The sequence below is a fragment of the Photobacterium minamisatsumaniensis genome (assembly GCF_050336695.1).
In the GTDB taxonomy this organism is placed as follows: domain Bacteria; phylum Pseudomonadota; class Gammaproteobacteria; order Enterobacterales; family Vibrionaceae; genus Photobacterium; species Photobacterium minamisatsumaniensis.
Map to the genome: position 1 here is coordinate 1 of NZ_JAKJSI010000012.1, position 230,686 is coordinate 230,686.

Below are 230,686 nucleotides of genomic sequence, written 5' to 3' on the forward strand. Positions count from 1 at the left end.
ACATAAGGGAATAGTATGAAAAAAACCACAATAGCCCTGCTTGCGGCAATGACTATGGCTAGCTCTGCGTTTGCAGCAACTGAAACGGGCGCAACTGCGGGTACTGCGGGTAGTACTGGTACGGCAACGACCACAGCAACAACAACGGCAGCAACCTCAACAGGCGCAGCCGCAGGTACTGCAGGTGCAACAGCTGCTGCAGCTGGCGGTATTACGGCAACAGCCGTTGCGGCTGGCGTTGCTGTCGCTGTTGCTGCTGTCGCGGTTGCTGACTCATCAGGTAACAACAATAACAACACCACGACGATTACCTCACAAGGTTAATAACGTGTGCTGTATAGACAGCAGAATATCGTATTCTGCTGTCTATTATTCTTTACCTTTTACTTATTTATTTAAATATTGCTTCAGAATGAACAAAAAATCACAAGCCCGCTTAAGGTATCAGAGCTGGCTTTCGCTTTTTTTAGCAACTTGGATGCTATGTAATGTCTCGAGTTAACCATGCCTTTATGCTTTTCATGCATTCGCCGTTTATATCACGGTCTATCCAATACGCTTTTATTGCGCTTTATACCACGTTATTATTGGGCTGCAGTCAGAAGTTCAATGATGTGAATGACACAATGAAGCTCGCGCTCTTCGGCGAACCCGATGCAATAATGACTGGTGACGACATTCAGAACCTGCCCTATGCTAGCATTTATGCTCAAATTGATGACGGTCCTCAAGCTTTTATGGTGTTAGCTTTAGCCGAAAATAAGCCTCGTTTCGGCTCTGAAGCAGCAAATGACAATGCCGTGATCACGCCACCTTTACAGTTAAAATGGCTTTCTGCAGATAAAGGTATGTTAACTACCGAGTATGGACGCTTGGTAAAAACCCTGAATATTCCGCAGGGAAACCTTATTGCAAGTACCAGTGAACAAATAGATCCAATTCGGTTGGGCTTACATAAGACGTCGACCCCACTTGTTTGGCAACGTACCATTGATTGGCAGCCCAATTACCATTTTGGCTATGAATTGAATTCACAATTCACTTTGCAAGGCGAGCAAGTCATTCTAATTAGTGAACGTCCTGTCACTGCATTACATTTTGTTGAATCAGTTTTTGTTTCAAAAACAGATATTCGCTACGACAATGATTTTTGGATCGACCCACAAAACGGTAACGTGCTTAAAAGTCGTCAGAAAATTGCGCCCAATTTACCCTACATCGATATCACGTTATTAAAACCTTTTTCATGAGGATAAATACGGAATGTTTTCTTCATTTCCCACAAGATACATAGTACTGCTGCCGCGATTACTCTTTAGCAGTTTGGCTATTGGCTTAGTTTATAGCCAAAGCGTTTATGCTGACACGGTCTCTCATCAGCCAAATATCGCGGTTACCGCAAGTAACGACGTTAATATTTATGTTGCCCATGCACTTTCAGCACCGAAGCAATTACAGCTGCACTACTCCAGCTCGGTAAGGGTTAACCAAATACTCGCCGATACTATTGTGAATATTGAACAGATCCCGACAGATAAAATAGCTGTTAATGCCTCACTCTATTGGCCTGCCTCTGCGCTTTATACACAAAAAAATGCCGATGAAATTGAACAACTACAATATTCGGTATTAAAACAACTTGACCTTATAAAGCAAACGAATAGTAACGAGGCTGAACGCAAAGCACTTGATAACCTCGCGCTATGGATTGAATCTTTGCCCGCCAAAAAGAAATTACTTTCGGGGCTTGATTATGATGCCGTTCGAGTAAATTCGAATATGAATCCGTTAATTAACCAAAACATGCTATTGGTTTTACCCACCAGACCAAAACACGTCACTGTTGTCGGGGCAGTTGTCGGCGAGTTTTTTTCAAATACTAACGACACACGAATATGGTCAATACAGCCTTGGACGAGCCGTTATAGCGCCCGGGATTACCTTGCCAATATTCGTGTTTTTGATGACTCAGAAAATAGCTTCTCTTGGGTTATTCAACCCGATGGTAACATTGAAAAACACCCCATTGCTTATTGGAATTTCAAACACATGGATTTAGCCGCTGGTGCCCTTATTTATATGCCGTTTACTTCGCTACCAAAGGGAGCAAAATCATTGAATGAAGACATGCTGGCCTTACTAAGGAATAGTGCGCTGTAATGAAGAAGTCTACTCCCTCGCTTGCCGTTGCCAGCCGCCTTTCTGCTATTAGTTTGGCGCTACTGCCCATTTGGCATGCTCAAGCAAATAACCTCAGTTACCCAACTCTACAGCCTTCCATGTCTGATTTTGGTGGTGTTGGCTTAATGCAAATGCCGACAGGCCGGATGGCACCTGAAGGTGAATTCAATGTACAGGCCACGGTGAATGAAAACTACCATCATTACACTGCAACCTTACAACTTTTCCCTTGGCTGGAAGCCAATATTCGATACACCCAACTACAAGACCTTCTGTATTGTAACGACCCCAGCTTTTGTGGCACCAGCACTTTAACGGACAAAGGCATGGATTTTAAAATTCGCCTTTGGCAAGAAAGCTATTGGCTGCCAGAAACCTCAGTCGGTGTGCGTGATTTTGCCGGAACAGGCTTGTTCGATGGTGAATATGTTGCCGCAACGAAGCGCTTTGGCCCGGTTGATGCAACTTTAGGTGTCGCTTGGGGCTACATGGGTAACAGTGGCAATATCACTAACCCTTTTTGTAAAGCGTCAGATAAATTCTGTGAACGCCCTACTGGTACATCAGGCAGCGGTGGTATGACCGAGTTTGATAGTTTCTTTAAAGGCCCTGCCGCTGTTTATGGTGGGCTAGAATATCAAACACCTTGGATGCCCCTACGCTTCAAACTAGAATACGACGGTAATGACTATAAAGGCGATAGACCTGTCACCTCAGGCTCTACCGACATGCCACAAGACAGTAAGTTTAACTATGGTGCTCTATACCGCTTGGGCAACTGGGGGGATATTCGAGCCAGTTATGAACGCGGTAATACCTGGACCTTTGGTTTCACGCTACGCACAAACTTCAACGATTTAAAAGCCAGTTGGCACGATGAACCGGTACCCGCTTATCAACCGAAACAAAATGACGATGAAATTAGCGATGCGGAATATCTAGTACTAGCCGATGAGCTAGAAAAAATCGCGGGCTACGATGATCTGTCAATATATAAAGGTGATGATCAACTAACGATTGTTGCTAACCAGAAAAAATACCGAGATCGCAGTGAAGCACATTTGCGTGCAGCGACTGTATTGGCCAACCACAGTGAGCCGGTTGCCGAATATCGTATTATTGAGACAACCAATCATCAACCCGTGACTGAAACCCGCATTGATACCGCTAAATTTGCGGATGTTGCACAAGTTAGCTACATAGGAGCGAACATTGGTGACAGTACAGTGGTTTACTCACCAAATGAACCAGAAGGCCAACGCATAGCCGAACCAAGTAAAAACTGGGATGTGAGTATTTCCCCGACGTTACAGCAATCGATTGGTAGTTCAGAAGACTTCTACTTATTTAATATTGGTGTGAACGCCGGTGCCAGTTATTGGTTCGGTAACAATGTTGAGTTAGGCGGATCGGTCTACGTCAATATTTACGATAACTATGATAAATTTCTGTACGAGGTACCACCAGATGGGACAAATAACCTACGGGTTCGTACCTTAGTGCGCCAGTACATTAACGAAAACCCCGTTCGTATGGATAATTTACAGCTAACCTGGATGGATAAATTTGGCGACAACTGGTATACCCAAGCTTATGGCGGTTATTTAGAAACCATGTTCGGCGGGGCTGGTGGTGAACTACTTTATCGCCCATTAGGTTCGAACTGGGCGTTTGGTATAGACGCTAACTATGCGATTCAGCGTGATCCTGAATCACAATTTGGCTTCTTCACCGAAGAAGTACAGTTCGACTCTTTCACTGGCCGTGATTACCGCGTGCAAACAGGTACGCTTACCGGTCAAGCGACAGCCTATTATCAACCGCAGTGGGAATGGTTACCCAATACATTATTTAAAGTCAGTGCCGGTAAATACCTTGCAGAAGATGTCGGCGTAACTATCGACTTCTCGAAGCAGTTTGATAGTGGGGTTATCGCAGGGGCATTTGCTACTTTTACTGATATGTCGAGTGAAGAGTATGGCGAAGGTAGCTATAGCAAAGGCTTCTATATCTCGATACCGTTTGACATTATGACGGTGAAACCAAGTAATAATCGGGCAACAATATCTTGGATGCCACTTACCCGCGACGGTGGGCAAATGCTCAATCGCAAACACCAGCTTTACAGTGTGACCGATGCTCGTTCACCGTGGTATGGGCGTAAAGCAGTAGACTAACTAGCGGCTATCAGCCGTCGATATGTAGAAAACAAATAAATGGTTAAATGCTGACGTCGGCATTTAACCATTTTTATTATTGAGAGCTAAAATTGATATTGCCTAACCATTCACTTTTAGCCTAATAATTCACTTCAAGCCCAACAATCAATGCACAGATGCTATATAAACTTGGCACTAGAATAATATATATGCATGTAATAGCAACCTATACTAACAGATATAAACCTGCATGCTTATGATTATATTTATCCGCAACAAGACTAAGTGAGCTTTGTTTCATTGTGTGGGCGTATTTTCTAACCAAGAAGTATAAACTTAATTAATTCAATGACTAACTATAAAACCACTAAAATATTCAGTTAAAAACAAAAGCAAGAGATTAACTTTAATCATGGCTATTAATTTAATAATTAAAATTGAAAATAAAAACCTTAAATAAAAAGTGTGACATTTTGCTAAATAAACATTTTTTTATTATCAAGCATGTCAATAATAGATTATATTATATGTATAACTACGACGCCAATCAATTGGCGCGACTATCTTATACGACAAACCATTACGTCAATTAAATGGCGATATAAATAGAAGAGGCGAAATGCATGTTCAGGGTATATGCTAATTTCTCTGTTAATCATCCACTCATTCATATATTTAATATGTTGCTAACATTGAGTGTGTTTATGGTTAGCTGCTACCAACTGTTAGCAAATGAGAACCTTATTTTTGCTTTAGGTATCATTTTCGTTATTATTCCTACCTTTATTTTCGCACGGTCATCAGACTATAAACGAAAATACCTAAGTGCAAATAACTAAGTGCAAACAAAGAGGTACAAATAGTTAGGCAATGTGGCTAAATAGCAATAGAAAAAAAGCACCCATAGGTGCTTTTTTGTCAAAATAATATCATATTCTTCGTATTAAGCTTGTTTTAACTGCTGCCACATATCTTTGACAATCAGTTGATCGGCTGGCGTTAACTCAGATTGTGCAGCAGACAAGCTTGAATCAACGGCTTCATTCATCATGTTAATGTCCGCTTTACCCGCTAACTCGCAGCTCGCAGCTGATAACGAAATATGACCTCGAAGGTAACCACCAGCAAATAGCTCATCGTCTGATGCTGTCTCAACCATTTGGTCGATCTGGGTTAACAGCTGTTCTTCATATTGCTGAATCATGCTTCTCTCTCAAAGTCTGTCGGTTGTAATGCTTCAACCTGATAAAATTTACGCAACGCATTCGATAAGGTTAATGCGCGTACTGGAATGCCTTGTTCAAGGTATGCCAATACTTGCTCGCGTACTTTGTTGGTGAAGCCGATTCTATCTGGCTCACAATTGCCGCTCAGATTATCACAACTCACTCTAAAGCGAAAACCGCAGCTAGCCGCCAGAATCCATTCAATGGCTTGGGGCTTAATTTCTACCTTTTCAAACTCTGCTTGCACCGCTGCTGTACGGCCATCAGGTTCATACCAATAGCCATAATCTTCCAATAATCGGCGCTTCTCGCCTGCAATGCACCAATGTGCTATTTCATGCAACGCCGATGCGAAATAGCCGCGCGCAAAGATGATTCGATGATGAAGGTTGGCATCGTCAGCTGGTAGATAAATAGGTTCATCACCACCGAGTACAAGCTCAGTGTTATATGAGTGGAGGAATGTCTGGTTGAAAATAGAAATTAAGTCGTTGTTGAGAAAAAGCATATTCTGGGTTCTGGGTTCTGGGTTCTGGGTTCTGGGTTCTGGGGAGAATATTAATTCAAGATATCATAAGTGCCATGCTCTTCCCTGACATTTCCACTCCTGTATTTAATTAAGCCTGCAATCATTTTACTCACTCTTATGGCACTTGATAGTAAAGATTCAACTTTTTGTGGCTCAATATAACCAAACTCTTTTGCTAACATTAATTGTGTCACTAATTCACCGCAAGAACCTTTGGCATAATATAAAAAGCGTACAGATTCTTTTATCGTTTCACGTTCTTCACCTTCCGCAATATTTGAAGGTACCGATACAGCAGAACGCCTTATTTGATCTTTAAAGCCAAAATCACGGCAGTGATTAATCGCTTGATGTACATTAACGGCAAGATCAAAGCTTTGTTGCCATACATTTAACTTTTTATATTCCACTTAATTTATACCAACCTGAAAAATATGACCAAAGTTAAACGAAATAAAGTATCTTGCTCTTCCTAGATACTTTATTTCCTAGCAACCCATTTTAGTATTCCTCTATTTCATCCAAGAAATCATCCAAATACTCTTCATCAACAGGCTCTTCATCTAGGATTTTACTGCCTTGTGCACGGAAGTTCTTATTTTGAATGTAGGCATCTCGGGTAAAGATATACGGATCAGGAGAGTCACTCAATAAGGCTTCTTGCTGTACCAGTGCGGCGCGATCTTCCATGCCTTCGAAAGCCCATTTGCCTAGGCCTTGCCAGAAGTTAAGCAGGGTAAGCGGAAAATATAAGCCGTCGACGGTATCGCCAACGCCTTCACGTAGTGTGACAGGGCCATACAATGGAACCATAAAGTATGGGCCGTTACCTACACCGTAGTAACCCATTGAATCACCAAAGGCACGTTCTGAAGGTTTACGGATATCGGCAGCAGAAGCAATATCAATTAAGCCAGCGATACCAAAGGTAGTATTGATCCAGAAGCGGTTAAAATGCGTAACGGCTTGCTCACCTTCTAACATGATGATGCTATTCACCATGCTGGCGGGTTCATCCAGATTAGCGAGGAAGTTTTTTATCCCCGTTCGTAACGCCGACGGGGTATAGTCGACATACGCCAGTGAAACTGGACGGGCTAGATATGGGTCTAGGTAGTTGTAATTAAGATCCCACATCGCGCGGTTAAAGCCTTCTAAGGGATCATAAACGCCCGAGACATTGTATTCGCCACCGCTGGCTTCAAGCTCTTCATAAATTTCCGCTTCAAGCTCTGCATCGGTTTCTTCATCAAACGCGTCACTTTCGACTGCTGTCGTATTGATAACGACAGTCTCTTCCTGAGGCTGCACGATTACCTGCACCTGCGGTTCTGTGGTGGCGGGCTCTACGTTTGACTCATGCGATTCCTCACGCGATGAGCCGGCACACGCTGTTAAAGCGAATACGCTAAAGAGTACGATATGATGTTTTCTGCTCAATGCCTTATCCATAGCGATGTGATTGTCTCAACCCTTTGATTACACACATATATATAGCACCTTATTCATAGCATCTATGCTAACCATCATACAACCTTCCCCGCGATATATTATGACGAGTACCGTAAATATAAAACAGGCTGAATACTACAATAGTATTCAGCCTGTTAACAATTTACCAGTTTATGGTTTGGGGCGCAGCACTAATTTGTTATATCAATACTGTTTATCAATGGTTACGTTAGTAGAGTCGCCTAACACAACGACTTCACTCTGGCCGTACCAATCGCCCTCTTTGCTCATTAAGCTACCATCAGCATCGATACGTGCTTTGATAATATACTCAGGCAATGATGTCATTGGACGCTCAGGGATCATGCTATCGTTATCATCCAGCGTTAAGGTTAGCGGGAATGCCGATAACGGTAGACGCTTCGCTGCAATCGGCATTGGTGAGCCGTCTGAGGAGTGGACAGAGACAAACACCAATCCTTGTGGCGGTAGTGTAACATTCGGAGCTAATTCGACGGTTACAGATACCGAGGTTGCGGTGTTCTCACCTTGACTCTGCTGCGCCTGTGCACGTTCAATACTGCGATTCAGCATTTCAGCACGCGAATCGTCTTCACCGACCAGCTTTTTCATCATGGTCCAATAAGCAACAGCTTGTTCGTAATCGCCTTTTTCAAACGAATCAAACGCTAGCAGAGACATTGCTCGTAGGTTGGTATGATCTTGCTGAATAACCGTACGTAATAACAGACGAGCACGCTCGCTCTGCGCTGGGTCGCCAATCATCATTAGCGTTTGCGCGTAACTTAACTGTACTTCTGCATTATTTGGGTCTAAACGGAAAGCACGCTCAAGCGCTTCCTGTGACGTGTTGGCATCGCGGTTCGCCATGCCGATACGGCCCAATAGCAACCAGCCAGTGGCATCATCAGGGTTGTCATGTAAACGCGTACGTAGTGCGAGCGTAATATCGTCCATTTCTTGATCGCTAAGCGGGTCTGCACCCTGCTCATCCATCAAACGTTGAGACAATTCAGGCAAACGTGAAACGGTTTCTTTCCATGCAATAACTTTATCAAGGCTACCCGTTTGCATGTACATGCCATAACAAACAAACACCAGTACTAACAAACCAGGGATCAGCATTACCGGACTAACCGTGCTTTTAGCCTGCGCTGCTTGTGCGGGTACATCGTCTAATAACGATTGCTGAAGCTCGGCAACTAGCTCATCTTGGTTTACCACCAAGCCTTCGCTGTTTTCTTCTTTCAGTTCATCCATGCGGTCTTTAAAGAACGCTTTATTTAGCTCATCTCGGCTTTCGTCGTCATTTTGTTCTTTACCCTTATACATGGGTACAACAAACAACACGCCAGCAATCAATACCAAGAAAGCTGTGATCATCCAAAACAAAGTCATTACTTCACCTTCCCATCTTCGCGGGTTACTGTTTCTTGCTGTTCCATTTCTTTCATCAAGGCTTTAAGACGCTCTTGCTCGTCATCTTCCAGCGGTGATGCTTCAACGCGCACATCGGTTGTTTTACGCGAGCGAACAACGAGTACAGTAAAACCAATCACAATAAACAAGAGAGGGCCGGCCCACAGGATAATGGTCGACGCCATGATTGGCGGGTTATAGGTAACAAAGTTACCGTAACGCGCAATCATATAATCGACAACATCTTGCTTGCTCTTACCTTCATTCAGCAAATCAAAGGCTTTTGCACGCATATCTTGCGATAGCTCCGCGTTTGAGTCTGCAATATTGTTGTTTTGACACTTCGGGCAACGAAGTGTCATGGTCAACTCACGAAAGTCTTTTTCTTGTTGTGCGTCTTTAAACTCAAAAATATCAATGGCTGCTACCGCTGGCGTGGCGGATGTAGCCATCACACCAACGCCAACACTTAGCGCTAAAATCGGCCCAAGCAGTAGCTGAGCATAACGTCGAGAAAGTTTAATCATCCCTTCGCCTCCTCAATCATCGCATCGTACATTGGCTTGAGTTTGTCATTCCAATTGCGGTCATTTACATCACCAACATGGCGATAGCGAATAATGCCATCCGCATCAATCAGGAACGTTTCAGGTGCGCCGTATACGCCTAAATCCATACCCAGCATGCCGTTGCCGTCAAACAAGCTATGAATATACGGGTTACCCAATTCATTTAGCCAACGTACGGCTTTTAAACGTTCGTCTTTGTAGTTCAGGCCAATAATCTTTACGCCTTCACTGGCCAACTGGTTCAAGTAAGTATGCTCGGCATAACAGGTCGGACACCATGTCGCCCATACGTTTAATAGTAAAGGCTCACCAATAAAGATATCTTGCTCATACAGCTTGCCAGCCTCAACCAAGTCTTCTAGCTTGAATTCTGGTACCGGCTTACCAACTAAGACCGACTCCAACTTCGTTGGATCATCGCCACCGGCATTACGGCTTAGCTGATTCATGAACATCACAACCAGACCCAAAAAGGCGATCAGCGGAATAAAAAGTAATTTTTTCATCAATTCACCTCTGCCTCTTGTTCTGCCGATGACGACTTATTCTTCGATTTAGCAGTTTTGCGGAAACGGTAGCGCTTATCACTTATCGCAAATGCACCGCCCAACGCCATCATTGCTGAACCAAACCAAATCCAGTTAACAAATGGCTTGAAGTAAATACGTACTGCCCATGATTTGCCATCACCCAGCTTTTCGCCCATAGCAATGTACAGGTCACGAGTAACACCGCTATCAATCGCGGCCTCTGTCATCATTGAGCCCGCTACCGTATAGAAACGCTTCTCAGCATGCAGAGTAGTGACTGCCTTGCCGTCACGAGTAATGTCGAAATCGGCAATGTAACCGTCATAGTTAGGACCATCGGCATCACGCAGACCGGCAAAGTAGAAGTCATAACCTTGAACATTCACTGATTCACCTGGTGCCAAACGAACATCACGTTCGATGTCATAGTTTGACACTAGGGTGATACCGATAACGCTGACGGCTAAACCGATATGGCCCAGTACCATCGCCCAGTGGCTACGGCCTAATTTACCCAAACCTTTTACGAAGGTATGACGGTGCGTGGCGCGCTCATAAAGCTCAAAGCCATGCATTACAACAATCCACGTTGCCATTGCCATGCCTAGTACAGCCATTGGCTCAAGGCGCTGAGTAAACAGTTTGATCGAGAGGAAAGCAAAAGGCAGTGTTACTGCACCTGAAATCATCATCTGCTTGCTGATGCTAGAAATACTGTCACGTTTCCAACGTACCAGTGGACCGATACCCAAAATAAAGGCAAATGGGATCATCAACCAAGTAAACAAGGTATTGAAGAATGGCACACCAATCGACACTGAACCTAAGCCAATTTGTTTATGTACTAGTGGTAGCAATGTACCAATCAGCACAACCAATAGCGCGGCAACCAATAATAGGTTATTGGCTAATAATAAATTTTCACGAGAAAACAGGCTGTAGTTACCACGAGAGCGAATCTGCCCACCACGCAGTGCGTACAGTAATAGCGAGCCACCGATCACAACAACCAGGAAGCCAAGAATAAACATGCCACGCGCCGGATCAGAAGCGAATGCGTGAACCGATACTAAGACACCAGAACGAACCAGGAACGTACCCAATAGGCTCAATGAGAAAGCTGAAATCGCAAGTAGTACCGTCCACGCTTTGAACGAACCACGTTTTTCTGTCACGGCTAATGAGTGCATTAATGCCGTACCCGCAAGCCAAGGCATGAAAGAAGCGTTTTCTACTGGATCCCAGAACCACCAGCCACCCCAGCCAAGTTCATAGTAAGCCCACCATGAACCTAGCGCGATGCCTAGTGTTAGGAATGACCATGCAGCAATTGTCCACGGACGTGACCAACGTGCCCAAGCCGTATCAAGACGACCTGTCATTAACGATGCAATAGCAAAAGAGAATGCAACAGAGAAGCCAACATAACCCATGTAAAGCAATGGCGGGTGAATGATCAGACCCGGATCTTGCAGTAATGGATTCAAATCTCGCCCGTCAACCGGGAAGAATGGCAACGTGCGGTCAAACGGGTTTGACGTCACGATGATGAACAGGAAGAAGCCGATGGCGATCATACCCATCACTGACAGTACACGCGCCAGTGATTCAAGCGGCATACCGCGGCTATAAATTGCCACTGCAACCGCCCAGCCCGCTTGGATCAGAGCCCAAAGCAGTAATGACCCTTCGTGGCCACCCCATACTGCAGAGATACGATAGTACCAAGGCAACATGGAATTCGAGTTACTCGCCACGTAGGTGATCGTAAAGTCGTTGGTGTAAAAGCTCCAGCACAGAATAACGAATGACACTAATGTCATTGCAAAGATACCGTGTGTTAACGGGCGAGCCATGCGCATTAGCGCTTGATTACCCACCGTTGCGCCGTATAAAGGATAGACAGCGACGAGGATCGACAGACCCAACGCCACTATCAAACTAAAATGGCCTATTTCAGCAATCATTATTGTGTACTGCCTTGTAGTTGTTTATCTGTATATTGCAGCGGTTCATGTGTTCTTTCCATGGCCTCTGCAACTTCTCTTGGCATGTATTCTTCATCATGCTTTGCGAGCACTTCATGAGCGACAATCGTCGTTGGATCAACCAACTCACCCTGCGCGACAATGCCCTGACCTTCACGGAATAGATCCGGTAAAATACCGTTGTAGCGAACCGTCACTGAAGGACCCACATCAGCAACATCAAAGCTCACTTCAAGTGATTTAGGATCACGATTTACCGTGCCTTCAACCACCATACCGCCGATACGTAAGCGTTGACCAACATAAGGTTTTGAACCATCAGCTTTACCGTTTACGAGTTCCGTCGGGGTATAGAACAAATCCATATTTTGATTAAGTGCATACAGCAATAGACCGATTGTTGCACCGAGGCCAACGACTAGCGCCAGTACCAACGTCAGGCGCTTTTTACGTCTCGGGTTCATAGTGTGTTCTCCAGTTTTTCCGCTTCTTTAATGCGCAGCTCGCGCGCAATTTTATTCTTAATTTCCGCTGATAAACGACGCTTGGTCGTCAGGCTAGCAATGGTCAACCACAGCAGCATACCAAATGAAATGCCATAGGCAGCCCAAACGTAGGAGGCATACCCCCCCATTGCTAAAAAGTCACTAAAAGAATCAAAATGCATAGGGGCCTCACTTCATCAATTCACGCACCCAAGGGCGGTGGCTTTCACGGGCAATAATTTCGTTTCGTAGGCGAACCAAAGTCAGTGCACCAAAGAAACAAGCAAAACCAACGATGTTTAACAACAGCGGCCAAAGCATGCTGGTGTCCATCGATGGTTTATCAAATTTAGTAATCGTTGCACCTTGGTGCAGGGTATTCCACCACTCGACTGAAAAGTGAATAATCGGCAGGTTGATCACACCAACCATCGCCAAAATACCCGCAGCTTTTGCTGCCGTTTTTTGATCGTCAAAGGCGTTATATAGCGCGATAACCCCAAGGTAGAGGAATAATAAAATTAATTCTGATGTTAGGCGAGCATCCCATACCCACCATGCGCCCCACATAGGCTTACCCCAAATCGCACCCGTTAATAGCGCGATCACGGTAAACACAGCACCTATAGGCGCCATTGCCAGTGCCGCTAATTCAGACAGGCGTATTTGCCAAACGATGCCAATAAATGCAGCAATCGCCATCGACATATAAGCCCCCATCGACCAAATGGCTGCAGGCACATGCAAATAGATGATTCGGAAACTGTCACCTTGCTGATAATCTGTCGGGGCAAACATTAGCCCCCAAACCGACCCAATCAAGATGCAAACTAAGGCTATGATTGAAAACCAAGGCAACAAGGTACCGCACAGGCGATAGCAATTTTCTGCTTTTGCGTAGGGATGTAACCACTTCCACATAATTCTGCTCTACTCATGTAATAGTTATAAGTACGCTTGCTTAACGGTGTTTGGTATCTCCAAACAAGATAAAACTTCACCGTTAGCAACGTTAATCATCATTATTTTTTGCTGACCCATCAGATTGAGGCAGGGAATAAGCCCCTACTTATCCAGATCGGCCAAGCAAGTTAAATACTCCTTAGGGGGTATTCAAAACAATAACGCCAGCTTCCTTGTTCTTGCTCAAATTGTCTCATGAGTTCCGGTCTCATGAGACAAAGCTAATTACACTTAATTGTAATCATATATTGCACATTGATGTCTTATTATTGAACACTTATACGTAATGACGCTGCCACAGCAAACGGAGATAAGGTCGCCGAACCGACTAACATCGCACCCATCAGTGCCAATTGCCCATTGTAAGGCATACCTAAACTGGCTGCATCGATGGCAGAGGTTGCGAATATAAGCACAGGAATGTACAACGGCAATATGAGCAAACTCAATAAAACACCACCTTTTCGCAAACCGACAGTCAATGCGACACCAATAGCGCCTAGAAAACTTAACGTCGGTGTGCCGATAAGTAGGGTAAGCACAACGGCTTTCCACGTTGCCCAGTCTAATGACAGCAAAATCGCTAATAACGGGCTGATCAACAGTAATGGCACACCGGTTAATAACCAATGCGCGATCATTTTTGCAAAAGCCAGTACCGGTAACGGTGTTGGCATAAGCAGCATTTGCTCAAGCGAACCATCAACAAAATCATCACGAAACAAACGCTCCATCGACAATAATGCCGCTAATAGTGCTGCAACCCACACAATACCCGGAGCAATACGCGCTAAGAGATTCGGCTCTGGGCCTACTCCTAACGGAAACAACGTTATTACAATAATAAAGAACCACAATGGGTTAAAAACATCCGCCTGACGCCGGAATGCAATCAATAACTCTCGGCGAATTACTTGTGTTAAAGCGCTTAACATCATCCCTTCCCTACTGCCCCAATTTTATTTTTCTTAAATGATTGCTATCAGCAAACATGTCTTGGTGGGTGGTTAAAATCACAATGCCACCTCGCATCACATGGGAAAGGAAAAGTTGCTCAAGCACTTTTACCCCTTGCTTATCAATCGCAGTCAGCGGTTCGTCTAGAATCCACAGCTTATGGTTACTTAACCATAAGCGCGCCAATGCGACACGTCGTTGTTGCCCCGCAGACAACTGACCTGCTGGCACATCTTCACGCCCAGCTAAACCAACCTGCGCGAGTGCTTGCCACAAGCTCTTGTCACCACTGACTTTTGGCTCTCCGGCCAAGTCACTGCTTTCGTTACTCACGTGCATGGTTTCAAAAAAAGCCAAATTTTCAAAAGCCGTCAGCTCACGTTTAACCCCAGTTTGATGACCTAGAAATAATAAATCTTGGTGGTAGTCTTCACGTGCCGTTTCAATATTTTCATTGTGCCAACATACCTTTCCGCCATCTGCTCGCCCGAGCCCTGCAAGTATGCGCAGCAAGGTGGTTTTACCTGCGCCATTGTGGCCTTCAATCTGGACAAGTTCGCCAGTTGATACCGAAAAATGCAAATTCTCGAACAGTACCCTTTCGTCTCGGGTACAACTTAACTCTTCAACAGACAACATAAAAATGATGTATCCTAAGTGACACAATTAGGCTTGCATAATACCACAGCGGCCCTATCGATTGTTAGCGACAAGACCCTATTGACTGTTCCCTAAGGTTATTTATTGTGAACTCTATTCGTAGTGATCAGCCGTCCATTCAATTACAGACTAAAAATGGACAGGTCGATGTAAAAAAAGTGCCACAAGATGAATTAAAAACTTCTAAAAATGTTGCACCGCGCACAAATTCTTCCTTAAATGAGCAACAACCAACCTACAGCACCGCCACAAACACCCACCATTCCAAACAAAGTCAAATCGACCAGTTATTACAGCAAATGAATGTATTGCAACGACTATTTACAACTCTGCCTCTCGGTTTCACAGCAGAAAAGGGTTCACCCTCCTCGCCTATCAATCAACTTTTGTCGCAATTATTATTACCTGCCAACCAAGCACATCTTATTCGTTGGCTTCAACAAGGTGCTGGTAAAAGTACGCTTGCTGAACTACTGCTGCAGACGAAAAACTCACAAAGTCCACTGCGACAATGGCTCGGCCAATTGCCACTGAAGCAACAAGAAGAGGTTATCGCTCTGCTAAAACTGGCAGCTGAACAACGCCTGGCTCCACCACCAGCGACAAAAGATGCTGAAGCTGTACTGGTATATTGGCCGTTACTGCAACAGACAGGTAAAGAAGCGAAGTTGTGGATCCAGCGACAACCACAGTCAACGTCTCAGCCAGAGCAAGGGAAGCCAAACTGGACGGTAAGGCTAACGTTACCCATGGAGGAAAACAGTGATCTTGAGGCCATTGCAGAGTGGGGCGGCCACCAGCTCGGGCTTAAGTTTGAGTCACAGAGCCAAGCTTTACTTACTCGCACCGAGCAATTAAGCCCCTTTTTACTCACACGTCTAGAGCAACTTGGCCTTACTGCTAAATCGGTGCAATTTAATGTGGTTCCTAAAACCGGAACAGAGCCCACTCTAGCAGCAGGTATTTTGGTGAAAGTATGACTAAACGCGCGATCGCTTTACATTACAATGGCAAAAATACGCCTACCGTTGCGGCCAAAGGGTATGACGCATTAGCAGAGCACATAATTGAACAGGTGAAACAGCAAGGGGGACTCATTCACCAAGACGAAGCTTTATCAGCGTACCTCAACCAATTAGACGCTGGCGACAATATACCCGAGCCGCTATACCGTGTAATTGCCGAGCTCATTGCTTTCTCATGGCTATTAAACGGAAAAACCCCGCCCGGGTGGGAAGGGTTAACTGGTATTGATGAAGCTATTTAACCGGCGGTTTAGTTAGCGGCGACGAGGCTGAGCCATTTTTTGCTGTAAACGAAGCAGTAATTCGGCTTCCGCTTTTGGCAGATCGCACTCTTCCATTAGTTCGTTTACGTCAGCCCCTAGCTCAACCATTTTACTGGCACGGCTGTAAAGCTTGCCATCTGGATCTTGCATGGCCATTTCGCCTTGCCTGTCAGCAATCACTTCTAAATGCTGAGCCATATCCGCCAATTTCTGGCTCATGCCCATTGTACCAGCACGCAATTCATTAAATTGCTTCAGCAAACTTTCATGCTGGTGACGGGCATTTTTTAATACGGTTTCCGTCGCTGCAAATTTACCTTCAAGCGCCTGGCGTGCCAAACGCTCGCGTTTGACCATTAGCCATGCAATAAATACAGCCAATACAGATACCGCGAGCGGTAACCATTGCAACAACATTTCAAACATTATAGGTACGCCATGTCGTCCCATTCGTCATCAGAAAGCAACTTATTCAAGTCAACTAAGATCAGCAGCTCACCATCGCGGTTGCTCACCCCTTGAATAAATTTAGCACTTTCTTCAGTTCCCACACTTGGGGTGCTATCAATTTCTGAACTGCGCAGGTAAACAACTTCTGCCACACTGTCCACTAAAATGCCAATCACTTGCTTTTCAGCTTCGATGATCACAATGCGAGTATTATCAGAAATTTCACCCTGCATTAAGCCAAAACGTGAACGGGTATCAATAACCGTCACAACGTTACCACGTAGGTTGATAATACCCAGTACATAATCTGGCGCACCTGGTACAGGGGCAATTTCAGAGTAACGCAGTACTTCACGTACCTGCATGACATTGATACCGTATGTTTCATCTTCCAATTGGAAAGTAACCCATTGCAGTACCTGATCGTTACCGTCTTCTTTTTGTATTTCGGCGACACTCACCTGAGACATGCTGTTTCCTCATTTAACCTAATTTGCAGCTTGAATATTTACAGCCTTACATCTAATCCAGCATTAAGCATGGAAATTAGCTCGCTAACATGAATTAGTGCACACATTTTTTCTTTTACCATACCAGCAAGCCAAGGACGTTTCCCTGCCTTCTCTCGCCAGCGAACACTGTGTTCAGTTAGGTTTTCAGTACCTTGCAAGGTATTACACGCTAACCCCCACCGACTATCACCTAACATGACAAGATAACGATATTGTTCGCGATGCTCATCGTCGTTTAATTTTTCGGGCATCACCCAGCGCGCAGTATCGACTACATTAAGCTGGTGCTCTCTGTTGGTCATTAAGCCAAGATACCATGGTGGTCGTCCAAGTAAGTGATTTACATCACCCAACTGGTGAATTCCACCTAACTCGGCCAATGGTACAGCGAACATTACGCCATTAACATCAAAGAATAAGGCCTGAAATTCATTCCCCAACTGATGCTGTTGCTGCCAGTTATCGGGGGGAATATCATCGCCCGCCTGCGTATTCAACGTAATTTCAACAATTGGCGATTCATTATTGCCTACTTCAATGTCGTCTTTCTCAAGGCCCGATACGTCAGGAGCACTTGAAAGCGTAGTATTGTCGACACCTGCATCAATACCGCTTGTGCCATTGCGCTCTTGCGCGTCGTGCGCCATCACCTGTTGCCATTCATCACTCAATGTTTCAGTCTGGCTTTCTTGTGATATGACGGGCTCAACAATAGGTTCAGGTTCAACTACCGCAACACTACCCATTTGACTCAACAATCGCTGGACACCTTCCATCCCAGCGCTAGCGGGATCAGGCTCATACCAAGAGAGGCGTGCATGCTTCTCAGTCGTTTGTGGGTTAAAGGCATTTACGGCGAGAAGCGGTTCATCAAGCCGAGGGGCCTGATCAAGCGAATCAAAATCAAAGGGCGCTGCCGATTGAACATTCGTGCTATCGATGCTAACAGGCTTGATTATAGGCCCAGCATCTTGATATACCGCTCGGTTATCTGGCCTGGGCAAGTCCTGTTTATTGCTACTCTCTTCAGAAGCATTAATATTTTCAGAAGCAATAACCCCTTCAGAAGCATTAACCTCTTCACTTGTGCTAGCGTCGAATTCAAGGGTGCTGCTAAGCGCAGGGCTATCCTCAGGCTCCGGCTCGGCCAACAAGTCGAAAAAGTAGTCATCCAGCGCTTGTTCACTGGACAGCCGTGCATTATCGCTCATCCTGCTCCAAACGCTCCAAATAATTTAATAAGGTTTTGTAGGCAAAGACCCCACGGCAGTTACGGGCAAATAACGACGGTGGCATATGCTTGATACTGGCATCCCGAAACTTCGTATCGATTGGCACCGCCGATGCCCATACTTGTTCGGGAAAGCGCAATTTCAGCTCTTGCAGTGTCTGCAATGATGCACGTGTTCGCTTATCATACATCGTCGGTACAATTGTCACTTTAAAGCCTGCTGGCCGTGATTTTTGCATAATTTGCAGCGTACGCATCATACGCTCCAGCCCTTTCATGGCGAGGAATTCAGTCTGTACCGGGATCAATATACGATCGCTGGCAGCCAAGGCATTCACCATCATCACGCCAAGGATCGGGGGGCAATCAATTAAGACATAATCGTAATCATCGGTAAGGCTACTTAGGGCTTTCTTCAAAATCAGCCCCATGCCACCTCGGTTGCCCATCACCCTATCCAATGTCGCAAGCGACATATGTGCTGGAATAATATCAATGTTTTTGAACGACGTTTTAAGGATCGTTGGCTTAACCGTATCGCGGTTGATCTCGGTTAATTGAAATAAGTTAAATAGGCTCACAGGCAACGCGTCGGCATCAAAGTTGAGATATGTCGATAACGATGAGTGAGGGTCGGTATCCACTAGCAGTACACGCTTATTACGCTCACTTAATAACCCTGCTAATGTTACCGTGGTCGTGGTTTTCCCGACGCCACCTTTCTGGTTGGCAATACTCCAGACAATCACAGCAGACTCCTAAGCCATGCCAATTTCGACCAAAATGCGCTCTGCGATTCGGTCTAATGGGAGATCTTCTGTCGAAATACCCGCTTTTGCGACGGCTTGAGGCATGCCATAAACGACGCAGCTATCTTCATCTTGTGCCCAAATCGTTGAGCCGTTGCCCTTCAACATGCGAGCGCCTTCTCGACCGTCGGCACCCATACCAGTGAGTACCATTGATAACACTTTGTCCTGATATACCTTGGCTGCAGAGCCAAACGTTACATCTACACACGGTTTATAATTCATGCGGTCACCACCATCGAGAATTCGCAGTCGTGATGATCCCGCTCGACCGTCAACCATCATCTGCTTACCGCCTGGTGCTAGGTAAGCCATGCCCGGTTTTAAGATATCGCCGTCTTCTGCTTCTTTTACGTCAATCTGGCAAAGGTTATTCAACCGTGATGCAAAGGCTGCCGTGAAAGTCGCGGGCATGTGCTGCACCAGTACGATGGGATACGGGAAGTTGGCCGGTAATTTCGTCAGTATTTTCTGTAGTGCCACAGGTCCTCCGGTTGAGGTACCGATAGCGACTAGCTGGTACTTCTTGCCCGAGGCTTTAAATCGAGTAGCAGGTTTAACGGCTGGTGCACTGCGCACAGGTTGACGCGCTGTCGCTGTAGAAGAGCCAGCAGTCGTCAGTGAAGTTCGGCTACTTGCAAGCGAACGCGTTGCTGTTTCTCTCGAGGATTCTCGCGCTAATGCAGCCGTTGAGGCTTGTGCAGTGGCACGTACTGCGCGGCGCATAAATACACGCTTACGCGCTAATTCAGCGACACGCTTTTGCAATAGGCCAACAGCCTCGTCACGGTTACGCGCAATGTCTTCAAATTTTTTCGGCAGAAAATCTAACGCGCCTGCATCGAGGGCATCAAGTGTGGATTTGGCACCTTCATGAGTCAGTGAGGAGAACATCAAAATAGGGGTTGGCGTTGCCTGCATAATTTGACGCACAGCAGTAATTCCATCCATCACCGGCATTTCGATATCCATGGTGATGACGTCAGGGTTTAGCCGTTTGGTCATTTCAACCGCTTCTTTTCCGTTAACGGCGTTACCGACAACCTCCAGTCGTGGATCGGCATTAATAATTTCACTCACACGCCGGCGGAAAAAGCTTGAATCATCCACCACCAATACTTTTACAGCCATGTTAAATTTTTCATCCCGTTTATGAGTTCAATCAAACCAACTATGTTGCAGCTCTCAAATAAAGACTTAATGGCTTCACCGCGACGGTGAAGCCATTAATACCAACCTAAATCAGTCAGTGCTTTTTCGTTCTAATTATATTCATTAAGCCCCATCCCAGTGGCTTAAATGGGTCGTTAACGACCTGCGTAATGCTTCAGCAAGTTTGGTACATCCAAGATCAGTGCAATATGGCCATCGCTGGTGATTGTTGCACCCGCCATACCCGGCGTACCCTGCAACAGATCATCGAGTGGCTTGATGACGACTTCCTCTTGGCCAATCAAGGTATCAACAACAAAGCCGATACGCTGATGCCCAATTTGAACAATAACCACATGGCCGTGTTCGCGTTCACGCTTTGGAATACCAACGCCAGATAACCAATCTTGCAAGTAGAACAACGGAATGGCTTTATCACGAACAATGATCGTTAACTGGCCATCGACCGTGTTGGTCTTGCGCAGATCTAAATGGAAGATCTCATTCACACTTGGTAACGGTAAGGCAAATGGCTGCTCTGCCACGCCAACCATCAGTGTCGGCAAGATAGCTAACGTCAACGGCACTTTAATGTCGATGCGTGTCCCTTTGCCTAGCGCAGAATCAATGCTGATCGAGCCGTTTAACTGGCTGATCCCCGTTTTCACTACGTCCATTCCCACACCGCGACCAGAAATATCTGAAATTTCTTTTTTGGTCGAGAATCCTGGTGCAAAAATCAGATTATAACATTCGGTATCGGTTAAACGTGAGGCTGCATCAGCATCCATCACGCCACGGTCAACCGCAATGCCGCGTAGTTTATCGGGGCACATACCACCACCGTCATCTTCGATTGACAGTAAGATATGATCGCCTTCTTGTGATGCCGAGAGCATGACAGTACCGACACGGGGTTTACCGGCTTTTTCACGGATCGCTGGCATTTCAATACCATGGTCAACCGAGTTACGCACTAGGTGGACAAGTGGATCAGCCAACGCTTCAACTAAGTTTTTATCTAGATCCGTTTCTTCACCGCGCATTTCCAGCACAATGTCTTTATTTAGGTTACGTGCCAAATCACGTACAACACGTGGGAAGCGACCAAACACTTTCTTGATTGGCTGCATGCGCGTTTTCATTACCGCGCCCTGTAGATCCGCAGTGACAACATCAAGGTTGGCTACCGCTTTTGACATTTCTTCATCGTTACTGTTCAAGCCCAAGCTAACCAAACGGTTACGAACCAATACAAGCTCACCGACCATGTTCATGATGACATCAAGGGTTGATGTATCAACACGTACGGTCGTCTCTGTGGCTTTGCTTTTCTCTTTCACAGCAACAGGTTTAACTTTGCGCTCTTCAACTGGGGCAACGATTGCAGCAGGTTGAGCAACAGGTGCGACAGCCTTAGCTACTGATTCTGGTGCGGTAACTGCCGTCGCTTGTGATACAACTGCGTCAGCAAATGCATTTACATCATCAAGCATGCCTGCGACGGGCTGAGTGGCAAATTCAAGCTCATCGGCTGACGGACCTTTACCACTGCCGTGAAGCTCATCGAGCAAACGCTCAAATTCATCGTCAGTCATAACGTCATCATCACCGTTGGTTGTACCGGTGTCTGCAGGAACACTTGCTACAGGCGCAGCAACCGCAGGGGTTACCTCAGCCACAACGTCGCTATTACCCGGACCTTTACCACTGCCATGTAACTCATCGAGTAAGCGTTCGAATTCATCATCGGTGATATCGCCGCTTTCAGATTGGATCTGAGTCATAATGCCACTTGGTGAAGAGTGGCTTGGAGCCGTCTCGGTAACATTGCTCACGGGTTGCGCTACGCTGGATGGGCTGCCGCCGACACCATGAAGCTCATCGAGTAGACGGTCAAATTCATCTTGAGTGATATCATCAATACCATTACCAGAAATCGCCGCTCCTGAGATAGCTGACGTTGGTGTAACATCTGGTGCTGCTGGTAATGCGACAGTTTCAATAACGGGAGCTACTGGCTGTTCAATGACAGGCGCTTGAGGCTGAGTAGCCTGCAACAGCTCTTCTGCGGTTACGGGCTGGCTAAAGCGTTGGAGTGCATCCAGCAGGCTCTGCTCTGCTGGGTCGACAGGTTCACGTTCTTGCACCTGTGCAAACATCACGTTGATCGTGTCTAACGCTTCTAGGATCACATCCATTAATTCAGATGTTACCGAGCGCTTGCCCGTTCTTAGCAAGTCGAAAATATTTTCTGCACCATGGCAAGCATCGACCAGCTCAGCGAGAGAAAGAAAACCAGCGCCACCTTTTACGGTATGGAAACCACGGAAAATAGCATTAAGCAACTCTGAATCGTCAGGGCTACGCTCAAGCTCTACCAGCTGCTCAGAAAGCAGCTCAAGAATCTCTCCTGCTTCAATCAAAAAGTCTTGCAGGATATCTTCGTCTAAATCAAAGCTCATATAATTCCCCTAAAATCCAAGACTCGACAGCAAGTCGTCTACATCATCCTGGGTAGACATGACATCCTCACGTACCTCGCTGTTGACAATCGGCCCTTCTGGCGACAAAACACGTGCTTCTCGTAGCACTTCAGTTCTGTCTTCTTGTTCCATGCCAAATGCTTTTAGGATCTCAACTAATTGATCTTCTACTTCGTGCACTAACTCAATGACCCGGCGAATGATCTGCCCAGTCAAATCTTGAAAGTCTTGTGCCATCATAATTTCAGTCAACTGGCCACGTAATATCGTGCTGTCGCCTTCAACTTGGTTAAGTAGATGATCAATGCCGTGACAGAGCGACTTGAATTCAGCAAGGGCTATTTGCCCGCCCATCAAACGCTTCCACTGCGGATGTACCTGCTGTAATGTATCCCCCAATTTATCGGCTAACGGCTGAATACTATCGACAGCATCCATGGTTTTATTCGCCGCCGCTTCCGTTTTATCAATGACATAAGATAAACGGTCACGCGCATCGGGGATTTCAGTTTTCGCTAAATCATTAATACGGGGATCAAGACGGAAGTTAGCTAGCGAATCATGAAGCTGGCGCGTTAGCTTACCCACTTCAGCATAAACAGGGTCTCTGCTGTCGGTAACGAGGTTTTTGACTAACGTATCCGCCGCTTCCTGCTTACCATTTTCTAATAGGCTAACAAGCTCTTTTGCCTGATCAAGTGAAATCATTATTGTAATAATCCTTTTAGCGCCTAGCTGGCCGTTACTGCATACGCTCGAAAATCTTCTCTAACTTTTCTTTCAAGGTTGCAGCAGTAAATGGCTTAACGATATAGCCATTTACACCAGCTTGTGCCGCTTCAATGATCTGTTCACGTTTCGCTTCTGCTGTAATCATCAAGACAGGTAAGTGCTTCAACTCATCATCTGCACGGATGTGCTTTAGCAAGTCGATGCCCTGCATGCCAGGCATGTTCCAGTCTGTTACGACAAAATCAAAACCGCCTTTCTTCAACATCGGAAGGGCAGTCAATCCATCATCCGCCTCTTGGGTGTTATTAAAACCCAAGTCACGTAGCAAATTTTTGACGATACGGCGCATTGTTGAGAAGTCATCAACAATGAGGATTTTCATGTTTTTATTCAAAGTTGCCTCCACTGAGGTCACAGTGTTTTTATCTAATGGGTATTACGCAGCCCAAGCCTTTAGCTTTGACCGCAAACGTTGCATTGCCTGACTATGAATCTGGCTAATTCGGGATTCGCTCACCCCAATCACAGCACCAATCTCTTTGAGGTTGAGTTCCTCGTCGTAGTACAGAGACAGCACCAAAGCCTCTCTTTCAGGCAGCGTTTTGATTGCTTCCGTTAAAGAATGACGGAAATTATCATCCACAACCCCCTGAAATGGAAGATTTTCTTCAAGAGATTCTTCACTTGCGACCGCATCTTCAGACACACCGAGGTCTTCCATACCTATTAATCGACCACAATTAACATCATTTAAGGCGTGATGGTACTGTTCGAGTGTCATTTCGAGATATGCGGCTATTTCTTGGTCATTCGGATCACGGCCTAGCTCACTTTCAAGCACTGAAATGGCTTCGGTGATCCGACGGTTATTTTTATATACGGAGCGTGGCACCCAGTCGCCGCGACGAATATCGTCGAGCATGGCACCACGGATACGAATACCAGCAAAGGTTTCAAAGCTTGCCCCTTTGCTTGGGTCATAATTTTGCTGGGCTTCAAGCAAGCCAATCATGCCCGCTTGAATCAAGTCTTCGACAAGAATGTTCGGCGGAAGCCGTCCCAATAGATGATGGGCAATGCGCTTTACCAAAGATGAATATCGTTCAATAAAGGCCTGCGGACTTTCTTGGTATCGCCCGTATGTCAGAGCCTTATTCACCTAAGGGAACCTCTCTCGGTTCACGTTTAACCAGTAGCTTTTCAACAAAAAACTCTAAATGCCCACCCGCACTTGCCGGTACCGGCCAAGTTACTGCTTTATTCGCCAACGATGTTAGAGCTAGCGCAGCTGGGCTACGTGGAAACGCTTCAACTACAATTTTTTGGCGCTTAACCGATTGGCGTACGCGATCGTCCAGCGGGATACAAGCAACTAATTCAAGGTTGGCGTTAAGAAAGCGTTCTGTTACTCGTGTTAACTTGGTGAATAAATCCCGGCCTTCACGGTAACTACGTACCATATTCGCGACAATCTTAAAGCGCTGCACATCGTATTCACGACTTAAAATTTTAATTAACGCGTAGGCATCTGTAATGGATGTTGGCTCATCACACACGACAACCAACACGTCTTGAGCTGCGCGAGAGAAGCTAAGTACCATGTCAGAAATACCGGCTGCGGTATCGACCAACAACACATCAACATCTTCTTCTAGGCTACTGAATGCCCGGATAAGTCCCACATGCTGAGCTGGTGTCAGCTCTGCCATGTTTTGCGTACCCGAAGAGCCTGGAATAATTTTCACGCCGTATGGGCCTTCAACAATGATATCTTGAAGATCACACAACCCAGCCAATACGTGCGACAAGTTTCGACTTGCACGTAAACCGAGCATGACGTCGACATTTGCCAAACCAAGATCTGCGTCTAGCACCATGACCCGCTTACCTTGACGCGCCATCGAAATCGCCATATTCAAGGTAACGTTAGTTTTACCTACTCCGCCCTTACCACCTGTTACAGTGATAACTTTGGTAGAGCTTAGTCGTGTCATACGGCGCAAACCGCTAGCTTGATCGTACATGCTATTCTCAATCATAGAAGTCTGCCGCCTGATTCTCTGAGCTATCGCTACTCCAGAAATGGGATTGTTGGCTCAACTCTTTTTCTAATAATTCATTTGCCCGTGCAACTAAATAATTACCCGTGGCGACCTTTATATCTTCTGGTACACGCTGCCCGTCAGCCAAATAAGCGATTGGCAATGCATGCTGTATAGAAACACAAATCACTTCACCCAAGCTTAAAGACTCATCCAGCTTAGTCAGGACGCACCCAGATAATGGGATACGGCGGAAGTGCTCAATGGTTTCATGCAAGACGCGACGCTGCGCCGTTGCCGGTAAAACCAAAAAGCTGCGGATTTGTGCACCGCTATTTTGCATCAATGTATCAAGTTGTTCCGATAGTCGGATATCTCGCTGCCCCATGCCTGCAGTATCAAGCAAGACAAGGCGGCGGTGCCTTAACTGATGAAGTATATCGGCCAACTCTTCGGCATCTTTAGCGACACGTACCGGACACCCCATAATTCGGCCATAAGTGGCTAGCTGCTCATGGGCACCAATACGGAATGTATCGGTTGTGACTAGCGCTATTTGATCTGGACCAAAATCCATCGCGGCACGTGCTGCCAACTTCGCGATGGTGGTGGTTTTACCTACCCCCGTTGGTCCTAGTAAAGCGACAACACCGCCAGTTTCTAAAATACAATCTTCGGTAGTGATCAACTGATCTGAAAGCAAATCAAGCAAAGCTGGCCACGCTTCATTACTCGGCACGTCCTCTGGGATATAGCACGCCAGCTGATCGGCAAGTTCAGGAGAGAGGCCCATTTTTTCAAGGCGCTTAATCATCATCGCGCGCATCGGTTCACGGCGCTCGACTTCCTGCCACATAAGCCCAGATAACTGATGCTCCAGCAATTTACGGATCGAGGCCATTTCACTGCGCATCGCATCGATGTCATCACCATTTTGCTGGGTTGCTTTGGCATCATAACGACTTGGATCGAGTCGATTTCCCCCTCGCGAAGGCTCTGACTGACGGTGACCACCAAATAAATCTTTTTTTCGTTCATAGCCAAGCGGCTCAGGCTGCTTAGTAGCCGGGCGACGATAATCACCAATATCTAAGGCATGCTGTGGCTGACGCCCCATGCCTTGCTGGTTTCTCGATGGCTCTTGTCGTAAGTCGCGGCGCGGCTCATGGCGGGCAGGCTGGCTGCCCCTCATTCCACCGCCATGCATTGCATCACGCCCGTAACTGTTGTTACGCGTTGTAGGCTCACGCTGTTGACTGTGTATTGGCTCGCGATCAAAACCTTGATTATCACCCTGATGTTTTGACTGTCGTTTCAACAGTGCTGATAGCGAATCAACCTCAGTTTCAGGGGCATCTTTCGGTTCGTCATTGCCAGTATAATTTTGCAGCACGTTCGCGAAACGGCTTACCGCAGGCTTTTGTAACTGAACCCTATCGTCAGCTAGCTTTCGCTTTGCTTGACCTAAGCGCTCAGCAAGTGCATCTCGGGTTTGCGGGGCAGATTTCGGCGGCTCATTTGCCACATCGGTATCGACTGCAGCAACAATTTCAACACCGCCTGTCACCTTCTTGTTAGACATGATCACAGCATCTGCACCCAGTTCTTCCTTGACCTGACTTAGGGCTGCTCGCATATCTTTTGCAAAAAAACGTTTAATTTTCAATGCTATATTCTCGTTTTATTCGCTATTGCTTCGGCGTCAGCCCTGCAAAGCCACTGTCCATCATTGCTACTATTTGGTAGTTAGCGAAGATTATTCTTAGTTCCCCACCGCATTCACAATACGAATCTGTTTCTCATCAGGCACTTCCTGATACGACAGCACGCGTAATGACGGGATGGTATTTTTTACAAACTTGGCAAGGGTTGAGCGTAATACACCTGAAGTCAGTAATACGGCGGGTTCGCCTTTCAACTCTTGTTGCTGGGTTGCCTCAGTAAGTGAGCGCTGTAAGCGTTCTGCAAGCCCCGGTTCAATACCTGTCGATTCACCACCGGCTGATTGCATAGTTTTATGCAAGATTTGTTCCAATTCTGGAACTAATGTGATAACGGGCAACTCTGGCTCTATACCATTGATTTCTTGGCAAATAAGGCGTTTCAAACCAATACGTACCGCTGCGGTTAATATGTCAGGATCTTGACTCTTTGAAGAGTACTCAGACAGGGTTTGAACAATGGTACGTACATCCCTAATAGGAATACCTTCATGCAGTAAGTTTTGCAGCACTTTCACCACCACACCCAGAGAGAGTTGTTCCGGTACAAACCCTTCCACCAACTTAGGTGTGGTTTGGCCCAACATTTCAATGAGGTTTTGAACTTCTTCATGACCCAAGAGCTGAGAAGCGCAGTTGGTCAAAATTTGGCTTAGGTGGGTCGCAAGTACCGTCGCTGAATCAACCACGGTATAACCTAATGCTTGTGCGTGCTCACGCTGCGATTCCATGATCCAAACCGCTTCTAACCCAAACGCAGGATCGGTGGTTGCTTCGCCATCGATAGTACCAAATACCTGCCCCGGATTGATGGCAAGTTCCATGCTCGGGTGAATATTGGCTTCACCACACGCTACCCCCATCAAGCTAATACGGTAGGTGTTGGGCGGCAATTCCAAATTATCACGGATATGCACAGGCGGGATCAAGAAGCCAAAGTCTTGAGACAGTTTCTTTCGTACCCCTTTCACGCGGTCTAATAACTCACCACCCTGCTCTTTATCCACCATCGGGATTAATCGGTAACCGACCTCTAAACCAATCACATCGACTGGTTGAACATCGTCCCAAGAGAGCTCTTTCTGTGGTTGCTGAGTTGTCAGTTCTGTGGATGGCGTTTCCGCTTCTGCAATTGCCTCTGCTTGCATTTTTTTTATTCGCCAGTATGCAATAGCCCCGATCATCGCAGCAAGTAACAAGAAAGGAATATGTGGCATGCCCGGCACAATACCCATTACAAATAAAATCACACCTGTGATTATTAATGCTTGGGGGTTATTGAACATTTGGAAGGTCATTTGCTGACCCATGTCTTCGTCAGTATTTTGACGGGTCACCATCATTGCCGCGCCAATCGACAACAGGAGCGATGGTATTTGTGCTACCAAGCCATCACCGATGGTTAATAGGCTATAAATCTCAATCGCTTCACCAAAGCCAAGGCCATGCTGGGTCATACCAATGACCAAGCCACCGACAATATTGATGCAAAGGATCATGATACCGGCAATCGCATCACCTTTAACAAACTTCGACGCACCGTCCATTGAACCGTAAAAATCCGCTTCTTTGGTTACTTCAAAACGACGGGTCCGCGCTTGATCTTGATCGATAAGGCCAGCATTCAAGTCGGCATCAATCGCCATTTGCTTACCGGGCAAGGCATCAAGGGTAAATCGAGCACTTACCTCAGAAATACGGCCGGCACCCTTAGTCACAACCATGAAGTTGATGATCATCAAGATAAGGAATACCACTAAACCGACTGCGTAATTACCGCCAATAACAACCGAGCCGAAAGAATCAATGACTTGCCCTGCGGCATCTGGGCCTTCATGGCCATACAATAGAACAACACGCGTCGATGCCACATTAAGCGCAAGGCGCAGTAGCGTGGCAATCAGCAATACGGTTGGAAAAGCGGCAAAATCCAGTGGGCGGCGGGTATAAACCGTCACAAGCAATACAACCAACGCCAGCGCAATATTGAAAGAAAAAGCCATATCGAGCAATACGGGCGGGATTGGCAAAATCACCATCGCCAACGTTGCAAGTACCATAATCGGTGCCCCGATTGACGGCATAGACTTCAAACGCGCGAGTGGCACTTTTTCTAAGAAAGGTAAAGATAGCTTCATTAATTCTAATTATTGAGTAACGCTGCGCTGCTTTACTCATGTCATTTTCATTACGAGGTGTACTCGCAACACATGAAGATCAGCTGCAGAAATCAAAATAAACATACCAATCTACATATATATCAGCTCAGAGATCCCAAGTACCACACTCGTTAAAGTGGTAATTGTTAAGGTGATAGATATCCAGATTGGTACAGGAAACGGGTATTTTACCGTCATATCCAACAAATCGAAACTAGATTAGCAAGTTTCGTACCTATCAATAAGCAAGCTTCATGCCCAGCGAGCCGTCAATAAATTGGCGCTCAATTTGCCCATTTGATAATTGGTTGTTTTAAAATCGATTAGTAGTGGTAATCACTCGGTAAGTTAGACGCTTCTTTCGATAATACGGGCTTTTTACCCTGCCCTTTACGGTACTGCTTAAGTTGGAAGATATAAGCTAGTACCTGAGCAACTGCACTGAACAAACCATCTGGAATTTGTTGCTCAAGCTCTGCCGTGTGATAAAGCGCACGGGCAAGCGGTGGGGCTGGCACAATATCAATTTGATGTTCGTTGGCGATTTCACGAATTTTGAGGGCCAAAAAGTCTGTCCCTTTCGCGACAACAACCGGTGCTGAGTCTTTGTCAGGATCGTAGCGCAGCGCAACTGAGAAGTGCTCGGGGTTAGTGATTACCACATCGGCCTCCGGCACATCTGCCATCATTCGCCGCTGTGCCATTTCACGCTGCAGCATTCGGATCCGGCCTTTTACCTCAGGTTTACCTTCAGTGTCTTTGTACTCGTCTTTAATTTCTTGCTTGGTCATTTTTAATTGTTCGTTGTGTTGCCATATTTGATAAGGCACATCAATAGCAACAACCACCAGCAGTGAACTACAAATCAATAGAACGAAGCCTAACAAAATGTCTAAGGCATGAAATAAGTTCTGCGGGTAAACTTCAACGGTAAGTTTGAATAGGCTTTCGATGTTAGCGCGCATTAAGAAAAAGGCGACACCGGCAACGAGTGACACCTTCAGAATTGACTTGATCAGCTCAACCACACTCTGCTTACCCAGCATTTTTTTAAGGCCGCTAACAGGGTTAATTTTCGACAATTTCGGCATTGCTGCTTCCACGGAAAAACTCACGCCACCAAGTCCGGCAGCTCCCATTAACGCAGCACAAAATAGAAAGACCAAGACCAAAAATAATGGAAAGGCAATGTGCCATATCGACGCCCAAATCAACGCAAATAAACGGTTAAGATCAAAAATTTCTTCACGGCTGAGTGAAAACATTTGGCTCATGATTTCAGCAAGCCCTCTGCCTAAGTCTCCACCAAACCACATTAAACTAACGGCACCAGCCATTAACACAGCGACAGAAGCTAATTCTCTTGAACGCGGTACTTGCCCCTTTTCCCGCGCCTGCTCAAGTCTTCGGGGCGTGGCGTCTTCGGTACGTTCTTGACCGTCGGACTCTGCCATTAGCAATCCACCCTAATCAAACTGCAGATCTGACCAAACCCAAGTTCCCAACTGTACTCATAATGCGGCATGATGCCAGCCACCAAGAACCAACTGATCAAAAGACCAATCAACAACGCGAACGAGAAGCCCAACGAAAAGATGTTCAGCTGTGGTGCTGCCCGTGTCATCACACCGAAAGACAAATTGACCGTCAGCAACGCAATGATCCCAGCCAATGCCATATTTAGCCCCATTTTAAACATCAAACCGAACCACCCTGCTAGCTGGTAATAATCGGTGGGACGTAACATAGACTCGCCTATCGGCAAGGTAGTAAAGCTTAATACGACTAGATTCAACATCATGAGATGACCGTCGGTGGTCAAAAACAGCATTAACGCCAACATCATGTATAGCTGGCCAAGCACAGGGGTATTCTGGCCATTTGCAGGGTCAACCATCGAAGCAAAACCCAAGCTTGATTGCATACCCAAGATCTGCCCGAGTAACACAAAAACCTGCGTCACAAACTGCGTGACCAACCCCATTGCGACGCCGATAATCACTTGCTGTCCTGTGATTAAAAAGCCCTCAAACGAAAGTAACTCTATCTCTTTGGGAACGGCAGGTAACATTGGCATAACGGCAAATGTTACCGTCAGAGAAAGGTACAATCGTATTTTAGGAGAGACAAAACGCGCGCCAAAGAATGTCATGACCATCATCATTGAGGAGATGCGAGTCAGAGGCCAAAAGTAGTTAGCAATCCAATCGAGTAAGAGTGCTGAAGTGACATTCATTGATGGTTAACTCTCATCAATATAACAACTGTGGGATCTGTTCAATAATCCGGTGAAAGTAATCTATCAACATCTGAGTCATCATGTGGCCGAAAAACATCAATGCCAATAAGGTCACGATCAAACGCGGTAGGAAACTTAACGTCTGCTCATTTATCGAGGTTGCCGCCTGAAATACGGCCACGACTAAACCAATCAACAAGCCAGGGATCACGATGGCACACACCATCAGCAATACCATGAACAACGCATCTTGGAATATTTCGACAAACGCTTCAGGGGTCATGTGCCAAAACTCCCCGCTAAGGTTGATAGGATTAAGTTCCACCCATCAACAAGCACAAATAACATCAACTTGAAGGGCAGTGAAACAATCATTGGGGATAACATCATCATACCCATCGCCATCAATACTGAAGCCACAACCAAGTCGATAACCAAAAACGGTAGAAACAACATAAAGCCAATCTGGAAGGCTGTTTTTAACTCGGAGGTAATAAATGCAGGGATCAACACTGTCATGGCGACATCTTGTGGATCGGTTGCTGTCGAGCCTGACATGTTCACAAAGCTTTCAAGATCTTTCACCCGTGTTTGTTTAAGCATAAATTGGCGTAATGGTTCTTGTGCCTGCTCTAACGCCTCGGGCGCGGTGATCTGCTCATTGATATACGGCTGCACAGCGTGAGTGTTGATCTGATCAAGTACTGGCGACATGATGAAAAACGTCATGAACATCGCAATACCAATGATCACCTGATTTGACGGGGTTTGTTGTAAACCCATCGCTTGCCTGAGGATCGACATAACCACGACAATGCGGGTAAACGACGTCATCAAAATGACGATCGCAGGCAAGAAACCCAGTGCTGTCATCAGCGCAAGGATCTGTAAAGTTATCGAGTAATCTTCACTACCATCGGGATTAACCGTTACAGAAAAGGCAGGGATACCTCCCCCCGTGCCTTTTGCCGTCACCATTTGGGTGGCACCACCTTCACTTTGCATTTCACTGACGGTGACACTGCTGGCAGCCGCTGCGGTTTCAGCCATTGCGGGTAACGTTAGCAAGAGGCTAACTGCCGCTAATATGGCGGCAATAACACTATTTTTTATCATCTTTTTTCAGTAACTTGCCTAGTTGGTTCGCAAATTCTTGCCCACCAGACACCTCATCCATGGATAGCGGTTGATCCAATTTACCCAATAGTGAAATATTTTGTTGAGTCACCCCAACTAACATTTGCTCATCACCGACCTGTAGCAAAACAATACGTTCACGCTGACCAACCGGTAGTTGGCGTAAAACTCGAAGCGACGAGTCGTTTCCCTGTACACCTGGAAATTTCATTCGTTTCAGCAACCATGCCAAAAACAAAATAACGCCCACGACTAACACCAGCGACGCAACTGTTGAAGCGATACTGAGATTAGGTGCCGCTGATGCTGCTGACGATGCCGATGTCGCTGGAAATGACAACAAACCGAACAGCGGAACAAGCAACACCATAGGTTGCTTGATAAACGAAGACAGCTTAAAAAAAGAAGAAAAAATCATTAACGTTATTCACTTAAGGTATATCGCACTAGCGCAGTTTTTTAATACGTTCGGTTTGACTGATCACATCCGTTAAGCGAATACCAAACTTGTCATTCACCACTACCACTTCACCGTGTGCAATCAAGGTGCCATTTACCATCACATCCAGAGATTCACCTGCCACCCGATCGAGCTCAACCACCGAACCTTGGTTCAGTTGAAGTAAGTTACGGATACTAATTTGGGTACGGCCAACTTCCATTGAGATAGTGACCGGAATATCCATGATAGTATCAAGCTTACGACGCTCGTCCTCACTGAACGGAGTAGATTCATCAGTGAGCTCTTCCAATGGCGCAGGCTGTACACTTTCGTCAATCGCTTGCTCGGCAAGTGCTGCGGCCCAGTCATCAGCAATTTGTTGGTCATTCTGAGACATTTCTTTACCTACCTATCATCTTCATCACTGTGAATATTCAACAGTGCAGTACCTAATTCATCACGGTCTAGAAAAGCTAAATCACTTTTCACCATATCTGGTCGCTTCAGTTTTTCTGATATTTTCAAGGCAATATTATCGCCCGATTTACCCATCTTGGCGCGATATGTGGGTAAGTCTTCAACAAACACTGTCGCGGCTTCTGGCATATCAATTGGGATCACATCGCCAGGTTGTAGCTCCATTAAGTCACGCAATGACAATTCAACATCGAGTAACTTGGCGCGCATATTCACCGGCACATCCATGATTTCATCACGAAGTGCCTTGCTCCAACGTACATCGGTATCCATTTTGTCACTTTGAACACCCGCATCGAGTAACTCGCGGATCGGCTCGACCATGGAATATGGCATCACCACATGAAAATCACCGCCCCCACCATCGACTTCAATGTGGAATGAGCTAACGACAATCACTTCCGTTGGGCTAACAATGTTTGCCATGGTTGGGTTAACTTCTGAGTCGAGATATTCAAACTCAACGCCCATTACTGGCGACCACGCTTCACGGTAATCTTCAAAAACCAGCTTCAGCAGCATCTGAACAATGCGTCGCTCTGTCGGGGTGAATTCACGACCTTCAATCTTGGCATGAAAACGTCCGTCACCACCGAAGAAGTTCTCAACCAAGATAAACACTAACCGTGCTTCCATGGTGATCAACGCGGTACCTTTTAACGGCCGGAAGCGCACCATGTTCAAACTGGTTGGTACATACAAGGTATTTTGATACTCACCAAATTTGAGCATCTGTACCCCGTTGATAGAAACCTCTGCCGTTTTTCGCAGCATATTAAATAGGCTGATCCGCATATGACGCGCAAAGCGTTCATTGATCAGCTCAAGCGTGGGCATTCGCCCACGCACAATCCGGTCTTGAGATGAAAAATCAAATGATATGACGCCCGACTCATTTTGGCCGCCATCATCGTCATCTTCTACGTCATCAACACCATGTAAGAGGGCATCAATTTCGTCTTGGGTTAATAAGTCACTCACATTAAACCTATTGCATTACAAAACCAGTGAATAGCACCCGTTCAACAACCTGCTGACCCGATACTTTCATCATTGTACTCTGTACAGCTGACAATGCCTGCTGTCGTAGATCAATTCGCCCATTTGGGGTGCGTAGCTGTTCAACGGTTGCGGCACCAAACGTTTGAAGCAGCGTACTTTCAATCAACGGAATATGCTGATTAGCCGATGCTTCATTATTATCACCGCGTACCATCAGTTGCACTTTAACCTGAACCAATCGGTCTCGATGATCGCCAGTTACATTAAAGATAAATGGCTGAGGCAAAATGACATAATATGCAGGCGATTCAGCAACAGGTGCTGATGCGCCCTGCGCTTCGGCAGTTTCAATATTACTGCTGTCATCCCCCAGCATGAACCATGCCGCAACTCCCCCACCAGCAAGTAAAAGGACGGCCACAAGACTAATGATAATTAGCTTTTTTTTGCTTCCGCCGTTGTCTTCATCTGCCATTTGGGCTTATTCCTTTCGCTATTCTAATTTTTGACCTAACCAGTTTAACAGAGTTAAACACTAGGGCGTGTTGACGTTTCAACATTCAGCCTGCTGAGAGCGATTTTTTCAGATAACAAGGCAGAAATTACAGTGACTAGTGGTTCTAATCATAAGATTTCTAACAACGTTAGGTGGAAAAATAGCCTCAGCCCAAAGGGTAAAGTCTGAAAAAGCTTTATACAGCGTTACTCAATTTGCATTTAGGTGAACACGCCCTAGGCATAATAATCAACGCCATCTTTAGGTTGCGAGACCCACAATTCATTCGCTTCAACGCCTTGGAAATCATCATCACTTCCAATCTGGTTCGCTGAACGTTGGCCGTTACTATCATTACCAGTTTGCTGACCTTGTGGGTTCTGCTGTCCGGTAAACTGACGACTGCCGTCTTGTTGTACCGAACTTTGCGTAAGCTGCAGTCCTTGCTGGCTCAATAGTTCACGTAACCTTGGCATTGCTTGCTCTACCAAATCGCGTGTTTGCTGATTTCCAACGGTGAACTGAACCGTCGCTTGGTCGTTATTCATCGAGAGTTTAATTTGAAGCTTTCCCAACTCCGGCGGATCTAGGCGTATATCAACATGCTTCAAATTTTTAGATAGCATCATCTGCATCCGCTCAGCAAGCTGTTCACTGGCTTGCTCTTTGTTGAGCGGTAAAGGTGACTGTGGTGTCACTGCTGCTTGCTCTGTCACTCGCTGAAGCAATTGCTGAGTGGAAGTAGTACTTGTCGAAGCTGTTTGTTGAGCTGATTGTTCTTGGCCTGACTGATCTTGCTCAGCTAACGCTGCCGATGCCAGCGTTTTACCAACCAATTCATCGGCTGTCATTTGAGCGTTGGTAACGGCTTGTTCATTACCTGAGTTCTGTGTCTGTGCAGCAACGGCTGCTGTCATCGGTGTAGCCATCGCTTGAACATGGTTGGCTGACTGCTGCCCAGTCGCCACATCTGACGCTAGTGGAATAGCGCTCGTCGCTGATGTACCAGTCAATGTTTGCGTTTTTATGTCTCGCACGGTTTGCTCAGGGTGCTTTGCAAGCTCGCCACTGGCGACCACTTTATTTTCAATGGTTTTATCTATAGCGGCTGCATCTGTCAGTACTTTGTCACCATTAATGGCAACATCGCCACCGTAGTTCCCAGCATCAATACTATCGGTGTTGGTGCTTGCTTCAGAATCTTGGGGAATATTATCTGTAGAACGAATAGCCGTTCTATCCATTGGCTGCTGAGCAAATACTTGTGCCAACTGGTCGTCGGTTAAGCCTTGCTGCTCAGTCGTCATTTGTGGTGTGTGAGTCGCTTGAGAAACAGAAAACTCATGGGACTTTTCAGGCGGCAAAGAGTTGCCAGCCAATAGAGAAGCAACGTCCTCAGACTGGGCATACGTTTCAATCTCAGCCTTGTTATTGGCTGAGATTGGCTCTGAAGGAGAATGACCGTTCAATTGCTGATTCGCAGCCGTCAATCGGCTTAGCAGTTCTTCACCTTCGTTCATCGCTTGCGCTTTGCTCTCAGGCTTCGAGTTCACATCGCTTTGTGCTGTAATCGCTTGATCGCCATTTTTAATTTCATGTTCGGCTTTCACTGTCTTCGGCTCAGGCTGATAAGCGGTACGAGCAGCTTCAGTATTACCACTTGTACTATCTTGTTGATGCTTAGATGATTTTACATCGTCACCGCCAACAACTTTCGCACTTCCTTCGCCTATTGCGGTATCGGTTGAGCTGGCTATTTTTTCTGAAGGTAAGGGTTTCTCAGACGCTTGAGGTTTATCTGCCGCAGTGCCAACCGCTCCCTGTAATTTTTCCGAGAACTCAGCAGGCTTGCCTTCAACAGTATCATTTTTTGGTAACACTGTTTTACTGGTAGTCGCAGCCGAAGGGCTTACTGCCCCTTTCGATGGTATTGGTTCGGCTGTTAATAGACGGGATGAAAGCATACTGGCCCTTGTTGAAAAACACTGAAGTCATCGCTAGCAATGCAAGAATCACACCACTTACGTGCCTCATTGATAATGTTAATACTATTTCTAGCTGGCCTATCCTTACAACGACAGTTAGCGATTAATACTTGTATTCATTCGACGGGCAAACTGTAAGGTCGCAAATTCATCCATCATTTTCTGCTCTTGCCGGTCGAGGTGTTGCTGGCGTTCTGTTTTTTTCTTTTCTAATAGCCACTCGATCGAACGGCGTTTCTTGCGCACTTCATTCCAGTGTTCGCTGCATTGCTCAATCTGCTGTTCAAACTGAAGGCCCGCCGCCTTTTGCTTAACCAAGGTTTCATCCAGCTGGTTAAGAAATTTTTGCAAATGACCGTACGCACTGGCGGTTAAACCTTCCTGACCCCGCACTGAGAGTTGCTTACAGTAATCAAGACGGTATTGCTCAATCTGTTGCAACTGCTGCAGGTAGTTTTGGTGTTCAATACGTGCTTGGTTCAGCGCCAAAGACGCTTTATGCTCGTCATCCCGAGTACGCTCGAGGATCAATTCAAGGGCTTCATCAGCCATAAGTCACTTTCCTCCGATCACGTTTACGCTTGTTAACCACCGAGGATCGAGCGCAACATATTCACGCACATATCATAAGGCACTGTTTCTTTCATCGATTGCTGTAGGTAGCCATCTAACCTTGGTTTAAAGGTAAACGCCTGATCGATTCCCTGATCCGTACCTGGCTTATACGCACCAATCGACACTAAATCTTGGTTTTTTCGACAAATAGATAATATTTGACGCACCGCTTTTGACATCAACATGTGCTCTTCACTGACAATAGCAGGCATGACTCGACTTACAGAGCGCTCAACATCGATCGCAGGATAATGACCGGCATCCGCCATTTCCCGTGACAGCACAATGTGTCCATCGAGGATTGCTCGAGAGGCATCAGCTATCGGGTCTTGTAGATCATCACCTTCGGTTAACACCGTAAAAAACGCGGTTATTGATCCTTGGTGTTCTCCGCCATTACCCGCGCGCTCAACCAAGGCCGGTAATTTAGCAAACACCGACGGTGGATACCCCTTCGTTGCAGGCGGCTCACCAACAGATAGAGCGATTTCTCGCTGCGCTTGGGCAAAACGCGTTAACGAGTCCATCAGGAGTAGAACATCTAACCCTTTATCGCGAAAATACTCGGCGACGGTCAACGCCGTTTGACACCCTTTCAAACGCATCAACGGCGAGGCATCAGCCGGGGCTGCGATTACCACAGCACGCTGACGACCTTCAGCACCGAGGCTTTCATCAATAAATTCTTTTACTTCTCGTCCACGCTCACCAATCAAGCCTACCACCACAACTTGTGCCGTAGTGCCACGGGTCATCATACCCAGCGTGACCGATTTACCGACACCGGAACCGGCGAAGAGGCCAATTCGTTGCCCCTTACCCACGGTTAATAACCCGTTAATGGCTTTCAGGCCAACGTCTAAGGGTTCTTTGATGGGCTTCCTGGCTAAAGGATTGATCGGCTCGGCATTAAACGAAGCGCGGTCAGCAGTGTAGATGGGGCCTAGACCGTCAAGCGGGTTACCAACGCCATCAATGACCCGACCTAGGAGCTCCATGCCGACAGAAAGGCCACTGGCTTGTAAAACGGGGGTCACTTTTGCCCCAGGCATAACACCCGTAAGCTGTTCGCTGGGCATTAGAAATAGCGTTTCACCGGAAAAGCCAACGACTTCTGCTTCCATCTCGCCATTAAGCGTTTCAACCTTGCATGAGCTCCCCACAGGGGCTCGGCAACCAACGGCTTCAAGCGTGAGACCGACGACTCTGACCAAGCGGCCTGAAGCGACAGGACGACAAGCAGTATTTTGGGTTTGATAACGTGAAAGGCGTTGCGCCAAGGTGGCCATTACTGGCCTCCGGCTGGCAACTGGCTGTTGATACCGCTGAACTGTGCAAGTAAATGACGAATTCGGTCTTCGAGCTGATAGTCCACGCTGGAGTCACCAGACTGAACATGTAAATCGCCCCGGCTCATGGCTGGTTCAACCTGTAATGTCCATTGTCGCTCAGCGAGGTTCTCTTCACCGTATGCTTCTTTGACCAAGGTAAAGTCATCTGGGTGAAGGCTAATTTTGACTTGCTGGGTTGCAATCGGCAACGCGGCCACTACTTCACGTAGTGTATTCAAGATAACCTGAGGGTTAGTCTGAACTTCAACGCGAATAAGCTCACGGGCAAGCCCTGTGGCGAGCTGAATTAACTGCCCTTCAACCTCGTTATCCACTTGCTGTAATGGCGTCGCCATTTTTTCGACAAGTTGAGTAAGAACCCCCACTTGCTCATTAATTTGTTGCTGGCCTTGCTCAAGCCCTTGCGCTAAACCTTGCTCAAGCCCTTGCGCCAAACCTTGCTCAAGCCCTTGCGCTAAACCTTGTTCAAGCCCTTCTTGATGGCCTGTTGCACGCCCTTCGACCAGCCCTTCATCATAAGCCGATTGTCGAATTTCGTCTAAATCCGCCGCCGTTAAAGGCGGAGGACCTTGCTCTTCTTCCTCCTCAATCGGCTGGGCTTGCCATTGCGGATCATAGTTAAGTGCATTGTCGGCAACTTCGTTAAGGTCGTCACTATAATCAGGGTACGCCCACCGCTCAAGCTCTTCAGCTTGATGTTCTGCGACCCGCATAAAACCACGTCGGCGTTCAGTTGACATAACGCACCTGTGGCAAGATCTGCAGCGAGTTCACAGCCACAATGAGAGACTTATAAGAATTCATCGGCGCCGCCTCCCGTCAGCATTAGCTCACCAGAGTCTGACAAGCGACGTGCGATAGAGAGAATTTCTTTTTGCGCAGCTTCTACATCTGCCACTCGAATAGGCCCCATGGCTTCAAGATCGTCTTGCAGCATTTCAGCCGCACGCTTCGACATATTACGGAGGATTTTTTCACGCAGTAGATCGTCTGCACCTTTAAGGGCTTTCTGCAGCAGATCTTGTGGCACATCACGTAGCAGCGTTTGAATGCCGCGATCGTCCACTTCGGCAAGGTTATCGAAGACAAACATCAAATCTTCAATCTGGGTCGCCATGTCTTCGTCATTCTCGCGAATATTATCCATCAACAGCCCTTCGACGTTGTTGTCGAGGTAGTTCATGATTTCAGCTGCAGCCTTCAGGCCACCAATCTTCGCCGCTTGTGCACCTGCCTGACCAGCAAACTGTTTCTCCATGATATCGTTTAGCTCATGAAGTGCTGCTGGCTGAACTTCCTCTAGGTTCGCGATACGCATCATCAAGTCGAGGCGAACGCGTTCTGGGAATTGCGCAAGGATTTCAGCGGATTGTTCCGGCTCAAGGTAAGACAGAACAATGGTTTGAATTTGAGGGTGCTCGTTAAGGATGATACTGGCCACCTGACGAGGATCCATCCATTTCAATGAATCAAGACCACGAGAGCCACTTCCCATTAAGATCTGATCAACCAAGTTATTGGCTTTATCTTCACCCAGGGCTGCCACCAGCGTATTACGAACAAAGTCTTCACTGCCCATGCCAATACTGGTGTACTTTTGAATATCTTCGAGAAAGTGCCGATGAACACCTGACACTTTTTCTTGATTAAGATCGGCCATCGACGCCATAACACCACCGACTCGCTGAACCTGTTTAGGCTCTAAGTGACGAATGATGCTAGCGGCATCTTGTTCACTTAAGCTCAGCAGTAAAATAGCGGCTTTATCTGCACCTGTTAGGGTACTGATATCGAATTTTTTTTCTTCAGTGGTTGCAACTTCATTAGCCATCTTCGTTTACCCAACTTTTCACGACCTGAGCGGCCAGATCCGGCTCATTGGCCACAAGGGCACGAACGGCTTTCAGTAAATCTTCATCTTTATGTAAGTTCGGCAAATCCAAACTACTGCTACTTATCTCTAAACTATCGGCACCATCAAGTTCGGCACCAATAAGGTCAATATTATCACTGTCGCCCATTAGCATTGGTAAGCCATTTTCATCCAACGGCGTACCATCCGAAGACTGGTTCGGGTAAAGGAGTTTACGCATTGCTGGGCGAACCAATACAAGCATCACCACGATAATCACTAAGGTTGCAGCAAGCCAACGAACCCAAGTACTGAAATTAGGGTGTTCCCAGATAGGCAATTCAGCAATGAGTTGCTCTTCTGGTATCGCAAACGGTACTGAAATCACCTCTAGCATATCGCCTCGCACTTGCGAGAAGCCAACACCACCCATGAGCAACCGGGTAATTTTAGCGAGTTCAGCCTCACTAACAGGAACACGGGTCATTTCACCCGTTTCTGGGTTCATGACTTGCTTATAGTCAATCGCCACGGAAACGGTTTGTCGGTCAACCGTACCCGTTTGAGAGCGTCGGTGACGGATCGTAGTATCAAGCTCAAAGTTACGTGTTGCTTCTCGGTGAACCGACCCGTTATTCGAGCCCGTTCCGGCTTGTAAATCGGCAATATCTTGCGGTATTGAACTATCGGCTGGCGGCTGATTACTCAACGCACCAGGTATGCCCGCCACAACGTTACCGTTATTATAATCTTCTAGCGTGTATTCACTGCGCGTTGCCGGTGTATTAGGATCGTATTGTTTACGCGTTTCTTCTACCGCGCTAAAGTCCATTGATACGTCGACCTGCGACGTATAATTACCCAGCCCTAAAACCGGAATTAGGATTGCATCAATTTTCTCTCTTAGCGCCTGCTCTTGCTTACGCTCTAATTCATATTCTTTACGGCGGGCCGTTGCACTTGGATCTGCCGTGCCTGAACTTAATAATCGCCCATGTTGGTCGGTAACCGTGACGCGTGTTGGTTGTAGCGTTGGTACGGCTGTTGCAACCATATCAACAATGGAATCAACTTCTTGCTGCCCAAGCGCAGCGCCTGTACCCAAAGTAAGAAATACTGTCGCACTCGCTTCTTGGTTCTGACGTACAAACACACTTTGCTTTGGCATTGCTAACAAAACTTGCGCCTGCCTAACTTGGCGGATTTGCTCTATCGCCCGTGCAAGTTGACGTTCACGGCTGAGTTTCAAACGCTCACTTTCGAGTCGTTGCGACACCCCAAAACCCATGTCTTGTAAAAGGATGTCATCGCCATGCGACACACTACTGTTCAACCCTGCACGCGTCAGCTCTAACTTCACAGAAGAGAAGTTATCGGAAGGAACACGGATAGTATTGCCATCAAGGTTATAGGAGATTTTTTTCTGGTCAAAATGGTCAAGGATAGGAATTAACTCAGCCGTTTCAAACGTGCCAAGAGGACGCATTTCTGGCTCTTTAATCCAGGAAATGACAAGAACAATTAATGCCACACAGATTGCCACAGACAACACCAAAATGACTTGGCGTAATAAATCGAGATTGCCCAGCATGCTATCTACACGTGAGGCACTCTTCTCTTCTGCATCTGGATTATGTAGCTCAAGTTCACTGTCAGTGACTACGGGAGAAGGCGCGTTGCCTGCTACCGCTAGCTCATTGTTTGCTGATGGTTCCGACACTCAATAATTCCTGACTTAAACCGGCATATTCATTAGTTCTTTGTACGCATCAACCATTTTATTACGTACTTGGACAGTGGCTTCGAAAGCCACACTCGACTTGTTTCTGGCAATCATAACATCCGACAACGAAACACTGCGATCACCTTGGTCAAAGCGTGTTGCTATCTCACTTGACTGCGACTGTAGCCCGTTGACAGATTTAATCGCATCACCAAGTACAGCGCCAAAATCCGCACTTACTTGTTGCCCTGTCGCCGGACGAGAGGCATTTTGAGCCTCTAGCATCATTGCCTGTAGCTCACTTTGTAGTCCATTTACCTTCATCACATACTCCAGAGGGTCAAAAAAGTGTCAGTTAATTAATAACCAGCTTATTGATAAATAACAGTATGCCGTAAATAATGCGTTTTGTGGCGATCAAACTGGGATATCAATTCCAGCATCACGCATTTTCGCTAATTTGTAGCGCAGTGTTCTTGGACTAATACCCAATTTTTCAGCGACATCTTTACGCCGCCCTTCACAGACGCGAATAGTGTCTAGAATAATGGAAAACTCTTGTTCTCGCAGCTCATTTCCTAACCCTTCTGCCGCCGCAGGCTGTGCGGTCCCTTTTTCGGTTTCATAAACGGGGGCGATATGAGGTGTTACCGTAGTTTCAACAACACTTTGCAAACTACCAGCATCAAGCCAATCAAGCCCTTCAAGTAGGATATGATCAGTCCGGATCTGAGATGAATCACAAAGAATTAATGCGCGCTGGATAACATTATCAAGTTCACGAACATTGCCAGGCCAGCTATATTGCATCAACTTACTTAATGCGCCAGCCTCTAGTGCTGGGACGGGCAGCCCTTGCTTCATACAATGGCGTTCGATTAAGTATGTTGCTAACGGGGCAATATCGCCTGCTCGCTCTGCCAATGCTGGCCAAGTTAATGGAAAAACATTTAAACGGTAATACAGATCTTCGCGAAAGTGCCCTTCCGTTACGAATTGCTTCAAATCACGGTTACTGGTTGCCAATACGCGCACATCTAGTTTGATACTTTTCCTGCTGCCAAGACGCTCCACTTCGCGCTCTTGCAATACTCGAAGCAGTTTGGCTTGAAGGCTTAAATCCATCTCACTGATTTCATCAAGCAAGATAGTACCACCTTGCGCTTGCTCAAATTTCCCCGGGCAAGCCTGAACAGCCCCTGTAAACGCCCCCTTCTCGTAACCAAACAAGGTCGCTTCCAGCATATTATCAGGGATTGCAGCGCAATTAATCGCAACAAAAGGACCGTCATGGCGATTGGAATGGGTGTGAATATAACGTGACATCACCTCTTTACCAGAGCCACTAGGCCCAAGCACCATCACACTAGCATCTGTTTTCGCCACTTTTTCTGCCAATGCCAATAACTTCAACGATTTCGCATCGGCCGCAATAGCTTGCCCCGATTCCGTTTTCACAGGGGCATAGCGGCTAACCATATTTAACAGTACTTCTGGTGCGAAGGGTTTCGCCATATAGTCGATGGCCCCTTCTTTCATGGCAGAAACCGCATCTTCAATATTGGCATACGCTGTCATCAACAACACAGGCAGCTTGGGCCAGTGCTGTTTAATGCTGCGTAACAACCCTAAGCCGTCCATCCCTGCCATCTGGACATCAGAAACCACAATATCAACCGATTCAGATTTTAATATTAATAATGCTTGCTCAGCACTTTCGGCCTCTAACCACTGGTAACCCGCCAATGCAAGGGTATCAACCAATGCTTCGCGAAGCCCTTCATCATCCTCGACAACTAATACGCGGCTCTGATTCATTATTTACTCCAAATTTTGTTCTTATTATTTAACCGTTGTTAGGGACGTTAATCGTTGTTTGTTTTTTGCTCTGCCAATGGTAAAACCACGGTAAAGCATGCCCCTTTGCCAAGTTCTGACTCTAGCGTTAAACGCCCTTTGTGGGCGTTAACAACCGTTTGAACAACCGCAAGGCCAAGCCCAGTTCCTTGCTGGCGTGTTGTATAAAATGGTTCGAATATTTTTTGCTGCATATCAGCGGCAATACCAGGCCCATTATCGATGACAGTAATGTGCACCCAGCTATCTTGAATCGCGGCTTTTAACGCCACTTTGCTGTGCTTGCCTGACATTTGAATCGCGTTGCCAATTAGATTACTCAGCGCACTCGCCAGTGCATTCGCATTGCCTAATATTTCTTGCTGCTCGTCGTCACAGTCAATACTGAAATCAACTTGATTGGTCATCACTTGTGTTTCGACCATGGCTTCTAGTTCATTCAGCAGCATTTCAAGGTTAAATCGTTCCACCACTTTGTTGTCGCCACCTTTGGCAAACAACAGCATGTCATTCACTTGCTTTTCCAGATCATGGAGCCTGTCGACCAATTTAGTTTGAAAGCGCTCCCGAGTAACCGTATTCAGGTTTGGAGAGCCTAAATTTGCGGCGTACAGCATAGCACTCGATAAGGGTGTTCTAACTTGGTGGGCTAACGACGCAACCATTCGACCCAATGATGACAAGCGCTGCATTTCACTGATCCGTGATTGCAAAAGGCGCGTTTCTGTCATGTCTGTCATAAAAATCAGCTGACCACTTTCCGAAGCCGAAATCGCCAATTTGACCCGGCGTCCATTTCTCAGTGAAACTTCATGCCCATCATCTTCCCTTGGTGAAAATGCACGCTGAATAACCTGAAACCAACGCTCGCCATCCAACGGCTCACCCAGTAAACGGTAAGCTTCTGGGTTCGCTTCCCGCACAATGCCCGCTGAATCGAGGAATATCACCCCTGACGGCATAACATCGAAAGCTTGTTGGTAGCGACCAACTTGTTGCGCCAGTGTGCCTAGCGAGGATTGATTTTCACTCATGGAGTACCTGATTAACGCACTAAATAACGATTACCACAGATAGAGGTAAAGCATAATTCATGCCAAGAAAAAACTAATTTTATCAGGCTGTTGGACGTGGGGAAAGAAATTTGACAGCGTCATTGATTTGACGCTGTCGGTATTTACAGTTTAACGCGGCATTTCTTTGCTCAAACCGTATTTGCGCATCTTCTCTACCAATGTCGTGCGGCGCATGCCTAGCATATCAGCAGCTCGAGCAACAACGCCTGACTGGGCTTCCAATGCCTGACGGATCATTTCAATCTCTAATTCCGCCAACATCTCTTTCAGGTTCAACCCTTCCGGCGGTAAGCCATTCATATCGGCGAGTTCATTCGCATCAGCATTATTACTGGCAAACATATCAGCTAACGCTGCCCGCTCCTGATCTTCTACCGATAAGAAGTTATCTTCTGGTTGAAAGTCAGGTAGGTCACTATAGCGATATTTCATTGGTAAATGGCTGACATCGACCATCTCATTCGGATAAAGAATAATTAACCGTTCAACGAGGTTTGCCAGTTCACGGATATTACCCGGCCAGTCGTGATCCATTAATGAGGTTATGGCACGCGGCGTAAAGTGTACCGGTTTTGCGCCTTCAGCTTCCATCCGTGCGAGTAACTCTTGCAACAGCAATGGAATATCTTCAATGCGCTCACGCAATGCAGGCATTTCTATCGGGAAAACATTTAGCCGGTAGTACAAATCTTCACGGAACTGACCATCTTGAATCATGGACTCTAAGTCACAATGAGTGGCTGCGACAATACGCACATTGGTGCTTATTGTCTTGCTGCCACCGACACGTTCAAAGCAACGTTCTTGCAAGACACGCAGCAACTTCACCTGCATTGAGGTTGGCATATCGCCAATTTCATCAAGAAATAGAGTACCGCCTTCTGCAAGCTCAAAACGCCCTTTGCGCGCAGAGATTGCACCGGTAAATGCCCCTTTTTCATGACCAAACAACTCACTTTCAAGTAAGTCTGGCGGAATAGCACCACAATTAACAGGGACAAATGGCCCCTTACCGCGCGATGAATGGTAATGAATGTTACGCGCAACCACTTCTTTACCCGTACCAGATTCACCCAAGATCAACACACTAGCATCGGTTGCTGATACTTGTTCCATTAAATGGCGAATCTGACTGATCCCGTCACTGCGACCAACCATACTGCGAAATAATGTATTTTTACGCCCTAATTGCGGGATATGAAATGCGTGTTTACCAAGAAACTCTTGGCAGTGACGAAGCGCGTCAGTAAGTTGACCATAATGTAATGGTAATTCTAACGACCCCACATAGTTCGGTAGTTCGGCAAGCTCATCATCATGATTTGCCAACGCGATTACGGGAATATGGTTATGGATGCGAAGAAAGTCGAGGATACGACTTAGCAATTTACCGGAAGTGATATTACCCAGTAAACAGGCTCCCCACGCATTTTCCCACAGCGAATGATCGACCTCGTTTGACGACAATACTTCATGTTGTTCGCCAACAAAGTTCAGAATGACACTTAGATCGTGGCGATGTTGCTGATCATCATCAATAACAAGGGTTTTAGCTAAAGCTTGCATAGGAAAGATATTGCCTGCCTTTATAGGATTCTTCTTTTGTGGCTTCTATACCAAGCTGGGCATTCATTAACGGTCGACTTTGACCGAAAAAAGAATGTCGCAGAGAAACAGCAACCAAATAATAAAGACATTGTAATAAAAGCACAGGATAAGGCAACTGGGGACAGCCAAAAGCTGTGACCCCAGTACAAAGGAAAGTAAAAACCGAAACAGTTTGTCACTTTTTAACGCGAGGAGGGCATATAATGCTGCCCCTAGCGGCTTAACTCACTAACTGACTAGCCCAGCTGCGTCATATTGTGATATTCAGCAGGAATTTGATCCCACGCTGACTTGATTTCACGCAGCATTTCAATCACATCGTCAATGGGTTCTGAAATGTTTTCCTGATTCGCTTTATAGATCTGTTGGATCATAAAATCATACAAGGCATCAAGGTTTGTCGCGATATCTGCACCATCTTCCATCGATAGGCAGCTGCGCAAACTAATTACGATATCAAGCGCTTTGCCTAAACGCTCACCTTTGACAGCAACCGAACCTTGTTCCATCGCCGCTTTACCTTGGATCAAACGTTCGATCGCCCCGGCCATCAACATTGAAATTACGCGGTGTGGTGATGCCGACGTTAACTGACTATCTACCGAGACTCGTTTGTAAGCCTGTAGAGATCCTCTCATTGCCATTGTTCTAACCTACCGAAATTTATTATAAACCTGCATCGAGCGTTGCCCGTGCTGTAGCCGCTGTACTTGATTTGCCGACCGATCGCGATGATGGCGGATACGCTCAAGTAACACCGATGTACGTTCTATAGCTTGTTGCCACAGCCTTTTATCAAGGCTTTCTGGCTCAGCCATTAATTGTTGTAAAAGCAACTCACGCTGTGAAAGTAGTGCCTGAAGCTTATTGGAGTCAACCTCTTCTGGCACAGCTAACAGTAACTCAAGTTGCTGATCAATTTGGTCTAAGCGTTGCATCTCGACTCCTTTTGCTTAGTAAGATGCTTACGACGGCATCATACTCATCATCGAGCTAAACTGGCCTTTCATTTGTCCCATGGCTCTATCCATGGCGGTAAATTGATCGTGGGTGCGTTTCTGAACGCTTTCCATTCGTCGATCTAATTTAGTTTGTTCACTGTTCAACCGCATATTTTGATCACTAAGGCTATTTTGCCGCCCCTTGATGCTGCCGGTGATCCCGGTATGCGAGTGAATTAAATCTTCAATTTTTCGGGCAAAGCCATCACGGCTTCCGAAAAACTCCCCCACATCGGCAAAGTTTTTCTCTAGTTGGCGATCCAGTATGTCGTAGTCAACTTCAAGGCGCCCCTCAAGGGTTGTCATCACGCCAAGTTCACTCAAGGTGGTAATCGATTCTGGCGCACCTTCCAACGGCGAGGTAAACGCGCCTCTTAACTGGTTATCAACGGTACGAATGATACTGTCACCAACCAATGGGCCTTTATCTTGTGTTTCAGGATCAAACCTGCCGAGTTCACCTGCAACACTAAAGAATTGGTTATACGCATTCACAAATTGCTCAATCGCTCCGCCGACAGCATTTCGGTCGTAAGCGACATCCACTTTGATGTCTTTACCTGCGCTCCCTTCCTTACTCTCTGAAATGGCCAGTAAGTTCAAGTCGACACCCTTGATTGCATCTTCAATAGTGTTGGTATCACTGGTAACAACAGCAAGGCCGTCAATCAATACGCGGGCATCTTTAGCAGCCTGCATTTGCGTCATCGAGTTAAGGTCATTATTAGGGTTAAAACCAAATTTTTGCAAAGTACTAGCAAGGGGCGCATCGACCCTGACTTTAATTTGGTTCTGCTCGCCACTTTTATCCGCCGTCAGGACGAGTCGAGCACCAACGTCATCGTTGATCACAGATGCCATCACACCGGAATTGGAAGGATGGCGGTTAATTAACCGAACAACATCAAGAATTTTGCTTTCATCTTCGGGAATATCAATGTCAAACATACCGCCCCCTAAAGAGACAGTCATTTTACCGGCACCTAGCTTTTGATTTTCATCGAAAGTACCTGAAACAATTTTATGTGATTGAGCGAGTTGCTCAATGCTGACATTGTACTTACCCGGAATGGCTTCATGATTGGCCGAGGCCGTTAAGGCATCATTATTGTCACTGGTCACGGTACGAGCTGAAAGCGTATTATTGCGGCGAAAGTCGGCCATCATGTACTTCATTTCGTCTAACGAACCTTTCAGCTTACCGTAGGCACTGATGCTGACATCAATGCTCTCTCGCTGCTGATTTATTCGCGCTTCTTTCGGTGCTCGCTCTGCATCAACGATGGTGTTAACCATATTGTTGATATCAAGACCGGAAGCGGTGGCTGCTGCGCCTATGTTCATTGACTACCTCGAAATACTAGACTTTCGTTGTCACCAATCCCCCCGAGTTCGTGGCAAGCCGACGGGATAAAACAAGTAACTCTTCATCAGGAATTTGGCGAACAACATCACCAGTACGCTTGTCATAAATGGTGACAATGTTTTTGCCTGATTCTTCATCGATACGAAAAGCCAGCCCTTTATTTAAGGTTGATCCGACAAATTCTTCGATACGTTCGACCACCTTTTCCAACTCTTCACGTTGCAACTTATGCTGCTGATGTAGCTTTTCAACGTTGGCTGTTTGTTCGATACGGCGAACATCGCTTTGGCTGCTATCGCTACTCGACGTCAAAGCCGGTTGCTGATCAGAGGCGGCAAGGGGTGTCCCTTGAGAATGCCCTACAGGTTTACTAGCAATATTTGTGCCAGATGAAGATTGGGATGGGGAACCGGAAGAAAAGGAAGAGGGAGAAGTGCTAACGGGTTTGACGTCCATATTCTCTCACCTTTAAAGGAAGAACGGCAAGGTAGAAACCTTGCCGTTAATACGAGGGATTAACCTAGTAGGCTTAGTGCCGCTTGCGGCGCCTGTTTTGCTTGAGCCAAGATAGAGGTCGATGCCTGAGATAGGATCTGGTTCTTGGTCATTTCAGTGGTTTCTTTCGCAAAGTCAGTATCACGAATACGGCTGTTCGATGCCGATACGTTTTCGTTAACATTATTCAAGTTATTAATGGTGTGGTTCAAACGGTTCTGAGAAGCACCAAGCTCTGCACGGTTTGAATCAACATACTTCATCGCACCATCAAGTACAGCGACAGCCTGCTGTGAACCACCAACAGAGGTCACATCAATTTGTGCAACTGTGGTGTTTGCTGCAGTACCAGCAATTGATGCATCAACTGCGTTACCAGCTCCATCAGTCATCGCGATATTACCAGTAGTCACGCCAACTTCACCCTCTGAAGAAAATAGTTGTAGCTCACCATCTTCTGAAACTGATGCATTGATTTTATCGTTCTGACCATTGATACGTGTTGCGATTTCTTCGATGTTATCACCAGCAACTAGACCAACGTTTACAGCTGTTGCTGTACCCGCGCTGTCTGTAACACTTAGTTCAATCGCCGTGTCAGCATCAAGCGTAGAATCCGCAGTTGCCGCATTGGTTGAAACTAGTAGGTTACCACCCATTTTAGCTTCATCACCACGGATATTGTTGAAGCTCATCTGAACGGCTTCACCAGAATCAGCACCAACTTGGAATGAACGAGAACCAAACGTACCGTTAAGAAGCTTAGTACCACCAAAAGATGTGGTTTCTGCGATACGGTTAAGCTCTTGATTCAGCGCTGTAACTTCTTGCTGAATTGAATCACGGTCTTCTTGCGAGTTAGAGCCGTTAGAAGACTGTAGCGATAGATCACGCATACGTTGCAGGATGTTCGTGGTTTCTTGCATCGAACCTTCTGCAGTTTGTGCCATAGAGATACCGTCATTCGCGTTACGTACTGCAACGTCAAGACCACGGCTCTGTGTCATCAAACGGTTTGAAATCTGTAGACCTGCAGCATCATCTTTTGCGCTGTTGATCTGGCTACCAGTAGCAAGACGCTCCATCGATTTACCAGTAGCTTCGGTCGCTTGACCTAGGTAGCGCTGAGCGGTCATTGCAGAAACGTTAGTGTTTACTGTAACTGCCATAATGTATCTCCTTGTGTAATCAAAATGGCTTGACCAGCCCAGCCGGTAAAACCTTGTTATTCTTTGTACATGGTCTGTAACGGCATGACTTCAGAAACCTTTAAGCTTTTTTTCGATTTTTTTTATCAAGAAAATAAAATGTGATCTAAGTAGCGAAATCAAGTTACAGAAACACATCTCGCAGAGTCTTCATCAGCCAATATACAGACATAAAAAAACGGCAAAAGGTTGCCCCTTGCCGTTTTTAAAAACGTCACCACTGAATTATTGCAATAAGCTCATTGCAGCTTGTGGCACCTGCTTGGCTTGCGCAAGAATAGACGTACTTGCTTGCTGCAGAATTTGGTTTTTCGTCATTTCGGTGGTTTCTTTTGCGAAATCAGTATCACGGATACGACTGTTTGATGCCGATACATTTTCAGATACATTCGCTAGGTTATTGATGGTATGACCTAAACGGTTTTGCTTTGCGCCCAAATCAGCACGCTGGCTATCAATATATTTCAATGCCGCATCAATAATTGGCACTGCACTTTGTGCACCGCCAACACTCTCAACGTCAATAGATGCCACGGTCACATCTGTCGCCCCAGCAGAAAAATCCAGAGCGGTGGTTGTGCCGTCTTGATTATTCATAACGATATTACCCGTTGCTAAAGCAACTTCACCGTTACCAGAAAAGACTTGTAATTGGCCGTCTTCATTAACCGAGGCATTAAGTTGGTCATTTTGACCATTAATGCGTGTGGCAATTTCTTCGATGTCATCGCCCGCAACCAGCGTTACATCAACCGTACTGACATTACCCAGCGCATCTGTCACGCTAAATTGGACGGGAGAATCAGCACCAAGCTCTGCGCCTGGCTGAACGGTTGTTGCTGATTGCAGCAAGCTACCACCCATTTTGTCATGATCAGCACGGACACTGTCCATACCCATAATAATAGCTTCACCAGAATCGGCACCAATTTGGAATGCCGCTTCGCCAAATGTCCCATTCAGTAGTTTACGGCCACCAAATGCAGTCGTTTCTGCAATACGGTTAAGCTCATCTTGAAGGGCACCCACTTCTTGTTGAATCGCAACACGATCATCGTCGGAGTTCGCGCCATTTGCCGATTGAAGTGACAAATCACGCATACGTTGTAGAATGCTGGTTGATTCCTGCATTGCCCCTTCTGCGGTTTGAGCTATCGAAATACCATCGTTGGCATTTCGCATAGCGACGTTCAAACCACGCGTTTGCGCCACAAGGCGATTAGATATTTGCAGACCCGCAGCATCATCTTTAGCACTGTTAATCTTGCTACCTGTCGATAAACGTTCCATCGAGGTATTCAGATCATTTGTTGCTTTACCTAAGTAACGCTGCGCAGTCATCGCTGACACATTGGTGTTCACTGTTACAGCCATTTAGATCTCCTTTGACTTTCGCCCATTAAGCGAAACAGCCTAACCGCAACAGTCAATACTAAAGACAGTGAAGCGGGACCAGTTATAAAATAAATAAATCGGCAAAACGGTTGCCATAGCTCGTATAAAGCAAATTGTATGCCACAAATAAAACAACTTTATTTCAACAACTTATCGCATTTTCTATGGCTAAGTAGTGAAACATGGCAACTCGATGCCTATTGCCTTGCATAGTTTGCCGCTTACTATCAATCCTTTGCCTCATTTATTGGCAGAGAAATCACTGTTTAACCACCTCCAGTTAATTAGATGTAGTTAAACAGGTTTAAATCTTTTGTTTTGGCAAAAGCCTGCTGCGATGCTTGCAAGGCCATCATGTTCTCGTTGAGTTCAATCACTGCAGTCGCGTAGTCAAGATCTTCCAACGTACCGCGTGCTTGACTCATGACCATTTTAAAGTCTTGGTGCATGTCTTCTTGACGGTCGAGTGTTTGCAATCGCGTACCGATTTCTGAACGCGTACGGTTAATATGTTTGAACCCTTCTGATAATTCTGCCGCGGCTTGATGCAATTCTGCCGTTGCCGATGCATCTGATACATCGCTTTCAGACAACTCAATACTACGGCGGAAGGCGTCAAAGACATTGACGTTTTCTTGGCGTGATAAATCAATGCTATCACCATGTTTAATCTCACCTTCCAGTTCAATTTGTAACGTACCAAATTGAATACCAGCACCAGGTTCAAAGGGAGCGCTACTTACCATATTGCCATTTTGAAATAGCTGGTATGACGTACCGGCCTGTGAGGTTGAGAACTCAACACGGTATGCTGATTGGTCAGCATTATTACTATTACGTGCTTGTGAGAGCAGTAGTAATGAGCCACTTTGCAAGTCATAGTCTGGTTGATAATCACCATGGGGGTTTGGCACCTCCATAAACAATTTATCTCCCGCATCATTTACGGGGACTTCAACCGATGGCGCAATTTTCGCCATACGCTGGTAACTGTCACCCACGTAGCTAACATGGCCATTATTGTCACGGAAAAAAGGCTGTTTACTGAATTGGTTTCCGGCAAAGACAAAGTTTCCCGATTCGTCTTTTGCGTTAACTACATTCATGAACGAGTCAAACAGGCCTTGCATATCTTGCTTATGAGCAACACGGTCATCGCCAGAAAGTGAACCATTGATCATCATCATTGATTTTCGCTTGGCTTCATCAAGCAAGTTTTCGACTTCTGAAATCGCCGTTTCTTCATTATTCAAACGGTTTCTAGCTAACGTTATAGATCTAACCGACTGATCAATTTGCGTGTTTTGTTGGTCAAAGTTCTGAATGTAAATAGAAGATACGGGATCATCACCGGCAGTAAGCAGGCGCTTACCAGATGCCAGCTGCTGTTGGTTTTCTGCAACTTTAACCTGCTGGCGATTCATATCGTTAGCAACATTTTGGTAATTATGGAAGCTGGAAATACGGCTAATCATGGTCGGTCAGTCTCCTTAACGGGATGCATTCAGCAAGGTATCAAAGGTTTCATTCGCCACGGTCATTATTCGCGATGATGCCATATAAGCTTGTTGAAACTTCATCATGTTTGCGGCTTCTTCATCAAGGTTTACACCGCCAATTTCAGCGACTCGGCCCTCTGCAGCTTGTTTTTCGACAAGCCCGACTTCTTTTAATCGAGAGGCTGATGCTTTTTGCACACCCATTTCCGTATTTAAGCCCTGATAGACATCAATGACTGTTGAACGTCCTTCATTCATCATCTTGCTGGTTTGTAAGCCTTGCATTTTGATCAAATTACCATTGTCGCCGTCGGCTGCATTCAAGTTGACAGCAAAAACATCACCACCAACTGCACCGTTCGACAAGGTAAAGCCGGTACCGCCAACAATTACCTCACCAGCCGGTGGGTAAGCTTGCGGTTGCTGCAAGATATTACCTTTCATGTCTAATACCGCAAACTGGCTGGCATCAGGTGATACCGCCACCTGAAATTCATTTAATGCCCCTTTGCGAGTGATACCAAACTCCGCCTCACCTTGCGTCTTACTGGCAGAGCTTAAATAACTTTGAGCGGCAATTTTTGCCGGATCGGACATGGCCATACTGATATCACCAGCACCGGTTCGTGTAGGGCGAAGAATGATTTTTTCACCCGCGCGCATTGGCGCATCCATCTCGACACGAAAACCATCAATAGCAAAAGCCGCTGGATTACCGCTGGGAATCACTTTCTGATGAGTACCATCCGGCATGGTTAAGGTATGTTGGCTGCCATCAAATGCCAGATCGTATTCACCAATCTTTAACGCATTTAAATCTTCGACGTACACTTTTAAATCTGCCGTTGAGCCTGCAGGTAGCATTGCGCGAGAAGCGGCAAGCGCAGGATCATTTACGTCACGGAACATCTCGCTACCGACTTGACCGTTTAAGTCTAAGCCTTGTTGCTGTAACTCATTAACGGAGTGGGAAAAGCCGATGGCAATTCGGCCCATTTCATCCATCGCGTGGGAAAGGGTTTCATCACGATATTGAAATAAAGCGGCCATTTTGCCGCCAATGTCATCATTGTTGATCGTCTTCATCGACTGGCCTTCAACAATTGCAAGCTGGGTCTGCTGAGGATCAGGTTTGCCATTGACCATGCGTAATTCACTGGCTTCTATTCCTGAAACCAATGTGTGCCCACTGCCAATCATGACGTTAAAGCTTTCATCGTTCTTACGCGTCACGGTTACTTTTGTATATTCTGACAACTCATTAATTAGATTCTGATGGCGGTCAAGCAAGTCATTATCGTGTCCAGAAATTGGGGTTTTCACCAACCCTTTATGTACCTCAGCCAGCTCTTTCGCAATATCATTCACACGGTTAAGCGTACGAGAAAGCACTTGGCTGGTTTCAGATTGCTGGCGCGATAACACATCAAAATTATCATTTAGCCCAGCAGTGACCATTTTGGCTTTTTCTAACACGACCGTTCGTCCACCGATATCATTTGGTGTATCGGACATTGCCTTAATCGCGTCATACCAATTGTTCATGTCTTCGGGGATTTTCTTGGCACTGTTTGCAAGCATGTTATCCAAACGGCCTAATTGCCCTTCTCGCTCATTGGCATAGCTTAAATTGGTTGTCGTCAGGTTCAATTCATTGGTGGCAAACTGATCATACCCGCGGCGAACTTCTGCCGCATGTACACCAGTACCATACTGATTGCCCCCCCACCAAATAGGGTCGTTGGCTTGCTGCACAACAGACTGACGGCTATACCCTTCGGTATTGACGTTATTAATGTTATGGCTGGTCGTATTAAGCTGTCGTTGGGCAGTTAATAAACCTTGCGAGCCCATATTGAGCAAGTCAAACGCCATGAAGCCTCCAGTCGGTCAGAAACAAATTAAATAATCCAAACTGTTTAATGCAAAAATCATTCCAAAAAAATAAACGCCTTATCATGTTGAATTTAAACAATTTAGATAATTGTGAGGCAAGCTGTTGCCGACTCTTTATGAGTGGTAAAGAAAAGAGGAAGTAGACATCAAAATCAGATCGCAAGTACGCAATCAGTGCACATAAACAAAGCCAACATGTGAAATATGCATCATAAATTACAATTAATACATTAATTACATTCACATAGAGCAATAATAAGGTTAATAATAAGATTAATAATAAATCATCATAATCACATCAATAAAAAGCTGCAGCTGAGGCAATGGAATGCTAATTAGAGCGTATGCGAAATATTCACTAAAACACCCCTACACCCACAGACTGATATGTTTAATGATGCTCGGTAGCTTCGTCATCAGTACGTTAGGCGTACTCATCTTGGAGAATTACTCCTTTGGTCTCGGGTTCATCGTGACTTTCATGGCGATGCCATTACTCGTTATGTCATCGAGTTATAAACGAAAATACCTCAGTACTCGCAGCTAATAGAATAAAAGTGTTGAAACAGCTTTTAAATATCGGCAGAGATCAGGGGGGGTGTTGCTTTTATTGCATTAACCCTTTTACGGTATTCATGACATTGATAATTTTGTCAGAGTAATTTGGGTCAGTTGCATAACCAGCTTGATGCAAATTACGTATAAATTGAGACGGATCGGCAGGCTGCTCTAGCGCCTTGGAATAGCGCGGGTTGTTGTTTAGAAACTGCACATAGTCATTAAAGCTATCTTGGTATGAGTTATAAGATCGGAAAGCCGCCTTTTCTTGAACAGGAATACCGTCGTGAAACTCAAGGGTGTTGGTCGCTACTTTGTCACCAGACCAACGAGGATCTGCCTTAATATTAAATAAGTTATTACTTGAACCCGCAGCATTCTTAATCACTTTCTTGCCCCAGCCGGTTTCCAGTGCAGCCTGAGCAATCAACACTGAAGGATCGGTGCCCAGTGCATGTGCGGCTTTTTCGGCATAAGGCTGCATCCGAGAGACAAAATCTTTAGGGGTTTCAAAACCTACCTCTTGCTGACGAGGAGCGGCAACCGTTGTTGCCCCTATTGCCAATGCTTGTTGCCGCTGCTTTTGTTGAATTTCAGCAAACGCATCACTGGCAGCTTTCTCTACCGTAGCATGGTCAGGTTTATTGCCTTTTGCATCAACGGGTAAGCGCAATGGCGCATCGTTGAACACTTGACGAATTTCAAACTCATCATTGCTTTCTGCCACCGGAGCTGCAGACTCTTCATCACCAAGTTGTTGCACAATTAAATCGGCCAACCCGAGCGATCCCGTGGAGCTTAGCTCACTGGCCATCTGTTCATCATGCATTTGCTCAAAGAACTTTGAATTGCTACTGCTCATTAAGTCAGATTCAAAAGCTTCATTCGCTTGGCGCATGGATTTAAACAACATCTGGGTAAAAATCGCTTCAAATTGCTCTGCAGCAGCACGTAACGATTTATCATCATCTTCACCAATGCCGGCTCGTAAGCGGTCGAGGCTAGATATATCATGAATAAAACCGGGCGATGTTGTTTTCATATTATGACTCTCTAATCATCATTAGATAATGATCAATTGACCTTGAATTGCCCCAGCCTGTTTAAGTGCTTGGAGAATTGCCATTAAATCAGACGGCGCTGCACCGACCTGATTAACCGCCCGTACTAGCTCATCAAGCGAAACCCCTGGTTCAAACTTAAACATACGGGAATCTTCTTCTGTCACCTGAATATCTGAATTGGGTACAACAACCGTTTCACCACCAGAAAAAGCATTAGGCTGACTAACCGAGTAGTTTTCTTTAATTGAAACCGTCATGCCGCCGTGAGTGATTGCAGCGGGCTTAAGCTTCACATGCTGACCAATAACAATGGTACCCGTTCGAGAGTTAACAATGATTTTTGCCGCGCCGTCTGCAGGGTCAAACTCAAGGTTTTCAATCGTCGCAAGGAATGCTACTCGCTGACTGACATCACGCGGAGCACGAACACGTACCGAGGTTGCATCAACAGCAGACGCCATTTGTGGCCCTAAAAATTCATTTACGGCATCCGCCATACGCTGAGCGGTAGTAAAATCAGACTCAAACAGGTTGAAGGTCAAAAAGTCACCACGACCGAATGGATTTGGTACTTCTTGTTCAACCATGGCGCCATTAGTAATTCGTCCAACGGTTGGCGTGTTACCAACCACTTTCGAGCCATCCGCGCCTGACGCACTAAATCCACCAACCACTAAACTGCCTTGCGCTACTGCATACACTTCGCCATCAAGGCCTTTCAGAAAGGTCTGTAGCAACGTACCACCACGCAAGCTTTTCGCAGAACCAATGGACGATACCGTGACATCTATGGATTGCCCTTGCTTAGTGAAGGGGGGCAACGTTGCATTTACGGCAACTGCTGCGACATTTTTGGTTCTTGGCCGTGTGCCCGGTGGTAATTGAATACCAAAATTTTGTAGCATGGCGTTGAAGCTTTGATCGGTAAAAGGCGTTGTTTCGCCGGTTCCCGGCAAGCCAACAACTAAGCCATAACCCACTAATTGGTTACTCCGAACGCCAGCGACTTCCGAGACATCTTTAATACGGGCAGCCTGAACCGGTAACCCAATCAAAAGAATTAAACCATATAAAAATGTTTGCAGTTTCACAATTGAGCCTTATTAAATGCTGACGTTAAAGAAGCGAGCCAGCCAGCCTTGCTCCTGAGTATCTTGTCGCTCACCCGTGCCTGAATATTGAATTCGAGCATTGGCAATACGAATCGAAGGGATCGTATTTTCTTGGGTGATATCGTCTGGGCGTATTGTGCCACTAAGGCGAATATATTCATCCCCAGTATTTAGCGTCAACCACCTCTCGCCTCTTATCAGGAGGTTACCATTGGGTAGGACTTCAATAACTTCTACAGTAATTGAGCCCGTCAGGCTATTGCTTTGATCTGCCGAGGTACTGCCCGCAAATTTATTGGCATTGCTCACTTCATACGACAGATCGCGACTCCCAATATTCACTTCTTGCCCACCGAGCATAAGTGGATCCATCGACATATCAGTTTTTTTGTCGGAGTCTGAGCTTGCACTCTTTTTCGCTTGGGTTTTTTCTTCAAGCATAACTGTCACGATGTCACCTAAACCGCGAGGTTTGGTATCATCGTAAAGATCTTGTACATGTGTTGTACTGAACAGCGAGCCTGTTGCAGTCGCATAATGTTCAGGGGTTTGTTGTGGTCGAATACTCGCCCAAGCGGGATCATCAACCTGAGGGTCTTCCCGGCGGCGCATCATGTCAACCAAGCCACCGCTTTCTTGAGTCGTCCCCTCGACGGCATCCACATTGGTTGTCGCTTGAGCGACATCAGATTCGATATCATCAGGCATCTGCACACAGCCAGACAAAAGAATAACTAAACCCACTAAACACTTTTTCATTGCTGCTCTACCCTGTTAAAGCTGCTGGTTCACGTAACTTAACATCTGATCTACCGTTGAAATCACTTTCGAGTTCATTTCATAAACTCGCTGCGCTTCAATCATGTTAACCAGTTCTTCAGTAACATTAACATTCGAAGTTTCAAGCATAGATTGGCGAATTGAACCCAGCCCTTCCAAGCCAGGTACACCCTCTTGAGCATCACCACTCGCGCCTGTAGGTAAGAATAGGTTCTGGCCGATTGGCTCTAAGCCGCCTGGATTAATAAAGGCAACCGTCGTGAGCTGACCAAGTACCTGATTTTCTTGCTGGCCTCTAATACGCGCAGATACTTCACCGTCAGTACCAACCGTAATGCCGACGGCATCTTCCGGTATCGCAATTTCAGGTTGTACTAAGTAACCCGAGCCAGTGGTGACTAATTGGCCTTCGGCGTTAATTGTAAATTGACCATTTCGGGTGTAACCCATATTGCCATCTGGCATCAGAACCTGAAAGAAGCCTTCGCCTTCAATCATCATATCCATCGCATTGTTGGTCGTTTGGGTATTACCTTGCGTATGAACTTTTTGAGTAGCAACAACCTTCGAGCCCGCACCGAGCATCAAGCCTGTTGGCAATTCGGTGTCTTGTGTTGATTGACCACCCGGTTGGTTGATGTTTTGGTAAAACAGATCTTCAAATACTGCACGGCTCTTCTTAAAGCCCACCGTTGAGGCATTGGCCAGATTATTAGAAATGGTCGAGATATTCGTCTGCTGGGCGTCAAGACCGGTTTTACTTACCCATAAAGCTGGATGCATGTTCTGTTCCTTTTATCGGTTTAGCCTAAACGCAGCAGTGATGTGGACGCGGCATCCATTTCTTCTGCTGTTTTCATTAATTTGACTTGCATTTCAAAGTGACGTTGAAGGTCGATCATGCTGGTCATTTCACCCACCGCATTGACATTGCTGCCTTCTAACGCGCCTTTTAACAACGAAACACTCGCGTCGGCATCAAAGATTTCACCAGGGTTCTTTGATTTAAATAGGCCGTTGATATCTTTATACAGCTCACGATTATCTGGACGTACGAGTTTTAGCCGATCAACAATTTCCATTGCCTCAGGTGGCGCGCCTTGAGGTAATACAGAGATGGTTCCGTCGTTGCCAACTTCAATTTTATTGATTGGAAGAGGAATGAAAATTGGACCGCCGTTTTCACCAAGCATCAAATTACCGCTGCCGTTTTGCAACATACCGGTTTCATCAATTTTAAGGTTTCCAGCACGGGTATAGGCTTCTTGACCGGAGGCATCAAGTACCGCTAACCACCCTTCTCCTTCAACGGTGACATCGAGATCGCGTCCCGTCGTCATCACCGCGCCTTGGGAAAAATCTTGCCCTGGGTTTTCTGTCATGGCAAATACACGGCTTGGCAAGCCTTCGCCATAAGCTTGCATGCTTCTTGCCTGCTCAAGATCGGCACGGAAGCCTGTTGTTCTCACATTAGCAAGGTTATTGGCATGCACTTGCATTCCATACATATCTTGCTTTGCGCCACTCATGGCTAAATACAGTGCACGATCCATTATCGACTCTCCAATCACAATTCAATGATCTTAAAGCAATAATTATGCCAGCATATATAAGTTGTTTTATATCAGATGATTAGAGGTTAAATATTGAAGGATACATTCGAATCACGCCAATATTATGACGAATACGGAAACGCATTGCCGCCTACATAACGAGGCGGCAATGATGGCAAAAGAAAGGAAAAGCAGTTAACGAATTTGTAAAATAGTCTGTTGCAGCTGGTTATCAACTTCTAATGCACGGGAGTTTGCTTGGAAGTTTCGCTGAGCGGTGATCAAGTCAACCAGCTCTTGAGTCATATCGATGTTCGATTGTTCAAGCGTACCACTTTTTATCGCACCAAATGCCCCTTGCGTTGCTTCACCCCATATAGCGGCTCCCGAATCTTGGCTAGCCACCCACTGGGTACCACCTTTCGATACTAGGCCCTGCTCATTGGGCACACGCACCATACCAACCCGTCCTAAGGTGACGTTTTCGCCGTTGCTGTATGTCGCAACAATGGAACCTTTAGCATCAACGTCGACCTTTGCAAGGTAGCCTGTTGTCGCACCATCTTCATTAAAGCGGCGAATTTCAAACGGGGCAGCATATTGAGTCGGCTCATCAAAATTGACTGACAAGGTCTGATTTGCATTGGCGCCGTTCATTTCAAGTCCAGCACCGCCTTCTTCCACAGGTAAACCTAGAGCCTGTGTCACAATCGGATTACCGTTGTTTATCGATTTCACTGAACCATCGGTATTAAAGTCCATATAGTGACCTTGATGGCCATTACCAATAGGACCATTGGCATCACCCGAGGCCACTTCACCGTCACCATCCGGTGTCATATTAACATCAACAGCCTTTTCACCAGTGGCATCGGTCACGGTGTAGTAGACTGCCCAGCGGTTTTCAGCTTCAGATCCTGGGGCAGCTTCAACGGGGTTACCATTTTCATCCACTTGCGCGGATGTATCACCACCATTGTCTTTCACATAATAGGTCGTCATTTTGTATGGCTGACCTAATGAGTCATACATCGTTAACGACGTCGACTTGTTGTAACTAGTTTGATCATTGAAATCAAACTTCGACGGATCTTTTGCCGGATCGGCCGCTGGCAAATTCACACCAATATTAATGTTTTGGGACTCACGAGGCTGACCAAATTGATCCGGCACCCTTAGTGCTTGTGCTTCGTATGACGTTACCTGATCGGTTTCTTGATCAACCTGATAACCCAATAAGTACTGACCTTCCGAGTTTACAATTTGGTTGTCTTTATTTAGATGAAAAGCACCATTTCGGGTCAAGCTATTATTCTGGGGCTGTAGTTTGTCATCCGCGACAGCAAAAAAACCGCCCCCAGAGATACGAAGATCCATCGGGTTATTGGTATAAACACTCGAGCCTTCATGGAACTGCTGAGCAACAACCGAGGTTTGTACACCACCGCCTGTTGTCGTTTTAGCGTTCGAGAAAATTGAACTTGAATATACATCGCCAAACTCTGCGCGTGACTCTTTAAAGCCGAAGGTATTTGCATTGGCAATGTTGTTACTGGTGGTATTGAGGTCTTTTTGTGATGCCCCGATCCCACTCAGTGAAATATTGAATCCCATAGTATGAATCTCCTAATTACCGGTTATACCTGGCCGACTTCAAGAACGTCGGAAAGTTTGAATGGCGAGTCAAAACCCGCAAGGTTTAGCATGACGTTGCCATCACCATTACCCAGCAACACGCTGTTTACATTGGCGTAAGTCGACACATCAAACTCACGGCTTTCGCCGCCGACCAGACCCGCTACTTTTAATGTGTAGCGGCCTTCCGGCAATACATTGCCATTTTCATCGGTGCCATCCCACTCGATGCGATGCTCGCCCGGTGGTTTAGCTCCCATATCAAAGCTTTTTAATAACTGACCCTGTTCATTTTCAACACGAACCATCATGTTATCGAGTGCCTGTGGTAGGTTCACCATGCCGCCCATCGCACCTTCAGCAGCTTTGACGCTGGTTGAGCTTGGGATCAGAACATCACGCCCAACTAACGATGAGGCTTGAAGAGCCTGATTCGATGTCATGGCGGAGTTCAGATTACCAAACTGCTCATTCATTTGGTTAATACCATCAACCGTGGCAAATGAAGCCATTTGGGCAATCATTTGATCGTTACCCACGGGTTTAAATGGATCTTGCTGGGCTAATTGCTTGGTCAATAGCGACAAAAAGTCTTCTTGCTTCAGCTCATTTTGGCCTGTCGCTTTATTATCTTCCTGTAACTTTTTCTCTTGCATGCCCTTAAGCTGGTCAAGATAAGATAAGCTGCCAGAGCCTGCGCCATTAATACTGCTCATAACCGTTACTCCTTATCCTTATTTGCCCATCTGTAATGTCTGCATCAGCATCTGCTTACTGGCATCTGCGACTTGGACATTACTTTGGTATGAACGCGAAGCTGAAATCATGTTGGCCATTTCTTCCATCACGTTTACGTTAGGCTTGTAGATATACCCTTCACCATTAGCAAGTGGGTGATCGGGGTTATATTCAGCACGCAAAGGCTTCTGGCTTTCGACAATCCCTTTCACTTGCACTGGCACACTGTCTTCACGCTGGTAACTCGCGCTCTGAAGGGCCGCAGCAAAAATAGGATGGCGCGCTTTATATGTTTCATCAGCAGAGCTGCTTACGCTATTGGCGTTAGCAAGGTTGCTTGAAGTGGTGTTCAAACGCACAGATTCTGCGCTCATTGCTGAGCCGGAGACATTAAAAATATTAAACAAACTCATCGATTATTCTCCTTTCAATGCCTTGCTCAGGTTTTTGAATTTTGAGCCCAAGAAGTCAAGCGATGCTTGATATTCCAGCGAGTTTTGCATAAATAGGTTCTGTTCTAGCTGAGCATCAACGGTGTTTCCATCGCCAGTATCTGGCTGGTTTGGTACACGGTATTTTTGCTCACCCATTACCGTTGTAGAGGCAGAGATATGCCGACCATTGGTGCGACTAAGGCCAATCTTTGCCTCTGATGTTGCCGCATTCAATGCTCGCTGAAAGTCGACGTCTTTTGCTTTGTAGCCCGGCGTATTTGCATTGGCAAGGTTGCTCGCCAGTGTTTCTGCGCGCTTCGCACGAACACCGACCGTGTGTTGGTGTACACCCAATGCTTTATCAAAAGAAATAGACATATCTGCCTCCATAATTCGTTATGAATATAAAAGCAAAGGTTGTGCCAAGTTTTATTAATGAAGGAGATACAATCAAGAAAGGCAAAGAGAGAGCAGCCTCTCTCTTTGTTATATGAAGCTCGCCATCTAGGGATATAGACGAGAAAGCTACTACTTTAGCTTATAGATAATCCCAGGGGTACAACGGATCATTTCAAATTTATCCGTTAATCCTGTTAACGATTCTGATGCCCCAAGCAATAAGTAACCACCTGGGTTTAAGCTCATAGCCATCTGATTAAGCACTTTGGCCTTCATTTCTGGTGAGAAATAAATCAATACATTTCGACAAAAAATAATGTCGAATTTACCCAGCAAGGCATAGCTATCTTTTAGGTTTTGCGGACGGAAATTGACCATTCGCTTCACCTTATCGTTAACTTTCATTCGACCATCACCATTATTCTCAAAGAATATTCGGCGACGCTCGGGTGATAGGCCACGACTCAGGGCCAAATTATCATAAGCACCCGCTCGACAAGTATCGAGCATGGTTTGCGAAATATCCGTTGCTGTGATTTGAACGCCGCTGGTGAGCATGCCAGGTCGTCGATTCTGAGTTTCCAGTATCGTCATAGCAATCGAGTAAGGTTCTTGGCCTGAAGAACTGGCTGATGACCATATTTTTAACGGTCGTTTATTGGCTGCCAGTTCAGGTAATAGTTTTTCAGCCAATACCGTATAGGGATAGGTATCACGAAACCATAGCGTTTCATTGGTTGTCATCGCATCGACAGCGGCAACCCGAAGTTCCCTATTTCGACCCAAAACCACAACCTTCAGCAACTCAGACAGTGATGATAGCGAAAATCGGCTGACCAACGGACTCAAGCGGCTACGTACTAAGTATTGCTTACTGTCGCCAAGTACAATACCGCACTGCGCTTCAAGGAAACGGCAAAAGTCACGGTATTCCTGATCGTTTATTGTTATAGCTGTCATCTACTACTCTAACTTAATTATTTTTCTGGCATTGCCGCTTTTACTGCAGCACCAAGTTCATCAGGGTTAAACTTCGGAATAAAGGCATTCGCCCCAACTCGCTCAACCATGGCTTGGTTAAATACACCGCTCAGGGAAGTATGGAGGATAACATGTAAATCTTTCAGCTGTGGATCATTACGAATTTCAGCCGTTAAGGTGTAACCATCCATTTCAGGCATTTCAATGTCTGAAATCACTAACGCCAATTGCTCATAGATGCTCGACTCTTTTGCCATTTCACGCAACTTTTCAATTGCTTCTTTACCGTCTTGAACCAGTACACATTCACAACCGATGGCTTCAATGGCACGCTGGATTTGTTTGCGTGCAACACTTGAGTCATCAGCAACAAGTACACGACGTACTGCAGGCATATGTTCGATGAGATCTTCTAAAACCGTGCCTGTAATATCTGTATTTACAGGGGAAATCTCATCAAGAATTTTCTCGACATCAAGTATTTCAACCAGCTCGTTGTCAATCTCAGTGACAGCCGTTAAATAATTGTCCTTACCAGCCCCTTTCGGCGGCGGCAAAATAGATTCCCAATTCATATTGATAATGCGCTCAACAGATGAGACCAAGAAACCCTGAATTGAACGATTAAACTCTGAAATAATGACGAAGCAATTATCTAAATCGGTAATTGGACGCCCACCCGTTGCAAGGCTCATATCAATCACTGAAATAGTTTGCCCCCGAATATGGGCAATACCTTTAACCAATGGGTGTAAGTTAGGCATGGTGGTCAGTTTCGGGCACTGAAGCACTTCCTTAACTTTGAATACATTGATTCCATAGCGCTGGCGTCTATTAAGCCTAAAAGTAAGCAATTCTAGACGGTTTTGGCCGACTAACTGTGTTCGTTGGTTGACTGAATCTAGGATCCCAGACATAAGGGCGACTCCGTGTTATCGTTTTTATAATTTGATACGTGTTCAATAAGAATTTTTTTTACAATTGGCATATCATACCAAATTCAATCGTGTTCAGGTCATCTGATGATATGAACAACGGTCATTATTCTTGCGACGAACTTGGTAAACATAGAGTGAAAACCTTGACCCCAAAAACACATTTACCATTATTACTCTTTGTCATCGGCTTGATTGCTTTTTTCTTTAGCGCAATCGCCAATGCAACAGCACAAAATATTAATGTTGCAGTACAACGCACCGCTGAAGAATTCGTGACAAAAAACATTACCGTTCCAGAACGCGGGACCCTGCAAGTAAATGCGGCAACCCTCGACAGTCGGCTGAGGCTCCGCCAATGCTCTGAACCGCTCAATGCGACCATTCCGGGGAAGCAATCGCTGACGGGAAATGTCACGGTGTTAGTAAATTGTGTTCCTGAAAATTGGCAGGTTTATGTTCCCGTACGTACGCAATTATTATTACCCCGCGTTGTAGCCACAAAACCTTTGGCACGGGGTGTGGTACTGAGTGCCGATGATCTCACTGTCGAACAAGTTGAATTACGCTTCCAGCGAGGAGCCGTCTTTGAACGTCCAGAGCAAATCATTGGTTCTAAAATAAAACGCACCGTGAATATGGGTGATGCAGTACAAGGTGGCGATATTTGCCTTGTTTGCCGTAATGATGCCGTAAATATTAAAGCAGGTAACGGTGGGCTAAACATCGTTACTAACGGTATTGCTCTTTCTGATGGGTCTTTGGGCGAACAAATTCGTGTACAAAATGCCAAATCAAAGCGGGTTATTGACGCGGTGATCACCAGCGTTGGTGAAGTTACCGTCAATTACTAGAGGAAACAGCCAAAATATTGGTACAATTAATACTAAAGTTTACTGATGCCCTGCCGATGTAGAGGCTGTCTCTAGTATATTGTTCAAAGGCTAATTATATGGCAAGTATCGATCAACTTCGATCCGGTCACCCAATGACAACATCTCGCAGCAGCCACAGCAATGTGTCTAACGCTGGAACCGGGTCATCCAAGAGCGCCACTAGCTCTTCTATCGGCGGTAACCAAAATGATGCTGTTTCTCTCAGCTCACAAGGTAAAGCTGTCGGTCAAATCCACCAGCAACTCGCTGCTGAACCAAGCTTTGATAGTGCCAAGGTCGCTGCAATTAAAGAAGCGATCAGTAACGGTTCTTATGTTGTCGACGCTGAAAAATTAGCCTCCAACATGATTAAATTTGAAGATGAACTGCGCGGTTTGTAGCATACCTTTCAGCGTAAGCCTTAATGAGAGTGAACCATGTCCCAATCTATTGAACAGTTACTAGAGCTGCAGCAAGCCACACTGGTCTCACTCTCTCGCCTACTGGAGCAAGAAAAAGCCGCGATCGTTGCTCGAAAAGCAGTGGATATTTCACAGCTAGCAACAGATAAGCTCACTTTGATTCATAAAGTGCAGCAGCAAGATCACCTCATTGCCAGTCATCCTAACCGTCAGCAATTAGTAGATAAGCCAAATTTAGCCGCCATTGTTGAAGAAATCAAAGCGACGGCTGCACGCTGTAAAGGCATTAATGAAGTCAACGGCGAAGCGCTTCAACGAGCGCAGCTCAGCTTCCACAAACTCAATAACCTCTTTCAACAGAGCCGTGGGAAGCAGCAAATGACCTACAATAGCGACGGTGTCGCCCAAAATATCCGTTCGTTAGGTACGAATATCAAAGCATAAATACGTCTCTGTAGCCTTGTAGATCAAAAAAGCGAGAGCATTATACTCTCACTTTTTCAGTTCAGGCATACAAGCTATGTAGATTAGAATAATGTCTCTTGATTTGTTGGCACTTGATAAACTTCACCATGCTTTTTCATCCGGTCCATTTTTTTCAGATCAAGCTCCATCTCAGTAACAAAGCTGTCGCCGACAGGGTAACTGCGCAACACTTTTGCACCACGAATAATACCATCGGCAGAGCCGTCTGTACTTTCAATCCCTAACTGCTGATCTTCCATTCCGGCCCTAGCACTAATGCGCATACCGTAAACTTGCTCGGTGAGTTCACGGTAAGCATCTATTTTGGATGCTCGCATTGCTCGGACACGCTTTTCTTCAGTTGTTCGGCCACGCTGCTCACTGATAGAGGCATAGCCAACAGCAGTGATTAAATCATCATTGCGAATATCAGCTAAAGGCTGACAACCTACTAGCGTAACCAAAATCACCAAAAACCAGTAACGCATATTCACTCCTAAGGTTTTAACACCACAGTATTGCGGTCATGCGTTGCGGTTTCATTTCGAATGATCACACCGTTTTGGATACGCATTTTATTCAAAGTATCAAGATCTCGCCCAATTCTATCTGCAGGTAAAAAGCCTTGAGCAGAAGCAATCACAACGCGAGAGCGCATACCTATAATACGCGCATTAACCAATACACCCGCTCCTTGACGCAACATCGTGCCTGTTAGCACATAATCAACAGGCTGCTCTGCGCTAAGCTCGCGCCAATCACGACTGATAGAAAAGTCACCATCTGGGGTAACCTTTATAGCCCCTGTCGCCTTATAGTCGACCACGGTATAACCACGCTGCTGCATTTGATACATAAAGCTTTCAGTTACACTGTTTCCTAACCAGTTGGTCTCGCCCATTTCTTGTAAATCAACAAATGACGTCACGGCTAACGGTGTTTTGGCCGTTAAATACTGGTTTGAAGTAACAAGCTGTTCCGTCATCCCTTCAATAAAGAAGTCCAAGGTGTGACGTGGGGTTTCCTTCAACAAGAAGGTACTTCCTGTGTAAGGTTCCTTCCCATTGTATATTGGGGAGTATGTGCATGATACGGTCATCATCGCCAGTATCAGGACTATCCATTTTTTCATTCTAACCAGCTCCAGATGAAAAGAGACTTGATGCTCTTACCCTGTTATCGTACACAGAAAGAAAAACTTTACCGATTACACTAAAAAATGCTACTAGGAACACTCTTTGCATAACCTCTACTATTAACGCAATTCGTTCGTTGCAACAAGAAACGGCAAGTTTTATCTTTAGCTACTTACGCATAAGCAATTTTCATACCCAAGTTGACCAGAGTTGGAATAAATGAGTAAAAAATACTTAACCTTACTCGGTAGCCTTTGCCTGCTACTCTCATCGCAGATATCTGCCGCCTGGTTTGAGGTGACAGGGACAGCCGTGCAGCTCGAAAGCGAAAGTACCGCTCGAAAAAATGCCCTTGAAGACGCCGTATTTCAAGCGATGAGCTATGCGGGTGCTGATATATCCAGCTTTAGCTATCTACAACCCTACCTGGCCACAGAACACAGCGAATATCAGTTTAGTGGCAACGAAGTTCGCCATGTCATGGTACTCAAAACACAAAAAAGAAGCGGCAAGGTTTACCTAACTGCCCGTATCGATGTGTACCCATCGGCAAAAACTTGCCACAAAGTACAATATAAAAAAGGGTTACTGCTCGGCGAGTTCGCTATCAGCTATCCACAACATGCATCTTTAGGCGGAGTTTACCAACTCGGTGAGTCATTCACTTCAATATTAAAGCGCCAAATAGAGCGAAATTCTCAAAGTTTTGTTGTCAGCAACACAACTCGAGTACCCATTTCAGCGGGCCAACCGTCAGTGATGACCATGCTGGCAGAAGATAATGATGCGCAGTACATCATTAGCGGTGAAATCACGGATTTAACCTCGACACTCGACCAAAAATTCTTAAGAAGCGATCAAATTAACCGCCAGTTTGCTGCCAACATTCAAATTATGGATGGCAAAACCGGTGAAATGTTAATGCAGAATAATTACCGAGAAGTAGCAGAGTGGCCGTTCTCTCGCGTGAGTAAACTCGATACAACCAGCGCGCGATTCTGGCAATCTAGCTACGGACAAGCAGTACAACGTGTCAGCCGTAATATGATGCTTGATCTCGAGAGTACGTTATCTTGCAAGGCAAGCTTACCTGAAGTGGTTAATACCTACGGCAATACAGTGCAAGTGAATGTAGGCCGCATCCATGGCGTAGAATCAGGTGATCGCCTTGCGTTATGGCATAGCGCTGGGTTTATCGACCAACACGGTATACCGCGTAATCGAATGATCCAAACCGATATCACCCTGACCGTTGATCGCGTGTACGAAAAGTCGGCAGAGCTACTTGTTGAACAGCCCGATTTAGCTGGCAGCATTCAACCTGGCGATTTGCTAACCAAACAGCTCCAGAAGTAATATAATCGCTTAATATATCTGAAAAAGTTTGTATAATAGCCACTCAAGTTCATACTTGAAGCTCCCTTAGCTCAGCTGGATAGAGCGTCCCCCTCCTAAGGGGAAGGCCGCAGGTTCGACTCCTGCAGGGAGCGCCATCAAATTCAAAGGCCTAGCATAGTAATATGCTGGGCCTTTTCTCTATCTACACTCCATGCAAAAGTCTCAAGGCTCAGATAGCAAAAAACCCCGCCTAAGCGAGGTTCTAAGCCTATAGACTGTATTAATAATGATACAACCTATAATAAATTTGGTGGAGCTATGCGGGATCGAACCGCAGACCTCTTCGCTGCCAGCGAAGCGCTCTCCCAGCTGAGCTATAGCCCCAAATCTTGAAATTGATAATAAAAAGTTAATGATTTCATGTCAATAAACAATCTTTATCAAGATTGCTGTTCGCCAACTTGATCACACTTTACCGATTTTAGAAATTACATACATTCTATAAAATGTAAAAAACAGCTTAAAATATATTCGCTTATTAAGAATTGAAAAAAATGATTATGTTCTATGATTTCAAATGTATGAAGATGGAGTTTTCATGTTTTTGTGACGTATAACGGACTATGTAGAAAGGCCTCGCCTGTAAATAGAGGTTGAAAATCATTAATTGCATATGAGAGATCACATATGAAAAAACTAACGATTCTTATTGCTGCTGCATTACTGTCTATTAGCTTTAACTCAATGGCATTTACACTTGCCGGTACCCCAACCGTTGTAGAAAAAGACACCTACAGATATTGTGCTGGTGCAACTAACTTTTGGGTGTGTGTGCAATCTTATGAGTTAAGGAAAAAAAAGTAAAAAAAGAGCAGAAGTAACATTGCTACCTCTGCTCTTAGTATTAACAAATCGGAGTGTGAACAATAAACAGGTTATTCACATTCCATTTGTTACTTATGCATTCGCTTCTCGCTCGGCAATATAACCAAGTGCCATCTGAAGACGAGCAACTACACGCTCTTTTCCAATCAACTGCATCACCGCATCAACTGACGGTGACTGACCTTGGCCAGTAACCGATACACGCAATGGCATACCTACTTTACCCATACCAAGCTCAAGCTCTTCACATGTTTCTTTGATCACATTATGAAGATTCTCAGTTGTCCACTCTTCAAGTGCTTCAACTTTAGCAAGTGCTAGTGTCAGCGCACCTTTTGCTACTGGGCGTAGGTGCTTCTTCGCTGCACCCGCTTCGAACTCACTGAAATCTTGGTAGAAGTAACGTGATTGATCTGCAAGCTCAATCAATGTATTACAACGCTCACCGACGAGTTTAATTACATCTGTAATTGCAGGGCCGTTAGCCGTGTCGATTTCTTTCTGATCAAGGTGCCACTGAAGGTAGCTAGCAACGTATTCTGGTTCAGACGTTTTGATGTAATGATTATTCAACCAAAGTAGCTTATCAGTGTTGAAAGCAGATGCTGACTTGCTGATTGAATCTAGGCTAAACAACTTAATCATTTCTTCTAGAGAGAAGATTTCTTGATCACCGTGTGACCAACCCAAACGTACTAAATAGTTCAGTAGCGCTTGTGGTAGGTAACCTTCATCACGGTATTGCATCACGCTGACTGCACCATGGCGTTTAGACAGTTTTGCACCGTCATCACCAAGGATCATTGCGCAGTGTGCAAACTCTGGTACTGGTGCACCCAGTGCTTCGTAAATGTTAATTTGACGAGGGGTATTATTGATATGGTCTTCACCACGCACAACTTGCGTGATCCCCATATCCCAGTCATCAACAACCACACAGAAGTTATACGTTGGGCTACCGTCTGTACGGCGAATGATCAGATCATCAAGCTCGCTGTTTGCAATCTCAATATTACCACGGACATGATCATTAAAGACTACCGTGCCTTCTTTCGGGTTACGGAAGCGGATAACAAAAGGTGATGCATCTGTTGCTGCAGCATTCGCCGCAACAATTTTGGGATGGTTAGCATCGTAACGCGGCTTAACACCTGCGGCCATTTGCTCTTCACGAAGTTCGTCAAGTAGCTCTTTCGGGCAGTAACACTTGTAAGCTTTATCTTCTGCAAGCAGTTGATCGATTAACTGGTTGTAGCGGTCAAAACGCTTTGTCTGATAGTAAGGACCTTCATCCCAATTCAGACCAATCCACTCCATCCCTTCGAGAATGGCGTCGATCGCTTCCTGTGAAGAGCGCTCTAGGTCAGTATCTTCGATACGAAGAACAAATTCGCCACCCATATGTTTAGCGAACAACCAAGAATATAGTGCAGTACGTGCACCACCAACATGAAGAAAGCCTGTAGGGCTTGGAGCAAAACGAGTTTTAACCGTCATTAAAGAACCTTAAATAAAATGCTGACTCAAATCGTGATGTTACTTCATCACTATCATCGATAATTACGCATTTTACCACCAGTACTGCAATCCACAATACAGTTATAACATTTCATCTTTTCACTCAATCGGAGAACCAACGCTAAATGTGTACAATTTCAATTATAATAAAAAGCCCCAGTAAGAATACTGAGGCCAGAAAAACTAAATGATTAGCCGATCGCTAAGGCAACGTTAAACCTTGATTAGAAATACCATTCGGTACCGATACGGATCATTGTGTCTTCACCGTACTTGCTACCACGTGCATCACTATGCTGTGCAACACGTAAGAAGGTATAAACGGCATTAAACGAATAACCAACTTCACCCGTTAGCGTCTCACGTTTTAGGAATTCATCTTTTACGCCATCAGTTTTTCCATCTTGGCTTGCATAGCCTAAACGGAAATTAGTGTTTCCCATGAAATAATTAGCTTGTAGCGAGTAAGCATCTATTTCTCTTTCATCATAGTCGCCCGTACCTTTTTTGTTTGAATCAAATTCACCAGTTTTATATGCACCAGCAAACGACAAGTTCGCTATTGGACGGAATTCAAAACCAACAAAATAGTTATCGGTATCACCGATTAAATCATCATCAAATTCGGTATCATTCGTTAATTCAAAAGCGGCATGTAATGTCAGCATATCAACAGGTGTAACAGATACCTTACCACCAACAAAGTTTGAATCAGACGTATTTTCGCTACCGTTGCCATACGACAAGCTGAAATTCAGCATATCCGCAATTTGTGCTGAATCGTAGCGAACATGTTGACTTTTACGGTCAAAATGAAAGCGTTCACCTGCACGCCAACCACGGTCAAATGTTGTACCCATGTTTGATGCACTGTAAGGCCAATCAACCAATTCATACATTGGTGTTAACATTCGACCGAAACGAACCGCGCCCCACTCATCACCACGAATACCAGCAAATGTATCGCGGTTACCTAATTTAGCGCCGTCATCAAGCATCCAACCTGATTCCATTTGAACAAAGGCTTCAACAGAGTCTGTCATTGCCTGAGCGGCACGAAAGCCAACTCGAGTTTCATTTTCTAGCACCCACCCCTGATCTTTCGTCGAACCATCTTTAGCCTTAGCCTTCGTTCCATAATCAACCGCAGAAATCGAAACCACACCATAGACTTCAACTTTTGAGTCATTAGTTTCACCGATGGTGTAAGCATTTGCAGCAAAAGATCCCATTGTGATAGCTGCCACACTCATACTGACTAGTGTACGTTTGAAAGTCTTTTTCATTTGGAACTCCTAATTAATGTATAGCTGTTTATATACATCATCCTCAGTTGGCCGCCGAAGGAGATATACATAATTCATTGTTATGTGTTACTACAGGAATAAGGCTAACCGCTTTTTTTTCTTCGTGAAGATACTATCTAAATAAACATGACACAGTTCAAAGCAGCAAATCCTAAACAGATATAAACAACTAAAAAACAACCACTTACAACAATAAAAACAAAAAACATAAAGACAATAACGAAGGTTACTTTGTGCGCTGACTCAAAAAAACACTGAAACATTGAGGTTAATTGATAATTTACCCATGAAAAAATCTAATTTATTATAGTTATTTAGAATAAATAAATAGTTAACTGTGGGTTAGATCACAATTGTGAGTACTACATTTAATGAACTATTTGCCTTCAACGAACAGGCTAGAAAATAACTGATGAATATCAAACAACACAATTATCCCCCAAAGGAATATATTAACCTGTTTAATAAAATTCTTATATCTTCAATCCTTACCCATACATTTATTAATAGTAGCTAGCATCATGTGACTCTTATCTGATTTCAAAACAATATTATGAAAATAATAAAGGCATACGTATGACTCAGTTATTATGTCTAGTAAAATAAGATTCACTAATTCACTTTTATGACTCAATTATGAGGTTCTACTTCGATGAAAATAAATGGTTTTGTGGCAAGTGGTTTAATAGGGCTATTGTCCTTCCCAGTTGCAGCTGAAGTAACACTTAAGCTTCCAAGCGAAGTAAACATTTTATCAATCAATGGTGAAGAAGGTAAAAATAGTCTGATGTCTTTTATTGGCTCATCACCAGACAATATCACCTTACCAAATGGTGATAATCAAATTATCTATGAAATAAAGAAAATCTTTAACAAAGGCTCTAGCCAAAGTGAAATATATCAATCATCACCGCTTGTATTAAGCTTTAATAGTATCGACTCTGAATTAGTGATGGCGCTACCATCACTAAGAACCCAAGATGCAGCTCGTCGATTTGATAGGTCTCTTGCAGTTGAATTATCTAACTCTTCCGGCTCATCAATTGAGCACAAAAATGAAAAACTCCCACTTGATGGATTTTCAATTAATAAAGATTATGCTTACCTATTGGCTGCATATAACACCCCTAGTGATAAAGTAACGTCTACCGCTTCAAAGCAAGCGAATAAACTAACAAGTAAGCAAGCTAATGGAAATACTGATGTATCGTCTAAACTGACAGTCTTACAAGATGTATTTAACCAATTGGATGATAATGAAAAACAAGACTTCCTAACTTGGGCAATAAAGAACCTTAATTAGCACTGCTCTCTACCTGTTAGCCGGATCACTGTTTGGTTTGGCTAACAATTTTCCCTACTCATCTAATTACCTCCTCCCCGTCAATACCTTATCTGTAATTAAATTCACATCGAGCACATAAAAAGCATTCATATAAACACAATAAAAGTACCTAAAAACAAATAACTACCATGACAAAAAAGGCTTCGGTACATACCGAAGCCTTTTCACTTATTAGTAATTACAATTTAACGGTAATTAACTCTTAGAAGTACCACTCAGTACCAAAACGTACCATCGTATCACCGTCGCCATCGTTGCTGTGCTCAGCAACACGTAGGAAGGTATAAACACTGTTGAAGCTGTAACCAAATTCACCAGTCAGTGTTTCACGATCTAAGTAAGCATCCGTTACACCATCAGTATCACCCGTTTGCTGTGCATAACCTAAACGGAAGTTAGCTTTACCCATGTAGTAATTCGCTTGAAGAGAAAAAGCTTCAATTTCGCGCTTATCATAGCTGAAACTACCTTTGTCAGTAGCATCGTACTCACCAGTCTTATATGCACCAGCAATCATAACACTATCAATCGGGCGCAATTCAAAACCAACGAAGTAAGAGTCCGTGTCACCAACTGATGCATCTTTTCCAGCTTCCTTCAGGCTACCGTCTTTGTTGAATGTAGCATCGGAGCCTGATTCAAACTCTGTATCTTGCGCTGATTCAAATGCTGCATGTAGCGTTAGCATATCCACAGGGGTAATCGAGAACTTAGCACCGTAAAACTTAGAATCATCCGTATTGCTACTGCCGTTACCAACAGATGCGCTGAACGTTAGCATATCGGCAATTTTAGCTGAGTCATAACGTACTTGCTGGCTCTTACGGTCAAAAATGAAACGCTCGCCACTTCTCCAACCACGGTCAAACGTAGTACCCATGTTTGATGCACTGTAAGGCCAGTCAACTAGCTCGTACATTGGTGTTAACATACGACCAAAGCGTACCTGACCCCAGTTATCACCACGCATACCAACAAATGTATCACGGTTACCTAATTTAGCACCGTCATCAAGCATCCAGCCCGATTCCATTTGTACAAAGGCTTCTACAGAATCAGTCATTGCTTGTGCAGCACGGAACCCGACACGTGTTTCATTTTCTAATGCGAATGTGCCATTGTCTGCGCCATAATCAACAGCAGAGATAGAAACAACACCATATACCTCAACTTTTGAATCGTTTGACTCACCAATTGTATAAGCATTTGCTGATACCGAAACCATCGCAGCTGCTGCAACTGCTACACTAAGAAATGAACGCTTAAACATGTTTTCCATGGAATAACTCCTAAAAATACTAGCTGTGTTACTTGTGCCCTAATGGTTGGCCGCCGAGGGCATCAAGTAATCCTCCCGATATGTCAGTCAGATTTCTTAATCTAACTAATTCATATTTTTTTAGTTCTTAAAGTGAACTCTTGTCTTGCTTCCCCACTAAGACTACTTTCGCATCAAAAAACATCAAACATAACTTAATTAATTCTTTGAAAAATATGACTCAGTGCAAACTTCGCGCAAATTAGTGATCACGGTCAAATAAAAACAAAACACAATCACCACAAACATAAAAATCATTTAAAAACAAACATATACATTGATAGTTATATATAGTTATGCGATCTACATCTGTGATTTATATTTTTTATTGCAGTTTATTACATCATAATGAAAAGCATGAATTGGCAATAACACACACTTAAAATCAAAATTAAAATAAATATGCATCAAACTTAATGAATAAAAAAAACCCTCTTATACCAATGTATTAGAGGGCTATTGTTTATTTTTTTATTAAAATTTTGTTGTTTTGACGGTTTTAACGAGCCATCAAATCAACTAATGCCTGTTCATCCCAGACTTCTATCCCAAGATCTTGTGCTTTTGACAATTTTGACCCCGCAGCTTCACCGGCTACAAGCAAATCTGTATTCTTTGATACACTGCCCGTTACCTTGGCCCCTAGCTGCTGAAGTGCCGCTTTCGCATCTGAGCGTGTAAGTTGAGAAAGTGACCCCGTTAATACAACCGTTTTCCCTTCAAGAGGTCGCTCGACACCCTCTTCTGCCTTTTCAATGGCAGGCCAGTGGATACCAACCTCTAGCAAATCTTGAATAACCGCCAAGTTATGCTCTTCTCTAAAGAAGTTATAAAGGTGCTCTGCAACAATTTCACCAACATCCTGAACCTTAATCAGCTGATCTTTATTTGCCGCTTGAATGGCATCAAGGGATTCAAAATGATTAGCAAGGTTTGCCGCTGTTGCTTCGCCCACTTCACGAATGCCTAATGAATAAAGAAAGCGCGCTAATGTTGTCTGTTTTGATGCCGCTAAAGAATCAACTAACTTTTGAGCTGACTTCGGCCCCATTCGCTCAAGCACTGTCACTACGCCGGCAGAAAGTTTAAACAAATCGGCAGGGGTCGCCACCATTTCACGATCGACCAATTGCTCAATCACTTTGACGCCACACCCATCAACATCAAGCGCTTTACGAGAAACAAAATGCTTCAAAGCTTCTTTACGTTGTGCTTGGCAGAAAAGTCCACCAGAGCAACGCGCCACCGCCTCGCCTTCAACCCGCTCCACTTTAGAGTCGCAAACTGGGCAGGTTTCAGGGAATACAATCACTTGGGCATCGGCTGGGCGTCGAGATTCTACAACCGAAGCAATTTGTGGGATCACATCACCTGCACGGCGGATAATCACGGTATCGCCGACCATCACGCCAAGGCGCGCAATTTCATCAGCGTTGTGTAACGTTGCGTTACTAACGGTTACGCCACCAACAAAAACAGGTTCAAGTTTTGCAACGGGTGTTATCGCCCCTGTTCGACCAACCTGAAACTCAACATTATTAAGTAATGTCATTTCTTCTTGAGCTGGAAATTTATAGGCAATCGCCCATCGCGGTGCTCGAGCAACAAATCCTAAGCGTAATTGAATCGCAATATCGTTGGTTTTGATCACGACACCATCGATTTCATAAGGTAGTGATTCTCGCTTCTCACCGATCTCTTGGTGATAAGCAATCACTTCATCCATATTCGCTAATTGACGTATTTCAGGGCACATCGGTAGGCCCCAGTCTTTCAGCTGCAATAAACGTTCGTACTGACCTTCGGCTAATGCTAAGCCTTCCACAACACCGACCGAATAAGCATAAAAGCTAAGCGGTCGCGTCGCGGTTACTTTCGAATCGAGTTGACGCAGACTGCCCGCAGCAGCATTCCGTGGGTTAGCAAAGGGTTTATCACCCTTTTTCATCGCTTTTTCATTCAACGCATCAAAGCCTTTTTTCGGCATGAAAACTTCACCGCGAACTTCTAAACGAGCAGGCCATCCTTCGCCACGTAGCTTTAAAGGAATTGAGCGTATTGTACGTACATTTTCAGTAATATTTTCACCGGTAGCGCCATCACCCCGTGTCGCCGCCTGTACTAACAGGCCATTTTCATACATTAAACTAACAGCAAGCCCATCCAGTTTTGGCTCACAGCAATATGTTAATGCTGACTCTGACATAAGGCGATCAAGCATACGCTTTTCAAACGCAACAAGATCGTCATCATTAAAGGCGTTATCCAATGACAGCATCGGAATTTCATGGGCAATTTGGGTAAAGCCATCGAGCGGAGTACCGCCGACACGCTGACTCGGTGAGTCCGCGGTGATCAATGCAGGATGCTCACTTTCTAATGTCAGTAGCTGCTGCATCATGCGATCATATTCAGCATCTGGAATTTCAGGGTTATCTTCGACGTAATAACGATGACCGTGATATGCAAGTTGTTCACGCAGTTCATTAAGTAGCTGCTGAATGTCATGACTCATTGTTTTTCCTACCGTAATACGCCCCTGACGAGCTAGGGGTACTCAATAATACAAATCTGTATAAGTTTAAAAAAATAAAGCCCTTTATACCGTAATGTATAAAGGGCCAGATTATTCTCATTAAAAAAGCTGTCGCTAGTGATTAGCGTATTTTTGTGCTTTTTCTCGATATTCCATAATGCGATGTGGCGTAATTAATGCGCGATTCTGATCAAGAACATCGGCGCCGAGTGTATCGGCAATAAGCTGAACGGTTTGTAGCATTTGCTTAAAATTCGCATCAGCACGGCCAACTTGGCATGGAAGCATCAGATAAAAAGCAACACCCGGTGTTTCAAAATTATCGTTTCCACCTTCTGGGAAGTGTGCTGGATGCACCATGTTCGTCACAGAATAAATGACAGGGCCTGTGCCTGCGACATCAGCATGATAGTGATAAACCGAATTTTCACCAAACACCAGGTTATGCTGCTCAAATGCATTGAACAGTTTGTTACCACGTAAAGTGTCACCATTTCGCGCATGAATATTAAGCACAAGATAATCAGGTGGTAACTGTTCTGGTTCTGGTTCTGGCTCTGGCTCTGGCTCTGGCTCTGGCTGCGTTACAACAACCGATTCAACAACTGACTCAACCATTTCAGCCAAGCTTACACTTGGTTCAACAACGATCATATCGTCAGCTGGTGTTGTTTGTTGTTCTCGTTCAATGTCTTCTATTGTTAACGCTGGCTCAAATACCGTCGCTGGTGACATTGAAACGGTGTCGGTTGATTGAACCTTGCTAATTGATTCAGCATCAACATTAACCAGAGGTTCCGAAGCAACCTCCGATACTGGTTGCACGACCATTGTTTCGGCACTCGGCGCGACTTCCGGTTGCTCTATATTAATAGGCTGCTGGATTAGCTGGGCCGTGTCTTTTAATGCCGCAGCTGCATCGACTGTAGCTGAGAGCACAGGCTCGTCAGTCGCAGACATCGCTGGCAACTCATTCTCTTGCTCAGAAACCACGGTTTGAGTATCCATTAGCGGATCTGCTTGCAGCTTTTGACCAAAATGAAGCTCGGGCTCTTTTCTTTCCGGACGGCTTACTTCTGGCTCCTTGCCATCATGGTTCATTACTCTAACATTGCCGATACCATCGTGATCAAAACCTTCTTGGTCACGAGGCGATTTATCCAGCTTTCCTAATGGCTTCTCACCAAATTTAGCGGGTTTTTCCTTACGGCTGCTCCATAACCCATGCAACAATAAAGCTGCAATCGCTAGTGCACCCACAATAATAAGAACCAGACGCAATTCCTGCATACGAATACTCTGAATTTACATGTTACCCCTAAAGGGGGAAGATCAATTTATTGAGTTCCACCAAGGGTTGATTACAACCTTCAGTGATACTTCGACATTTCTGCCCTTCTTGGTCAAAAAAGAAGGGTACAACCTCTAATGTATCAAAACTCAAAACAGAATGAGAAGGCGAATGTTGTTATTCGTGCAAGATAGTGCTCTTGAGCACAAAATCGGGCAATCCTTAAACAATAATTTCGCTATTTCTGCATTTTATCCTAGACCTAATTTGCTTCTAGGTAAGCTACACCGTTAATATCAGCATTCATTAAAGCAAATATATGCCGCCAGAAACACACCAAGGAGCTAATATGCAACAACACAGTAAGTCCCCTACCTCGCTGAGTGGTGCGGGCTATTTCTTTAAAGGCATGTCACTGGCAATGCAGCCCGGCACCCGCAGGTTCGTTTTACTGCCTTTAATGGTCAATATTGTTTTATTTGGCACAGCTTTTAGTTTAGTTCTCACTCAGCTTGATACTTGGATTAATGGTTGGATGGCATATCTACCACAATGGATGGAGTGGTTGTCATACATACTATGGCCATTACTGGCCATCGCCACGTTAGTAACCTTCTCTTATTTATTTAGCACGATTGCTAACTGGATTGCTGCGCCATTTAACGGCTTACTCGCCGAGCACCTTGAAGCAAAACTAACAGGGAAACCAGCCCCTGACACAGGCATGGTCGACATTTTTAAAGATCTACCGCGGATCATGAACCGAGAGTGGATAAAATTAAAGTACTACCTACCCAAGGCACTCGGCCTATTTATCTTATTGTGGATCCCCGCAATAGGTCAGACCGTAGGCCCTGTCTTGTGGTTTTTATTTAGCGCTTGGATGATGAGTATACAGTACGCTGATTATCCATTTGATAACCATAAAGTACCTTTCCCGACCATGCGTGACGCGCTGAAAGAAAAACGAGGGAAATCACTTAGCTTTGGCAGCTTAGTCATGGTTTTCACCATGACGCCATTACTCAACCTTGTTGTTATGCCAGTTGCAGTGTGTGGCGCAACGGCCATGTGGGTTGACCAATACCGTGATCAATATAAGTTACATTAACCGTCCGTTATAACAATAAGATATAACCACAAATTCCTTCTCAATCATGAATCTGCGGTTATGCTTATTATCACACACCCAATCGTGTCATTTTTTGAACGTGTTACGAAGGAACGATAATAATGAGCAAGATTTACGAAGATAACTCCCTGACTATTGGTAACACTCCGTTAGTTCGCCTAAACCGTGTTAGTAAAGGTAACGTCCTAGCGAAAGTAGAAGCTCGAAATCCAAGCTTCAGCGTCAAGTGCCGTATTGGTGCCAACATGATTTGGGATGCAGAAAAGCGCGGTATTCTGAAAGAAGGTGTCGAGCTCGTTGAACCAACAAGTGGTAATACAGGTATTGCCCTTGCCTTTGTTGCAGCAGCTCGAGGCTACAAGCTAACACTAACAATGCCTGAAAGCATGAGTCTAGAGCGTCGTAAGCTCCTTAAAGCCCTTGGCGCGAACCTTGTTTTAACTGAAGCACCGAAAGGCATGAAAGGAGCCATCGAAAAGGCAGAGGAAATTGTCGCTTCAGATCCAGAAAAATACTTGTTGCTTCAGCAGTTCAATAACCCTGCTAACCCTGAGATTCACGAGAAGACAACTGGCCCTGAAATTTGGGAAGCCACTGAAGGTGAAATCGATGTCTTTGTATCAGGCGTTGGTACTGGTGGTACGCTAACTGGTGTCAGCCGCTTTATTAAGCAACAAAAAGGCAAAGCAATTACAACCGTTGCCGTTGAACCTACTGAATCACCAATTATTACTCAAACATTAAACGGTGAAGACCCTAAACCTGCTCCCCATAAGATTCAAGGGATTGGTGCTGGCTTTATCCCTGGTAACCTTGACGTGTCATTAATTGATGAGGTTCAACAGGTTAGCTCTGAAGATGCGATAAACATGACACGTCGCTTAATGGAAGAAGAAGGCATTTTAGCAGGCATTTCATCTGGCGCAGCAGTGGTAGCAGCAAATCGCATGGCAGAAAAGCAGGAATTTGCAGGTAAAAATATCGTAGTTATCTTGCCGAGCTCAGGCGAACGTTATCTGACATCTGCACTGTTTGCTGGTATTTTTACCGACAAAGAAACCCAACAGTGATCACACTTTTTGATGTTAAAACATCAATAGCGATTCAAAAGCTCCCTTAAGGGGGCTTTTTTGTTGCATTTGTAGCGTAGCTTTAATATAAATCGTTCGTGCTTTATTTTTAGCTTCGAATTAAAAGGTCATTTGTTGGTCTTCACGAAGCAATAAAAGAGAGAAAAGTCACAAAAAATTGACTTAGATTAACCTCTAGCACCGAGCTGATAGGGTAATTTATACTCCTAGTTAGCAGGCATAGCCTAAACAGGTTAAGCTTATTTTCAGTTACGTTAATATTAAATAAATAATATCTATATCGGGGTGAAAAATGTATCAGAAGCAAGTTGAGATCACTGCAGAAAACGGCCTACACACTCGTCCAGCGGCTCAGTTCGTAAAAGAAGCAAAATCTTTCGAAGCAGACATCACAGTGACTTCAAACGGTAAAAGCGCAAGCGCTAAGAGCCTGTTTAAGCTTCAGACTCTAGGTCTAGTTAAAGGCACAGTAGTGACTATCGCTGCTGAAGGTGCTCAAGCTCAACAAGCTGTTGACCACCTAGTTGCTCTAATGGACGAACTGCACTAATACGCAGTCTGTTTATTACTTCCCCTAGTTTTAAGTATATTTAAGGTAAGGCTATGATTTCAGGTATCCTGGCATCTCCTGGTATTGCTTTTGGTAAAGCATTACTTTTGCAGGAAGAAGCGATTGTTTTAAACAAAACGCCAATTACTGCGGACCAAGTTGAGAGCGAAATTCAGCGTTTCTTCGACGCTCGAAAAAAATCTTCTGAGCAACTAGAAGTTATCAAAGAAAAAGCACGTGTAACCTTCGGTGAAGAGAAGGAAGCCATCTTTGAAGGCCACATTATGTTGCTAGAAGATGAAGAGCTAGAAGAAGAAATCATAGCCTTCATTAAAGATAACAATGCATCTGCAGATCTTGCTATTCATAGCATCATCGAAGAGCAAGCTGTAACGCTAGAATCTCTAGATGATGAATACCTAAAAGAACGTGCAACCGACATCCGCGATATCGGTAACCGTTTTGTGAAAAACGCACTGGGTATCAGCATTGTTAATCTTAGTGCTATCAATGAAGAAGTTATTTTGGTCGCTAACGACCTAACGCCTTCAGAAACTGCACAAATCAACCTAGATTACGTACTTGGCTTCATTACTGATATTGGTGGTCGCACTTCACACACCTCTATCATGGCGCGTTCTTTAGAGTTACCTGCAATCGTAGGTACAAACGATATTACAACTCGTGTTCAAAACGGTGACATGCTGGTTCTTGATGCTATCAACAACCAAGTTGTGATTAACCCAACTGAAGGCGAGTTAGCTAAATTCAAAGCTATCCGTGACAAGCACCAAGCTGAAGTTGAAGAACTTGCTAAGCTGAAAGACCTACCTGCAATTACCCTTGATGGTAAGCACGTAGAAGTCTGCGGCAACATCGGTACTGTTAAAGACTGTGACGGTATCAACCGTAACGGTGGTGAAGGTGTTGGTTTGTACCGTACAGAGTTCCTGTTTATGGACCGTGATGCGCTACCGACTGAAGAAGAACAGTACAAAGCTTACAAAGATGTTGCAGAAGCAATGCACGGTGAAACCGTTATTATCCGTACTATGGATATTGGTGGTGATAAAGATCTTCCATACCTAGATCTTCCTGAAGAAATGAACCCGTTCTTAGGCTGGCGCGCCATTCGCATTAGCTTAGATCGTCGTGAAATTCTACGTGACCAACTACGTGGTATTCTACGCGCTTCGGCACACGGTAAGATCCGCATCATGTTCCCGATGATTATTTCTGTAGAAGAAATTCGTGAACTAAAAGCGGCTATCGAAGAATACAAAGCAGAACTTCGCACTGAAGGCCTTGCTTTTGACGAGAACATCGAAATCGGTGTTATGGTTGAAACGCCAGCAGCTGCAGCGATTGCGCACCACCTAGCGAAAGAAGTTGAGTTCTTTAGTATTGGTACTAATGACTTAACCCAGTATACTCTTGCTGTTGACCGTGGTAATGAGCTGATTTCTCACCTTTACAACCCACTATCTCCTGCTGTTCTTACCGTGATTAAGCAAGTTATTGATGCTTCTCACAAAGAAGGTAAGTGGACAGGTATGTGTGGCGAGCTAGCGGGTGATGAGCGTGCAACCCTACTACTTCTTGGTATGGGTCTGGACGAGTTCAGCATGAGCGGAATTTCTATTCCACGCATTAAGAAAATTATCCGTAACGCTAACTTTGCTGATGTAAAAGCTATGGCTGAGCAAGCGCTTGCTATGCCTACTGCTGCTGAAATTGAAGCACACGTAGAAAAATTCATCGCAGAAAAGACCATCTGCTAATATAGCAGCAGGTAAAATAACAACGCTTAGGAGCAACGATTATGGGTCTGTTTGACAAATTGAAAAAGCTAGTTTCTGATGATAACTCTGAAGCTGGTGCTATTGAAATTATTGCACCGCTTTCAGGTGAAATCGTAAACATTGAAGATGTGCCAGATGTTGTTTTCGCCGAGAAAATCGTTGGTGACGGTATCGCTATCAAACCTGCTGGCAACAAAATGGTTGCACCAGTAAACGGTACTATCGGTAAAATCTTCGAAACGAACCACGCTTTCTCTATTGAGTCTGACGATGGCATCGAGCTATTCGTTCACTTCGGTATCGACACTGTTGAACTGAAAGGTGAAGGCTTCACTCGCATCGCTGAAGAAGGTCAAACGGTTAAAGTCGGTGATACTGTTATCGAATTCGATCTAGCACTTCTAGAAGAAAAAGCAAAATCAACTCTTACTCCAGTTGTTATTTCTAACATGGATGAAATTAAAGAGCTGAACAAGCTATCTGGTGCAACAACTGTGGGTGAAACTCCAGTTCTACGCATCAAAAAGTAAGACTTAAATCATCTTACTGAAAGCGCTACCCTCGGGTGGCGCTTTTTTGTTTCTAACGTTTTCATAGAAACTCTGCATATAAAAAACGAGAAGCAATGGCCTCTCGTTTTCACTCCCATCCGGCTCACTCAATACGAAGTAGCGATCGGCTGATGATATTAATTTATAATGCAGCTAATACTTCAAGTGATGGAGCAAAGAAATACGCCCCAGTAACTGCCGTTGTAAAACGCAATAGCTGATCGGTTTTACCATCCGTCTCGCCATACATGCTCTCGAGCATTGTCTTGAAGTTATGCTGGGTATGGCAGTATGCAATAAACAACAGGCCGTGATCGCCGCTTACCGTGCCATATGGCAAGCTATGGCGTACAATTTTAAGGCCCTTACCTTCTTCTTTGATATCGACGCGACCGACATGCGATGCCGCAGGTACATCTTCAAGTTCAATTGAGTCGGGTTTTGTACGGCCAACGACCTTTTCTTGTGCCTGAAGATTCAAACGGTTCCAAGCCGGTAAGTTATGCACAAAACGCTGGAGCATAACAAAACTGCCACCAGCAAACTCACCGTCATTGATTAAAGCAACATCTTGGCGCGCTTCTGTCGTATTTGGGTTCTCTGTACCGTCAATAAAATCTGTCATATCACGTGAATCAAGGTACTTGAAACCGTACGTCTCATCCATGATCTCAACAGATTCTGCAATTGGCTCGATAAACTGGCGCAACAAGTAGAAATTAAGATCGTGACGACTTGAGTTAACGTGTAGCAGAATATCACCACCTGTTGCCGGCGCTGTGATATCACCCTCGCCGAGGGGCTGGAACTCGTCGAAGCCTTCAGGAGTACCTTGCGCTAGCGCGGTCCAAAATGATTTCCCAAAGGCAAGACTTGCACGTAGCTCTGCATGAGGTTGCTGCTCATTCAGTGACGAAACTAACTGATGAAGCTGCTGACATTGCTTGATCACCGCCGAAGTCTCAGCCTTCACTTTCATCACTACATACAGTGCGAAAGGACCGGCTTCTGGTAAAATCAATGGTTGTGCCGTTGCCATATTTATCTCCTAAGTGAACAACTTATAATTCTTTGGTCAAGGACCTTACTTACATAACCTTAAATTATACCTCGAATACTCACCGTAACGTTGATCATTATCAGCACCCAATAGCCACGGTTCTTTTTTATGACGTTAAAAATGAAAAACGCCCCGTCAGGAGCGTTTCTGCTTACAATTCAAGTGTCATTACACCGTATTATACCGATGTCACTTCAACCTGTAATTTCACTTGCTTATCACTATTGCCATCAACGGTTTCAAACAGCGCTGGTGAGTTCAGGCCTGTTGATAACGTCGGTGAAATAATCGTCCGCCACCCACCATCATCTAATCGCTCTTGTACTTTGAAAGCAATTTTCACTTCTTCTGCTGAGACTTCCAGCAATTCGGCACTGCCGACAAGCTCTCGTGCTGTTTGGTTAGCGACATCACTAGTACCAAAGAACACCGTTTCTTCGCCAGGAAGCAAAGAAAGTGACGTGTTCACCGACTGTGTATTACCACTTGCGCCAGTGAGCTCAAAATTTACATCAAGTAGCCAGTCAGCCATCGCTAACGGGCTCAATAGAGCACTAAAAAGGACGAGGCCTTTACTCCATTCATTCATTTGTCTTTACCTCTCTAAGGGCTTATCAGCAAATGTATTTTTGACTCGTGAGCTACGGCATAGGTAAATTCCTATCCACACAGTCAGTAACAAGCTGACTGCACGAGTCCAACTGAACGCCCCTTGGGTTAAGAACAGTTGATACACTTGCAAAGCACAATCTGCCGTATAGGACACCAGCAAAAATGTTTTGCCATGGTGCCAAACGATATTTATTAATTTATTATTTTTGTGTCTTTGCCCGGTTAGCCACATCAAAATGACAGCAGGTAAACCGAGTACCATCGCGAGATATAAATTCTCACGTAATGGGTACAATATTTCTAATACTTGAGCCCCTTGTTGACGGCTTGCTCCTGCCATGGCAAAAATCACCCACGCCTTGGCACTGAAAAAAAAGCATAACCACAACATTTTGGATGGCTTTAATAATCCGTGTTTATCATAAGCCTCGATCATATAGTGCAAACCCCGTCCTCCTCACTCTCCCGCTTAGTTAGCAATGGAGGTAATTAAACGTGTTTTCAATAGCTAAGGCTTTCACGCTAAAAATATATGCGACCCATGATGATACGCATCATCAATATTGTGTAGCTACGATAAATCATCCCACTATAACTGCCAGCCATAGAGGTAAATTCTGTGGTTCAACGCACGATTTGAGTAACCATCTTGCTAAGATGATCACATTTTGCAAAGTGGCAAACTCATTTTTCTTGTTTTATTTCAGAAATTAGCACAAAACAGAAAAGTATAACCAAACCATAGCAAATACAATTAAATCACTATTATTCATAAGCTTAATGATACTCGTGACATATTTTCCCTACCTCAATCTTTCACTAAAAAACTGAAATATTCCTACAAAACATTCGATATAGAACAACCGTATGACATAGCAAGAATAACAATCAGAGATACCATTCAATGTGGTCAGCGGTATAATTGCCGCAACATACACTATTTTTATCAAGCTATGACCATTAAAAAACAACCAAGTACCCTTTCACCAGAAACACAAGCAGAGGCCATGAAAATAGCCAAAGCAACCCAGAAGCCAGCACAAACGAAAGAGCAAACAAAATTAGTTGCTCAAGGTATTCAGCACGGTATTGAGCTGTACAAAAAACAACAAAAAGCAAAATCTCGTGAGCGTGATAAACTTCGTAAAAAACAAGTAAAAGAAAAGACTCAACCTCAACTCGAAACCTCTCAACAAGAAGAAGTTAACGCAGTCGTCGAACCACCAAAGACACAATGGCTTCCGTGGGGGCTACTGGTTATCTCTTGGATAGGTTTTATCGCTTACACTCAGTGGCTATAGCATTACTTCAAGCGAGGCGTTCAGGATGATTAAAAAGACCTGCATTGGCTTTTCTACACTCTTTGTTGCCACCTTGATTTCGGGGTGCAGTGACAGTAGCAGACATAGCAACGAAGCCAGTTTTCACTATCAAATAAACCAATTATGTGGCGACAAACCCAACTGTGTATCTACATTAGATACACGTGAAGAACACTTCATTGAGAGTTTTGTGCTGTCAGACTCTGGGCTATCACATTGGGATCAAATCAAACAGATCGCACTCACATTACCAGGTGCAGCATTAGCAGCCGAGGCCGATGGCTACTTTCGTATCGAGAATAGTAGTAGTGTTTTTCGCTTCATTGATGACTTTGAAGTGAAACTGTCAGGAGAAAAGCTAGATATCCGATCTGAATCGAGGGTGGGATATTCAGACTTTGGTGTAAATCGAGAACGAGCGGAGCAGTTTCGCCAATTACTGCTCAACGCTGGCTACCTTGAAGGTCAAAAATAAAATCGACAGTAATTGATAATAGTTATCATTTATATATACTTTACTTGTCACCTCGTGAGGTATTGTATGAATAGGATCAGTTTTTTACTCTTTAGTTTTCTTGGCTGTTTATGTATCGCTCTACTTCAACTGAGCGATATCCTTAGTGCTGAGCGCACCATGGTAAGTTTTATCGTCGAATGGGCTTCTATTGATCTGATTTGGCTCACACTACTCATCTTTGCTATTTATCAATATTATGGCTTCGCCACAAACACCTCCAAGGCAATAAAAAAGCCACGCCCTAAATGTTAAGACGCGGCTTTTCTAATCAATAGACCAATACTTGGACTATACGTTTTTATCTTTACCCAGCGAGAGTAGCCATACAGACAGTACCGCTACAACAGCAAAACCGGATAAAATGATCACTGGCATGGCAGCATAGCCAAGCACATTCCAAATGATTGATTCAAGTGTACTCATTTCACACCTCTTTTAACTCGGGTTACTGCCAGCCTTCAATATTTTTCATGTCAGGCAGTTTATGGGCAATACCTTTATGGCAATCAACACAGGTTTTATCACCTGACGCTAGTGCCGTTGAGTGTTGTTTCACACTACGAGGACCTTGCTCTGAGAAATCCATGAATTCGAATTCATGACAGTTACGGCACTCCTGCGAATCATTTTCTTTCATCCGGTGCCACTCACGGTTAGCAAGGTAACCCCGCCGCTCTTCAAATTTCTCTTTCGTGTCAATCGTCCCCATCGCATGGGCAACTAACTCTTTTGATGCCTGTACCTTACGAACCATTTTATCGGTCCAGTTATGCGGTACGTGGCAATCTGAACAAATAGCACGAACACCAGAGCGATTAGCAAAGTGAACTGTTTCACGAATTTCTTCTACGATTGGTGCGTGGCAACCCGCACAGAACTCTTCTGTATTTGTTGCCTCCATCCCGGTGTTAAACGCACCCCAGAATAGTAGCCCGCCCATAAAGCCCATAAACAGCACTAAGCCAACAGCAACTTTACTTGGTGACGTTATCCTGCGCCAAAATGTTTTTAATAGCTTCATCTTATAGCCTCTCTTTGATTAATGGCTATAACTAGCGCAGTGCATCAACGCGCTGGAAGTCATTTTCAACCAATGGCTTAGCATCCGCTTGAGGTACGTGACACTGCAGGCAGAAGTAACGAGCAGGTGATACATCAGACAATACTTGGCCTTCACGCGGTGACTGATAGTGGGTCACACTGATCTTGGTTGCGCCCATTTCATTCGCGTTCTTCCAGCTGTGGCAAGCCAGACATTTATTTGCGTTCTGAGAGACTTCATAGTTACGGGTTGTGTGTGGTATCAATGGTGGCTGATACACGTAGTCACTATCAATCGTGCCTTGATCTCGCGGGTAGCGTTTCATTGGATCAGCAGCACGTGTCGCTTCAAGCTCACTGGCACCACGTAACGATTCTACCCCGCCAATACCACCAGGGTTATGCAATGCTTCTTCACTGTGTACCGTACCGGCCAGCATCATACCGATAGCCATGACTGCTAAGACTAGTCGTTTCATTTTTTTCTCCGCCTACAGGCTAAATTCGAGTCAAAGATGGTCTGTCTATCACTTTAAATATTGAGATAGACAGCCAGCCTTTTCATAAAATTGAATCGTTATACTTTGGTTATTTTAATTGGGCACTTCTTGAAATCGGTCTGCTTCGACAGCGGATCGGTTGCATCCATGATCAATTTGTTCACCAAAATACGTGCATCAAAGAAAGGTACGAAAACCAAGCCTACTGGTGGGCGGTTACGACCGCGAGTTTCAACACGACAACGTACTTCACCACGGCGAGATTCTAACAACACTTCATCACCGCGACGCAAACCACGCTCTTGTGCATCAGTTGGGTGCAAATAACACAGTGCATCTGGTACCGCTTTGTATAGCTCAGGAACACGGCGCGTCATTGTACCCGTATGCCAATGCTCAAGTACTCGACCAGTACATAGCCACAAGTCATATTCACTATCTGGCACTTCTGGAGCAGGCTCAAACGGTGCAAAAATAATGTCTGCTTTACCATCTGGCTTACCATAGAAACTGAAACCAGCACCTTTCGGTACATACGGGTCATTGCCTTCAGAGAAGCGCCACTGGGTTTCTTTACCATCAACAACCGGCCAACGAAGGCCACGAACCTCATGGTAAGTATCGTAAGGGGCTAAATCGTGTGCCTTACCGCGACCAAAGGCAGCATATTCTTCGAACAAGCCTTTTTGAACGTAGAAGCCCTGTGCTTGAGCATCATCATTAAGTGCTTGTGCTTCTGATAGCGGGAACTTATCAACCTGACCATTCTTGAACAGCACATCGTACATTGTCTTGCCACGGTACTGAGGTGCGTTAGCGAGTAGTTCATCGCCCCACACTTCTTCGACGGTGAAGCGCTTTGAGAATTCCATGATTTGCCAAAGATCAGACTTTGACTCGCCTTGTGTTTCTACCTGCTGGTACCATGCTTGAGTACGGCGTTCAGCATTTCCATACACACCTTCTTTCTCTACCCACATTGCAGTTGGTAGAATAAGATCTGCCGCTTGCGCCGTTGCTGTTGGGTATGGGTCAGAACATACAATGAAGTTCTCTGGGTTACGGTAACCCGGTAGACGCTCTTCATTAATATTAGGGCCAGCCTGCATGTTGTTGTTACACATGATCCAGTAAGCGTTTAGCTTACCGTCTTTCAACATACGGTCTTGCTGTACCGCGTGGTAACCAGGTTTTGGCGGAATTGTGCCATCAGGTAGCTGCCAGATTTTCTCAGCAAAGGCACGGTGTTTAGGGTTAGCAACAACCATATCAGCAGGCAAACGGTGAGCAAACGTACCCACTTCACGGGCAGTACCACATGCAGAAGGCTGACCGGTTAGCGAGAATGGGCTGTTACCTGGCTGAGAGATCTTACCGGTTAGCAGGTGAATGTTGTAAACAAGGCTGTTCATCCATACACCACGCGTGTGCTGGTTCATACCCATGGTCCACAGTGACATCACTTTGGTTTTCGGATCTGCATACTGTTTCGCCATATCAATCAGTTTCTCTTGAGAAACGCCTGACATTTCAGATGCTTTTTCTACCGTATACTCAGCCACCGAAGCTTTATACTCTTCGAATGTCATTGCATGCATTGCACCAGAGTTAGCATTTTTCGCTTGCTGCTGTAATGGATGCTCATCACGAAGACCATAACCAATGTCGGTTTCAGCACGCTTAAAGTTAGTGTGCTTATTCACGAAATCCCAGTTCACTGCATCATTCTGGATAATGTAGTTAGCAATGAAGTTAGCAATTGCTAGATCCGTTTGAGGTTCGAAGATCATACCATTGTCAGCCAGTTCGAATGAACGGTGATAATAGGTAGACATTACATTCACTTTAACATGTGGATTACTTAAGCGACGGTCAGTAATGCGTGTCCATAATACAGGGTGCATTTCTGCCATGTTTGAGCCCCAAAGCACAAACGAATCAGCATGTTCGAAATCATCGTAACAACCCATTGGTTCATCAATACCAAAAGTACGCATGAAACCAACAACAGCAGACGCCATACAGTGACGAGCATTTGGGTCAATGTTGTTTGAACGGAAACCCGCCTTCATCATTTTCGATGCGGCATAGCCTTCCATTACTGTCCACTGACCAGAACCGAACATACCAACGCCAGAAGGGCCTTGCTTCTTCAGTGCTTCTTTCCACTTATCAGCCATTACATCAAAGGCTTGATCCCAAGAGACAGGTTGGAAATCACCGTCTTTAGCATACTCACCAGATTTCATACGCAGCATTGGCGTTTGTAGACGATCCCTTCCGTACATGATCTTTGACAGGAAGTAGCCTTTAATACAGTTAAGGCCCTTGTTAACTGGTGATTCAGGGTCACCCTGAGTAGCTACGACACGACCATTCTGTGTACCCACTAACACTGAACAACCTGTACCACAAAAACGACAAGGCGCTTTGTCCCACTTAATTTTTGTTTCATCAGAGCTAACAATTAAGTTAGTCGCTGTTGCTGGCAGTGAGATGCCTGCGACAGCTGCTGCCGATGCAGCGGCGTTTGCTTTCACAAACGCACGTCTTGTCATTTTCATGAATCATCCTCAGATTGCGAGTCAAAGTGTTCAATTTGGTGATACACTAAAAACGTCGTTAATACGTGTTCTAAGTTATTTATTTTATCTATTGTGTCAGTTACATAGCCTTGATTTTCTGTTTCCAAAACTACGATAACCTTCCCTTCTTCACTGTCGCCGTATATTTCTGCATTTGGCATTGCCGAAATCTGGGTCTTTATCGATGCCAAATATTCCGGCTTTACATGAACAACTAAGCTTGAGATGTGTACTTCTTGTAATGCCATTGCTAATTCTCTTCGTTATTATTCATTACCATGGTGATTGCCGATGTCGGACAAACCGACACACATGCGCCACACCCCGTACAATCCACCCAATTCAACTCTGGCTTAGCCACCCCGCCAAACTGGAGCTTAAAACTGATGGCTTGTACATCACACATATCCCCACAGCTGCGGCACTCAATATTTTTATGGGCTAAGCACCCTTCATTGATTTGTGCCACCAGCGGCCAAGGTTGCTCCGTTTGTGGCTGGAATAGCGGCTCAGGGCAACTATCTGCACAACGGTAGCAAAACGTACATTCACCACGGTTAAAGTCGACAATAGGAAACCCACCATCGCCTTTGGTAATAATTTGTGTTTCACAGGCACTAATGCATTTATTGCAGCGTGTACAACTGTCAGTAAATACATCTTCATCCACGACCCAAGGCATTCTCTGTAAGTCAGGTCGGCGCCGAGTTAGCAAGCGGCGACGGGAGCAATCAAACATAGATTCTATCCTCGTGAAATATTATGAATAAAAATGGGTATTACGAGCTAATTGTGACCCGTTGAAATAACATAATACCTGTGACCAACGAATGAACATTCAAAACCATTCATAAGTTGTCTTTTTTTTACACGGCAAGTTTAAATCTAGTAATAAATGCTTAAATACCCACTTAGGGCTAAATACCGGGGTAAATTGTTTTGGATCAATAAATTTAAACCGCAACGCTCACACTATGAGCTCAAAAACACTTTTGAGCCGGAACAAAAAATCACTCACCAAAGTTAAAAAAACACAACTTATAATTAATATAGACCAGCCATGATTTAAAATGGCCTTTGCTTACGAGTAAACCAACGATTCATAAGGAAAATACGTGCAAAATAGGCCGCTTAAGCCCGTTACCACTACGATTGCCCGTGCGATGCTCGCAATTTTACTGCTCTCGGTCGCTACCACGAGCTTTGCGCTACTCACATTAGCCTCAAGCTTGAATGATGCAGAAGCTGTTAATGTCTCGGGTTCACTCCGGATGCAAAGCTATCGCTTAGCTTATGATATAGAAACAGAGTCACCGACCCTGATCGAGCATCTCGACCAGTTCGAACGTTCCCTGTTTTCTCCCTCCATGGCAGCACTTGAACACTGGACTGTGCCAACCGACATAAAAGTACATTATTACAACCTAATCGGCCGCTGGGAGAGCCTTCACCCACTGTTACACAATGGCAATGAGCGGGCTTTTTTAGGGGAGGTAAAACAGTTTGTTGATCGCATTGATCAGTTTGTTTACGAGCTGCAAGAATTTTCAATTATCAAACTACAAATACTCTCTGTTGTCGGCGGACTTGGCCTTAGCCTGATATTGATCGTGGCACTGTTTACCATTCACTTTACTCGACGAAAAATTGTTACCCCACTTAACCAATTAGTGCTCGCGAGCGAACAGATTCAAGAAGGTCAGTTTAACCTTAACCTCAATGTTAAAAGTGATAATGAACTCGGAATCCTCGCGGAAGCTTTCAGCACAATGGCTTCAGAATTGGGCAAACTTTATCGAAATTTAGAGCAAACCGTCGATGAAAAAACACGTCGATTACAACAAGCCAATGACTCATTACAAGTACTTTATGATTGCTCACAAGAACTAAAAGAAAGCCGCTTAACATCAAAAAATTTCTCAGCCATGCTCGACACGCTATTGGCGATTGAAGGCCTTACGGCAACCAAGTTAATTATCGAAGAAAGCAATGGGCTTAACACTGAGATTTCCTCCGGACACCCCTCAGATGCCACTTGGCATTTTCAAGACCTAGAGTTGGATGGCCAAATTCTTGGACAACTTTGGTGGCAATACACCCTACCTTGCCCAGATAAGATCCTACTGGAAAATATATCGCGAACACTGGCTCGAGGTATCTATTACAACAGAGCACAAAAACAAGCTGAGCAATTATTATTAATGGAGGAGCGTGCTACGATAGCCAGAGAGCTTCATGACTCACTCGCCCAATCTTTATCGTATTTGAAAATTCAGGTGACCTTGCTTAAGCGCCAGCTTGGAAAAGATGAAATGGAAAATGCGATGGCGATTATTGGTGATATTGATACGGGGCTGTCTAGCGCCTATACACAGTTACGAGAATTGTTAAGTACATTTCGTCTGACCATTAAAGAAGCCAATTTTGGTGAAGCGTTGGTTGAAATGCTCACTCCTCTTGAAGAGCAGAGTGATGCTTTGTTAGTGATTGATAACCAAATTTCGTCACTAAACCTAGATGCACAACATCAAGTGCACCTATTACAACTGATCAGAGAAGCAGTATTAAACGCGGTTAAACATGCTAAAGCTGATGAAATTATTGTCACTTGCCATCAAAACAATAATGACATCACCATCAGCATTAAAGATGATGGTGATGGGTTTGATCCTAGCACCGAAAAGCTGAATCATTATGGTCTTACGATCATGGCTGAACGATCTTCGCGACTAAACGGTAAGCTCGATATTAAAACAACCCAAGGCGCAGGAAGCGAAGTCATTCTAGATTTCCAGCTTGAGCCTCAAGGATAAAAAATATGACGTGTTGGAAAATTATGATTGTGGATGACCACCCGCTTATGCGCCGTGGAATAAGCCAGTTATTAAGCTTTGAGAGCGACTTTGAGATCATTGGAGAAGCCAGCAATGGGGCTGATGCCGTCCTGCTCGCCTGCGAAACCGAGCCTGATTTAATCCTATTAGATTTAAATATGAAAGGCATGTCTGGTCTTGATACGCTCAACGCAATGCGAGCAGAAGGTGTACAAGCCAGTATTGTCGTATTAACGGTATCAGACAGCCGCTCTGATGTTAAGGCACTCATTAATGCTGGTGCTGATGGTTACTTACTTAAAGATACCGAACCCGACCAACTGATAGAGCTACTTAAACAAGCCTTATGCGGCGGTAAAGCCTATAACGATATCGTGCGTGAGTACTTGGAAGAAAGCAATGAGCAAGACTCGCTTCTCGATAGTTTAACAGATCGAGAAACGCAAATATTACAAGAGGTTGCAAAGGGCTATCGCAATAAACAAATTGCTGACACGTTATTTATTTCAGAAGCGACAGTAAAAGTGCACATGAAAAGCTTGTTGAAAAAACTGCAGGTTAAATCACGCACAGCTGCAACCGTGTTATACCTTGAATCACAAGGCCAATAAACAGTGAAATTATCTCGATGCTTGGTAGCTCTTATTGGACTCACACTCTCTGGCTGTGCCGTAAAGCCGCTCATGCCAGAGGCTCAGTCTGTTGATATTCACTGGGGAAATCAGCCAGAGCTGTCTAGTTGTATTAAGCAATCTGACTTGATCGGCACCGAAGGACATTGGTATACATTCTGGTTTATCAGCAATAAAGATTTAATGCGGGGTGCGCTTAACGACCTACGCAACCAAGCCTATCTGTCCGGCGGTAATACGGTATTACTGTATAGCCCACAGTCGTTTGATACCTCAGTAACAATTCTAGGTAACAGCTACCACTGTGCGAAACCTTAAGATAATAGAGAATAAAAAAACCGCATCACTGCGGTTTTTCATTAGCAAGAGACCGAAGTGATGATATCCCTCTCTCTCGATTCAACCCATTGAAGGTCGAAAGGCCCCCAATCGCTTAACTGATAATAGCCATCATTGTGGCGCTTACCATCCTGAACAAAAGCCAATTCAATACCAAAGCCTGGCAGGGCTTTCAATACATCTTGAATGGTACGACGTGGCCAGCCAGTAATTTCAATCAGTTTAGGAACGTTGGGACGTTCTAGCTGCTCAACCAATAATGCGAGATAAAGACGACGGGCAAAAACCGGATTCAATTCCATTGAGACCTCCATAATTTGAGGTTTCATTATTCCGACTTCTACAAAATGGTTGTTGAGTTTGATCAAAATGAGGGAGGATTCCCCCATTTATCAAAAGAAAATTAGTGATCCAACTCTCACTAACGATTATCACTCACAATCTTAAAACAAAAAGTAACATGCAATCAATTACTTGCAAGATGAACATTTAAAGGTCATTTGCATTTTGAATCCATGTCATTAAGGGTTAAAAAGTGTAACCAACAGCAAGCATAAAGACCCAAGGGTCAATATCTGTACTCACTTTCATCTGAACGCCATCCTGTTTGAACTTTACATCGGTACTAATATCAGCATACCAAATCGATGCGCCTGCAAACCATTTATCGTCAATCATGTAATCCAGCCCGACATTTGCCGCCAGCCCCCATGAATCATCCAATGAAAGATCGCTTAAACCAACACTTTTCCCCGTGCCGTTAAACTCTTCATTGAAGAAAGTGGTGTAATTCACACCAGCTCCAACATAAGGGCGGAACTTGCTTCCACTGTCCATAAAGTAGTACTGCAACATAAAGGTCGGTGGTAGATGTTCGACCTCAGCAATATCACCTGTTGCATCAAGTGATACCTTGTGTCGGAACGGTGTGGCGGCTAACACTTCCAGGCTAATATTATCAGTCAGCATATAACCAAAGGTCAGGCCGAGTTGGGTATTTGACCCAACGCCAAACTCACCCAGATTACCGACACCATCAAGAATAACATCATCGCTGCTTTCGTTAGGAACAACGGCTGCCGCGCCAGCACGAATGAGGATGTCCCCTTTCTTGTGAGCAAGTGCTTGAGGGGCTGAAACGATAGCGGTCAAAATCGCTAAAGTACAAAGGGTCTTTTTCATTATTATTGACTCCATTCATGTATATAAATAAACCATTTTTATGGCTTTTCGACATTCACTTTTGAATGGAGCAGAATGTAACCAGTTTAATATTCAACAACATTGATTGAAATCAATTTACAAAAATTAACAATAACAAATAACTTTTGATACAGATCAATAACCTTAAATTACCATTTAACCATATGGAAAAACACGGCGAAAAATGTCACCTAAGCTCCCCGTAATGCCTAACCCAGCTCACAGAACAGACACATAAAATACGCGCCTGACTATATTACCTTGGCAAATGATGCACTTAATTGCTTCCTCAAAAAATCTGAATACAGCATCAGCTATAACAAGCTTTCACTTTCGATGACCTCACCTAAACTAATGGCATGTACTTCCCGTTCGTTGAGAAGCCTATATGACACCCGCATTCTGGTGCATCCTGATCATTATTTTTATCAACTATCTACTTGCTGGAATTGGTGGTTGGCTGACCATCAAACAAACTGGCCGGTTTGATATCAATCAGCCGAGGATCCAAGAGCGTGAACTCACAGGTGCAGCAGCGAGAGTAAAAGCCGCCCAAGCAAATGGCTGGGAAACCACAATCGTATTTGCAAGCTGTGTCTTTATCGCGCACTTAGCGGGGGTTCCCGAAGCAGAAGCAACGTTGCCAGCCTCGGCTTTCGTTATCTCCCGTCTGGTATATATGATCTGCTACGCGTGTAAACTCAGTCCATGGCGAACCATTGTTTTCTTGGTTGGTATTGCTAATTGTTTATGGCTTATAAAACTCGCTATGATTTACAGTGCTTAAGCCCTCCAGACCCGCCATCGAACTAACCTCCAACCGTTCTTACTAGAACCTCATTAATGGCGTGTTACAAATTATGACGAAATATGAAAACCCTCTTGATGATGATCATATTTGTATACCTCTAAATAGTTAATAGTGCTCATAAGTAATATAGAGGCATTATTAATGACAATAACCCATAAAATAAAATCGCACCTATTAAGTCGCCGGAAGTTCATGCAAAACTCAGCTGTCTTATCTGGAGCTGCCGCCGCGGCAAGTGCAATCTCACTCCCATTTAAAACTCACGCAGCCTCAGTCGACGTTCAAACTGAAGAAAGCATCAAATACAGCGCTTGCTTGGTCAATTGCGGCAGCCGTTGTCCATTTAAGGTACACGTTAAAAATGGTGTCGCCGTTAAGATCTCTCCTGAAGACGGGGTTAATGAAGCCATCTTCGGTCAGCATCAAATCCGTCCTTGTTTGCGTGGCCGCTCAGCCCGCTGGCGCACCTATAACCCTGACCGCTTAAAGTACCCAATGAAACGCGTGGGTAAACGTGGTGAAGGCAAATTCAAGCGTATTAGCTGGGATGAAGCAACAACCATCGTGGCAAAAGAGTTACGTCGCGTGATTGATACCCATGGCAATGAAGCAATTTATTACCAATACGGTTCGGGCCTAACGGGTGCCAACCTACAAGGCCGTAATACCTGTAAGCGTTTGCTCAATTTAGCTGGCGGCTTCTTGGATATGCATAATACATATTCAGAAGCGCAGCTGAACACTGTCCAACCTTATATTTTTGGTCAAGCTGGCAATATCTACGGCACGGAACAACAAACGTTATTTGCCGAGATCAAAAACTCGGATTTAGTCGTTATGTTTGGCCAAAATTTGGCTGAAACACGTATGTCGGGTGGCGGCCAAATTGCTGAAATTTATCATGCTTTAGAGCAAAGTAACGCCAAGGTCATTATCATCGACCCACGTCGTACCGATAGCGTGACAGCCTTTGACAGTGAGTGGCTACCAATCCGTCCGGGTACCGATGCAGCACTGGTTGCCGCTATGGGTTACACCCTGATCACCGAAGAACTGATCGACGATGAAATGCTTAATCAGTATGCCATCGGCTGGGATGAAAATACCCTTCCAGAGAGCGCCCCAGCTAATTCATCTTACAAGTCTTACATTCTTGGCTTAGGCGAAGATAACACGCCAAAAACAGCAGAATGGGCAAGTGAATTAACAGGGATCCCTGCGGTACGTATTCAGCAATTAGCACGTGAAATTGCCAATGCCAAAGCAGCATGGATATCTCAAGGTTGGGGGGTACAACGTACCCAAACAGGGGAACAAGCTTCCCGTTCAATCATGATGCTGCCAATTATGACGGGCCAATTCGGTCGTCCAGGAACAAATATCGGCACATGGGGCGGGAGTGTCCCGTACGGCCTTTCAGGTTTAGCGCTACCTAATCCAATAAAAGTCTCTATTCCTTGCTTCTTGTGGACTGACGCAATTGTTCGCGGTGAAGAAATGACCGCGAAGGATGATTATGTCCGTGGCCGTGAAAAACTGACAACCAATGTCAAAATGCTCTGGAATTACGCGAGTAATATTTCAGGGAATCAGCATTCCGACCTAAACCGTACGCATGAAATCCTCACGGATGAATCGCTGGTTGAGTTTAATCTGGTTTGGGATAACCACATGACCCCAACAGCAAAATATGCCGACTTGCTGCTGCCTGATGTCTCTACACTCGAGTCTGATGATCTGATCAATAACTCATACCAGTCAGGCTCATATCATTACCTTGTGCGCCTACAAAAAGCCGTTGAGCCAATGTGGGAAAACCGCCCGACCTATGATGTATTAGCTGAAATTGCTGGAAAAATGGGCTTAAAAGAGCAATTTACGGAAGGCCGCACCTATCAAGAATGGGTTGAGCATGCCTACAATGAGGTTCGCAAGAATAATCCAGCCCTCCCTACTTTTGCTGATACTGATGGCATGGGGATCATCGATCGCCGTGTTGCCGACAGCAGCCAACATATCGCGCTGAAAGATTTCCGAGATAACCCTGAGGCAAACCCTCTAAAAACACCATCAGGTAAAATTGAGATGTATTCAGAAGCACTCGCACAGCTTGCTGAAGTACGTACGGTACTTGAAGGTGACAAGATCTCACCCATTGCAGAATACCACCCTGCAATTGAAGGCATTGAAGATGTTGAAACACTCAAGAGCTACCCACTTCAATTAACCGGATTCCATACCAAGGGCCACTGCCACTCGACCTACTCTTCTGTCGCACAACTAAAAGAAGTTGCGCCTGATGTTGTATGGATCAACGACATTGATGCCCAGCAACGTAACGTTAAAAATGGTGATGTAGTCGAAGTGTTTAACCATCGTGGTCGATTACGTATGCCTGCGAAAGTAACAGCTCGAATGATGCCGGGCACGGTTGCTATCCCTGAAGGCGCTTGGGCACAGAAGAACAAAGATGGTGTTGATGTCGGTGGTTGTATCAATACATTGACGACACAACGCGCGACAGCCTTGGCGAAAGGTAACCCACAGCACACCAACCTAGTTGAAATCAAACGAGTCTAAGGAGAATAACAAATGAAGCAATACGGTTTTTTCGTAGACTCAGCGAAGTGTACTGGCTGTAAAACATGTTCGGTAAGTTGTAAGGATGAAAAGGATCAAGATATTGGTCCTAAATTCCGCCGTGTTTATGAATATGGTGGCGGTATCTGGAAGAAAGACGGCAACACTTGGACCCAAGATGTCTTCAACTATTACCTGTCAATCTCATGTAATCACTGTGATGAGCCAACCTGTGTTGAAGGCTGTCCAACGGGGGCGATGCATAAACGTAAAGAAGATGGCCTTGTGGTCGTCAACCAAGATGCGTGTGTGGGTTGTCGTTACTGTGAAATGCGTTGCCCGTATGGCGCGCCGCAGTTCGATGCCGAGAAGAAGGTGATGTCCAAGTGTGATGGTTGCTTTGAGCGTGTCGCAGAAGGCAAGAAGCCAGTATGTGTAGACTCATGTCCACAGCGCGCACTGGACTTCGATGAAATTCAGGTGCTGCGTGAACGTCATGGCCAGCAGAATGCATTTGCCCCACTACCCGATCCCGGCCTCACTCAACCGAACTTGATCGTTAAACCACACTCTGATTCTCGCCCTAGTGGCGATGAAACAGGTGCAGTGCAAAACCCGGCGGAGGTATAAACAATGCATGAATTACCATTAGTTTTCTTTACGGTATTTGGTCAAGCAGCTGCCGGCATTTTTGTTTTATCTTTACTGGCGCACACAACAAAGCAAATTGACGCAGAGCAGCTCAAAAAAGCCAATCTTGTCGCTGCCATTTTACTGGTTATCGGCTCTGCAATTGGCGGTTTACACATGGGCCAACCACTGCGTGCTTTTAACTTACTCTTCGGCTTAGGCCGTTCACCAATGAGTAACGAAATCGTACTGAGTGGCTTGTTCATGGCCTGTGCCGCAGCGACTGTTGCACTCAGCTATTTACCAGGAAAAGAGACCCTGCAGAAATTCAGCAACCAACTGACCGTTGTTAGCGGATTACTTTTTGCGGGTTCAATTCCACAAGTTTATCAACTCGCCACCGTTGCGAGCTGGGATACTGCCCATACCACACTACAAATGTGGCTATCGGTATTGGTGATCGGCGGCGCATTCTCGTTAATGCTCGGCGCACAAAAGATTGGCGTGGCAACATTAACGGTTGGTGCTTTAATCTCGTTGTTTGCAAAGCCAGACTACATTGGTTTTGTGACACAAGTTGTGCCTGATTTGGCCGTACAACAGTATGGCCTTTGGGGCATGCAAGCCGCCGCGTTATTAATTGCGGTCGCGATTGGCGGCTATGCCTTAACGCAAAAAACGGTTGCAAAGCCACTATTGATAACAGGTGCAGGGGTAATATTAGCAGGCGAATTAATCGGTCGTATCGCCTTCTACAATTTGTGGGCTATCTCAATGTAATATCATTGCCCGGCGTCAAGCCGGGCAATCAAGCAAACTCACGACACAACAAATACGTTCAGGAGAATATTGGATGATCACCGTTGTACCGAGAATCTTAGGTTTTCTCTTTTACTACTCACCCTCGCACCCAGCAATGGCAAACATTCTTCCCGCAATTTCTGATCTGGCTGACTTTTTTGAAGAAGCACAGCAAGACAGCATTCGGCAACACATTGCGCCTATAAACATCGATAACAAATCATTGCTTGCGCATGATTACAGTACGCTCTTTGAAGGTATCGGTGAAATGCCAGCACCACCTTGGGGCTCGGTATATCTTGATCCTGAAAATATCGTGATGGGTGCAACCACGTTACGTTACCGTCAGTTTCTTAACCAACATGCTATCGCGCTCAATACCGAAATGAATGAGCCTGATGATCAGTTTGGTTTAATGCTTCTGGCTTTCGTGGAAATGTTGGAATCAGAAAAGTACGACGCGGCAGCAGAATTACTGCAAGTACATCTACTGCCATGGGGAGACCGGTATCTACAGGTCGTACAAGAGACAGAAAAACTCTCGTCTTTTTACCCGCAACTCGCGAAAGTGGCCCAGGTTTATTTAGCGGATATTGCCAAGTTATTTGAGGTTACACCGGCTAAAAGCCAGCTATACCGATAACGGCAGCGCTAATCACGGCAAATAATCGCTCGGTTCTCTATATTCCGAGCGATCATTTCAAGTCGATATCACGACGTTTGTATACGTCGCTTTAATTGGCAGATCGTTTTATTGTTTCGATCCGCCTCAACACAAACACTCACCAAATCATCAATAAAATGCACTAAGGCACGATGTTCAATCTGTTTGATTTTTTGCTGCTGATCGGCTGTTAACATGTGGTACATCGATGCGGCACCGAAGTCACCAAAGATGATATTGGCAGCGTCATCAAACAAGGTGTTATGTGCATATAAATCACCATGGCACACTTGGTTGTCATGCAAATGGGCAAACACCTCTTCCATTTGAGCCACCATTTTCTCGATTTGCTCGGCCTTCAAAGCAAAACCGGCAGGAAAGGTATCTCGAGTACAGGTATCGAAATTTGGCGGTAAACCCAAGTTTTTGTAGTGCAGAGGGATCAAATTCATGATCAAGGCGCGATAGCCAGCTTCATCAACCTGTGCCAGCGATTGAACCAAGCCTGGATGATTCCCCACTTTCAAACACGCCTGTAATTCATCTTCTGGGTAGCCATCGCTCGTCACTTCGCCTTTGAATACTTTCACGGCGATATCATCAGGGAAATCAGTTTGTGTCTGATGCCAATTCGCCTTTGAAATAACGCCGGATGCACCTTGCCCAAGTACATCACCAAGTTTGAAACTCGAAGCCGAAACTGTCGGGACCGATTTAATATTCACATTTGCCTGGCAGAATGGATTACCCGCAAAAGCAAACCAAGCCAGTTTCGGTAATCCCAGCAATTGATCTGGGCAGTCAGTCAGCCTGTTCGCGGATATCCGCAGCAACTCAAGGTTATCTAGTTTACTCATAGTCTGCGGCAGCGACGTTAAACAGTTCCCCGCCAATGCCAGCTTTTGTAGACGTGTTCTGTCACCCAACGAATCCGGTAACACTTCGATTCTATTGTCAGTCAGTATTAACCAACGTAGCTTTAGAGGCAGTGAACCTTCCGGTACTTGGTTGATATGGTTTGATTTGAAACCAATCATTTCCAGCTCTGGGCACTGACCAAGGACTACAGGTAGCGTGTCAAATAGGTTATTTGATGCAAAAAGGATCTTTAATTTTTTGAGTTGACTCAGTTCTTCAGGAAGAGCACTTAATTGATTATCCGATAAATCCAAGATCTCCAAGCTGTCAGCCAGCGATAAAATTTCCAAAGGAAACGTTGTCAGGTTTTCTGATAATTTTAAACGTTTGATACCTGTCAGTTCGCCAGATTTAAGCTGAGAAAGTGTCTGCACAATTATGAATCCATTGTTAAAGGGGGATCGAAAGCGGCGGCTAGTGTACTCGAAAGCGAAGCCTGATTAAAAGGTACGCCGTGTCTGGATCACACTCTTGCGTCTCTCAGTGGGATAAGTCAGTATTAGGCACATAACTAGATAACAACAAAGACTGTATCTTTGATAGCGATAACGTCACTTTTATGCTTTTCAAACACATGTCTTATCAGCACCTTAAGGACAATTACAAGATGACGACTAATACCGTTGCCTATGGAATTAAAAACTGCGATACCGTAAAGAAAATGAAGAAGTGGATGGAGGCTGAAAATATTCAATTTAGTTTCCATGACTACCGCGTAAACGGTTTAGATCGTGACATGCTCGTCCAGTTCGAAGCACAGCTTGGCTGGGAAGCCATGGTAAACAAACGCGGCACCACGTACCGCCAATTAAGCGATGAGCAAAAAGCGGGTCTTAACCAAGAAACCGCTATTGAGCTAATGCTGGAGTTTCCAGCCATGATCAAACGCCCGCTGCTGGTACATAACGACAGCTACCACCTTGGCTTTAAGCCTGCCCAATACCAACAAATTTTCCAAACTAGCTAATGAAGGATACAAGGATGTCAGATAGCCCAGTCATCGCGCTTGCGAAAGATTTTATCAGCCGCCAATCAGTCACCCCAGAAGATGCCGGCTGCCAAGACGTGATGATTGCACGCCTAGAGCAGCTTGGCTTTACCATTGAAACCATGGTGTTCGAAGATACAACCAACCTGTGGGCACGTCGCGGTACAGAAGCCCCGTTGTTTGTCTTTGCAGGTCATACCGATGTGGTACCAGCAGGGTCGCTTCAGCAGTGGCATACGTCGCCTTTTGAACCGACCATTATCGATGGTTATCTTCATGGCCGTGGTGCCGCCGATATGAAAGGGTCACTCGCCTGCATCATTGTTGCGATTGAACGCTTCCTCGCAGAGCACCCAGATCATAACGGCTCGATTGCCTTATTGATCACCTCTGATGAAGAAGGCCCATTCATTAATGGTACGACCCGTGTGATTGACACCCTTGAAGCACGTAACGAAAAAATCGACATGTGTATTGTCGGTGAACCATCAAGTACCCATGCCGTTGGTGATGTGGTGAAAAATGGACGTCGTGGTTCAATTACTGGTGATGTCATTATCAAAGGGATTCAAGGCCACGTTGCTTACCCTCACCTTGCGGAAAACCCTATACACCGTGCTATGCCAGCATTGGCAGAGCTAGCTGCAACAACGTGGGATAACGGCAATGCCTACTTCCCACCCACCAGCTTCCAGATCGCGAATTTATCTGCTGGAACAGGCGCTTCAAATGTGATCCCAGGGGAGTTCCATGTTCAGTTCAACTTCCGTTTTAGCACTGAATTAACCGCTGACGATATTAAGCGAAAAGTGCATTCAGTTCTTGATGCTCACGGGCTAGACTATGATCTAACGTGGACATTCAGTGGGCACCCATTCCTTACTGATGAAGGTACATTGCTGGCTGCAGTGGTAGAGGCAATTGAAGAAGTTAACCATAAGAAGCCTGAGTTGCTCACAACGGGAGGGACGTCTGATGGACGCTTCATCGCTCGTACTGGTGCTCAAGTTATCGAACTGGGCCCTGTCAATGCCACTATCCATAAAGTCAACGAGTGTGTGAAAGTTGCTGACTTAGAGAAGCTCACCGACATGTATCAGAAAGTGTTGGAAAAAGCCCTTTGATTGAACATTCAATCAACCATGGATACTAACCACCTTCATGATTAAACACCCAACGAATGTCCGGCAGCATACTGCCGGACAACTTACCGGACAACTTGACACTCACTTGGTGCCATTTGGTCAACATTTCGTGCACCAGCAAGCAGCTCCAGCCTTGCAGGCGTTAAAAAATGCCGCGCTCAAAGCTGGATTTGATCTTCAACTAGCCAGCGCTTTTCGCCCTTTTGAACGGCAACTCTTGATTTGGAATGCGAAGTTTTCCGGCCAACGGCCGCTACTCGATAGTAACAGTCAACCATTAGATCCAAGCGCGTTAAGTGAACTCGATAAAATTCACGCCATTATGCGTTGGTCAGCCTTACCCGGAGGCAGCCGCCACCATTGGGGCACCGACGTTGATGTCTACGCGGCCAATTGCCTGCCTAATGGTACCCAGTTACAACTTGAACCTTGGGAGTATCAAGGCCAAGGGCATCAGGCTGAATTCAGTCTTTGGTTAACAGAAACCATGCCTGAATACGGCTTCTACCTCCCCTATCGTGAAGACCGAAATGGGGTTGCCGTTGAGCCGTGGCACATAAGCTACAGCCCAATAAGCAATATACTGCTTCATCAATTCACTTCTGACATGCTCAAGCGCACACTTAGCAAGGCCGACATAGAAGGAAAGTCGCAGATATTGATAAACCTTGATAGTCTTTATAGTAAGTACATAGAGAATATCTGTGAGGTGTAAATGGAATGGCTACTAAACCCGTGGGTAATCAGCATAGTCATCGTTAGTGTGGTGGTCAGTAATATTGCGGCTTTGAAGTACACCGCTAACATGAAATTTGGCGTTAAGGATAAGGCTGAATACATGCAAAACAAGCAATCGCGTGAACAAGAGCTTGATGAGCTAATACATAAACAAGCCATCAACGACCGCAAGAAGAAAGAAAATGAAGACAAGGCATAAAAAAACGGGAACTCGAGGTTCCCGTTTTCTTAATGGTTAGTTCTAAGCCAGAGTTTACGCGAGCAAAGAAATAGCTATCACGAACGTGAGAGATAGTCTGCGATACCCACCCACTTATAACTCGTCAGCTCTTCCAAACCCATTGGCCCGCGTGCATGTAGCTTTTGGGTTGATACCGCGACTTCAGCCCCTAAGCCAAACTGCGCACCATCAGTAAAACGCGTTGACGCGTTAACATATACAGCAGCTGAGCCTGCTGCGTTAACAAAACGCTCGGCAGCTTGCAGGTTATCGGTCATGATCGCATCTGAGTGGCTAGCATTATGCTTACGCATATGAGCAACGGCGTCTTCGACTCCACTAACGACTTTGATGCCTAGGGTGTAGTTTAGCCATTCGGTATCAAAATCACCATCGACTGCTTTACGCAGGCTTGCTGCTTTACCTTCAAGCAAGGCGTACGCCGCATCATCGGCAACTAAGTCAACCTTACTGCTATTCATTCGTTCTGCAAGGCGAGCAAGGAATGCTTCAGCAACTGACTCATCCACGAGTAAAGTATCAAGTGCATTACAAGCCGAAGGTCGCTGCACTTTGGCATTTTCTACCACATCCAGCGAACGTGAGAGATCTGCTGAAGCATCGACATACACATGGCTGATACCAAAACCACCGATGATCACTGGAATAGTACTGTTCTCTTTACACATTTTATGTAAACCAGCACCACCGCGCGGGATGATCATGTCAACATACTGATCCATTTTCAGTAACTGAGAAACCAAGTCGCGATCCGGCTTTTCGATATATTGTACTGATGCTGCTGGTAACCCTGCTTTCTCCAGTGCCACTTGGATCACTTTTACCAATTCCATGTTTGAATGGAAGGTCTCACGCCCACCACGCAGAATACTTGCGTTGCCCGTTTTCAAGCACAGTGCTGCGATATCAATGGTGACGTTTGGTCGAGCTTCGTAAATCACCCCAACAACACCTAACGGTACACGGCGTCGGCTTAAGCGCATCCCGTTTTCTAATACTTTACTATCTAGCTCTGCACCAACTGGATCATTCAAGCTGATCACGTTACGTACATCGTTGGCAATACCACTTAAACGCTCGGCATTAAGCAATAAGCGATCAATCAGCGCATCAGTCATGCCTGATTCGCGAGCGGCTGCAATATCTTTTTCGTTGGCTGCAAGAATCGTGTCTTGGTTCGCTTCTAGCTCATCGGCGATAATCGCCAATGCTTGATTTTTCTGTTTTGTTGCTGCGGTTGCCAATTCAAACGCGGCCTGTTGCGCCTGCTGGCCCATCAGTTCAAGATTCATTTTCTATTCCTTTAATTCGGTTGATTATCACGTTTAAATCACAACAAGATCGTCTCGGTGCACAGCGACTGGACCATACTCATAACCCAACACCTGATGGATATCTTGACTATGTTTACCGGCAATTTTAGCCAGATCATAACTAGAATAACGGCTGATCCCACGTGCTAGCAGCTCGCCTTTCGCATTAAAGATACGAGCCACTTCACCGCGCTCAAAATCACCGTTGACACGGGCAATCCCTTTTGACAGCAAACTACTGCCCCGCTGCTGAACAGCCATTGCGGCACCATCATCAATCACAATATCACCCGCTGGTGGGGGCCCGGCTAAAATCCAACGTTTACGGCTTTCTAACGGCGACTCTAACGGCAAGAAACGTGTACCAACAGACTCACCTTTAACCAAATCAGCAATCACATCGGTACGGCTACCCGCCGCAATAATGACTTCAATACCAGCACGGCGAGCAACATCTGCAGCTTGTAACTTGGTTGCCATCCCCCCCGTGCCTAAACCACCCGCACTACCGCCAGCTAATTTACGTAATGTTTCATCAATAGTATGAACTTCACGAATAAGTTCAGCATCTGGGTTATTACGTGGGTCAGCAGTAAATAAACCGGGCTGATCGGTGAGTAAAAGCAGTTTATCGGCGCTCGCTAAAATACCGACTAACGCAGACAAGTTGTCGTTGTCGCCCACTTTAATTTCTGTGGTTGCCACAGCATCGTTTTCATTTACAACGGGAATAATGCCATTATCAAGCAGCGCGACAATCATATCGCGCGCATTAAGGTAGCGCTCACGATCATCCAAATCTGCGCGAGTTAGCAGCATTTGTCCAACATGCAGGTTATAGATACCGAATAGGCTTTCCCATTCTTGGATCAACCGGCTTTGACCCACAGCAGCCAACAGCTGTTTACTTGCCATGTTTTTGGGCAGTTCGGGGTAACCTAAATGTTCACGTCCGGCGGCAATTGCGCCTGACGTTACAATAATCACTTTATGCCCCTGACGGCGAAGTAAGGCGCACTGCCTTACAAGCTCAACCATGTGTGCACGATCAAGTTGAAGCGTGCCACCCGTTAAAACGCTGGTGCCGAGCTTCACAACAATCGTTTGTTGTTCAGGGGAGGATTGCTTGACCGCTTGACTGCGTTGCTCTGATTGAGCGTTATCTGCTGCCAAGCCTGTCGTTTGTACATTTAGGGAGTTGGTATCTGCCATTGGGATCAAACAATAAATAAGAAGTAGAGCATTGTTGTATCAATACACTTATAAAATCACAAGAAAAATGCGCCTTTAAGGCGCATTTTTCATCATAAGTTTATTCTAAACCCACTTAAGCCGCACTTCCCAGTGTTGCTTCCTTAAGTGCTTTAGATGCACTTAACGTCAATTCAAACTCTTTTTCCAATAGACCCGTCAATTTAGGGTAAAAGTCATCAAGTGTTTGCTGTACAGCTTGAACATGCTTCGCAGGTAGCGCTTCTTTTTTCCACTCCCCTTTCGCATCAAAGCGGCCAAAGTAGTATTGGTATTCAAATCCAGTATCTGTTGCGTCAAGTTCTAGCCACCAGCCCCAGAATTCACGTTCTTCTGGTGCTTTTTTAGCACTAATACAACTAGAGAGGCAGTCAAAAAAGAAATGGCCTTCAGACGAATGCTGCTGACGCAAATATGGACCAATGGCCGTCAGTTTTGTCATGAGGCGGCCATGAGGAGGAAAGGTTGTTGCCGTTGTCATAGTATATCTCCATCCCTAGCAATAACTGTGAAGCAAGCATGCAGGCAAAATGCTGGCACCTACTTTACGCGTAAATACCATTTAAGCTATAAATCGCTGCTATGGCAACAATTTATTTACATTTGCCATCTCAATTCTCGTTATTAAGCAGGTTGGAAACGCTATGCCAGCTTTTCTTTCAACCAATCCACTACTGCTTCCATCGAACGGTGATAACCATCATGAAGTGGTTTTTCAGGCAAGATCAACGCTTTACCACCTCGACTCGACATTGCAATTAATTGGTTATCCATCTCAGTACTAACCGGATCGCCCTTGAGGCAGATACCCAACATTGGGACATCGACCTTACGTCTGCCCAGTAACCCTTGTAATTTCAACGACCATGCAGGCAAATGAGACATTAAACTGGCTTTAGATACCCCGTGTTTACCCATTCGAGAGGCAAACATATCAAGGTACATGCGGGGTAATGTATCAAGCCGCTTAGGCTCGGTGAGTAAGCTATTGACGACACCACCGACACTGATGCAGGTTTTCAACCGTGACGGCTCAAGAAAACCCAAACGAATCGCGGCATTGCCGCCAAAACGAAAACCCAGCATCGCCACGCGATTATGGTCAACCCACGGCACGTCTTTCACCTGTTGCAGTAAGGCTTGATGCAAGCGACTGGTATCTTCATTTAAAGACCATGAAGCACTGTGCCCAACCGATGGCATATCCAACGTGATCATGGCAAACCCTGCAGGACCAAGGTAATCATGATACAAACGCCACAAATCAGATTGCAGCGTATCTAAGCCACCACTCACAATTACGGTGGGTAGTAATTTGTCAGTACACGGTAAATGGATAAAGGCTTGGAAGGTTTTATTTTCGTATTTCACATCAATGGTACGCATTTGATGTGGCATGCTCTCCATTGCTTCACGGTAAACCTGATTGGCTTGAAGCTCGGCTTGAGCAGCTAGGGCATCACCTTTAATATGCGGATAAGCAGCAATGCTGTAGTACATACTGGCTTTTAATAGATTCTCTGCCGCTTTGGTTTTATCAGCAGACTCCCCTGACTCGAGCAAAGCCCGTCCCGCCTTTTGATAGGCCGCACCAGAATGACACCACTCATATGTCCAGTTGCCAGGTTTATACCCAATAACGGTATCAAGCAAATCATCGCGTGTTCGAGCCGCATCGGAATTTGCCATTCGAGAGAAAATGGCTTCCATTTCAATTGGGTCAATACCCTGCCATGCCCATTGAGGTCGACGCAAAACTCGGTACCAACCCGTTTCACTATCCCCATCAAGTGCATTATGGACTGGTTTGTCGACGACATTCGCTAACTTAACCAAGCTTGAGGTTTCTTTTGAAGTTTGCCTTGGGGCAAATAACTTTTCAGATAAATTCTGTTTAGAGGTGTCAGACACGGTAAGCTCCACTGATTAATAACATGGACAGATTTATAAACGAGTGAAGCACATTACATAGCGATGTTGCGACACTAAAAAGGCATCTGTACATTGATCGCCAAAATACATAAACGATAGTATCTTGGGTTGAATATCAAAAGTATACCACTCAATAGGGTGCTCTTGAGATATCTCAATCAAAGAGTCAAATCGCAGACAAAAAAAAGGAGCCTAATGCTCCTTTTTTTTCAGTGACCGTAGTTGCTAGAATTACTTCTTCGCAATTGGATCAACGTATGTAATCGCCATATCCCAAGGCTGCTCAATCCAAGTATCTTGAGCAATATCGACAACGTAGTCGTCAACAAGATGCTTACCAGCAGGTTTAGCACATACTGTCACGAATTTTGCCTTCGGGTACATCTGGCGAATCAACTCAGCAGTACCGCCAGTATCGACTAGATCATCGATTACAATGAAACCTTCACCGTCACCGTCTACTTTCTTTAAAACTTGCATTTCGCGCTGATGATCGTGGTCGTAGCTTGAGATACAAACCGTATCAACATAACGAATACCAAGTTCACGAGCCAAGATTGCAGATGGAACTAAACCACCACGGCTAACGGCAATAATACCTTTCCATTGATCGGCAGGAAGAAGTTTTTCTGCTAGCTGGCGGGTATACATTTGCATGTTGTCCCAAGTGATGATGAACTTATTACTCATATCCGATGAACCTCTGAGTCAGCGATATAGCCGCTGGATGTATTTATAAACTGTTATAGGAAAATAATTTTAGCAATAAATAGGGCTGAAATAACCCAAACGCTAATATTAACATCTCTTCCCTTGCCGCTCATTACTTTGACAGCAGCATAGGTAATAAAGCCAAGGCCGATGCCTTCAGCAATAGAATATGTTAACGGCATCAGTAGGCAAACTACAACTACTGGTGCTGCTTCTGTTAGGTCGCGCCAATCTATGCTGACCAATCCTGACATCATCAAGATAGCAACATAAAACAAAGCACCAGCGGTTGCATATGCTGGAACCATACCTGCAAGAGGTGCAAAGAATAAAGCAAGCAGGAACAATACGCCAACAGTAACTGCAGTTAATCCTGTTCGACCACCGACAGCGACACCTGAAACACTTTCAACAAATGATGTCGTGTTCGATGTACCCAATACTGCACCCACTGATGTTGCAGTACTGTCAGCAAGCAGTGCGCGGTTAAGACGTGGAAGCTTACCGTCTTTGTCCATTAGGTTGGCTTTATTCGCAACACCGACCAAAGTACCTGCGGTGTCGAACAAATCGACAAACAAGAAAGCAAAAACAACTGAGATTAAACCAACTTCAAGCGCACCTGAAAAGTCCATTTGCATAAATGTCGGCGCAATACTTGGTGGCATAGACATGATACCGCCGTATTGGATATCACCAAATATAATGCCAAGCACGGTTACCGCTAAAATTGCAATCAATACTGCCGCTTTATAACCACGGTGAACCAGCGCAATAGTTAGGAAAAAGCCCAACGCAGCCATTGCCGCAGGGAAGCTTGTGAAATCCCCCACTTGAACCAGTGTCGCAGGGTTTGCGACAACAATGCCAGAACTCTGTAAGCCAATGAAGGCAAGGAATAAGCCGATACCCGCAGAAATGCCGGTGCGAAGTGACAGTGGTATCGCATTGATGATCCACTCTCGCACTCGAAGAATGCTTAATAGAATAAAGCATAAGCCCGAAAGGAATACCGCAGCCAGTGCTACCTGCCACGTATGCCCCATACCAAGTACAACGCCATAGGTAAAGAATGCATTCAAGCCCATACCTGGCGCTTGTGCAACTGGGTAGTTAGCCACAAAACCCATGATGAAGCAGCCAACAACCGCCGCTAAACAGGTTGCAACAAAGACTGCACCTGCATCCATCCCTGTTGCCGACAACATTGTCGGGTTAACGAAGATGATATACGCCATGGTTAGAAAGGTCGTTAAACCAGCCAACAGCTCTGTACGAACATCCGTACCGTGCTCTTTCAGTTTGAATAATTTCTCAAGCATTGCTCTCGATTCCTTGGAGATCTTAACCAACATTTAAATCAAACCCTGTTTCAGTGAATACTCTGCATTCACACTCAACAAAATTCGGAAAAAGTAAAATAGAAAACGTTTGCGCCCTATTTTTGGTGGCGATTATAGGCATGTTACCCACCGATTTCCAGCAAATAACGCAATTATCACTAGCACATGATTACAACCGGATAAAAAACCAACCAACACATCAAGACAATAAAAATAAAGTGATAAAAATCAATAAATTAACATACTGTTATCATGTTCGATTTTTAACCAGTTAATATTTTTAACTCCTACGCAATCGATTAATATGCACATAGTTAATAGTAAATTTAGCGACTCGAACAGAATGTAATGGAATACATCGAAAACGGTAAGATTTAGAGACCAACAGGATTTGAATTTAAGATCAAGCAGATAAAAAAACGCCACTTCAAATAGAAGTGGCGTTAAGAATGTCGTTATAACCAAAGTCGGTTATAAAAATTCTCAAATAAGGGGTGAACAATACTGTTGCTATACCCTGCTCGACTCAATAAAGCGTCGAGCAAAATACAAAATTAGTAGCCGAACGAGCTTGGATAATGGAAATTGCTAGTATATACAGCACGTGTGTTCCAAAAGCTTGTTACAGATTTAAATACTTTCATTTTTATCACCTAAATTATTGAGTTGTCATAACACATAAACGTTGTGCTCAGCCATCATGGCTTGACTTAATCTCGGTTCCTTGGAGGCGATATCTCGGGCTCATCCTAGAGCAGTTTGCTGTGTCGTTCATTCTTCGATCAGAAGTTGGAGAAACTATAACCGAACAGTAGTAAACTTTCAATAATTATTTTAACCTCGTCACACTTTTGACCATCTGTAGCGACAAACCCACAAAAACTGTAATTTAATTACACGCCACATCAAGCCACCTCTTTATAAGACAAGACTAAAGTGTAACCTTATGCCTCTTGATTCATCATCCATATGCAACATATCCTATTACATAGGAACAAAATGGATAATGATAATAAAGGATGAAGTACTAGCATGGAGCGATTTCATACACTCAGAGCCATTTCTATCAGTAAGCGGCTATATCTACTTGGTATCACAATTACCCTTTTAACATTGCTACCACTGCTATTGTTTGCCAGCAATTACCAACAAAACCTAATGGAGCAAAAAAGGGTTAAAACCCGCCATCTCGTCGAGACAGTTCATTCATTGGTTGAGTACTATCACCAACAAGAGCAACAAGGTGTACTCTCACGTGAAGCGGCTCAACACCAAGCAAAAACAGCGCTCTCACAGTTACGCTATGAGCAAGAAGACTACTTCTGGATTCATGATCTAACACCGAACATGATCATGCACCCTTTCAAGCCCTCGCTTAACGGCACGAGCTTAGCCAACTTTACCGACCCGCACGGCACCCCCCTTTTTGTTGAGATGACCAATCTCGTTCGGCAACAAGGTAGTGGGTTTATTGATTATTACTGGGAAAAACCAGGACACACTCAGCCAATTGAAAAGATATCTTATGTAAAAGGGTTTACCTCTTGGGGGTGGATCATTGGTTCTGGTATTTACATTGATGATGTAAAAGCCCTCTTTTGGGGCGAAATAAAACAATTAGGATGGATACTGCTTGGAACATTGAGCATTACGTTTGTGCTAGCATGGTCTATTGGCCGTTCAATTACCGTTCCTTGCCGCGAAACGCTAAAAGCTATGCAAGACATCGCTGAAGGGGATGGCGATCTCACCAAGCGTCTGCCAAGTAATGGCAATGACGAGTTAACCCAACTGGCGCATGCTTATAATCGTTTTGCCAACCACCTTGGAAAGATGCTCAATGATATCGCCCCTGTCAGTGAACAAATCAGTGCAGCCGCCACTCAGCTGAACTCTGTCGCCAGCGAAACAGCCCACAGTGCCAAGGCATCTCATCATGGTATTGATAGTGTCGCTGCTGCCATGCACCAACTACATACCAATAACCAAGACATTGCAAAATCAGCTCAACAAGCTGCTGACTCAGCCATAACCGCTCACCGTCACAGTGACAGTAGTATCGCGATTGTCACCAACTCTTCCAATGAAATGCATGCCCTACTATCATTACTCGACGAAACCAATGACAGTGCTCACCACTTGGAAAAAGACTCGCTCGCAATAGGCTCGGTGTTGGATGTTATTCGCAGTATTGCCGAACAAACCAACCTACTCGCATTAAATGCCGCTATTGAGGCAGCAAGGGCTGGTGAGCAAGGGCGAGGATTTGCTGTTGTTGCAGACGAAGTACGCACATTGGCAACACGTACTCAAACAAGCACCAATGAAATAGAAGAAATCATCAGTAACCTGCAATCCAGAGCTAACTCCGTCAGTAATGCACTTACCCAAACCCGTGAGCAATCGGCCAGTACCGCAGAACATGCCAACCATGTCGCACAAACATTATCTGAAATTGGCGAGCACATTAGTGAAATAAAGATCCTCAATCAGCATATTGCCGATTCAAGCGATCAGCAAAGCTCGGCAGCTGAGGAGATTAACATCAACCTCAATCAACTCACCGAACATAGCCAAAAAACAGTACAGCAAGGTGATCATATTGCCAGCACAAGCGAACAACTGCTAGCCAATGGTCGCAACCTCGCAAATCACGTCGGGCACTTTAAGATTTAACTGTTACAGTTTCAGACACAGTGGTATTCTTTAGGTTAACCGTGATAGACAATAATGCTGGAATCATTAACGATAAGTTAAATTTTCCACTACAAAATCACCAAAGACCAAAAGTTTATAAAGGAGACTGCTGTGTCTGAAATCAGTCAACTGTCACCACAACCTGTGTGGCAATTCTTCGATCAAATCTGCTCAATCCCACACCCTTCTAAGCACGAAGAGCAATTGGCTCAACACATTATTACCTTCGCTAAAAACGAAGGTCTTGATGTACGTCGTGATAGTGTTGGTAATGTATTTATTAAAAAACCAGCCACTCCGGGTATGGAAGATCGTAAAGGTGTTGTACTTCAAGCACACATTGATATGGTGCCACAGAAGAACGAAGACACTGACCACGACTTCACAGTAGATCCTATCCAACCATTTATCGATGGTGAGTGGGTGACGGCGAAAGGCACGACCCTTGGTGCTGACAACGGTATGGGTATGGCTGCTTGTTTGGCTGTGCTGGCATCGAAAGATATTGAGCACGGTCCACTAGAAGTCCTGCTTACTATTGATGAAGAAGCGGGTATGACTGGCGCATTTGGTCTAGAAAAAGGTTGGTTGGACGGTGATATCCTCCTTAACACCGATTCTGAGCAAGAAGGCGAAGTCTACATGGGCTGTGCTGGTGGTGTTGACGGCGCACTATCGCTGACAATCAACCGTGAAGAAACACCAGCAGGTTACCAAGCGGTTAAGCTGGTAGTTAAAGGCCTTAAAGGTGGTCACTCTGGCTGTGATATCCACACAGGCCGCGGTAATGCCAACAAAATCCTTGGTCGCTTCCTCTTTGCTCATGCAGAAGAGCTAGGCTTACGCCTAACATCTCTGACTGGCGGTAGCCTTCGTAATGCAATTCCACGTGAAGCTAACGCTGTGGTTGCCCTGCCCGCTGCAAATATTGATAAGCTTAATGAGCTATTCGCTTACTATCAGGAACTCTTAGTTGCTGAGCTAGGCCGCGTAGAAACCGACATTAACCTATTTACTGAAGCTGTTGATGTACCTGCTGATGTTATTACGACAGCAGACCAACAACGCTTCACAAGCATGCTGAACGCTTGCCCTAACGGTGTCATTCGGATGAGTGACGACATTGAAGGTGTTGTTGAAACATCACTGAACGTTGGCGTGATCACGACTGAAGCAGATAAGATCACCGTACTGTGCTTGATCCGTTCATTGATCGATTCAGGTCGCAGCAATGTTGAAGGTATGCTTAAAGCTGTGGCATCGCTTGCTGGTGCAACCTGTGAGTTCTCTGGTACCTACCCAGGCTGGAAACCAGATGCTGACTCTGAAGTGATGCAACTATTCCGCGAAACCTACGAAAGCATCTATGGCCGCGTACCAAACATCATGGTGATCCACGCGGGTCTTGAGTGTGGCCTGTTCAAGAAACCTTATCCAAATATGGATATGATCTCTTTCGGCCCTACGATTAAGTTCCCACACTCGCCTGATGAGAAAGTACAAATCGAAACTGTTGCCCTATTCTGGGAGCAGATGGTTGCGATTTTGAAAAATATTCCAGTTAAGGCATAAGCTGTCTTTGGAAACGATAAAAGCAGGCCGAGGCCTGCTTTTTTAGTTCGTAAATATCAGTTCTTAAAACCCTTCAAACGACAGTTGCTGCGCCTTTATTCCCACTTCCAAACCAACACTGATACCAATCAATCTTATTTCACGACTCTTTTGCCGCGTTAACGCTTCCGTTAATAGTCCCATAAACTGATTCTTATCTAACACTGCCTGCGTATGCTCAACCGTGGTTTGTTGAAAATCTGCGAATTTGACCTTAACCCCCTGCTTCGCAATATTGAGCCCTGGCCGAACTTGCTTTAACCGTTTCTCAAGTTCAGGGTACAGGCGCTCGATAACCGCCCAGCATTCATCATAGCTACGAATATTTTTAGAAAACGTACGCTCAACACCAACTGATTTTCTTGTTCGTTCGACAATGACTTCTCGCGTATCGATGCCATGCGCACGTGACCATAGTGACTGACCAAACTTACCAAACTCTTGCAGCAACAGGTGACGATCATAATGTTGGACATCACGTCCAACATACAGCCCTCTATCGTGCAATTTTTGAATGGTGACTTTGCCAACGCCAGGTATTTTTTCTAACTGTAGCTCGGCGACAAAAGCAGGTACTTGATCAGGGGTCACCACATACTGGCCATCCGGTTTGTTTAAATCAGAGGCCACTTTAGCAATAAACTTTACTGGAGCGATGCCGGCAGAGGCGGTTAAGTCGAGCTCGTCTTTGATTGTTCGGCGAATATCTTCGGCAATTAGCGTCGCAGAACCATGTAGCAGCGTACAGTCGGTAACGTCCAAATAGGCTTCATCTAACGACAGGGGCTCAATCTTATCGGTATAGCGCTGAAAGATTTCTCTAATGTGTGTCGAGACCTCTTTATAGACTGCCATTCTGCCCGACACTAACGTCAAATGTGGACACAGCGCCATTGCTTTACCCGTCGGCATCGCCGAGCGGACACCGTATTTACGCGCAAGGTAATTACAGGTGCTGATCACTCCTCGCTGTTCAGAGCGCCCCCCTATCGCAATCGGAATATCTCTAAGCTCAGGATTATCACGCATTTCGACCGCCGCATAGAAGCAATCCATATCAACATGGATTATTTTTCGAGTCGAGGCACTATTTGGTGATACGGGTAGCTCAGGCATAGATGAGACACTAACTGTTTTTTTATACAGTACCTATTATAGAATATAGCAACTCGTTGTGTGAAGCGTCATGATGACGAAAGATTCGATTGCAATGTGATATATAGAAGCAGATAACAAAAAGCCCGAGCTGAGCCGGGCTTTAGGGGGAGAACGTAAAAGCACTAAAGATTAAATAATCTGATTTTTCTTCCACTCTTCTTGGCGAGCAGCGCGTGCTTCACGTTTCTTACGTGCATCACAAGGTTCAGGGCAATCACACTCTTTGACAATACCGATGCCATCAAGACCACCACAACTACCACTTACTGTTTTACGCTGGAAAATATAACCAACAGCCATTGCAGCAATGACCAACAAAAATACAGCAAACGTTGTTAAATATATCGCCATGATAGTTCTCTATTTCTTTTGCAGGTAAGGTGCAAAGGCGTCAGAGATGAACTCTTTATACCCTTGCTCGGTTTTCACCACTAGCAAGACTGGTAAGTTTTCTTGCTCGGCCAATGCTATCGACTTTTCTTCACCCATCACAGAGAAGGCGGTTGCAAGGGCATCTGCCGTCATGCTCGATGGATGCAATACTGTTACTGATACCACATGATTCGAAATAGGGGTACCACTATTTGGATCGATCAGATGCGAATAACGCACGCCATCTTCTTCAAAATAATTACGATAGTCACCCGATGTTGCCACAGCCATATCGCCTGGTTCAATCACTTCTTGAATCGCACGACGGCCATCTTCAGTTGGCTTCTCGATGGCAATACGCCATGGCACACCTTCAAGGTTGTTACCTTTAAGGCTTAATTCACCACCAATTTCAATGAGGTAGTCATCAGCTCCTAGGTCATCGAAGTAATCAGCAACCACGTCAACACCAAACCCTTTTGCAATAGATGATAGATCAACATAAAGCTCAGGAATATCTTTGGTTAACATATTCCCTTCAAGACTTAGGTGATGAATACCCACAATATCGCGACGCTCAGCTAACTCTTGATCCGTTGGGGTTGACTCTGGACGAGCTTCAGGACCAAAGCTCCACAGATTCACGATTGGGCCAACGGTCACGTCTAATGCACCATCGGTTAGCTTAGCTAAGCGGATCGCTTCCTTTACTACCGTTGCAGTATCATCTGATACTTCAAATGGCTCTAGCGTACGTTGCTGGTTAAATTGACTGAGCTCGGAATGCTTACGGTAAGTCGACATTTGATCGTTCACTAGCTCTAGTCGACGATCAATTTCGGCTTGCATATCGCTTGCTTCAGGTAAGCCTTCCTGCTTAATCAACTTAATAGAGTAATAAGTCCCCATCGTAGAGCCATCAAGCTGGACTAATTCACGTTGATCACTACAGGCCGACAGGGTAAAAGCCAAAACAAGCATCAAAAGTGCTTTGCTTAGGAACGTCTTCATTAACTACTCCCAAAATGAAAGACTAACTATGTATGGCATATCTGTTTAAGCAGAAATAACCACATAAAAATTGGATTTATTACATCGTTACTACGAAAAAAGGCTGACCCTAAGGGTCAGCCAATTTTTCTAGGTCGTAGCTAATTAGCCACCGAAGTCATCCAGAAGGATGTTTTCATCTTCAACACCAAGGTCTTTCAGCATGCCGATAACAGCAGCGTTCATCATTGGTGGACCACACATGTAGTATTCACAATCTTCAGGCGCATCATGATCTTTCAAGTAGTTCTCGTAGATCACGTTGTGGATGAAGCCTGTGTAACCGTCCCAGTTATCCTCAGCAAGAGGATCAGACAGTGCAACATGCCATTCAAAGTTCTCGTTATCTGCCGCTAGCGTATCGAAATCTTCAATGTAGAACATTTCACGCTTAGAGCGAGCACCGTACCAGTAAGTCATCTTACGCTTAGATTTCAGGCGTAGAAGCTGGTCGAAGATGTGAGAGCGCATTGGTGCCATACCAGCACCACCACCGATGAATACCATTTCGTTGTCAGTTTCTTTCGCGAAGAACTCACCGAATGGACCAGAGATAGTACACGTGTCACCCGACTTCAAAGACCAGATGTACGATGACATAATGCCAGGTGGTACATCAGGGTTGTTTGGCGGCGGAGTTGCAATACGTACGTTAAGCTTAATCAGGCCTTTCTCTTCTGGGTATGACGCCATAGAGTAAGCACGGATTGAATGCTCTTTTACGATTGACTCGTAACGGAACAGGTTAAACTTGTCCCAATCTTCACGGTATTCCTCAGGAACATCGAAGTCAGAGTATTTGATGTGATGTGGATCAGCTTCAATCTGAATGTAACCACCAGCACGGAAAGGTACTTCCTCGCCATCAGGGATTTTAAGAACCAACTCTTTAATAAAGGTTGCTTCGTTGTCATTCGAAAGAACTTCACATTCCCACTTCTTAACACCAAAGATTTCTTCTGGAAGCTCGATGTCCATGTCAGATTTAACATTAACCTGACACGCTAGACGTTCGCCTTCACGTGCTTCACCTTTTGTGATGTGGTCAAGTTCAGTCGGAAGGATGTCGCCACCGCCAGACTTCACTTTAACGCGACACTGGCCACAAGAGCCACCGCCACCACAAGCAGATGAAACAAAGATACCGCTAGCTGAAAGAGCATTTAGCAGTTTGTTACCGGCAGCGGATGTAATCGCTTTTTCCGGATCGCCATTAACTGAGATAGTAATGTCACCTGATGGTACCAGCTTAGATTTAGCGAAAAGGATCACTAAAACTAGAGCCAGGATAATCAAGGTGAACATGACTACGCCAAGAATAATATCCATTGATTTTATTCCTTATTATCCTGATTACAGCTGAACGCCGGAGAAGGACATGAAGCCCAACGCCATAAGGCCAACGGTGATGAATGTAATACCTAGGCCACGAAGACCAGGAGGTACGTCTGAGTATTTCATCTTCTCGCGGATACCCGCAAGAGCAACGATTGCTAGCATCCAACCGATACCAGAACCAAGACCATATACTACAGATTCAGCAAAGTTATAATCACGCTGTACCATGAAAGATACACCACCGAAGATTGCACAGTTAACTGTGATCAACGGTAGGAAAATACCTAGTGCGTTATATAGCGGCGGGAAGAAGCGGTCCAGAACCATTTCCAGGATCTGTACCAGTGCCGCGATAACACCAATGAACGTGATGAAGTTCAGGAAGCTAAGGTCAACACCCGCAACAATAGCGCCATCTTTCAGTAACAGGTTATAGATAAGGTTGTTCACCGGTACAGCAATCGTTAGTACAACGATAACTGCTACACCCAGACCGAAAGAAGTTTTCACTTTTTTCGATACCGCTAGGAATGTACACATACCTAGGAAGAACGACAGTGCCAAGTTCTCGATAAAGATCGAACGAACCAGAAGGCTTAGATAATGTTCCATGTTCCCCTTACTCCTTCGCTTCGATTTGTTCTGGACGGATAATACGGATAGCCCAGATCATGAAACCAATCAGGAAGAACGCTGATGGTGCTAGGATCATCATACCGTTTGGCTGGTACCAACCACCGTCAGACACTAACGGTAGAATTTCCACACCGAATAGTTTGCCTGAACCAAATAGCTCACGGAAGAAAGCAACTGTGATAAGTACGAAACCGTAGCCTAAACCGTTACCAATACCATCAACAAGTGATGGAAGTGGTGCAGATTTCATTGCGTATGCTTCTGCTCGACCCATAACAATACAGTTAGTAATGATCAAACCAACGAATACAGAAAGCTGCTTAGAAATATCGTAAACAAATGCTTTCAGTACCTGATCAACCACGATTACCAATGATGCGATAATAGCCATCTGAACGATGATACGAACGCTGTTTGGAATGTGGTTACGGATCATAGATACGAACAAGTTAGAGAACGCACATACGAATGTTACCGCAAGGGTCATTACGAATGCTGTTTCTAGTTTGGTGGTTACTGCAAGCGCAGAACATACACCAAGAATCTGAAGCGCAATCGGGTTGTTATCGATAAACGGCGCAAACAGAATCTTCTTCATTTCTTTAGTATCAGCCATTGTTTAGGCCTCCTTCACGAACTTTAGTTAGGAATGGACCAAAGCCCATGTCACCCAACCAGAAGTCGAAGGTGTGCTGAACACCATTCGCTGTCAAGGTTGCGCCAGACAAACCGTCTACGCCATGGATATCACCTTCTGGTGCTCCACCTTTAACAACACGAATTGCTGGCTTGTTGTTTTCATCAAACAGTTGCTTACCAACAAACTGAGCGCGCCAGTTCGGGTTCTCAATCTCACCACCAAGTCCAGGTGTTTCACCTTGCTCGTAGTAAGTAATACCAGCTAATGTATTACCATCAGTTTCAACAGCAATAAATGCATACATTGTCGACCATAAACCGCCACCGTGAACAGGCAGGATTAGTTTTTCGACATTGTTATCAGCATCTTTCACTAAATAAACCGTTGCAACATTTGCACGACGAATGATTTTCGCCAGATCATCACCTGAATCCAAACGGATTGACTGGCTTGGATCTTTCGATGCGTTACGCTGGCTATATTGTTCAGCTGTTTCGCCTGCTTCTGTGGTTTCAATGAACTCGCCCGTCGTAAGATCAAGCAATTTAGGTTCAATAAACTCACCGTAAGCTTCTTGAATATTGCTAACGCCATCAAGAATACCGGCAACAGAAAGGATATTACGCTGTACATCCTCTACTGCATTTTTCTGCTGTAATGGACGCAGAGCAACAGCTGCAGCTGATACCACGATAGAGCACACTAGGCTCAGTGCGATAACAACAATCAGCGTTTTTTTAATGCTATCGTTATTACTTGCCATGACGAGCTAGTCTCCGTTTGATATTGCCCTGAACTACTAGGTTGTCAAATAGAGGTGCGAATAGGTTAGCAAATAGGATTGCTAGCATCATACCTTCTGGGTACGCAGGGTTAACCACACGAACCATAACAGCCATTGCACCGATTAGCGCGCCGTACCACCACTTACCTTTGTTGGTAAATGCAGCAGACACTGGATCGGTTGCCATGAACATCATACCGAATGCAAAACCACCTAGAACTAGGTGCCAGTGCCAAGGCATGCTGAACAGTGCATTAGTGTCAGAACCAATGATGTTGAATAGCGTCGCTGTCGCGATCATACCAATCAAAGTACCTGCGATGATGCGCCATGAAGCAATGCCCATGTACACAATCATTGCACCACCAAGAAGGATAGCAAGCGTTGAAACTTCACCAATAGAACCAGGGATACGACCAATGAAGGCATCCATCCAGCTAACAGCTTCGCCAGTTACAACGTTGATAACGCCAGACTGACCACCGATAGCCCACTGACTTAGAGCCGTTGCGCCTGAGAAACCGTCTGCCGCAGTCCATACTAGATCACCAGAGATCTGAGCTGGGTATGCGAAGAACAAGAACGCACGACCTGCCAATGCAGGGTTAAGGAAGTTACGACCAGTACCACCAAAGATTTCTTTTGCAACAACAACACCAAAGGTAATACCTAGTGCTGCCTGCCAAAGTGGTAGTGTTGGCGGTACGATCAATGCGAAAAGAATCGAAGTAACAAAGAAACCTTCGTTAACTTCGTGCTTACGCACCATACAGAAAAGTACTTCCCAGAAACCACCTACCGCGAAAACAACTGCGTAGATAGGTAGGAAGAATGTCGCACCGAGTAGCATTTTGCTACCCCAGCCAGCATCCGCCGACAAAGTGCCACCCAACATTTCTGTTAGCCAGTAATGCCAGTCACCTGCAACGATAGCAACCAGCTGCTCACCCACATACATGTGGTTAAGCGCGGTAATTGCTTGGTGACCTGTGTTGTACATACCCCAGAACATTGCTGGGAAAACGGCAAACCACACCATGATCATGATGCGCTTCAAGTCAACGCTATCACGAACGTGTGCACTTGAACGTGTTACTTGGCCTGGAGTGTACATAAGAGTTGCGAACGCTTCGTAAAGCGCAAACCACTTCTCGTGTTTACCACCTGGCTCAAAGTGGTGTTCAACTTGCTCGAGTAAATTCTTGAGACTCATGAATTACCCTTCCTTCTCAATTGTGTCCAGGCACTCACGCAGCATTGGACCAAATTCATACTTACCAGGGCACACGAATGTACATAGTGCTAGATCTTCTTCATCTAGTTCTAATGCACCTAGCTGCTGAGCACTATCAACGTCACCTGCACACAGGTCACGCATTAACAGTGTTGGTTCGATATCAAGCGGCATTACTCGCTCGTAGTTACCGATTGGCACCATTGCACGCTCAGAACCGTTCGTCGTAGTCGTCATATTAAATAACTGACCAGGGAAGAACTGGCTTAGGAAAGAACGAGTAATAGAGAACTTGTTTTTACCTGGTGTGATCCAGCCTAGGAACTCTTTCTCACGACCTTCACGTAGTCCAGTTACCTGTAAGTGGTAACGGCCTAGGAAAGCATGAGGACCTGCAGCATGAACACCGTTCAGTACAGAACCAGAAAGCACACGTAGCTCGCCTGGCATCATTTCTGAATCAGCCATTTGCTCGATAGATGCACCGATCTGAGTACGCACTAGACGAGGGTTGTTAACAACCGGCCCAGCCAGAGATACCACACGATCTGTAAAGATTTCACCAGTCAGGAATAACTTACCGAAAGCGATAACGTCCTGATAGTTGATGTGCCAAGCCACATTTTCAATGCTCGCACCGAACAATGTATGAATATGCGTACCTACTAGGCCAGCTGGATGCGGACCATTAAATACGTGTTCTTCAACATTTGATTCGTTAGAACGAGGAAGGCTAGCACCAGACTTACATACCAATACTTTGCCGCTTGTTAGGCGAGACAATAGTGTCAGGCCAGCAACGAAAGCATCGTTCTGCTCGTTAATAACAACTTCTGGGTTTGCTGCTAGAGGATTAGTGTCGATCGCAGTAACAAAGATAGCCTGAGTTTCAGCATCGATGGCAGGCACCTTGCTAAATGGACGCGTACGAAGCGCTGTCCACATACCAGACTCAACAAGCTGATCAACAATTACCGCACGCTCAAGTTGAGCGATTTGGTTTGCTTCATAGCTGTTGAATGTTACTTGCTCATCGCCTTCTACATCGATCACTACCGATTGTAAAACACGCTTCGCACCACGGTTTACTTCTGTAACCTTGCCGCTGGCTGGAGCAGTGAACTTAACGCCTGGATTCTTTTTATCTTCAAAAAGAACCTGACCTTTTTTCACTACATCCCCTACGCGGGTATGCATTGTAGGACGCATACCAACATATTCTTCGCCAAGCAAGGCGACACGTGTGATGGTTTTACCATCATTTATCGCCTGGGTAGGAGTCCCTGAAATTGGGATATCCAGACCCTTTTTTATTGTAATCATACGCACTTGCACTACATTAACGGGAAAAAAAATTTTCTATTGCGCAATTAGACACGACTTTCCTTCGTCCGAAGCCAGTTCGATCCGCGACCAGCACCGCAACATCCTATTCATCCACTCGTAACATTTTTTGTTTCGAGTAAAATTGAGGTCGGGATTCTAGCATTATTTCAATGGAATTTACTATGCCAAACCATGCTAATCGGACTAAAAATCGGCTAACATTTTAAACGCAATATGTTTATATGCTTATTATTTTGAGCTAACGCACAAATGTACAAAGTCACACGATTTATCATGTTTTTTGCACTTGCACCAGCAAGTTAATAAACCCACAACATATAGAAAACACTCACAACAAAGGGGCAATATGCCCCCTACTTTTGTATATTTCGTTTTTGGTTCAATGTTAAAGACTTTGTGCCACCTGATCTTCGGCGTTACACAATAATTGAACCAAATCATTCATTTTTTAACCTTGCATTCAGTTTAACGCTGCGCTTGTATACGTCGCTGCCAAATATGCAGTCTCCAGTATAGCTGTTATCTGCACCCCTTCAGCTGGCAAGGTGACTATTCTACGCAATCATCGCAACGAATGATGCAAGGCGTTTCAAACTTCGTGCATAAAAAAACCGCCCCATGTGCGGTTTTTTATTTCATGCTGAATGGATTAGTCCAGCTTTGAGCCGCCACGACATGCCGGTGACGATGGCGCCCCGTCATTAAGGTTTTGCCATTCACTTTCAGTATAAGTGTGCATTGCCAGCGCATGGATATGGTTTGCTAACTCATCAGCTAGTACACCATTGACCGCTCGATGGCGGCCAATCAAGCGAACACCTTCAAATTGCTCACTCACGACAATAACTTTAAAGTGGCTTTCTGAACCGTCAGGCACTGCATGCATGTAACTTTCATTAATCACTTCCAAGTGTAAGGGTGAGAACGCGTGTTGTAACTTTTCTTGTATACGTTCTTTAATCATAACTTTACCTTCTTATACGATTTATTCTACGCAGAAATACCCAACAGTCTTATCCCTAACTCGCAGGGTAGCGTCGCTTCCAAGCAGTAACGTACACCTTAAACCATCATGATTTAGATCTTTATTTCACAACAAAAAAGCGGCGAAGTGGATACGGCACAGCAAGGCTATAGCAGGTAAGGAATAAAATAAGGTTGCAGCGATGGCTCGTTCTGCGAAAATAACCATCAAAGAGTAAACATACCGTAAAGTAACCATCAATGAAACCAGAGCTAACCTTGCATGAACGTACACTACAGCTTCAGCGCTACCCTGTACGTCAGAACGATCCCCTGCAAGCATGGGATGCCGCAGATGAATACATCATCAACTATGTCCAAGAGCTGGACATCAGCCTTGATCCTCAACGTCCAATTTTGATCTTTAATGACAATTTCGGGGCGTTAAGCTGCTGGTTTGCCAATGATGGTAAAGTCACAACGGTCACCGATTCTTTCATCGCTAAGCAAGGTATTATTGCTAACCTTACCGATAATCACTTGCCGCCAATCAACATCATTGACGCGCTTACCGATTTGCCCGAGCAACCACAGCTCGTCTTGATGAAGCTGCCAAAAAATAATCGCCTGTTGGTATGGCAACTGCAGCAACTCTGCCAATTACTACCGGCCGATTGCACTGTGATTGCAGCTGACAAAGCTAAAGCTATTCATAGTTCAACGTTAAAGCTATTCGAAAAGCACCTTGGTGAAACCAAAACCTCATTAGCGGTTAAAAAAGCCCGCTTAGTCTTCTGCCAGCCAAATAACGCGTTATCTAAACCTTTGCCCGCCCCACAACAATGGGATGTGCCTGAGCACGACATGACGATTGCCAACTATCCTAATGTGTTCTCTAGTGACAACCTAGATATTGGTGCCCGTCTGCTGCTAGATAATATTCCAAGCGACTCTAAGTATCGCGATATTATTGATCTAGGTTGCGGCAATGGCGTTATTGGAATGAAAGCGGCACGCCTTAACCCACATGCCAATGTGACCTGTGTTGACGAAAGCTACATGGCTGTCGCGTCGTGCCAACTCAATGCGAAGCAAAACTTATCAACAACCGATCAATTCAACGCGAAGGTAAATAATTGCTTAGATGATTTTCCTGCGGATAGCGCCGATCTTGTTTTGTGTAACCCACCATTTCACCAACAAAATGCGATTACTGGCCACATTGCATGGCAGATGTTTTGTGATGCTAAGCGCGTTCTTCGACCTAAAGGTCAGCTTATTATCATTGGAAACCGCCACCTCGGCTATGATGACAACCTGAAGCGCTTATTCGGCAACGTAACGACTATTGCTAAAAATAATAAATTTGTTGTGTACCTAGCGAATAAATAATCGGGTAAATAAACAATAATTTTCGAACTCTCAGGCTGCTGATATAGCAGCCCTTCTATTTAAGGATAAAGTCATGATGAAAAAGCTTCTTGTTGCGGCGTCGGTTCTCGCCCTTACCGCCTGCTCAGCACCGTCAGAGCCACAGCTTACCATAGCTCCAGAGCCCGTCATTGCTGCTCAGCCAATAGCCAATGGTCAAGCAATTTCAATCGACAGCCGTGACCTACGTACGGCGCAGTTTATTGCCGTTGTCGACAGTGGGCGCCAAAGTGTCCAACCACTGCATGCAACGCAAAACCTTCGAGTTACACTGGAAGAGGCTCTATCTCGCCAACTCAGTGCGCAGGGCTATAACGTGACAGAAAAAAGCAATGGCACACTTCGTCTTGATATCCTAGAGGCCATGGTTAACGTCAAACATAGTGTGATGAGCCATGATTTAAGCAGTAAAATTCAGCTACAGCTGGTTGTTGAATCACCGAAAGGTAAGTTTGTAAAACGCTACTCAGGTAAATCTGAACGCAATGGCGCGATGAGTGCTTCAGTTAAAGATATGGAGCTTGCGATGAATAATTTAATGACTGCGGTATTAAAAGATATTTACGCAGACCCAGAGCTTAATGCCTACATGCAGGAGAACCTATAATGCCTCGTTTTCTTATTGCACTAATGTTGTGTATTGCCCTTCCCGTGAGCGCGGCAACACAGGTACTGGTGACAACCAGTCTTGGGGATTTCACTATTCAGCTTGATGAAAAGAATGCCCCTCTTTCTAGCGAGAACTTTCTTCGTTATGTTGAAGATGGCAGCTATGTTGACACCATCTTCCACCGCGTGATCCCAGGCTTTATGGCTCAAGGTGGCGGTTTTGACCAAGACATGAAACGTCGTCCAAGCTATGAGCCCATTAAGAATGAATCAACCAATGGCATCAATAATGCGCGCGCAACCGTTGCTATGGCACGTACACAGGCACCTGATTCTGCCACCCGCCAGTTCTATATCAATTATCAAAATAACAGCTTTTTAGATGCGAAAGGCAGCCAACCTGGTTATGCCGTTTTTGGTAAAGTTGTGAAGGGCTTCGCAGTTATTGAAAAAATGACCGAAATTCCAACCACCACCATACGCTCTATGGGTATGAAAGATGTACCTCAGCAGCCTATAGTTATTACAGATATTAAAATTATCAAAAACTAGGCATAGATAGATTGTCACCTGATTATCTGTTTATGATCAGGTGACCATTATGCTTACGCTCGTTTCATCTCGCCCTGAGCTCCCTTCTGAGCAAATCAGCCAGCATATTGCTGATTACGCACCAGCGATTGCGCTAAGTGCCCTAGGTACTGTTAATGGTGATGTCTACTTTGAATCGATGAAAGTGACAGTGACTGAACACCTGCATGACTGGTGGAGACTTTCTGTTCCCTCTTGCACCCCCATCGATGATTACGAATCGGCCTATTGGTACCTTATCCACTTACTCGAGTCTTTGGAGGAGCATGAGTTACTGGGTAATAATTTCATGCAATTTAAAGTGAGCTCTACGGCACAGTACCTTCTGGGCGTCGGCGAACATCAAGAGAAAATGCAGGGTATTCGGCCTTAAAAGCCTTCCCCTTCAATAACCTGTTACGATCATTTTCAATACCACCATTATCACCTCTCTCTGCCGCATTAGCTTATGAGTGCGCTGTTTCAATATATTTGACTGTATTTTTACTTAAGAACCCAGTAGCTTAGCCTTATAATTGGCAAATTAGTCATAAGTAAATAGAGGGATACATGGATCAACCAAACGATGCCAATCAATTAGGCTGGCGAGTCTATCTAGAAAAGAAAGTCCTAATTTTGTTGGCGCTAGGTTTTTCTTCTGGCTTACCGCTATTATTGGTTTTTGGTACCTTATCGTTCTGGTTACGCGAAGCAGAAGTCAGCCGTACCGATATCGGCTTTTTCAGCTGGGTGGCACTGGCCTATGGTTTCAAATGGGTATGGTCACCTTTAATTGACCGCTTTCCTGTGCCTATTTTATCGTCATTACTGGGCCGCCGTCGTGGCTGGATGGTATTCTCCCAATTGCTAATTATCGCCTCGCTGTATGGTATGGCGATTAGTAACCCGCAAGTTGACTTAGTCCAACTAGCTATCTTTGCTGTCATTGTTGCCTTTTCATCGGCCTCGCAAGATATCGTTATTGATGCCTATCGAATCGAAATGGCATCAGAACGGTTACAAGCAGCGTTGGCTGCAGCTTATATGACTGGCTATCGCCTAGCGATGATCATGGCAGGCGCTGGAGCCCTCGCCTTTGCGGCATGGTTTGGTTCTGATACGGAATACGATCCAACGGGTTGGAAATACGCCTATTTAATCATGGCGAGTTTTATGCTGGTTGGATTAATTACTGCATTGTGTATCCATGAGCCTGAGATCGATAGCTCGAAAATGGACAATATTGAGCAACAATATCGCCAACAACTCCTCGAGCAAGGTACTAACCCTAAAGTTGCCCGCCTTACAGCTTGGTTCTACACTGCAGCGGTTATGCCCTTTAAAGACTTTTTCGACCGCTATGGAAAACAAGCACTCATTATTCTAGCCTTGATTAGCTGCTATCGAATCTCAGACGTCGTAATGGGAGTCATGGCAAATGCATTCTATGTCGATATGGGATTTAGTAAAACCGAAGTGGCATCGGTATCAAAAATCTATGGCGTAATAATGACACTGGTGGGTGCCGGGATCGGTGGTATATTAGTAAGTAAATATTCCACCATGAAGACACTGGCGCTTGGTGCAATTTTAGCCGCAGTGACCAATATGGCCTTTATGGTATTTACTCATGTTGGTAACAGCCTACCAATGCTAACACTGGTCATCTCTTTAGATAATCTAAGTGCTGGTATCGCAACAGCCGCTTTCATTACCTATATGTCGAGCCTAACCAATGTTGCTTTCTCTGCAACACAATATGCGTTGTTCAGCTCCATTATGTTGTTGTTCCCTAAATTCATCGCTGGCTTCTCAGGCTTATATGTCGATCTATATGGATATAATGTCTTCTTTTTCACCACGGCGTTAATTGGCCTTCCTGTTTTAGGCTTGATCTATATCGTCAATAAACACAATCCGCATTGAATCTAAAACAAAGCATTTAGGTGCGCATATACAACAAAATAAATTAAAGAAGTATTCCTGTTGATTAGGCGTGCTTCTTTTTTATTTTACGCCTTTTTTATGCTCCGCTCCGATATAAATTCCCGCCTTAGATAACGCTGTTCACACTTAGTTCAGAAAATCCACAAAATAACACCAATAAAATTCGATCAAGATCACTAAAACCCGAACCTGCAATCGATTACAGACGATCAAGATCACATTTAGCAAAGGATTGCGCAAACGTTACATTCACAAAGGTGACATAAAGCAATAGAATCACCGCCAACAAGACACGGACCCCATAAAAAAGTCCGGTTTATAAACATAATTAGCGAGAGTTTACCCCCATGCGTAAATCACTAGTAGCACTAAGCGTACTTGCAGCAGCAGCAGCAGTTCCAGCACAAGCTGAATACCTATACGGTTTCGGTAACGTAAGCGTTAACTACCTAGACTGGTCAAACGGTACAGAAAACCGTTCTGGCAAAGAAGACTTCAGCTACCTAGAGCTTGAAGGTGGTGCTGGTTTCTCTTGGGGTGAACTATACGGTTTTGCTGATGTTGAAAACCTAGAAAATGGTATGGATGAAGCACGTACTTCTATCAAAGGTACGATGGCAGTTAAAACTGGCCTAAAAGAACTACGTGCATATGGTCAACTATACAATACAAACAGCAACAGCTTTACAGCACAGAACACTGTAGCTGGTGTATCATACAACTTCAGCGGTGATAACTGGGCATTCAACCCATGGGTTGGTTTCCACCACACAATCACCACTAAAACATTCGGTCCTGATGCAACTGGTTCATTCTCTGGTATGAATGGCGGTATGTTTGGTTGGGTAGCAATGTACAACTTCAAAGCATTCGGTGAGAGCTTCATGGTTTCTAACTGGCATGAAACTGAATTTGCACGTGATGATGCATACCTAGAAGGTTTCGGTGAGTCTGACGACCTAACCGCTAACGGTGCAGTAGCACTATGGTGGAATGTAACTGACTCTGTAACAACAGGTGTTCAGTACCGTTATGCTTACAACAAGCTAGGCCAAACTGGCCACGATAATGCTGTTATCTACTCAGTTAAGTACAACTTCTAAGTTAGGTTGTTATTGCTGTAAAAAAGCACCTTCGGGTGCTTTTTTTGTTTTTCACTTAGCCTGTTTCTGCTCGACTCTCAAAAGTAAGATAATAATTACCTTCGAGACAAATGCGCTTTACTCTTCATTTCCCACACTTTTTTCCCCCTTCTCATTTTTTATACGCAAGAACCTTGCCCAGCCTTTAAGACCGTGCTCCAACCTTAAGAAATTACGCTAGCCTTTATAGCTATAGGGGAAGCTATATTTCGCTCCCTCTTAATTCACCTTCTCTACCGTCGTGATGACTTCTACTCATAAAGAAGCATTTCACTACGCCTAAAATAAATGTAGTAGATTATAGGTAGAAGAAGACAAGCAATGGCAAATGGTTAGCGAGACGTGATCATGCATAAAACTTTGACAGCAATTAGTATCTGCTCTGCCTTGGCCTTATCTGGCCACAGTTTCGCCGTCGACTATTCTGACGATATTCATAAAAATGACTATAAGTGGTTCCAGTTCAATATTATGTACGCCCTTGAAGAGCTACCGCGTTCTCCCGATGCACGCTCTGGGCACGATTACTTGGAAATGGAGTTTGGTGGCCGTTCTGGCATTTTTGACTTATATGGCTATGTTGATGTATTCGACTTAACCAACCATGATGCTAGCGATAAACATGAACAACCTAAAATTTTCATGAAGTTTTCACCACGGATGTCGCTTGATGCCATGACAAAAAAAGACTTATCTATCGGGCCTTTCCAAGAGTTCTATATAGCAACATTGTTTAATTGGGACGGCGGTTATGCCAAAGAAAGTGACTTCCCACCAGTTAATAATTCATTCTGGGGAATAGGGTCTGATGTTCAGGTGCCATGGTTTGGCAAAGTAGGCCTAAACCTTTACGGCTTATATGACATCAACAACAAAGACTGGAACGGGCTGCAGATCTCAACTAACTGGTTCAAACCCTTTTATACCTTCAGTAACGGTACCTTTATGGCTTACCAAGGCTATGTTGACTATCAATTTGCTGCCGACAGTACCTTTAAAGGCAACAGTCAAGCCAACCACGGTGGCGTGATGTTCAACGGCTTTTATTGGCACTCCGATCGCTACTCACTCGGTTATGGCTTTAAACTTTATAACGATGTGTATTTGATTGAAGATACTAATGACTTTGAATCGACCGGTATCAGCCATTACTTCTCAGCGATCTACAAATTTTAATACCCATTAATGCCTATCCCGCTGTTCAAGGATGAACAGCAAGCAGAATACTTCATACGCTAGGGCTTAGAATTCCCAAGTGCTATGATAATGACCTAACTCAATATTCTGACACGGACAAGCAACAATGAGGATCACGATTGTCGGCGCAGGCGCTGTGGGCCGACTCTGGGGGAGCCAGCTAAGCCAACACCATCAAGTTCATTTTTGGACCCGGCAGCCCGACACCACATTAGCCTTTAATTTTGTCGCATTGAGTGGCAACAGCCAGCAACTTCAATTTCCAGCGAATAACCCAGCACAGCTAACCGAAAGCGACTGTGTGTTGGTTACCGTTAAAGCATTTCAAGTCGAACAAGCACTATTGGCTATTCGCTCTCAAGTTAGGACGTCTACACCCATCATTATCATGCACAATGGTATGGGAACGCATCAGGCAGTCCTCCAGCTTCTTCCTCACAACCCTGTCTTGTATGCCACAACATCACAAGCCGCTTATCGTCCAGATCAAAACACATTAGTGCACACTGGTATTGGCGCAACTTGGCTAGGTAGCCTAAACGATACAGGGAAAGCATGTATTGAGTGTGCAGATATCTTTCATCACGCACTGGCACCAAGCCAATGGCATCAAGACATATTCCAGCCATTATGGACGAAGCTAGCAATTAACTGTGCCATTAACCCATTAACCGCCATCTATAAGTGCCGTAACGGGGACTTAGCAGACTCGAAATTCCAGTCACGATTAACGGCTATCTGCCACGAAGTTGCTTCCGTTATGAGTGCGGAAGGCTACCCTTCCTGTGGACAGCAACTTAAACAGCAAGTTGAACAGGTTATATTAGCAACAGCCAGTAATTTTTCTTCAATGAATCAAGATGTTTCCCAGCAAAGGGCCTCTGAAATCGACTATATTACTGGTTACTTAATTTCACGAGCAGACGCTCACGGTATCGCTGTACCTGAAAACCACCAGCTATGGAAAAAGGTCAAACAATTGGAGCAACACTACCATGACTAACGACACACCGACCCCAATTAAGGTTGCCGTATGTATCGCCCCTGGCACCGAAGAAATGGAAGCCATCAACACCATTGATATTTTGATCCGTGCAGGGTTTGATGTCACCACAGCAAGTGCCGCCTCTGATGGTGCACTTATTGTTGACGGGTCACGTGGCATAAAATTGGTGGCAGATACCGCGTTAGTCAACATTGCCGATGACCCTTTTGACTGCGTAGTACTACCTGGCGGCTTAGAAGGTGCTGAGTGCTTCCGTGACAGCCCCTTATTGTTGGAATTTGTTAATCAACATAAATATGACGGTAAACTGATCGCCGCAATTTGCGCCGCACCTGCCGTGGTACTTGAACATCACAATATGTTTCCGCAAGCCATCATGACGGCACACCCAGCCTTTTGGGAGCAAATCCCACAAGAACGTCTTCGTACCAAGCGTGTCGTCTATGATACTAACGGCAACTTGTTAACCAGCCAAGGGCCTGGTACCTCACAAGAGTTTGCGCTAGAAATCGTTGTAAAACTGGCAGGTAAAAAGCTTGCCGCGGCCGTCGCTGAGCCAATGGTGGTATGGCCCAACATGCACTATGACGTTTTACCGCGAAAGTAGCGCTTATTTTTCTGAGCATACAAAAAAGCGAGTGCCCAAAGGCACTCGCTTTTTTATATTTTGTCACATCTTAGTTTTTAACTAAGATAGGTTTCGAACTTAATGGCCATTAAGGACGATATACCTTCACGTTATCAAAACCATTTTCTTTCAAGTACAGTGCCTGAAGACGACTCATAACACCGCGATCACAGTACAACAAGTACGTTTTGTCTTGCGGTAAGTCACCAAACTGTGTCGCCAGCTTGTAGAAAGGCAAGTGTTTCACTTCTACATCATTAATCTCAAGCGGGCTTTCATCTTCTTCGTCTGGGCTGCGAATATCCAAGACAATTGCGTTGCTATCAATTTGGTCAACGAGCTCAATTTCCGGTGCTTGTTCCTGACTTTCTTTTTCAATGTCACGAATATCCATCACACGGGCCTCAGTCACCACTCGCTCAAGTACGGTGAAATCAAACTTGGCTTCTTCTATTTCAAGTTTGTTTTTCACGGCCTTGACGGTTGGATTCTTCGAAATCACGCCACAGAACTCAGGCATGGTTTTCGCGAATTCTTCCGTACCGATTTCACGAGCAACATTAATGATATCTTCTTTATCCCAGTTAATCAGTGGGCGAAGGATCAAAGTCTCTGTTACGTTATCGATCATACGAAGGTTAGTCAGGGTCTGGCTTGATACCTGTCCCAGCGCTTCACCTGTTACCAACGCCTGAATGCCAAAGCGCTCTGCAACTTGTCCAGCGGCACGCATAAACATGCGCTTCAGTACAACACCCATTTGACCGTTTTCGACTTTCTCGAGAATCTCAGCCACAACAGGCTCGAAATCAACCGAAATAAATTTCACTTTTGCTGAAGAACCATACTTATTCCACAGGAAATGTGAGACTTGTTTCACACCAATCTCGTGAGCAGGACCACCAAGATTAAAGAAACAGTAATGTACTTTACTACCGCGCTTAATGTGCAGGTAACTAGATACACCGGAATCAAAGCCGCCTGAAATCAAGCTTAGTACATCTTCCTGAGTACCTAGAGGGAAGCCGCCTAATCCTTTATGGCGCGCTAAAACTTGATTCAAAATACCGTTTTCAATTTCGATGTTAACCGTTATATCGGGCTTTTTCAGTTTCACTTTAGCTGATTCAACAGCCTGATTTAAACCGCCACCAACATAACGTTCAAGTTCAATAGAGGTAAAGTCATGCTTACCTACACGCTTGGCACGAACACAGAAGGTTTTACCTTCAATATCTTCACGCACTAATTCTAGCGTTTTCTCATAGATATCATGCATATCCGTGAAGTCTGTTTGATTAACTTCAAGTACATGGTGGATACCTGATGTTTGCGTTAAAACAGCCAGTACCTGCTCACGAATAGTCTCGTCTCTCACCGTGACTTCGATATAAGTACGACGGTTGACGATTGATGCAGAATCAGTCAAACGCTGAAGAATAATGCGAATATTACTGTCTAGAATTTTTGTAAAGCGTTTACGAATAGATTCACTCTTTACAAAAATCTCTGGATGGGGTTTTACAATAAATTTCATAAACACGCTTCGCTACACAGGGCCAAACAAAACCAAAAGGATCAGAGGCGCGGATTATACAGCAAGCAGGCTGTTGCTGAAACAAGGATATAGAAGGTTAACAGACGAATAACCCACTGCAATTAACTATAGTGTAGGCATAAAAAAGCAGCAGCCACAAAATGACCACTGCCTAAAGTCAGTTTCCCCCAACAATTATGCTGATGGATTACTCGATAACTCTTCTGAAAAGTGAGGTTCACCCTGCATGATAGAGATCTCAACCCGCCGATTAGCTTTACGCTCATCAGGTGTACGGTTTTTATTCAACGGTGCCGTATCGGCTAAACCGACAACACGCAATCGCTTATGGTTAAACCCTTCAACCTGCTCCATTTCTTGTGCAACCGACACCGCTCGCTGCGCGGATAGATCCCAATTTGAACGATACAGTTCAGAATCCAACTTTTGGTTATCCGTATGACCTGTTACTCGAACGACACCCGGTACATCTTTCACCAAATCAGCGATCTGGCGAACAAGGGGACGGAATTTGGGCTGTAGAAATGCAGAACCTTCCGGAAATGCACCTTTCTCTTTAATACGGATCACCACTTGCTGGCCTAAGTTTTCGACCTCAATGGCACCTTCTTCAACCTCGCGATCCAAAGCCTTCTTGAGTACTTCCAGTAATTGTTGCTGCTCCTCAGACATTTCCTGTTCATTATTTTGATTTTGCTGAGTCGCAATATCAGCACTTTGTCCGCCAGTCAGTTTACCGACTTCCCGCTTTGTTCCACCAGCACGTGCTGAATCACCCTCATGAAAATCCAATGTACGCTGAGTCATATCAATCGTTTGCTGCATGATCACATCAATCGGCGTTGGCTCTGGTCGTCCTGGGCGAAACTCTTGTGCAATGACACTGGTACCTTTGGGTATATCTTTTACTTCCAGCATATTTTGCACACCGAAAGCAAATTTCATGGAACCTGCAATTTGCTTGAATTTGAGTACATCCATCTCTGAAAAAGATAAAAGCAAAACAAAAAAGCACATCAGCAAGGTAGATAGATCTGCAAATGTTCCCATCCATTGTGGCAACCCCGGGGGGGGACACTTATGCTCTTCATCCATGTCTGAGTTCATTATTCATCACCGTTGAAGGAACGCTTTTTCTCATTGAGGTAGTTTTTCAAATAGCCATCAATCACTCTTGGGTTTTGACCATCTTGAATCGCTAACACCCCATCGAGGATCAAGCGACGGTTTAATTTTTCTTCATCTTTACGTAAACCCAATTTCGCCGCGATAGGTAACATCACCATGTTTGCCAAAATGGCGCCATACAAGGTGGTTAATAGTGCTACTGCCATGGCCGGGCCAATCGATTTAGGGTCATCCATGTTCGAAAGCATCGCAACCAAACCAATCAGGGTACCGATCATCCCCATAGCCGGTGCAACACCGCCTAACGCACTGAAAATACTAATACCTAGTTCGTGTCGTTCATTGGTTAATGCAATATCTTTTTGTAATGTTGAACGGACAACGTCTGCATCATGCCCATCAACCAATAAGTCGACACCTTTGCGAAGAAAGGAGTTTTCAACTTCCATTTCTTCCAGCGCCAGAAAACCACCTTTACGTGCGGCATCTGCCATTTCAACGATTTTGGCGATTAAATCTTCAGGGTTATCGGTCTTGAACATAAAGGCTTTGGCTGCGATTTTCGTTGCACCAAAGAACTGGCCGATGCTGTATTGCATTAATGCGACAAATAAAGAGCCACAGCATACAATCAGGATCGACTGAGTATCGATAAACATGCTGATGCTGCCACCTAGCACCATGGCCATGATAACAAAGACAAAAGCCCCGATTAATCCTATGAGGGTTGCCAAATCCACTTGATAGTCTCCAATTTGCTACAGATTGCGAATGATTTTCCAGCTGTTCATTCTATCTAATTGCTTCTATATCGGCACCAATGAATTTTGATTTAGCTTTCTTGATTCAAAAGATTAAAATTACTGTCTGTGACACAGATTACTGTGCGATAATTTGACCCAGATTACGCTCTGCGTTATTTTTCCTGCACTTAAAAAGGAGCGGTATAGTTATGGCAGCCAAAAAACCAGAAAATATGGCCTTTGAAGCGGCACTAGAAGAGCTTGACAGCATTGTTAACGAGCTGGAATCTGGTGATATTGCATTAGAAGATGCACTGAAAAAGTTTGAACGAGGTATCGCTCTTGCCCGCAGCAGTCAACAAAAGCTAACCCAAGCAGAGCAGCGAGTAGAAATATTACTTCAAGCAGACGACCAAGCTCCCCTGACAGAATTTGATGCAAGCAATGAATAACACACCTTCACTGTCACAATCGCTGCAATATTATCAACAGCGTAATAATGAGCAGCTAAGTCTATGGATTGATCAGCAACCCTTTGCAGGTCAGCCTCTCATCAAGGCGATGAAACATGGCGCATTACTTGGTGGTAAGCGCGCTAGACCCTTTTTGACTTATATTACAGGTGAAATGCTTGGGGTTGATCTCGACAACTTAGATACCCCTGCAGCGGCCGTTGAATGTATTCACGCCTATTCACTGATCCATGACGATCTACCCGCGATGGATAACGACGACTTGCGTCGAGGCCAGCCAACATGCCATATTGCATTTGATGAAGCGACGGCTATTCTAGCAGGGGATGCCTTGCAAACACTCGCCTTTGATATATTAGCCTCTGGTTCTCTTAGCAAAGATGGAGAGTCACAGCGAGTTGCCATGATAAAAGAACTGGCACAAGCGTCTGGCGCAAACGGCATGTGTGTAGGCCAATCGCTTGATATTGCAGCAGAAGGCAAGCAAGTCTGCTTGGAGCAACTGGAGACGATCCATAAGCACAAAACAGGCGCGCTCATCCGCTGTGCAATTAGCCTTGGAGCACTTGCTGCAGGTCACAAAGGCATCGCTGTTTTACCGCAATTAAATCAATATGCCGATGCAATTGGATTGGCCTTTCAAGTTCAAGACGATATCCTAGATGTTATAAGTGATACAGAGACGCTTGGAAAACCACAGGGCTCTGATATTAAGCTAGAAAAAAGCACCTATCCAGCACTACTCGGGTTGGATGGCGCAAAAGCAAAAGCACAAAATTTATATCAAGAAGCGCTACACGCGCTAGAAGCAATACCCTACAATACAGACCAATTAGAAGTTTTTGCCCGATACGTCATCGAGCGCAATAACTAAAAACAGTAAAAGCGCCGTGAATGTTATGACATTGGATATATCAAAATACCCTCATCTGGCCCTAGCCAACACGCCAGATGAATTACGATTACTACCCGTAGATAGCCTATCCGCTGTCTGCGATGAACTACGTACCTACTTGCTGAATTCAGTCAGTCAAAGTAGTGGGCACTTTGCTTCAGGCCTTGGTGCTGTTGAGCTAACAGTTGCCCTACACCATGTATACAATACCCCGTTTGATCACTTGATCTGGGATGTTGGCCATCAAGCATACCCACATAAAATTTTAACGGGTCGACGTGATAAAATGTCGACCATTCGCCAAAAAGGTGGGGTACACCCCTTCCCGTGGCGAGAAGAAAGCGAATATGACGTTCTTTCTGTTGGCCACTCTTCAACCTCAATCAGTGCTGGTTTAGGTATGGCGATTGCCGCAGAGAAAGAAGGTCTAGGCCGTAAAGTGGTTAGTGTTATTGGTGATGGTGCGATCACCGCAGGTATGGCTTTTGAAGCAATGAACCATGCTGGTGACGTTCACTCCGACATGCTGGTTATTCTGAACGACAATGAAATGTCAATTTCAGAAAACGTTGGCGCATTGAATAACCACCTAGCACGTCTACTTTCTGGCAATCTTTATACGACGATCCGTGAGGGTGGCAAGAAAGTACTCGCTGGTGCCCCACCAATCAAAGAATTGGTCAAGCGCGCTGAAGAGCATATTAAAGGTATGGTGGTACCTGGCACGATGTTCGAAGAGCTTGGTTTTAACTACATTGGCCCTGTTGATGGCCATGACGTTGAAGAGCTCGTAAAAACATTGAAAAACATGCGTAACCTGAAAGGGCCGCAGTTCCTGCATATTATGACCAAAAAAGGTAAGGGTTATGCCCCTGCCGAAGCAGATCCAATTAACTACCACGCAGTACCAAAATTCGATCTGACTCAGAACCCAATCCCTAAAGCCAAGAGCCTACCAACATTTTCTAATGTATTCGGTGACTGGCTGTGTGATATGGCAGAGCAAGATAACAAGCTAATGGCGATTACCCCTGCGATGCGTGAAGGTTCTGGCATGGTGAAGTTTTCTAAAGTTCACCCTGATAAGTACTTTGATGTGGCGATTGCAGAGCAGCATGCCGTTACGCTAGCAACAGGCATGGCGATTGGCGGCTACCACCCTGTCGTTGCTATCTACTCGACGTTCTTACAGCGTGGTTACGATCAACTTATTCATGATATCGCAATCATGGATTTACCCGTGATGTTTGCCATTGACCGTGGTGGTTTGGTGGGTGCAGATGGCCAAACACACCAAGGTGCCTTTGATCTTAGCTTCATGCGCTGCATCCCCAATATGGTGATCATGACACCAAGTGATGAAAATGAATGCCGCCAGATGTTCTACACTGGCCACCAGCATCAAGGGCCAAGTGCCGTTCGCTACCCAAGGGGCAGTGGTACAGGAATAACCCCTGACTACGAAATGGCAGCATTACCGCTAGGAAAAGGCATTGTTCGCCGTGAAGGTGAAAAAGTTGCTATCCTCAACTTTGGTACGACATTGAGCTACGCCCTAGAAGCGGCTGAAGGCCTTAATGCAACCGTGGCGGATATGCGTTTCGTAAAACCACTGGATGAGGCGTTAATCCGAGAACTGGCTGCAAGCCATGATGTACTGGTTACGGTTGAAGAAAATGCCATCGCTGGCGGTGCTGGTAGCGGCGTAAATGAATTCTTGATGAAAAGCAAAACACTCAAGCCAGTACTTAACATTGGCTTGCCAGATCGCTTCATTGAGCAAGGTACACAAGCTGAGCTTCATGCTGCACTTGACATTGATGGTGCGGGAATTGAAAAACAAATTCGTGCCTACCTTGCCGACTAATTCATTATTCATTGCCCAATAAAAAACCGCGCTAAGGCGCGGTTTTTTTTGTCTTGCTCACTGCAGGGTTAGAACAAATTACCAACCGAACCAGTAGCCAACCCCCCAAAGAGCGATCATTGCCATAAAACCCGCGAGTATGTCATCGATCATAATACCGAAGCCACCGTGTACATGCTTATCAAGCCAGCTGATCGGCCACGGTTTCACCATATCGAAAAAACGAAATAGAACGAAGCCCGCGAGTACCCACTCCCAACTCACAACAGGGGCAATCGCCATGGTGATCCAAAAACCCACAAATTCATCCCACACAATACTGCCGTGATCATGCACGCCCATATCGTCTGAGGTTTTCTGACAAATAGTCACGCCTATCACAGCTGCCACCAATGTGATCGCCAGATACACAGCAAACGGTAGCTGTACCATTAATAGGTATAATGGGATGGCCGCAACCGTACCCATAGTGCCAGGAATGATAGGTGATAAGCCACTACCAAACCCTGTCGCCAAAAAGTGCCATGGGTTTTTAAGGTTAATATAGTCTTTAGGGTTTCCCACTACTTACTCCGCAAAATGATCATAACCATGAAGTTGCCAATGAAGTGGCTTTGCATCTCGAATTAACGTGATCCCACTACCGGGACGTAATTGCCCGACACAGGTCGCTGTTACACCACTATGTGCTAAAGCTGTCTCTACTGCGCCTCTATTCTGCTCGGGCACGGTAAAGCATAGTTCGTACTCTTCGCCACTCGTTAACGCAAGTTGCAGTGCTTTATCGCGTTGAGGTTCGAATTGTTCAAGCTCTGACGATACAGGTAATTTATCAACTTCAATCACCGCTGCAAGCCCAGAACGTTTCAAAATGTGTCCAAGATCAGAAACTAAGCCATCAGAAATATCCAATGCTGCCGAGGCAATCCTTCGTAATGCCTGACCTGCAAGAATGCGAGGCTGAGCCATAAAATGGCGCTCAACCAAGGTATCAGCCAACGCTTGATCTGCCAATGAAACCTGGCCAAGCAATACGGCCAAGCCAGCAGCACTATCGCCCAGGTTGCCAGTAACAAATACCCAGTCACCAGAGCTTGCACCACTGCGTGTTAACGCTTCGCCTTTAGGCACAAAGCCATGAACGGTTAGTGTAATGCTCAGCGGGCCTTTAGTGGTATCACCACCAACCAGCTGTACATTATAATATTCCGCTAAGGCAAAAAAACCTTGGCAAAACTGTGCTAGCCACTGCTCATCAGGTTCTGGCATGGTCAGTGCCATCGATACCCATGCAGGCGTCGCCCCCATTGCAGCCAAATCACTCAAATTTGAAGCTAATGCTTTATGGGCAACGCGTGCGGGGTCGGCATCATGCAAAAAGTGCGTACCAGCCACTAATGAATCAGTACTGACTGCTAACTGGCTGCCCATTGGTAGCTCTAGCAGCGCACAATCGTCGCCAATCGCTAATGGCACATCTTTGCGATTCACAGCCTGTCGTTCAAAGTATTGAGCAATTATATCAAATTCATTACGAGCCATAATCGTTGCTTATTTTATCCAGACAGAAAAAAGGCCAGCGATGCTGGCCTTTTAAAATCATATTTAATTACTTCTTACGAAGTGATGGTGCTGCTTTATCCAATACACCATTGATAAACTTGTGACTATCTTCAGCACCAAAGGCTTTCGCCAATTCGATAGCTTCGTTGATCACAACTTTGTATGGTACATCGTCACGCTTAACCATCTCGTACATAGCAAGACGAAGAAGCGCAAGTTCCATCTGATCAAGATCTTGTAGAGGACGCGATAGGTATGGACGCATTTTGCTATCCAATTCCTGATGGTTCAATACAACACCAGTTAGAAGGTCGCGGAAGTAAGCAACGTCTGTATGCGGTGCTGCAAGCGTCGGCGCATCGGCCTGATGCTCTTCTTCTTCAAATTTATCGTCAGAAAGAAAATGTAGCTCAATATTAGCAACATTGTCTTTCGTGATTTGCCAAGAATAAATTGCTTGTACAGCAAACTGACGTGCATTACGACGTGCGGCTGGTTTCACATTAACCCCCATTAGGATTCAATTTGGGACAGGACATTAACCATTTCAAGCGCGCTTAGTGCAGCCTCTGCCCCTTTATTACCAGCCTTGGTACCGGCACGCTCAATGGCTTGTTCGATAGAATCTACAGTCAGAACACCAAATGCTACTGGAGTATTGAACTCAAGAGCGATTTGCGCCAGACCTTTATTACACTCACCGGCAACATAATCAAAATGCGGCGTACCGCCACGGATCACAGAGCCAAGCGCAACGATAGCGTCATAACGATCGCTTTTAGCAACTTGTTGAGCAACAAGCGGAAGCTCGTATGCACCTGGGCAACGAACAACAGTGATGTTGTCTTCGCTTACTTGACCCTGACGTTTCAGAGCGTCTAGCGCGCCTGAAAGCAGGCTTTCGTTGATAAAGCTGTTGAAGCGTGCAATTACGATAGCAACTTTTGCGTTTGGTGCCGCGATGGCGCCTTCAATTACCTTCATGGGCCTTCCTGTGACTATGTCTTTTCCGGTATGAGAAACCGCGGGAGTCTACCACACTTTATAGGTTATACCAATTGGCATATGTAATAGACCTTCACTGTCACGATCTCTCATAAATTAATAATGAGTAAATGATAAATAGGCGGCATCCCGCCTACATAATTATTCGCAGATGTACTCAACAGCTTCTAAGCCAAAACCAGACAACGAATGGTAACGCTGCGTGCTTGACGAGAGTAAACGCATTTTTGAAATGCCTAAATCAGATAGAATTTGCGAGCCAACACCGACCTGACGAGACTGATCTTTCGGGTTCAGTTTCACCTTCGGCAGCCCCTCTGATTGTGCTGCCATCTGTTTCACTTTGGTGAGCATTGATGCTGGGCATTCTTGCTTACTCAATACAACCAGTACACCACCTTCATCAGCAATGCGTTTCATTGCTGTGGGCAGGGTCCACTGAGATGCACCTGAGTGAAGAATATCTTTAAATGTATCTTGCAGGTGTACACGTACCAGAGTCGGCTCACCCGCAACTACCTCACCTTTCTGTAAGGCATAATGAACTTGGTTATCGATAGTGTCACGGTAAGTGATCATCTCAAAGTCACCAAACTCTGTCGGTAGTGTACATTGAGCTACACGCTCAATGGTAGTTTCGTTGTTATTTCGGTACTCAATAAGATCAGCAATCGTACCGAGTTTTAAATCATGTTGCTCCGCAAAGACTTCAAGATCTGGACGGCGTGCCATCGTGCCATCTTCATTGAGAATTTCAACAATGACACTTGAAGGCTCATGGCCTGCTAAACGAGCAATGTCACAACCGGCTTCGGTATGACCCGCGCGCGCAAGTACACCACCTTCTTGTGCCATCAACGGAAAGATATGACCGGGCATGACAATATCGGAAGCCGAAGCATCAGCAGCAACAGCCGCTTGAACAGTACGCGAGCGATCAGCCGCAGATATTCCGGTTGTAACACCTTCTGCCGCTTCAATTGAAACCGTAAAGTTGGTGCTGAACTGCTCGGTGTTATCCTGAACCATTAATGGTAGGTTCAACTGCTTACAGCGAGCTTGGGTCAATGTTAAACAAATAAGGCCACGACCAAACTTCGCCATAAAGTTAATGGCATCAGGGGTGATCTTGTCGGCTGCGATAATTAAATCGCCTTCATTCTCACGATCTTCATCGTCCATAAGGATCACCATCTTACCCAGACGGATATCTTCAATGATGTCCTTTGCACTGCTTAATGCCATAACAATACCTTTATTTAACCTTGTATCCAGCTCTAGTAACCAAGGAATCCGCTTTTCGCCAGCAGACCCATAGTGACTTCTGATTTTTGTTCTGCCGCCTTGTCACCGAGCATTAAACGCTCAAGGTAACGAGCAATCACATCCACTTCAAAATTGACCTTATGGCCAACCTTGAATGATTCCATGGTCGTTTCTGCCGCGGTATGCGGTACGATAGTTAACTTGAATTCATCGCCACGAATAGCGTTCACCGTCAGGCTAATGCCATCAATGGATACCGAGCCTTTTTCAGACACGTATTTAGCCAAGTGAGCCGGTGCTTTGACCCAAAACTCAATCGCACGGCCAGTATGATTGCGCTCGATAATTTCAGCAACATCATCAATATGGCCTGACACCATGTGACCGCCAAAGCGTGTGGTCGGCAGCATCGCTTTCTCTAAATTGGCTTTCTGCCCTGCGCGATAACTTGCAAACGCAGTGCGCTTCAATGTTTCCAGAGATAGATCGGCCACATAACCCGAGCCTGTCAGCTCGACAACAGTCAGACACACGCCATTGGTTGCAATGCTATCGCCCAATTTTACATCGGATAAATCCAACGTGGCTGAATCAACCGTTACAGAAATATCTTTCCCTTTTGGGGTTAGGGCTGTAATCGTTCCTACAGCTTCGATAATGCCAGTAAACATGGAAACCTTTCTTTCTTATATGTCATTGAGTCGGGCTGTGATCCGAATGTCGGGTCCAACCATACGCACATCAGTAATTGTCAGTTCAGGAACATCAGACATTGCTAACAATCCCTTAAGCTCAACTAAACCTCGGCTATCACCCCCCATCAACTTAGGGGCTTGATATAAAATTAACTCATCAACCAAACCTGCCGCTAATAGGCCACCAGCCAATTTGGCACCCGCTTCCACCCAGATATGATTAATGTCATGAGCAGCGAGCTCGACCATGAGTGCGTCAAGATCAATACCACCCTGAGTATTGTCTGGAGTGGTCATCACTAATTGTTCAACATTTGCAGGCCAAGGTACACTGTCAGCCTGATGACGAACAAGCATGATCTCACCCGGTAAACCAATTAAATGATGGTTCGGTGTTACTCGGTTCTGGCTATCAATAACAACACGTCTAGGCTGGCGTAGATTTGCCTCTGGATAGTGCCGATGGGTCTCATCACCCAGCTCTTTCCAACGAATATTCAACGATGGATCGTCAGCCAGTACAGTTGCGCTGGTTGACAATATTGCCCCCGCTTTAGCGCGGTAGCGCTGAACATCAGCCCGTGCTGCCGGGCCGGTGATCCACTTGCTTTCACCATTGGCTAAGGCTGTCCTACCATCAAGGCTAGCGGCTAATTTCAGCTGCACAAACGGCTTACCGGTTTTCATTCGCTTGATAAACCCCGGATTCAGCGCTTTTGCATCTAGCTCTAACAGGCCAGTTTGTACTTCAATGCCTGCTACCTGTAACATTTCAATGCCACGGCCAGCGACTTTCGGATTCGGATCAACCATGGCACATACCACGCGGCCAACACCAGCTTCAACCAAAGCTTTGGCACACGGCGGCGTTCGGCCAAAATGCGAACAAGGCTCAAGGGTGACATATGCGGTTGCACCCCGAGCTCTCTCTCCAGCAGCTCTTAATGCAAACACTTCTGCATGAGGTTGCCCGGCCTGATAATGATAGCCTTCACCCACGATTTCTTCTTCGTGAACAATTACACAGCCAACATTCGGGTTCGGTGCCGTCGTAAATAGACCGCGTTTTGCCAGTTCAATGGCTCGGCGCATCATAGCGTGGTCAATAGGTGAGAACATCTGACTTCGATATATCTAAGGCTAACCGGAGCCGTAACTCCGGTAGCAATTTATTTTTCTAATTTGGCAATTTCTTCGCCAAACTCACGAATATCTTCAAAACTGCGATAGACAGAAGCAAAGCGGATATAAGCCACTTTATCCAGCTCTTTCAACGCCTCCATCACTAGATTACCAATCATATCAGATGGTACTTCACGTTCACCGGTTGCTCGCAGACGTGACTTAATAGTATTGATGGCACGTTCAATATCATCGGCGCTCACTGGTCGTTTTTCCAGTGCACGTTGAATACCGCCACGCAGTTTTTCTTCATTAAACGGGTCACGGTTGCCATTGGTTTTTATCACTCTTGGCATAACCAGTTCGGCTGTTTCAAACGTAGTATAACGCTCGCTACACGCCAAGCATTGACGTCGGCGACGAACTTGATGACCATCAGCCACCAAGCGGGAATCAATTACCTTGGTGTCATTTGCACCACAAAAAGGACAATGCATCTTGCCTCCTAATTTTCGTCATCCCAGTGTAACTCATTTCATTACGTTATAGAGAGCTTTAGGCGGTTTTTCTCTGGGTTTAATAAAATTTAGAAGTGAAATGGATATTGTTCTATAGATATTAAAAAGGCCCGCATGAATGCGGGCCCAAGAGATTTCAAGTTTTCATTACTGTTTAAGCAATAATCACCTTGTGATTAAGCGTAAACTGGCAGGCGCTTACAGATCTCAAGTACCTTCGCTTTTGTTGCTTCAAGTACTTCTGGCTTGTCCGTGTTGTCTAACACGTCACACATCCAGCCAGCAAGCTGCTTAGCATCATCTGCGGTAAAGCCACGGCGAGTAATGGCAGGAGTACCAACTCGGATACCCGATGTTACAAACGGGCTACGCGGGTCATTCGGTACACTGTTTTTGTTTACCGTAATGTTCGCAGCACCAAGTGCAGCATCTGCTTCTTTACCAGTGATACCTTTATCGATAAGGTCAACAAGGAACAAGTGGTTTTCAGTGCTGCCAGATACAATCTTGTAACCGCGCTCAAGGAATTCACCCACCATCACTTTGGCGTTTTCAACAACGCGAGCCTGATACTCTTTGAACTCTGGCTCCATCGCTTCTTTGAAAGCAACCGCTTTAGCAGCAATTACGTGCATTAGCGGACCACCTTGGCCACCAGGGAAAACAGCTGAGTTCAGCTTCTTATAAAGATCTTCACCTTCACAAGACAGAATTAGACCGCCACGTGGACCTGCTAGTGTTTTATGCGTAGTCGTGGTCACAACGTGTGCGTGTGGAACAGGGTTCGGGTAGACACCAGCTGCGATAAGGCCAGCAACGTGTGCCATATCAACGAAGAAGTACGCACCGACTTTATCTGCGATTTCGCGCATACGCGCCCAATCACACACTTGTGAATATGCAGAGAAGCCACCGATGATCATCTTCGGTTTGTGCTCGAGTGCCAATGCTTCCATCTCTTCGTAGTCAATTTGACCAGCTTCATCAATACCGTAAGGAATGATGTTGTAAAGTTTACCCGAGAAGTTCACAGGAGAACCGTGAGTCAAGTGACCACCGTGTGCTAGGCTCATACCCAAAACAGTATCACCAGCATTTAGCAGTGCCATGTAAACTGCATTATTTGCCTGAGAACCTGAGTGCGGCTGTACGTTCGCGTATTCTGCACCAAATAGCTCACATGCACGATCGATCGCCAGCTGTTCTGCTTTATCGACAAACTCACAGCCACCGTAGTAGCGCTTGCCTGGATAACCTTCAGCATATTTGTTCGTTAGCTGAGAGCCTTGTGCTTCCATTACTCGTGGGCTGGTGTAGTTTTCAGAGGCAATTAATTCAATGTGCTCTTCCTGACGCGCAGTTTCTTCCTGAATAGCTGCAAACAGTTCAGCATCATAATTGGCAATGTTCATCTCGCGCTTTAGCATCTGTATCTCCTGACTCAGATTATATTCGTACCTTTCTGCTCAAAAATTCAATTTTTCACACTTGAGACAAATCGGTTATAAACATACATTTCGGGCAAACAACAAAAATTAGCAAAGCTAGGCGCCACGTGGACGCAAACGTTTTCGTCATGCTTGTATATAAGGCTGCATTTTACAGAATTTGATCTAAATCAGGTAGCCCTAAAGTAACTTTTTATTATTATTTATTTCAATGATGGTATGAATTGTTTTCATCTTGGTGAACCAACACTCAACAACTGACATATTTGCGTTTCATTTTTTACAAGAAAATAGCGAATATATTTTTTTACATTCTCGTCTCAAATTATGTACACCTAACGAAAGACTCTTTTTCTCATAATATTCCGCTTTTAGTCATTGCGCTTTATCATGGCGCCCTTAACTATAAAGGAGCGTTGTTTTGAGCGGTTACCATCATTCATTAAAAGAAAATATCATTGCCATCCTTACGGGTACTTTCATCGTTTCTCAGGGTGTTTTCTTTTTGCAGCAGGCTGATTTATTAACCGGTGGAACAACAGGTTTAGCCTTGCTTGCTAGCCAGTTTATTGATCTTTCATTTGGTCAGTTATATTTTCTGATGAACACACCTTTCTACCTCATGGCATGGTTTCGCATGGGCAAAAGCTTTGCGGTTACCAGCATTATCTCAGGCGGAATGGTTTCACTCATTACAGATAACTTACATCACGTACTTGAAATCAGCCGTCTTGAACCGCTCTACTGCGCGATTATCGGTGGGTTATTAATGGGTCTAGGCATGCTGATCCTATTCCGCCACAAAACCAGCCTTGGCGGTTTCAATGTCTTGGTACTGTTTTTACAGGAAAAATTTGGCTGGTCGGCAGGAAAGCTTCAAATGGGGATTGATATCAGTATTCTGGTTGCATCATTCTTCTTGGTAAACCCGATGGTTTTACTCTTCTCAATCATCGGTGCCTTCATGTTGAATTTAGTCCTGGCGATGAACCATAAGCCTGGCCGCTACAGCAGCGAGCTAAAGCCGCAAACGAGTACCTAAGTTAATTTTGCGACAGACAAAACAAAAAAGGCTTGCCAATTTGGCAAGCCTTTTTTCATGTATTGCGTACGCCCAATCATTTCTGATCTCAGGCAAGCAGAAGAAGGTAATTTGTATGAGGGTGAAGGAATTTCGCTCAAGAACGCAGAGGAAGCACTTAGTTCACACCTAGCAAGTCAACTCTGGCTAAACTGTTTCATTCTCTGGCAAAGAGGAAGCGCGGAGTTTATAAGGCATAAATGAGCACTTCCGATACCGCCAGAGGATGAAACAGCGACGACAGAGAGGACTTTAGATCGCGTCCTCGTCTTCCTCACCCGTCCTGATCCGCACCACACGCTCGACATCAAACATGAAAATTTTGCCATCACCAATTTTGCCTGTTTGGGCGGTTTCGATGATCGTGTCGATACATTGCTCTGCAACTTCATCAGACACCACAATTTCAAGTTTTACTTTTGGCAAAAAATCGACCATGTACTCAGCACCACGGTACAATTCCGTATGCCCTTTTTGACGCCCAAAGCCTTTAACCTCAGAAACGGTCATACCAGTGATCCCGACATCGGCGAGGGCTTCGCGAACATCATCAAGCTTAAATGGCTTAATAATGGCTTCAATTTTTTTCATCTTCATCATCCTTTGCTGAGCAGAGGTCACTGGCGTGTATTTCGATAAGAGACGACATCATCGACGCCAACTGCCTGATTAATATTGATTACAGTATACCAAATGGAACGTTTGAGGTTCAGTGTTTTTCAATTGGTAATACAACATCGGTGTCCATCATTTTTAGCAGGACCACGACAGCAAAAATAAGCACAGAGCTATTTAAAATGACGACCGAAAACGGCCGAAGATCTGAGCTTACAAGCGAAGGCAGATAGGGGATCATGCTGTAACCGAAAAACATCGTTACGGCAGGAATAAAGAAATATAACGGGATAAATCCCCAGCGACGTCCTCGGGCGAGGCCGACGGAAGCAAGAATGCCTGATAACAATACCAAAATAGCAATAATGCTTGGCACAATACCGACTTGCTTAAAGCTCATGACTGTTGCGAACGTATCCGCATACCGAAGTAAACAAATCATCACGAGCACTGCCAACCCTTTACCTGCGTTGGCTAAACCATTCCGTTGGTTGTCCATTTTAGTCTCTTCCATGAAAGCAGATAGGATAAATCTAAAAAATATAAGCACATCTCCTATGTGGCTATATTCAGTAGTACAATACAATATGACTCAAAGATTTATGTGTTACACATACTCCTCACTAATTGTTTAGACACATATTTTAGTTATAGTTCCGATCAATACTTTGATCTATACATGCAATACATTGAATGGTTATAAATAGTTAGTAATGTGTTTTCACAAGATCAACAAAACCACCTAACGTTCTGACGACGCGTGTTGTCACCTTCGTCTCATACCGGTGGCGATTCAACCATACCGCTTTTAAGCCAACTTGCTTTGCCGCTTCCGCATCGTTCATTGGATGGTTGCCAATAAACCAACACTCATGGGCATTTTCCTTTGCTAACCTGACTGCCTGTTGGAATATATGCGCATCTGGTTTTGCCACACCAACCTGCTCCGAGGTTACAACAAAGCGGAAAAACTCACTGATATTGGTATCTTGAAGCTTCGCTTCCTGCTGAAAAGTGAAGCCATTGGTGATAACGGCCAGTGGTGAAATCGTTTGAAGTTGTGTTAACGCAGGCAATACATCAGGAAATAGCCGCCAGTGTTGACGATAAATTTGGTAATACTCACCAATTAAATTATCTGCCTGCTCATTACTTAAGGGCTTTTTGAATAGCTCACTGATCCGTGCTCGGCGCAAACCTTCAAAATTCAATTCACCAGCTCGCCAGCGAACACGTTGCCGATCGGTAATGTCACGCCAAACCGTTTCAGGTGATTGCAGACAGCCATCAATAAGATCATGAGGATATCGTGCAATAAAAGTGCGAATTGCATCTTGCTCAGCACCATCATGATCAAGCAACGTATTATCAAGATCAAAAAAAATCATGTCGCCTCTCCCCTATCTAACTGATATTCAGCTTAATCATACTCTTGCAATTTAGGCGAGGAATTTATTAAAAATTTGCTACTAAAAACAAAAAGCCGCTCATATGAGCGGCTTTTTTAATCAGTTAGCTTTCGCTTAGCCAATATTGACACGAGCATTACGGAACATGCGCATCCATGGGCTGTTCTCGTTCCAGTCATCTGGATGCCATGAATTAGCAACAGTACGGAATACACGCTCAGGGTGCGGCATCATAATAGTTACGCGACCGTCTTGCGTAGTTAAACCGGTAATACCATTTGGTGAACCATTCGGGTTTGCCGGGTAGTTCTGCGTTACATTACCGTAGTTATCAAGGTAACGTAGGGCAACCGTACCAGATTGCTCAATCGCATTCAGGTGCTCGCCATTACGCACTTCAACACGACCTTCACCATGAGAAACCGCGATAGGCATACGAGAGCCAGCCATACCATTGAAGAACAATGAATCACTTTGCTGAACTTCAACTAAGCTGAAGCGTGCTTCAAAGCGTTCTGATTCGTTGCGCACAAAGCGTGGCCACAAATCGGCACCTGGAATTAATTCACGCAGGTTCGACATCATCTGACAACCGTTACAAACACCTAGTGCAAAGGTATCGTTGCGATGGAAAAAGCGTTCAAACTGGTCACGTGCCATATTATTAAACAGCACTGATTTCGCCCACCCTTCACCGGCACCAAGTACATCACCGTATGAGAAGCCACCACATGCAACCAAGCCATTAAAGCCTTCTAGCTGAACATTGCCCGAGAGAATATCACTCATGTGAACGTCTTTCGCTTCAAAGCCAGCACGGTCAAATGCCGCAGCCATCTCAACGTGTGAGTTAACACCCTGCTCACGTAAGATAGCCATTTGTGGCTTCGCGCCCAAGTTGATTGCAGGAGCAATAAACGGCGCAGCAACATCTTCATTGATGTCGAACGTTAGTTTGGTGTTCAAGCCAGGATCTTGCGTGTCTTTTTTCGCTTCAAACTCTTGCAGTGCACCTGCAGGGTTATCACGCATTGCCTGCATTTGATAAGTCGTTTCAGCCCAGATAGTACGTAACTCGGTACGACTCTGCTCTAGAACACGGTCGTTGCCATTCCAAATACGAACGACATCCTCATCAATCACAGTACCAAGCACATGGCTACAAGCTTCGAGACCATTAGCGGCTAATACAGCCTGTACGGACTCTAAGTCTTCCGTACGAACTTGAACAACCGCACCTAGCTCTTCGTTGAATAGCATTGCTAGGACATCGTCACATTGATCGCCAGCTGTAGTGTTCAAATCGACTTCAACACCGGTATGACCGGCAAAGGCCATTTCAGCTAAGGTTACATACAAACCACCATCACCGCGGTCATGGTAAGCCAGTAGCTTCTCGTCGCGTACTAATGCCTGAACAGCATTGAAGAAGCCTTTCAGTAATTCTGGGCTATCAACATCTGCCGGCTTATCACCAAGTTGCTTGTAAACCTGTGCCAGTGCTGTTGCACCAAGGCGGTTTTGGCCACAACCTAAATCGATAAGTAATAAACTTGAGTCACCTTTATCTGTACGTAGCTGTGGTGTCACAGTCTTACGAACATCTTCAACGCGACCAAACGCAGTAATAACCAGTGACAATGGTGAAGTCACTTCTTTCTCTTCACCGTTTTCTTCCCACTTGGTTTTCATTGACATGGAGTCTTTACCAACCGGGATTGTCAGGCCAAGCGCTGGACACAGTTCTTCACCAATCGCTTTAACGGCTTCATATAGACCCGCATCTTCACCAGGGTGACCCGCTGGTGACATCCAGTTAGCCGACAGGTTAATACGCTTCATATCACCAATATCTGCACTTGCGATGTTAGTGATTGCTTCACCAACTGCAAGGCGAGCTGATGCGCCAAAATCAAGCAGAGCAACAGGCGTACGCTCACCCATCGACATCGCTTCGCCGTGGTAAGTATCGTAGCTCGCAGCGGTTACTGCACAGTTAGCCACTGGTACCTGCCAAGGGCCAACCATTTGGTCGCGAGCAACAAGGCCTGTTACCGTACGGTCACCAATGGTGATCAGGAAGGTTTTTTCAGCGACTGCTGGTAGGCGAAGGACACGCTGAGTCGCCTCTGCTAGCTCGATACCAGAGCGGTCAATTGCCTGACCTTCAACTTTCAGTGTTTTCGCGTCACGGTGCATCTTCGGCGCTTTACCCAATAGAATATCCATTGGCATATCGATTGGTGTATCGTCGAAGTGGCTATCTTCAAGTGTTAGGTGCCGCTCTTCAGTCGCTTCACCCACAACCGCATACGGTGCACGTTCACGCTGACAAATCGCATCAAATGCCGCCATGTTTTCTGGCGCAATGGCCATTACATAGCGTTCTTGTGATTCGTTACACCAGATCTCTAGCGGGCTCATGCCTGGTTCATCGTTTGGTACATCACGTAGCTGGAATTTACCGCCACGCTCACCATCATCAACAAGCTCAGGTAATGCATTTGAGATACCGCCCGCGCCCACATCGTGGATAAAGGCGATTGGGTTATCGTCACCCATCTGCCAGCAACGGTCGATCACTTCCTGACAACGACGTTCCATTTCTGGGTTTTCACGTTGTACTGAAGCAAAATCAAGGTCTTCAGCCGATTGACCAGAAGCCATTGATGATGCTGCACCGCCGCCAAGACCGATGTTCATCGCAGGACCACCCAGTACGATCAGTTTCGCACCTACAGGGATCTCTTTCTTCTGAACGTGATCTGCACGGATATTACCCATACCACCAGCAATCATGATTGGCTTGTGGTAACCGCGTACTTCTTCGCCATTGTGTGACGTAACTTTCTCTTCGTAAGTACGGAAGTAACCAAGTAGGTTTGGACGACCAAATTCGTTGTTGAATGCCGCGCCACCCAGAGGGCCTTCAAGCATAATGTCTAACGCAGTAACGATACGGCCCGGCTTACCAAAGTCCGTTTCCCAAGGCTGTTCAAAACCAGGAACACGCAGGTTAGAAACCGTAAAGCCAACCAAACCCGCTTTTGGCTTACCACCAATACCCGTTGCGCCTTCATCACGGATTTCACCGCCTGAACCTGTTGATGCGCCCGGCCATGGTGAGATTGCCGTTGGGTGGTTATGCGTTTCTACTTTCATCAAGATATGTGCAGCTTCTTGATGGTAGTTATATTGACGAGATTCTGGGTTCGGGAAGAAACGACCCACTTCAGAGCCTTCCATTACTGCGGCATTATCTTTGTATGCAGACAGAACGTGCTCGTTATTTTTCTCGTAGGTGTTTTTGATCATCTTAAACAGTGACTTTTCTTGATCAACACCGTCGATCGTCCAGTCAGCATTAAAGATTTTATGACGACAGTGCTCTGAGTTCGCTTGAGCAAACATCATCAGTTCGATGTCATTCGGATTGCGACCCAGTTTAGTGAAGTTTTCCACTAAGTAGTCAATTTCGTCTTCTGCTAATGCCAAACCCAGTGTTACGTTTGCTTCTTCTAGGGCTTTGCGGCCACCAGCCAGAATATCAACCGATTTCACAGGTGCAGGTTCAGCTTGAACGAACAAGGCTTGTGCTGCTTCAAACTCACCGAAAACCACTTCCATCATACGGTCGTGGATCAGGCCTTTTAGCTCTTCAATGTGTTCATTCGTTAGTGTTGCCGTAGTTTCTACGTAATACGCTGTACCGCGTTCTAAGCGATTAACATTGCTTAAACCACAGTTGCGGGCGATATCAGTTGATTTAGAAGACCATGGCGAGATAGTTCCCGGACGAGGCGTAACCAGTAGCAGCAAGCCAGTCGGCTCGTGCTCTGCAATCGTTGGACCGTAGGTTAGCAGGCTCGCAAGCTTACTTTGCTCGTCAGCATTCAGCGGTGCTGATACATCAGCAAAGTGCATAAACTCAGCATAAATGCCTGACACAGGCAGATCTAATTCGCGGCAACGCTCTAGTAGCTTATTAACGCGAAACTCAGATAGTGCGGGTGAACCACGCAAAATTTCCATGTGCGAACGTCTCTCGATTAGCAGTTGAATGAAGGTGATATTGGCCTAACCCCCAGCACTATTCTGGGATAATTACGTCAATCTCACCTCGCTTTACAAAATATTCAAAGGCGATGTGCTCATGATGTGGCGTAGTATAAGGGAAAAAAATTTGTGACGTAACACCTGACGCAACCGTTTGCGTGTTTTTTTTTCAATTGTTCGAAAAAAACTGATAATTTGCCGATAACTTTGCGGATCCGCTGAGCTTTGGTATAAAGAACACCCTACTATTACGTGAGCATAGTTTGTTGAGCATTAACCGACCGATTATTCAGCTACAGCGTTTTACCGCTGTACTCTTTAGCCTACTGTTATTGAGTGGCTGTCTCTGGCAAGAAGAACCTCGCACCGATCTTGAGCGTATACGTGAAGATGGTGTACTTCGTGTCGGAACACTCAATAATCAACTCTCTTATTATATTGGCAGTGAAGGTCCAACCGGCCTTGATTACGAAATTGCTCGCCTTTTTGCCGAGAAGCTCGGCGTAAAGCTTGAAATGAAGCCTATGTTCACCTTATCTCGGCTTTTTCCTGCCCTTGAGCGTAATGAGGTCGATCTGCTCGCAGCAGGCTTAACCATGACCGATGAGCGCTTAGCAAATTTTCGAGCTGCACCAGCTTATTATTATGCCAGTCAAAAAGTCGTGTATAAAAAAGGCCAATGGCGCCCTAGAAGCCTGAGTGATCTTGCGCAGAATAAAGGTAGCTTTACCATTGTCAAAGGCTCAAGTTACGAACTCACACTGCAAGCACTTAAACAGCAATACCCAACATTAGAATGGAATGCCGTTGAAGAAACCGATAATGATGAATTACTACGTCAAGTTGCAGCGGGCGAATTAGACTATACGATGGCTGATTCTGTTGAAGTCGCTCTCAACCAGCGTATTAATCCTGATGTTACGACAGCCCTTGAGCTTACAGAAGATGAACCCATTGCTTGGTTTATCAATCAAACCAACGATGACAGCTTATATGGCTTGCTCATTGAATTCTTTGGTGAGATCCAACAAAGCGGTGAACTCGCGAAGCTTGAAGAAAAATACTTAGGCCATGTCGACTCGTTTGATTACGTTGATACCCGCGCTTTCTTACGCGCTCTTGAGAGTACGCTTCCCCAGTGGCAAGGGCTCTTTAAACAATATGCTAACGAATTTGACTGGCGCTTAATCGCGGCGCTGTCGTATCAAGAATCACACTGGAACCCTCGAGCCGTTTCGCCAACAGGGGTGCGCGGCATGATGATGTTAACCCTCCCGACAGCGAAATCAGTAGGAGTACAAAATCGTCTTGACCCAGAGCAAAGTATTCGTGGCGGTGCGCTATACCTACGCAAGATGATCAACCGTATTCCTGACAGCGTAGAAGAACATGAAAAAGTCTGGTTTGCCCTTGCTTCATACAACGTTGGCTTTGGCCACCTGATGGATGCTAGACGCTTAACCAAAACACAAGGCGGCAACCCTGACGCATGGAGTGATGTTAAGCAACGTTTACCATTACTACGACAGCGCCAGTATTACCAGCACACTCGCTATGGCTATGCACGCGGTGATGAGGCACTCAATTATGTTGAGAATATCCGTCGCTATTACCAAAGCATTGTGGGCTATGAACAAACACATAGCCAAAGCCCTCAGCAAGACGAAATTGCGCTCATTGATGGCCTGCACACCATTACGCCGCCCGCAACATCAACGGCACAAAGTACGCTCGCAGAAGGTGATAGCACCATAGAGCAGAATAGCGCACCAGTAAAAACCGCCAGCCAGTAATACGCGGTGATATACCGAAAAAATGATATACAGAAACAAGTGATATACAGATACAGAAAAAGGGCCAAAGGCCCTTTTTTTGTATCTACTTTTATACAACGAGTATATAGCCCACTTTAACGTCGCTACCCTTTCTCCGCCGCTTGTCGTGCTTTTTTCTCGGCTTTCTTTTCCGCTCGTCGACGCTTAAAAAACGCTTGAAGCTGTGCTCGGCACTCATCAGCCAATAGACCAGATTCAATGGCGACATGGTGGTTCACTTGCTCATAGTCAAGTAAGTTCATGATGCTGCCTGCCGCCCCTGTTTTTAAATCAGGAGCACCAAAGATCACTTTACCAATTCGACTATGTACCATAGCACCTGCACACATTGGGCATGGCTCTAGCGTGACATACAGTACTGCATCTAACAGACGGTAATTCTGTAGTACTTGCCCAGCCTGGCGTAAAGCCATGATCTCGGCATGAGCCGTCGCATCGTGTTGGGTTATCGAACGGTTCCAACCTTCACCAACCACTTGACCGTTGTGCACAATGACCGCACCAACTGGCACCTCGCCCTCAGCTTCGGCTTTTTCTGCCAAAACCATTGCGCGACGCATAAAATCTTCATCACTGTCGTTATGTTGATGATGTTGGTTTAACTCTGTCATCTGTATGCTCTAAACGGATCATTGTTTTGTTGGGGCGACGATTATACCCAAACCTCTATAAGATGCGAGGTTATCACTGTCGACTCATTCCCGACTCGATAATGAACTCGCCAGAAAATCAACCAACAGCCGGACTTTCGGCGATAGGTGGCGGTTGTGTGGGTACAGCGCCCAGATCCCCTCATCAGCCTCTTGAAAATTATCCAATACCGGCACTAACTCTCCTGACGCCAAATCGTCAGCAATATAATAATCAGGTAGCTGAACTAAGCCGATGCCTTTTAAGGCTGCATCTCGTAGTGCAAAGCCGCTATTACAGCGTAAATTACCAGAAACCCTCACACTACGCTCTTTATCTGCTTCTTGAAAACGCCAGTGATCATGGTTACCCACCAAGCAATTATGGTGGCGCAACTCTGATAACGAATGGGGAATGCCGTACTTTTCGAGATACGCCGGTGCTGCGCACGTATATTGAGTTCGAGCAGTCAGCTTCTTCGCCATCATTGAGGAACTGCTTAATTTACCAAGCCGGATCGCCAAATCAAAGCCACCCTCGACTAAATCAATCTGACGGTTTGTTAGATCCATCATGACTTCGATTTCGGGATATTGCAGCATAAAATCGGCGACCAACGGCATCACATATTGCTCACCATACGTTACCGGTGCAGTCAGCTTAACACTGCCTTGAGGTGCGCCTCGGCGATCGCTGATCGCCCGCTCGGCTTCTTCTAAACCATCTTGCAGCTGGCGGCAATGACGATAATAAATCCCCCCTTCTTCAGTTAGCGAGACTTTGCGTGTTGTTCGGTAAAACAGTTTGGTATTAAGCCGGTTTTCTAACGCACTAACCTGACGGCTAACCTGAGCAGTAGAAATACCTAACTGCTTAGATGCCATAGTAAAACTCTCGGATTCAGCGACGGCAACAAACTCTGATACCCCTTCCCATAAAAACATAGCAGCCAATTATTACCATTTAGTAAAAGTCATTTGCATTATAGTGCGATTATCATTCAGTTAGAAACAAATATACTACTCAACATAAAATAATAACCCAGTAACGCATTTACCAGTTCGTGGTTATACAAAATCTCACCTACTTTTATAGCTAGGCTAACGGTAGGAATTAAACAGGTCATCGACCCATACACAACAGAGAGAGTATTATGTCTGAACAGTTTATCAAATCTAAAGCAGCTATCGCATGGGGTCCAAACCAGCCCCTTTCTGTAGAAGAAGTCGATGTCATGCTGCCGAAGAAAGGTGAAGTACTTGTCCGTATTATCGCAACAGGTGTTTGCCACACAGATGCGTTTACTCTCTCGGGCGATGATCCTGAAGGAATTTTCCCTGCGATTCTTGGCCATGAAGGTGGCGGTATCGTTGAAATGATTGGTGAAGGCGTTACGAGTGTCGAAGTAGGTGATCACGTTATCCCACTTTACACCCCTGAATGTGGCGAATGTAAGTTCTGCAAATCAGGTAAAACGAATCTGTGTCAGCAAATTCGTGAAACTCAGGGTAAAGGCTTAATGCCTGACGGCACAACCCGCTTTTATAAAGATGGTCAGCCAATCTTTCACTATATGGGCTGCTCAACATTTTCTGAATACACCGTATTACCCGAAATATCATTAGCCAAAGTCAATAAAGAAGCGCCATTAGAAGAAGTGTGCCTACTCGGCTGTGGGGTTACCACAGGTATGGGTGCGGTGCTGAAAACCGCGAAAGTACAGAAAGGTGATACTGTCGCAATTTTCGGTCTTGGTGGTATTGGCTTGTCAGCCATTATTGGTGCAACGATGTCAGGTGCTAGCCGTATCATTGGGGTAGATATTAACGAAAGTAAATATGCCCTTGCCAAAGAGCTTGGTGCTACAGACTGTATCAACCCAAAAGACTACGATAAGCCAATTCAAGATGTGATCGTTGAAATGACTGACGGCGGTGTTGATTTTTCTTTCGAATGTATCGGTAATGTCAATGTCATGCGCTCTGCACTTGAGTGCTGCCATAAGGGCTGGGGAGAATCCGTGATAATCGGTGTTGCTGGTGCTGGCCAAGAAATTGCTACCCGACCATTCCAACTCGTCACTGGTCGCGTATGGCGTGGTTCTGCCTTTGGTGGCGTAAAAGGCCGTTCAGAGCTACCTGAAATTGTTGATCGCTACATGGCGGGTGAATTCAAACTTGATGATTTCATTACTCACACCATGGGGCTTGACGCCATCAATGACGCCTTCGACCTAATGCACGAAGGCAAGAGTATCCGCTCTGTCATCCACTACGACAAATAATTAATCAAATATAGCAGGGTGCTGAATGTACCCTGCGCAGTTTCGAGAACAGATATGACCATAGAAAACATTAGTTGTAATAAACAGTTTGGCGGTTGGCATAAGCAATATACTCACCGCTCTGAGGTGTTAGGCTGTGACATGCGCTTCGCAATTTACTTGCCACCACAAATTGCATTAGGTGAAAAAGTACCCGTTTTATATTGGCTATCAGGCCTAACCTGTACCGATGAAAACTTTATGCAAAAAGCGGGCGCTCAACGTTTAGCGGCTGAACTAGGTATCGCGATTGTCGCCCCTGATACCAGCCCTCGTGGTGAAGGTGTTGCAGATGATCCTGAAGGTGCATATGACTTCGGTTTAGGTGCTGGTTTTTATGTCAATGCAACCGAAGCGCCATGGAGCCGTCATTACCATATGTATGATTATGTGGTAAATGAATTGCCATCATTGGTTGAGGCGCATTTCCCAGTTAGCCAACAACGTGCCATTAGCGGCCATTCAATGGGTGGGCATGGTGCCCTAATGATTGCTCTACGTAATCCATCGCGCTATAGCTCTGTATCGGCCTTTAGCCCAATCAGCAATCCAATCAATTGCCCATGGGGTCAAAAAGCATTGGCTGGTTATTTAGGTAAAGATACCGCTAACTGGAAACAATACGACAGTACAGAGTTACTCAAACAAAGTAAAAAGGTGATCCCTGCATTAGTTGACCAAGGCGATCAAGATGGCTTTTTAGAAGAGCAACTAAAACCAGAAACGCTAGTCGCTGCTGCCGAATCGGTTGATTATCCATTAGAGCTGAGAATGCAAGAAGGCTATGATCATAGCTACTACTTTATCTCCAGCTTTATTGATGATCACCTGCGCTTCCACGCACAGTACCTGAAATAACAGGTTACTTAGATATAGCAAAAAGCCCGCAGCACTCACTAGCAATAAACTAGGGGCTGCGGGCTTTTTTTATTTCATTTCGCTAAAGCATCAATTAAAAGCCTAGCGGGATATTAAATGCGAAGAAAGCAACCAACAGTGACGTCCACACCGTTAGGAAGGCAATGGAGTAAGGCACCATCATCGCAATAACATCACCAAATGATAGCTCTGGCTTGTACTTACGCATAAAGGCCAGAATAACACCTGCATAACTCATCATAGGCGTGATTATATTGGTTGATGAGTCAGCAACACGGTAGGCTGCTGTCACCAGATCAGGTGTCATATTTGGGTTTACCTGATACAACATTGGTACAAAAATAGGGCCAAGCAGCATCCACTTCGACGTCAACCCCCCAACAAACAGGTTAATAACTGCCGTTGTCAGAATGAAACCAATGATCAGCAGAATTGGGAATTCCTGTAGTCCAAGCGCCCCCAAGAATGTCGCGCCTAGGTATGTCACATAAGTACCTAGCTGAGAGAAGCCAAGTAATGCAAGGAAATTATAACAGAAGAACGTTAGCACCAAGATATAGCCCATGGTGTTCATTTGGCTAACCATGGCCTTTACTACATCTTGCAGTGATTTAAATTTACCCGTCGCACCACCAAAGAAAATACCCACAACCGCAAAGACCATCGCGATAAGTAGAATCACATTATCTAGGTATGGCGTAACTTCACGGCCAGCGTCGTTGGTGTAGGTTGCCAGTGGCCCCATAGCTAAAGCAGCAACAGCAGCTAACGCGAGGAGCAGACCAATACCTGCCGCTTTCAGGCCCTTATTCTCGACGTCAGATACTTGGAAATCATCCAGGTTTAAATCTTCTGGTAGTTGATAAGACATCTTTTCAAGACGAGGGGCGACAAAACGCGTTGTTACCCAAGCACCAAGACCTGCAAGTAGGAAAGTCGAAGTAAAGATGAAGAAGTAATGCATCGTCGCAGGGTTTAGCGCTTCACCCGCTGCATTTTCAAATGGGATCCCTTGAGACTCAGCAAAGATACGCGCATTGGCACCCAAGATAACATCAACAGGTGTTGCTGGAATTAAGTTAGCACTAAAGCCCGCAGACACACCAGCAAAACCAGCCGCCATACCTATCAGCGGGTTTTTTCCCAATCCCGCATAGAGCAATCCCGCTAACGGAATTAAGATCAAGTAGCCAGCATCTGTTGCAATTGAGCTCATGATGCCGAGGAAGACAACCAATAACGGTAGATAACGCTCATTGATACGTAGACCTACTTTCTTAATCACGGCAGAAAGTAATCCTGAGTTTTCAGCAATACCCACACCCAGCATTACGATTAAAATCACACCAAGTACGCCACCACCAAATGATAGCCAGTTCGTCAATAATGCGTTATCAAACATCCAGCGGACATTTTCGGTGTCTAGCATATTCTTAACCGTATGGGTGACCGCTCCTCCATCTGCGCCCGTTATTTCAAACTGAAGGCCACCAATTACCCCTGTCAATATTAAGCAGAAGGTAAACAGTGACATAAAGATAATCACGGGGTCTGGAATTTTCTTGCCTGCGCGCTCTATAAACGCAATTAGCCCCTTTGGGGCGGGAGCTGGAGTCATGGTTTCACTCATAATCGTACATCCTTACTACATCGATTGAGTTTTTATGTCGTATTAATTCGAAAAGTAACAAAATGAATCTGTAGAGTAAAACCTCGTAACACAAACAAATAAAGAGCAAACCACCAACATCAAGCAACAAATTAAGTATATACAACCATTGTTGACGTTAAAAAATAAAACAAAAGGCTGTAATTCAAGATATATACAGCATTTACCGCTAGCAATATAAAATATTGATTTTATTTTAAATATTACTATTTTATGTTGAGCGATGAGGGGTTATTGAGCGGATGAATGATTTGCCTGTAATAGGCATAACCACCTGATGAGCGTAAGGGGCATAAATATCTATGGATAAAAAAAGCCCCGCAGTGCGGGGCCTTATAATCAGCAAATAAATTACATGCCGTATGTATATGGTGCTTGGATACCTAGAGGAATACCAATTGCCCAGTAAATCAATAGGAAGATAGTCCAACCAATTAGCATTGCAATTGAGTAAGGCATCATCATTGATGCTAGTGAACCAATACCAGAGCTCTTCACGTAGCGCTGCATGTAAACAACAACTAGTGGGAAGAACACCATCATAGGAGAAATGATATTAGATACAGAATCACCAACACGGTAAGCGGCCTGAGTCAGCTCAGGAGAAATACCAACCGCCATCAGCATTGGAACCATGATAGGACCAATCAGTGCCCACTTAGCAGATGCAGAACCAACAAGTAAGTTAACAAACGCTGTTAGTAGAATCATACCAACGATAGTTATCTGACCAGGTAGGTTCATCGCTTGTAGAAGCTGAGCGCCTGATAGCGCCAGTAGCGTACCAAGGTTAGATTGAGTAAAGGCAACAAGGAACTGAGCAATAAAGAATGCCATTACCATGAAGCTACCCATGCTGCTCATGGTTGCAGACATTGATTTAATGATATCGTCGCTTGCTTTAAACGTACCTGCAACCCTACCGTATACCACACCAGGGATAACAAATAAGATGAAGATAAGCGGGACGATAGACTGCATTACCGGTGCGTTAAACGCCGTAATTTCACCAGCAGGGTTACGTAGTGGTGACGTTTCAGGGATCAACGACACAACTAGTATTGCGATACCAGCCATCATAGCCCAACCTGCGCGAGAGAAAGCTTTACTTTCTAGCTCAGAGAATGAACCCATGTCAGGTGCTTCTTCAGCATCTTCATCGATAGCCGTTTGAGCAAGGCGTGGTTCGATGACGCGGTCAGTAATGTACCAACCAATGCTCACGATAAGCAGAGAAGACATACCCGTAAAGAACAGGTTCGATAGTGGGTTAACGATATATGTCGGATCAAGAATTTGTGCAGCTTCTTGTGTGAAGCCAGCCAATAATGGGTCGATACCAGACGGGATAAAGTTAGCTGCAAAACCACCAGATACACCAGCAAACGCTGCTGCAATACCCGCTAGAGGGTGACGGCCTGCTGCATGGAAGATAATACCACCAAGCGGGATAACCAATACATAACCTGCATCAGCCGCTGTGTGCGAAACAATCGCAACCAAAATCAGCACAGGTGTGACGAATTTGGCTGGTGTAACGTTAAGCATTTTTTTCAGGCCAGTATTAATAAAGCCTGATGCTTCAGCAACACCGACACCTAGCATTGCAACCAGTACGATACCTAGTGGTGCAAACCCGGTGAAGTTAGTTACCATTGTTGCTAAGAAATTAGCGAAGGATTCACCAGTCAGTAGGTTGTTAACTTCAACGGCCTGGCCTGATACTGGGTGAATTAAACCAAATTCAAACTGTGAAAATACGGCGGAAAGAACCCAAACTAGGATCAAACCCCAAAAGAAGAGCAAGGCCGGATCTGGGATCTTATTACCTGTACGCTCAATAAAGTTAAGAAACTTATTCATCGCGCTTTGCGAGTCATCCGGCTTCTTGTTTACTGCTTGATTGCTCATGGGAACTCCATGGTCATTAGTGATGTTGTAAATGTGCGGCGCTGCATGTTGTCATTTTATCGCCGTCTATGTGACTTTTCTAAAAAAGAAAAGTGTTGCGGCGGATTGTAATGAAAAGTTCACTTAAAAACGCACGATCCACCAACCTTTCACAAAGAATCACGACCACATTTTGTAATGAAATATTAATACAACACATTACACCAACAAGCACGCTACAACCCCGCCAAGGAAGCGCAACAATGCTTTCATTTTTGTAAAAAATAGCCCTGTAATGATTTAAAAACGGATTACAAAGCCGCGTGCTACTCAAACATGCAAGTAAATATTTGTCATTAGAGTTTAGCCAAAAACAAAAGAAGCACCCTAAGGTGCTTCTTGAAAATTACGTGCTACAGCTACGTAAATCTAATCATTATGATTTAAGCAGGATTATTCCCACTCAATCGTTGCTGGTGGCTTACCAGAGATGTCATAAACAACACGGGAGATACCATCAACTTCATTAATGATACGGTTAGAAACCTTACCCAAGAAATCATATGGAAGGTGTGCCCAGTGTGCAGTCATGAAATCAATAGTTTCAACAGCACGAAGCGATACAACCCAATCGTATTTACGGCCATCACCCATCACGCCAACTGAGCGTACAGGTAGGAATACTGTAAATGCTTGAGAAACTTTGTTGTAAAGATCTGCATTGTGTAGTTCTTCAATGAAAATAGCATCTGCACGGCGTAGCAAGTCACAGTACTCTTTCTTCACTTCACCTAGTACACGAACACCTAGGCCAGGCCCAGGGAATGGGTGGCGATAAAGCATGTTGTACGGAAGACCTAACTCTAGACCAATCTTACGTACTTCATCTTTGAACAGCTCACGTAGTGGCTCAACAAGGCCCATTTCCATGTCATCAGGAAGACCACCCACATTGTGGTGAGATTTGATAACATGTGCTTTACCGTTCTTCGATGCTGCAGATTCAATAACATCAGGATAGATAGTACCTTGCGCTAGCCATTTTGCATTTTGCAGCTTTTTCGATTCTTCATCGAAGACATCGATAAATACGTGACCGATAATCTTACGCTTCGCTTCAGGATCATTCTCACCAGCTAGTGCAGAAAGGAAACGCTCTTCCGCTTTAACATGGACAATGTTCAAGCCAAAATGCTCACCGAACATATCCATAACCTGCTCACCTTCGTTTAAACGAAGCAGGCCGTTATCAACAAACACACATGTTAGTTTGTCGCCGATAGCACGGTGTAGCAGCATCGCCACAACTGATGAATCAACACCGCCAGATAAGCCAAGGATAACTTCATCGTCACCCACTTGCTTTTTAATGTTCTCGACAGCATCTTCAATGATATTGGCTGATGTCCACAGTTTTTCACAACCACAAATATTCAATACGAAGTTTTCAATAATGCGCATACCCTGGCGAGTGTGCGTTACTTCTGGGTGGAACTGAACACCATAGAAATTTTTCTCTTCGTTCGCCATCGCAGCAAACGGACAAGTATCTGTTTCTGCAACTTTTACGAAGTCAGAAGGGATTTCAACAACTTTATCGCCGTGACTCATCCATACATCAAGTAATGGTGCGCCATCTTCAGCAATTGCATCTTCAATATTTTTAAATAGACCTGTTGGCTCTACAATTTTAACTTGCGCATAGCCAAATTCACGTTCAGTCGAACCAGCAACTTTACCACCAAGCTGTTCAGACATGGTTTGCATGCCGTAACAAACGCCAAATACAGGTACACCCGCTTCAAATACATACTGTGGCGCACGAGGAGAATCAGCTTCAGTTACGCTTTCCGGACCACCTGAAAGAATGATGCCGTTTGGGTTGAAGTCACGGATATCGGCTTCATCAACGTCCCAGCTCCATAGCTCACAATAAACACCAATTTCACGAATACGGCGTGCAATAAGCTGAGTGTACTGAGAACCAAAGTCCAGAATAAGGATACGTTGTTCATGGATGTTTGTGATAGTGGTCATTATCGAGCAGTCTCAAAATAATTGAAATTTGGGGGCTTAAAAACGCCCCCGATTTTATACAAGTTTTCCGTTTAGGCAAACGTTTTCGTCAGGTGTACTCACACCTGATGAAAATTAACCCATACGGTAGTTTGGTGCTTCTTTTGTAATGGTCACATCATGGACGTGTGACTCTTTCATACCTGCGCCTGAAATACGAACAAACTCAGCTTTTGTACGAAGCGCTTCAATGGTAGGAGAACCTGTTAGACCCATGCTTGAACGTAAACCACCCATCTGCTGATGAACGATTTCTTTCATTAGGCCTTTGTATGCAACGCGACCTTCGATACCTTCCGGTACCAGTTTGTCAGCAGCATTGTCAGTCTGAAAATAACGGTCTGAAGAACCTTTAGACATTGCACCTAGCGAGCCCATGCCACGGTAAGATTTGTAAGAACGGCCTTGGTATAACTCTACTTCACCCGGCGCTTCTTCTGTACCGGCGAACATAGAACCAACCATCACACAAGATGCACCAGCAGCAATCGCTTTACACATATCACCAGAGTAACGAATACCACCGTCGGCAATAACTGGGATACCATGTTGATCAGCAACCGATACTGCTTCTGCAATCGCCGTTACCTGAGGAACACCAACACCAGTAACAATACGTGTCGTACAGATAGAACCAGGGCCGATACCGACTTTAACGGTGCTTACACCCGCATCGATAAGTGCACGAGCACCTTCAGCCGTAGCAACATTACCACCGACAATTGGTAGCTCAGGGAATGCTTCACGGGTTTCACGAATACGTTGAAGAACGCCTTCAGAGTGACCGTGAGATGAATCGATAAGTAGAACGTCAACACCAGCTTCTACCAATGCTTTAACACGTTCTTCGTTGCCAGCACCAGCCCCCACAGCAGCACCAACGCGTAAACGACCGCGGTCATCTTTACATGCGTTAGGTTTACGTTCTGCTTTTTGGAAATCTTTCGCGGTGATCATACCTTTCAGCTGGAAGTCATCGTTCACTAGCAGTACTTTTTCAACACGGTACTGTTGCATGATAGCTTCAACGTCTTCGCGTGATGCGCCTTCTTTGGCTGCAGCAAGCTTGTCTTTTGACGTCATCACTTCTTCTACTTTCATAGAAAGGTCAGTAACAAAACGAACATCACGGCCAGTAATAATACCAACAAGTTCATGGTTGTCTGAAACAACAGGGTAACCAGCAAAACCATTTTCAAGTGTCAGGCGCTTCACATCTTCAATCGTGTTATATGGCTTCACCGTTACAGGCTCAGAAACAACACCGGCTTCAAATTTTTTCACCATACGTACTTCATTGGCTTGCTGCTCAATAGACATATTTTTGTGAATAAAACCGATACCGCCTTCTTGAGCAAGGGCGATAGCCAAGCGACCTTCTGTCACTGTATCCATCGACGCTGAAACCATAGGAATGTTTAGCGTAATATCTTTCGTCAGGCGGGTGCGCAGATCGGCAGTGTTAGGCAACACAGTTGAGTGGGCTGGAACCAGTAGTACATCATCGAAAGTCAAAGCTTCTTGTTTGATTCGTAACATTGCAATATCTCACACCAAGTAGAGGTTTAAAGAAGGATAAAATATTGCGAACAAAGTATACGCACGATGCAAACGATTGGCCAGTTATTTTTTAATTTTATTTATTGACTATTTTTACTTGGTGTGTAGTATATGTCGGTTAAGTTTCCGGTGCTGCGGTCGGCATTTTACGACCAAGATCTGTCCAGCGATCTGCCTAGGCTTTGGCAACGTACGTCTGCTTTTTGCCTCCGCTCACTTCTTGGCCTTTCGATAACAGGTGTCTCGCCTCGTGACTCTATTCGCTCAACAGACCCAAACCAACGATCGTATCTACACTGTTTCTAGCCTTAATGCTCAAGTACGTTTAATTCTTGAAAATGAAATGGGGGTTGTGTGGTTAATTGGTGAACTTTCAAACCTTTCAATGCCTGTTTCTGGTCATTGGTACTTCACGCTTAAAGATTCCCGAGCACAAGTTAAATGTGCCATGTTTAAGGGCAGCAACCGTCGGGTTACCTTTAAACCAGCCAACGGTACTCAAGTACTGGTAAAAGCTCGGTTATCGCTTTATGAGCCTCGCGGTGATTACCAGCTGATCATCGAAAGTATGCAGCCAGAAGGCGATGGCCGTCTTCAACAGCAATTTGAACACCTTAAAATGTCACTCGCGGCTGAAGGTCTGTTTGCTCAATCGGTCAAAAAGCCATTACCCCATCAACCTAAACGTGTCGGCATTGTTACCTCGAAAACCGGGGCTGCCCTGCATGATATTTTAAATGTTCTGCAGCGCCGTGATCCAAGCCTGCCCGTTGTAATCTACCCAACGATGGTGCAAGGAGAAGGATCTGCAATTTCCATCGCACAAGCCATTGGCCGTGCCAACGCCCGTGAGGAGTGTGATGTACTGATTGTTGGTCGCGGCGGCGGTTCATTGGAAGATCTATGGGCTTTCAATGAAGAGATTGTTGCTCGCACTATCGCGGCGAGCCATATACCCATTGTGAGCGCTGTAGGCCATGAAGTTGACGTCACTATTGCAGATTTTGTTGCTGATGTTCGTGCAGCCACTCCATCGGCAGCGGCTGAATTGATAAGCCGTGACATGACTCAACAAACTCAATCTATTAAGCAGAAAACGCAACAGCTGCAGCATGTTATGCGCCATTATTTAGCGACAAGACAATCGCAAACGGTGGGATTACAACACCGCCTTGATCGCCAACACCCGCAGGTAAGATTAAATCAGCAACAACAGCAATTAGATGAACTATCAAGTCGCTTAGAAAATACGATGGCTCGATTAATCACAACTCACCACCAGCACATTGAGCGAAATAATTACAAGCTGTCTTTACACTCGCCAGCACAAACAATCAAAGTGCAGCAATCTCGTGTTGAGCAAACCGAGCGTCGCCTACTCGATGCCATGGACCGCCGCCTACTTAACGTTAGGCATAAACTGGCTATGGCAGCCGAAAAGTTGGAAACCGTTAGCCCATTAGCCACTTTGGGGCGTGGTTACTCCATTACACGTGATGCAAAAGGAAAAGTGGTACGCCATGCCAACCAAGTAAAACCAGGTGATACCCTAATCACAAAACTGGCCAATGATGAAATTCAGTCAATTGTATCTGAATAAACGATAAAACAAATTTGAGCCAATAAGCTGAAAAGAAAAACGCCGCTATAATAGCGGCGTTTTTGTTGATGCATTACGCGTTAATACTTTTCAAATACAATTTTAACGCGAGATTTTGACTTCAACTCGTTGCAACTATTACAAAAGTAGCTGGCAGAACCACATGCCTGAAGCTTTTCCATTTCAGCGGCACAATCAGGGCAAAATGCTTTTTTCTTCACGACAGACTGGCAAAAGTCGCAATAGTATTGACCATCCTTCCACGCTAATTCACTGTGACATTCTGGGCAGGTATTCTGGCTCACTTTATATTCCTTCATCAATGCGTCTTTCTGGCTGTAATCTTATAACAATTGTATACCATAGCCTTTTGATCCAACTCAGGATCTTCCATTTCCGAGCGGCTCTAATTCCTTTCAGGTCAAACACCTTATCTATCGCAGTAATAATGGCAATGAACCAATGGCTTACTCAGCATTTTGTAATATGCCCCTACCACGTTGATCGTTCGCCAAAAGCTTGATCTAATTCAAAAGCCAAAGTGATCAGCGATCTGGTTCCAAAAGAATATTTATCAATACACTTCCCGAAAGCATAAGTTACATGTTCTGTATATGGATTTTAAACGATACTTTAATCTGCAATAGGTATGGTTATACCGATAGATCAAGCGTAATCTATATTAGGAAAACGCCGATCCGACCATTACGGCTTACAAACTGCAGTTCGTGTGACCATTTTTATTTCTTGCTCATTCATCACCACAAACTCAACCTGAATTGAAGCGTATTCAGCTAACGATTGTACATGCGTGCCACCACATGGGATTTCAACCAAGCCTTCTTCAGCAAGATCACATTGCCAATATCGGGAGTCTGTTAGGGCGACACCATCACGGCGCATAACCACTGGATATTTCGCCTGACACCAACGTGTCAGATGCCCATTGATTAAGTCAGCTATTTGAGGCAACGCCGCAAGCATATCGGCAGAGTTTAATCCTCGCTTACGTAAGGTTTTACCTAAGCGGTAAGTATCAGTGCTGCAATCTTCCGTTACTCGGCTCTCTGTTTGGGCATAACTATGGAAGTCGTAATGACCGAGTTCATCTTTTCGGGATGCGTCTTTACGCCAGTAATCGTGGTGTAGCACCTTATTCAAGGCCAGTGATGACAGGTGACCGGCACTGTGGCCACGACTCAAAGCCAGCTGATAGGCTTGATCGACACCGAGCGTGACAGGGCTGCCTATCAAGGTAATGTCTAATGCTTGCTCAATGTAGTGAGCGACAACAAACACCCACCCTGCCTCATTACGCTTAACTGGGATATCTGCGCCAACATAAAGTTGATGGGTAGCCAATTCGATCGCGCCATGAGAGCACGTTACAACGGCATACTCTGCGCCAGCAATTGTCACCGAACCACGGTCAGCAGGATGATCTGGCCAAATATGGCTCACAGGATGGAACGGGGTAATATCAGTTACGAGCCAGCAACCACCTTGCGGTGATGGCACAATCATTTGTACCACTGCTTGAGCTGAGAATTGACGCTCGGTAAAAACAACTTCTGTCGGAGTTATTGCTGACATGGAATTCCTTTATTGCATCCCAAAAATATTTAAAGGGGATTATAAACAAAAAAACCCAGCATAATGCTGGGTTTTTAATAGGACTGTTGTCACGATAAATTACTTACCGCGGTTCTTCAGTGCACTGGTTAGACGCTTGCGTTGACGTTCTTGAGAAATCGTCAGTTTCTGCGTTTTACCTTCAAACGGGTTCTCGCTATTCTGGAACTGAATACGAATTGGTGTACCCATCATTTCCAGAGATTTACGATAGTAGTTCATCAAATAGCGCTTGTATGAACCAGGTAGTTCTTTCACCTGATTACCGTGAACAACGATAATTGGTGGGTTGTAACCACCTGCGTGTGCATATTTAAGCTTCACACGGCGGCCACGGATCATTGGTGGCTGGTGATCGTCTTGCGCCATTTGCATGATACGCGTCAGTAGCGACGTACTAATACGCTTCGTCGCTGACTGGTAAGCTTCTTGTACTGATTCATACAAGTGACCAACGCCTGTACCATGCAAAGCAGAAATGAAGTGAATACGAGCAAAGTCAACAAAACCAAGACGGCGATCAAGTTCTGATTTCACGCGGTCTTTTACTTCGTTGTCTAAACCATCCCACTTATTCACCGCAATAACCAGTGAACGGCCAGCATTTAGGGCAAAGCCCAGCAAGCTCAAATCTTGGTCTGAAATATTCTCACGCGCATCAATAATAAGTAATACGACGTTTGCATCTTCAACCGCTTTCAGGGTTTGGATGACAGAGAATTTCTCAACAGCTTGGTGCATGTTTTTACGGCGACGGATACCTGCAGTATCAATCAGCACATAGTCCTGACCATCACGCTCCATTGGAATATAAATAGAGTCACGTGTCGTACCAGGCATATCGTAAACAACAACACGCTCTTCACCCAGAATACGGTTCGTCAGGGTTGATTTACCTACATTCGGACGACCGATGATAGCTAGCTTGATCGGTTGCTCTTGCAGGCGCTTGTATGCAGCCTCGGCATCTTCTTCAGACAGGTTTGCTTTCTCGATATCTTCAACTGATGTTAAATCTTCGATACTTAGCTCTTCACCGTCTTCTGCCGCATTCAAGGTATCAGAGAAAGGTGCAAGCGCACGTTCCATCAGTGCCGTAACACCACGGTTCTGCGCAGCAGCAATTTGGTACATGGCATCCACACCTAACTGCCAGAAGTCGGCACAAGCGCTATCTGCATCAATACCATCAATCTTGTTAACAACCAAGAATGTTGGCTTCTCACGGCTACGTAAGTGCTTTGCAATCGCTTCATCAGATGGTGTTAGGCCAGCGCGACCGTCAACCAAAAATAAAACTACATCTGCCTCTTCAATGGCTGCCAGCGACTGCTCAGCCATTTTCGTTTCAACACCTTCTTCGGTGCCGTCAATACCGCCCGTATCGATAACAATAAATTCGTGCTCTTCGAGCTCTGCTTTACCGTATTTACGATCCCTTGTTAGGCCAGGAAAATCAGCTACCAGCGCATCCCTTGTACGGGTAAGACGGTTGAATAACGTCGATTTACCCACATTTGGGCGCCCGACTAGGGCAACAACAGGAATCATAACTACCTCTTACTTTTCATTGTCTTAATGACATAATGTCCATTCATTCTTATCTCCAGCCACAAAATTGTGACCTTCATCCGACAATAATATCGCGAATGGATATAACAATAACGGCTCCTGACTGTATTTACAGCAGGAGCCGACAAATTCGATGGCGCGTATTATACCGACTATTTACGGCATTTGCATTTTGTTAATGCGGCCATCCCGAGTGATAACTAAATATCCATCACTCATACGCAGCGGTGGTACAGCAATACCACTGCCGTCTGTTTCTTGTTGAGCGACAAAATCACCCGTGTATGGGTCTAGCCAATGTAGGAACCCTTCACTATCACCCACGACAACATAGCCGCCAACAATAGTCGGAGCGCTTAATAAGCGGTATTCCAAATCATTGTTAGCCCAAAGCTCCGTTCCACTGCGAGTATCAACTGCCACAATATGGTCTTGATCTGTGATTAAATATAGTTGATTACCATCAATCACGAAATCTGTTGCAGAAGAATAAGCACGTTTCCATGCCGCCTGGCCACTTCGAAGGTCAATCGACACTAAGTTACCATTGTAACCCACAACATAAAGTCGTTCGCCATCAATAATAGGTGTCGCGTCCACATCGACAAGGCGATCAATTTCCGTAGATCCTCTTGGAGAACCAATCGGCTGCTGCCATAACATTTGGCCATTAGCCATTAATGCTCCAGCAAGGCGACCGTTAGCTTGTCCCCAGAAAACACCACCTGAAATAGCAACTGGCGCGCTGTCACCACGAAGTGTTAACGTTGGTACTTCACTACCAAGTTGCCACTTGCTTTCTCCGGTATCCGCATCAAGTGCCTGTAAGATACCACGGCTAGTATTAACAACGACTAAGCCTTCATCGATCAATGGTTTTGAAAGCACTTCACCTTCAACGGTCGAACGCCAAAGCTCTTCACCCGTCGCTTCATCAAGTGCGATAACCTCAGCGTTTTCGCTGCCGATAAAGATCTTGCCATAAGACAGAGCAATACCACCAGCCAACCTTGCGCTGATGTCACCTTCGAGATCGACTTCCCAGATCAGCTCACCATTATCAGGGTCAAGTGCTTGCACAATACCGTTGCGATCTGCAACGAATAGTTTGCCATAGCCAAGTGCTGGAGAGAGTTTAGAGAAATAATGGCCAACGCCATCACCTACACTTTGACTCCAGCTTTGTGTCGGAGAAAAACTACTTTCTACAGCAGGCAATGGTGCCATTTGGATAGTATCTTCTTCCCCAGCACACCCCGCAAGGATCCCTACGGCAAGCGCAATAGAGATAGCTTGCTTTAACACCTTCTGCATACACTTCAACCTTACTGTGCTAGATCATCAAGCTTAATTTGAAGTGCTGGTGAAGCGCCAAGTTGTTGCGCAGCAACATAAGCTTCACGTGCAGCAACACTATCGCCTTTTTGCAATAGAACATCACCACGCAATTCAGCCACTTTCGCCTTCCAGCTTTCGCCTGTTACTTTATCTAGCTCAGCAAGTGCTTGGTCAAACGACTGCTGTTCTGCGTAGATACGCGCTAAGCGGGTTTGAGCAACAGGAAGAATAGCGTCATCCTTCGTATTACTAATTGCCCAATTTAGCTGTTCAGCTGCCGCATCAAGATCACCGTTTGTAACTTGTGCTTTCGCCAACTGAAGCGCAGCCAATACTGAGTACTGGCTACTGTCATGAGCTGCAATAAAAGCCTGAACATCAGCAACAGCGCTGTCGCTGCCTGCTTCTAGACGATTAATTACCTGCGTATACGCATCTGATGCCTGTTCCTTAGCTGACTGAACTTCGGCTTGATAATAACGCCAACCAGTCAAACCACCCAGACCAATCACAGCACCGAGAACAATGGCTTTACCATTTTCTTTCCACCAAGCCTTAATCTGTTCAACTTGTTGTTCTTCTGTGATATTGCCGTCCACTTCCTGTCCTCTCTTAAATCAATTCGGCCAGCTTCGCTGCCACTTCGTCTTGCGCCATTGTGGTTTGTTCACCGCCGCGAAGATCCTTAACTACTACGGTATTTTCAGCGATTTCATTTTCGCCCAATACCAATGCAACTGCAGCGCCAACATTATCAGCACGCTTAAACTGTTTCTTGAAATTACCACCACCGAAGTGGCTCATCACACGTAGGCCCGGTACATCTTCACGTAGTTTTTCGGCAAGTTGCATACCTGCCAGCATGGTACCCTCACCAGCCGTTACCATGTACACATCAACCGAACGGCGTACATCAGTTAGCTCTAGGGTTTCCATCATCAGTACAAGACGCTCTAGACCCATAGCAAAACCTACTGCAGGTGTTGCTTTGCCGCCTAGTTGCTCGACAAGGCCATCATAACGGCCACCAGCACATACTGTACCTTGAGCACCTAAACTCTCAGTGATCCATTCAAAAACGGTGCGGTTATAATAATCTAAACCACGAACAAGACGTTCATTTACTTGATATTCGATGCCCGCAGCGTCTAATAGTTCACATAAACCAGCAAAATGTTGAGTTGATTCTTCGTCTAAGTACTCAGAAAGTTTCGGTGCATCAACCAAAATTGCCTGTACTGCTGCATTTTTGCTATCAAGAACACGCAGTGGGTTGGTGTGCATGCGACGTTTACAGTCTTCATCCAACACATCTAAATGCTGCTCAAGGAATGCAACAAGTGCTGTACGATAATTTGCACGTGCTTCTAAAGAACCGATTGAATTCAACTCTAAACGGACGTGCTTGCTAATACCCAGCTCACGCCAAAAACGCGCCATCATCATGATAAGCTCAGCATCAACATCTGGGCCATTTAGGCCAAAGACTTCAACACCAAACTGGTGGAACTGGCGGTAACGGCCTTTCTGTGGACGCTCATGGCGAAACATTGGGCCGGTATACCATAAGCGCTGCTCTTGGTTATACAGCAGACCATTTTGGATCCCTGCACGCACACAACCCGCGGTACCTTCTGGGCGCAGTGTTAAACTATCGCCGTTACGGTCATCGAATGTGTACATTTCCTTTTCAACGACATCAGTTACTTCACCGATAGCACGCTTAAACAAATGCGTAGATTCAACGATTGGCATACGGATTTCATTGTAGCCGTATGCACTCACTACTTGCTTAATGGTACCTTCCACTTTGTGCCAAAGAGGAGATTGCGTTGGTAGGCAGTCGTTCATGCCTCGAATTGCTTGAATTTGTTTCGCCACGTTTGTTCTCGTTAACCGATGGGGAATTGAATCGAATATATAAGTTCTAGCCAAAATAGTGAACCACACCCTGAAAATCAGGGAGTAGTTCTACGGTATTTTGCTATTTTTCCGTTACATCAATGCGATTGTTGATATCGAGTATTGATGCTTTTGCACGGATTTTACTTTCTAGCTGATCGATAACATTATCGTTATCAAAGCGCTCTTTCTGACGAACACCATCTTCGTAGAAGGCACTCTTACGGTTACCACCAGCAATCCCAAGGTGTGATACTTCTGCTTCGCCAGGGCCATTAACCACACAACCAATCACAGACACATCCATAGGGATCGTAATATCTTCTAAGCGCTGTTCCAGCTCGTTTACCGTACTAATCACGTCGAATTCCTGACGTGAACAGGTTGGGCAGGCGATAAAGTTAATGCCGCGAGCACGAATACGCAGAGATTTCAGAATATCAAAGCCAACTTTGATCTCTTCAATTGGATCGGCCGCCAGCGACACTCGTAATGTATCACCGATACCTTCAGCAAGAAGCATACCTAGGCCAACAGCCGACTTTACAGATCCTGCACGTGCACCACCCGCCTCGGTAATACCAAGGTGAAGCGGCTGTTTAATTTGTTGGGCAAGCTTACGGTACGACTCGACGGCAAGAAAAACATCAGACGCTTTAACACTGACTTTAAATTGGTCAAAGTTAAGGCGATCGAGGATATCTACATGACGCATTGCAGATTCAACCAAAGCATCAGGTGTTGGTTCACCGTACTTCTGCTGAATTTCTTTCTCTAATGAGCCACCATTTACCCCAATGCGAATTGGAATATTATTATCACGAGCACAATCAACGACCGCGCGAATACGATCTTCACGACCAATATTGCCCGGATTAATACGTAAACAGTCAACCCCGTACTCCGCCACTTTTAAGGCAATACGGTAATCGAAGTGAATATCTGCAATTAGCGGAATATCAACCTGTTGTTTAATTTGTTTAAACGCCTCGGCGGCGTCCATTGTTGGTACGGAGACACGAACGAGGTCTGCACCCACATTTTCCAACGCTTTGATCTGAGCGACCGTCGCAGCAACATCTGTTGTGCGGGTATTGGTCATCGATTGAACTGCGATAGGTGCGCCATCACCAATAGGCACATTCCCGACATAAATACGGGTAGATTGGCGACGGATAATTGGAGATTCGTTATGCATTACATTCACTCTATTTACTGCGGCAGTTTCAATCGCGCAACTTTTCCAGCTGGGTAGCGGCTTAAATCAACCGGCTCACCTTTATAGCTCATTGTAACAACGCCAGGCGCACCCAGCACAACCCTAAATGGTTCATCACCATCTAGCTTCAAGACATCACCGGCTTTTTTAATTCCCGTGTCTAAACGTTTACCGTTCACATCACGAATATCAATCCAACAATCACCACTGAAACTCAGTTCTAGGGTTGACTCAACAACGACTGCACTATCTTCATTTTCACTGACGATACCGGTAAGTTGCTCTGCCGCTAAACTGTCGGCGCTATCAACATCATCGTTTTGTAGTATGTCATCATTTGAGGATGTTTCAGTAAAACTATCTTCAAAGCTCGCTTGAGGTTCTTCGATTTGTTCAGCCACCATCGGCGCCATATCTTCAACCGACGGTGATGAAGTCAGGCTCGCTTCATCTGAAGGGTTTGCATTTAATACTGTTGCCGTATCAACGTCTGCTTCACCATTCCCCGTTGCAAGGGATTCGTCCAAGGGCTGAGTCTGCTGACTGTTCGAGTTCACTAAGTCCGCTTCTGAGGGCATTTGCAGGCTTTGCCACCACCAAACACCCGTTAAACCGATAAATAAAACGGCTAAAGCCCAAGTTAATCGCATGATACGGTTATCATGAGCTTCTCGCTTGGTTCGGCGAGAAAAGCTCTGCATTTCTTGTTCTTGAGGTTGAGCATGACCAAAATGGTCAAGTTTTGCCAAAATGTCTGTTTCATCTAAACCGACAAATTTGGCGTAAGAACGCACGTAACCTCGCGTAAACGTGGCAAGTTGCGCTTTTTCAAAATTATTTAGCTCGATATCATTCACTACCGAGAGACGAAGCCTCAATCGGCTGGCAACATCTGCCTGCGTATAGCCTAATTGTTCACGAGCCTGACGCAGCATATCCCCTGGAAGAATAACGTCTTCTGTTGATCGTTCTTCGTTCTGTTCAGTATTCATTGGCTAGGTATTTTTGATATTGCTTTGAGTTAGGGAACTGTTCCTTTAGGAGACTGGCATATTTATCAACTTGACTCTGCTGATCAGACTGTTGTTCCAGCTGGATCAGAAGCCAAAGACTGTCTGCCTTGTACCCATACCTCTTATTAAATTTAAACAGCATGACGCGCGCATCTTTCAGATTACTATCATTAATGTCTAACTGCGCCAACTGCAACATAGATTTCGGTCGATACGGATCATAAGACAAGGCTTTTTCAAAATAAACCTTCGCTTCCGGCTTGCTACCTTTTTTCAGGCTACATAGTGCCGCATTCTCGTAACTGGCCGAAGTCAGGTAATAATAAGGTTGCTTTATGGCCTTTTCAAAAGCACTAATGGCTTCATCGTAACGTGCTTGACCACACAAGAATACACCATAATTATTTTGTACATCACCATTTTTAGGTGAATCACGAAGCGCCTGACGGTAAATAGCTTCGGCTTCTTCTGGCTCATCAACCCGTTGATAATAATAGGCCATCGCATTCTGAGCACGATAGTATTTAGGTGCATAATTTAATGCTAGTTCCAAATTATCACGTGCCCGCTGCCACTGACCATTCTCAAGGTAGCTAAGCCCTAAAGAAATTCGAGCTTCAGCAGCTTCAACTTTATCAACAGTTTGCTTTTTATTGCCTGTCTCATCGACGGTAACACAACCGACCATTAAACTACACAATAATGGGTACATCGTCCATCGCACCATTTCAACCCCACATCAATATCCATATCAATGCCCAGCTGATTCACTCTTAAATCAGCTGGGAAACCAATTTGTTAGACTGATTTTACAGGGATTTGTTCAGCGTTTTGCTGTTTTACTTGAGTACGTTTCGTGCGGTCAATCACATCACCGACTAATTGTCCGCAAGCCGCATCGATATCATCACCGCGGGTCTTACGTATAGTCACGGTATAATCATACTCCATTAACGTTTTCATGAAGCGATCAATCCGTGAGTTGCTTGGTTTCTTGTATGGTGACCCCGGATATGGGTTGAACGGGATTAGATTAATCTTCGATGGTGTATCTTTCAATAGCTTCGCTAACTGGCGAGCATGTTCCATGTCATCATTCACATGGTCTAACAATACATATTCTACCGTTACGCGGCCTCGGTTCGCATTGGAAGAGGCAATATAACGCTGAACCGATTCAAGAAAATCATTGATGTTCCAGCGATCATTGATCGGCATAATCTCAGAGCGCAATTCATCCGTTGGCGCATGTAATGAAATCGCCAACGCAACGTCAATATTATCGGTCATCTGATCAAGACCAGAAACAACACCAGAGGTTGAAACCGTAACACGACGCTTTGACAGGCCAAAACCAAGATCATCCAGCATGATTTCCAGTGCTGGTATCAAGTTTTTCATGTTCAGTAGCGGCTCACCCATTCCCATCATGACGATGTTAGTGATTGGGCGACGACCGGTATCTTTTTCAATACCAATTTCTTTAGCCGCACGCCAAACCTGACCAATAATTTCAGATACACGTAAATTACGGTTGAAACCTTGTTGACCTGTCGAGCAAAACTTACATTCAAGTGCACAACCAACCTGCGACGATACACAAAGCGTTGCACGATCTTCATCAGGGATATAAACAGTCTCGACATCTTGGTCGCCAACACGCATTGCCCATTTAATGGTGCCATCTGTTGAGTGTTGCGCATCAGAAACATAGGGCGCACGAATTTCAGCGACGTTTTTTAGCTTTTCACGTAACTTCTTATTGATGTTGGTCATCTGATCGAAGTCATCACAACCGAAATGATACATCCACTTCATGATCTGATCTGCACGAAATGCTTTTTCACCGAGTTCATCAGCAAAATATTTACGCAGGCCTTTGCGATCAAAATCCAGTAGATTAGTTTTAACAGTTGTCATCGGGTGTTGCCTCTTTAAAATTACGTGACGGTATCTGTGCCTTAGACGTCTCGTTTAGTTACGATCCGCGACAGGACCTTGTACTGAAATCGGTTTATTATTAACACCTGATTTTCAGTTTGGTTTTAAGGCGCGAAATTGTACAGGCTTTACCTGTGACTTTCCACTCGTTAAACCACTCGCCCTCTATTGCCACACGCTCAGAAAACAAAACGGGAAGCCATCGCTTCCCGTTTGAAATCTGTATGTCGGTACCGCAACCCACTTAATCGCGTAGACAAAGCTCATCATCAGCAAAGAAGTAAGCAATCTCACGTGCTGCAGATTCCGGACTATCAGCACCGTGTACCGAGTTATGGCGCAAACTTAATGCATAATCAGCACGGATAGTGCCACATGCCGCGTCTTCTGGGTTGGTTTTACCCATTAACTCACGATAACGTACAATGGCATTTTCACCTTCTAGCACTTGAACCATTACCGGGCCAGATGTCATGAACGCGACCAAATCATCAAAGAAAGGTTTACCTTCATGCTCAGCATAAAAGCCTTTTGCTTTATCAGCATCCATTTGGATCATTTTCGCAGCAACCACTTTAAAACCAGCATTTTCAATACGCTGATAGATTGCACCAATCAAATTACGCTTAACCGCGTCTGGTTTTACGATTGAGAATGTTTTTTCAACTGTCATTATTATAGTTCCCTTTTGAATCAGTTTTATGCAGTGGTAGAACACAACAATGATGCCTACCACTTCCCTCAGGCTAAAATTTACAGCAATAAGGCTGCAATATTGGCAACACCGAGCCCCGTAGCCCCTGCGGACCAACGGCTATCTGCGCTATCGCGGAAACAGGATGCCAAGTCAAAATGTATCCAGCGGCTGGTATCGGTATCAACAAACCGAGAAAGGAATGCAGCAGCATTCGATGCTCCACCCATACCGCCACCTTTTTGCGATCGACTATTCGCCGTATCAGCATAATATGACGGGCAGTTTGATTGATGCCACTTCTCTAGCGGCAACGGCCAAGCTGGCTCATTGACAAGATCTGACAGTTCTTGTGCTTTTAGCAATAGCGCCTTATCAAGGCCAAACAATGCATTATAATCAGTGCCAACAGCCATCATGGCTGCGCCTGTTAACGTTGCAGCATCAATGATCAATGCCGCTTTGGTTTCCGAAGCAGCAATCAAGCCATCAGCCAACACTAAACGGCCTTCAGCGTCGGTATTAACAATTTCAACTGTCTGGCCATTTTTATACGTTAACACATCGCCGAGCTTATAAGCATTTCCAGCAATCATGTTTTCCGCGCAACACAAGATCAACTTCACACGTTGGCGTAAACCCTGCTCGATGGCGTATCCCAATGCAGCAGTAACCGTGGCAGCGCCCCCCATGTCACACTTCATTGTGACCATGCCCGCGCTCGACTTGATGCTGTAGCCGCCTGAATCAAAAGTAATGCCTTTACCAACCAGACATGCTGCAACAGGGGCGTTTTCATCGCCAGTTGGGTTATAATCAAGCGTTAACATCACTGGTGGACGGCTGCTTGCCCGCCCGACATTATAAGTGCCGACCCAACCTGCTTGAGCCAGCTCATCACCCACAACGAGTTCGTGAGTGATGTGTTCAGCCGCAATGCTATTTAAAAATGAAATGGCATCGTCAGCCAATCGTTGTGGGTACATGTCTTCAGGGGTCGCATTCACAACTTGGCGCACCCAATCAGCACTTCGGCGACGTGCATTTAGCAGTTCAAGTTCATCTTCATCAATCGAAGCCCACTTGATCTCAACACGTGCTTTAGTTGTGGCAAAACCACAGTAAAATGCCCATTGACGTTCATAGCTCCAGCCTTCCCCCTCAAGGCTGGCAGCAATCACACCTTGTGACTGAAGCTGTCTTGCAGCTTGTTGAATGCGGCGTAGCGGGTAATCGCCGCTGTAATGAATCACAGCGCCTTCGGTTTCAAATGCCACTAACGCATTGTCACCCCAGACACCTTCATATGGTTGAGCGGATAATGAAATCCTTAGCATGATATCTCTTCCTTCAAAGCTGCCATCGACAGAGCCGATAGCAGCGACTGACTTTTCTGATTTATTTATTCTTCATCATCGCACAGGATGTTTGCTAGGGTACGTACACCCATGCCTGTTGCGCCAGCAGACCACTTGTCATTGGCTGATTTTCGGAAGGTACCGCTTGCATCAATGTGCATCCAGCCAGAATGGTAATCATCAACAAAGTAAGACAAGAATGCAGCCGCAGTACTTGCCCCAGGTAAGAAATCACCCATAGAAACGTTCGACAAATCAGCGTAGTTGGATGGCATCATCGCACGGTGATGCTCAGCCAAAGGTAGCGGCCATAAGCCCTCAAACTCTTCGCTTGCTGCCATCAGTGCTTGCTGGGCAAGTTCATGATCGAAGCTAAACAATGCATGATAATCGTTGCCTAACGCATTTTTTGCCGCACCTGTTAAGGTCGCACAATCAATAATTATTTCTGGGTTTTGTGCGCTGGCGTAAATCAAGCCATCTGCAAGCACTAAGCGACCTTCAGCATCTGTATTTAAGATCTCAACGGTTTTGCCATTCTTGTAGGTGATCACATCACCCAGCTTAAAGGCTCGGCCTGAAATCATATTTTCAGCACAGCATAAAATCAGCTTAATGCGCTTATTGGTTCCACGTGCAATGGCTAGCGCCAAGCCCCCAGTTGCCAATGCTGAGCCGCCCATGTCCGCTTTCATTGCGGTCATGCCAGCTGAAGATTTCATGCTATAGCCGCCTGAATCGAAGGTAATACCTTTACCGACTAAGCAAGTATGAACAGGGGCATTCGCATCACCCGTCGGGTTGTAATCCAAGCGAAGCATTGCCGGCGAACGCTCAGAGCCTCGGCCAACAGTGTGGATACCATTCCAGCCTTCATCGAGTAAATCATTACCCTTGATGATTTTGTATGTCACATGCTCAGGCGCCAATGACTTTATAAACTCAGCCGCACGTGTCGCGAGTTGCGACGGACGCACCACCTCTGCTGATTGGTTAATGATCTCGCGCACCCAATTGGTGGCGGTAATACGTGCTTGTAATTCTGCTTGTTCGGCATCGGCAAGGGCTTGCCAAATTACCTCATTTCCCGGTTTGCTATTACGGTGACCTTGAACAAAGGCCCAGATAGTTTCCAGTTCCCAACCGTCTCCAGCCAGCTCTACTTGCTTGATACCTTGATTATCAAGCTTACGTCCTGCACGTTGGATCGACGCAAGTACATCATCGGCATTAACGTGGATCACTGCACCGTCTGTTTCAAACGTAATAAGGGCATTTTTACCCCACTTTTCATCAGCAGTTTCGGTGGATAGCAGAACGTTCATTTTGGCGGACATGAATAACTCCTTGATATCTGACAATCACCCAACAGGAAGACATAGGGTGACTGAGTTGGCTTCAGCGTGAAAACCACCCTGTACCATCACAATGCATTTAGGTAACAAGTGAATGACAATAACGTTACCACATATAGCTATTTGTATGGGGGTAGAATCAAAGAACACAAGGGGGCAATCGGCTGATAACACACATTATGGGCAAATAGCCCTGAAAGAACCGTAAAAACGAAGTTAATTATATTGTTATTAGCTTTGTTTTCAGAATTATCCATACTGTGCCTTGCCTAACTGTAATAAACAAGTTGTTTACAACAAGATTAAGAGCAAGATCAGATCACAAGGGGGGGTTATGGCAGGAGCATTAGTCTGCTTCTTCAATCCAACACATTTGAACGGCTTCAAGTACACGTTCACTGCAATGGTTGGGATCATCATCAAACGCTTCAAGGTCGAGAATCCAATCTCGTAAGTCGGTAAAGCGAATCGTGTTTGGGTCGACATCTGGATGACGCTCAGACAATTCTATCGCTAGCTCTCTTGAATCAATCCATTTCAAGTTCATTCGACTCACCTTTGGTCAGGGGAAACACCCGTTCCATTCTTTTCTTATAACCGCAGTATGACGCTAAGTCGTAATTAAAAAAGAATAGAATAAATATTAGTGTAGCTGACCGACTTAAACCTTTGGTAGAAGCCGGCCATTTTTACTGACTAGTGGTTTTCAGATGCAAGGTTAAGGGTATACTTGGGAATTTCTACCACTAAATCTTCATCAGCCACTATTGCCTGGCAACCCAAACGGGATTCAGGCTCAAGCCCCCATGCCTTGTCCAGCATATCGTCTTCCAGCTCGTCACTTTCTTCAAGTGAATCAAAACCTTCACGCACTATGCAGTGACATGTGGTACACGCACAGGATTTTTCACAGGCATGTTCAATGCCAATACCATTACGCAGTGCCACATCAAGAATGGTTTCACCTTCTTGCGCTTCCAGTACAGCCCCTTCCGGGCAAAGTTCTTCATGGGGTAGTACAACAATTTTAGGCATGCCTAAACCTCATCAATCGACTGGCCAGCTAACGCTTGACGAATAGATTTATCCATTCGACGAGACGCAAATTCCTGACTAGCTTTATCTGTTTTTTTAATACTAGCTTCAATTGCGTATGGGTCTGTACCCTGACGTAATTGAACCAGTTCCATCATGACGGCTTCCAGCTCGTCGCGCTCTTGTTTTGTCAGTAACGTATCACCGTCAGCTGCAAGCGCTGTAATTAATCCTTCCAGAACACGATCCGCTTCCACTTGTTGCTCTGCAAGGGCGCGGGCGTCTTTATCATTCTGGGCGAATGTCATTGAATCGCGGATCATTGTCGCGATTTCATTATCAGTCAAACCGTATGACGGTTTAACTTGAATAGAAGATTGTACTTCACTGCTCTTTTCCATTGCGGTAACGGATAACAGGCCATCAGCATCAACCTGATACGTCACACGGATATGAGCCGCACCAGCGGCCATGGCAGGAATACCACGCAGTGTAAAGCGAGCTAACGAACGGCAATCACTTACCATTTCACGCTCACCTTGTACAACATGCACTGACATTGCCGTTTGGCCATCTTTAAACGTGGTAAACTCTTGTGCTCGTGCAACAGGAATCGTGGTATTACGCGGAATGATTTTTTCAATCATGCCACCCATGGTCTCGATACCTAAAGATAGCGGGATCACATCCAGCAGTAACATTTCAGAATCTGGCTTGTTACCAACTAAGATATCGGCTTGAATCGCGGCACCAATCGCAACCACCTGATCGGGGTCGATTGAAGTCAGTGGCGTTTTACCAAGATAGTTGCCTACCATTTCGCGTACCAAAGGTACACGAGTTGAGCCACCGACCATGACGGTTTCAATCACTTCTTCTGCCGTGACGTCGGCATCTTTCAATGCGCGACGGCATGCCATCAACGTTTTTTTAACCAATGGTTGAATTAACGATTCAAACTGAGAGCGAGTGACCGTACCTTGCCAATCAAGTACATTGATTGCCGTTTCATCAGCAGAAGAAAGGGCTTCTTTCGCAGCTTGCGCAGCATCTTGGAGAATACGATGTTGCTGTGCAGTACGCTCACCATTAAAACCAGCTTGCTCGGCAATCCAGTCTGCTAATAAGTGGTCAAAGTCGTCACCGCCAAGGGCTGAGTCACCACCCGTTGCCATCACCTCAAATACACCTTTTGATAGGCGTAAAATTGAAATATCAAAGGTACCGCCACCCAAGTCGTAAACCGCAATAACGCCCTCTTGACCAGAGTCTAAACCGTATGCGATAGCGGCAGCCGTTGGCTCATTTAATAAACGCAAAACATTGAGATTTGCTAGCTTGGCAGCATCTTTAGTACCCGCACGCTGGGCATCATCAAAATAAGCTGGAACCGTAATAACTACGCCTTCCAACTCACCACCTAACGTATCTTGAGCGCGTTGGCTTAGATGCTTAAGAATCTCGGCAGAAACCTGAACAGGATTAACCTCGCCCGAGCGAGTGATCAATTGTGGCAAACCATTGTCTGTCGCCGTAAATTGATATGGCATCTGAGGGTAACGCTGCTGAATATCAGCCAGAGAGCGACCCATCATCCGCTTAACAGAAATAATGGTATTCAGCGGGTCTTGCTGAGCAATTTCTCGGGCTTCTTGACCAACAACAATGCCAGTCTCGCCATAATGAACTGCCGACGGCAAAATGCCGTTCTTTTGCTCATCTTTTAGCGTTTCAGGGACGCCGCTGCGTACCGCAGCCACGAGCGAGTTAGTAGTACCCAGATCAATACCCACCGCTAACTTATGTTGGTGCGGTGCTGCACTTTGACCGGGTTCAGCAATCTGTAACAGTGCCATTATCGTTCCTGTGGAAAGTTAATACCGGGATCGTAAAAATTGTTAGTCGAACAAGCTATCTTCTAGTCGCTCAACTTCATTACGCAGCTTAACAATAAACTTAAGCTTACGCACGGCATCAGCCGCAGTCTCCCAGCTTTCTTGAAATAGAAGTTGTTCAAGTGCCGTTAACTGTGTTTTGTATAGCGCGTTCGCCTGCTGCTCAAAATCAGACAAGGCAGCTTCGGGATCGCTTGCATCAGGGATATCTTCAAGGGCTTCTCGAAGCTCCATCTGCTGCATTAAGAAAGCCGGATCCTGAAGCGTTTTTTGCTCGCCACGAATATCATACCCTTTTTCAGACAGCATATATTCGGCGCGAGAAATCGGGTTTTTGAGCGTTTGGAAGGCATCGTTGATTTGCGCAGCTTTTTGCACTGACATCAAACGATCACGCTCTGAAGCCGTGGCAAAATTATCAGGATGAAAACGGCGCTGTAGTTCACGGAACTGAGTTGCAAGAAGGCTACCGTCCAGCTGAAACTGAAATGGTAGCCCAAATAATTCGAAATGATTCATAGCATCTGTATCTATAAAGACTGAACCCGATAACTACAGGTAGTAGTGATCAGGTTCAGTAAACACAGCGATTAAACGTTGAAGCTTTCACCACAACCACATTCGCTGGATACGTTAGGGTTATTGAACTTGAAACCCTCGTTCAGGCCTTCTTTGGCAAAATCCAATTCAGTACCTTCAAGGTAAACTAAGCTTTTGGCATCAATAATAATTTTAACGCCATTTTCTTCGAATACCTGATCACCTTCATCAAGCTGATCGACGAATTCAATGATATAGGCCATACCAGAACACCCTGAAGTACGGACACCTAACCGGAGACCAAGGCCTTTACCACGGTTTTCAAGGAAAGCAGCTACGCGACTTGCTGCCGCTTCAGTAATAGATATGGCCATACAACAACCTTTAGGAATTAGTTTTCTTCGTGTTTCTTCTTGTAATCGCTAACTGCGGCTTTAATTGCATCTTCTGCAAGAATTGAGCAGTGAACTTTTACCGGCGGTAACTCAAGCTCTTCAGCAATTGCTGAGTTCTTGATAGATGCTGCTTCATCAAGGCTCTTACCTTTCACCCACTCGGTGATCAGCGAACTTGATGCGATAGCAGAACCACAACCGTACGTTTTGAATTTAGCATCTTCAATGATGCCATCTTCAGTTACTTTGATTTGAAGTTTCATTACGTCGCCACAGGCTGGTGCACCCACCATACCGCTACCAACGTTTTGATCGTCTTTATCAAATGAGCCCACGTTACGCGGGTTCTCATAATGATCGATAACTTTTTCACTATATGCCATGACAGTTTCCTCGAATGCGTTATGACCGCAAAATTAGTGGTGTGCCCACTCGACTGTATTGAGGTCAATACCTTCTTTGTACATATCCCATAATGGAGACATGTCTCGTAGTTTCTCTACCGCGCCACGGATTTGTGAAACTGCGTAGTCTATTTCTTCTTCCGTCGTGAATCGACCGAAAGAGAAACGAATTGAGCTATGTGCAAGTTCATCATTTAGACCTAGAGCTCGTAAAACATACGATGGCTCAAGGCTTGCTGATGTACATGCTGAACCTGACGATACTGCCAGATCTTTCAGTGCCATTAGCAAAGATTCACCTTCAACAAAAGCAAAGCTAATGTTTAGGTTGTTTGGTAAGCGCTGCTCCATATCACCGTTGATAGTCATCGCTTCGATGCCTTCAAGGCCAGTTAACAGACGGTTACGCAATGCTAATGCATGCTGGTAATCTTTATCCATGTCTTCTTTAGCAACACGGAATGCTTCACCCATACCCACAATCTGATGCGTTGCCAGTGTGCCTGAACGGAAACCACGCTCATGACCGCCACCGTGCATCTGCGCTTCTAAGCGGATACGAGGTTTACGACGCACATAAAGTGCACCGATGCCCTTAGGGCCGTAAATCTTGTGTGCAGATAATGAAATTAAATCAACTTTCATTTCCTGAACATCAATCGGTAGTTTACCCGCAGATTGTGCGGCATCCACGTGGAAGATCACTTTCTTCTCACGACACATCTCGCCAATGGCTGCGATGTCTTGGATAACACCAATTTCGTTGTTTACATGCATGATAGAAACCAGCACGGTATCTTCACGCATTGCATCACGCAACTTAGCTAAATCGACCAAACCATTTGATTCAGGGTCTAGGTAAGTCACTTCAAAACCTTCGCGCTCAAGCTGACGACAAGGGTCAAGAACAGCTTTATGCTCAGTTTTCAAGGTAATAACATGCTTACCTTTCTTAGCATAAAAGTGCGCAGCACCTTTAATCGCAAGGTTATCTGATTCTGTTGCACCCGATGTGAAAACAATTTCACGTGGGTCAGCATTTAGCAAGTTAGCAATATTCTCACGAGCAGTATCAACTGCTTCCTCGGCCTGCCAACCGTAACGGTGAGAACGAGAAGCCGGATTACCGAAATTTCCATCCATCGTTAGGCATTGCATAATTGCTTCAGCAACACGTGGATCTACTGGGCAAGTCGCGGAATAATCAAAATATATTGGCAGTTTCATTTTCATCTCCGAAAACACGGACGTCTAGTCTCTAGGAGCGAACATCGACACCTATTGTGGTGCTGTCGTGTGTATTATTATGTCCAAATGACGTTTTAGTTAGAACTCGATCTTGTCGACCAGAGATTTCTTGTACGTCATTATCTCGCATCAACTCACCAAGAGTGATGTTGTTCAAAAAGCCGCTGATACGGGAACTTAGGTCGTGCCATAGCGTATGTGTTAGACAACGCACACCACCTTGACAGTCTCCCTTACCGTGACACTTAGTCGCATCAACCGACTCATCAACGGCAGCAATAACCATGCCTACCGCAATGTCATTTGCATCTTCACCTAGGCGGTAACCACCACCAGGACCACGTACACTGGCGACTAAACCAGCCTTACGCAGGCGAGAGAAAAGCTGTTCCAGATAAGACAGTGAAATACCTTGGCGTTCTGAAATATCAGCCAGAGGTACAGGACCATCCTGCGAGTGCAAAGCCACATCTAGCATCGCTGTGACTGCGTATCTTCCTTTTGATGTCAATCTCATAACACACCGCTACCCACGTTTGTATATGGGGAGAGTGTCCCATACCTGACTAAAATGGTCAAGTATTTACCTGACTGTTTTAGTCAGGTTTTTAACCATAAAGAAGATGTGGCTATTTATCTTTATGTTCGAGTGATTTTTCAACCGAAGATAAGATGCCGCGCAGAATATTCAGCTCTTGGGATTCTGGACGAGCACGGGTAAATAGACGACGAAGTTTCGTCATTACCATGCCCGGATGATTCTTATTTATAAACTGGGTCTGAGTAGTGACCTTTTCAAGATGCTCATAGAACATTTCGAGTTCTTTTACTTGAGGGTACTCATCTACATGCGCATGCTTGCCATGTTTTTGCTGTTCAAGAAACGCCATGCGAATTTCATAGCTTACGGTTTGTACCGCCATCGCTAGATTCAAAGAGCTGTAATCAGGGTTAGCCGGAATATAAACATGACAATGGCAACGCTGAAGCTCTTCGTTAGTCAGACCAGTACGCTCTCGGCCGAATAAAATTGCAACATTATGATGATGTGCTTCGGCTATCGATTTAATACCACATTCACGAGGATCCAGCTGTGGCCATTCGAGGGTGCGAGAACGCGCGCTTGAGCCCACGACTAAACCACAATCGGAAATAGCTTCATCAAGTGTTGATACGATTTTGGCATTTTTTACAATGTCTGCAGCACCAGCAGCTAAGGCATAAGATTTGTCATCTACCTCACAGGCTGGGTCAACCAATACCAAGTTGGTCAGCCCCATCACTTTCATTGCTCGAGCAGCCGAGCCAATATTGCCCGGGTGAGAAGTACCAATTAGCACAACACTGATTTTATCTAACATAGACACGCATATTTCCGACGGTTTCAATAAAGCCGAAAGATTTTAGCACAGAGATTTTAAAAAAGGTGAAAACATGTAAAAACATTATACCAATTCTGCTACGGCTGACCTGAATGCCTGAAATGCATACAATGCCACTCCAAATTGAGCAACGGGCAAAAAATAACCACTTCCTTTTTGTTCCAGCTCTGATATACTCGCCGCCGCTTTTTAGTTCTTTAACATCCGTTGGGAAGATCCTATGCATCCGATGCTTAATATCGCCATTCGTGCTGCACGAAAGGCTGGTGACCATGTCATTAAATCTTTAGAAAAACCTCAATCTATTGAAGTAGAAAACAAAGGTAATGATGTTGTTACCAATATCGATCATGAAGCAGAAGCTATCATCATCGAGACAATTCTTAAGTCTTACCCTGAGCACTGCATCATTGCAGCAGAAAGCGGTACTAAAGAAAACCGTGACAAAGAATGTCAGTGGATCATCGACCCAGTGGATGGCACCAAAAACTTCGTTCGTGGTTACCCTCACTTTGCAATTTCTATTGCGCTGCGCATGCGCGGTCGTACAGAAGTTGCAGTGGTTTACGACCCTGCACGTAACGAGCTATTTACTGCGACACGCGGTTCAGGCGCTCAGCTTAACAGCCAACGTCTACGTGTATCACAGCCTCGTGACCTAACAGGTACTACGCTTGCAACAAGCCTTCCTTTTGCTGCTAAACAGCACGCTGAAAGCTACATGAAAATCCAGAACGCACTATTCCTTAGCTGTGAAGATATGCGTCAATCTGGCTGTTCTGCTCTTGACCTATGTTACCTTGCTGCTGGCCGTGTTGACGGTCTATTCAAGCTTGGTCTTAAGCCATGGGAAATTGCAGCAGGCGAACTCATCGCACGCGAAGCTGGTGCTATCTGTACTGACTTTACAGGCAACACTAATCACCTGACTACTGGTAACATCGTTGCTGGTAATGCACGTGTTGTGAAGCCTATGCTAGCTAAAATCCGTGAACACGGTAGCGAAGCACTTGCTAAGTAATCACTGATTACCACTAAATTCAAAAACACCCCAGTGATTTATCACTGGGGTGTTTTTTTATGCCTGTCACTTTATACCGACACAATTTATACCGACATAAAAAAACGGAGCCTCTCGGCTCCGCTTTCAATGACAGCATTCAATACATGAGCCGTTAAGGCATTGCATCAAACTCTTCGCCGTCTTTCTCAACTTGAGGTGGCATCAAGTGTTCACGCGCAATACCCAGCTTCATCGCCAATGCCGATGCGACATAGATAGACGAATATGTACCAACAGTGATACCAATTAGTAGTGCTGCGGCAAAGCCGTGGATCATTGTTCCGCCTTTGACGAACAGGGCGATAACTACAAACAGCGTTGTTGCCGATGTGATCAAAGTACGGCTCAGTGTTTGCGTCACAGAGCTATTCATCACTTCAACCGCTTCGCCTTTACGCATCTTACGGAAGTTTTCACGGATCCGGTCAAACACAACAATGGTATCGTTGAGCGAGTAACCGACAACCGTCAGTAATGCGGCAACGATGGTCAGATCAATCTCAATTTGCGTGAACGAAAATATACCGATAGTGATAATGACATCATGTGCCAATGCCAATACCGCACCCGCAGCTAAACGCCATTCAAATCGAATCGAGACGTAAAGCAAGATACAAATCAGTGCAACGATAATGGCTAAGCCACCTGCTTCCGCCAGTTCATCACCCACGTTCGGGCCAACAAACTCAATACGGCGCATCTCAACAGTTTGGCCAGTACCCTCTCTTAGCGCATCAATGATTTGGTTACCTAATTTTTCACCCTTCGCATCTTCGCGAGGCTGAAGACGAACCATCACATCACGTGCCGTACCAAAGTTCTGAACAATGGCATCACCAAAACCGGACTCTTCTAGCGACTCACGAATCAGAGCGAGATCAGCAGGCTGCTCAAAGCCTACTTCAATCAGCGTTCCGCCTGTAAAGTCCAAACCCCAATTTAGCTTCTGAGTCGTTACAGTTGTAATCGCCGCAACAATCATTGCAATCGAAAAAACAAATGCAAATTTCGACCAACGCATAAAGTCGATCACTTTATCCGCTTTCATTATTTGAAACATGTCAGCGTCTCCTTAGATCGACAGCTTATCGACGCGCTTACCGCCATAAACTAGGTTAACCAACGCACGTGTGCCCACAATCGCGGTAAACATGGAAGTCAAAATACCGATAGATAGCGTCACAGCGAAGCCTTTTATCGCGCCCGTACCCACAGCAAATAGAATAATCGCGGTGATCAATGTCGTGATATTTGCATCTGCAATGGTACTAAATGCATTCGCATACCCCTGCTGAATAGCCTGCTGAGGACTGCGTCCTTCACGTAGTTCTTCACGGATACGTTCGAAAATAAGTACGTTAGCATCAACCGCCATACCGACAGTAAGAACAATACCTGCAATACCTGGTAGCGTCATGGTTGCCCCTGGGATCATCGACATAACACCGATAATCATCACAAGGTTCATCAACAATGCCATGTTGGCAAAGAGGCCAAAGCGACGATAGTAAATCAGCGTGAACAGCATGACCGCGACCATACCCCAAACCATTGCTTGAACACCCATATCGATATTCTGCTGCCCCATAGATGGGCCAATGGTACGTTCTTCAACGATTGAAATCGGTGCAATCAAAGCACCAGCTCGAAGAAGAAGGGCAAGGTTATGTGCTTCAGCTTGTGAGTCAATACCGGTAATACGGAAGTTACGGCCAAGCGCAGTTTGAATCGTTGCTTGGTTAATAACTTCTTCGTGTTTCTCAAGGATCACTTTACCGTCTTCGTCACGCTCGCCACTGTCTTTATATTCAGTGAAAACCGTTGCCATTAGCTTGCCCACGTTATTACGTGAGAAAGCTGTCATCTTGCTACCACCTTCACTGTCTAGTGAGATGTTAACTTGAGGACGGCCATATTCATCAGCACTTGAGCTTGCATCGGTGATGTGAGAACCGGCAAGGATCACGCGTTTTTTCACGACGGCTGGACGACCATCACGCGTCATTTTCACTTCGCTATCTGGTGGTACACGGCCTGATGCCGCGGCAGCCAAATCAGCAGAGCTATCAACTTCACGGAATTCTAGTGTTGCAGTTGCACCAAGAATCTCTTTTGCTCGCGCTGTATCTTGAACACCTGGTAGCTCAACCACAATACGGCTCGCGCCTTGACGCTGTACTAACGGTTCAGCAACACCGAGTTCATTTACACGGTTACGAAGAATCGTGATGTTCTGCTCAACCGCGTAGTTACGGATTTCTTGTAAACGCACATCTGTAAACTGAGCGCTTAATAGGAAATTCGTCGTGTTGTCACTAAACAGCATATCAGGGTGAAGTGCCGCAAGCGCATTCTTAGCTTCCGCTAATTGTTCAGCATTACGTAAACGAACCTGCACGCTATCTTCCGTTTTACTGATAGCGCGGTAACGAATTTTCGCTTCACGTAATTCAGTACGGAACGTTTCTTCCTGTTGGCTCAGCAATTTTTCCATTGCCGCATCCATATCGACTTCCATCAAAAAATGGACACCACCACGCAAATCAAGCCCCAGTTTCATTGGGGATGCGCCGATAGATTCAAGCCAGCTAGGAGTAGAAGCCGCAAGGTTTAGAGCAACAACAAAGTCATCGCCAAGCTGTTCATTAAGAATATCGCGAGCACTGATTTGGGTATCAGTGTCATTAAAGCGGACCAGTACAGTACCGTTTTCGAAAGCGACAGATTTATATGAGAGTTGATTTTGTTTTAAATCTTCGGTGACAGCATCCAGCGTAGACATATCTGCCGAGGCGCCACGCGCCCCGGAGATTTGAATTGCTGGATCTTCACCGTAAACATTGGGAAGTGCGTAAAGCAAACCGACAAGCAGTGTAAACACCACCATCAGATTCTTCCACAAGGGATAACGGTTTAACACTGCTGTGATCCTTTAGCGCAAATGTTTATAGAGATTTCATTGTGCCCTTAGGCAAAACAGCAGAAACGAAATCTTTCTTAATAGTAACTTCAGTTGTGTCGTTTAGTGCGATAACGATGTAATCGTTTTCTTCAGACACTTTAGTGATTTTACCAAGCAGGCCGCCGTTAGTTAGCACTTCATCCCCTTTGCCCATCGAAGACATTAGGTTTTTATGCTCTTTAACACGTTTCGCCTGTGGGCGATAAATCATGAAATAGAAAATTACAGCGAATAGGCCTAGCATGATGAAAAGTTGCATGCCGCCGCCTTGTGGCGCGCCTTCTGCTGCTGCGTGTGCTTGAGAAATCAGACTCATTTACTAACGTCCTCGATTATTGATTGTCATTTAATGGTGGAACTTCACGGTCACGACGCGCGTAGAATTCTTCTACAAATGCATCGAAACGATCTTCGTCAATCGCACTGCGGATACTTTCCATCAAACGCTGGTAGTAACGCAAGTTGTGGATTGTGTTAAGGCGCGCACCTAGAATCTCATTACATTTGTCGAGATGGTACAAATACGCCTTTGAATAGTTGCGACAAGTGTAACAGTCACAATGCGGATCTAGCGCAGTTGTGTCTGTTTTATGTTTCGCATTACGGATCTTGATCACACCGCCAGTCACAAATAGGTGACCATTACGGGCATTTCGGGTCGGCATTACGCAGTCGAACATATCAATGCCACGGCGAACGCCTTCAACCAAGTCTTCCGGTTTGCCTACACCCATTAGGTAGCGAGGCTTATCTTCAGGCAGTTTTGGACAAGTATGCTCGAGAATACGGTGCATATCTTCTTTCGGCTCACCAACTGCAAGACCACCAACGGCGTAGCCGTCGTAGCCAATTTTAGTTAGGCCTTCAACAGAGACATCACGTAAGTCTTCATACACACCACCTTGAACGATACCAAACAGTGCATTTGGATTTTCTTGGCGGTCAAATTCGTTACGGCTACGCTGTGCCCAGCGCAGTGACATTTCCATTGATTTCTTCGCTTCATCATGCGTTGCAGGATAAGGCGTACATTCATCAAAAATCATGACAACGTCAGAACCAAGATCATATTGGATTTGCATCGATTTCTCTGCATCCATAAATACCTTGTCACCGTTTACTGGGTTACGGAAATGTACCCCTTCTTCAGTGATTTTACGCGTTGCACCGAGGCTAAATACTTGGAAACCGCCTGAATCGGTCAGGATTGGACCCTGCCAGTTCATGAAATCATGCAAGTCGCCGTGCATTTTCATCACTTCTTGACCTGGGCGTAACCAAAGGTGGAAAGTATTACCTAAAAGGATTTGAGCACCGGTCTCTTTCACTTCTTCTGGCGTCATACCTTTAACTGTACCGTAAGTACCTACAGGCATGAATGCCGGAGTTTCTACCGTACCACGTTCAAACTGCAGGCGACCACGGCGAGCACGTCCCTGAGTTTTATCTAATTCAAATTTCACAAAGCCTCCAAAAGCCAGAGAAACAATCTGACATCGCACCTCAGCTGCCTAGCAGCTGGGTATACCCACACAAAAGGCCAGCTGCCTAATGTGCATATTACCAAACGCACCAACACATGCAGCCGTTTGGTTTAGCCACTACGCATAAAGCCTAGTGGAATAATTTATCCACGAGAAAAAAATCGCATTTGGCCTAAAAGGCCATAAATAAACCATATTGTCAGAAATGACAAAGGCTGCATTTTATCAAATGCAGCCTTAAGTGACACTGACTTAGTCAATCAAGTTCCGTTTATTTGTCTTTCTTTGTAATAAACATTGAATCACCATAACTAAAGAAGCGATATTTGTTCGCAACCGCTTGATGATAGGCATTGATTGTATGTTCGTAACCCGCAAACGCGCTAACCAGCATGATTAGCGTCGATTCTGGTAAATGGAAGTTAGTGATGAGCACATCCACCAGCTGGAATTCATAGCCTGGGAAGATGAAAATATCGGTATCACCAAAGAAAGGCTTGAGCTCAGTACCTTGTTTAACCGCATCTTGTGCCGCACTTTCAAGGGAGCGAACCGACGTTGTACCGACAGCAATGACACGACCGCCATTAGCCTTCGTCTCATTGATGGCATTTACTACATCCTCTGGCACTTCAACGTACTCAGCGTGCATATGGTGATCATCAATGTTATCAACACGTACAGGTTGGAAAGTGCCCGCACCGACATGCAAAGTGACAAAGGCAAAACTCGCACCTTTTGCTTTAATGGAATCTAACAATGCATCATCGAAATGAAGGCCAGCTGTTGGCGCTGCAACCGCACCAGGTTTCGCGTTGTAAACGGTCTGGTAACGCTCTTTATCAGAATCTTCATCAGGGCGATCTATATAAGGAGGAAGTGGCATGTGGCCCACTTCTTCTAAAATTTCTAAAACCGTTTTGTCACTGTTAAAGCGGATTTCGAATAATGCATCATGACGGGCGATCATTTCAGCCTCATAATCATCATTCTCACCCAGTAATAATACATTACCTGGCTTCGGAGACTTAGATGCACGAACATGAGCCAAAATTGTTTTATCGTCAAGCATACGCTCAACTAATATCTCTAACTTACCACCAGAGGCTTTACGACCAAATAAACGAGCAGGGATCACTCGGGTATTGTTAAACACCAACAAGTCACCTGGCTCAACCAGATCCAGTACATCCTTAAAACCTTTATGCGCCAATTCACCTGTATTACCAGTAAGTTGCAGCAAACGGCTCGCAGTACGCTCAGGTTGTGGGTAACGAGCAATTAGCTCATCAGGTAGATCAAAGTCAAAATCAGAAACTTGCATTATTAGGGCCCTAAATTACAGCAGGCAGCTAGTATAGGCCGCCAAACTGCAATATCAAGCAAAGATCACCCTTCACTTAGTGCCTTTTAAACCCATCAATACTGCTTTCGGCATCGTGGTTGTTACGCCTTGTTCGAAGCAATGCCAGTAAGCCGAGTCCCAACAAATAACGAAAATCGATATTACCGCCCCCCCCATCACCGGAATTCGATGAGGTATTGTTGACCACAATCCCCTCTCCAGCGTTGCCATAATCAGACAAAAACGGGTTAATCGAAAATGTTGATGTAGCCTGATTGAATACGCTATTCCCCACCTCGTTTGCTATCCAGCTTCGGTAATTAGAGGTTTGTGTATACACACCAGGTAAACGACCAGCACAACCTTCGCCAAAACTCACTAAACCGACTAACCGCAAACCAAAATCGCTATCAGCTGCTGCTTGGGGATTTTGCCATACCAAAGGACCACCTGAGTCACCAAAGCAGCTGTCACGGGCTAAATCAGGCGACGTCGAACCAGCACAAAGGTAAATGGAATAATCGCCAGTATTAATATTTGATCCCCACATACCATCACATGTTCTATCTGGCACCCCCGATAACAGTGTTTGGCGAAGCTTTGTCGAACCAGAGCCTGAACTATTAGGGTCGGTACTTCCCCAGCCGGAGACTAATAAATTAGCAACTCGATCCCCATTTGAAACCCAGCCATTATCAAATTCATTATCGACACTTTGCTGCTCACTATCAGTAGCAATATTGATCGGCACAGCACTATCCGGTAGTGGGCTTGATAGCATCAAGATGGCAATATCATTGGCAAAACGCGAGGAGCTGTATGACGGGTGAATAATAATGTCACTGACTGAAACCGCATTCAAACGATTAGCACTGAAAATACTGGTGATACCAGCCCAGACATCGACATCTTCTGCCGCCGCAGTCGTTGAGCCGTTGCGCATGCAATGCGCTGCCGTTAATACTGCTGTTGGGCTAATGACGACTCCACCACAAATAAACGTTTTCGTTCCATCGCCATCAGGGAAACTCATATTCAAATATGCCTGCCAAGGCAACTCGTTATTTTCAGATTCGATTCCACCTATGATCTTCGGTGTAATGACAGGCGATTCACTGCTTGCCTCTATGGGGAAAATTGCAAACCAAGACAGCAAAATAAACAACAGCTTAGGCATTAATGTATTCCCCTATGACATGTCATTTATTGAGTATATTACACATTCTTATTTTTAACTCATGAGAAACATATGAGACACAACAACAAAACAATCAAACAACTTCTCATTTATTTGACGAACATCATAGGGAGGTTAAAAAGGATTCGCTACAGTCAAAAGGGAAGCTAAGAAAAATCGAGATAATCTTGCACAGGGCGCGATACGTTAAGTGCTCAAATAAAAACAACAAACCGTAAATTTGGAGGCTTTTATGTTTACTGTTGCTGATATGATGACTCCTCATCCCCACTCACTATCTGCTGATCATACGCTTGCAGATGCAAAACGCTTGATGGAAAAATTCCATATCCACCATATTCCTGTTGTGGATAAAGACAATCACCTTATCGGCTTGGTCAGCCAGCGAGATATACTAGCGGCACAAGAATCTAGCTTTGAGTTGCAAGCAAAAGTTCCTTTTGTTTCTGCTCTGGATATCCCATTAGAACAAGCCATGCACCGCAACCTAATGAGTGTTAACCCTCAAGCTGGTCTCAAAGAGGCGGCAACCTACATGCAAAAGCAACGTATTGGCTGTTTACCAATTCTCGACCACAATAAATTAGTAGGCATCATTACCGACACCGATTTTGTCGCGATTGCTATTAATCTATTAGAATTACAGGAAGAGGTTGAGCCGCTTGAAAATGAAACGGAAAAGCTCTATTAGCAAGCAAGTCGTCATACTAAATAACGCCAGAAAGCTGCCTGTACTACAATGAATTTTCTGGCGCACCTGCACATTGCAGAACAATGTAATAGCCACCTTGCCGGTAATTTACTGGCCGATTTTGTAAAGGGTGACCCTTATGTACAATATCCACGCACCGTTGCTGACGGGATAAAGCTTCACCGCTTTGTCGACAGCTTTATCGATGCGTTACCTGAAGTTCGGCTGTGTCGACAACTTTTCTCTCCTACGACCAGGCGAGTTAGCGGCATTGCGCTCGATATCACTTGGGATCATTTTCTTGCAATGCACTGGACACAATACCATGCAGATCCACTTCCTGAGTTTATTCACTCCGCCCAGCATGAAGTTAGCCTGTTCACCGAAAATCTACCTGATGCTTATCAATTAACGATGGCTCGAATGTGGCAACAGAACTGGTTATCACAATATCAGTATCCCGAGACGATCAACCTGACACTGACCAGAATGGCGCAAAGACGCCCTAAATTATATCAATTGGCTCACTGTCCAGACGATATCAACCTGCACTACAACGAACTCGAAGACCAGTTTCACTGTATTTACCCACAAGTTGAATTCGCCGCAAGAGAGTTCAGCAGCGAACTACACCGTTCATAAACAGAAGACGAAAAACAAAAAAGGAGCGCACTAGGCGCTCCGAATATTATCAACGATTTACGTCGTTATTATTAGAATTTATTTACTGGCAGCTCACAATCAGAACTGATCTTCTTCTGTCGAGCCCGTCAATGCCGTAACAGATGAGTTACCGCCTTGAATCGTATTGGTCATCTTATCAAAGTACCCCGTACCCACTTCCTGCTGATGCGCAACGAAGGTATATCCTTTATCAGCCGCTTGGAACTCAGGACGCTGTACTTTTTCGACGTAATGGCGCATGCCTTCACCCTGCGCATAAGCATGAGATAATTCAAACATGTTAAACCACATGTTATGGATACCGGCCAATGTAATAAACTGGTATTTATACCCCATGTCTGAAAGTTCTTGCTGGAACTTGGCAATGGTTTCTGCATCCAAGTTTTTCTCCCAGTTAAACGATGGCGAACAGTTATAAGCCAACAGCTGATCTGGGTATTGCGCATGAATCGCTTCTGCAAATTTACGCGCTTCTTCTAGGCATGGCTTAGCCGTTTCACACCAAATTAAATCAGCATATGGCGCATACGCCAAGCCGCGAGAAATCGCTTGATCAATACCTGCACGCACACGGTAGAAGCCTTCAGCCGTACGGTCACCGATGATAAAGTCATTATCGTAGCTGTCACAATCAGATGTTAACAAATCGGCCGCATTGGCATCTGTTCGAGCTATAACCAATGTTGTGGTGCCTGCTACATCAGCGGCAAGACGTGCCGCTACCAGCTTCTGGACCGCCTCTTGAGTTGGAACTAATACTTTCCCCCCCATGTGGCCACACTTCTTCACTGACGCCAGCTGATCTTCAAAGTGAACCCCTGCCGCCCCCGCATCAATCATATTGCGCATCAACTCATAAGCATTCAGTACACCACCGAAACCCGCTTCCGCATCCGCAACAATAGGTAAGAAGTAATCAATACCTTCCTCTGGGTTGCTTCCACTCGACCATTGAATTTGATCCGCACGTCGGAATGCATTATTAATGCGGCTAACAACCGATGGCACAGAATCAACCGGGTATAGAGACTGGTCGGGATACATTGTCGAAGCCGTATTATTATCAGCGGCAACCTGCCAACCTGAGAGATAAATAGCTTCAATACCTGCTTTTGCTTGCTGCACTGCTTGACCGCCCGTCAGTGCGCCAAGGCAGTTAACATACCCTTTCTTCGCATCACCGTTGACCAAATCCCATAACTTATCAGCACCACGCTGTGCGATAGTATTGGCTGGTGCAAATGAACCTCGTAGATTAATGACTTCTTCTGCAGTGTAGGTACGTTTTACATGTTTCCAACGTGGGTTTTCTGCCCAATCTTTTTCCAAAGCTTCGATTTGTTGCTGGCGAGTCAGTGTCATAATGATGTCCCTCGTTTCATTTGGCGATAATCCGCGTCACATAGTCGTTATTGGTCAAGCTTTCAGTAAGGAAGCATCTACTTCCCACTTTTCTCTATTGATTAATTATTGTTATTGCAAGTATTCGTACCCTGACAAGGTCAGGAAATTCACCAACTCATCACTGGTGGTGAGTTGTGACATCATGACAGCAGCCTCATCGAAACGTCCGCGTTCAAAATGTTCATTCCCTAATTCTTGCCTAAGCACAGCCATTTCTTCTTTTAGCATTTGCTCAAATAAGGCTTTGGTGACGATCTGCCCATTGCTTAGCGCTTTACCGTGCTTTATCCACTGCCAAATGGAAGCGCGTGAAATCTCAGCAGTCGCGGCATCTTCCATTAAGCCGTAGATAGGCACGCACCCGTTACCAGAAATCCAAGACTCGATATACTGAACAGCAACTCGAATGTTGTGACGCATACCGTCTTCAGTCCGCTCACCGTCACAAGGAGCTAGCAGGTGCTCAGCCGTTATCGTTGCATCTTCGCTTCGGCTAACATCAAGCTGATTACTACGCTCACCCAACACACCGTCAAACACCGCCCGAGCGGTACTTGCCAAGCCAGGATGGGCAACCCATGTCCCATCGTGCCCATTGTTCGCTTCTAAAGATTTATCCGTTTGAATTTTATTCAGTACCCAAGCATTACGTTCAGGCTCTTTTGATGGAATAAATGCAGCCATTCCTCCCATTGCAAACGCTTTACGGCGATGGCACGTTTTAACTAATAACCGTGAATAGGCATTAAGAAACGGCTTTTCCATTGTTACAACTTGGCGATCTGGCAATATGCGGTCAGGGTGATTTCGTAAGGTTTTTATATAACTGAAAATGTAATCCCAGCGACCACAGTTAAGGCCAACAATATGTTCTTTCAAGCTGTATAAAATCTCATCCATCTCAAACACAGCTGGTAGCGTTTCAATTAACACCGTTGCCTTAATTGTCCCTCTTGGAAGTCCAAACTCATCTTCGGTAAAACTGAAGACGTCACTCCACCACGCAGCTTCTTGATACGCCTGCAATTTAGGCAAGTAAAAATAAGGACCACTACCTTTTTCCAGCAACTGCTTGTAGTTATGGTAAAAGTACAACGCAAAATCAAATAAACATCCTGGAATTGGTTCACCATCCCAAAGAAGGTGTTTTTCAGGTAAGTGCAAGCCACGCACTCGACAAATCAGTACCGCCGGATCATCCCCTAGCTGATATTGCTTCCCCGACTCAGGGTGGGTATATGAAATTGTGCCATTGACTGCATCACGTAGGTTACGCTGCCCATCTAATACTTCATCCCATGCGGGGGCAAAGGAGTCCTCGAAGTCGGCCATAAAAATTTTTGCATCAGCATTAAGCGCATTAATCACCATTTTGCGCTCAACAGGACCTGTAATTTCTACTCGGCGATCTTGTAAGTCAGAAGGGATATTTTGAATGGACCAGTTACTTTCACGAATAGCAGCGGTTTCTGGTAGAAAATCAGGTAAAGCGCCAGCATCAATCGTATGCTGCCGCTGCTCCCGTGTGGCGAGTAGCTCTGGGACCCTAGAGGCAAACCGCTGAACTAAGTGCTCCACAAATTGAAGCGAATCGTTATTTAATACTTCTGCTTGCTCATCGGTCAACACCGTTTGTAGTGATAACTTTACTTCATGATTAGGTGGAGTATGTCTATCCATTTTTACGCTCCCTTACACCTGTAACTTAATCACCATATTTATCAGTAGTGATTGATCCACGATTTTAGTCAGATTTCGTCGCAACACCTGATTTACGGTGCCGTAACATATTAGCAATTGCAAGTATCTCCATTTAAACCAACAAACACACAAATGAGTAAACTCATTTTAAATCAGCAAGTTAAACAAACTAGAGTTTTAACTCAAAACACTAAATTGAAACAAAATGCAGGTAATTACTCGGTTTTTAATAAGATGAGTACCTTAATGCGGTTTTGTAATTACTTACGTAATAAAATTACCAAAAAGCCCAATTCAAACAAATGTTCCAATTTACGTTTTAAACAGCAGCAAAGGAGGGGGTAACTGTAAGTGATTAAAAATCATACGATTAAAGACCATTAATACATGCTTTTAATACACCTAAGGAATAAGAACCCCATTAAGAGCAACTATTTATTTGCAGAGCGAAACATAATAAACCTACAAAACGGGCGCAATTAGCCGGAACATGCACATAATGTAAATAATGCTTTGGCTTCATTTCTTAGAATAATGTGCTGAAAAATACGACTTTCTTCCAACACATCAATTATCAGGAGGGAGTTCGAGCTATAAAAGGTCTTTTACAATATCGGCAAGACAATGGAAGGTGCGCGTTCGGCTTGATGTCGGTCGCCATACTAAACCAATTTCTCTGTACGCCTCTTGCCCTGGAGGATCAATAACGACAAGGTTTTGATTATGAAGCAAACCATGATCAATCGCCATTTGAGGAATAAAGGTTGTTCCTAGTCCATTTGCTACCATCTGTACCAAGGTGTGAAGGCTTGTCGCGGTGAATGGGTTAATTTTCTCTTTGCTGGTGAGCTTACAGGCAGAAACAGCATGATCGGTTAAGCAGTGCTCTTTCTCCAACAAAAAAACGGACTCATTCGGTAAGTCAGCATAGCGCAATGGTACATTCACTTGACCTACTTGCTCTTGGCTTATGACCATCTTAAAAGCATCTTTACCGACAACTTGGCTGTGCATGCCGTAAATCTCAACCGGTAACGCCAAAATCAACACGTCCATTTCACCATTACGTAACGCCGCCAATAAATTAGTGGTGGTATCTTCTCGCAGCAGTAAATTCAGACTAGGGTGAACCCGGTTAACTTCTTGTACTAAATCACACAATAAGAAAGGGGCAATAGTTGGAATACAGCCAACGCGCAATTGACCATCCATGCCATCACCATTGCAGTTTGATAACTCCATCAGATCTTGGCTACGGGCAAGTAGTTCACGACTCCTAATAACAACATCTTCACCGGTAGAAGTGAACACTAATGACTTATTGTCTCTTTCTATTAGCTGGCAACCAATCAGTTCTTCAAGGTTTTGCACCCCAGAACTTAATGTCGACTGGCTAACAAAACATTTCTTGGCGGCCTCACCAAAATGCCTCGTCTCAAAGAGAGTCACGAGGTAATGAAGCTGTTTTAAGGATGGAAATTTATTCATCGTATTTTTCGATTACATCAATCTATTTATTCCGCTTTTTCCAATCTAACAGTTTCGTTATAGTTTGTCTCGTCCAAACAAGGAGCCAACCGAAAGGTCGGCGACAAACCGAATATTTTAGGAGCACCAAAATGGTACTAGTAGGTCGTCAAGCACCAGATTTTACTGCTGCAGCTGTTCTAGGTAACGGCGAAATTGTTGATAGCTTCAACTTCGCAGAGTTCACTAAAGGTAAAAAAGCAGTAGTTTTCTTTTACCCACTAGACTTCACTTTTGTTTGCCCATCAGAGCTAATTGCTTTTGACAAGCGTTTTGAAGATTTCCAAGCGAAAGGCGTTGAAGTAATCGGTGTTTCAATCGATTCTCAATTCTCTCACAACGCATGGCGTAACACTGCTATTGAAGACGGCGGTATCGGTCAAGTTAAGTACCCACTAATCGCTGATGTTAAGCACGAAATCTGTAAAGCTTACGACGTTGAGCACCCAGAAGCAGGCGTTGCTTTCCGTGGTTCTTTCCTAATCGACGAAGATGGCCTAGTACGCCACCAAGTAGTTAACGACCTTCCTCTAGGCCGTAACATCGACGAAATGCTACGTATGGTTGATGCTCTAAACTTCCACCAGAAAAACGGTGAAGTTTGCCCAGCACAGTGGGAAGAAGGCAAAGCAGGTATGGACGCATCACCAAAAGGTGTTGCTGACTACCTATCTGAGCACACTGCAGACCTAGCTAAGTAATTAGCAAATAGCACCACGCTCACGGTGCTATGGCAACAAACGCAATAGCGTAAAGCCAAAGTCAGCCAATAGGCAAAAATAGAATGAGGCCCGGACACACCGGGCCCTTTTTCGATCTAACCTCTCTCAAATGTAATCTCCCCCTTATACGCTCTGTAATATTTTTTGATCTTATTCACCGTTCCATACGACAATTTCCACTACACTGCCCCCTACCCTCGCTCACTCTGATTATAAAATAATGCCTATTAACCATATCGAAGTTTGTATCGATAACATTGAATCACTGCACTATGCACAACAAGGTGGTGCAACCCGTATCGAGCTTTGCTCCTCTCTTGCCCTTGGTGGGTTAACGCCAAACTTTGGCTTAATGAAGCTTGCCGAAAAGCATGCCACCATTCCAGTTTATGCCATGATAAGACCTCGCCAAGGCGACTTCTTATTTGACGATCAAGATATTGAGATCATGCTAGCTGATATTCATGCAGCCAAGCAGGCCCAACTCCAAGGCGTTGTTGTTGGGGTATTAACCCAAGATGGCCATGTCGATAAAGACGTACTCAAAGCCCTTTGCCTTGAAGCCAAAGGACTTGGCATTACGTTTCACCGTGCAATCGACCAATGTGTAGACCCAATGGCGGCGCTTGATACAGTGATGGAATTAGGCTGCGATCGTGTGCTCACTTCAGGTCTAAAGGCCAATGCATTCGATGGTATATCAATGTTGAAAAACATGGTGGCGCATAGCGGTAACCGTATTGCTATCATGGCGGGAGCTGGCGTTAATGCTTCAAATGTCGCAGAAATTGTACGACATACAGGTGTGCGTGAAGTTCACTTATCAGGCAAAAGTACCCGAGCAAGTAAAATGACAGCCTTTGCCGCTGATGCGCATATGGGCAGTGCTGATCTTGATGACTTTGCAATACCTGTCACTGCCAGCGATAAAATAGCGGCGGTTATTAAGGCGCTTCAATAACCAAAGAAAACCTCCAAGTTTTGCAGAGAAGGTGACTTCTCTGCAATACTGTAAGCGACGTCATTCTATTCACTCTTCGATTCGTCAAATCACCTATTACCGATTACTCTTTTGTTACTCAATATAAAGTAGGCGCTGTTATGGGTTACCAGTCATCAAAGAAAAAGCTCAACAAAAAAGACTACGAAACAGAGCTCATTAAACTTCAGATCGAATTAGTGAAACTGCAAGAGTGGATAAAACAAGAAGGGCTCAAGGTCGTCGTTCTCTTCGAAGGCCGAGATGCCGCAGGTAAAGGGGGAGTCATAAAACGGATCACCGAAAAGCTCAACCCAAGAATCAGCCGCATTGTCGCCCTCCCCCAACCGACGGAGAAAGAAAAAACCCAGTGGTACTTTCAGCGCTATGTTGCCCACCTGCCTGCGGCGGGTGAAATGGTATTATTTGACCGAAGTTGGTACAACCGTGCTGGCGTCGAGAAAGTGATGGGCTTTTGCACTGACGATGAATATGAAGAATTTTTACGTTCATGCCCAGAATTCGAACGTATGCTGCTACGTTCAGGGATCATACTTGTAAAGTACTGGTTTTCGGTCTCAGATGAAGAGCAAGAAAAACGCTTTCTTGAACGTATTAATACGCCGATCAAGCGCTGGAAGTTCAGCCCAATGGATCTTGAGTCTCGCAATCGCTGGGCGGCCTATTCTGCGGCGAAAGACCGAATGTTTGCCTATACCGACACCAAACAATGCCCGTGGTGGGTGGTCGATGCCGACAACAAAAAACGAGCACGGATCAATTGCATTTCACATCTACTATCACAAATTCCGTATGAAGATATCCACTACCCAGAGATAGAGCTACCGGAAGTGAATAAAGATGGCTATATGCGCTCCCCGCTAGAGAGTCAAAGCTTTGTTGCTGATCGGTTTAGCGATGATTAAGCTCATGGTGTTACATTATGACGCCATCTAATAACCAATAATTAACGAGTAATATATGGCTAAAGACTTATACGCCAGTCTCGATCTCAATTTACTACGTACCTTCGTGATCCTTTCGCAAGAGCTTAATATGCGAAAAGCCTCTGAGCGACTTTTCGTTAGCCAGCCTGCAGTCAGCCAGGCATTACAAAAGTTACGTAATCATTTTGGCGATGATCTCTTTGTTAAAACCCGACACGGGCTTAAACCAACCTGTTTTGGGGAAGAGTTAGCCGCCAATATCAGCCCGTTAATGGATGAACTCTCTGGTACTTTAAATGCTAGCCATGCTTTCAACCCTGCAAAACTTGAAGGCACGCTTAAGCTGGCCATGTCACCCCACATCCTCACCTATATCTCAAGCTCATTGTTTCATAAAGTGCGCCAAGCTGCCCCGAATGTAAACCTACACCTATTAAATTGGTCACCAACATCGCTCGATGAACTCAATAAAGGTGATGTCACGCTTGGGATAAATTTCGAAATTCATCATGCGCCAAAAGAACTAATACAACAAAAACTAGCAGACGATACTTTTACGGTTTACGTCAGAAAAGATCATCCAATTCAAAAAGAAACCGTCACCCCTAATGATTTAGACGGGTATGAAGCGGCTAGCATTATCATATCTGACTGGAATTCTAATATTCCACATGTAGAGCGCATAATGAAGAGCTACAACCTGAATGTTAGGGTTGGGTTTCGCTCTGAACTACCAATGGCAATACTGGATATCATCAAACATACCAATATGTATTACCCAGCATCGTCTTACATTCGCAAAGAAGATCTAGAGCATATTAGAGGGATTAAAGTTAACGTAAACAACAGCCACATTGTTAGCCCAATCATCGCTTATTATCACCAAAAGAACCGCCGAAACCCAATGACGCAATGGCTCTTTACTCTCATTCAAGACTTATTGAACCAATAACCGTTAAGTACTAATACTTTAAGTCATAAGCATGAGTTATTAATGGATTAAGCACTCGTTATTTATTGTTTGTGAAATAAGCTGCTAATCTCTCCAACCATAAATCAGGAGAGGAATATTGTGATTAAACCCGATAAAAAAAGAGCGCACATAAGAATAAAAACAAGAGATATTTTAAAAAGAAATAAAAATAGTTTTCTCACACGCCACAAACTAGATCAGAACAAAAGTACGTTTATAAACAGCTAGTTGAAGTACAAATACAATTTAACATTTCCACTTTAAGTTATATCAATTTTATTTGTTAAATATAAATGTATATCTCGACTATCTCCCTATTAATGGTAAGTGAATTAATAATGGGTACACCTTTCATCACCAATAATAGTCAGAGGTGAAAGCAATTATTAGTTATCGGTACTCAAATATAAATCCGTAACCAGTGCACATGCTGCAAATGTAAACCTTAACCAGTTTGGTACTCGCGCCCCTGCTTTTCCTCTTCTTTCAGGGGCTTTTTTTAATCATTTTCAACTGAATGGTAATACACTTCATCACTTTCTACTTTACTATGATATGTTTATAGCGATCGTCTGATATTTAAGGTACTTATGATGGCGAAGGACTTATCTGCCAATCTCGATTTGAATCTTCTTAAAACGTTCTTGGTTATCGCTCAAGAGCAAAACCTACGTAAAGCGTCTGAACGTTTATTTGTTACTCAACCAGCAGTCAGTCACGCCCTTCAACGCCTGCGCCAGCACTTTGATGATGAACTGTTCACCAAAACGCGAGCCGGATTAAAACCAACCCCTTATGCCGAACAACTTTACCGAGAGTTATCCCCCGCACTAAATCAACTCTACAAGGCGGTAAATAGTCATCAAGAGTTTGCTCCCGAGCAAATCACAGGGAAAGTGCGTATTGCCCTTGCACCACAATTTCTTTATGCATTTGGCAGCCGTCTGTACCTCCTGATACAACAGCAAGCACCAAACTGCCAAGTAGAAATTATTGAGTGGACCTCGACCACCTTCTCCGGCCTGCTTAACGGCAATATTCAAATTGCACTCAATTATGATGTATCAACCACCAGTAAAGAATTTTGTCGTCGGGTGATCCCTGGCGATAAAGGCACGGTAATTGTGCGGCGGGATCACCCTTATAAAAAGCCAACAATCGGTGTTCTTGACGCAAAAGATGCCAGTTGGGCCTGTTTAATCGTGCCTGAACGTAACGAGCTAATAACGGATATTGAGCGTTACTATGAGCGCTTTAACCTAAAGCCCAACATCAGTTTTCGCTCGACCTCACCAGAGACCATATTACAAGTTATCCAACAAACCGATATGCTGTTCCCAACCCTTGATATTATGATCCCTGATGACCATCCCCTGTTTCGTAAAATTGAAGGAGATGTCGAAGATCACTACATAGACTTTCGCACCGTCTGTTTCTATCACCAAGCCAATAATCAAGACCCACTCACTCTTTGGCTTTTTGAGTTGGTAAAGTCATTATACCCACCTGATAATTCCGGCTAATTACATAAATCAATCAAACTAATTAGATTGTCAGCAAAGCAATATTTAGTATGTAACTCGCTGGCAGGGATAGCACGGCATTACTCAATGACACTATCTTTGCTGCGAGCCTAATAATGAAAAAATCAACCTTTGTTTTATCCCTCATTACTTTTTTTTCATCTTCCGCCTTTGCTAACAAACAAGGCTTTTATGTCGGCGCTGATATTGGCTCTAACTTTGTGGGGAGTATGTACCTCGATACAAATATTGGATTAACTGCGGGCTATGACTACCAAGTATCCCCCAAAGTTGTGGTCGGTATTGAAGGTGAATACCGAAACTTGGGCCAAGATAATGCGGCCGCCAGTGCAGGCAACACTCATCTGAGTGCAGATATCAAGGCTTCATCTTTTGGACTGAATATCAAACCTAAATATTACTTTAGCGATCAATTTTATGGCGCTCTTATCATCGGGTTACACCGCTATACCTATGAAGAGTATTGGAAAATTGGTAATACAGAATTCGGAGGGAAAGATAAAGATAACGCTTTCTTGTTCGGGACCGAAGCCGGCTATGAAATAAAGAACAACGTTATTCTCCGCACAGGCATCAAAGCCACAACCGCCGATCTCCTCGGTTATAAAACCGACTTAGGTACCGTCTATTTCGGTGTGGACTATAAATTCAACTAACCACCCACAATAATACACTGTGCAATAAATACCACTAATCAGTGAAATCAACCAAAGTAATTGGATAATGCACAGTGTTCATTTTAATATTCACCGCATAAAGTTGCCGCGACATCTGTGGCTGACAGTGCAAATTAACCAAATTCATCGGGTAAATTATGAAAAAGACAATCTTTGCTCTAACAATTGCTTCTCTACTATCAGCTCCAGCTCTAGCCTCAAAAGAAGGCTTTTACATCGGTGCCGACCTTGCTTCGAACAGCTTAGACAGTGACTCATTTGATACTGGTATTGGCTTGGTTGCTGGTTACGACTTTCAAGTTACACCGCAAATTGTAATCGGTGTTGAAGGTGAATACCGTAACTTTGGTAAAGATAAAGTATCAATCCCTAACTTTTTAGATGCTGAGTTAAAGGCACATTCATTTGGCATTAATGTAAAGCCAAAATACTACTTCAACAACAACTTCTATGCCGGTTTTCAACTTGGCCTGCATAGTGTTAAAGAAGAAGAAAAAGGAACTTGGTGGGACGGTGATACATACAAAGAATCAGATAGCGACACTGGCTTGTCTTACGGTGTAGAAGCGGGTTATGACTTCAATCGTAATGTTTCAATTAAAGGTGGTTACAAGGCTATCTCAGTGAAACCTCTCGGTGTGGACTCTGATTACGGTACGTTCTACATTGGTGCAAACTACAAGTTCTAAGTAAAAAGTACAATGGGCTGGCTACTGAGATTGAATCCTTCTCCTTAGTCGGCTCTACTCTTTTCCAATTGTATTGATGGCGACCCCTATGAAAAAGCCCCTATTAGCCTTGCTCATTACAGCGATGTTCCCCTTAAGTGCATCGGCGACACTCAATAAAAATACTTTCTATGTCGGCGGTGATCTGGGTTTTACTGATTATCGTGAAAAATCAACCCTTCCATTAACCTATGCGCTAGTTGCGGGGTATAACTTTACACTCAACAGTGATTTCAGTTTAGCTGTAGAGGTAGAAGGTAGAGAACTTGGCGACGGTGGACATTGGAGAGGCTGGGATAGAACCGAGTATACGACCACAGCCTACAGTGCTAGCCTTAAACCTAAATACCATTTTTATGTGCATGACCGCCCCGTTTATTTTGCAGCAAGCATTGGTGCACAACACATCAAAGAAAAAATAAAGCTTCCAGTCTATCCGTCAGGTAAAGTTGGTCTTAAAGACGAAGACACCACCATGGTTTCAGGACTAGAAATAGGCTCCATGTTAAATGAACATTTAACCATGACCGCGGCAATCAGATACAGTAAAGCCGATTTGTTCAATGAAGATAGGCGCTTTCTTACTTACACCTACGGCATTCACCTAAACTTCTAATATCAATATTTAAGCCGCCTGAATACGCACGCCTCAGGCGGTTTCCCACTACTTTAAAATATTCACCAGCTCTTCTTGGCTGGTATGGCGAATATCTTTACCTTTCACAAAATAAATAATGTATTCGCAGATATTCTGACAGCGGTCACCCACTCGTTCAATCGAACGTGCCGACCACATCACTTGCAAAACATTCGGAATAGAACGTGGATCTTCCATCATATAAGTCATCAACTGGCGGATGATCGCTTCATATTCACGGTCAATCCGGTCATCTTCCTTATACACTTCGATAGCCGCTTTAACATCCATTCGCGCAAAGGCATCAAGCACTTCATGTAACATTCGTACAGCATGTTGACCAAGCGCCTCAAGTGAGACTAATAGGTTATATTGCTTATTGGTAAAATTCTCGAGTGCTACTTTAGCAATACTTTCGGCAACATCACCAATACGCTCAAGATCAGTGATGGTTTTAATAATCGCGATCACCAAACGCAAATCACTAGCTGTTGGCTGGCGTTTAGCAATAATCCGCGTACATGCTTCATCAATCGCAACTTCCATCGCGTTCACTTTGTGATCATCTTTAATCACTCTGCGCGCCAATTCGGCATCTTGCTGATGCATGGCTTTAAGCGAATCAGCCAACTGTTGTTCGACTAAGCCGCCCATCGCTAAAACATGGGTGCGAATGCTTTCCAACTCTGCATTAAACTGGCCGGAAATATGTCGACCCAAACTAAGATTATCCAACATAATTTCTCTCCTTAACCGTATCGGCCAGTTATGTAATCTTCGGTACGCTTTTCTTTTGGTGTGGTAAAGATGTCATTGGTACTGGTGTACTCTACCAGCTCTCCCATATGCATAAAGGCAGTATTATCTGACACACGAGCCGCCTGCTGCATATTATGGGTAACGATGATCACCGTATATTTGTTTTTAAGATCGTTAATCAACTCTTCGATGGTCAAGGTTGAAATCGGATCAAGTGCCGAGGTCGGTTCATCAAGCAATAACACTTCCGGCTCTATCGCAATTGCTCGAGCGATCACCAAACGTTGCTGCTGACCACCAGACAAGCCAAATGCATTTTCATGGAGTCGATCTTTCACCTCATCCCACAGTGCGGCACCGCGTAATGAGTTTTCAACCGCATCATCCAGCACACGTCTGTCTTTTATACCTTGCAGCCGTAAACCGTAAATCACATTTTCATAAATGGATTTAGGAAAAGGGTTTGGCCGCTGAAACACCATTCCGACACGTCGGCGTAATGACGCTACATCGACTTTACTGCCATAGATATTTTGCCCATGGAGGATGATTTCACCGTCGACACGGCACCCTTCAACCAGCTCATTCATCCGGTTAATACAGCGGAGTAGCGTTGATTTACCACAGCCAGAAGGACCAATGAAAGACGTTACCTGTCCTTTTGCAACACGCATGTTGATATTAAACAACGCTTGATGCTGTCCATAGTGAAGGTCTAGCCCTTTAATCGTAAGCGCGGTTTTATCCTCGGGCAAAACAGACAAATCAATCGGCTCAAACAAGCCTATCGGGGAGTTGATTGAAAACATAATCTCGTTATTGCTCCAAAGAACGGAATTTCTCACGCAAGTGGTTACGGATCCCGATAGCAGTTAAATTTAACCCAACAATCACCGTCACCAACAAAAACGACGTGGCGTATACAAGTGGACGTGCGGCTTCTACGTTAGGACTTTGAAAGCCGACATCATATATATGATAACCAAGATGCATGAATTTACGATCTAAATGCAAGTAAGGAAAATGGCTATCAATGGGTAATGAAGGTGCCATTTTAACCACCCCGACAAGCATTAATGGCGCAACCTCACCGGCAGCACGGGCAACAGCAAGGATTAACCCGGTCATAATAGCAGGGCTTGCCATCGGTAATACAATACGCCATAGCGTTTCTGCTTGAGTCGCCCCTAATGCCAATGAGCCGTGGCGTACTGAACTCGGAATACGTGCTAAACCTTCTTCTGTCGAGACAATCACCACAGGCAGAGTAAGAATGGCTAAGGTCAATGCCGACCACAAGATACCAGGGGTACCAAATGTTGGTGCCGGCAGTTGATCAGAGAAAAAGATATCATCGATCGTTCCCCCCACCATATAAACAAAGAAACCTAGGCCAAATACACCGTAAACAATTGAAGGAACGCCAGCAAGATTAATAACAGCAACTCGGATCAATTTAGTGACGATATTTTTCCCCGCGTACTCATGGAGATAAATGGCTGCCATGACACCTAATGGTGTCACGATCACGCTCATCAATAACACCATAAAGACCGTACCGAATATCGCAGGAAATACGCCACCTTCAGTATTTGCCTCTCGAGGATCCTCACTGACAAACTTACCCAGTTGTTTTAACCAATGACCAAATTTACCGCTAAAAGTCAGCTCATTTGGGTGCCAGAGATCAAGAACTTGTCCCATCGAGATTTCAACTTCAACACCCGACATTTCGCGGACAGTCAAAATATCAGTATCAAGCTGTCGATGAAGCGATTGCAGCTGCTCTGCAACCAACTCAAACTGCGCTTCCAGAGTCGCTTTTTGGGTATTAATCACCGTATCATCAGGAGTATGAAGACTCTCTCGACGCAACTGCTCGATTTGGCGATTGATGCTTGCTAGCTCAGTATTCTCGATAACTCGGATCTGATCTCGAATAGCCTCAGCCGCCGCTAAACTATCAGGAAGTGCCTCTAGCGGGAGCGCTTTTCCGTTATCGGTGAGGTGGACAGGAAACCCATAAAAGCGGCCATTTTTAAGCCGTTCAATCACCATAACACCCTGGGCTAGTGACTGATTTTCAATATACGGTTCTAGAAATGTGACGAAATCGCTGCCAGCCATTTCACGGTTACCAGTCTTCACCATGTAACGCAGTACATTCTGCTCACCAAACCCAGATGTATCAATACCAGCATCAGCAAGCTGCTCGACAGGGACAACTTTACGGCCATAAATTTCGCCTATGACCACAGAAGTATTGGCACCCTGCTTAATATCAAACTGATACACAGGCGCTGGCCAGAAATAGCTCAGCCCTTTCCAGCCAATTAATAGCAATAACCCTAAAACCGCTACAAGGCTTAAACTAACGGCTCCGCCCGTTAGCCAAATCCAAGGAGAGCCGGATCTAAACCAATTACCCATGGTATAAATTATTCATGCAATTTAGCTCTTATCAGTTCATACAACTCGGTTATAGCGAGCTGTATTTATCTCGCAAACGCTGACGAACAAGCTCTGCGATCGTATTAAAGAAGAAAGTGAAAACAAACAAAACAAAGGCGGCAAGGAACATGACACGGTAATGTGAACTATTCACTTCGCTCTCAGGCATCTCGATGGCGATTGTCGCAGAAAGCGTGCGCATCCCCTCAAGAATATTCCAATCCATAATTGGGGTGTTACCTGTCGCCATCAAGACAATCATGGTTTCGCCAACCGCTCGGCCTAAACCCATCATGATAGCTGAGAATATACCGGGACTTGCTGTCAACAACACAACCTTGGTTAATGTTTGCCAGTGGGTTGCCCCCAGCGCTAACGAACCGCTGGTTAAGTGCCCTGGAACCGAAAAGATAGCATCTTCAGCAATGGAGAATATCGTGGGAATAACGGCAAAGCCCATCGCGATGCCAACCACCAGCGTATTGCGCTGATCGTAACCAATACCCCATTCATTAGTCAGGTAAACCCGCACATCGCCGGCAAATAGCCAGCCCTCCATAAACGAACTGACTGCGAAACAAGCATACCCAATAAATACAATCACGGGCATTAATAATAAAATATGAAAACCATTAGGAATACGATGCCGCCAACGACCCGGAAGTAACGACCACCCAACCCCCGCCAGCACAATGCTAATCGGTAACGCGACAATCAGCAGCATGATCCCTGCTAAATTATTTTCGACAATGGGGGCAAGCCAAATACCCGCAAGAAAGCCCAAAATAACCGTCGGTAAAGCTTCCATTAATTCGACTGTAGGCTTAACAACATTGCGCATTTTCGACGACATAAAATAGGCGGTATATATCGCACCGGCCAATGCCATTGGTACGGCAAACAACATCGCATAAAACGCAGCTTTAAAGGTACCGAAGACTATCGGCACTAAACTTAGCTTCGGCTCAAACTCATCGCTGGCCGAGGTTGATTGCCATACATAATCAGGTTCTGGATACCCTTCATACCAAATTTTTTGCCACAGCGAGGCGAACCCTATTTCTGGGTGTTTATTTTCAACACCATAAACCTGCCAACGATTGCCAGATACCGTAAGCAATTGATTTGCGCGAGGAGAGATAACTAATCGCTCAGGCAAATCACCAATAAAGGGAGTATCGTTATAAATCGCCCCGTTAACGGTGGTGTAGAAAGCGGATAATTGACCATCTTGCTGAAGGGCAAAAAAGCCCTTACGCGTATACTCGGGGACAACGGAATGAATCTCGGAATCAGATACCTTGAAGTCACGAGTACGAGTCAATACTCGCTTCCCCTCGTTCAACACTTCAAACCACTGAGATAGACTATTATCACTATTGCTGATCAGTAATGAATGGGCGCCAGACAGTAACACCAGTTGCTCAGGTACACTATTGCCATTGCTAACATCAACGACATCTCGGATATATCCTGAGTCGTGTTCAAGTGCAATAACATAGATCAACTGGCCAGACAGTGCGTAAGCTGTACGAGTGTCAGGGGTAATTGCCAATGCATTGATTAAATCAGGCAAACCTACCACTTCAAATGACGCAGATTGCCAACCGTCACTTGGTTCAAAGGCCGAACTTTGCTGATTTAAAAGGCGAACCCTGACACGCTGATCAGCGGTTACACCGATTATTGCAGCTTGGCTGCTGTTTACCGTAACAGCAAGTTTAATGATTGGCTGACCATTAGGGTCAAGCTGAATGGGATCGCGACCAAGCGGGTAATTAAATGCCACCTGATTATCACGCCCATTGATAAAACGCGGCGCTTCAGGCTTAACGACTTGAACGCTTCCTTTTTCTCCACCAACAGCAAATATTGCCTGGGTTGGAAGCGTTGCCGCAACAACTGTCGTGTTATCAAGCAGCGTTAGCTGTTCGACGATTTTCGGCGCTGAAGGTGATGTTTTATTCAATGATTCAGCACCAAGCTGAATAACACTTAATACACCATTACCAGAGAGGCGATAAATAGCGTCGTTATGATCACTGATAGAAACAGCCTGCGTTTTATCAGTAAACGACGTTTCGAAAGACTGTTGCTCAGTGACTTTTACACTCGAGAAAATAGGAAAAATGACATAAAGCAAATAGAAAAAGATGAGGACAAGAGTAATAAGCACAAAGATGCCACCCGCTGTTACGCCATAGCGGACAAACTTATCTTTTACCTTACGGCCAGGATTTTCACCCATTAAAAATGCACCGGCCTTCGCCATTATTACCTCAATAAATTTACACGTTTACCAATGATATCGCCCTTCTATTACAATTATATGACAGTCATTCACGAACAACCATTCGCTTATTCATTAGTCGTTGAAATAATTATGTAATAAATCAATTCAGCTAAATATAACTGTCATAAATGTCCTGTACTTTCTCGATCGTGACATCACATCGTACCCATATCTCGGAATGTTCGCTTGTGACTAGACAGGAAATGCACATCATCACATAATAATAATGCTGAAAATTTAAGCATAAGGATATGATTATGAAGCACCTCATTTTGACAGTTATTGGTAAAGATCGCGTTGGCCTTGTTGAAACCCTTTCCGATACGGTTTACCAAAACAATGGTAACTGGCTATCAAGCAGCTTAAGTAAGCTCGCGGGTCAGTTTGCAGGAATAATCCAACTCGAAGTCGCCGACCAATATATTACGGTGCTTAGCCAAGCATTAAACAATATTGACGGCTTGCAAGTACAGATTGTGGAAGATGAAAGCAAAACACTGGCTTCTTCTGTCCTGCACCACTTACTTGTCACGGGCAATGACCGAGTCGGTATCGTGAAAGATGTCACCACGACACTTAATCGTCTGGGAATCAATATCAACAAGCTCAAAACCGAAACTCACAGCGCGCCAAACTGGGGATACCCTATTTTCACCGCTGAGTTTGAATTAGAGCTACCTGTAGAAGTAAGTATTGATACCGTCCAAGAGACCCTTGAACGTATTGCCGATGATCTCACTGTTGATATAGATAATAACGAATAGCGTTATTTTACTCAGGCCACTGCTTCTTACAGGATAACAATGAGCAACGAACCTCTCTATATCGATAAAGAACTAAGCTGGCTTTCATTTAATGAGCGCGTTTTACAGGAGGCTGCAGATAAATCTGTGCCTCTGATTGAACGCGTCCGTTTTTTAGGCATTTACTCGAGTAATACTGATGAGTTTTATAAAGTGCGTTTTGCCGATATAAAACGCCGGATCATCATTGATGAGGAGCAAGGCAGAAATGAAGAAGCCAAGCACCTACTGAGCAAAATACAGAGCCGGGTACTAAAGCTCAATCAAGACTTTGATACGCTTTATAATGAAATACTGCTAGAAATGGCACGCCGCCATATTTTTCTGGTTAACGAACAACAGCTAGATGACCACCAGCAGCAATGGTTACGCAAACACTTTCGCAATACCATTTTGCCGCATATTAATCCTATTTTACTTAATGACGACATCGAACTACTACAGTTTCTAAAAGATGAATACTCCTACCTTGCAATAGAAATGCAGCAAGGTGACAGTAAGCGCTATGCACTGATTGAAATCCCAACCGATCAATTACCGCGTTTTATTCAGCTGCCAGAAGCAAAAGGAAAACGACGTAAAACATTAATTTTACTCGATAACATTATCCGATTTTGCCTCGATGATATATTCAGTGGGTTCTTTGAATACGATAGCCTTGCGGCCTATTCGATGAAGATGACCCGAGATGCCGAATACGATCTTAGCCTAGAAGTTGAACACAGCTTACTGGAACAAATGTCTGAAGGCCTTAACCAACGCCTTACGGCAATGCCTGTACGTTTTGTCTACCAGCGTGATATGCCAAGCGATATGATCGATGTGCTATGCTCCCTGCTAAAGGTCTCGAACTATGACAGTATTATTCCGGGTGGGCGCTATCATAATTTTGTCGACTTCATTGGTTTCCCCAATGTTGGTCGTAACTACTTAGAAAACAAGCCACTCCCCCCTATTAACAGCTACCAGTTCATCAGTGCGCGCAATGCATTTGAAGCAATAAAAGCCCAAGATATTTTACTGTATTACCCTTATCACACCTTTAATCATATGACGGAGCTTGTTCGCCAAGCCGCTTATGATCCCAAGGTGCGCAGCATCAAAATTAATATCTATCGCGTTGCTAAAAAATCACGGATTATCGAGTCGATGATCGATGCGGCCAATAACGGTAAAAGTGTCACTGTGGTTGTCGAGCTCCAAGCTCGATTTGATGAAGAAGCGAATATCGAGTGGGCACGGCGTTTAACTGACGCGGGTGTATATGTTGTCTTCGGCGTTCCGGGACTGAAAATTCACTCTAAGCTATGCTTAATTACCCGAAGAGAAGGCGATGAACTCGTCAGGTATGCTCACCTTGGTACAGGTAATTTCCATGAGAAAACCGCCCGTATCTATACCGATTTCTCCTTAATGACCTGTAATAAGGCGATCACTGACGAAGTGAGAATGGTCTTCAACTACATTCAAAATCCATATCGTCCAGTTAAATTTAAAGAGCTTATTGTCTCACCACGCAATTCACGCTCACGCCTTTATGATCTCATTGACCGTGAAATTGCCCATGCCAAGCAAAAACTGCCCGCAGGTATTACACTAAAGGTTAACAACTTAGTTGATAAAGGTTTGATTAACCTGCTTTATCAAGCCAGTAGCGCAGGGGTGACTATCAAACTTATTGTTCGTGGTATGTGTACCCTCATTCCCGGCATTAAAGGGATCAGCGAAAACATTACCGCGATCAGTATCGTTGATCGTTTCCTTGAACACCCTCGGGTGGTTGTATTTGAAAATAACGGCGATCCTGATGTCTATATTTCATCCGCTGACTGGATGACACGTAACATTGATAATCGTATCGAAGTAGGCTGTCCGATCCACGACCCTACGCTCAAGAAAAAGATCATTGATATTCTCAATATCCAATTCTCGGATACGGTAAAAGCACGGATCATCGACAAAAAGATGACGAACGAGTATGTGCCACGAGGCAACAAACGTAAAATTCGCTCACAAATTGCGATTTACGATTACCTTAAGCACTCTGAAAAGCAGCTAAAGAAGCAAGCCGAAAAGAGCGAAAAGAGCGAATGACAGAACAACCTCGACCTCGTGAGATAGCCGCCATTGATATGGGCTCCAACAGCTTCCATATGGTTGTGGCGCGCATCGTTGGTCAAAGCTTACAAATTATAAGCCGCCATAAACAACGGGTTCATCTTGCTTCAGGGCTTGATGAGCATCACAACCTTGACCAAGCAGCCATTCAACGTGGCTTAAATTGCTTAGCAATGTTTGCTGAACGCCTTCAAGGTTTTGAGCCTGAGAATATCCGCATTGCCGCCACTTACACCTTACGCCAATCACAAAATGCCGCGGTATTTTTAAAGCGAGCGGAAAGTGTTCTCCCCTATCCCATAGAGATCATCCCTGGCACAGAAGAAGCTCGATTGATCTACTTAGGTGTTGCGCATACCCAACCAGAAACAGGTAAAAAGCTGGTTGTTGATATTGGAGGAGGAAGTACCGAGCTTGTCATTGGCGAAGGCTTCTCGACTAAGCTCGCCTACAGTAAACACATGGGGTGTGTTAGCTATAATAAATACTTTTTCCCTAAGGGGAAAATTTCAAGTAAAAACATGGCATCAGCACAACTGGCGGCTGAACAAAAGCTCGAAAGTATTGCGACAAAGTACCGTAATAAAGGCTGGCAAACAGCAATCGGCTCTTCCGGTACCATCAAAGCCATTAAGGAGGTTTTGAGTGGCAGAGGGCATACCGATGGCGTGATCACCCTTAAAAGATTAGAACAGCTAAGTGACGATATCCTCAACGTAAAAAATGCCGACGACCTCGACTTTGTTGGCCTGAGTGAGGATCGCAAATCCGTCTTCGCGGCTGGTGTCGCAATTTTGATTGCGGTGTTTAAGTCCCTCAGCATCGACGAAATGATTTTCTCTGATGGTGCTCTACGTGAAGGCCTGCTTTATGAAATGGAAGAGCGTTTTCGCCACAGTGATATTCGCTCTCGCACTGCGACCGCCATGGCAAGCCAATACAATGTCGATATAGATCAAGCGAACCGAGTAAAAGAAACGGCAGAGCAGCTGTATAATCAAGTCGAACCACAGCCGGGCATGACAAAGGCAGAGCTTGCGACATTACTCTGCTGGGGGGCACTGCTGCATGAAGCAGGACTCAGTATCAGCTATCCAGGCTTCCACCGCCACTCCGCTTATTTACTCAGGTACAGCACCATGCCGGGCTTTAACCTCGAACAGCAAACTGTTCTGGCGACACTTGTGCGGTTTCAGCGCAAAAGCCTAAAGCTTGAGGAGATGCCAGAATTGAGCATCTACAAGCGCAAGCACTTGTACCCACTGATCCGCACGTTACGGCTAGCCGTCGCCTTAAATGGCCAACGTAGTGAAGAACCTTTACCAAACATCGTGGTTGCAGCCGATAAAGAAGAATGGCAACTATCATTACCGAACGGCTGGGAAAAAAATAACCGACTGCTTGCTGCGGACTTACGGCAAGAACAAGAGTATTGGCGTAAAACAGGCTGGAAGCTCACTCTCAACGAAGATTGAACTCAAATCAATACAAGCTATAAATAATAAAAGCGGGCTAACCATCCGGCTAAGCCCGCTTTTTATGACTGATTCATTGCGCTTTTCAACTATAGCCCGAGTTGGGTCAAAATAGCTTCCGCGGTTCCAGCCGGCAGTGGCACATACCCGTCCTTTTCAACGATATCTTGACCGTCATGGGACAATATAAAACGGATAAATTCCGCTTCAAGTGGCGGTAAAGGTCTACCCGGTTGTTTATTAATATAAACGTATAAGTACCTTGCTAAGGGATAGCGACCACTCACCGCGTTATCAAGGGTTGCTTCAACGTAGTCATCCCCTTCTCTCGCAATAGGTAACGCGCGTATCCCCGTTGTTTTATAACCCACACCTGAATAGCCTATTGAGTTTAACGAGCTTGCGACCGACTGCACAACAGACGCCGAGCCAGGCTGTTCATTCACATTATTACGAAAATCACCCAAACACAGAGCTTGCTGCTTAAAGTACCCATAAGTACCTGAAACAGAATTGCGACCAAAAAGCTGGATATCCCGTGCCGCCCAGTTACTGGTTAACCCTAGCTGCCCCCAACGCGTTATTGGCTGCGTTCCACCACAGCGCAGAGTACGTGAATAAATCGCATCAATCTGTTCGAAGTTCAATCCCTCTAGTGGATTATCTTCATGAACAAACACCGCTAACGCATCAATGGCAACACGTATTTCAGTTGGCATATAACCATACTCACGCTCAAACGCTTCAATCTCTTTCGACTTCATTCTTCGGCTCATCGGGCCAAATTGAGCCGTTGCCTCCACTAGCGCGGTTGGTGCGGTGGATGAACCCGCAGCCTGAACCTGAATATTAACACTGGGGTAGTAACGCTTAAATTCTTCCGACCAATAAGTCATTAAGTTAGCGAAGGTATCAGAGCCAACCGAGGATAAATTACCTGATACGCCACTGACTTTTTGATATTCGGGTAGGGTGTTCGTTGGGCTCGCATTGGCATAAGAACTCACCATCAAAAGCACCAATGAACTCCAGACAGAAAAGGCTTTTAAATACTTGTGAGTTATTGCGGACAAAGACCGTCCCAATGATTGATTTTTCAGGGTTCTCATTAGTCCAGTATTACTCCCGATAAAAACAACAAAAGCGGTCATAAAGACCGCTGGGTATGTTCATCTTCAAATTTTACATGGGTTAAGCACAATATGCATACCCGCTATGTATTAAGCCGCTGCTTCCGCAATAAGGCGCTGAGGCAGAGTAAAGGCAAACGTACTGCCCTCACCAACTTCACTCTCAATTTCAAGCTGAGAGTCATGGTGACTTAATGCATGTTTCACAATAGCCAAACCAAGGCCACTGCCTCCCGTCTCTCGCGAGCGCGCTTTATCAACCCGATAAAAACGCTCAGTCAGACGATGAATATGCTGAGGCTCAATCCCTTCACCACTATCCGTGACTTCTAAACGAGGTCCCGTAGGAGACAAGAACCAATGCACTTTTACCTCGGCATGGCTCGGCGTATGCTTCACCGCATTATAAACCAAGTTTGAGATCGCGCTGCGTAGTTGATCTTCATCACCAAGCACTTTTAATGCGCTATCAACCTCAAAGGTAAACACATGTTCATTGCTGCCACTTAACGACACAGCTTCTTTTTCTAAGACATCGAGCATCGAAGGCACATCGATGATCTCTTCTAATTCAATATTCGGCGCAGCTTCGATTTTAGACAGCGTTAGTAATTGTTCCACCAGCGAGTTCATTCTCACTAATTGCTCGGTCATTACCCCATGTGCTTTATCCCACATAGGACCAATTAGCATTTCAGGATCTCTCGACATCTCGAGGTAACCTTGCAGCACTGTCATCGGGGTACGCAGTTCATGGGACACATTCGCGAAAAAGTTACGGCGCATGCCTTCAAGCTGTTTAACCTGAGACACATCACGCACCACCATCAGGTATTCCCCTTCGGTGTAATGCATAATACGCAACTCTAACGTACGATCGTAATTGAGCGGTGAAGTAATTTCCAGCGGTATATCGAATGCTTGCTTTGCTAAATAACGTACAAAATCGGGGCTACGCAGTAAATTACTGATTGGCTGGCCGGCATCATCAGGCCAACGGAAACCGAGTAGATGCTGAGCTAGCTTGTTACACCAAACAATATTCCCTTCGCTACGAAAGACAACGACCGCATCAGGAAGGGATTCTGCACCGTTACGGAAACGGCGGATCAAGGTGGCTAGCTCTTTACGGCGACGTCGGTTGCGCTGCTGTAAACGGTAGATACCGTTGAATAAGGGTTCCCAGCTGCCAGAGCCGGAAGGCGGAGTTAAGCTGCGCTCTTTCCACAGCCAATCAGACATTTTCAATTGATTGTGGAAATGCCAAATTAACTGGATCCAAGTCGCCACCAGCAAAAACCAAGGCATATAGCCAAAAATTAAGCCAAGTGCGACCCATGGCAAGTAGAAAAACATCAGTTCCCAAACTAATTTTTTCCACGATAGCCGTTCTACCATGCTTTACTCCGTTACAGCGACGTTTTAGGTTCTGCTGTATTTACTGCCTTAATCAACTTTCTCTTTGCATTACATGCGGGTAGAGAATCGATAACCCGCGCCACGAACGGTTTGAACCAATTTATCGTGACCGTCTGTTTCCAATGCCTTACGCAAGCGACGAATGTGAACATCAACCGTACGATCTTCCACGTACACATTGGTGCCCCAAACATTATTTAACAGCTGCTCACGACTGTATACACGCTCTTGGTGCGTCATGAAAAAGTGCAGCATTTTGAACTCTGTCGGTCCCATATCAAGTGGTGAATCATTTGATGTCACACGATGAGAAACAGGATCAAGCTTTAGGCCTTGTACATCAATCACATCATCAAGTGATGTTGGAGATACACGACGCATAACCGCTTTCAAACGCGCCATTAGCTCTTTCGGTGAAAATGGCTTGGTGATGTAGTCATCTGCGCCCACTTCCAAACCACGTACCTTGTCTTCTTCCTCACCGCGGGCGGTAAGCATAACAACAGGGATCTGGCGGGTCATTTCATCACGTTTAAGGTGCTTGATCAGGTTAATGCCTGAACCACCTGGCAACATCCAGTCGAGCAAAATAAGTTCTGGATATGGTTCGCAAAGCTTCTCGAGTGCCGCGTCATAATCCTCAGCCTCAACTGCTTGATATCCTTTTTGTTCTAGTACAAAACAAAGCATCTCGCGGATCGGAGCTTCATCTTCCACAACAAGAATCCGTCTTACCATAATCTTTTCTACCTATTAATTGCTGTCTTTCGAGCGCCATTATGTGTGTTAAGTATGACACTTTTGTGACTTAACCAGAGAAAAACGTAACCTTATGTATATCATTTTGTAATGCGACTAGTCTCACATGCTATTCATATAGACATTTTACTCTGATCAAACAGTTATATATCTAAAACAAACACCTAGCCTTTCACAGTGATATGGCTGCGACCGCCTCCCTGCGCTTCTACAGCAACTTGCACGCCGATCCTTTCAACCAATGTACCGACATGGGATATCACCCCGATCTGACGACCATCGGCTTGCAATGCATCCAAACAAGCCAATGCCATTTCTAAACTATCGGGATCGAGCGTGCCAAAGCCTTCATCAATAAATAATGATCCAAGCTGGCGGGTATCTGCAGCCAATGACGCTAAGGCTAAGGCCAAAGCCAATGATACCAAGAAACTTTCGCCACCAGACAAAGATTCAACACTACGGACTTCATCCCCCATATCATGATCGATAACCTGCAATGCAAGCGGGCTGTTTGGTACTGGTTGAAGGGCATAGCGAGGCGCTAAATCTTGCAAATGCTGATTAGCTAAAACCACCAACTGTTGTAGCGTTAGGCCTTGAGCAAGGGTGCGAAATTTATTACCTGTTGCAGAGCCTATCAACTCACTCATTTGCAGCCACAACTCTGTCGTTGCTTGCTGCTCTTTTAATTGCTCAGTCAATGCCCCTGATTGTAATTCGGCTTGCTCGGCAAGCGCCAAGCGTTGGCGCCCTTGGAATATTTGTTCATCCAACTCAGCTTTGCTGGCCAGCCAAGATGAAACAATTGGCGTGTCTTCCATTTGTTCAAATGAAATCTCGTGCTCAGAGAGCCATTGCTTCGCCAGAAGAATGATAGGTTGGTGATCAACAACAGCTTGCTGGCGTTCGTCCAACACCGTATTCGCCGCAGACACAGCTTGTTCAAGCAGTTTCAACGCTTCACGTTCTTGCGCCAGCCAATCATCGCCTTTACTCAATAATGCCACTAGCTCTTCATTCGCTAAGCTGAACTTTTCTAACCATTTATTCCAGTTGTTTTGCAGTACATCAAGCGACTGTTGAGCGTCTCTTTGTTGCCGCTGAACACTGCCCACAGATGCTTCAGCAGCGGCCATTGCCTCACCCGACTGGCGCTGACGCACTTGTGCTTGTTCTAATACGGCTTGATGATCGTGCAATGCTTGCTTATGTTGCGATTCCAGCTCGGATAATTGCTGCTCACCCACCAGTGCAACACGTTGTTGCCACAGCTGCTCTATCTCTTGTTTTAAAGAGCTGATGATATTGTCGATCTCTGTCCCGCGCTGCTCAGTATTACGTAATGCTGTTTGCGCCTCAGCAAGCTCTGGAGTCAATACGGCTAATTGCTTTTCTATATCGGTTAGCAACGTCTGGTTTGTCAGGTATCGCTGTACATCAGTGTGCAGTTGAGTAAAAAACGCTTCTTCACCTTGCTGTTTTAACTGCGCTAACCATTGTTCATTACCATATTGATCATTACCATACTGTTCATTCAACGCCTGCTCGCGCTCAGCCAATATCGAAGATTGCGTAGCCTGCTGTTGCTCGATGGATTGCTGACGCGATTGCCACTGTGTGAACTGTTGTGCTAAAGCATGTTGCTGCTCTGTCTGCTTATTAATTGCTTGTTGAACGTGCTGCCACTCAACCTCAAGCTGGCGGCCTTGCTTTATTTGTTGCTGGCGATGCTCACCAGATTGTTGTAATTGTTTTAATAGCGCGTCAGTTTGCATGACGTGTTGCTGCCATATCGCCATCAACGACGCTAATGTTTCAGAATTAGCCCCTGCAGATAACACGCTTTCATCTTGAGCATGCAATCCATCAAATACTGCTGAGTACTGCTCAAATAACTGGGTAATTTGTACTTTCAGTGATTGTTTATCGGTTTCGAGAGCAGCAATACGTTGTTGCTCAGTAATGCACTGCTGACCCAAATGGCTCACTTCATTTTCCGCGGCTTGCCATTGTTTCGTTAGCTCCGTTAAACGAGTTTGCTGAGTCTGGATCAATCCTTCAGCAATAGGGTTGTCTGTCGCATAAGGGTGATCATAGGAACCGCACAACGGGCAGGCTT

The 230,686-nt window shown here is 45.0% G+C and carries 222 protein-coding genes and 2 tRNA genes (1 of these 224 cut by a window edge); 65 read left to right on the top strand and 159 right to left on the bottom strand.

All coding sequences use genetic code 11. The features are described 5' to 3' along the window. Positions 1–15 precede the first annotated feature (15 nt). From L4D78_RS03730 to L4D78_RS03745, 4 genes are all read left to right on the top strand, one after another. Positions 16–324, top strand: coding sequence for a hypothetical protein (locus tag L4D78_RS03730; RefSeq protein WP_428465714.1), 309 nt, complete (start codon positions 16–18; stop codon positions 322–324). 164 nt (positions 325–488) lie between these two features. Beyond that, positions 489–1,250, top strand: coding sequence for a YjbF family lipoprotein (locus L4D78_RS03735; protein WP_428465715.1), 762 nt, complete (start codon positions 489–491; stop codon positions 1,248–1,250). A gap of 13 nt (positions 1,251–1,263) precedes the next feature. Next, entirely contained in the window at positions 1,264–2,160 is an 897-nt protein-coding gene (locus tag L4D78_RS03740; RefSeq protein WP_428465716.1) for a capsule biosynthesis GfcC family protein, read from the top strand. Further along, entirely contained in the window at positions 2,160–4,358 is a 2,199-nt protein-coding gene (locus tag L4D78_RS03745) for a YjbH domain-containing protein (protein ID WP_428465717.1), read from the top strand. Before L4D78_RS03740 ends, L4D78_RS03745 begins: the two co-directional genes overlap by 1 nt. Positions 4,359–5,283: 925 nt before the next feature. Here L4D78_RS03745 and L4D78_RS03750 read toward each other — a convergent pair. From L4D78_RS03750 to ccmA, 13 genes are all read right to left on the bottom strand, one after another. Next, on the bottom strand, positions 5,284–5,544 hold the full coding sequence (locus L4D78_RS03750) for a YfcL family protein (protein WP_428465718.1): 261 nt from the start codon (positions 5,542–5,544) through the stop codon (positions 5,284–5,286). Next, complete coding sequence (locus L4D78_RS03755; protein ID WP_428465719.1) at positions 5,541–6,074, bottom strand: elongation factor P hydroxylase; 534 nt, start codon at positions 6,072–6,074, stop codon at positions 5,541–5,543. Before L4D78_RS03755 ends, L4D78_RS03750 begins: the two co-directional genes overlap by 4 nt. 50 nt (positions 6,075–6,124) lie before the next feature. Further along, the gene (locus L4D78_RS03760; RefSeq protein WP_428465720.1) at positions 6,125–6,505 is read right to left on the bottom strand and encodes a four helix bundle protein; all 381 of its coding nucleotides are present in this window, start codon (positions 6,503–6,505) and stop codon (positions 6,125–6,127) included. 91 nt (positions 6,506–6,596) lie between these two features. After that, positions 6,597–7,379: an MlaA family lipoprotein gene (locus tag L4D78_RS03765; protein WP_428465897.1), complete on the bottom strand. Its 783-nt coding sequence runs from the start codon at positions 7,377–7,379 to the stop codon at positions 6,597–6,599. Positions 7,380–7,751: 372 nt separating this feature from the next. Next, positions 7,752–8,966 (bottom strand): c-type cytochrome biogenesis protein CcmI, encoded by a 1,215-nt coding sequence (gene ccmI, locus L4D78_RS03770; RefSeq protein ID WP_428465721.1) that lies wholly within the window; start codon positions 8,964–8,966, stop codon positions 7,752–7,754. Continuing rightward, positions 8,966–9,439: a cytochrome c-type biogenesis protein gene (locus L4D78_RS03775; protein WP_428465898.1), complete on the bottom strand. Its 474-nt coding sequence runs from the start codon at positions 9,437–9,439 to the stop codon at positions 8,966–8,968. The genes ccmI and L4D78_RS03775 overlap by 1 nt, the downstream gene beginning before the upstream one ends. 71 nt (positions 9,440–9,510) lie before the next feature. Further along, positions 9,511–10,065, bottom strand: a complete 555-nt coding sequence (locus L4D78_RS03780; protein WP_428465722.1) for a DsbE family thiol:disulfide interchange protein — start codon at positions 10,063–10,065, stop codon at positions 9,511–9,513. Next, positions 10,062–12,053, bottom strand: coding sequence for a heme lyase CcmF/NrfE family subunit (locus tag L4D78_RS03785; RefSeq protein ID WP_428465723.1), 1,992 nt, complete (start codon positions 12,051–12,053; stop codon positions 10,062–10,064). The genes L4D78_RS03780 and L4D78_RS03785 overlap by 4 nt, the downstream gene beginning before the upstream one ends. Continuing rightward, positions 12,053–12,538 (bottom strand): cytochrome c maturation protein CcmE, encoded by a 486-nt coding sequence (gene ccmE / locus L4D78_RS03790; protein ID WP_428465724.1) that lies wholly within the window; start codon positions 12,536–12,538, stop codon positions 12,053–12,055. Before ccmE ends, L4D78_RS03785 begins: the two co-directional genes overlap by 1 nt. Further along, positions 12,535–12,741, bottom strand: a complete 207-nt coding sequence (gene ccmD, locus L4D78_RS03795; protein ID WP_428465725.1) for a heme exporter protein CcmD — start codon at positions 12,739–12,741, stop codon at positions 12,535–12,537. The genes ccmE and ccmD overlap by 4 nt, the downstream gene beginning before the upstream one ends. A gap of 7 nt (positions 12,742–12,748) precedes the next feature. Continuing rightward, positions 12,749–13,480 carry a heme ABC transporter permease gene (locus L4D78_RS03800; RefSeq protein ID WP_428465726.1) on the bottom strand — a complete coding sequence of 244 codons (732 nt, stop codon included), beginning with the start codon at positions 13,478–13,480 and terminating at the stop codon, positions 12,749–12,751. 308 nt (positions 13,481–13,788) lie between these two features. After that, entirely contained in the window at positions 13,789–14,457 is a 669-nt protein-coding gene (gene ccmB, locus L4D78_RS03805) for a heme exporter protein CcmB (protein WP_428456123.1), read from the bottom strand. A gap of 10 nt (positions 14,458–14,467) precedes the next feature. Further along, positions 14,468–15,118, bottom strand: a complete 651-nt coding sequence (gene ccmA, locus L4D78_RS03810; protein ID WP_428465727.1) for a cytochrome c biogenesis heme-transporting ATPase CcmA — start codon at positions 15,116–15,118, stop codon at positions 14,468–14,470. A gap of 107 nt (positions 15,119–15,225) precedes the next feature. Here ccmA and L4D78_RS03815 point away from each other — a divergent pair, with 107 nt between their 5' ends. Together L4D78_RS03815 and L4D78_RS03820 are read left to right on the top strand one after the other, a co-directional pair. After that, complete coding sequence (locus L4D78_RS03815) at positions 15,226–16,119, top strand: hypothetical protein (RefSeq protein ID WP_428465728.1); 894 nt, start codon at positions 15,226–15,228, stop codon at positions 16,117–16,119. Next, on the top strand, positions 16,116–16,406 hold the full coding sequence (locus tag L4D78_RS03820) for an EscU/YscU/HrcU family type III secretion system export apparatus switch protein (protein ID WP_428465729.1): 291 nt from the start codon (positions 16,116–16,118) through the stop codon (positions 16,404–16,406). The genes L4D78_RS03815 and L4D78_RS03820 overlap by 4 nt, the downstream gene beginning before the upstream one ends. 12 nt (positions 16,407–16,418) lie before the next feature. On the opposite strand, the gene L4D78_RS03825 is transcribed toward L4D78_RS03820, so the two are convergent. The 49 genes from L4D78_RS03825 to L4D78_RS04065 all read right to left on the bottom strand — a co-directional run bounded on the left by L4D78_RS03825 (position 16,419) and on the right by L4D78_RS04065 (position 66,613). After that, complete coding sequence (locus tag L4D78_RS03825; protein WP_428465730.1) at positions 16,419–16,853, bottom strand: DUF2802 domain-containing protein; 435 nt, start codon at positions 16,851–16,853, stop codon at positions 16,419–16,421. Then, positions 16,853–17,347 carry a chemotaxis protein CheW gene (locus L4D78_RS03830; RefSeq protein WP_428456118.1) on the bottom strand — a complete coding sequence of 165 codons (495 nt, stop codon included), beginning with the start codon at positions 17,345–17,347 and terminating at the stop codon, positions 16,853–16,855. Before L4D78_RS03830 ends, L4D78_RS03825 begins: the two co-directional genes overlap by 1 nt. 38 nt (positions 17,348–17,385) lie before the next feature. Next, entirely contained in the window at positions 17,386–18,600 is a 1,215-nt protein-coding gene (locus L4D78_RS03835; protein ID WP_428465731.1) for a chemotaxis protein CheW, read from the bottom strand. Continuing rightward, entirely contained in the window at positions 18,590–19,369 is a 780-nt protein-coding gene (locus L4D78_RS03840) for a ParA family protein (RefSeq protein ID WP_428465732.1), read from the bottom strand. The genes L4D78_RS03835 and L4D78_RS03840 overlap by 11 nt, the downstream gene beginning before the upstream one ends. Positions 19,370–19,378: 9 nt before the next feature. After that, entirely contained in the window at positions 19,379–20,560 is a 1,182-nt protein-coding gene (locus tag L4D78_RS03845; protein ID WP_428465733.1) for a protein-glutamate methylesterase/protein-glutamine glutaminase, read from the bottom strand. A gap of 176 nt (positions 20,561–20,736) precedes the next feature. Beyond that, positions 20,737–23,046, bottom strand: coding sequence for a chemotaxis protein CheA (locus L4D78_RS03850; RefSeq protein ID WP_428465734.1), 2,310 nt, complete (start codon positions 23,044–23,046; stop codon positions 20,737–20,739). 9 nt (positions 23,047–23,055) lie between these two features. After that, the gene (locus tag L4D78_RS03855) at positions 23,056–23,775 is read right to left on the bottom strand and encodes a protein phosphatase CheZ (protein ID WP_428465735.1); all 720 of its coding nucleotides are present in this window, start codon (positions 23,773–23,775) and stop codon (positions 23,056–23,058) included. 34 nt (positions 23,776–23,809) lie between these two features. After that, positions 23,810–24,181, bottom strand: coding sequence for a chemotaxis response regulator CheY (gene cheY, locus L4D78_RS03860; RefSeq protein ID WP_428456144.1), 372 nt, complete (start codon positions 24,179–24,181; stop codon positions 23,810–23,812). 54 nt (positions 24,182–24,235) lie between these two features. Further along, positions 24,236–24,958, bottom strand: a complete 723-nt coding sequence (locus L4D78_RS03865) for an RNA polymerase sigma factor FliA (protein WP_428465736.1) — start codon at positions 24,956–24,958, stop codon at positions 24,236–24,238. Further along, entirely contained in the window at positions 24,951–25,838 is an 888-nt protein-coding gene (locus L4D78_RS03870) for a MinD/ParA family protein (protein WP_428456111.1), read from the bottom strand. The genes L4D78_RS03865 and L4D78_RS03870 overlap by 8 nt, the downstream gene beginning before the upstream one ends. Then, positions 25,831–27,507 carry a flagellar biosynthesis GTPase FlhF gene (flhF, locus tag L4D78_RS03875; RefSeq protein ID WP_428465737.1) on the bottom strand — a complete coding sequence of 559 codons (1,677 nt, stop codon included), beginning with the start codon at positions 27,505–27,507 and terminating at the stop codon, positions 25,831–25,833. The genes L4D78_RS03870 and flhF overlap by 8 nt, the downstream gene beginning before the upstream one ends. A 96-nt stretch (positions 27,508–27,603) precedes the next feature. Then, positions 27,604–29,700 (bottom strand): flagellar biosynthesis protein FlhA, encoded by a 2,097-nt coding sequence (flhA, locus tag L4D78_RS03880; protein ID WP_428465738.1) that lies wholly within the window; start codon positions 29,698–29,700, stop codon positions 27,604–27,606. A gap of 344 nt (positions 29,701–30,044) precedes the next feature. Further along, positions 30,045–31,175, bottom strand: coding sequence for a flagellar biosynthesis protein FlhB (gene flhB, locus L4D78_RS03885; RefSeq protein WP_428465739.1), 1,131 nt, complete (start codon positions 31,173–31,175; stop codon positions 30,045–30,047). After that, a complete protein-coding gene (gene fliR, locus L4D78_RS03890) occupies positions 31,175–31,957 on the bottom strand; it encodes a flagellar biosynthetic protein FliR (RefSeq protein WP_428465740.1) in 783 nt (260 codons plus the stop codon). The genes flhB and fliR overlap by 1 nt, the downstream gene beginning before the upstream one ends. Before the next feature lie 16 nt (positions 31,958–31,973). After that, entirely contained in the window at positions 31,974–32,243 is a 270-nt protein-coding gene (gene fliQ, locus L4D78_RS03895) for a flagellar biosynthesis protein FliQ (protein WP_428456106.1), read from the bottom strand. Beyond that, positions 32,240–33,076 carry a flagellar type III secretion system pore protein FliP gene (gene fliP / locus L4D78_RS03900; protein ID WP_428465741.1) on the bottom strand — a complete coding sequence of 279 codons (837 nt, stop codon included), beginning with the start codon at positions 33,074–33,076 and terminating at the stop codon, positions 32,240–32,242. Before fliP ends, fliQ begins: the two co-directional genes overlap by 4 nt. After that, positions 33,063–33,515 carry a flagellar biosynthetic protein FliO gene (fliO, locus tag L4D78_RS03905; protein ID WP_428465742.1) on the bottom strand — a complete coding sequence of 151 codons (453 nt, stop codon included), beginning with the start codon at positions 33,513–33,515 and terminating at the stop codon, positions 33,063–33,065. The genes fliP and fliO overlap by 14 nt, the downstream gene beginning before the upstream one ends. 28 nt (positions 33,516–33,543) lie before the next feature. Beyond that, a complete protein-coding gene (gene fliN, locus L4D78_RS03910) occupies positions 33,544–33,936 on the bottom strand; it encodes a flagellar motor switch protein FliN (protein ID WP_428465743.1) in 393 nt (130 codons plus the stop codon). Positions 33,937–33,944: 8 nt separating this feature from the next. Continuing rightward, the gene (gene fliM / locus L4D78_RS03915; RefSeq protein ID WP_428456103.1) at positions 33,945–34,997 is read right to left on the bottom strand and encodes a flagellar motor switch protein FliM; all 1,053 of its coding nucleotides are present in this window, start codon (positions 34,995–34,997) and stop codon (positions 33,945–33,947) included. 7 nt (positions 34,998–35,004) lie between these two features. After that, positions 35,005–35,493 (bottom strand): flagellar basal body-associated protein FliL, encoded by a 489-nt coding sequence (gene fliL, locus L4D78_RS03920; protein ID WP_428465744.1) that lies wholly within the window; start codon positions 35,491–35,493, stop codon positions 35,005–35,007. 257 nt (positions 35,494–35,750) lie between these two features. After that, a complete protein-coding gene (locus L4D78_RS03925; RefSeq protein ID WP_428465745.1) occupies positions 35,751–37,478 on the bottom strand; it encodes a flagellar hook-length control protein FliK in 1,728 nt (575 codons plus the stop codon). A 117-nt stretch (positions 37,479–37,595) separates the two neighbouring features. Next, a complete protein-coding gene (gene fliJ, locus L4D78_RS03930; protein ID WP_428456100.1) occupies positions 37,596–38,051 on the bottom strand; it encodes a flagellar export protein FliJ in 456 nt (151 codons plus the stop codon). A gap of 32 nt (positions 38,052–38,083) precedes the next feature. Next, positions 38,084–39,403 carry a flagellar protein export ATPase FliI gene (gene fliI / locus L4D78_RS03935; protein WP_428465746.1) on the bottom strand — a complete coding sequence of 440 codons (1,320 nt, stop codon included), beginning with the start codon at positions 39,401–39,403 and terminating at the stop codon, positions 38,084–38,086. Then, complete coding sequence (fliH, locus tag L4D78_RS03940; RefSeq protein ID WP_428465747.1) at positions 39,403–40,206, bottom strand: flagellar assembly protein FliH; 804 nt, start codon at positions 40,204–40,206, stop codon at positions 39,403–39,405. The genes fliI and fliH overlap by 1 nt, the downstream gene beginning before the upstream one ends. 50 nt (positions 40,207–40,256) lie before the next feature. Further along, entirely contained in the window at positions 40,257–41,297 is a 1,041-nt protein-coding gene (fliG, locus tag L4D78_RS03945) for a flagellar motor switch protein FliG (RefSeq protein WP_428465748.1), read from the bottom strand. Next, a complete protein-coding gene (gene fliF, locus L4D78_RS03950; RefSeq protein ID WP_428465749.1) occupies positions 41,290–43,038 on the bottom strand; it encodes a flagellar basal-body MS-ring/collar protein FliF in 1,749 nt (582 codons plus the stop codon). The genes fliG and fliF overlap by 8 nt, the downstream gene beginning before the upstream one ends. A gap of 15 nt (positions 43,039–43,053) precedes the next feature. Beyond that, entirely contained in the window at positions 43,054–43,365 is a 312-nt protein-coding gene (gene fliE / locus L4D78_RS03955; protein ID WP_428465750.1) for a flagellar hook-basal body complex protein FliE, read from the bottom strand. A gap of 93 nt (positions 43,366–43,458) precedes the next feature. After that, a complete protein-coding gene (locus L4D78_RS03960) occupies positions 43,459–44,859 on the bottom strand; it encodes a sigma-54-dependent transcriptional regulator (RefSeq protein WP_428465751.1) in 1,401 nt (466 codons plus the stop codon). A 47-nt stretch (positions 44,860–44,906) separates the two neighbouring features. Next, positions 44,907–45,932: a sensor histidine kinase gene (locus tag L4D78_RS03965; RefSeq protein WP_428465752.1), complete on the bottom strand. Its 1,026-nt coding sequence runs from the start codon at positions 45,930–45,932 to the stop codon at positions 44,907–44,909. A gap of 150 nt (positions 45,933–46,082) precedes the next feature. Next, complete coding sequence (locus tag L4D78_RS03970) at positions 46,083–47,540, bottom strand: sigma-54 dependent transcriptional regulator (RefSeq protein WP_428465753.1); 1,458 nt, start codon at positions 47,538–47,540, stop codon at positions 46,083–46,085. A gap of 278 nt (positions 47,541–47,818) precedes the next feature. Beyond that, entirely contained in the window at positions 47,819–48,220 is a 402-nt protein-coding gene (fliS, locus tag L4D78_RS03975) for a flagellar export chaperone FliS (protein WP_428456142.1), read from the bottom strand. A 15-nt stretch (positions 48,221–48,235) separates the two neighbouring features. After that, on the bottom strand, positions 48,236–48,520 hold the full coding sequence (locus tag L4D78_RS03980; RefSeq protein ID WP_428465754.1) for a flagellar rod protein FlaI: 285 nt from the start codon (positions 48,518–48,520) through the stop codon (positions 48,236–48,238). Between the two features lie 27 nt (positions 48,521–48,547). Next, complete coding sequence (gene fliD / locus L4D78_RS03985; RefSeq protein ID WP_428465755.1) at positions 48,548–49,927, bottom strand: flagellar filament capping protein FliD; 1,380 nt, start codon at positions 49,925–49,927, stop codon at positions 48,548–48,550. Between the two features lie 16 nt (positions 49,928–49,943). Further along, positions 49,944–50,405, bottom strand: coding sequence for a flagellar protein FlaG (locus L4D78_RS03990; RefSeq protein ID WP_428465756.1), 462 nt, complete (start codon positions 50,403–50,405; stop codon positions 49,944–49,946). Between the two features lie 59 nt (positions 50,406–50,464). Then, positions 50,465–51,613: a flagellin gene (locus tag L4D78_RS03995; RefSeq protein ID WP_428465757.1), complete on the bottom strand. Its 1,149-nt coding sequence runs from the start codon at positions 51,611–51,613 to the stop codon at positions 50,465–50,467. A gap of 264 nt (positions 51,614–51,877) precedes the next feature. Further along, positions 51,878–53,026: a flagellin gene (locus L4D78_RS04000; protein ID WP_428465758.1), complete on the bottom strand. Its 1,149-nt coding sequence runs from the start codon at positions 53,024–53,026 to the stop codon at positions 51,878–51,880. Between the two features lie 305 nt (positions 53,027–53,331). Next, entirely contained in the window at positions 53,332–54,522 is a 1,191-nt protein-coding gene (flgL, locus tag L4D78_RS04005) for a flagellar hook-associated protein FlgL (RefSeq protein ID WP_428465759.1), read from the bottom strand. Positions 54,523–54,537: 15 nt separating this feature from the next. Continuing rightward, positions 54,538–56,421, bottom strand: a complete 1,884-nt coding sequence (gene flgK / locus L4D78_RS04010) for a flagellar hook-associated protein FlgK (RefSeq protein WP_428465760.1) — start codon at positions 56,419–56,421, stop codon at positions 54,538–54,540. Positions 56,422–57,049: 628 nt separating this feature from the next. Continuing rightward, a complete protein-coding gene (gene flgJ / locus L4D78_RS04015; RefSeq protein WP_428465761.1) occupies positions 57,050–58,042 on the bottom strand; it encodes a flagellar assembly peptidoglycan hydrolase FlgJ in 993 nt (330 codons plus the stop codon). Positions 58,043–58,063: 21 nt separating this feature from the next. After that, entirely contained in the window at positions 58,064–59,155 is a 1,092-nt protein-coding gene (locus L4D78_RS04020; protein ID WP_428456083.1) for a flagellar basal body P-ring protein FlgI, read from the bottom strand. A gap of 12 nt (positions 59,156–59,167) precedes the next feature. Continuing rightward, positions 59,168–59,935: a flagellar basal body L-ring protein FlgH gene (flgH, locus tag L4D78_RS04025; RefSeq protein WP_428465762.1), complete on the bottom strand. Its 768-nt coding sequence runs from the start codon at positions 59,933–59,935 to the stop codon at positions 59,168–59,170. Positions 59,936–59,950: 15 nt separating this feature from the next. Then, the gene (gene flgG, locus L4D78_RS04030) at positions 59,951–60,739 is read right to left on the bottom strand and encodes a flagellar basal-body rod protein FlgG (RefSeq protein ID WP_428465763.1); all 789 of its coding nucleotides are present in this window, start codon (positions 60,737–60,739) and stop codon (positions 59,951–59,953) included. Between the two features lie 20 nt (positions 60,740–60,759). Beyond that, positions 60,760–61,509: a flagellar basal-body rod protein FlgF gene (gene flgF, locus L4D78_RS04035; protein ID WP_428465764.1), complete on the bottom strand. Its 750-nt coding sequence runs from the start codon at positions 61,507–61,509 to the stop codon at positions 60,760–60,762. A 195-nt stretch (positions 61,510–61,704) separates the two neighbouring features. Beyond that, entirely contained in the window at positions 61,705–63,123 is a 1,419-nt protein-coding gene (gene flgE, locus L4D78_RS04040; protein ID WP_428465765.1) for a flagellar hook protein FlgE, read from the bottom strand. Between the two features lie 23 nt (positions 63,124–63,146). Continuing rightward, a complete protein-coding gene (gene flgD, locus L4D78_RS04045) occupies positions 63,147–63,860 on the bottom strand; it encodes a flagellar hook assembly protein FlgD (RefSeq protein ID WP_428465766.1) in 714 nt (237 codons plus the stop codon). Between the two features lie 18 nt (positions 63,861–63,878). After that, positions 63,879–64,295 (bottom strand): flagellar basal body rod protein FlgC, encoded by a 417-nt coding sequence (flgC, locus tag L4D78_RS04050; protein WP_428465767.1) that lies wholly within the window; start codon positions 64,293–64,295, stop codon positions 63,879–63,881. Between the two features lie 3 nt (positions 64,296–64,298). Continuing rightward, entirely contained in the window at positions 64,299–64,694 is a 396-nt protein-coding gene (flgB, locus tag L4D78_RS04055; protein ID WP_428456076.1) for a flagellar basal body rod protein FlgB, read from the bottom strand. A gap of 150 nt (positions 64,695–64,844) precedes the next feature. After that, positions 64,845–65,675 (bottom strand): CheR family methyltransferase, encoded by an 831-nt coding sequence (locus tag L4D78_RS04060; RefSeq protein WP_428465768.1) that lies wholly within the window; start codon positions 65,673–65,675, stop codon positions 64,845–64,847. 17 nt (positions 65,676–65,692) lie between these two features. Next, complete coding sequence (locus L4D78_RS04065; RefSeq protein ID WP_428465769.1) at positions 65,693–66,613, bottom strand: chemotaxis protein CheV; 921 nt, start codon at positions 66,611–66,613, stop codon at positions 65,693–65,695. A 164-nt stretch (positions 66,614–66,777) separates the two neighbouring features. On the opposite strand from L4D78_RS04065, the gene flgA reads away from it, so the two are divergent. The 3 genes from flgA to L4D78_RS04080 all read left to right on the top strand — a co-directional run bounded on the left by flgA (position 66,778) and on the right by L4D78_RS04080 (position 68,372). Next, positions 66,778–67,485 (top strand): flagellar basal body P-ring formation chaperone FlgA, encoded by a 708-nt coding sequence (gene flgA / locus L4D78_RS04070; protein WP_428465899.1) that lies wholly within the window; start codon positions 66,778–66,780, stop codon positions 67,483–67,485. A 98-nt stretch (positions 67,486–67,583) separates the two neighbouring features. Continuing rightward, complete coding sequence (flgM, locus tag L4D78_RS04075) at positions 67,584–67,907, top strand: flagellar biosynthesis anti-sigma factor FlgM (protein WP_428456073.1); 324 nt, start codon at positions 67,584–67,586, stop codon at positions 67,905–67,907. A 36-nt stretch (positions 67,908–67,943) separates the two neighbouring features. Continuing rightward, complete coding sequence (locus L4D78_RS04080) at positions 67,944–68,372, top strand: flagella synthesis protein FlgN (RefSeq protein ID WP_428465770.1); 429 nt, start codon at positions 67,944–67,946, stop codon at positions 68,370–68,372. Between the two features lie 83 nt (positions 68,373–68,455). Here L4D78_RS04080 and L4D78_RS04085 read toward each other — a convergent pair whose 3' ends face one another. Both L4D78_RS04085 and L4D78_RS04090 read right to left on the bottom strand, forming a co-directional pair. Then, entirely contained in the window at positions 68,456–68,881 is a 426-nt protein-coding gene (locus L4D78_RS04085) for an LPP20 family lipoprotein (RefSeq protein WP_428465771.1), read from the bottom strand. An 8-nt stretch (positions 68,882–68,889) separates the two neighbouring features. Next, complete coding sequence (locus tag L4D78_RS04090; protein ID WP_428465772.1) at positions 68,890–69,525, bottom strand: FlgO family outer membrane protein; 636 nt, start codon at positions 69,523–69,525, stop codon at positions 68,890–68,892. Between the two features lie 223 nt (positions 69,526–69,748). Between L4D78_RS04090 and L4D78_RS04095 the strand changes: the two genes are divergently transcribed. Beyond that, positions 69,749–70,885, top strand: a complete 1,137-nt coding sequence (locus L4D78_RS04095) for a flagella assembly protein FlgT (RefSeq protein ID WP_428465773.1) — start codon at positions 69,749–69,751, stop codon at positions 70,883–70,885. Positions 70,886–70,945: 60 nt separating this feature from the next. Next, a tRNA-Arg gene (locus tag L4D78_RS04100) sits at positions 70,946–71,022 on the top strand. A 153-nt stretch (positions 71,023–71,175) separates the two neighbouring features. Here L4D78_RS04100 and L4D78_RS04105 read toward each other — a convergent pair. Then, positions 71,176–71,251: transfer RNA gene (locus L4D78_RS04105), tRNA-Ala, on the bottom strand. A 303-nt stretch (positions 71,252–71,554) separates the two neighbouring features. Here L4D78_RS04105 and L4D78_RS04110 point away from each other — a divergent pair. Continuing rightward, positions 71,555–71,731 (top strand): hypothetical protein, encoded by a 177-nt coding sequence (locus L4D78_RS04110; RefSeq protein WP_428465774.1) that lies wholly within the window; start codon positions 71,555–71,557, stop codon positions 71,729–71,731. A 93-nt stretch (positions 71,732–71,824) separates the two neighbouring features. Here L4D78_RS04110 and gltX read toward each other — a convergent pair whose 3' ends face one another. Continuing rightward, complete coding sequence (gltX, locus tag L4D78_RS04115) at positions 71,825–73,249, bottom strand: glutamate--tRNA ligase (protein WP_428465775.1); 1,425 nt, start codon at positions 73,247–73,249, stop codon at positions 71,825–71,827. Between the two features lie 245 nt (positions 73,250–73,494). Beyond that, the gene (locus L4D78_RS04120) at positions 73,495–74,556 is read right to left on the bottom strand and encodes a porin (RefSeq protein ID WP_428465776.1); all 1,062 of its coding nucleotides are present in this window, start codon (positions 74,554–74,556) and stop codon (positions 73,495–73,497) included. Positions 74,557–75,229: 673 nt separating this feature from the next. On the opposite strand from L4D78_RS04120, the gene L4D78_RS04125 reads away from it, so the two are divergent. Next, entirely contained in the window at positions 75,230–75,880 is a 651-nt protein-coding gene (locus L4D78_RS04125; protein WP_428465777.1) for a YccT family protein, read from the top strand. Positions 75,881–76,124: 244 nt separating this feature from the next. On the opposite strand, the gene L4D78_RS04130 is transcribed toward L4D78_RS04125, so the two are convergent. From L4D78_RS04130 to zipA, 3 genes are all read right to left on the bottom strand, one after another. Further along, complete coding sequence (locus L4D78_RS04130) at positions 76,125–77,201, bottom strand: porin (RefSeq protein WP_428465778.1); 1,077 nt, start codon at positions 77,199–77,201, stop codon at positions 76,125–76,127. A 538-nt stretch (positions 77,202–77,739) separates the two neighbouring features. After that, entirely contained in the window at positions 77,740–79,755 is a 2,016-nt protein-coding gene (gene ligA, locus L4D78_RS04135; RefSeq protein WP_428465779.1) for an NAD-dependent DNA ligase LigA, read from the bottom strand. Between the two features lie 135 nt (positions 79,756–79,890). Further along, a complete protein-coding gene (gene zipA, locus L4D78_RS04140) occupies positions 79,891–81,066 on the bottom strand; it encodes a cell division protein ZipA (protein WP_428465780.1) in 1,176 nt (391 codons plus the stop codon). Positions 81,067–81,416: 350 nt separating this feature from the next. On the opposite strand from zipA, the gene cysZ reads away from it, so the two are divergent. From cysZ to crr, 5 genes are all read left to right on the top strand, one after another. Beyond that, complete coding sequence (gene cysZ / locus L4D78_RS04145) at positions 81,417–82,178, top strand: sulfate transporter CysZ (RefSeq protein WP_428465781.1); 762 nt, start codon at positions 81,417–81,419, stop codon at positions 82,176–82,178. Between the two features lie 122 nt (positions 82,179–82,300). Next, the gene (gene cysK, locus L4D78_RS04150; protein ID WP_428465782.1) at positions 82,301–83,269 is read left to right on the top strand and encodes a cysteine synthase A; all 969 of its coding nucleotides are present in this window, start codon (positions 82,301–82,303) and stop codon (positions 83,267–83,269) included. A gap of 313 nt (positions 83,270–83,582) precedes the next feature. Beyond that, complete coding sequence (locus L4D78_RS04155) at positions 83,583–83,840, top strand: HPr family phosphocarrier protein (RefSeq protein ID WP_428456054.1); 258 nt, start codon at positions 83,583–83,585, stop codon at positions 83,838–83,840. 53 nt (positions 83,841–83,893) lie between these two features. Continuing rightward, positions 83,894–85,621 (top strand): phosphoenolpyruvate-protein phosphotransferase PtsI, encoded by a 1,728-nt coding sequence (gene ptsI / locus L4D78_RS04160; protein WP_428465783.1) that lies wholly within the window; start codon positions 83,894–83,896, stop codon positions 85,619–85,621. Between the two features lie 41 nt (positions 85,622–85,662). Beyond that, positions 85,663–86,172: a PTS glucose transporter subunit IIA gene (gene crr, locus L4D78_RS04165; RefSeq protein WP_428465784.1), complete on the top strand. Its 510-nt coding sequence runs from the start codon at positions 85,663–85,665 to the stop codon at positions 86,170–86,172. 163 nt (positions 86,173–86,335) lie between these two features. Here crr and L4D78_RS04170 read toward each other — a convergent pair whose 3' ends face one another. From L4D78_RS04170 to L4D78_RS04180, 3 genes are all read right to left on the bottom strand, one after another. Then, positions 86,336–87,232: a Dyp-type peroxidase gene (locus L4D78_RS04170; protein ID WP_428465785.1), complete on the bottom strand. Its 897-nt coding sequence runs from the start codon at positions 87,230–87,232 to the stop codon at positions 86,336–86,338. Between the two features lie 199 nt (positions 87,233–87,431). Next, a complete protein-coding gene (locus tag L4D78_RS04175) occupies positions 87,432–87,842 on the bottom strand; it encodes a hypothetical protein (RefSeq protein ID WP_428465786.1) in 411 nt (136 codons plus the stop codon). A 6-nt stretch (positions 87,843–87,848) separates the two neighbouring features. Next, positions 87,849–88,301, bottom strand: coding sequence for a DUF2919 domain-containing protein (locus tag L4D78_RS04180; RefSeq protein ID WP_428456049.1), 453 nt, complete (start codon positions 88,299–88,301; stop codon positions 87,849–87,851). Between the two features lie 517 nt (positions 88,302–88,818). On the opposite strand from L4D78_RS04180, the gene L4D78_RS04185 reads away from it, so the two are divergent. After that, positions 88,819–89,166 carry a DUF2956 domain-containing protein gene (locus tag L4D78_RS04185; protein WP_428465787.1) on the top strand — a complete coding sequence of 116 codons (348 nt, stop codon included), beginning with the start codon at positions 88,819–88,821 and terminating at the stop codon, positions 89,164–89,166. A gap of 25 nt (positions 89,167–89,191) precedes the next feature. Further along, on the top strand, positions 89,192–89,662 hold the full coding sequence (locus tag L4D78_RS04190; protein ID WP_428465788.1) for a DUF1499 domain-containing protein: 471 nt from the start codon (positions 89,192–89,194) through the stop codon (positions 89,660–89,662). A gap of 330 nt (positions 89,663–89,992) precedes the next feature. Here L4D78_RS04190 and L4D78_RS04195 read toward each other — a convergent pair whose 3' ends face one another. From L4D78_RS04195 to napF, 6 genes are all read right to left on the bottom strand, one after another. Then, positions 89,993–90,127 (bottom strand): TIGR02808 family protein, encoded by a 135-nt coding sequence (locus L4D78_RS04195; protein WP_428456046.1) that lies wholly within the window; start codon positions 90,125–90,127, stop codon positions 89,993–89,995. Between the two features lie 22 nt (positions 90,128–90,149). Next, entirely contained in the window at positions 90,150–90,725 is a 576-nt protein-coding gene (locus L4D78_RS04200) for a NapC/NirT family cytochrome c (RefSeq protein ID WP_428465789.1), read from the bottom strand. 31 nt (positions 90,726–90,756) lie between these two features. Then, a complete protein-coding gene (locus tag L4D78_RS04205) occupies positions 90,757–91,224 on the bottom strand; it encodes a nitrate reductase cytochrome c-type subunit (RefSeq protein WP_428456044.1) in 468 nt (155 codons plus the stop codon). Between the two features lie 98 nt (positions 91,225–91,322). After that, positions 91,323–93,809 (bottom strand): periplasmic nitrate reductase subunit alpha, encoded by a 2,487-nt coding sequence (gene napA, locus L4D78_RS04210; protein ID WP_428465790.1) that lies wholly within the window; start codon positions 93,807–93,809, stop codon positions 91,323–91,325. Continuing rightward, positions 93,806–94,078, bottom strand: a complete 273-nt coding sequence (locus L4D78_RS04215) for a chaperone NapD (RefSeq protein WP_428456042.1) — start codon at positions 94,076–94,078, stop codon at positions 93,806–93,808. Before L4D78_RS04215 ends, napA begins: the two co-directional genes overlap by 4 nt. A gap of 2 nt (positions 94,079–94,080) precedes the next feature. Continuing rightward, positions 94,081–94,569, bottom strand: a complete 489-nt coding sequence (napF, locus tag L4D78_RS04220; protein WP_428465791.1) for a ferredoxin-type protein NapF — start codon at positions 94,567–94,569, stop codon at positions 94,081–94,083. A gap of 376 nt (positions 94,570–94,945) precedes the next feature. Between napF and narQ the strand changes: the two genes are divergently transcribed. Genes narQ through L4D78_RS04235 form a run of 3 tightly spaced genes read left to right on the top strand, consistent with a single transcriptional unit; the run spans position 94,946 to position 97,614 of the window. Beyond that, the gene (gene narQ, locus L4D78_RS04225) at positions 94,946–96,643 is read left to right on the top strand and encodes a nitrate/nitrite two-component system sensor histidine kinase NarQ (RefSeq protein ID WP_428465792.1); all 1,698 of its coding nucleotides are present in this window, start codon (positions 94,946–94,948) and stop codon (positions 96,641–96,643) included. A gap of 5 nt (positions 96,644–96,648) precedes the next feature. Beyond that, positions 96,649–97,275, top strand: coding sequence for a response regulator (locus L4D78_RS04230; protein ID WP_428465793.1), 627 nt, complete (start codon positions 96,649–96,651; stop codon positions 97,273–97,275). Between the two features lie 3 nt (positions 97,276–97,278). Continuing rightward, the gene (locus L4D78_RS04235) at positions 97,279–97,614 is read left to right on the top strand and encodes a DUF4156 domain-containing protein (protein WP_428465794.1); all 336 of its coding nucleotides are present in this window, start codon (positions 97,279–97,281) and stop codon (positions 97,612–97,614) included. Between the two features lie 41 nt (positions 97,615–97,655). Here L4D78_RS04235 and L4D78_RS04240 read toward each other — a convergent pair whose 3' ends face one another. Both L4D78_RS04240 and ompW read right to left on the bottom strand, forming a co-directional pair. Then, positions 97,656–97,937 carry a winged helix-turn-helix domain-containing protein gene (locus L4D78_RS04240; protein ID WP_428456037.1) on the bottom strand — a complete coding sequence of 94 codons (282 nt, stop codon included), beginning with the start codon at positions 97,935–97,937 and terminating at the stop codon, positions 97,656–97,658. Positions 97,938–98,163: 226 nt separating this feature from the next. Further along, the gene (ompW, locus tag L4D78_RS04245) at positions 98,164–98,817 is read right to left on the bottom strand and encodes an outer membrane protein OmpW (protein WP_428465795.1); all 654 of its coding nucleotides are present in this window, start codon (positions 98,815–98,817) and stop codon (positions 98,164–98,166) included. Between the two features lie 409 nt (positions 98,818–99,226). Here ompW and L4D78_RS04250 point away from each other — a divergent pair, with 409 nt between their 5' ends. The 5 genes from L4D78_RS04250 to L4D78_RS04270 all read left to right on the top strand — a co-directional run bounded on the left by L4D78_RS04250 (position 99,227) and on the right by L4D78_RS04270 (position 104,303). Then, on the top strand, positions 99,227–99,625 hold the full coding sequence (locus L4D78_RS04250) for an MAPEG family protein (protein ID WP_428465796.1): 399 nt from the start codon (positions 99,227–99,229) through the stop codon (positions 99,623–99,625). A gap of 165 nt (positions 99,626–99,790) precedes the next feature. Next, complete coding sequence (locus tag L4D78_RS04255) at positions 99,791–102,229, top strand: DMSO/selenate family reductase complex A subunit (RefSeq protein WP_428465797.1); 2,439 nt, start codon at positions 99,791–99,793, stop codon at positions 102,227–102,229. Positions 102,230–102,241: 12 nt separating this feature from the next. Next, the gene (locus tag L4D78_RS04260; RefSeq protein WP_428465798.1) at positions 102,242–102,859 is read left to right on the top strand and encodes a DMSO/selenate family reductase complex B subunit; all 618 of its coding nucleotides are present in this window, start codon (positions 102,242–102,244) and stop codon (positions 102,857–102,859) included. A 3-nt stretch (positions 102,860–102,862) separates the two neighbouring features. Further along, positions 102,863–103,639, top strand: a complete 777-nt coding sequence (locus L4D78_RS04265; RefSeq protein ID WP_428465799.1) for a dimethyl sulfoxide reductase anchor subunit family protein — start codon at positions 102,863–102,865, stop codon at positions 103,637–103,639. Positions 103,640–103,712: 73 nt separating this feature from the next. Then, a complete protein-coding gene (locus tag L4D78_RS04270) occupies positions 103,713–104,303 on the top strand; it encodes a molecular chaperone TorD family protein (protein ID WP_428465800.1) in 591 nt (196 codons plus the stop codon). A 68-nt stretch (positions 104,304–104,371) separates the two neighbouring features. Here the strand turns inward: L4D78_RS04270 and L4D78_RS04275 are convergent, their stop codons facing one another. Beyond that, positions 104,372–105,616, bottom strand: coding sequence for a leucine-rich repeat-containing protein kinase family protein (locus tag L4D78_RS04275; protein WP_428465801.1), 1,245 nt, complete (start codon positions 105,614–105,616; stop codon positions 104,372–104,374). A 233-nt stretch (positions 105,617–105,849) separates the two neighbouring features. Here L4D78_RS04275 and L4D78_RS04280 point away from each other — a divergent pair, with 233 nt between their 5' ends. From L4D78_RS04280 to L4D78_RS04295, 4 genes are read left to right on the top strand one after another with little or no spacing between them, the layout of a single operon-like run. Beyond that, the gene (locus tag L4D78_RS04280) at positions 105,850–106,209 is read left to right on the top strand and encodes an ArsC family reductase (RefSeq protein ID WP_428456029.1); all 360 of its coding nucleotides are present in this window, start codon (positions 105,850–105,852) and stop codon (positions 106,207–106,209) included. A 14-nt stretch (positions 106,210–106,223) separates the two neighbouring features. Beyond that, complete coding sequence (gene dapE, locus L4D78_RS04285) at positions 106,224–107,354, top strand: succinyl-diaminopimelate desuccinylase (protein WP_428465802.1); 1,131 nt, start codon at positions 106,224–106,226, stop codon at positions 107,352–107,354. A gap of 37 nt (positions 107,355–107,391) precedes the next feature. After that, positions 107,392–108,090, top strand: coding sequence for a M15 family metallopeptidase (locus tag L4D78_RS04290; protein ID WP_428465803.1), 699 nt, complete (start codon positions 107,392–107,394; stop codon positions 108,088–108,090). Beyond that, complete coding sequence (locus L4D78_RS04295; protein ID WP_428456026.1) at positions 108,091–108,312, top strand: DUF2897 family protein; 222 nt, start codon at positions 108,091–108,093, stop codon at positions 108,310–108,312. Positions 108,313–108,389: 77 nt separating this feature from the next. Here the strand turns inward: L4D78_RS04295 and L4D78_RS04300 are convergent, their stop codons facing one another. The 6 genes from L4D78_RS04300 to L4D78_RS04325 form a co-directional block, all read right to left on the bottom strand. Next, positions 108,390–109,646 (bottom strand): glutamate-5-semialdehyde dehydrogenase, encoded by a 1,257-nt coding sequence (locus L4D78_RS04300; protein ID WP_428465804.1) that lies wholly within the window; start codon positions 109,644–109,646, stop codon positions 108,390–108,392. A 33-nt stretch (positions 109,647–109,679) separates the two neighbouring features. Continuing rightward, positions 109,680–110,879, bottom strand: a complete 1,200-nt coding sequence (gene proB / locus L4D78_RS04305) for a glutamate 5-kinase (protein WP_428465805.1) — start codon at positions 110,877–110,879, stop codon at positions 109,680–109,682. Between the two features lie 115 nt (positions 110,880–110,994). Beyond that, positions 110,995–111,399: a sigma factor-binding protein Crl gene (crl, locus tag L4D78_RS04310; protein ID WP_428465806.1), complete on the bottom strand. Its 405-nt coding sequence runs from the start codon at positions 111,397–111,399 to the stop codon at positions 110,995–110,997. Between the two features lie 161 nt (positions 111,400–111,560). Next, positions 111,561–112,829: an esterase FrsA gene (gene frsA / locus L4D78_RS04315; RefSeq protein WP_428465807.1), complete on the bottom strand. Its 1,269-nt coding sequence runs from the start codon at positions 112,827–112,829 to the stop codon at positions 111,561–111,563. A 252-nt stretch (positions 112,830–113,081) separates the two neighbouring features. Further along, complete coding sequence (gene gpt, locus L4D78_RS04320; protein WP_428456021.1) at positions 113,082–113,540, bottom strand: xanthine phosphoribosyltransferase; 459 nt, start codon at positions 113,538–113,540, stop codon at positions 113,082–113,084. Positions 113,541–113,593: 53 nt separating this feature from the next. Beyond that, positions 113,594–114,883 carry an NCS2 family permease gene (locus tag L4D78_RS04325; protein ID WP_428465808.1) on the bottom strand — a complete coding sequence of 430 codons (1,290 nt, stop codon included), beginning with the start codon at positions 114,881–114,883 and terminating at the stop codon, positions 113,594–113,596. A 1,053-nt stretch (positions 114,884–115,936) separates the two neighbouring features. Between L4D78_RS04325 and L4D78_RS04330 the strand changes: the two genes are divergently transcribed. Together L4D78_RS04330 and L4D78_RS04335 are read left to right on the top strand one after the other, a co-directional pair. Beyond that, positions 115,937–117,580 carry a methyl-accepting chemotaxis protein gene (locus L4D78_RS04330; RefSeq protein WP_428465809.1) on the top strand — a complete coding sequence of 548 codons (1,644 nt, stop codon included), beginning with the start codon at positions 115,937–115,939 and terminating at the stop codon, positions 117,578–117,580. A 132-nt stretch (positions 117,581–117,712) separates the two neighbouring features. Then, positions 117,713–119,173 carry an aminoacyl-histidine dipeptidase gene (locus tag L4D78_RS04335; protein ID WP_428465810.1) on the top strand — a complete coding sequence of 487 codons (1,461 nt, stop codon included), beginning with the start codon at positions 117,713–117,715 and terminating at the stop codon, positions 119,171–119,173. 63 nt (positions 119,174–119,236) lie between these two features. Here the strand turns inward: L4D78_RS04335 and dinB are convergent, their stop codons facing one another. The 10 genes from dinB to bolA form a co-directional block, all read right to left on the bottom strand. Next, positions 119,237–120,328, bottom strand: coding sequence for a DNA polymerase IV (gene dinB / locus L4D78_RS04340; protein WP_428465811.1), 1,092 nt, complete (start codon positions 120,326–120,328; stop codon positions 119,237–119,239). 171 nt (positions 120,329–120,499) lie between these two features. Then, positions 120,500–120,721: a (Na+)-NQR maturation NqrM gene (nqrM, locus tag L4D78_RS04345; RefSeq protein WP_428456016.1), complete on the bottom strand. Its 222-nt coding sequence runs from the start codon at positions 120,719–120,721 to the stop codon at positions 120,500–120,502. 9 nt (positions 120,722–120,730) lie between these two features. Continuing rightward, complete coding sequence (locus L4D78_RS04350) at positions 120,731–121,723, bottom strand: FAD:protein FMN transferase (RefSeq protein WP_428465900.1); 993 nt, start codon at positions 121,721–121,723, stop codon at positions 120,731–120,733. A gap of 174 nt (positions 121,724–121,897) precedes the next feature. Beyond that, positions 121,898–123,121 carry an NADH:ubiquinone reductase (Na(+)-transporting) subunit F gene (gene nqrF, locus L4D78_RS04355; protein WP_428465812.1) on the bottom strand — a complete coding sequence of 408 codons (1,224 nt, stop codon included), beginning with the start codon at positions 123,119–123,121 and terminating at the stop codon, positions 121,898–121,900. 24 nt (positions 123,122–123,145) lie between these two features. Then, positions 123,146–123,742, bottom strand: a complete 597-nt coding sequence (nqrE, locus tag L4D78_RS04360) for an NADH:ubiquinone reductase (Na(+)-transporting) subunit E (RefSeq protein ID WP_428456014.1) — start codon at positions 123,740–123,742, stop codon at positions 123,146–123,148. Positions 123,743–123,749: 7 nt separating this feature from the next. After that, positions 123,750–124,382 carry an NADH:ubiquinone reductase (Na(+)-transporting) subunit D gene (locus L4D78_RS04365; RefSeq protein ID WP_428456013.1) on the bottom strand — a complete coding sequence of 211 codons (633 nt, stop codon included), beginning with the start codon at positions 124,380–124,382 and terminating at the stop codon, positions 123,750–123,752. Continuing rightward, positions 124,375–125,169 carry a Na(+)-translocating NADH-quinone reductase subunit C gene (locus L4D78_RS04370; protein ID WP_428465813.1) on the bottom strand — a complete coding sequence of 265 codons (795 nt, stop codon included), beginning with the start codon at positions 125,167–125,169 and terminating at the stop codon, positions 124,375–124,377. Before L4D78_RS04370 ends, L4D78_RS04365 begins: the two co-directional genes overlap by 8 nt. Then, positions 125,159–126,403, bottom strand: coding sequence for an NADH:ubiquinone reductase (Na(+)-transporting) subunit B (locus L4D78_RS04375; RefSeq protein ID WP_428465814.1), 1,245 nt, complete (start codon positions 126,401–126,403; stop codon positions 125,159–125,161). The genes L4D78_RS04370 and L4D78_RS04375 overlap by 11 nt, the downstream gene beginning before the upstream one ends. A gap of 3 nt (positions 126,404–126,406) precedes the next feature. Then, the gene (locus tag L4D78_RS04380) at positions 126,407–127,747 is read right to left on the bottom strand and encodes a Na(+)-translocating NADH-quinone reductase subunit A (RefSeq protein WP_428465815.1); all 1,341 of its coding nucleotides are present in this window, start codon (positions 127,745–127,747) and stop codon (positions 126,407–126,409) included. 673 nt (positions 127,748–128,420) lie between these two features. Next, positions 128,421–128,735 carry a transcriptional regulator BolA gene (gene bolA / locus L4D78_RS04385; RefSeq protein ID WP_428465816.1) on the bottom strand — a complete coding sequence of 105 codons (315 nt, stop codon included), beginning with the start codon at positions 128,733–128,735 and terminating at the stop codon, positions 128,421–128,423. A gap of 260 nt (positions 128,736–128,995) precedes the next feature. Here bolA and L4D78_RS04390 point away from each other — a divergent pair, with 260 nt between their 5' ends. From L4D78_RS04390 to L4D78_RS04430, 9 genes are all read left to right on the top strand, one after another. Beyond that, complete coding sequence (locus tag L4D78_RS04390; protein WP_428465817.1) at positions 128,996–130,126, top strand: methyltransferase; 1,131 nt, start codon at positions 128,996–128,998, stop codon at positions 130,124–130,126. Positions 130,127–130,202: 76 nt separating this feature from the next. Further along, entirely contained in the window at positions 130,203–130,772 is a 570-nt protein-coding gene (locus tag L4D78_RS04395; RefSeq protein WP_428465901.1) for a YajG family lipoprotein, read from the top strand. Next, positions 130,772–131,326, top strand: coding sequence for a peptidylprolyl isomerase (locus tag L4D78_RS04400; RefSeq protein WP_428465818.1), 555 nt, complete (start codon positions 130,772–130,774; stop codon positions 131,324–131,326). Before L4D78_RS04395 ends, L4D78_RS04400 begins: the two co-directional genes overlap by 1 nt. A gap of 49 nt (positions 131,327–131,375) precedes the next feature. Further along, positions 131,376–131,738: a hypothetical protein gene (locus L4D78_RS04405; RefSeq protein WP_428465819.1), complete on the top strand. Its 363-nt coding sequence runs from the start codon at positions 131,376–131,378 to the stop codon at positions 131,736–131,738. Positions 131,739–131,914: 176 nt separating this feature from the next. After that, entirely contained in the window at positions 131,915–133,270 is a 1,356-nt protein-coding gene (locus L4D78_RS04410) for an AmpG family muropeptide MFS transporter (RefSeq protein ID WP_428465820.1), read from the top strand. A 368-nt stretch (positions 133,271–133,638) separates the two neighbouring features. Continuing rightward, the gene (locus tag L4D78_RS04415) at positions 133,639–134,394 is read left to right on the top strand and encodes an outer membrane protein OmpK (RefSeq protein ID WP_428465821.1); all 756 of its coding nucleotides are present in this window, start codon (positions 133,639–133,641) and stop codon (positions 134,392–134,394) included. 387 nt (positions 134,395–134,781) lie between these two features. Then, positions 134,782–135,609 carry a nucleoside-specific channel-forming Tsx family protein gene (locus L4D78_RS04420; protein ID WP_428465822.1) on the top strand — a complete coding sequence of 276 codons (828 nt, stop codon included), beginning with the start codon at positions 134,782–134,784 and terminating at the stop codon, positions 135,607–135,609. A 127-nt stretch (positions 135,610–135,736) separates the two neighbouring features. Continuing rightward, positions 135,737–136,633 carry a 2-dehydropantoate 2-reductase gene (gene panE, locus L4D78_RS04425; RefSeq protein WP_428465823.1) on the top strand — a complete coding sequence of 299 codons (897 nt, stop codon included), beginning with the start codon at positions 135,737–135,739 and terminating at the stop codon, positions 136,631–136,633. After that, entirely contained in the window at positions 136,626–137,243 is a 618-nt protein-coding gene (locus L4D78_RS04430) for a DJ-1 family glyoxalase III (protein WP_428465824.1), read from the top strand. Before panE ends, L4D78_RS04430 begins: the two co-directional genes overlap by 8 nt. 109 nt (positions 137,244–137,352) lie before the next feature. Here the strand turns inward: L4D78_RS04430 and thiI are convergent, their stop codons facing one another. The 3 genes from thiI to pomA all read right to left on the bottom strand — a co-directional run bounded on the left by thiI (position 137,353) and on the right by pomA (position 140,690). Continuing rightward, positions 137,353–138,801, bottom strand: coding sequence for a tRNA uracil 4-sulfurtransferase ThiI (gene thiI / locus L4D78_RS04435; protein ID WP_428465825.1), 1,449 nt, complete (start codon positions 138,799–138,801; stop codon positions 137,353–137,355). A 195-nt stretch (positions 138,802–138,996) separates the two neighbouring features. Beyond that, positions 138,997–139,917, bottom strand: a complete 921-nt coding sequence (locus tag L4D78_RS04440) for a flagellar motor protein MotB (RefSeq protein ID WP_428465902.1) — start codon at positions 139,915–139,917, stop codon at positions 138,997–138,999. A gap of 11 nt (positions 139,918–139,928) precedes the next feature. After that, complete coding sequence (gene pomA, locus L4D78_RS04445; RefSeq protein ID WP_428455999.1) at positions 139,929–140,690, bottom strand: flagellar motor protein PomA; 762 nt, start codon at positions 140,688–140,690, stop codon at positions 139,929–139,931. A 212-nt stretch (positions 140,691–140,902) separates the two neighbouring features. Between pomA and xseB the strand changes: the two genes are divergently transcribed. Genes xseB through dxs form a run of 3 tightly spaced genes read left to right on the top strand, consistent with a single transcriptional unit; the run spans position 140,903 to position 143,928 of the window. Then, the gene (gene xseB / locus L4D78_RS04450) at positions 140,903–141,145 is read left to right on the top strand and encodes an exodeoxyribonuclease VII small subunit (protein WP_428455998.1); all 243 of its coding nucleotides are present in this window, start codon (positions 140,903–140,905) and stop codon (positions 141,143–141,145) included. Further along, entirely contained in the window at positions 141,138–142,040 is a 903-nt protein-coding gene (gene ispA / locus L4D78_RS04455; RefSeq protein WP_428465826.1) for a (2E,6E)-farnesyl diphosphate synthase, read from the top strand. The genes xseB and ispA overlap by 8 nt, the downstream gene beginning before the upstream one ends. A gap of 25 nt (positions 142,041–142,065) precedes the next feature. Next, positions 142,066–143,928, top strand: coding sequence for a 1-deoxy-D-xylulose-5-phosphate synthase (gene dxs / locus L4D78_RS04460; protein WP_428465827.1), 1,863 nt, complete (start codon positions 142,066–142,068; stop codon positions 143,926–143,928). Positions 143,929–144,006: 78 nt separating this feature from the next. Here dxs and pgpA read toward each other — a convergent pair whose 3' ends face one another. The 9 genes from pgpA to glyA form a co-directional block, all read right to left on the bottom strand. Continuing rightward, the gene (gene pgpA / locus L4D78_RS04465; RefSeq protein ID WP_428455995.1) at positions 144,007–144,492 is read right to left on the bottom strand and encodes a phosphatidylglycerophosphatase A; all 486 of its coding nucleotides are present in this window, start codon (positions 144,490–144,492) and stop codon (positions 144,007–144,009) included. A 3-nt stretch (positions 144,493–144,495) separates the two neighbouring features. Further along, complete coding sequence (gene thiL / locus L4D78_RS04470; RefSeq protein WP_428465828.1) at positions 144,496–145,470, bottom strand: thiamine-phosphate kinase; 975 nt, start codon at positions 145,468–145,470, stop codon at positions 144,496–144,498. A 67-nt stretch (positions 145,471–145,537) separates the two neighbouring features. Further along, on the bottom strand, positions 145,538–146,005 hold the full coding sequence (gene nusB, locus L4D78_RS04475; protein ID WP_428465829.1) for a transcription antitermination factor NusB: 468 nt from the start codon (positions 146,003–146,005) through the stop codon (positions 145,538–145,540). Beyond that, positions 146,005–146,475: a 6,7-dimethyl-8-ribityllumazine synthase gene (gene ribH, locus L4D78_RS04480; protein ID WP_428455992.1), complete on the bottom strand. Its 471-nt coding sequence runs from the start codon at positions 146,473–146,475 to the stop codon at positions 146,005–146,007. The genes nusB and ribH overlap by 1 nt, the downstream gene beginning before the upstream one ends. A gap of 162 nt (positions 146,476–146,637) precedes the next feature. After that, on the bottom strand, positions 146,638–147,741 hold the full coding sequence (gene ribBA / locus L4D78_RS04485; RefSeq protein WP_428465830.1) for a bifunctional 3,4-dihydroxy-2-butanone-4-phosphate synthase/GTP cyclohydrolase II: 1,104 nt from the start codon (positions 147,739–147,741) through the stop codon (positions 146,638–146,640). 32 nt (positions 147,742–147,773) lie between these two features. Then, positions 147,774–148,433 (bottom strand): riboflavin synthase, encoded by a 660-nt coding sequence (locus tag L4D78_RS04490; protein WP_428465831.1) that lies wholly within the window; start codon positions 148,431–148,433, stop codon positions 147,774–147,776. A gap of 15 nt (positions 148,434–148,448) precedes the next feature. Next, positions 148,449–149,576: a bifunctional diaminohydroxyphosphoribosylaminopyrimidine deaminase/5-amino-6-(5-phosphoribosylamino)uracil reductase RibD gene (ribD, locus tag L4D78_RS04495; protein ID WP_428465832.1), complete on the bottom strand. Its 1,128-nt coding sequence runs from the start codon at positions 149,574–149,576 to the stop codon at positions 148,449–148,451. A 50-nt stretch (positions 149,577–149,626) separates the two neighbouring features. Next, positions 149,627–150,076 carry a transcriptional regulator NrdR gene (nrdR, locus tag L4D78_RS04500; protein ID WP_428455988.1) on the bottom strand — a complete coding sequence of 150 codons (450 nt, stop codon included), beginning with the start codon at positions 150,074–150,076 and terminating at the stop codon, positions 149,627–149,629. 197 nt (positions 150,077–150,273) lie between these two features. After that, positions 150,274–151,524 (bottom strand): serine hydroxymethyltransferase, encoded by a 1,251-nt coding sequence (glyA, locus tag L4D78_RS04505; protein ID WP_428465833.1) that lies wholly within the window; start codon positions 151,522–151,524, stop codon positions 150,274–150,276. Positions 151,525–151,966: 442 nt separating this feature from the next. Here glyA and L4D78_RS04510 point away from each other — a divergent pair, with 442 nt between their 5' ends. Then, on the top strand, positions 151,967–152,587 hold the full coding sequence (locus L4D78_RS04510) for a YitT family protein (protein ID WP_428465834.1): 621 nt from the start codon (positions 151,967–151,969) through the stop codon (positions 152,585–152,587). A gap of 291 nt (positions 152,588–152,878) precedes the next feature. Here L4D78_RS04510 and glnB read toward each other — a convergent pair whose 3' ends face one another. The 4 genes from glnB to purL all read right to left on the bottom strand — a co-directional run bounded on the left by glnB (position 152,879) and on the right by purL (position 158,682). Continuing rightward, positions 152,879–153,217 (bottom strand): nitrogen regulatory protein P-II, encoded by a 339-nt coding sequence (gene glnB / locus L4D78_RS04515; RefSeq protein WP_428455985.1) that lies wholly within the window; start codon positions 153,215–153,217, stop codon positions 152,879–152,881. A gap of 118 nt (positions 153,218–153,335) precedes the next feature. After that, positions 153,336–153,740 (bottom strand): hypothetical protein, encoded by a 405-nt coding sequence (locus tag L4D78_RS04520; protein ID WP_428455984.1) that lies wholly within the window; start codon positions 153,738–153,740, stop codon positions 153,336–153,338. Positions 153,741–153,948: 208 nt separating this feature from the next. After that, positions 153,949–154,629, bottom strand: coding sequence for an HAD family hydrolase (locus L4D78_RS04525; protein ID WP_428465835.1), 681 nt, complete (start codon positions 154,627–154,629; stop codon positions 153,949–153,951). A 135-nt stretch (positions 154,630–154,764) separates the two neighbouring features. Then, the gene (gene purL, locus L4D78_RS04530; RefSeq protein ID WP_428465836.1) at positions 154,765–158,682 is read right to left on the bottom strand and encodes a phosphoribosylformylglycinamidine synthase; all 3,918 of its coding nucleotides are present in this window, start codon (positions 158,680–158,682) and stop codon (positions 154,765–154,767) included. Positions 158,683–158,978: 296 nt separating this feature from the next. Here purL and mltF point away from each other — a divergent pair, with 296 nt between their 5' ends. Then, positions 158,979–160,499, top strand: a complete 1,521-nt coding sequence (gene mltF / locus L4D78_RS04535) for a membrane-bound lytic murein transglycosylase MltF (protein ID WP_428465903.1) — start codon at positions 158,979–158,981, stop codon at positions 160,497–160,499. A 125-nt stretch (positions 160,500–160,624) separates the two neighbouring features. Here the strand turns inward: mltF and tadA are convergent, their stop codons facing one another. Together tadA and L4D78_RS04545 are read right to left on the bottom strand one after the other, a co-directional pair. Then, entirely contained in the window at positions 160,625–161,152 is a 528-nt protein-coding gene (gene tadA, locus L4D78_RS04540; protein ID WP_428465837.1) for a tRNA adenosine(34) deaminase TadA, read from the bottom strand. A gap of 84 nt (positions 161,153–161,236) precedes the next feature. Beyond that, on the bottom strand, positions 161,237–162,115 hold the full coding sequence (locus L4D78_RS04545) for a LysR family transcriptional regulator (RefSeq protein ID WP_428465904.1): 879 nt from the start codon (positions 162,113–162,115) through the stop codon (positions 161,237–161,239). Positions 162,116–162,324: 209 nt separating this feature from the next. Here L4D78_RS04545 and L4D78_RS04550 point away from each other — a divergent pair, with 209 nt between their 5' ends. Both L4D78_RS04550 and fghA read left to right on the top strand, forming a co-directional pair. Then, the gene (locus tag L4D78_RS04550) at positions 162,325–163,455 is read left to right on the top strand and encodes an S-(hydroxymethyl)glutathione dehydrogenase/class III alcohol dehydrogenase (protein ID WP_428465838.1); all 1,131 of its coding nucleotides are present in this window, start codon (positions 162,325–162,327) and stop codon (positions 163,453–163,455) included. A 54-nt stretch (positions 163,456–163,509) separates the two neighbouring features. After that, complete coding sequence (fghA, locus tag L4D78_RS04555) at positions 163,510–164,352, top strand: S-formylglutathione hydrolase (RefSeq protein ID WP_428455979.1); 843 nt, start codon at positions 163,510–163,512, stop codon at positions 164,350–164,352. Between the two features lie 94 nt (positions 164,353–164,446). Here the strand turns inward: fghA and L4D78_RS04560 are convergent, their stop codons facing one another. The 4 genes from L4D78_RS04560 to guaB all read right to left on the bottom strand — a co-directional run bounded on the left by L4D78_RS04560 (position 164,447) and on the right by guaB (position 171,547). Beyond that, entirely contained in the window at positions 164,447–166,003 is a 1,557-nt protein-coding gene (locus L4D78_RS04560) for an AbgT family transporter (RefSeq protein WP_428465839.1), read from the bottom strand. 390 nt (positions 166,004–166,393) lie between these two features. After that, complete coding sequence (locus L4D78_RS04565; RefSeq protein ID WP_428465840.1) at positions 166,394–167,953, bottom strand: AbgT family transporter; 1,560 nt, start codon at positions 167,951–167,953, stop codon at positions 166,394–166,396. 432 nt (positions 167,954–168,385) lie between these two features. Next, positions 168,386–169,969, bottom strand: coding sequence for a glutamine-hydrolyzing GMP synthase (gene guaA, locus L4D78_RS04570; protein ID WP_428465841.1), 1,584 nt, complete (start codon positions 169,967–169,969; stop codon positions 168,386–168,388). A 114-nt stretch (positions 169,970–170,083) separates the two neighbouring features. Continuing rightward, positions 170,084–171,547, bottom strand: a complete 1,464-nt coding sequence (gene guaB / locus L4D78_RS04575) for an IMP dehydrogenase (RefSeq protein ID WP_428455975.1) — start codon at positions 171,545–171,547, stop codon at positions 170,084–170,086. A 271-nt stretch (positions 171,548–171,818) separates the two neighbouring features. Between guaB and xseA the strand changes: the two genes are divergently transcribed. Then, positions 171,819–173,168 (top strand): exodeoxyribonuclease VII large subunit, encoded by a 1,350-nt coding sequence (xseA, locus tag L4D78_RS04580; RefSeq protein WP_428465842.1) that lies wholly within the window; start codon positions 171,819–171,821, stop codon positions 173,166–173,168. A gap of 80 nt (positions 173,169–173,248) precedes the next feature. Here xseA and L4D78_RS04585 read toward each other — a convergent pair whose 3' ends face one another. The 22 genes from L4D78_RS04585 to trmJ form a co-directional block, all read right to left on the bottom strand. Next, on the bottom strand, positions 173,249–173,473 hold the full coding sequence (locus tag L4D78_RS04585; protein WP_428465843.1) for a zinc ribbon domain-containing protein: 225 nt from the start codon (positions 173,471–173,473) through the stop codon (positions 173,249–173,251). A 400-nt stretch (positions 173,474–173,873) separates the two neighbouring features. Beyond that, a complete protein-coding gene (locus L4D78_RS04590) occupies positions 173,874–174,761 on the bottom strand; it encodes an alanine--tRNA ligase (protein WP_428465844.1) in 888 nt (295 codons plus the stop codon). A gap of 99 nt (positions 174,762–174,860) precedes the next feature. Further along, positions 174,861–176,351, bottom strand: a complete 1,491-nt coding sequence (der, locus tag L4D78_RS04595; RefSeq protein ID WP_428465845.1) for a ribosome biogenesis GTPase Der — start codon at positions 176,349–176,351, stop codon at positions 174,861–174,863. Positions 176,352–176,528: 177 nt separating this feature from the next. Next, positions 176,529–177,686, bottom strand: a complete 1,158-nt coding sequence (gene bamB / locus L4D78_RS04600) for an outer membrane protein assembly factor BamB (RefSeq protein WP_428465846.1) — start codon at positions 177,684–177,686, stop codon at positions 176,529–176,531. A gap of 11 nt (positions 177,687–177,697) precedes the next feature. Beyond that, positions 177,698–178,309 (bottom strand): YfgM family protein, encoded by a 612-nt coding sequence (locus tag L4D78_RS04605; RefSeq protein WP_428465847.1) that lies wholly within the window; start codon positions 178,307–178,309, stop codon positions 177,698–177,700. A 13-nt stretch (positions 178,310–178,322) separates the two neighbouring features. Further along, positions 178,323–179,591, bottom strand: a complete 1,269-nt coding sequence (gene hisS, locus L4D78_RS04610) for a histidine--tRNA ligase (protein WP_428455968.1) — start codon at positions 179,589–179,591, stop codon at positions 178,323–178,325. 103 nt (positions 179,592–179,694) lie between these two features. Then, a complete protein-coding gene (ispG, locus tag L4D78_RS04615; protein WP_428465848.1) occupies positions 179,695–180,810 on the bottom strand; it encodes a flavodoxin-dependent (E)-4-hydroxy-3-methylbut-2-enyl-diphosphate synthase in 1,116 nt (371 codons plus the stop codon). Between the two features lie 14 nt (positions 180,811–180,824). Next, positions 180,825–181,823, bottom strand: a complete 999-nt coding sequence (gene rodZ, locus L4D78_RS04620) for a cytoskeleton protein RodZ (protein ID WP_428465849.1) — start codon at positions 181,821–181,823, stop codon at positions 180,825–180,827. Continuing rightward, positions 181,813–182,571 (bottom strand): type IV pilus biogenesis/stability protein PilW, encoded by a 759-nt coding sequence (pilW, locus tag L4D78_RS04625; protein WP_428465850.1) that lies wholly within the window; start codon positions 182,569–182,571, stop codon positions 181,813–181,815. Before pilW ends, rodZ begins: the two co-directional genes overlap by 11 nt. A gap of 71 nt (positions 182,572–182,642) precedes the next feature. Beyond that, complete coding sequence (gene rlmN / locus L4D78_RS04630; RefSeq protein WP_428465851.1) at positions 182,643–183,764, bottom strand: dual-specificity RNA methyltransferase RlmN; 1,122 nt, start codon at positions 183,762–183,764, stop codon at positions 182,643–182,645. A gap of 265 nt (positions 183,765–184,029) precedes the next feature. Beyond that, complete coding sequence (ndk, locus tag L4D78_RS04635; protein ID WP_428465852.1) at positions 184,030–184,458, bottom strand: nucleoside-diphosphate kinase; 429 nt, start codon at positions 184,456–184,458, stop codon at positions 184,030–184,032. 80 nt (positions 184,459–184,538) lie between these two features. After that, on the bottom strand, positions 184,539–185,816 hold the full coding sequence (pepB, locus tag L4D78_RS04640) for an aminopeptidase PepB (RefSeq protein ID WP_428465853.1): 1,278 nt from the start codon (positions 185,814–185,816) through the stop codon (positions 184,539–184,541). A gap of 65 nt (positions 185,817–185,881) precedes the next feature. After that, entirely contained in the window at positions 185,882–187,174 is a 1,293-nt protein-coding gene (gene pepB, locus L4D78_RS04645; RefSeq protein WP_428465854.1) for an aminopeptidase PepB, read from the bottom strand. 364 nt (positions 187,175–187,538) lie between these two features. Continuing rightward, positions 187,539–187,739: a Fe-S cluster assembly protein IscX gene (gene iscX, locus L4D78_RS04650; protein WP_428465855.1), complete on the bottom strand. Its 201-nt coding sequence runs from the start codon at positions 187,737–187,739 to the stop codon at positions 187,539–187,541. Between the two features lie 149 nt (positions 187,740–187,888). Next, entirely contained in the window at positions 187,889–188,227 is a 339-nt protein-coding gene (fdx, locus tag L4D78_RS04655; protein WP_428465856.1) for an ISC system 2Fe-2S type ferredoxin, read from the bottom strand. Between the two features lie 2 nt (positions 188,228–188,229). After that, positions 188,230–190,083, bottom strand: coding sequence for a Fe-S protein assembly chaperone HscA (gene hscA / locus L4D78_RS04660; RefSeq protein ID WP_428465857.1), 1,854 nt, complete (start codon positions 190,081–190,083; stop codon positions 188,230–188,232). A gap of 42 nt (positions 190,084–190,125) precedes the next feature. Continuing rightward, positions 190,126–190,641 carry a co-chaperone HscB gene (gene hscB / locus L4D78_RS04665; RefSeq protein WP_428465858.1) on the bottom strand — a complete coding sequence of 172 codons (516 nt, stop codon included), beginning with the start codon at positions 190,639–190,641 and terminating at the stop codon, positions 190,126–190,128. A gap of 71 nt (positions 190,642–190,712) precedes the next feature. Further along, positions 190,713–191,036 (bottom strand): iron-sulfur cluster assembly protein IscA, encoded by a 324-nt coding sequence (gene iscA / locus L4D78_RS04670; protein ID WP_428455956.1) that lies wholly within the window; start codon positions 191,034–191,036, stop codon positions 190,713–190,715. Between the two features lie 17 nt (positions 191,037–191,053). After that, positions 191,054–191,440: a Fe-S cluster assembly scaffold IscU gene (gene iscU, locus L4D78_RS04675; protein WP_428455955.1), complete on the bottom strand. Its 387-nt coding sequence runs from the start codon at positions 191,438–191,440 to the stop codon at positions 191,054–191,056. A 33-nt stretch (positions 191,441–191,473) separates the two neighbouring features. Then, positions 191,474–192,688, bottom strand: coding sequence for an IscS subfamily cysteine desulfurase (locus L4D78_RS04680; RefSeq protein WP_428465859.1), 1,215 nt, complete (start codon positions 192,686–192,688; stop codon positions 191,474–191,476). 31 nt (positions 192,689–192,719) lie between these two features. After that, entirely contained in the window at positions 192,720–193,226 is a 507-nt protein-coding gene (gene iscR, locus L4D78_RS04685) for a Fe-S cluster assembly transcriptional regulator IscR (RefSeq protein WP_428465860.1), read from the bottom strand. Between the two features lie 112 nt (positions 193,227–193,338). Further along, the gene (gene trmJ, locus L4D78_RS04690; protein ID WP_428465905.1) at positions 193,339–194,070 is read right to left on the bottom strand and encodes a tRNA (cytosine(32)/uridine(32)-2'-O)-methyltransferase TrmJ; all 732 of its coding nucleotides are present in this window, start codon (positions 194,068–194,070) and stop codon (positions 193,339–193,341) included. Positions 194,071–194,311: 241 nt separating this feature from the next. Here trmJ and suhB point away from each other — a divergent pair, with 241 nt between their 5' ends. Continuing rightward, the gene (suhB, locus tag L4D78_RS04695) at positions 194,312–195,112 is read left to right on the top strand and encodes an inositol-1-monophosphatase (RefSeq protein ID WP_428455952.1); all 801 of its coding nucleotides are present in this window, start codon (positions 194,312–194,314) and stop codon (positions 195,110–195,112) included. A 154-nt stretch (positions 195,113–195,266) separates the two neighbouring features. On the opposite strand, the gene secF is transcribed toward suhB, so the two are convergent. The 6 genes from secF to L4D78_RS04725 form a co-directional block, all read right to left on the bottom strand. Continuing rightward, on the bottom strand, positions 195,267–196,214 hold the full coding sequence (gene secF, locus L4D78_RS04700) for a protein translocase subunit SecF (RefSeq protein WP_428465861.1): 948 nt from the start codon (positions 196,212–196,214) through the stop codon (positions 195,267–195,269). 12 nt (positions 196,215–196,226) lie between these two features. Next, positions 196,227–198,074 carry a protein translocase subunit SecD gene (gene secD / locus L4D78_RS04705; RefSeq protein ID WP_428465862.1) on the bottom strand — a complete coding sequence of 616 codons (1,848 nt, stop codon included), beginning with the start codon at positions 198,072–198,074 and terminating at the stop codon, positions 196,227–196,229. A 25-nt stretch (positions 198,075–198,099) separates the two neighbouring features. After that, positions 198,100–198,432, bottom strand: coding sequence for a preprotein translocase subunit YajC (gene yajC, locus L4D78_RS04710; protein WP_428455949.1), 333 nt, complete (start codon positions 198,430–198,432; stop codon positions 198,100–198,102). 16 nt (positions 198,433–198,448) lie between these two features. Next, a complete protein-coding gene (gene tgt / locus L4D78_RS04715; protein WP_428465863.1) occupies positions 198,449–199,579 on the bottom strand; it encodes a tRNA guanosine(34) transglycosylase Tgt in 1,131 nt (376 codons plus the stop codon). Positions 199,580–199,871: 292 nt separating this feature from the next. Continuing rightward, positions 199,872–200,924, bottom strand: coding sequence for a tRNA preQ1(34) S-adenosylmethionine ribosyltransferase-isomerase QueA (gene queA, locus L4D78_RS04720; RefSeq protein WP_428465864.1), 1,053 nt, complete (start codon positions 200,922–200,924; stop codon positions 199,872–199,874). A 76-nt stretch (positions 200,925–201,000) separates the two neighbouring features. Further along, positions 201,001–202,122 (bottom strand): S1 family peptidase, encoded by a 1,122-nt coding sequence (locus L4D78_RS04725; RefSeq protein ID WP_428465865.1) that lies wholly within the window; start codon positions 202,120–202,122, stop codon positions 201,001–201,003. Positions 202,123–202,375: 253 nt separating this feature from the next. On the opposite strand from L4D78_RS04725, the gene L4D78_RS04730 reads away from it, so the two are divergent. Both L4D78_RS04730 and L4D78_RS04735 read left to right on the top strand, forming a co-directional pair. Then, on the top strand, positions 202,376–202,834 hold the full coding sequence (locus L4D78_RS04730) for a CBS domain-containing protein (RefSeq protein WP_428465866.1): 459 nt from the start codon (positions 202,376–202,378) through the stop codon (positions 202,832–202,834). A gap of 48 nt (positions 202,835–202,882) precedes the next feature. Then, the gene (locus tag L4D78_RS04735) at positions 202,883–203,476 is read left to right on the top strand and encodes an acyl carrier protein phosphodiesterase (protein ID WP_428465867.1); all 594 of its coding nucleotides are present in this window, start codon (positions 202,883–202,885) and stop codon (positions 203,474–203,476) included. Positions 203,477–203,575: 99 nt separating this feature from the next. Here L4D78_RS04735 and aceA read toward each other — a convergent pair whose 3' ends face one another. The 3 genes from aceA to L4D78_RS04750 form a co-directional block, all read right to left on the bottom strand. After that, complete coding sequence (gene aceA / locus L4D78_RS04740; RefSeq protein ID WP_428465868.1) at positions 203,576–204,880, bottom strand: isocitrate lyase; 1,305 nt, start codon at positions 204,878–204,880, stop codon at positions 203,576–203,578. Positions 204,881–204,991: 111 nt separating this feature from the next. Then, a complete protein-coding gene (aceB, locus tag L4D78_RS04745) occupies positions 204,992–206,602 on the bottom strand; it encodes a malate synthase A (protein ID WP_428465869.1) in 1,611 nt (536 codons plus the stop codon). A 612-nt stretch (positions 206,603–207,214) separates the two neighbouring features. Further along, positions 207,215–208,111 carry a hydrogen peroxide-inducible genes activator gene (locus L4D78_RS04750; RefSeq protein WP_428465870.1) on the bottom strand — a complete coding sequence of 299 codons (897 nt, stop codon included), beginning with the start codon at positions 208,109–208,111 and terminating at the stop codon, positions 207,215–207,217. A gap of 131 nt (positions 208,112–208,242) precedes the next feature. Here L4D78_RS04750 and L4D78_RS04755 point away from each other — a divergent pair, with 131 nt between their 5' ends. The 8 genes from L4D78_RS04755 to L4D78_RS04790 all read left to right on the top strand — a co-directional run bounded on the left by L4D78_RS04755 (position 208,243) and on the right by L4D78_RS04790 (position 215,336). Next, positions 208,243–208,851, top strand: a complete 609-nt coding sequence (locus L4D78_RS04755) for a peroxiredoxin C (RefSeq protein WP_428455940.1) — start codon at positions 208,243–208,245, stop codon at positions 208,849–208,851. 241 nt (positions 208,852–209,092) lie between these two features. Beyond that, positions 209,093–209,833 carry a copper homeostasis protein CutC gene (locus tag L4D78_RS04760; protein WP_428465871.1) on the top strand — a complete coding sequence of 247 codons (741 nt, stop codon included), beginning with the start codon at positions 209,093–209,095 and terminating at the stop codon, positions 209,831–209,833. 140 nt (positions 209,834–209,973) lie between these two features. Beyond that, positions 209,974–210,777 carry a polyphosphate kinase 2 gene (gene ppk2, locus L4D78_RS04765; protein ID WP_428465872.1) on the top strand — a complete coding sequence of 268 codons (804 nt, stop codon included), beginning with the start codon at positions 209,974–209,976 and terminating at the stop codon, positions 210,775–210,777. A gap of 55 nt (positions 210,778–210,832) precedes the next feature. After that, on the top strand, positions 210,833–211,750 hold the full coding sequence (locus tag L4D78_RS04770) for a LysR family transcriptional regulator (protein ID WP_428465873.1): 918 nt from the start codon (positions 210,833–210,835) through the stop codon (positions 211,748–211,750). A gap of 614 nt (positions 211,751–212,364) precedes the next feature. Then, entirely contained in the window at positions 212,365–213,294 is a 930-nt protein-coding gene (locus tag L4D78_RS04775) for a LysR family transcriptional regulator (RefSeq protein WP_428465874.1), read from the top strand. A 116-nt stretch (positions 213,295–213,410) separates the two neighbouring features. Beyond that, the gene (locus tag L4D78_RS04780) at positions 213,411–213,971 is read left to right on the top strand and encodes an outer membrane beta-barrel protein (RefSeq protein ID WP_428465875.1); all 561 of its coding nucleotides are present in this window, start codon (positions 213,411–213,413) and stop codon (positions 213,969–213,971) included. A 158-nt stretch (positions 213,972–214,129) separates the two neighbouring features. Continuing rightward, on the top strand, positions 214,130–214,681 hold the full coding sequence (locus L4D78_RS04785) for a porin family protein (RefSeq protein ID WP_428465876.1): 552 nt from the start codon (positions 214,130–214,132) through the stop codon (positions 214,679–214,681). A gap of 88 nt (positions 214,682–214,769) precedes the next feature. Then, entirely contained in the window at positions 214,770–215,336 is a 567-nt protein-coding gene (locus tag L4D78_RS04790; RefSeq protein ID WP_428465877.1) for an outer membrane beta-barrel protein, read from the top strand. 48 nt (positions 215,337–215,384) lie between these two features. On the opposite strand, the gene phoU is transcribed toward L4D78_RS04790, so the two are convergent. The 4 genes from phoU to L4D78_RS04810 are packed head-to-tail and all read right to left on the bottom strand — an operon-like array spanning position 215,385 to position 220,839. Further along, positions 215,385–216,095: a phosphate signaling complex protein PhoU gene (gene phoU / locus L4D78_RS04795; RefSeq protein ID WP_428455932.1), complete on the bottom strand. Its 711-nt coding sequence runs from the start codon at positions 216,093–216,095 to the stop codon at positions 215,385–215,387. An 11-nt stretch (positions 216,096–216,106) separates the two neighbouring features. Beyond that, positions 216,107–216,925, bottom strand: coding sequence for a phosphate ABC transporter ATP-binding protein PstB (gene pstB, locus L4D78_RS04800; RefSeq protein WP_428465878.1), 819 nt, complete (start codon positions 216,923–216,925; stop codon positions 216,107–216,109). 7 nt (positions 216,926–216,932) lie between these two features. Continuing rightward, positions 216,933–218,546: a phosphate ABC transporter permease PstA gene (pstA, locus tag L4D78_RS04805; protein ID WP_428465879.1), complete on the bottom strand. Its 1,614-nt coding sequence runs from the start codon at positions 218,544–218,546 to the stop codon at positions 216,933–216,935. A gap of 49 nt (positions 218,547–218,595) precedes the next feature. Beyond that, entirely contained in the window at positions 218,596–220,839 is a 2,244-nt protein-coding gene (locus L4D78_RS04810) for an ABC transporter permease subunit (RefSeq protein WP_428465880.1), read from the bottom strand. 278 nt (positions 220,840–221,117) lie between these two features. Here L4D78_RS04810 and L4D78_RS04815 point away from each other — a divergent pair, with 278 nt between their 5' ends. From L4D78_RS04815 to ppx, 3 genes are read left to right on the top strand one after another with little or no spacing between them, the layout of a single operon-like run. Then, positions 221,118–221,624 carry a glycine cleavage system transcriptional repressor gene (locus L4D78_RS04815; protein ID WP_428465881.1) on the top strand — a complete coding sequence of 169 codons (507 nt, stop codon included), beginning with the start codon at positions 221,118–221,120 and terminating at the stop codon, positions 221,622–221,624. Between the two features lie 39 nt (positions 221,625–221,663). Further along, positions 221,664–223,757, top strand: coding sequence for a polyphosphate kinase 1 (gene ppk1, locus L4D78_RS04820; protein WP_428465882.1), 2,094 nt, complete (start codon positions 221,664–221,666; stop codon positions 223,755–223,757). After that, entirely contained in the window at positions 223,754–225,256 is a 1,503-nt protein-coding gene (gene ppx / locus L4D78_RS04825; RefSeq protein WP_428465883.1) for an exopolyphosphatase, read from the top strand. Before ppk1 ends, ppx begins: the two co-directional genes overlap by 4 nt. An 89-nt stretch (positions 225,257–225,345) precedes the next feature. Here ppx and L4D78_RS04830 read toward each other — a convergent pair whose 3' ends face one another. From L4D78_RS04830 to L4D78_RS04845, 4 genes are all read right to left on the bottom strand, one after another. After that, on the bottom strand, positions 225,346–226,329 hold the full coding sequence (locus tag L4D78_RS04830) for a PstS family phosphate ABC transporter substrate-binding protein (RefSeq protein WP_428465884.1): 984 nt from the start codon (positions 226,327–226,329) through the stop codon (positions 225,346–225,348). A 147-nt stretch (positions 226,330–226,476) separates the two neighbouring features. Beyond that, positions 226,477–227,784, bottom strand: coding sequence for a phosphate regulon sensor histidine kinase PhoR (phoR, locus tag L4D78_RS04835; RefSeq protein WP_428465885.1), 1,308 nt, complete (start codon positions 227,782–227,784; stop codon positions 226,477–226,479). A 69-nt stretch (positions 227,785–227,853) separates the two neighbouring features. Further along, positions 227,854–228,543, bottom strand: coding sequence for a phosphate regulon transcriptional regulator PhoB (gene phoB, locus L4D78_RS04840; RefSeq protein WP_428455923.1), 690 nt, complete (start codon positions 228,541–228,543; stop codon positions 227,854–227,856). Between the two features lie 185 nt (positions 228,544–228,728). Continuing rightward, positions 228,729–230,686, bottom strand: partial view of an AAA family ATPase gene (locus tag L4D78_RS04845; protein ID WP_428465886.1) — the 3' portion only. Its footprint extends 1,834 nt past the window's final position; the window shows 1,958 of its 3,792 coding nt (coding positions 1,835–3,792); the start codon falls outside the window, past its right edge; the stop codon is at positions 228,729–228,731.

Bases quoted from the DNA above. Each gene is read 5' to 3' on its own strand.
- L4D78_RS03730 (WP_428465714.1), top strand. From the start codon at position 16: ATGAAAAAAACCACAATAGCCCTGCTTGCGGCAATGACTATGGCTAGC.
- L4D78_RS03735 (WP_428465715.1), top strand. From the start codon at position 489: ATGTCTCGAGTTAACCATGCCTTTATGCTTTTCATGCATTCGCCGTTT.
- L4D78_RS03740 (WP_428465716.1), top strand. From the start codon at position 1,264: ATGTTTTCTTCATTTCCCACAAGATACATAGTACTGCTGCCGCGATTA.
- L4D78_RS03745 (WP_428465717.1), top strand. From the start codon at position 2,160: ATGAAGAAGTCTACTCCCTCGCTTGCCGTTGCCAGCCGCCTTTCTGCT.
- L4D78_RS03750 (WP_428465718.1), bottom strand. From the start codon at position 5,544: ATGATTCAGCAATATGAAGAACAGCTGTTAACCCAGATCGACCAAATG.
- L4D78_RS03755 (WP_428465719.1), bottom strand. From the start codon at position 6,074: ATGCTTTTTCTCAACAACGACTTAATTTCTATTTTCAACCAGACATTC.
- ccmI (WP_428465721.1), bottom strand. From the start codon at position 8,966: ATGACTTTGTTTTGGATGATCACAGCTTTCTTGGTATTGATTGCTGGC.
- L4D78_RS03775 (WP_428465898.1), bottom strand. From the start codon at position 9,439: ATGGCTACATCCGCCACGCCAGCGGTAGCAGCCATTGATATTTTTGAG.
- L4D78_RS03785 (WP_428465723.1), bottom strand. From the start codon at position 12,053: ATGATTGCTGAAATAGGCCATTTTAGTTTGATAGTGGCGTTGGGTCTG.
- ccmE (WP_428465724.1), bottom strand. From the start codon at position 12,538: ATGAACCCGAGACGTAAAAAGCGCCTGACGTTGGTACTGGCGCTAGTC.
- ccmD (WP_428465725.1), bottom strand. From the start codon at position 12,741: ATGCATTTTGATTCTTTTAGTGACTTTTTAGCAATGGGGGGGTATGCC.
- L4D78_RS03800 (WP_428465726.1), bottom strand. From the start codon at position 13,480: ATGTGGAAGTGGTTACATCCCTACGCAAAAGCAGAAAATTGCTATCGC.
- ccmB (WP_428456123.1), bottom strand. From the start codon at position 14,457: ATGTTAAGCGCTTTAACACAAGTAATTCGCCGAGAGTTATTGATTGCA.
- ccmA (WP_428465727.1), bottom strand. From the start codon at position 15,118: ATGTTGTCTGTTGAAGAGTTAAGTTGTACCCGAGACGAAAGGGTACTG.
- L4D78_RS03820 (WP_428465729.1), top strand. From the start codon at position 16,116: ATGACTAAACGCGCGATCGCTTTACATTACAATGGCAAAAATACGCCT.
- L4D78_RS03825 (WP_428465730.1), bottom strand. From the start codon at position 16,853: ATGTTTGAAATGTTGTTGCAATGGTTACCGCTCGCGGTATCTGTATTG.
- L4D78_RS03830 (WP_428456118.1), bottom strand. From the start codon at position 17,347: ATGTCTCAGGTGAGTGTCGCCGAAATACAAAAAGAAGACGGTAACGAT.
- L4D78_RS03835 (WP_428465731.1), bottom strand. From the start codon at position 18,600: ATGAGCGATAATGCACGGCTGTCCAGTGAACAAGCGCTGGATGACTAC.
- L4D78_RS03845 (WP_428465733.1), bottom strand. From the start codon at position 20,560: ATGGCTGTAAAAGTATTGGTGGTGGATGATTCAAGCTTTTTCCGCCGG.
- L4D78_RS03850 (WP_428465734.1), bottom strand. From the start codon at position 23,046: ATGAGCTTTGATTTAGACGAAGATATCCTGCAAGACTTTTTGATTGAA.
- L4D78_RS03855 (WP_428465735.1), bottom strand. From the start codon at position 23,775: ATGATTTCACTTGATCAGGCAAAAGAGCTTGTTAGCCTATTAGAAAAT.
- cheY (WP_428456144.1), bottom strand. From the start codon at position 24,181: ATGAAAATCCTCATTGTTGATGACTTCTCAACAATGCGCCGTATCGTC.
- L4D78_RS03870 (WP_428456111.1), bottom strand. From the start codon at position 25,838: ATGATTGAGAATAGCATGTACGATCAAGCTAGCGGTTTGCGCCGTATG.
- flhA (WP_428465738.1), bottom strand. From the start codon at position 29,700: ATGAAGCTATCTTTACCTTTCTTAGAAAAAGTGCCACTCGCGCGTTTG.
- flhB (WP_428465739.1), bottom strand. From the start codon at position 31,175: ATGGCAGAGTCCGACGGTCAAGAACGTACCGAAGACGCCACGCCCCGA.
- fliR (WP_428465740.1), bottom strand. From the start codon at position 31,957: ATGAATGTCACTTCAGCACTCTTACTCGATTGGATTGCTAACTACTTT.
- fliQ (WP_428456106.1), bottom strand. From the start codon at position 32,243: ATGACCCCTGAAGCGTTTGTCGAAATATTCCAAGATGCGTTGTTCATG.
- fliP (WP_428465741.1), bottom strand. From the start codon at position 33,076: ATGATAAAAAATAGTGTTATTGCCGCCATATTAGCGGCAGTTAGCCTC.
- fliO (WP_428465742.1), bottom strand. From the start codon at position 33,515: ATGATTTTTTCTTCTTTTTTTAAGCTGTCTTCGTTTATCAAGCAACCT.
- fliN (WP_428465743.1), bottom strand. From the start codon at position 33,936: ATGTCTCAGAATGACCAACAAATTGCTGATGACTGGGCCGCAGCACTT.
- fliL (WP_428465744.1), bottom strand. From the start codon at position 35,493: ATGGCAGATGAAGACAACGGCGGAAGCAAAAAAAAGCTAATTATCATT.
- L4D78_RS03925 (WP_428465745.1), bottom strand. From the start codon at position 37,478: ATGCTTTCATCCCGTCTATTAACAGCCGAACCAATACCATCGAAAGGG.
- fliJ (WP_428456100.1), bottom strand. From the start codon at position 38,051: ATGGCTGATGAAGCCCTTGAATTGATCCTCGAGCGTACTCGGGATGAC.
- fliI (WP_428465746.1), bottom strand. From the start codon at position 39,403: ATGGCCACCTTGGCGCAACGCCTTTCACGTTATCAAACCCAAAATACT.
- fliH (WP_428465747.1), bottom strand. From the start codon at position 40,206: ATGTCAACTGAACGCCGACGTGGTTTTATGCGGGTCGCAGAACATCAA.
- fliG (WP_428465748.1), bottom strand. From the start codon at position 41,297: ATGGCTAATGAAGTTGCAACCACTGAAGAAAAAAAATTCGATATCAGT.
- fliE (WP_428465750.1), bottom strand. From the start codon at position 43,365: ATGAAGGTAAATGGACTACAAAGTGAGCTACAGGCAATGATGCTAGAG.
- L4D78_RS03960 (WP_428465751.1), bottom strand. From the start codon at position 44,859: ATGAATCAGAGCCGCGTATTAGTTGTCGAGGATGATGAAGGGCTTCGC.
- L4D78_RS03965 (WP_428465752.1), bottom strand. From the start codon at position 45,932: ATGAGTGAAAATCAATCCTCGCTAGGCACACTGGCGCAACAAGTTGGT.
- L4D78_RS03970 (WP_428465753.1), bottom strand. From the start codon at position 47,540: ATGCAAGCTTTAGCTAAAACCCTTGTTATTGATGATGATCAGCAACAT.
- fliS (WP_428456142.1), bottom strand. From the start codon at position 48,220: ATGAGAGGATCTCTACAGGCTTACAAACGAGTCTCGGTAGATAGTCAG.
- L4D78_RS03980 (WP_428465754.1), bottom strand. From the start codon at position 48,520: ATGCAACGCTTAGACCAAATTGATCAGCAACTTGAGTTACTGTTAGCT.
- fliD (WP_428465755.1), bottom strand. From the start codon at position 49,927: ATGAACATAGGCGCAGCAGCCACCGCTTCCGGTCTTGATATCAACAAT.
- L4D78_RS03990 (WP_428465756.1), bottom strand. From the start codon at position 50,405: ATGGACGTCAAACCCGTTAGCACTTCTCCCTCTTCCTTTTCTTCCGGT.
- L4D78_RS03995 (WP_428465757.1), bottom strand. From the start codon at position 51,613: ATGGCAGTTACAGTAAACACTAACGTTTCTGCAATGACCGCTCAGCGC.
- L4D78_RS04000 (WP_428465758.1), bottom strand. From the start codon at position 53,026: ATGGCTGTAACAGTGAACACCAATGTGTCAGCGATGACTGCGCAGCGT.
- flgL (WP_428465759.1), bottom strand. From the start codon at position 54,522: ATGATTAGCCGTATTTCCAGCTTCCATAATTACCAAAATGTTGCTAAC.
- flgK (WP_428465760.1), bottom strand. From the start codon at position 56,421: ATGGCGTTTGACTTGCTCAATATGGGCTCGCAAGGTTTATTAACTGCC.
- flgJ (WP_428465761.1), bottom strand. From the start codon at position 58,042: ATGAAAACAACATCGCCCGGTTTTATTCATGATATATCTAGCCTCGAC.
- flgH (WP_428465762.1), bottom strand. From the start codon at position 59,935: ATGAAAAAGTGTTTAGTGGGTTTAGTTATTCTTTTGTCTGGCTGTGTG.
- flgG (WP_428465763.1), bottom strand. From the start codon at position 60,739: ATGCATCCAGCTTTATGGGTAAGTAAAACCGGTCTTGACGCCCAGCAG.
- flgF (WP_428465764.1), bottom strand. From the start codon at position 61,509: ATGGATCGTGCACTGTATTTAGCCATGAGTGGCGCAAAGCAAGATATG.
- flgE (WP_428465765.1), bottom strand. From the start codon at position 63,123: ATGGGATTCAATATTTCACTGAGTGGGATCGGGGCATCACAAAAAGAC.
- flgD (WP_428465766.1), bottom strand. From the start codon at position 63,860: ATGAGCAGTATTAATGGCGCAGGCTCTGGCAGCTTATCTTATCTTGAC.
- flgC (WP_428465767.1), bottom strand. From the start codon at position 64,295: ATGAGTTTGTTTAATATTTTTAATGTCTCCGGCTCAGCAATGAGCGCA.
- flgB (WP_428456076.1), bottom strand. From the start codon at position 64,694: ATGTCTATTTCTTTTGATAAAGCATTGGGTGTACACCAACACACGGTC.
- L4D78_RS04060 (WP_428465768.1), bottom strand. From the start codon at position 65,675: ATGACAGCTATAACAATAAACGATCAGGAATACCGTGACTTTTGCCGT.
- L4D78_RS04065 (WP_428465769.1), bottom strand. From the start codon at position 66,613: ATGTCTGGGATCCTAGATTCAGTCAACCAACGAACACAGTTAGTCGGC.
- flgM (WP_428456073.1), top strand. From the start codon at position 67,584: ATGGCAAGTATCGATCAACTTCGATCCGGTCACCCAATGACAACATCT.
- L4D78_RS04080 (WP_428465770.1), top strand. From the start codon at position 67,944: ATGTCCCAATCTATTGAACAGTTACTAGAGCTGCAGCAAGCCACACTG.
- L4D78_RS04085 (WP_428465771.1), bottom strand. From the start codon at position 68,881: ATGCGTTACTGGTTTTTGGTGATTTTGGTTACGCTAGTAGGTTGTCAG.
- L4D78_RS04090 (WP_428465772.1), bottom strand. From the start codon at position 69,525: ATGAAAAAATGGATAGTCCTGATACTGGCGATGATGACCGTATCATGC.
- L4D78_RS04095 (WP_428465773.1), top strand. From the start codon at position 69,749: ATGAGTAAAAAATACTTAACCTTACTCGGTAGCCTTTGCCTGCTACTC.
- L4D78_RS04110 (WP_428465774.1), top strand. From the start codon at position 71,555: ATGAAAAAACTAACGATTCTTATTGCTGCTGCATTACTGTCTATTAGC.
- gltX (WP_428465775.1), bottom strand. From the start codon at position 73,249: ATGACGGTTAAAACTCGTTTTGCTCCAAGCCCTACAGGCTTTCTTCAT.
- L4D78_RS04120 (WP_428465776.1), bottom strand. From the start codon at position 74,556: ATGAAAAAGACTTTCAAACGTACACTAGTCAGTATGAGTGTGGCAGCT.
- L4D78_RS04125 (WP_428465777.1), top strand. From the start codon at position 75,230: ATGAAAATAAATGGTTTTGTGGCAAGTGGTTTAATAGGGCTATTGTCC.
- L4D78_RS04130 (WP_428465778.1), bottom strand. From the start codon at position 77,201: ATGGAAAACATGTTTAAGCGTTCATTTCTTAGTGTAGCAGTTGCAGCA.
- ligA (WP_428465779.1), bottom strand. From the start codon at position 79,755: ATGAGTCATGACATTCAGCAGCTACTTAATGAACTGCGTGAACAACTT.
- zipA (WP_428465780.1), bottom strand. From the start codon at position 81,066: ATGCAGGAATTGCGTCTGGTTCTTATTATTGTGGGTGCACTAGCGATT.
- cysZ (WP_428465781.1), top strand. From the start codon at position 81,417: ATGCAACAACACAGTAAGTCCCCTACCTCGCTGAGTGGTGCGGGCTAT.
- cysK (WP_428465782.1), top strand. From the start codon at position 82,301: ATGAGCAAGATTTACGAAGATAACTCCCTGACTATTGGTAACACTCCG.
- L4D78_RS04155 (WP_428456054.1), top strand. From the start codon at position 83,583: ATGTATCAGAAGCAAGTTGAGATCACTGCAGAAAACGGCCTACACACT.
- ptsI (WP_428465783.1), top strand. From the start codon at position 83,894: ATGATTTCAGGTATCCTGGCATCTCCTGGTATTGCTTTTGGTAAAGCA.
- crr (WP_428465784.1), top strand. From the start codon at position 85,663: ATGGGTCTGTTTGACAAATTGAAAAAGCTAGTTTCTGATGATAACTCT.
- L4D78_RS04170 (WP_428465785.1), bottom strand. From the start codon at position 87,232: ATGGCAACGGCACAACCATTGATTTTACCAGAAGCCGGTCCTTTCGCA.
- L4D78_RS04175 (WP_428465786.1), bottom strand. From the start codon at position 87,842: ATGAATGAATGGAGTAAAGGCCTCGTCCTTTTTAGTGCTCTATTGAGC.
- L4D78_RS04180 (WP_428456049.1), bottom strand. From the start codon at position 88,301: ATGATCGAGGCTTATGATAAACACGGATTATTAAAGCCATCCAAAATG.
- L4D78_RS04185 (WP_428465787.1), top strand. From the start codon at position 88,819: ATGACCATTAAAAAACAACCAAGTACCCTTTCACCAGAAACACAAGCA.
- L4D78_RS04190 (WP_428465788.1), top strand. From the start codon at position 89,192: ATGATTAAAAAGACCTGCATTGGCTTTTCTACACTCTTTGTTGCCACC.
- L4D78_RS04195 (WP_428456046.1), bottom strand. From the start codon at position 90,127: ATGAGTACACTTGAATCAATCATTTGGAATGTGCTTGGCTATGCTGCC.
- L4D78_RS04200 (WP_428465789.1), bottom strand. From the start codon at position 90,725: ATGAAGCTATTAAAAACATTTTGGCGCAGGATAACGTCACCAAGTAAA.
- L4D78_RS04205 (WP_428456044.1), bottom strand. From the start codon at position 91,224: ATGAAACGACTAGTCTTAGCAGTCATGGCTATCGGTATGATGCTGGCC.
- napA (WP_428465790.1), bottom strand. From the start codon at position 93,809: ATGAAAATGACAAGACGTGCGTTTGTGAAAGCAAACGCCGCTGCATCG.
- L4D78_RS04215 (WP_428456042.1), bottom strand. From the start codon at position 94,078: ATGGCATTACAAGAAGTACACATCTCAAGCTTAGTTGTTCATGTAAAG.
- napF (WP_428465791.1), bottom strand. From the start codon at position 94,569: ATGTTTGATTGCTCCCGTCGCCGCTTGCTAACTCGGCGCCGACCTGAC.
- L4D78_RS04230 (WP_428465793.1), top strand. From the start codon at position 96,649: ATGACGTGTTGGAAAATTATGATTGTGGATGACCACCCGCTTATGCGC.
- L4D78_RS04240 (WP_428456037.1), bottom strand. From the start codon at position 97,937: ATGGAATTGAATCCGGTTTTTGCCCGTCGTCTTTATCTCGCATTATTG.
- ompW (WP_428465795.1), bottom strand. From the start codon at position 98,817: ATGAAAAAGACCCTTTGTACTTTAGCGATTTTGACCGCTATCGTTTCA.
- L4D78_RS04250 (WP_428465796.1), top strand. From the start codon at position 99,227: ATGACACCCGCATTCTGGTGCATCCTGATCATTATTTTTATCAACTAT.
- L4D78_RS04255 (WP_428465797.1), top strand. From the start codon at position 99,791: ATGACAATAACCCATAAAATAAAATCGCACCTATTAAGTCGCCGGAAG.
- L4D78_RS04260 (WP_428465798.1), top strand. From the start codon at position 102,242: ATGAAGCAATACGGTTTTTTCGTAGACTCAGCGAAGTGTACTGGCTGT.
- L4D78_RS04265 (WP_428465799.1), top strand. From the start codon at position 102,863: ATGCATGAATTACCATTAGTTTTCTTTACGGTATTTGGTCAAGCAGCT.
- L4D78_RS04270 (WP_428465800.1), top strand. From the start codon at position 103,713: ATGATCACCGTTGTACCGAGAATCTTAGGTTTTCTCTTTTACTACTCA.
- L4D78_RS04280 (WP_428456029.1), top strand. From the start codon at position 105,850: ATGACGACTAATACCGTTGCCTATGGAATTAAAAACTGCGATACCGTA.
- dapE (WP_428465802.1), top strand. From the start codon at position 106,224: ATGTCAGATAGCCCAGTCATCGCGCTTGCGAAAGATTTTATCAGCCGC.
- L4D78_RS04290 (WP_428465803.1), top strand. From the start codon at position 107,392: ATGATTAAACACCCAACGAATGTCCGGCAGCATACTGCCGGACAACTT.
- L4D78_RS04295 (WP_428456026.1), top strand. From the start codon at position 108,091: ATGGAATGGCTACTAAACCCGTGGGTAATCAGCATAGTCATCGTTAGT.
- L4D78_RS04300 (WP_428465804.1), bottom strand. From the start codon at position 109,646: ATGAATCTTGAACTGATGGGCCAGCAGGCGCAACAGGCCGCGTTTGAA.
- proB (WP_428465805.1), bottom strand. From the start codon at position 110,879: ATGGCAGATACCAACTCCCTAAATGTACAAACGACAGGCTTGGCAGCA.
- crl (WP_428465806.1), bottom strand. From the start codon at position 111,399: ATGACAACGGCAACAACCTTTCCTCCTCATGGCCGCCTCATGACAAAA.
- gpt (WP_428456021.1), bottom strand. From the start codon at position 113,540: ATGAGTAATAAGTTCATCATCACTTGGGACAACATGCAAATGTATACC.
- L4D78_RS04325 (WP_428465808.1), bottom strand. From the start codon at position 114,883: ATGCTTGAGAAATTATTCAAACTGAAAGAGCACGGTACGGATGTTCGT.
- L4D78_RS04330 (WP_428465809.1), top strand. From the start codon at position 115,937: ATGGAGCGATTTCATACACTCAGAGCCATTTCTATCAGTAAGCGGCTA.
- dinB (WP_428465811.1), bottom strand. From the start codon at position 120,328: ATGCCTGAGCTACCCGTATCACCAAATAGTGCCTCGACTCGAAAAATA.
- nqrM (WP_428456016.1), bottom strand. From the start codon at position 120,721: ATGGCGATATATTTAACAACGTTTGCTGTATTTTTGTTGGTCATTGCT.
- L4D78_RS04350 (WP_428465900.1), bottom strand. From the start codon at position 121,723: ATGCTTGTTTTGGCTTTTACCCTGTCGGCCTGTAGTGATCAACGTGAA.
- nqrF (WP_428465812.1), bottom strand. From the start codon at position 123,121: ATGGATATTATTCTTGGCGTAGTCATGTTCACCTTGATTATCCTGGCT.
- nqrE (WP_428456014.1), bottom strand. From the start codon at position 123,742: ATGGAACATTATCTAAGCCTTCTGGTTCGTTCGATCTTTATCGAGAAC.
- L4D78_RS04365 (WP_428456013.1), bottom strand. From the start codon at position 124,382: ATGGCTGATACTAAAGAAATGAAGAAGATTCTGTTTGCGCCGTTTATC.
- L4D78_RS04370 (WP_428465813.1), bottom strand. From the start codon at position 125,169: ATGGCAAGTAATAACGATAGCATTAAAAAAACGCTGATTGTTGTTATC.
- L4D78_RS04375 (WP_428465814.1), bottom strand. From the start codon at position 126,403: ATGAGTCTCAAGAATTTACTCGAGCAAGTTGAACACCACTTTGAGCCA.
- L4D78_RS04380 (WP_428465815.1), bottom strand. From the start codon at position 127,747: ATGATTACAATAAAAAAGGGTCTGGATATCCCAATTTCAGGGACTCCT.
- bolA (WP_428465816.1), bottom strand. From the start codon at position 128,735: ATGATTAAAGAACGTATACAAGAAAAGTTACAACACGCGTTCTCACCC.
- L4D78_RS04390 (WP_428465817.1), top strand. From the start codon at position 128,996: ATGAAACCAGAGCTAACCTTGCATGAACGTACACTACAGCTTCAGCGC.
- L4D78_RS04395 (WP_428465901.1), top strand. From the start codon at position 130,203: ATGAAAAAGCTTCTTGTTGCGGCGTCGGTTCTCGCCCTTACCGCCTGC.
- L4D78_RS04400 (WP_428465818.1), top strand. From the start codon at position 130,772: ATGCCTCGTTTTCTTATTGCACTAATGTTGTGTATTGCCCTTCCCGTG.
- L4D78_RS04405 (WP_428465819.1), top strand. From the start codon at position 131,376: ATGCTTACGCTCGTTTCATCTCGCCCTGAGCTCCCTTCTGAGCAAATC.
- L4D78_RS04410 (WP_428465820.1), top strand. From the start codon at position 131,915: ATGGATCAACCAAACGATGCCAATCAATTAGGCTGGCGAGTCTATCTA.
- L4D78_RS04415 (WP_428465821.1), top strand. From the start codon at position 133,639: ATGCGTAAATCACTAGTAGCACTAAGCGTACTTGCAGCAGCAGCAGCA.
- L4D78_RS04420 (WP_428465822.1), top strand. From the start codon at position 134,782: ATGCATAAAACTTTGACAGCAATTAGTATCTGCTCTGCCTTGGCCTTA.
- panE (WP_428465823.1), top strand. From the start codon at position 135,737: ATGAGGATCACGATTGTCGGCGCAGGCGCTGTGGGCCGACTCTGGGGG.
- L4D78_RS04430 (WP_428465824.1), top strand. From the start codon at position 136,626: ATGACTAACGACACACCGACCCCAATTAAGGTTGCCGTATGTATCGCC.
- thiI (WP_428465825.1), bottom strand. From the start codon at position 138,801: ATGAAATTTATTGTAAAACCCCATCCAGAGATTTTTGTAAAGAGTGAA.
- L4D78_RS04440 (WP_428465902.1), bottom strand. From the start codon at position 139,917: ATGGATGAAGAGCATAAGTGTCCCCCCCCGGGGTTGCCACAATGGATG.
- xseB (WP_428455998.1), top strand. From the start codon at position 140,903: ATGGCAGCCAAAAAACCAGAAAATATGGCCTTTGAAGCGGCACTAGAA.
- ispA (WP_428465826.1), top strand. From the start codon at position 141,138: ATGAATAACACACCTTCACTGTCACAATCGCTGCAATATTATCAACAG.
- dxs (WP_428465827.1), top strand. From the start codon at position 142,066: ATGACATTGGATATATCAAAATACCCTCATCTGGCCCTAGCCAACACG.
- thiL (WP_428465828.1), bottom strand. From the start codon at position 145,470: ATGGCTCGTAATGAATTTGATATAATTGCTCAATACTTTGAACGACAG.
- nusB (WP_428465829.1), bottom strand. From the start codon at position 146,005: ATGGGGGTTAATGTGAAACCAGCCGCACGTCGTAATGCACGTCAGTTT.
- ribH (WP_428455992.1), bottom strand. From the start codon at position 146,475: ATGAAGGTAATTGAAGGCGCCATCGCGGCACCAAACGCAAAAGTTGCT.
- ribBA (WP_428465830.1), bottom strand. From the start codon at position 147,741: ATGGCATTAAGCAGTGCAAAGGACATCATTGAAGATATCCGTCTGGGT.
- L4D78_RS04490 (WP_428465831.1), bottom strand. From the start codon at position 148,433: ATGTTTACTGGCATTATCGAAGCTGTAGGAACGATTACAGCCCTAACC.
- ribD (WP_428465832.1), bottom strand. From the start codon at position 149,576: ATGTTCTCACCTATTGACCACGCTATGATGCGCCGAGCCATTGAACTG.
- nrdR (WP_428455988.1), bottom strand. From the start codon at position 150,076: ATGCATTGTCCTTTTTGTGGTGCAAATGACACCAAGGTAATTGATTCC.
- glyA (WP_428465833.1), bottom strand. From the start codon at position 151,524: ATGCTAAAGCGCGAGATGAACATTGCCAATTATGATGCTGAACTGTTT.
- glnB (WP_428455985.1), bottom strand. From the start codon at position 153,217: ATGAAAAAAATTGAAGCCATTATTAAGCCATTTAAGCTTGATGATGTT.
- L4D78_RS04520 (WP_428455984.1), bottom strand. From the start codon at position 153,740: ATGGACAACCAACGGAATGGTTTAGCCAACGCAGGTAAAGGGTTGGCA.
- L4D78_RS04525 (WP_428465835.1), bottom strand. From the start codon at position 154,629: ATGATTTTTTTTGATCTTGATAATACGTTGCTTGATCATGATGGTGCT.
- purL (WP_428465836.1), bottom strand. From the start codon at position 158,682: ATGGAAATTTTGCGTGGTTCACCCGCACTATCTGAGTTTCGCGTTAAT.
- tadA (WP_428465837.1), bottom strand. From the start codon at position 161,152: ATGACAGAGTTAAACCAACATCATCAACATAACGACAGTGATGAAGAT.
- L4D78_RS04545 (WP_428465904.1), bottom strand. From the start codon at position 162,115: ATGTTTTTATGGGAAGGGGTATCAGAGTTTGTTGCCGTCGCTGAATCC.
- L4D78_RS04550 (WP_428465838.1), top strand. From the start codon at position 162,325: ATGTCTGAACAGTTTATCAAATCTAAAGCAGCTATCGCATGGGGTCCA.
- fghA (WP_428455979.1), top strand. From the start codon at position 163,510: ATGACCATAGAAAACATTAGTTGTAATAAACAGTTTGGCGGTTGGCAT.
- L4D78_RS04560 (WP_428465839.1), bottom strand. From the start codon at position 166,003: ATGAGTGAAACCATGACTCCAGCTCCCGCCCCAAAGGGGCTAATTGCG.
- L4D78_RS04565 (WP_428465840.1), bottom strand. From the start codon at position 167,953: ATGAGCAATCAAGCAGTAAACAAGAAGCCGGATGACTCGCAAAGCGCG.
- guaA (WP_428465841.1), bottom strand. From the start codon at position 169,969: ATGACCACTATCACAAACATCCATGAACAACGTATCCTTATTCTGGAC.
- guaB (WP_428455975.1), bottom strand. From the start codon at position 171,547: ATGTTACGAATCAAACAAGAAGCTTTGACTTTCGATGATGTACTACTG.
- L4D78_RS04590 (WP_428465844.1), bottom strand. From the start codon at position 174,761: ATGTCAGCAATAACTCCGACAGAAGTTGTTTTTACCGAGCGTCAATTC.
- der (WP_428465845.1), bottom strand. From the start codon at position 176,351: ATGATTCCTGTTGTTGCCCTAGTCGGGCGCCCAAATGTGGGTAAATCG.
- bamB (WP_428465846.1), bottom strand. From the start codon at position 177,686: ATGCAGAAGGTGTTAAAGCAAGCTATCTCTATTGCGCTTGCCGTAGGG.
- ispG (WP_428465848.1), bottom strand. From the start codon at position 180,810: ATGCATAACGAATCTCCAATTATCCGTCGCCAATCTACCCGTATTTAT.
- rodZ (WP_428465849.1), bottom strand. From the start codon at position 181,823: ATGAATACTGAACAGAACGAAGAACGATCAACAGAAGACGTTATTCTT.
- pilW (WP_428465850.1), bottom strand. From the start codon at position 182,571: ATGGTGCGATGGACGATGTACCCATTATTGTGTAGTTTAATGGTCGGT.
- rlmN (WP_428465851.1), bottom strand. From the start codon at position 183,764: ATGACAACTGTTAAAACTAATCTACTGGATTTTGATCGCAAAGGCCTG.
- ndk (WP_428465852.1), bottom strand. From the start codon at position 184,458: ATGACAGTTGAAAAAACATTCTCAATCGTAAAACCAGACGCGGTTAAG.
- pepB (WP_428465853.1), bottom strand. From the start codon at position 185,816: ATGCTAAGGATTTCATTATCCGCTCAACCATATGAAGGTGTCTGGGGT.
- pepB (WP_428465854.1), bottom strand. From the start codon at position 187,174: ATGTCCGCCAAAATGAACGTTCTGCTATCCACCGAAACTGCTGATGAA.
- iscX (WP_428465855.1), bottom strand. From the start codon at position 187,739: ATGAACTTGAAATGGATTGATTCAAGAGAGCTAGCGATAGAATTGTCT.
- fdx (WP_428465856.1), bottom strand. From the start codon at position 188,227: ATGCCTAAAATTGTTGTACTACCCCATGAAGAACTTTGCCCGGAAGGG.
- hscA (WP_428465857.1), bottom strand. From the start codon at position 190,083: ATGGCACTGTTACAGATTGCTGAACCCGGTCAAAGTGCAGCACCGCAC.
- hscB (WP_428465858.1), bottom strand. From the start codon at position 190,641: ATGAATCATTTCGAATTATTTGGGCTACCATTTCAGTTTCAGCTGGAC.
- iscA (WP_428455956.1), bottom strand. From the start codon at position 191,036: ATGGCCATATCTATTACTGAAGCGGCAGCAAGTCGCGTAGCTGCTTTC.
- iscU (WP_428455955.1), bottom strand. From the start codon at position 191,440: ATGGCATATAGTGAAAAAGTTATCGATCATTATGAGAACCCGCGTAAC.
- L4D78_RS04680 (WP_428465859.1), bottom strand. From the start codon at position 192,688: ATGAAACTGCCAATATATTTTGATTATTCCGCGACTTGCCCAGTAGAT.
- iscR (WP_428465860.1), bottom strand. From the start codon at position 193,226: ATGAGATTGACATCAAAAGGAAGATACGCAGTCACAGCGATGCTAGAT.
- trmJ (WP_428465905.1), bottom strand. From the start codon at position 194,070: ATGTTAGATAAAATCAGTGTTGTGCTAATTGGTACTTCTCACCCGGGC.
- suhB (WP_428455952.1), top strand. From the start codon at position 194,312: ATGCATCCGATGCTTAATATCGCCATTCGTGCTGCACGAAAGGCTGGT.
- secF (WP_428465861.1), bottom strand. From the start codon at position 196,214: ATGTTTCAAATAATGAAAGCGGATAAAGTGATCGACTTTATGCGTTGG.
- yajC (WP_428455949.1), bottom strand. From the start codon at position 198,432: ATGAGTCTGATTTCTCAAGCACACGCAGCAGCAGAAGGCGCGCCACAA.
- queA (WP_428465864.1), bottom strand. From the start codon at position 200,924: ATGCAAGTTTCTGATTTTGACTTTGATCTACCTGATGAGCTAATTGCT.
- L4D78_RS04725 (WP_428465865.1), bottom strand. From the start codon at position 202,122: ATGCCTAAGCTGTTGTTTATTTTGCTGTCTTGGTTTGCAATTTTCCCC.
- L4D78_RS04730 (WP_428465866.1), top strand. From the start codon at position 202,376: ATGTTTACTGTTGCTGATATGATGACTCCTCATCCCCACTCACTATCT.
- L4D78_RS04735 (WP_428465867.1), top strand. From the start codon at position 202,883: ATGAATTTTCTGGCGCACCTGCACATTGCAGAACAATGTAATAGCCAC.
- aceA (WP_428465868.1), bottom strand. From the start codon at position 204,880: ATGACACTGACTCGCCAGCAACAAATCGAAGCTTTGGAAAAAGATTGG.
- aceB (WP_428465869.1), bottom strand. From the start codon at position 206,602: ATGGATAGACATACTCCACCTAATCATGAAGTAAAGTTATCACTACAA.
- L4D78_RS04750 (WP_428465870.1), bottom strand. From the start codon at position 208,111: ATGAATAAATTTCCATCCTTAAAACAGCTTCATTACCTCGTGACTCTC.
- L4D78_RS04755 (WP_428455940.1), top strand. From the start codon at position 208,243: ATGGTACTAGTAGGTCGTCAAGCACCAGATTTTACTGCTGCAGCTGTT.
- L4D78_RS04760 (WP_428465871.1), top strand. From the start codon at position 209,093: ATGCCTATTAACCATATCGAAGTTTGTATCGATAACATTGAATCACTG.
- ppk2 (WP_428465872.1), top strand. From the start codon at position 209,974: ATGGGTTACCAGTCATCAAAGAAAAAGCTCAACAAAAAAGACTACGAA.
- L4D78_RS04770 (WP_428465873.1), top strand. From the start codon at position 210,833: ATGGCTAAAGACTTATACGCCAGTCTCGATCTCAATTTACTACGTACC.
- L4D78_RS04775 (WP_428465874.1), top strand. From the start codon at position 212,365: ATGGCGAAGGACTTATCTGCCAATCTCGATTTGAATCTTCTTAAAACG.
- L4D78_RS04780 (WP_428465875.1), top strand. From the start codon at position 213,411: ATGAAAAAATCAACCTTTGTTTTATCCCTCATTACTTTTTTTTCATCT.
- L4D78_RS04785 (WP_428465876.1), top strand. From the start codon at position 214,130: ATGAAAAAGACAATCTTTGCTCTAACAATTGCTTCTCTACTATCAGCT.
- L4D78_RS04790 (WP_428465877.1), top strand. From the start codon at position 214,770: ATGAAAAAGCCCCTATTAGCCTTGCTCATTACAGCGATGTTCCCCTTA.
- phoU (WP_428455932.1), bottom strand. From the start codon at position 216,095: ATGTTGGATAATCTTAGTTTGGGTCGACATATTTCCGGCCAGTTTAAT.
- pstB (WP_428465878.1), bottom strand. From the start codon at position 216,925: ATGTTTTCAATCAACTCCCCGATAGGCTTGTTTGAGCCGATTGATTTG.
- pstA (WP_428465879.1), bottom strand. From the start codon at position 218,546: ATGGGTAATTGGTTTAGATCCGGCTCTCCTTGGATTTGGCTAACGGGC.
- L4D78_RS04810 (WP_428465880.1), bottom strand. From the start codon at position 220,839: ATGGCGAAGGCCGGTGCATTTTTAATGGGTGAAAATCCTGGCCGTAAG.
- L4D78_RS04815 (WP_428465881.1), top strand. From the start codon at position 221,118: ATGAAGCACCTCATTTTGACAGTTATTGGTAAAGATCGCGTTGGCCTT.
- ppk1 (WP_428465882.1), top strand. From the start codon at position 221,664: ATGAGCAACGAACCTCTCTATATCGATAAAGAACTAAGCTGGCTTTCA.
- ppx (WP_428465883.1), top strand. From the start codon at position 223,754: ATGACAGAACAACCTCGACCTCGTGAGATAGCCGCCATTGATATGGGC.
- phoR (WP_428465885.1), bottom strand. From the start codon at position 227,784: ATGGTAGAACGGCTATCGTGGAAAAAATTAGTTTGGGAACTGATGTTT.
- phoB (WP_428455923.1), bottom strand. From the start codon at position 228,543: ATGGTAAGACGGATTCTTGTTGTGGAAGATGAAGCTCCGATCCGCGAG.